188 protein-coding genes and 1 pseudogene are annotated in these 174955 nt (G+C 69.7%); 83 read left to right on the forward strand and 106 right to left on the reverse strand.

The window, feature by feature from the left end; translation table 11 throughout:
- Nucleotides 1–593 precede the first annotated feature (593 nt).
- A complete protein-coding gene (locus MKK67_RS08180) occupies nucleotides 594–1115 on the reverse strand; it encodes a DUF2244 domain-containing protein (protein ID WP_243963339.1) in 522 nt (173 codons plus the stop codon).
- Between the two features lie 20 nt (nucleotides 1116–1135).
- On the opposite strand from MKK67_RS08180, the gene nth reads away from it, so the two are divergent.
- On the forward strand, nucleotides 1136–1918 hold the full coding sequence (nth, locus tag MKK67_RS08185) for an endonuclease III (protein WP_243963340.1): 783 nt from the start codon (nucleotides 1136–1138) through the stop codon (nucleotides 1916–1918).
- Nucleotides 1919–2137: 219 nt separating this feature from the next.
- Nucleotides 2138–2932 (forward strand): phosphoribosylaminoimidazolesuccinocarboxamide synthase, encoded by a 795-nt coding sequence (gene purC / locus MKK67_RS08190; protein ID WP_082643291.1) that lies wholly within the window; start codon nucleotides 2138–2140, stop codon nucleotides 2930–2932.
- A gap of 6 nt (nucleotides 2933–2938) precedes the next feature.
- Here purC and MKK67_RS08195 read toward each other — a convergent pair whose 3' ends face one another.
- The 4 genes from MKK67_RS08195 to MKK67_RS08210 all read right to left on the reverse strand — a co-directional run bounded on the left by MKK67_RS08195 (nucleotide 2939) and on the right by MKK67_RS08210 (nucleotide 7769).
- A complete protein-coding gene (locus MKK67_RS08195; RefSeq protein WP_243963341.1) occupies nucleotides 2939–4558 on the reverse strand; it encodes a glycosyltransferase family 2 protein in 1620 nt (539 codons plus the stop codon).
- A 10-nt stretch (nucleotides 4559–4568) separates the two neighbouring features.
- Complete coding sequence (locus MKK67_RS08200; protein ID WP_279601505.1) at nucleotides 4569–6518, reverse strand: glycosyltransferase; 1950 nt, start codon at nucleotides 6516–6518, stop codon at nucleotides 4569–4571.
- A gap of 88 nt (nucleotides 6519–6606) precedes the next feature.
- Nucleotides 6607–7239, reverse strand: coding sequence for a hypothetical protein (locus MKK67_RS08205; RefSeq protein WP_243963342.1), 633 nt, complete (start codon nucleotides 7237–7239; stop codon nucleotides 6607–6609).
- A 23-nt stretch (nucleotides 7240–7262) separates the two neighbouring features.
- Nucleotides 7263–7769, reverse strand: coding sequence for an invasion associated locus B family protein (locus MKK67_RS08210; RefSeq protein WP_243963343.1), 507 nt, complete (start codon nucleotides 7767–7769; stop codon nucleotides 7263–7265).
- A 224-nt stretch (nucleotides 7770–7993) separates the two neighbouring features.
- Between MKK67_RS08210 and MKK67_RS08215 the strand changes: the two genes are divergently transcribed.
- Nucleotides 7994–8368, forward strand: coding sequence for a hypothetical protein (locus MKK67_RS08215; protein ID WP_243963344.1), 375 nt, complete (start codon nucleotides 7994–7996; stop codon nucleotides 8366–8368).
- A 7-nt stretch (nucleotides 8369–8375) separates the two neighbouring features.
- Here the strand turns inward: MKK67_RS08215 and MKK67_RS08220 are convergent, their stop codons facing one another.
- The 3 genes from MKK67_RS08220 to MKK67_RS08230 form a co-directional block, all read right to left on the reverse strand.
- Nucleotides 8376–9122: a M48 family metallopeptidase gene (locus MKK67_RS08220; RefSeq protein WP_243963345.1), complete on the reverse strand. Its 747-nt coding sequence runs from the start codon at nucleotides 9120–9122 to the stop codon at nucleotides 8376–8378.
- Between the two features lie 95 nt (nucleotides 9123–9217).
- Complete coding sequence (locus tag MKK67_RS08225; protein ID WP_243963346.1) at nucleotides 9218–9760, reverse strand: prepilin peptidase; 543 nt, start codon at nucleotides 9758–9760, stop codon at nucleotides 9218–9220.
- Between the two features lie 147 nt (nucleotides 9761–9907).
- Nucleotides 9908–10072 (reverse strand): Flp family type IVb pilin, encoded by a 165-nt coding sequence (locus MKK67_RS08230; protein WP_058193027.1) that lies wholly within the window; start codon nucleotides 10070–10072, stop codon nucleotides 9908–9910.
- A gap of 300 nt (nucleotides 10073–10372) precedes the next feature.
- Here MKK67_RS08230 and MKK67_RS08235 point away from each other — a divergent pair, with 300 nt between their 5' ends.
- The 3 genes from MKK67_RS08235 to MKK67_RS08245 all read left to right on the forward strand — a co-directional run bounded on the left by MKK67_RS08235 (nucleotide 10373) and on the right by MKK67_RS08245 (nucleotide 12351).
- Entirely contained in the window at nucleotides 10373–10867 is a 495-nt protein-coding gene (locus tag MKK67_RS08235) for a pilus assembly protein N-terminal domain-containing protein (RefSeq protein WP_243963347.1), read from the forward strand.
- Nucleotides 10868–10976: 109 nt separating this feature from the next.
- Complete coding sequence (locus MKK67_RS08240; RefSeq protein ID WP_243963348.1) at nucleotides 10977–11624, forward strand: RraA family protein; 648 nt, start codon at nucleotides 10977–10979, stop codon at nucleotides 11622–11624.
- 52 nt (nucleotides 11625–11676) lie between these two features.
- Nucleotides 11677–12351: a metallophosphoesterase family protein gene (locus MKK67_RS08245; RefSeq protein ID WP_243963349.1), complete on the forward strand. Its 675-nt coding sequence runs from the start codon at nucleotides 11677–11679 to the stop codon at nucleotides 12349–12351.
- A 12-nt stretch (nucleotides 12352–12363) separates the two neighbouring features.
- Here the strand turns inward: MKK67_RS08245 and MKK67_RS08250 are convergent, their stop codons facing one another.
- The 9 genes from MKK67_RS08250 to hemA form a co-directional block, all read right to left on the reverse strand.
- Nucleotides 12364–13452, reverse strand: a complete 1089-nt coding sequence (locus MKK67_RS08250; RefSeq protein WP_243963350.1) for a phytanoyl-CoA dioxygenase family protein — start codon at nucleotides 13450–13452, stop codon at nucleotides 12364–12366.
- Nucleotides 13453–13508: 56 nt separating this feature from the next.
- Nucleotides 13509–13898 (reverse strand): DUF423 domain-containing protein, encoded by a 390-nt coding sequence (locus MKK67_RS08255; protein ID WP_243963351.1) that lies wholly within the window; start codon nucleotides 13896–13898, stop codon nucleotides 13509–13511.
- Complete coding sequence (yihA, locus tag MKK67_RS08260; RefSeq protein ID WP_243963352.1) at nucleotides 13895–14548, reverse strand: ribosome biogenesis GTP-binding protein YihA/YsxC; 654 nt, start codon at nucleotides 14546–14548, stop codon at nucleotides 13895–13897. The genes MKK67_RS08255 and yihA overlap by 4 nt, the downstream gene beginning before the upstream one ends.
- 11 nt (nucleotides 14549–14559) lie before the next feature.
- Nucleotides 14560–16419 carry a membrane protein insertase YidC gene (gene yidC / locus MKK67_RS08265; RefSeq protein ID WP_243963353.1) on the reverse strand — a complete coding sequence of 620 codons (1860 nt, stop codon included), beginning with the start codon at nucleotides 16417–16419 and terminating at the stop codon, nucleotides 14560–14562.
- Nucleotides 16409–17020, reverse strand: coding sequence for a ribonuclease P protein component (gene rnpA / locus MKK67_RS08270; RefSeq protein WP_243963354.1), 612 nt, complete (start codon nucleotides 17018–17020; stop codon nucleotides 16409–16411). Before rnpA ends, yidC begins: the two co-directional genes overlap by 11 nt.
- 138 nt (nucleotides 17021–17158) lie before the next feature.
- On the reverse strand, nucleotides 17159–17293 hold the full coding sequence (gene rpmH / locus MKK67_RS08275) for a 50S ribosomal protein L34 (protein WP_007558110.1): 135 nt from the start codon (nucleotides 17291–17293) through the stop codon (nucleotides 17159–17161).
- A 168-nt stretch (nucleotides 17294–17461) separates the two neighbouring features.
- Nucleotides 17462–18007 (reverse strand): adenine phosphoribosyltransferase, encoded by a 546-nt coding sequence (locus tag MKK67_RS08280; protein WP_243963355.1) that lies wholly within the window; start codon nucleotides 18005–18007, stop codon nucleotides 17462–17464.
- A gap of 82 nt (nucleotides 18008–18089) precedes the next feature.
- Nucleotides 18090–18887: an inositol monophosphatase family protein gene (locus MKK67_RS08285; protein WP_243963356.1), complete on the reverse strand. Its 798-nt coding sequence runs from the start codon at nucleotides 18885–18887 to the stop codon at nucleotides 18090–18092.
- 590 nt (nucleotides 18888–19477) lie between these two features.
- A complete protein-coding gene (gene hemA, locus MKK67_RS08290; RefSeq protein ID WP_243963358.1) occupies nucleotides 19478–20746 on the reverse strand; it encodes a 5-aminolevulinate synthase in 1269 nt (422 codons plus the stop codon).
- Nucleotides 20747–21092: 346 nt separating this feature from the next.
- Here hemA and MKK67_RS08295 point away from each other — a divergent pair, with 346 nt between their 5' ends.
- The 4 genes from MKK67_RS08295 to MKK67_RS08310 all read left to right on the forward strand — a co-directional run bounded on the left by MKK67_RS08295 (nucleotide 21093) and on the right by MKK67_RS08310 (nucleotide 23459).
- A complete protein-coding gene (locus tag MKK67_RS08295) occupies nucleotides 21093–21272 on the forward strand; it encodes a hypothetical protein (RefSeq protein ID WP_243963359.1) in 180 nt (59 codons plus the stop codon).
- Nucleotides 21273–21357: 85 nt separating this feature from the next.
- A complete protein-coding gene (murA, locus tag MKK67_RS08300; RefSeq protein ID WP_243963552.1) occupies nucleotides 21358–22647 on the forward strand; it encodes a UDP-N-acetylglucosamine 1-carboxyvinyltransferase in 1290 nt (429 codons plus the stop codon).
- Between the two features lie 84 nt (nucleotides 22648–22731).
- Entirely contained in the window at nucleotides 22732–23037 is a 306-nt protein-coding gene (locus tag MKK67_RS08305; protein WP_243963553.1) for a type II toxin-antitoxin system HigB family toxin, read from the forward strand.
- The gene (locus MKK67_RS08310; RefSeq protein ID WP_243963360.1) at nucleotides 23034–23459 is read left to right on the forward strand and encodes a type II toxin-antitoxin system HigA family antitoxin; all 426 of its coding nucleotides are present in this window, start codon (nucleotides 23034–23036) and stop codon (nucleotides 23457–23459) included. Before MKK67_RS08305 ends, MKK67_RS08310 begins: the two co-directional genes overlap by 4 nt.
- Nucleotides 23460–23465: 6 nt before the next feature.
- Here the strand turns inward: MKK67_RS08310 and MKK67_RS08315 are convergent, their stop codons facing one another.
- Nucleotides 23466–23900: a hypothetical protein gene (locus MKK67_RS08315; protein ID WP_243963361.1), complete on the reverse strand. Its 435-nt coding sequence runs from the start codon at nucleotides 23898–23900 to the stop codon at nucleotides 23466–23468.
- 205 nt (nucleotides 23901–24105) lie between these two features.
- On the opposite strand from MKK67_RS08315, the gene MKK67_RS08320 reads away from it, so the two are divergent.
- The 4 genes from MKK67_RS08320 to MKK67_RS08335 are packed head-to-tail and all read left to right on the forward strand — an operon-like array spanning nucleotide 24106 to nucleotide 26855.
- Complete coding sequence (locus tag MKK67_RS08320) at nucleotides 24106–24552, forward strand: DUF2948 family protein (protein ID WP_243963362.1); 447 nt, start codon at nucleotides 24106–24108, stop codon at nucleotides 24550–24552.
- Between the two features lie 19 nt (nucleotides 24553–24571).
- Nucleotides 24572–25867 carry a histidinol dehydrogenase gene (gene hisD / locus MKK67_RS08325; RefSeq protein ID WP_243963363.1) on the forward strand — a complete coding sequence of 432 codons (1296 nt, stop codon included), beginning with the start codon at nucleotides 24572–24574 and terminating at the stop codon, nucleotides 25865–25867.
- 10 nt (nucleotides 25868–25877) lie between these two features.
- Nucleotides 25878–26360, forward strand: a complete 483-nt coding sequence (locus MKK67_RS08330) for a UPF0262 family protein (protein ID WP_147854441.1) — start codon at nucleotides 25878–25880, stop codon at nucleotides 26358–26360.
- A gap of 24 nt (nucleotides 26361–26384) precedes the next feature.
- A complete protein-coding gene (locus MKK67_RS08335; RefSeq protein ID WP_243963365.1) occupies nucleotides 26385–26855 on the forward strand; it encodes a low molecular weight phosphatase family protein in 471 nt (156 codons plus the stop codon).
- Here the strand turns inward: MKK67_RS08335 and MKK67_RS08340 are convergent.
- Complete coding sequence (locus MKK67_RS08340) at nucleotides 26833–27333, reverse strand: DUF1203 domain-containing protein (RefSeq protein WP_243963366.1); 501 nt, start codon at nucleotides 27331–27333, stop codon at nucleotides 26833–26835. The genes MKK67_RS08335 and MKK67_RS08340 overlap by 23 nt on opposite strands.
- Nucleotides 27334–27565: 232 nt before the next feature.
- Here MKK67_RS08340 and MKK67_RS08345 point away from each other — a divergent pair, with 232 nt between their 5' ends.
- On the forward strand, nucleotides 27566–28009 hold the full coding sequence (locus MKK67_RS08345; RefSeq protein ID WP_243963367.1) for a hypothetical protein: 444 nt from the start codon (nucleotides 27566–27568) through the stop codon (nucleotides 28007–28009).
- A 41-nt stretch (nucleotides 28010–28050) separates the two neighbouring features.
- Here MKK67_RS08345 and MKK67_RS08350 read toward each other — a convergent pair whose 3' ends face one another.
- Both MKK67_RS08350 and MKK67_RS08355 read right to left on the reverse strand, forming a co-directional pair.
- Nucleotides 28051–28368 carry a hypothetical protein gene (locus tag MKK67_RS08350; RefSeq protein WP_243963368.1) on the reverse strand — a complete coding sequence of 106 codons (318 nt, stop codon included), beginning with the start codon at nucleotides 28366–28368 and terminating at the stop codon, nucleotides 28051–28053.
- Between the two features lie 153 nt (nucleotides 28369–28521).
- Entirely contained in the window at nucleotides 28522–29214 is a 693-nt protein-coding gene (locus MKK67_RS08355) for a transglutaminase-like cysteine peptidase (protein ID WP_243963369.1), read from the reverse strand.
- A gap of 262 nt (nucleotides 29215–29476) precedes the next feature.
- Here MKK67_RS08355 and MKK67_RS08360 point away from each other — a divergent pair, with 262 nt between their 5' ends.
- The 5 genes from MKK67_RS08360 (at nucleotide 29477) to MKK67_RS08380 (ending at nucleotide 35196) form a co-directional block, all read left to right on the forward strand.
- Nucleotides 29477–30052 (forward strand): c-type cytochrome, methanol metabolism-related, encoded by a 576-nt coding sequence (locus MKK67_RS08360; protein WP_409568381.1) that lies wholly within the window; start codon nucleotides 29477–29479, stop codon nucleotides 30050–30052.
- 147 nt (nucleotides 30053–30199) lie between these two features.
- Complete coding sequence (locus tag MKK67_RS08365; protein ID WP_243963370.1) at nucleotides 30200–31417, forward strand: FIST signal transduction protein; 1218 nt, start codon at nucleotides 30200–30202, stop codon at nucleotides 31415–31417.
- A complete protein-coding gene (locus MKK67_RS08370; protein ID WP_243963372.1) occupies nucleotides 31414–32760 on the forward strand; it encodes a hybrid sensor histidine kinase/response regulator in 1347 nt (448 codons plus the stop codon). Before MKK67_RS08365 ends, MKK67_RS08370 begins: the two co-directional genes overlap by 4 nt.
- A gap of 160 nt (nucleotides 32761–32920) precedes the next feature.
- The gene (locus MKK67_RS08375; RefSeq protein WP_243963374.1) at nucleotides 32921–34315 is read left to right on the forward strand and encodes an MFS transporter; all 1395 of its coding nucleotides are present in this window, start codon (nucleotides 32921–32923) and stop codon (nucleotides 34313–34315) included.
- Nucleotides 34316–34398: 83 nt separating this feature from the next.
- A complete protein-coding gene (locus MKK67_RS08380) occupies nucleotides 34399–35196 on the forward strand; it encodes an SDR family NAD(P)-dependent oxidoreductase (protein ID WP_243963376.1) in 798 nt (265 codons plus the stop codon).
- A 98-nt stretch (nucleotides 35197–35294) separates the two neighbouring features.
- Here the strand turns inward: MKK67_RS08380 and MKK67_RS08385 are convergent, their stop codons facing one another.
- On the reverse strand, nucleotides 35295–35666 hold the full coding sequence (locus MKK67_RS08385) for an SWIB/MDM2 domain-containing protein (protein ID WP_243963378.1): 372 nt from the start codon (nucleotides 35664–35666) through the stop codon (nucleotides 35295–35297).
- Between the two features lie 244 nt (nucleotides 35667–35910).
- On the opposite strand from MKK67_RS08385, the gene MKK67_RS32560 reads away from it, so the two are divergent.
- The 3 genes from MKK67_RS32560 to MKK67_RS08395 all read left to right on the forward strand — a co-directional run bounded on the left by MKK67_RS32560 (nucleotide 35911) and on the right by MKK67_RS08395 (nucleotide 37106).
- Nucleotides 35911–36033 carry a hypothetical protein gene (locus MKK67_RS32560; RefSeq protein ID WP_279594894.1) on the forward strand — a complete coding sequence of 41 codons (123 nt, stop codon included), beginning with the start codon at nucleotides 35911–35913 and terminating at the stop codon, nucleotides 36031–36033.
- Between the two features lie 67 nt (nucleotides 36034–36100).
- The gene (locus MKK67_RS08390) at nucleotides 36101–36586 is read left to right on the forward strand and encodes a DUF2721 domain-containing protein (RefSeq protein ID WP_243963380.1); all 486 of its coding nucleotides are present in this window, start codon (nucleotides 36101–36103) and stop codon (nucleotides 36584–36586) included.
- 85 nt (nucleotides 36587–36671) lie between these two features.
- On the forward strand, nucleotides 36672–37106 hold the full coding sequence (locus MKK67_RS08395; protein ID WP_147857557.1) for a PRC-barrel domain-containing protein: 435 nt from the start codon (nucleotides 36672–36674) through the stop codon (nucleotides 37104–37106).
- 251 nt (nucleotides 37107–37357) lie between these two features.
- Here the strand turns inward: MKK67_RS08395 and MKK67_RS08400 are convergent, their stop codons facing one another.
- On the reverse strand, nucleotides 37358–37759 hold the full coding sequence (locus tag MKK67_RS08400; protein ID WP_243963382.1) for a hypothetical protein: 402 nt from the start codon (nucleotides 37757–37759) through the stop codon (nucleotides 37358–37360).
- A 320-nt stretch (nucleotides 37760–38079) separates the two neighbouring features.
- On the opposite strand from MKK67_RS08400, the gene MKK67_RS08405 reads away from it, so the two are divergent.
- The 4 genes from MKK67_RS08405 (at nucleotide 38080) to MKK67_RS08420 (ending at nucleotide 43072) form a co-directional block, all read left to right on the forward strand.
- Nucleotides 38080–38784, forward strand: coding sequence for a PRC-barrel domain-containing protein (locus MKK67_RS08405; protein ID WP_243963555.1), 705 nt, complete (start codon nucleotides 38080–38082; stop codon nucleotides 38782–38784).
- On the forward strand, nucleotides 38781–40154 hold the full coding sequence (locus MKK67_RS08410; RefSeq protein WP_243963384.1) for an MFS transporter: 1374 nt from the start codon (nucleotides 38781–38783) through the stop codon (nucleotides 40152–40154). The genes MKK67_RS08405 and MKK67_RS08410 overlap by 4 nt, the downstream gene beginning before the upstream one ends.
- A 203-nt stretch (nucleotides 40155–40357) precedes the next feature.
- Entirely contained in the window at nucleotides 40358–42127 is a 1770-nt protein-coding gene (locus MKK67_RS08415; protein WP_243963386.1) for an ABC transporter ATP-binding protein, read from the forward strand.
- 15 nt (nucleotides 42128–42142) lie between these two features.
- The gene (locus MKK67_RS08420; protein ID WP_243963387.1) at nucleotides 42143–43072 is read left to right on the forward strand and encodes a glutaminase; all 930 of its coding nucleotides are present in this window, start codon (nucleotides 42143–42145) and stop codon (nucleotides 43070–43072) included.
- 13 nt (nucleotides 43073–43085) lie between these two features.
- Here MKK67_RS08420 and MKK67_RS08425 read toward each other — a convergent pair whose 3' ends face one another.
- On the reverse strand, nucleotides 43086–43403 hold the full coding sequence (locus MKK67_RS08425) for a DNA-binding protein (RefSeq protein WP_243963557.1): 318 nt from the start codon (nucleotides 43401–43403) through the stop codon (nucleotides 43086–43088).
- Nucleotides 43403–43726, reverse strand: coding sequence for a type II toxin-antitoxin system RelE/ParE family toxin (locus MKK67_RS08430; protein ID WP_243963388.1), 324 nt, complete (start codon nucleotides 43724–43726; stop codon nucleotides 43403–43405). The genes MKK67_RS08425 and MKK67_RS08430 overlap by 1 nt, the downstream gene beginning before the upstream one ends.
- Nucleotides 43727–43886: 160 nt before the next feature.
- Here MKK67_RS08430 and MKK67_RS08435 point away from each other — a divergent pair, with 160 nt between their 5' ends.
- From MKK67_RS08435 to MKK67_RS08445, 3 genes are all read left to right on the forward strand, one after another.
- On the forward strand, nucleotides 43887–45296 hold the full coding sequence (locus MKK67_RS08435; RefSeq protein ID WP_243963389.1) for an MFS transporter: 1410 nt from the start codon (nucleotides 43887–43889) through the stop codon (nucleotides 45294–45296).
- A gap of 66 nt (nucleotides 45297–45362) precedes the next feature.
- On the forward strand, nucleotides 45363–45917 hold the full coding sequence (locus tag MKK67_RS08440; RefSeq protein ID WP_243963390.1) for a Uma2 family endonuclease: 555 nt from the start codon (nucleotides 45363–45365) through the stop codon (nucleotides 45915–45917).
- A 52-nt stretch (nucleotides 45918–45969) separates the two neighbouring features.
- Nucleotides 45970–46983, forward strand: a complete 1014-nt coding sequence (locus MKK67_RS08445; RefSeq protein ID WP_243963391.1) for an adenosine kinase — start codon at nucleotides 45970–45972, stop codon at nucleotides 46981–46983.
- Between the two features lie 10 nt (nucleotides 46984–46993).
- Here MKK67_RS08445 and MKK67_RS08450 read toward each other — a convergent pair whose 3' ends face one another.
- From MKK67_RS08450 to MKK67_RS08460, 3 genes are all read right to left on the reverse strand, one after another.
- A complete protein-coding gene (locus MKK67_RS08450; RefSeq protein ID WP_243963392.1) occupies nucleotides 46994–48676 on the reverse strand; it encodes a methyl-accepting chemotaxis protein in 1683 nt (560 codons plus the stop codon).
- A gap of 209 nt (nucleotides 48677–48885) precedes the next feature.
- Nucleotides 48886–49857 (reverse strand): NADPH:quinone oxidoreductase family protein, encoded by a 972-nt coding sequence (locus tag MKK67_RS08455; RefSeq protein ID WP_243963393.1) that lies wholly within the window; start codon nucleotides 49855–49857, stop codon nucleotides 48886–48888.
- Nucleotides 49858–49924: 67 nt separating this feature from the next.
- On the reverse strand, nucleotides 49925–52012 hold the full coding sequence (locus tag MKK67_RS08460) for an ATP-binding protein (RefSeq protein ID WP_243963394.1): 2088 nt from the start codon (nucleotides 52010–52012) through the stop codon (nucleotides 49925–49927).
- A gap of 161 nt (nucleotides 52013–52173) precedes the next feature.
- On the opposite strand from MKK67_RS08460, the gene MKK67_RS08465 reads away from it, so the two are divergent.
- A complete protein-coding gene (locus MKK67_RS08465; protein ID WP_243963395.1) occupies nucleotides 52174–52632 on the forward strand; it encodes a GrpB family protein in 459 nt (152 codons plus the stop codon).
- 28 nt (nucleotides 52633–52660) lie between these two features.
- On the opposite strand, the gene polA is transcribed toward MKK67_RS08465, so the two are convergent.
- From polA to MKK67_RS08500, 7 genes are all read right to left on the reverse strand, one after another.
- Complete coding sequence (polA, locus tag MKK67_RS08470) at nucleotides 52661–55813, reverse strand: DNA polymerase I (RefSeq protein ID WP_243963396.1); 3153 nt, start codon at nucleotides 55811–55813, stop codon at nucleotides 52661–52663.
- Nucleotides 55814–55852: 39 nt separating this feature from the next.
- Entirely contained in the window at nucleotides 55853–56212 is a 360-nt protein-coding gene (locus tag MKK67_RS08475) for a DUF86 domain-containing protein (RefSeq protein WP_243963397.1), read from the reverse strand.
- Nucleotides 56193–56489, reverse strand: a complete 297-nt coding sequence (locus MKK67_RS08480) for a nucleotidyltransferase family protein (protein WP_243963398.1) — start codon at nucleotides 56487–56489, stop codon at nucleotides 56193–56195. Before MKK67_RS08480 ends, MKK67_RS08475 begins: the two co-directional genes overlap by 20 nt.
- A gap of 125 nt (nucleotides 56490–56614) precedes the next feature.
- On the reverse strand, nucleotides 56615–57001 hold the full coding sequence (locus MKK67_RS08485) for a DUF86 domain-containing protein (RefSeq protein WP_243963399.1): 387 nt from the start codon (nucleotides 56999–57001) through the stop codon (nucleotides 56615–56617).
- Nucleotides 56958–57254, reverse strand: a complete 297-nt coding sequence (locus MKK67_RS08490; protein ID WP_243963400.1) for a nucleotidyltransferase family protein — start codon at nucleotides 57252–57254, stop codon at nucleotides 56958–56960. The genes MKK67_RS08485 and MKK67_RS08490 overlap by 44 nt, the downstream gene beginning before the upstream one ends.
- A gap of 86 nt (nucleotides 57255–57340) precedes the next feature.
- Nucleotides 57341–58870: a UdgX family uracil-DNA binding protein gene (locus tag MKK67_RS08495; RefSeq protein ID WP_243963401.1), complete on the reverse strand. Its 1530-nt coding sequence runs from the start codon at nucleotides 58868–58870 to the stop codon at nucleotides 57341–57343.
- A gap of 89 nt (nucleotides 58871–58959) precedes the next feature.
- Nucleotides 58960–60171 (reverse strand): putative DNA modification/repair radical SAM protein, encoded by a 1212-nt coding sequence (locus MKK67_RS08500; RefSeq protein ID WP_243963402.1) that lies wholly within the window; start codon nucleotides 60169–60171, stop codon nucleotides 58960–58962.
- A gap of 116 nt (nucleotides 60172–60287) precedes the next feature.
- Between MKK67_RS08500 and MKK67_RS08505 the strand changes: the two genes are divergently transcribed.
- Complete coding sequence (locus tag MKK67_RS08505; protein ID WP_313899005.1) at nucleotides 60288–60623, forward strand: BrnT family toxin; 336 nt, start codon at nucleotides 60288–60290, stop codon at nucleotides 60621–60623.
- A complete protein-coding gene (locus MKK67_RS08510) occupies nucleotides 60598–61017 on the forward strand; it encodes a BrnA antitoxin family protein (RefSeq protein WP_243963403.1) in 420 nt (139 codons plus the stop codon). The genes MKK67_RS08505 and MKK67_RS08510 overlap by 26 nt, the downstream gene beginning before the upstream one ends.
- A gap of 4 nt (nucleotides 61018–61021) precedes the next feature.
- On the opposite strand, the gene MKK67_RS08515 is transcribed toward MKK67_RS08510, so the two are convergent.
- Nucleotides 61022–61618, reverse strand: a complete 597-nt coding sequence (locus MKK67_RS08515) for a RecX family transcriptional regulator (protein WP_243963404.1) — start codon at nucleotides 61616–61618, stop codon at nucleotides 61022–61024.
- Between the two features lie 155 nt (nucleotides 61619–61773).
- On the opposite strand from MKK67_RS08515, the gene MKK67_RS08520 reads away from it, so the two are divergent.
- The 3 genes from MKK67_RS08520 (at nucleotide 61774) to grpE (ending at nucleotide 66852) form a co-directional block, all read left to right on the forward strand.
- Complete coding sequence (locus MKK67_RS08520) at nucleotides 61774–63201, forward strand: TAXI family TRAP transporter solute-binding subunit (RefSeq protein WP_243963561.1); 1428 nt, start codon at nucleotides 61774–61776, stop codon at nucleotides 63199–63201.
- Between the two features lie 141 nt (nucleotides 63202–63342).
- A complete protein-coding gene (locus tag MKK67_RS08525; RefSeq protein WP_243963406.1) occupies nucleotides 63343–66135 on the forward strand; it encodes a [protein-PII] uridylyltransferase in 2793 nt (930 codons plus the stop codon).
- A 102-nt stretch (nucleotides 66136–66237) separates the two neighbouring features.
- Entirely contained in the window at nucleotides 66238–66852 is a 615-nt protein-coding gene (grpE, locus tag MKK67_RS08530; RefSeq protein WP_243963408.1) for a nucleotide exchange factor GrpE, read from the forward strand.
- A gap of 15 nt (nucleotides 66853–66867) precedes the next feature.
- On the opposite strand, the gene MKK67_RS08535 is transcribed toward grpE, so the two are convergent.
- The 3 genes from MKK67_RS08535 to MKK67_RS08540 form a co-directional block, all read right to left on the reverse strand.
- The gene (locus MKK67_RS08535; protein WP_243963411.1) at nucleotides 66868–67260 is read right to left on the reverse strand and encodes a hypothetical protein; all 393 of its coding nucleotides are present in this window, start codon (nucleotides 67258–67260) and stop codon (nucleotides 66868–66870) included.
- Between the two features lie 302 nt (nucleotides 67261–67562).
- On the reverse strand, nucleotides 67563–67697 hold the full coding sequence (locus MKK67_RS32565) for a hypothetical protein (protein ID WP_279594895.1): 135 nt from the start codon (nucleotides 67695–67697) through the stop codon (nucleotides 67563–67565).
- The gene (locus tag MKK67_RS08540) at nucleotides 67694–68014 is read right to left on the reverse strand and encodes a hypothetical protein (RefSeq protein ID WP_243963413.1); all 321 of its coding nucleotides are present in this window, start codon (nucleotides 68012–68014) and stop codon (nucleotides 67694–67696) included. Before MKK67_RS08540 ends, MKK67_RS32565 begins: the two co-directional genes overlap by 4 nt.
- Before the next feature lie 152 nt (nucleotides 68015–68166).
- On the opposite strand from MKK67_RS08540, the gene MKK67_RS08545 reads away from it, so the two are divergent.
- On the forward strand, nucleotides 68167–69012 hold the full coding sequence (locus MKK67_RS08545) for a DUF6502 family protein (RefSeq protein WP_243963415.1): 846 nt from the start codon (nucleotides 68167–68169) through the stop codon (nucleotides 69010–69012).
- An 11-nt stretch (nucleotides 69013–69023) separates the two neighbouring features.
- On the forward strand, nucleotides 69024–70352 hold the full coding sequence (locus tag MKK67_RS08550; protein WP_243963417.1) for a DUF5666 domain-containing protein: 1329 nt from the start codon (nucleotides 69024–69026) through the stop codon (nucleotides 70350–70352).
- An 8-nt stretch (nucleotides 70353–70360) separates the two neighbouring features.
- On the opposite strand, the gene ada is transcribed toward MKK67_RS08550, so the two are convergent.
- On the reverse strand, nucleotides 70361–71425 hold the full coding sequence (gene ada / locus MKK67_RS08555; RefSeq protein ID WP_243963563.1) for a bifunctional DNA-binding transcriptional regulator/O6-methylguanine-DNA methyltransferase Ada: 1065 nt from the start codon (nucleotides 71423–71425) through the stop codon (nucleotides 70361–70363).
- A gap of 171 nt (nucleotides 71426–71596) precedes the next feature.
- Here ada and MKK67_RS08560 point away from each other — a divergent pair, with 171 nt between their 5' ends.
- Nucleotides 71597–72583 (forward strand): alginate O-acetyltransferase AlgX-related protein, encoded by a 987-nt coding sequence (locus MKK67_RS08560; RefSeq protein WP_243963419.1) that lies wholly within the window; start codon nucleotides 71597–71599, stop codon nucleotides 72581–72583.
- On the opposite strand, the gene MKK67_RS08565 is transcribed toward MKK67_RS08560, so the two are convergent.
- Nucleotides 72580–73326 carry a YebC/PmpR family DNA-binding transcriptional regulator gene (locus tag MKK67_RS08565; RefSeq protein WP_243963420.1) on the reverse strand — a complete coding sequence of 249 codons (747 nt, stop codon included), beginning with the start codon at nucleotides 73324–73326 and terminating at the stop codon, nucleotides 72580–72582. The two genes, MKK67_RS08560 and MKK67_RS08565, sit on opposite strands and share 4 nt — an antisense overlap.
- Before the next feature lie 180 nt (nucleotides 73327–73506).
- Here MKK67_RS08565 and MKK67_RS08570 point away from each other — a divergent pair, with 180 nt between their 5' ends.
- Nucleotides 73507–73665 (forward strand): hypothetical protein, encoded by a 159-nt coding sequence (locus tag MKK67_RS08570; RefSeq protein ID WP_243963422.1) that lies wholly within the window; start codon nucleotides 73507–73509, stop codon nucleotides 73663–73665.
- Between the two features lie 253 nt (nucleotides 73666–73918).
- On the opposite strand, the gene MKK67_RS08575 is transcribed toward MKK67_RS08570, so the two are convergent.
- The 5 genes from MKK67_RS08575 to MKK67_RS08595 all read right to left on the reverse strand — a co-directional run bounded on the left by MKK67_RS08575 (nucleotide 73919) and on the right by MKK67_RS08595 (nucleotide 78162).
- On the reverse strand, nucleotides 73919–74668 hold the full coding sequence (locus tag MKK67_RS08575) for an HAD-IA family hydrolase (protein WP_243963424.1): 750 nt from the start codon (nucleotides 74666–74668) through the stop codon (nucleotides 73919–73921).
- Nucleotides 74662–75348, reverse strand: coding sequence for a ribulose-phosphate 3-epimerase (gene rpe / locus MKK67_RS08580; protein WP_243963426.1), 687 nt, complete (start codon nucleotides 75346–75348; stop codon nucleotides 74662–74664). The genes MKK67_RS08575 and rpe overlap by 7 nt, the downstream gene beginning before the upstream one ends.
- 83 nt (nucleotides 75349–75431) lie before the next feature.
- Nucleotides 75432–75845, reverse strand: a complete 414-nt coding sequence (locus MKK67_RS08585) for an NUDIX domain-containing protein (protein ID WP_243963429.1) — start codon at nucleotides 75843–75845, stop codon at nucleotides 75432–75434.
- 378 nt (nucleotides 75846–76223) lie between these two features.
- Nucleotides 76224–77084, reverse strand: coding sequence for a phosphoribulokinase (locus MKK67_RS08590; protein WP_058192046.1), 861 nt, complete (start codon nucleotides 77082–77084; stop codon nucleotides 76224–76226).
- A gap of 22 nt (nucleotides 77085–77106) precedes the next feature.
- Nucleotides 77107–78162: a class 1 fructose-bisphosphatase gene (locus tag MKK67_RS08595; protein ID WP_243963431.1), complete on the reverse strand. Its 1056-nt coding sequence runs from the start codon at nucleotides 78160–78162 to the stop codon at nucleotides 77107–77109.
- A 182-nt stretch (nucleotides 78163–78344) separates the two neighbouring features.
- Between MKK67_RS08595 and MKK67_RS08600 the strand changes: the two genes are divergently transcribed.
- Both MKK67_RS08600 and MKK67_RS08605 read left to right on the forward strand, forming a co-directional pair.
- Nucleotides 78345–79286 (forward strand): LysR family transcriptional regulator, encoded by a 942-nt coding sequence (locus MKK67_RS08600; protein ID WP_243963433.1) that lies wholly within the window; start codon nucleotides 78345–78347, stop codon nucleotides 79284–79286.
- Nucleotides 79283–80524, forward strand: a complete 1242-nt coding sequence (locus MKK67_RS08605) for an NAD(P)/FAD-dependent oxidoreductase (protein WP_243963435.1) — start codon at nucleotides 79283–79285, stop codon at nucleotides 80522–80524. The genes MKK67_RS08600 and MKK67_RS08605 overlap by 4 nt, the downstream gene beginning before the upstream one ends.
- Nucleotides 80525–80539: 15 nt before the next feature.
- Here MKK67_RS08605 and MKK67_RS08610 read toward each other — a convergent pair whose 3' ends face one another.
- The 3 genes from MKK67_RS08610 to MKK67_RS08620 all read right to left on the reverse strand — a co-directional run bounded on the left by MKK67_RS08610 (nucleotide 80540) and on the right by MKK67_RS08620 (nucleotide 83833).
- Entirely contained in the window at nucleotides 80540–81781 is a 1242-nt protein-coding gene (locus MKK67_RS08610; protein ID WP_243963436.1) for an MFS transporter, read from the reverse strand.
- 78 nt (nucleotides 81782–81859) lie between these two features.
- Nucleotides 81860–82771, reverse strand: a complete 912-nt coding sequence (locus MKK67_RS08615; RefSeq protein ID WP_243963437.1) for an amino acid ABC transporter substrate-binding protein — start codon at nucleotides 82769–82771, stop codon at nucleotides 81860–81862.
- 162 nt (nucleotides 82772–82933) lie between these two features.
- Nucleotides 82934–83833, reverse strand: coding sequence for a LysR substrate-binding domain-containing protein (locus tag MKK67_RS08620; RefSeq protein ID WP_243963438.1), 900 nt, complete (start codon nucleotides 83831–83833; stop codon nucleotides 82934–82936).
- A gap of 98 nt (nucleotides 83834–83931) precedes the next feature.
- On the opposite strand from MKK67_RS08620, the gene MKK67_RS08625 reads away from it, so the two are divergent.
- Complete coding sequence (locus tag MKK67_RS08625) at nucleotides 83932–84558, forward strand: glutathione S-transferase family protein (protein ID WP_243963439.1); 627 nt, start codon at nucleotides 83932–83934, stop codon at nucleotides 84556–84558.
- An 8-nt stretch (nucleotides 84559–84566) separates the two neighbouring features.
- Entirely contained in the window at nucleotides 84567–85484 is a 918-nt protein-coding gene (locus tag MKK67_RS08630) for a pyridoxamine 5'-phosphate oxidase family protein (protein ID WP_243963440.1), read from the forward strand.
- Between the two features lie 6 nt (nucleotides 85485–85490).
- On the opposite strand, the gene MKK67_RS08635 is transcribed toward MKK67_RS08630, so the two are convergent.
- The gene (locus MKK67_RS08635; RefSeq protein ID WP_243963442.1) at nucleotides 85491–86141 is read right to left on the reverse strand and encodes a glutathione S-transferase family protein; all 651 of its coding nucleotides are present in this window, start codon (nucleotides 86139–86141) and stop codon (nucleotides 85491–85493) included.
- A gap of 240 nt (nucleotides 86142–86381) precedes the next feature.
- Here MKK67_RS08635 and MKK67_RS08640 point away from each other — a divergent pair, with 240 nt between their 5' ends.
- From MKK67_RS08640 to MKK67_RS08665, 6 genes are all read left to right on the forward strand, one after another.
- Nucleotides 86382–86762, forward strand: a complete 381-nt coding sequence (locus tag MKK67_RS08640) for a response regulator (RefSeq protein WP_007565721.1) — start codon at nucleotides 86382–86384, stop codon at nucleotides 86760–86762.
- Nucleotides 86763–86848: 86 nt separating this feature from the next.
- Nucleotides 86849–88825, forward strand: a complete 1977-nt coding sequence (locus MKK67_RS08645; protein WP_243963443.1) for an AI-2E family transporter — start codon at nucleotides 86849–86851, stop codon at nucleotides 88823–88825.
- A gap of 143 nt (nucleotides 88826–88968) precedes the next feature.
- Nucleotides 88969–90585 (forward strand): hybrid sensor histidine kinase/response regulator, encoded by a 1617-nt coding sequence (locus tag MKK67_RS08650; protein WP_243963444.1) that lies wholly within the window; start codon nucleotides 88969–88971, stop codon nucleotides 90583–90585.
- Between the two features lie 17 nt (nucleotides 90586–90602).
- Nucleotides 90603–90917, forward strand: a complete 315-nt coding sequence (locus MKK67_RS08655; RefSeq protein WP_243963445.1) for a plasmid stabilization protein — start codon at nucleotides 90603–90605, stop codon at nucleotides 90915–90917.
- Between the two features lie 122 nt (nucleotides 90918–91039).
- Nucleotides 91040–91384 carry a type II toxin-antitoxin system RelE/ParE family toxin gene (locus tag MKK67_RS08660; RefSeq protein WP_243963446.1) on the forward strand — a complete coding sequence of 115 codons (345 nt, stop codon included), beginning with the start codon at nucleotides 91040–91042 and terminating at the stop codon, nucleotides 91382–91384.
- Nucleotides 91385–91386: 2 nt separating this feature from the next.
- Nucleotides 91387–91680, forward strand: a complete 294-nt coding sequence (locus tag MKK67_RS08665) for a helix-turn-helix domain-containing protein (protein WP_243963447.1) — start codon at nucleotides 91387–91389, stop codon at nucleotides 91678–91680.
- Between the two features lie 57 nt (nucleotides 91681–91737).
- Here MKK67_RS08665 and MKK67_RS08670 read toward each other — a convergent pair whose 3' ends face one another.
- Together MKK67_RS08670 and MKK67_RS08675 are read right to left on the reverse strand one after the other, a co-directional pair.
- Nucleotides 91738–92634: a ketopantoate reductase family protein gene (locus tag MKK67_RS08670; RefSeq protein ID WP_243963448.1), complete on the reverse strand. Its 897-nt coding sequence runs from the start codon at nucleotides 92632–92634 to the stop codon at nucleotides 91738–91740.
- On the reverse strand, nucleotides 92631–95717 hold the full coding sequence (locus tag MKK67_RS08675) for an FAD-binding and (Fe-S)-binding domain-containing protein (protein ID WP_243963450.1): 3087 nt from the start codon (nucleotides 95715–95717) through the stop codon (nucleotides 92631–92633). Before MKK67_RS08675 ends, MKK67_RS08670 begins: the two co-directional genes overlap by 4 nt.
- Before the next feature lie 115 nt (nucleotides 95718–95832).
- Here MKK67_RS08675 and MKK67_RS08680 point away from each other — a divergent pair, with 115 nt between their 5' ends.
- The 7 genes from MKK67_RS08680 (at nucleotide 95833) to MKK67_RS32570 (ending at nucleotide 101640) form a co-directional block, all read left to right on the forward strand.
- Nucleotides 95833–96171, forward strand: a complete 339-nt coding sequence (locus MKK67_RS08680; RefSeq protein WP_243963452.1) for a hypothetical protein — start codon at nucleotides 95833–95835, stop codon at nucleotides 96169–96171.
- 138 nt (nucleotides 96172–96309) lie between these two features.
- Nucleotides 96310–98631 carry a ribonuclease R gene (rnr, locus tag MKK67_RS08685; protein WP_243963454.1) on the forward strand — a complete coding sequence of 774 codons (2322 nt, stop codon included), beginning with the start codon at nucleotides 96310–96312 and terminating at the stop codon, nucleotides 98629–98631.
- A 23-nt stretch (nucleotides 98632–98654) separates the two neighbouring features.
- Nucleotides 98655–99125: a DUF983 domain-containing protein gene (locus tag MKK67_RS08690; protein WP_243963455.1), complete on the forward strand. Its 471-nt coding sequence runs from the start codon at nucleotides 98655–98657 to the stop codon at nucleotides 99123–99125.
- A complete protein-coding gene (locus tag MKK67_RS08695; RefSeq protein WP_243963456.1) occupies nucleotides 99076–99825 on the forward strand; it encodes an NUDIX hydrolase in 750 nt (249 codons plus the stop codon). The genes MKK67_RS08690 and MKK67_RS08695 overlap by 50 nt, the downstream gene beginning before the upstream one ends.
- On the forward strand, nucleotides 99822–101012 hold the full coding sequence (locus tag MKK67_RS08700; protein WP_243963457.1) for an MFS transporter: 1191 nt from the start codon (nucleotides 99822–99824) through the stop codon (nucleotides 101010–101012). Before MKK67_RS08695 ends, MKK67_RS08700 begins: the two co-directional genes overlap by 4 nt.
- A 106-nt stretch (nucleotides 101013–101118) precedes the next feature.
- Nucleotides 101119–101286 (forward strand): 50S ribosomal protein L33, encoded by a 168-nt coding sequence (gene rpmG / locus MKK67_RS08705; protein ID WP_007565747.1) that lies wholly within the window; start codon nucleotides 101119–101121, stop codon nucleotides 101284–101286.
- A 225-nt stretch (nucleotides 101287–101511) separates the two neighbouring features.
- Nucleotides 101512–101640, forward strand: a complete 129-nt coding sequence (locus tag MKK67_RS32570) for a hypothetical protein (RefSeq protein ID WP_279594898.1) — start codon at nucleotides 101512–101514, stop codon at nucleotides 101638–101640.
- A gap of 6 nt (nucleotides 101641–101646) precedes the next feature.
- Here the strand turns inward: MKK67_RS32570 and MKK67_RS08710 are convergent, their stop codons facing one another.
- From MKK67_RS08710 to MKK67_RS08810, 21 genes are all read right to left on the reverse strand, one after another.
- Complete coding sequence (locus MKK67_RS08710; protein WP_243963458.1) at nucleotides 101647–102570, reverse strand: LysR family transcriptional regulator; 924 nt, start codon at nucleotides 102568–102570, stop codon at nucleotides 101647–101649.
- Nucleotides 102571–102653: 83 nt separating this feature from the next.
- Nucleotides 102654–104315, reverse strand: coding sequence for an OFA family MFS transporter (locus tag MKK67_RS08715; RefSeq protein WP_243963459.1), 1662 nt, complete (start codon nucleotides 104313–104315; stop codon nucleotides 102654–102656).
- Nucleotides 104316–104450: 135 nt separating this feature from the next.
- Nucleotides 104451–104744: a formate dehydrogenase subunit delta gene (locus tag MKK67_RS08720; protein ID WP_243963460.1), complete on the reverse strand. Its 294-nt coding sequence runs from the start codon at nucleotides 104742–104744 to the stop codon at nucleotides 104451–104453.
- A 4-nt stretch (nucleotides 104745–104748) separates the two neighbouring features.
- Complete coding sequence (fdhF, locus tag MKK67_RS08725) at nucleotides 104749–107610, reverse strand: formate dehydrogenase subunit alpha (protein WP_243963462.1); 2862 nt, start codon at nucleotides 107608–107610, stop codon at nucleotides 104749–104751.
- A gap of 10 nt (nucleotides 107611–107620) precedes the next feature.
- Entirely contained in the window at nucleotides 107621–109180 is a 1560-nt protein-coding gene (locus tag MKK67_RS08730; RefSeq protein ID WP_243963463.1) for a formate dehydrogenase beta subunit, read from the reverse strand.
- On the reverse strand, nucleotides 109177–109662 hold the full coding sequence (locus MKK67_RS08735) for a formate dehydrogenase subunit gamma (protein WP_243963464.1): 486 nt from the start codon (nucleotides 109660–109662) through the stop codon (nucleotides 109177–109179). Before MKK67_RS08735 ends, MKK67_RS08730 begins: the two co-directional genes overlap by 4 nt.
- A gap of 256 nt (nucleotides 109663–109918) precedes the next feature.
- Entirely contained in the window at nucleotides 109919–110575 is a 657-nt protein-coding gene (locus tag MKK67_RS08740) for a glutathione S-transferase family protein (protein WP_243963565.1), read from the reverse strand.
- Between the two features lie 96 nt (nucleotides 110576–110671).
- Nucleotides 110672–111124: a cytochrome c-type biogenesis protein gene (locus MKK67_RS08745; protein ID WP_243963465.1), complete on the reverse strand. Its 453-nt coding sequence runs from the start codon at nucleotides 111122–111124 to the stop codon at nucleotides 110672–110674.
- A 401-nt stretch (nucleotides 111125–111525) separates the two neighbouring features.
- The gene (locus MKK67_RS08750; RefSeq protein WP_243963466.1) at nucleotides 111526–113532 is read right to left on the reverse strand and encodes a heme lyase CcmF/NrfE family subunit; all 2007 of its coding nucleotides are present in this window, start codon (nucleotides 113530–113532) and stop codon (nucleotides 111526–111528) included.
- A 9-nt stretch (nucleotides 113533–113541) separates the two neighbouring features.
- Entirely contained in the window at nucleotides 113542–114051 is a 510-nt protein-coding gene (ccmE, locus tag MKK67_RS08755; RefSeq protein ID WP_243963467.1) for a cytochrome c maturation protein CcmE, read from the reverse strand.
- A gap of 137 nt (nucleotides 114052–114188) precedes the next feature.
- Nucleotides 114189–115676 carry a c-type cytochrome biogenesis protein CcmI gene (gene ccmI, locus MKK67_RS08760; protein ID WP_243963468.1) on the reverse strand — a complete coding sequence of 496 codons (1488 nt, stop codon included), beginning with the start codon at nucleotides 115674–115676 and terminating at the stop codon, nucleotides 114189–114191.
- 190 nt (nucleotides 115677–115866) lie between these two features.
- Complete coding sequence (locus MKK67_RS08765) at nucleotides 115867–116040, reverse strand: hypothetical protein (RefSeq protein WP_243963470.1); 174 nt, start codon at nucleotides 116038–116040, stop codon at nucleotides 115867–115869.
- Nucleotides 116041–116078: 38 nt separating this feature from the next.
- Nucleotides 116079–116597 (reverse strand): hypothetical protein, encoded by a 519-nt coding sequence (locus MKK67_RS08770; RefSeq protein ID WP_243963471.1) that lies wholly within the window; start codon nucleotides 116595–116597, stop codon nucleotides 116079–116081.
- A gap of 105 nt (nucleotides 116598–116702) precedes the next feature.
- A complete protein-coding gene (locus MKK67_RS08775; RefSeq protein WP_243963472.1) occupies nucleotides 116703–118121 on the reverse strand; it encodes a sensor histidine kinase in 1419 nt (472 codons plus the stop codon).
- A 14-nt stretch (nucleotides 118122–118135) separates the two neighbouring features.
- Nucleotides 118136–119257, reverse strand: a complete 1122-nt coding sequence (locus MKK67_RS08780) for a 2-methylaconitate cis-trans isomerase PrpF family protein (protein ID WP_409568382.1) — start codon at nucleotides 119255–119257, stop codon at nucleotides 118136–118138.
- Between the two features lie 38 nt (nucleotides 119258–119295).
- Nucleotides 119296–119973, reverse strand: coding sequence for a response regulator transcription factor (locus MKK67_RS08785; protein WP_243963474.1), 678 nt, complete (start codon nucleotides 119971–119973; stop codon nucleotides 119296–119298).
- A 35-nt stretch (nucleotides 119974–120008) separates the two neighbouring features.
- Complete coding sequence (locus MKK67_RS08790) at nucleotides 120009–120380, reverse strand: PepSY domain-containing protein (protein ID WP_243963475.1); 372 nt, start codon at nucleotides 120378–120380, stop codon at nucleotides 120009–120011.
- A 208-nt stretch (nucleotides 120381–120588) separates the two neighbouring features.
- Nucleotides 120589–120789 carry a hypothetical protein gene (locus MKK67_RS08795; RefSeq protein WP_243963476.1) on the reverse strand — a complete coding sequence of 67 codons (201 nt, stop codon included), beginning with the start codon at nucleotides 120787–120789 and terminating at the stop codon, nucleotides 120589–120591.
- A complete protein-coding gene (locus MKK67_RS08800) occupies nucleotides 120786–121106 on the reverse strand; it encodes a hypothetical protein (protein WP_243963477.1) in 321 nt (106 codons plus the stop codon). Before MKK67_RS08800 ends, MKK67_RS08795 begins: the two co-directional genes overlap by 4 nt.
- A gap of 334 nt (nucleotides 121107–121440) precedes the next feature.
- Nucleotides 121441–121968, reverse strand: coding sequence for a hypothetical protein (locus tag MKK67_RS08805; RefSeq protein ID WP_243963479.1), 528 nt, complete (start codon nucleotides 121966–121968; stop codon nucleotides 121441–121443).
- Nucleotides 121965–122516, reverse strand: coding sequence for a phage tail tip lysozyme (locus MKK67_RS08810; protein ID WP_243963481.1), 552 nt, complete (start codon nucleotides 122514–122516; stop codon nucleotides 121965–121967). Before MKK67_RS08810 ends, MKK67_RS08805 begins: the two co-directional genes overlap by 4 nt.
- 45 nt (nucleotides 122517–122561) lie before the next feature.
- Here MKK67_RS08810 and MKK67_RS08815 point away from each other — a divergent pair, with 45 nt between their 5' ends.
- Nucleotides 122562–123134, forward strand: a complete 573-nt coding sequence (locus MKK67_RS08815) for a GDSL-type esterase/lipase family protein (protein WP_243963483.1) — start codon at nucleotides 122562–122564, stop codon at nucleotides 123132–123134.
- Nucleotides 123135–123418: 284 nt separating this feature from the next.
- Here the strand turns inward: MKK67_RS08815 and MKK67_RS08825 are convergent, their stop codons facing one another.
- Entirely contained in the window at nucleotides 123419–124675 is a 1257-nt protein-coding gene (locus tag MKK67_RS08825) for a DUF2793 domain-containing protein (protein ID WP_243963484.1), read from the reverse strand.
- Between the two features lie 179 nt (nucleotides 124676–124854).
- Complete coding sequence (locus MKK67_RS08830; RefSeq protein ID WP_243963485.1) at nucleotides 124855–128751, reverse strand: glycoside hydrolase/phage tail family protein; 3897 nt, start codon at nucleotides 128749–128751, stop codon at nucleotides 124855–124857.
- Between MKK67_RS08830 and MKK67_RS08835 the strand changes: the two genes are divergently transcribed.
- Together MKK67_RS08835 and MKK67_RS08840 are read left to right on the forward strand one after the other, a co-directional pair.
- On the forward strand, nucleotides 128750–129136 hold the full coding sequence (locus MKK67_RS08835; protein ID WP_279594486.1) for a type II toxin-antitoxin system RelE/ParE family toxin: 387 nt from the start codon (nucleotides 128750–128752) through the stop codon (nucleotides 129134–129136). The genes MKK67_RS08830 and MKK67_RS08835 overlap by 2 nt on opposite strands.
- Nucleotides 129136–129420 carry an addiction module antidote protein gene (locus MKK67_RS08840; protein WP_243963486.1) on the forward strand — a complete coding sequence of 95 codons (285 nt, stop codon included), beginning with the start codon at nucleotides 129136–129138 and terminating at the stop codon, nucleotides 129418–129420. The genes MKK67_RS08835 and MKK67_RS08840 overlap by 1 nt, the downstream gene beginning before the upstream one ends.
- Here MKK67_RS08840 and MKK67_RS08845 read toward each other — a convergent pair.
- The 3 genes from MKK67_RS08845 to MKK67_RS08855 form a co-directional block, all read right to left on the reverse strand.
- Nucleotides 129351–129881 (reverse strand): NlpC/P60 family protein, encoded by a 531-nt coding sequence (locus MKK67_RS08845; RefSeq protein WP_243963487.1) that lies wholly within the window; start codon nucleotides 129879–129881, stop codon nucleotides 129351–129353. The genes MKK67_RS08840 and MKK67_RS08845 overlap by 70 nt on opposite strands.
- Nucleotides 129878–130753 (reverse strand): DUF2163 domain-containing protein, encoded by an 876-nt coding sequence (locus tag MKK67_RS08850; RefSeq protein ID WP_243963488.1) that lies wholly within the window; start codon nucleotides 130751–130753, stop codon nucleotides 129878–129880. The genes MKK67_RS08845 and MKK67_RS08850 overlap by 4 nt, the downstream gene beginning before the upstream one ends.
- 214 nt (nucleotides 130754–130967) lie before the next feature.
- On the reverse strand, nucleotides 130968–131609 hold the full coding sequence (locus MKK67_RS08855; protein ID WP_243963490.1) for a DUF2460 domain-containing protein: 642 nt from the start codon (nucleotides 131607–131609) through the stop codon (nucleotides 130968–130970).
- Between the two features lie 240 nt (nucleotides 131610–131849).
- Between MKK67_RS08855 and MKK67_RS08860 the strand changes: the two genes are divergently transcribed.
- On the forward strand, nucleotides 131850–132758 hold the full coding sequence (locus MKK67_RS08860; protein WP_243963492.1) for a TauD/TfdA dioxygenase family protein: 909 nt from the start codon (nucleotides 131850–131852) through the stop codon (nucleotides 132756–132758).
- Between the two features lie 208 nt (nucleotides 132759–132966).
- Here MKK67_RS08860 and MKK67_RS08865 read toward each other — a convergent pair whose 3' ends face one another.
- Entirely contained in the window at nucleotides 132967–133896 is a 930-nt protein-coding gene (locus MKK67_RS08865; protein ID WP_243963493.1) for a LysR family transcriptional regulator, read from the reverse strand.
- A 110-nt stretch (nucleotides 133897–134006) separates the two neighbouring features.
- On the opposite strand from MKK67_RS08865, the gene MKK67_RS08870 reads away from it, so the two are divergent.
- Complete coding sequence (locus MKK67_RS08870) at nucleotides 134007–134729, forward strand: SDR family oxidoreductase (RefSeq protein ID WP_243963494.1); 723 nt, start codon at nucleotides 134007–134009, stop codon at nucleotides 134727–134729.
- Between the two features lie 12 nt (nucleotides 134730–134741).
- Here MKK67_RS08870 and MKK67_RS08875 read toward each other — a convergent pair whose 3' ends face one another.
- From MKK67_RS08875 to MKK67_RS08905, 7 genes are all read right to left on the reverse strand, one after another.
- Entirely contained in the window at nucleotides 134742–135320 is a 579-nt protein-coding gene (locus MKK67_RS08875; protein WP_243963495.1) for a phage tail tape measure protein, read from the reverse strand.
- Between the two features lie 103 nt (nucleotides 135321–135423).
- Nucleotides 135424–135645 carry a phage tail assembly chaperone gene (locus MKK67_RS08880; protein ID WP_243963496.1) on the reverse strand — a complete coding sequence of 74 codons (222 nt, stop codon included), beginning with the start codon at nucleotides 135643–135645 and terminating at the stop codon, nucleotides 135424–135426.
- A 5-nt stretch (nucleotides 135646–135650) separates the two neighbouring features.
- On the reverse strand, nucleotides 135651–135983 hold the full coding sequence (locus MKK67_RS08885) for a gene transfer agent family protein (protein WP_243963497.1): 333 nt from the start codon (nucleotides 135981–135983) through the stop codon (nucleotides 135651–135653).
- A 3-nt stretch (nucleotides 135984–135986) separates the two neighbouring features.
- Nucleotides 135987–136397, reverse strand: coding sequence for a phage major tail protein, TP901-1 family (locus tag MKK67_RS08890; RefSeq protein ID WP_243963498.1), 411 nt, complete (start codon nucleotides 136395–136397; stop codon nucleotides 135987–135989).
- A 237-nt stretch (nucleotides 136398–136634) separates the two neighbouring features.
- A complete protein-coding gene (locus MKK67_RS08895) occupies nucleotides 136635–137051 on the reverse strand; it encodes a DUF3168 domain-containing protein (protein WP_243963499.1) in 417 nt (138 codons plus the stop codon).
- Nucleotides 137048–137401 carry a head-tail adaptor protein gene (locus tag MKK67_RS08900; protein ID WP_243963500.1) on the reverse strand — a complete coding sequence of 118 codons (354 nt, stop codon included), beginning with the start codon at nucleotides 137399–137401 and terminating at the stop codon, nucleotides 137048–137050. The genes MKK67_RS08895 and MKK67_RS08900 overlap by 4 nt, the downstream gene beginning before the upstream one ends.
- 41 nt (nucleotides 137402–137442) lie before the next feature.
- Nucleotides 137443–138003 carry a hypothetical protein gene (locus MKK67_RS08905; protein ID WP_243963501.1) on the reverse strand — a complete coding sequence of 187 codons (561 nt, stop codon included), beginning with the start codon at nucleotides 138001–138003 and terminating at the stop codon, nucleotides 137443–137445.
- Nucleotides 138004–138031: 28 nt separating this feature from the next.
- Here MKK67_RS08905 and MKK67_RS08910 point away from each other — a divergent pair, with 28 nt between their 5' ends.
- The 6 genes from MKK67_RS08910 to MKK67_RS08935 all read left to right on the forward strand — a co-directional run bounded on the left by MKK67_RS08910 (nucleotide 138032) and on the right by MKK67_RS08935 (nucleotide 146211).
- Nucleotides 138032–138769 carry a trypsin-like serine protease gene (locus MKK67_RS08910; protein WP_243963502.1) on the forward strand — a complete coding sequence of 246 codons (738 nt, stop codon included), beginning with the start codon at nucleotides 138032–138034 and terminating at the stop codon, nucleotides 138767–138769.
- A gap of 333 nt (nucleotides 138770–139102) precedes the next feature.
- Nucleotides 139103–141025, forward strand: coding sequence for an extracellular solute-binding protein (locus MKK67_RS08915; protein WP_243963503.1), 1923 nt, complete (start codon nucleotides 139103–139105; stop codon nucleotides 141023–141025).
- 89 nt (nucleotides 141026–141114) lie between these two features.
- Nucleotides 141115–142977: an extracellular solute-binding protein gene (locus tag MKK67_RS08920; RefSeq protein ID WP_243963567.1), complete on the forward strand. Its 1863-nt coding sequence runs from the start codon at nucleotides 141115–141117 to the stop codon at nucleotides 142975–142977.
- Nucleotides 142978–142984: 7 nt separating this feature from the next.
- A complete protein-coding gene (locus MKK67_RS08925) occupies nucleotides 142985–144088 on the forward strand; it encodes a microcin C ABC transporter permease YejB (RefSeq protein ID WP_243963504.1) in 1104 nt (367 codons plus the stop codon).
- 614 nt (nucleotides 144089–144702) lie between these two features.
- Entirely contained in the window at nucleotides 144703–144966 is a 264-nt protein-coding gene (locus MKK67_RS08930) for a hypothetical protein (protein WP_243963505.1), read from the forward strand.
- A 189-nt stretch (nucleotides 144967–145155) separates the two neighbouring features.
- Nucleotides 145156–146211 (forward strand): helix-turn-helix domain-containing protein, encoded by a 1056-nt coding sequence (locus tag MKK67_RS08935; protein WP_243963507.1) that lies wholly within the window; start codon nucleotides 145156–145158, stop codon nucleotides 146209–146211.
- A 114-nt stretch (nucleotides 146212–146325) separates the two neighbouring features.
- Here the strand turns inward: MKK67_RS08935 and MKK67_RS08940 are convergent, their stop codons facing one another.
- Nucleotides 146326–146589 carry an NIPSNAP family protein gene (locus MKK67_RS08940; protein WP_243963508.1) on the reverse strand — a complete coding sequence of 88 codons (264 nt, stop codon included), beginning with the start codon at nucleotides 146587–146589 and terminating at the stop codon, nucleotides 146326–146328.
- 411 nt (nucleotides 146590–147000) lie between these two features.
- Here MKK67_RS08940 and MKK67_RS08945 point away from each other — a divergent pair, with 411 nt between their 5' ends.
- Nucleotides 147001–147537, forward strand: a complete 537-nt coding sequence (locus MKK67_RS08945; protein ID WP_243963509.1) for a DUF2059 domain-containing protein — start codon at nucleotides 147001–147003, stop codon at nucleotides 147535–147537.
- Nucleotides 147538–147575: 38 nt separating this feature from the next.
- Here the strand turns inward: MKK67_RS08945 and MKK67_RS08950 are convergent, their stop codons facing one another.
- Nucleotides 147576–148376, reverse strand: coding sequence for a helix-turn-helix domain-containing protein (locus MKK67_RS08950; protein ID WP_243963510.1), 801 nt, complete (start codon nucleotides 148374–148376; stop codon nucleotides 147576–147578).
- A 62-nt stretch (nucleotides 148377–148438) separates the two neighbouring features.
- On the opposite strand from MKK67_RS08950, the gene MKK67_RS08955 reads away from it, so the two are divergent.
- Complete coding sequence (locus MKK67_RS08955; protein WP_243963511.1) at nucleotides 148439–149635, forward strand: MFS transporter; 1197 nt, start codon at nucleotides 148439–148441, stop codon at nucleotides 149633–149635.
- A gap of 14 nt (nucleotides 149636–149649) precedes the next feature.
- Here the strand turns inward: MKK67_RS08955 and MKK67_RS08960 are convergent, their stop codons facing one another.
- Nucleotides 149650–150024 (reverse strand): antibiotic biosynthesis monooxygenase family protein, encoded by a 375-nt coding sequence (locus MKK67_RS08960; RefSeq protein ID WP_243963512.1) that lies wholly within the window; start codon nucleotides 150022–150024, stop codon nucleotides 149650–149652.
- Between the two features lies 1 nt (nucleotide 150025).
- Nucleotides 150026–150541 carry a MarR family winged helix-turn-helix transcriptional regulator gene (locus MKK67_RS08965; protein WP_243963513.1) on the reverse strand — a complete coding sequence of 172 codons (516 nt, stop codon included), beginning with the start codon at nucleotides 150539–150541 and terminating at the stop codon, nucleotides 150026–150028.
- 235 nt (nucleotides 150542–150776) lie between these two features.
- Here MKK67_RS08965 and MKK67_RS08970 point away from each other — a divergent pair, with 235 nt between their 5' ends.
- Nucleotides 150777–151280, forward strand: coding sequence for a GNAT family N-acetyltransferase (locus MKK67_RS08970; RefSeq protein ID WP_243963515.1), 504 nt, complete (start codon nucleotides 150777–150779; stop codon nucleotides 151278–151280).
- Between the two features lie 163 nt (nucleotides 151281–151443).
- Here MKK67_RS08970 and MKK67_RS08975 read toward each other — a convergent pair whose 3' ends face one another.
- The 3 genes from MKK67_RS08975 to MKK67_RS08985 all read right to left on the reverse strand — a co-directional run bounded on the left by MKK67_RS08975 (nucleotide 151444) and on the right by MKK67_RS08985 (nucleotide 155221).
- Nucleotides 151444–152172 carry a Crp/Fnr family transcriptional regulator gene (locus MKK67_RS08975; RefSeq protein ID WP_243963517.1) on the reverse strand — a complete coding sequence of 243 codons (729 nt, stop codon included), beginning with the start codon at nucleotides 152170–152172 and terminating at the stop codon, nucleotides 151444–151446.
- An 813-nt stretch (nucleotides 152173–152985) separates the two neighbouring features.
- Nucleotides 152986–154203 (reverse strand): multidrug effflux MFS transporter, encoded by a 1218-nt coding sequence (locus tag MKK67_RS08980; protein ID WP_409568223.1) that lies wholly within the window; start codon nucleotides 154201–154203, stop codon nucleotides 152986–152988.
- A gap of 58 nt (nucleotides 154204–154261) precedes the next feature.
- A complete protein-coding gene (locus tag MKK67_RS08985; protein WP_243963521.1) occupies nucleotides 154262–155221 on the reverse strand; it encodes a c-type cytochrome in 960 nt (319 codons plus the stop codon).
- A 289-nt stretch (nucleotides 155222–155510) separates the two neighbouring features.
- Here MKK67_RS08985 and MKK67_RS08990 point away from each other — a divergent pair, with 289 nt between their 5' ends.
- From MKK67_RS08990 to MKK67_RS09000, 3 genes are all read left to right on the forward strand, one after another.
- Complete coding sequence (locus MKK67_RS08990; RefSeq protein ID WP_243963523.1) at nucleotides 155511–156254, forward strand: 3-deoxy-manno-octulosonate cytidylyltransferase; 744 nt, start codon at nucleotides 155511–155513, stop codon at nucleotides 156252–156254.
- A 12-nt stretch (nucleotides 156255–156266) separates the two neighbouring features.
- Entirely contained in the window at nucleotides 156267–157124 is an 858-nt protein-coding gene (locus MKK67_RS08995) for a prephenate dehydratase (protein WP_243963525.1), read from the forward strand.
- 106 nt (nucleotides 157125–157230) lie between these two features.
- Nucleotides 157231–157461: a BrnA antitoxin family protein gene (locus MKK67_RS09000; RefSeq protein WP_243963526.1), complete on the forward strand. Its 231-nt coding sequence runs from the start codon at nucleotides 157231–157233 to the stop codon at nucleotides 157459–157461.
- Between the two features lie 5 nt (nucleotides 157462–157466).
- On the opposite strand, the gene MKK67_RS09005 is transcribed toward MKK67_RS09000, so the two are convergent.
- The 3 genes from MKK67_RS09005 to MKK67_RS09015 form a co-directional block, all read right to left on the reverse strand.
- Nucleotides 157467–157874, reverse strand: a complete 408-nt coding sequence (locus MKK67_RS09005) for a type II toxin-antitoxin system HicB family antitoxin (RefSeq protein ID WP_243963527.1) — start codon at nucleotides 157872–157874, stop codon at nucleotides 157467–157469.
- Nucleotides 157875–157906: 32 nt separating this feature from the next.
- Nucleotides 157907–158095, reverse strand: a complete 189-nt coding sequence (locus MKK67_RS09010) for a type II toxin-antitoxin system HicA family toxin (protein ID WP_313899006.1) — start codon at nucleotides 158093–158095, stop codon at nucleotides 157907–157909.
- 105 nt (nucleotides 158096–158200) lie between these two features.
- The gene (locus MKK67_RS09015) at nucleotides 158201–158926 is read right to left on the reverse strand and encodes a tyrosine-protein phosphatase (protein WP_243963529.1); all 726 of its coding nucleotides are present in this window, start codon (nucleotides 158924–158926) and stop codon (nucleotides 158201–158203) included.
- A 218-nt stretch (nucleotides 158927–159144) separates the two neighbouring features.
- Between MKK67_RS09015 and MKK67_RS09020 the strand changes: the two genes are divergently transcribed.
- On the forward strand, nucleotides 159145–159651 hold the full coding sequence (locus tag MKK67_RS09020) for a GNAT family N-acetyltransferase (RefSeq protein WP_050734398.1): 507 nt from the start codon (nucleotides 159145–159147) through the stop codon (nucleotides 159649–159651).
- Between the two features lie 111 nt (nucleotides 159652–159762).
- Nucleotides 159763–160299, forward strand: coding sequence for an inorganic diphosphatase (ppa, locus tag MKK67_RS09025; protein WP_243963530.1), 537 nt, complete (start codon nucleotides 159763–159765; stop codon nucleotides 160297–160299).
- A gap of 216 nt (nucleotides 160300–160515) precedes the next feature.
- Here the strand turns inward: ppa and MKK67_RS09030 are convergent, their stop codons facing one another.
- Complete coding sequence (locus MKK67_RS09030) at nucleotides 160516–161049, reverse strand: gamma carbonic anhydrase family protein (RefSeq protein WP_243963531.1); 534 nt, start codon at nucleotides 161047–161049, stop codon at nucleotides 160516–160518.
- 135 nt (nucleotides 161050–161184) lie between these two features.
- Here MKK67_RS09030 and MKK67_RS09035 point away from each other — a divergent pair, with 135 nt between their 5' ends.
- A complete protein-coding gene (locus MKK67_RS09035) occupies nucleotides 161185–161463 on the forward strand; it encodes a hypothetical protein (protein WP_243963532.1) in 279 nt (92 codons plus the stop codon).
- 173 nt (nucleotides 161464–161636) lie between these two features.
- The gene (locus MKK67_RS09040; protein ID WP_243963534.1) at nucleotides 161637–161822 is read left to right on the forward strand and encodes a hypothetical protein; all 186 of its coding nucleotides are present in this window, start codon (nucleotides 161637–161639) and stop codon (nucleotides 161820–161822) included.
- Between the two features lie 39 nt (nucleotides 161823–161861).
- Here MKK67_RS09040 and MKK67_RS09045 read toward each other — a convergent pair whose 3' ends face one another.
- Both MKK67_RS09045 and MKK67_RS09050 read right to left on the reverse strand, forming a co-directional pair.
- Nucleotides 161862–162026, reverse strand: coding sequence for a hypothetical protein (locus tag MKK67_RS09045; protein WP_243963536.1), 165 nt, complete (start codon nucleotides 162024–162026; stop codon nucleotides 161862–161864).
- 311 nt (nucleotides 162027–162337) lie between these two features.
- A complete protein-coding gene (locus MKK67_RS09050) occupies nucleotides 162338–162856 on the reverse strand; it encodes an META domain-containing protein (RefSeq protein WP_243963538.1) in 519 nt (172 codons plus the stop codon).
- A 240-nt stretch (nucleotides 162857–163096) separates the two neighbouring features.
- On the opposite strand from MKK67_RS09050, the gene MKK67_RS09055 reads away from it, so the two are divergent.
- From MKK67_RS09055 to MKK67_RS09075, 5 genes are all read left to right on the forward strand, one after another.
- The gene (locus tag MKK67_RS09055; RefSeq protein WP_243963539.1) at nucleotides 163097–163420 is read left to right on the forward strand and encodes a multiprotein-bridging factor 1 family protein; all 324 of its coding nucleotides are present in this window, start codon (nucleotides 163097–163099) and stop codon (nucleotides 163418–163420) included.
- Nucleotides 163421–163577: 157 nt separating this feature from the next.
- Complete coding sequence (locus tag MKK67_RS09060) at nucleotides 163578–164315, forward strand: PIG-L deacetylase family protein (protein ID WP_243963540.1); 738 nt, start codon at nucleotides 163578–163580, stop codon at nucleotides 164313–164315.
- Entirely contained in the window at nucleotides 164312–164905 is a 594-nt protein-coding gene (locus MKK67_RS09065) for a class I SAM-dependent DNA methyltransferase (RefSeq protein ID WP_243963541.1), read from the forward strand. The genes MKK67_RS09060 and MKK67_RS09065 overlap by 4 nt, the downstream gene beginning before the upstream one ends.
- Complete coding sequence (locus MKK67_RS09070) at nucleotides 164902–165753, forward strand: glycosyltransferase family 2 protein (RefSeq protein WP_243963542.1); 852 nt, start codon at nucleotides 164902–164904, stop codon at nucleotides 165751–165753. Before MKK67_RS09065 ends, MKK67_RS09070 begins: the two co-directional genes overlap by 4 nt.
- Before the next feature lie 96 nt (nucleotides 165754–165849).
- Nucleotides 165850–166425, forward strand: a complete 576-nt coding sequence (locus tag MKK67_RS09075; protein WP_243963543.1) for a uridylate kinase — start codon at nucleotides 165850–165852, stop codon at nucleotides 166423–166425.
- A 206-nt stretch (nucleotides 166426–166631) separates the two neighbouring features.
- Here the strand turns inward: MKK67_RS09075 and MKK67_RS09080 are convergent, their stop codons facing one another.
- From MKK67_RS09080 to MKK67_RS09110, 7 genes and pseudogenes are all read right to left on the reverse strand, one after another.
- Entirely contained in the window at nucleotides 166632–167603 is a 972-nt protein-coding gene (locus tag MKK67_RS09080; RefSeq protein ID WP_243963544.1) for an HpcH/HpaI aldolase/citrate lyase family protein, read from the reverse strand.
- Nucleotides 167604–167710: 107 nt separating this feature from the next.
- Nucleotides 167711–170473, reverse strand: a complete 2763-nt coding sequence (locus MKK67_RS09085; protein WP_243963546.1) for a phosphoenolpyruvate carboxylase — start codon at nucleotides 170471–170473, stop codon at nucleotides 167711–167713.
- Between the two features lie 241 nt (nucleotides 170474–170714).
- Nucleotides 170715–171605: a succinate--CoA ligase subunit alpha gene (gene sucD / locus MKK67_RS09090; protein ID WP_243963547.1), complete on the reverse strand. Its 891-nt coding sequence runs from the start codon at nucleotides 171603–171605 to the stop codon at nucleotides 170715–170717.
- Nucleotides 171606–171619: 14 nt separating this feature from the next.
- On the reverse strand, nucleotides 171620–172798 hold the full coding sequence (locus MKK67_RS09095) for a malate--CoA ligase subunit beta (protein ID WP_243956589.1): 1179 nt from the start codon (nucleotides 172796–172798) through the stop codon (nucleotides 171620–171622).
- Nucleotides 172799–173037: 239 nt separating this feature from the next.
- The gene (fchA, locus tag MKK67_RS09100) at nucleotides 173038–173679 is read right to left on the reverse strand and encodes a methenyltetrahydrofolate cyclohydrolase (protein WP_243963549.1); all 642 of its coding nucleotides are present in this window, start codon (nucleotides 173677–173679) and stop codon (nucleotides 173038–173040) included.
- A 12-nt stretch (nucleotides 173680–173691) separates the two neighbouring features.
- On the reverse strand, nucleotides 173692–174555 hold the full coding sequence (locus MKK67_RS09105; RefSeq protein ID WP_243963550.1) for an NADP-dependent methylenetetrahydromethanopterin/methylenetetrahydrofolate dehydrogenase: 864 nt from the start codon (nucleotides 174553–174555) through the stop codon (nucleotides 173692–173694).
- A gap of 300 nt (nucleotides 174556–174855) precedes the next feature.
- Nucleotides 174856–174955: pseudogene (locus MKK67_RS09110) on the reverse strand (glycerate dehydrogenase); the annotation flags it as partial.

Here is a 174955-nt window from a genome sequence, read left to right on the forward strand (position 1 = left end):
AATCGACCAAGCAGCGCTTCACAGCGCAGCCAGATCGGTGAGCTCAAAAAGAGAGATACGACGATCGGCACTAGTCTCTCACTTGTCGAAGCCAAAGCTCCGACCGCAAGGACAAACGCCGTCCGCGTCTCCCTTCCTCAATTCCAACAATGTCAAAGACCTCGAGCCGACCGGATGACCGGACCGCTCACAGACGAGACGACGATCTGGGCCAGAAACCCCGATCAACCGCTTGTCCGACTGGGAGAACCGTGATACCGGCCAGACCATCCGGTCGGCCGCCTCAGCGGTGGAGGGCGTCTAGAGCCCTCCGATCCCCCTGTCAACCCCGTCGCCGAACCGCCGAAGCGAACCCGACCCCGAAGCCGCATCGGACAAAAACAGACCATCGCCCGGCAAACCCGCCGGCCAATCGCCGATCCTGTCAGAAGATGCGTCAGCGCCCGGGCCACTTCCGCGGCCGGCGCCGATGAACAGGGGTATAAACAGGCCCCACAGAGCCGTCAACCGGGTTTGTGCGCTGCGGTCGTTTTTTCTCGCGCAGCCGCATGACGCGCTTAAGACGGCGCCGCAGCGCGTTCAGTAGCCCTTCTTCAGTATCCCTTCTTCACTTGGGCCAGGGCCTGCCCGAGCCCGTGGGCGATGCGGGCGCGCTCGTCCGGATCGGCATCGCGGGCGACGAGCGCCTGCTGGCGCCGGGAGACCAGGGTGACGCGCTGCAGGCCGTACTCGTCATCCTCGACGGTCACGATCTTGGTCCAGAGGGGATTGAAGCGCCATTCGTGCCGCTCGCCCTTGTGGCTGACCCGGGCGAGCAGGATCTCGAGCTGCGAGATCATGACCTCCTCGAAGGAGCGCCCCCGCTGGAAGCTGACTTTCAGGGCCGCGTAGATCGCCAGCATGTCGAGGCCGAAGAAGCCGGCGACCGGCCAAAAACCCATCCGCCAGGCCCAGACCGAGACGGTGAGCGAGACCAGGCAGCAGCCGGTCATCACGATCCGGAAGCCGAGGCGGCTCAGGGATTGGTGCGGCCGGATCGTGGCGGAAAAGACCGGCCGGTCGATCGTGTCCGGGTCGAGCCCGTACGGGTGAACGGATGGATTGCCGCTAGCCATCCGATCCATATAACGCGCCGATGGCCGCCAGAAAGACTCCGCCTTCGGTAAAGAGCCCGCCTCGACGGCGTGCCGCAGGTGATTCCACGACGGGCGCTGCCTCCGGGCGTCTCGGCGGACGGATCGTCCCGGTCACGACCGCTCATATCGAGACCGCACCGGAGGCAGTCGATTCGGCGACGCTCGCCGAGATCTTCCGGCGCTTCCATGCGGCCGAGCCGGAGCCGAAGGGCGAGCTTCACGCCGTCAACCCGTTCACCCTGCTGGTGGCCGTGGTCCTGTCCGCCCAGGCCACCGATCGCGGCGTCAACCTCGCCACCGGCCCGCTCTTCGCGGTGGCCGACACGCCGGACAAGATGCTGGCGCTCGGCGAGGAGACGGTCCGCAGCTACATCCGCACGATCGGGCTGTTCAACACCAAGGCCAAGAACGTCATCGCGCTCTCGCGCATCCTGGTCGAGCGGCACGGCAGCGAGGTGCCGGCGAGCCTGGAGGCGCTGCAAGTCCTGCCCGGGGTTGGCGCCAAGACGGCGAGCGTCGTGCTGAACATCGCCTTCCAGGTGCCGCGGATCGCGGTCGACACCCATATCTTCCGGGTCTCGAATCGGATCCCGCTGTTCGTCGGCAGCACCACCGACAAGGTCCAGGCCGGGCTGGAGGCGATCGTGCCGGAGCCCTACCGGCTCCACGCCCATCACTGGCTGATCCTGCACGGCCGCTACACCTGCAAGGCGCGCAAGCCCGAATGCCCGCGCTGCCTGATCGCGGATCTGTGCCGATACCCGTCGAAGACCGCAGCCTGACCGGAAATCTCCGGGGCGCGGAGGCGGCCGGGCGCACGTCCGGACCCGCGCCCGCAATCCCGCCCTGCGGGCTAACGCGTTGTGCTGGAAGCCCGGTTCGGCTAGTTTGAACGGCAGTAGCCGGGCCCTCGGGCAGAGGCCGTCCGGCTGCCCGACCTTCGTATCCGGTCGCCGCGCCGCGGATTCCTCCCCATCGTCGCGCATCAGGAGCCTCGGCCCATGGACTTCCTCAAACCACGGTACACGCCTATGAACCGCCGCCGTCGCATCTACGAGGGCAAGGCGAAGGTCCTCTACGAGGGGCCCGAGCCCGGGACGCTCATCCAGCACTTCAAGGATGACGCGACCGCCTTCAACGCGAAGAAGCACGAGATCATCGACGGCAAGGGCGTGCTGAACAACCGAATCTCCGAATTCGTGTTCCAGCACCTCAACGACATCGGCGTGCCGACGCATTTCATCCGCCGGCTGAACATGCGCGAGCAGCTGATCCGGGAGGTCGAGATCATCCCGCTCGAGGTGGTGGTGCGCAACGTCGCGGCCGGCTCGCTGGCGACCCGGCTGGGCCTGGAGGAAGGCACCCAGCTGCCGCGTTCGATCATCGAGTTCTACTACAAGAACGACGCGCTCAACGACCCGATGGTGTCGGAGGAGCACATCACCGCGTTCGGCTGGGCGACGCCCCAGGAGATCGACGACATCATGGCGCTGGCGATCCGCGTCAACGACTTCCTGTCGGGTCTCTTCCTCGGCGTCGGCATCCGGCTCGTGGACTTCAAGATCGAGACCGGCCGCCTCTGGGAAGGCGACATGATGCGCATCGTCGTTGCCGACGAGATCTCCCCGGATTCCTGCCGGCTGTGGGACATCAAGTCGTCGGACAAGCTCGACAAGGACCGGTTCCGCAAGGACCTCGGCGGCCTGATCGAGGCCTATACCGAAGTGGCCAAGCGGCTCGGCATCATGTCGGAGAACGAGAAGGTTCAGACCGGCGGCCCGCGCCTCGTCCAGTAGGCCCGCTCAGGCCGGCGGGCGTCGGACCGGCGCCGGGCCCGCTTCCGGAAAGCCTGCGCGCAGGCGTGCGTGGGTGGAGAGGTCCGGGTCGAAGCCCGGGTGATAATGGGGGTCCTGCGCCAGCAGCGGCCCCCATCGCTTTTTGAGCGCCGCGATCTCGCGTTCGTGGCGGGCGCGGGCCTCCGGCGTCCAGCGGCGGCTCGCCGATTCACGGTGATGCAGCACTGCCCCCGGCACCAGCAGCGTGCGATGGCCGGCCGCGTTCAGGCGTAGGCACAGGTCGACATCGTTGAAGTCGACCGCGAAGACGGCATCGTCGAAGCCGCCGACCGACCGGAATTTCTTGGCCTCGACCATCAGGCAGGCGGCGGTGACCGCCGAGACCGCGTGGGTCGCGCTTAGGCCCGCAAGGTAGCCCGGCGCGTCCCCGGGGAAGTGGCGGTGCGCGTGGGTGACCAAGCCGCCGGTCGCGAGCACGATGCCGCCGTGCTGGATCCGCCCCTCGCCGTCCAAGAGCTTCGCGCCGACCGCGCCGATCTCCGGGCGCAGGGCCTCCCAGGCCATCCGGGCCAGCCAGTCGGGCCGGAACGCCTCCACGTCGTTGTTGACGAAGACCAGCAGCGCGCCGCGGGCGCGGGCGGCGGCGGCGTTGTTCATGGCGGCGAAGTTGAACGGCCCGGGACAGGGCACGACGCCCCCCCTCCCCTCGCGCTCCAAGGCATGGAGGAAGGCCAGCGTCTCCGGCTCGCGGCTGTCGTTATCGCAGACCAGGATCTCGAGATTCGGCCAGTCGGTGCAGGCTGCGAGGCTGTCGAGGCAAGGGCGGAGCAGGTCGAGGCGGTCGCGGGTCGGCACGATCACGCTCACCAGCGGCCGCGGATCGGGCAGCGGGTGCTCGACCTGCAGGAGGCCGCCCGCGCCCGATGCGATGCGGCTTCCGGTGCAACCGGTCCGATCGAGATGGCGGCGCAGGGCGTCGCGATGGCGGTGGCGACCCCCCTCCCCTGCCGGGGAGACGCAGTCCGCCGGGTCGCCGCGCCGGATCGTCAGGATCTCGGACAGGTGGCCGATCGCGGAGGCGCCGTGGCGCTCGGCGATCTGGAACGCGGCGTCGGCGGGGCCGCTCGGCTGGGTCTCCGCAGGCAAGGCTCCCGGCCGGCAGGCCAGCAGGGGCGCGAGGTAGTCGACCGCGGCCAGCAGTTCGGGATCGAAGGCCGGCGGCAGCAGGGGCCGGACCGGACCGCGCGGATCATCCTGGATCAGCGCGTCGCCGTAGACCGCCTGGAGTTCGGGATCGGCCGCGAAGGCAGCGGCGATGCGGGCCGTCGCGCCCGAGACGAGGAGGCCGTCGCCGAACAGCCGGATGCCATCGCCCGGTTGGGCCGGCGCGGGCGGGAAACGGTCGAGGGTTTTTACCGGCAGAGCGAGCCGGTGGTCGATGCCGATCAGGGCCGCCAGCTTCTGGCGGGCGCGCAGGCGTTTGCCCTGGAGCCGCGCGGCCAGGATCTCGCCCGTCGCCCGGGGCCGGCCCAGGAGACTGCGCAGCGCGCCGAGCAGCACACGCCCGGAGCGGCGCGGGATCCCGAGATGCAGCATCTGCGCGAGGCCCGGAACAGGCCCTGTCATCTGCGCCGCGTCATTCGAGATCCTCGCCGAAGGTCGTGAGCGACAGGGCGGGATGGTAGTACGGATCGTGGCGGATCACATCGCGCCAGCGCTCGGAGAACCGGGCGGCCTCCTGCTCGAACCGGGCACGCTTGGCGCCGACCGAGGGTCCCCGGCTCACGGATTCGAGATGGGCCAGGGTGGCGGCCGGGGTCCAGACCGTCTTCCAGCCGGCGGCGCCCAGGCGCAGGCAGAAATCGACATCGTTGAAATCCACCGGGAAGGCTTCGGCGTCGAAGCCGCCGACCGCCCGGTATTTGTCCCGCGCGACGGCGAGGCAGGCGGCGGTCACGGCCGAGACCTCGTGGGCCACGTGCAGGCGGCCCAGATGGCCGGGCGTGTCGCCGGGACGGCGGCGCAGGATGTGGCCCGCCCGTCCGCCGAGGCCGACCACGACCCCGGCATGCTGCAAGGTACCGTCAGCGTAGAGAAGCTTCGCGCCGACCGCCCCGACCTCCGGCCGGCTCGCTTGGCGGACCATCGCGTCGAGCCAGCTGGGCTCCAGCACCGCCACGTCGTTGTTGAGCAGCACCACGACCGCGCCCGTGGCTGCGGCGACACCGGCATTGACCATCGCGGCGAAGTTGAACGGTTGCGGGTCGATCAGGATGCGAACCCGCGGATCCCGGCGCAGGTTTTCGTAGTGCGCCAGCACGGCCGGATCGGTGGAGCCATTGTCGACGATGATCAGCTCGAGATCCGGGTAGGCGGTCTCGTGCAGCACGCCCCGGCAGACCCGCTCGATCAGGTCGAGGCGGTCCCGCGACGGGATCACGATGCTGGCTTTCGGGGCGGGTTGCGGCAGCGGCCAATCGAGGTGGATCACGCCGTTGCGGAGCGATGCGTTGATCGGGGCGCCCAGCATCTTGAGGCGCGTATCCAGCGCCTGCGCCCGGGCTGGCGGGTCGAGACACTCGCTCATGGTGCGGGCGAGGACGCGGGGGACATGGGCGCCGCGCGCACCGGCAACGATGGCAGCGGTCTCGATCGCCAGGATCGCCTCGGCCATCGGTCCGACCGGGGTGGCCGGCAGTCGCGACAGCAGGGTGTGCGAGAACAGCGCGGCGCGGCCGACATAGCCGGTCGCCAGGGCGAGGTCCGGGCTCCAATCCGGCTTGAGCTGCGGCTGGTCGTCGGGGCCGATCGCGTCACCATAGGCGAGATCCGCCTCCGCCAGGGCGGGCGCCAGCAGGGCAAGCGCGTCCGGGGCCGGGATGTCGCCCGGCCGGAGCAGGCACAGGGCGTCGGACTCGGCGATCAGCGCGGCGGGAGTCGCCCGAACATCCCAGCGCCGGTGTTCGGCACGGGGATCCGGCGATACGGGAATCGCATCGTCCCAGGCGACGCCGATGGTCCGGGCTTGGTGGCTCTGCGCATCCAGGGCATCGAGCGTCGCGGCGAGCGCCGCTTCTTCCCCGGACCGGGCCAGGATGAGGCAGCGGACCCGTAGATCGGTCGGGGCGAGCCGGATCGGGCGATTCCGCGACGCCGCCCAGGATCCGTAGTGCCGGAGCGGCGTCACCGCGCAGGCACCGCGCAGGATATCGCGGTAGCGCCGCTCGGACCCGCGAAGGCGTTCGTAGAGCGCCGAGACGAAACGCCAGGGCCGTCGCAGCAGGCACTGGGCCAGCACCGACACCTCGCGCCGCGCCCCGACCCGCTCCAGCACGAAGCCGGCCCCGGCCGACAGGCGGATCTCCCGGGCATCGCTGGAGATCAGGCCGAGCCAATGGGCGGAGCCGTGCGACGCGCCCGGGAGGATGAAGTCCAGTGGGGTACCGTCGGTCCCACGCAGGACCCGCACGATCGGCCGGCGCGGCGCAACGAGGGGATCGCCGGCATAGCTCAGCACGATCCAGCCGACCGGATGGTCGGGGAGGACGAGGCGGCGATCGAAGACGGGATCGTCGGTCGGCTCCAACCGGAACCGCGTCGCGCGGCCGAGCCAGGCTGCGCCGCGTCCGGCCTTTCCCGTCAGTGAGGTCGAATCGACGAAACGCGCCGCGGCATCACTGGGCAGCGTCGCCTCCGCCGGCGGGCTCCGCGGCGACCGCCGGCTTCCTGCGCCGCGGCTTCGCGGCGGCCTTCTCACCGGTGCCCTTGCTGGTGCCGACGCCGACGGTGATGTCGTAATCCTCGGCCGCAGCCGGCGGCACCGTGAGTTCCTCGGCGACGATGGTGGTGAAGCCCTGCGCTTCACCGGGGGCGACCACCACGGTGGACCGCTCGACGCGGCTTGCGATCACCTTGCCCTCGCGGCGGATCTGGATCGTCACCGGCACGTCGAACCGGCCCGGCGCGCCCTTCGGGCCGAGCAGGACATTCGCCTCCACGCCGACCTTGACGGTGACCGAACCGTCCTGGCGCCGGGCGCATTCCCGGGCGAGGCGCCCGACCGAGAACTGCGTCCGCACCTCGCTCCCGGCGAGCATGCGATACGCGGCCCCGTTCTCGGCCACCTCGACGGGCGGGCAATAGGGTGGATCCAGGCTCTGGGGCTGCGACGGCGGAACCGTCGTGCCGCCGAACTTGAACAGGTTGGAGAGGACGTTGCCCTCCTCCGCGTGGGCCGGGCTCGCCGACAGCGACCCGGCGAGGATCAGGCCGCACAGGCCCAGAAACAGGTCACGACCTCCGATCATCGCACGGCTCCCGAGCGGCCTCGTCATTTCAAGCTGTCGAACCCGGCCGCGAAGCCTTTCATCGAGAGCGGAATGCCGACGCCCTCCTCGGGCGTCTGGAACACGATGAAGGTCGCCTGCGTGCCGCCCTTGAACTGGCGGATCAGACCATCATCCATCACCACCTCGGCCACGCAGCCGGTGGTGAGGCAGCGCACGAAACCGGCCCGGCCGACATCGGTCTGGTCGATCTTGAGGCCGAGGCCGGAGGGAAGGAGCACGCCGAGCGGCGCCACCACCCGCAGCAGATAGCCGCGGTTGTCGGCCGTCTTCAGGACGATCACCACCAGGGTGAGGTTCGGGCGATCCTCCGCGGCCAGGTACTGCACCAGGGCGCATTGCTCGGCCTTCGCGCCGGCCGGCGTCTCGCAGCGCAGTTGCCAATCGTCGAAGGTCTTGCGGACCATGCCCTGGGCGGCGGCCGGCCCCGCGGAGGCGAGCCCTGTCGCGGTGAGGGCGAGAGATACCGGCAGCGCGACGCGCCGGACCACGCGCCGAAAACGATCGAGCCTCGCGTGAAGCGGCACCACCGAACCCTTCGGAACGCCATCGCCGAGGACCGGCGAGGCCGTAAAATCGGGGGTGTTCCGACCATGCTCAGCCCCGCGCTGTCAAGCGATGCCGGCTCCGGTGTTGCGCCTGGACGCTACCCGAGAGTTGCAGAACGGCCTAAATGAAGGGAGCTCTTCCTCCAGCGCAGGATCCTGAAGCTGTGATGCGCCTGTCCGCCCTCTCGGCCGCCTGCCTGCTGGCCACCCTCGCGCAGGCCGGGGCGCAATCGCTTCCCGTCGGCGAGACCACCTATATCGAGCACTCCCTCAACCGCTCCGACACGCTGATCGTCGAGCATCCGCCGGTGGCGGTGAACCCCTACGGCGGCCGCAACGGTCAGGCCGCGATCGCCGGCTATTGCCGGGAGGGCGGTCTCGTCCGCCGGCGCGACACCTTCGGCAACCCGGTGATCATCCGCCAGCGCGAGGTCTGCGACAGCGTGGCGCCGCGCACCCTGGAGCCCGGCCAAGTCGATCCGCGGCCGGCCTGGCCCGGCGAGGCCGTGACGCGCCAGAAGGTTTTGCGCGCCAAGGGCTGAGGCCCAGTCAGCCGTAGCGGTGCAGGCTGGTGCCGTTGCGCTTCAGCCACGCTTCGGCCGCGTCGACGTTCGGGCAGAGGCTGTGCAGGAGCGCCCAGTACCGGGCCGAGTGGTTCATCTCGCGCAGATGCGCCATCTCGTGGGCCACGAGGTAATCGAGCACCATCGGAGGCGCCAGGATCAGGCGCCACGAGAAATTCAACTCGCCCCGGGCCGTGCAGGAGCCCCAGCGGCTGCGGGTATCCCGCAACGTGATGCGCACCGGCCGCTGGCCGAGGAGCGGCGCATAGCGCTCCACCGCCTCCGTCAGATCCCGACGCGCCTCGCGCGTGAAAAAATCCCGGACCCGGCGCGGGACATGGGCGGGCTCGCAGGAGACCGAGATCACCGGCCCCCCCTGTCCCTCCCCCTGCCCGCCCTCGACGCGCACTGCCCCGCTGCGTGTGTCGCGCAGATGCACGCGGTGCGGCTCGCCGCGTAGCGGCAGGATCGCGTCGGGTACGAACAGGACCCGCTCGGGCACGCGCGCTAGCCGCGCCGCGATCCAGCCGGCGTGGCTGGTGGCGAAACGCTGGGCGGTGTTCACCGCGGTGCGGCTCGGCAGCGTGATCACGACCTCGCCGGTGGCGGCCGAGACCCGCAGGGTGATCCGACGCGCGGTCGGGCGACGGCGCAGCGCGATCTGGAGGCTGGCTCCCTCGTGCTGGACCTCGAGGTGGTCGGGATCGGGACGACGCAGCAGCGCGAACGACATGGCACCGTTCTAGCCGGCCCGGAACCGACGCTCCAGATCCTGAACGCGGGAATCGCCAAGGTTCCGGCGGGCCGGCCTCGGAACGCGTGGCCGCGTCAGCCGGCGAGCGCCCGGGTCCAGATTTCGGTCTCGGGCATCACCAGCAGGGCGGCGGCGGCCAGCGCGATGCCGTAGGGGATGCCGGTCTTGGCGTCGTGGAGATGCAGCGCGAAGGGCAGGCGCGCGACGCGCTGCGGCAGCGGATAGGCGCGCACGGCCAGGATCGTCAGGGTCAGGGCGCCGCCGAAGATCGAGGCCACAAGGAGGTAATCGCCCAGTCCGTCGAAGCCGAGCCACAGCGCCGTGGCGGCGGCGAGCTTCGCGTCGCCCCCGCCGATCACCCCGAAGGCGAACAGCGTGAAGGTGACGGCCAGGACGACGGCGCCGGCGCCGAGGTGAAGTCCGATCTCGGCCCAGTCCATCGAGCCGGTCAGGGCGAGCAGGACGAAGCCCGCGACGAGGGCCAACGAGATCCGGTTCGGGATCAGCATCGTCAACAGGTCGCTCGCCGCGGCATAGGCCATCAGGAACGGGAACAGCACCAGCAGGCCGAAACCGGCCGTGCCGAGACTCGCGATCGCCGATCCTGCGCCAACCATCTCGGGACCAACCCTATCCGTATGTGACGGGCAAGCGGCTCGGAAGCGAGGCCGCTGCCGAACGGCGGATCCGGCGGGCCGAGACCCCATCGCGGCAGCGATGGAGCCTCGAACCTGCCGCAGATCCTGGCCGCTCCGAAAACCCGATCAGTTCAGGTTGCCGGCGATCGCGCTGAACTTGGCGGTGAGGGAGGTGCCGACGGTCTTCAGCGCGCCGATGATGACGACGGCGATCAGGGCGGCGATCATGCCGTACTCGATCGCGGTGGCGCCGGACTCGTCCGAGGCGAAGCGCGAGAACAGGGTCTTCATGGGGGGCGATCCTTCGAACAAGAACTTGCAGCGTGGACTTTGTGAGATGACCGACGAAGATTTCTACGTCTCGATCGGCGGCAGTTGGAGAGTGTCCGATACGCCTTGAAATTCGGTTAAATCGCGCCTCGATCAAAGTTCGGTCCGGCTCCGCTGCGAGCTTAGTGAAGGATCAGTTTCGCCGCTGCCGAACATTGGTGCGGCTTTCTCATGCTTAGCGGTTCCTTCACTGGTCCCGGGTTAGCGCTACAGCTTCAGGCGTCGCCACGCGCAGGCGCCGACCGCTTCCGAGACCCCCCGATGCGCCGCACCCTGTCGAATGGGGCCCGAGCCGGCCTCGTCCTCCTGCTAACGGGGGCCTCCGTCGCGGCCGCCCAGCCGGAGCCGCTGCCCATCGTCACCGTGCTGGTGGACAACGCCAAGGTGATCCGCCTGCCGGAGAAGACCGCGACGGTGATCGTCGGCAACCCGATCATCGCCGAGGTCACGCCGCAGAAGAACGGCGTGCTCGTGCTGACCGGCAAAAGCTTCGGCTCGACCAACCTGATCGCCCTCGACACGGCCGGCGGGCTGATCGCCGAGACGATGATCCGGGTCGAAGCGTCGCGGGATTCGACCATCACGGTCCAGCGCGGCCTGGATCGGGAATCGCTGTCCTGCACGCCGAACTGCCAGCCGGCGGTCCAGCTCGGCGACTCGGCCAATTACTTCGGGACGACCAGCGGCCAGGCCGATGCCCGCCGCAAGCTCGCCACCGGCGGCGGCGCGGCCGGTCCCCAGGCCGCGGAGCACTGAAGGCGCCGAACGCGACACCACACGGATCCTGAGGCAACATCCGTCCTCGGCGCGACCGTGAGTCGATTCGGTAGTATCCCCGGCGCGCCGTCAGGGAGGTCTCTCGCCGATGCCCGGCATCACGCACACGCCGCCGCCACCCGCCGTTGATCCCGGCGTGCTCGCCGCGTTCCAGGACATCGCGACGGCGACGATCAGCGATTGTCTCGACCGGATGCCGGTGCTGCACGGCCTGCGCGCCTTCCACCGGCGGGGCCGGCTCATCGGCACGGCGTTCACCGTGCGGGTACGGGCCGGCGACAACCTCGCGATCCATCAGGCGCTGGAGCAGGTCCGTCGCGGAGATGTGATCGTGGTGGATGGCGGCGGCGACACCAGCCGGGCGCTGGTGGGCGACATCATGAAGGCGATCGCCGAGAGCCGGGGCGTGGCCGGCTTCGTGATCGACGGAGCCGTGCGCGATACCGACGCCTTCGCCGATTCGGATTTCCCCTGTTACGCCCGCGCCGCGACGCCCCGGGGGCCGTTCAAGACCGGGCCCGGCGCGATCAACGTGCCAGTCAGCATCGGCGGCTGGACGGTGAACCCGGGCGACGTGGTGGTGGGCGACGCGGACGGCGTCGTGACCTTTCCGCCCGCCCTCGCCCCGAGCTTGATCGAGGCCGTGCGTGCACAGGCGGCCCGGGAGGCCGAGGTGCTCGCGCTGATCCGGGCAGGCCGATACGACGGCCGCTATGCCCGGGAGGCCAAGGGCTGAGGTTCCGCCGGCACCGCCTTGCGGAGCGGGCGTATCCCGTGGACGATGGCGTATGGAGTCTCAGACCCTCACCTACGCCATCGGCGACATTCACGGCTGCGCCGACCTGCTCGACACCCTGCTGGAGCGGATCGCCGCCCATGCCGGCGACCGCCCCCACCGGCTGGTCTTCCTGGGCGACTACATCGACCGCGGCCCCGACAGCGCCGCCGTGCTGCGCACCATCAGCCGCCTGAACTGGGCCGAGCCCGAGCGCGTCACCTGCCTGATGGGCAACCACGAGCGCATGCTGCTCGATGCGCTGCTGACGCCGGAAGCCGCGCGGCACTGGCTCCATTACGGCGGCGAGGAGACGCTCGACTCCTTCGGTGCGCGGGATCTCGGCGGCCTGCCGCGCGACACCCTCGACTGGATCGAGGCACTGCCGACCCTGCACGGGGACGCGGCCCGCTGGTACGTCCATGCCGGCTTCCAACCGGGCACGGCGGCAGCGGAGTCGGACGTGCATGACCGCCTGTGGATCCGCGAGCCGTTCCTGGAGGGCGACCACGATTTCGGCCGGCACGTAGTCCACGGCCACACGCCGCAGCGGGACGGCCGCCCGGAGATCCGCCGGTTCCGGACGAATCTCGACACCGGCGCGGTCTATGGCGGCGCGCTCACCGCCGGAATCTTCTCCGATGCCCAGGGGCCGGCGCTGGAATTCCTGTCCGTGCCCGCGGCCTGATCCCGGATCCGGCTACGAAGCGATCTTCTGGCGGACCTTGATGTCGGGGCTCGCCGCGCCGCAGGTCGGCAGGCTCTCGACCGGGCCGTGAACGGCGGACGTGCTCGACGACAGGTCGTGGTAGCAGATGCAGCCTTCGGCGAAGTAATGGTGGACCAGCGCCTTGCGCGAATGGCGCAGGTCGTTGCGGGCCGATCCGCCGTGCAGGAGATTGGCGTGCCAGAACAGCACGTCGCCCTGGCGGGCCAGGAAGTGCTGCGGCGCGGCACCGTGATCGGCGATCTCGCGCTTGATCGCGGGCTCGTAACGCTCGGAATAGGCCGCGTAGCCGCGCTCGCGGAAATCGTCCGTCGAGATGCCGACATCGTGGCTGAATAGGTACGGCAGCCGGTGGGTGCCGGGATAATAGACCAGCGGCCCGCAATCGGCGTGGATGTCCTCCATGGCGACCCAGCATGCGGCGAGGTAGCCAAGCGGGTAGGTGGTCATGTGGATCGAATCCGAGTGCTCGGATTGCTGGCTGCCTTTGTGTGACGCGATGGTCTGGAACGGGATCGCCTGCCGGCCGAGCACAAGGCTGCTGAAATTGACCAGCACCGGATGCTTGAGCAGCTGGTCGAGCTCCTCGACCTTGAGGTGCGGGTTGAGATAGCGGCCCGGATGGGGATCGTCCTCGGCCGCCTTCTCGGGGGCCAGGGTCAGGTCGCCCCGGGCGATGGCGGCCTCGTAGGCGGCCCAGGCCTCGTCGATCGTGTCCGGGTCGATCGCCCCGCGGGCGACGTAGTAGCCGTGCTCGGCCCAGTACCGGCAGATCTCGGCCTGCCTGGCCGTGATCTCGCCCCGGGCGACGCGCCGCTCGATCGTTTCTAGCGCGTCGGGACGGTCGAGCCACGGGCTCGGACCGGGTTCCGGAAAGCTCTCCGCCCGAAAGACCTTGATGCAGCCGATATCGACCGGGATGTCGGCATCGACCGCGTAGGATCGGGCCGGGGGACGCATGGGGGCGACCGGCAGCGCCTCGTCGCGCCCGAGGGTGAGGTTGCGCGCCGCAGTGCCCCAGCTGCGCGCGATCGTCTTCACCCGCGAGAGTCCGTTCGCCACGTGCCGCCCCCTGGCCCCATCCCCTTTGGGACGAAAGGAAAGCGCGGAATGCGGTGTTACTGAGGCGGATTACGGGGCTGGGGAATCAGGGCGCCGATCGCGCCCACGAGCCAGCCGCCCATCAGGGCGAAGCCGCCGATGGGCGCGGCCATCGGGAAGAGCGGCTGCTGCAGCCAGGTCCGCACCGAGAGGTCGCCGCAGAACAGGATCAGGCCGAGGACGAGGAGGCCAGACGCCATCCGCATCAGACCGGGTCGGGCCAGGCCGGCAGCGCCGAACCCTGCAAGGGCCAGGATCGCGGGGGCATGGAACAGCAGGAACTGCGCGGCGGTCTTGAGCGAATCCGCCCCGGGGATATGCGCCGCCGCGGCACTGAGCGCGACGCCGAGCAGCCCGGCGAGGCAGGCGAGCGCCACGAGCGCGCGGTCGAACCCCGAAAGCCTCATGCGCCGCGCTCGACCAGAAGCTTGGCGACGGCCGCGCGTAGCTCGGGGATGCCGAGATCGTCCCGGCTGGAGGTGAGGATCACCTGCGGGAAGGCGGCCGGCCGCTTGGCCAGACCCGCCTGGATGCCGGCGATTCGGCTGGCGACCTCGCCCTTCTTCAGGGAATCGGCCTTGGTGAGCACCACCTGGTAGCTCACCGCGGCCTTGTCGAGGCCGTCGAGCACGTCGGTGTCGATCGACTTGAAGCCGTGGCGGGCGTCGATCAGCATGAACACCCGGGCCAGGTTGGCGCGGCCCTTGAGGTAGGCATGGATCAGCTGGGTCCAGGCCTCGACCTTGGCCTTCTCCACCGCCGCGTAGCCGTAGCCCGGCATGTCGACCAGCGACAGGCGGTCGCCGATCCGGAAGAAGTTGAGCTGCTGGGTCCGCCCCGGCGTGTGCGAGGTGCGCGCCAGGGTGTTGCGGCCGGTCAGCGCGTTGATCAGGCTCGACTTGCCGACATTCGAGCGCCCCGCGAAGGCGATCTCCACGCCCTCCATGGGCGGAATTCGGTCGAGCACCTGGGCGGCCGCGTAGAAATCGGCCGCGCCGGCAAACAGCAGGCGGCCGGCCTCGAGGAGGTCGGCCGCGTCGTCGTTGGTCTCGGTCACGGCTTTCCTTATCAGCCCTTGGTGGTCGCCGCCGCCTTGGTGCCGCCGCGCCGGAACGTGGTCCGCAGGTTGTCCCACAGCTCCACCTTCACGCCGTTGCGACGCATGATGACGTATTGCTGGATCACCGACAGGGTGTTGTTCCAGGCCCAGTAAATCACCAGGCCTGCCGGGAACGAGCCCAGCATGAAGGTGAACACGATCGGCATGAAGGTGAAGATCTGCGCCTGGACCGGGTCCGGCGGCGCGGGGTTCATCTTCATCTGCACGAACATGGTCACGCCCATGATCAGCGGCCAGACGCCGAGATGGACGAAGTCCGGCGCCGGGAAGGGCAGCAGGCCGAACAGGTTGACGATGCTCGTCGGATCCGGCGCGGCGAGATCGTGGATCCAGCCGAAGAACGGCGCGTGCCGCATCTCGATGGTGATGAACAGGACCTTGTAGAGCGCGAAGAAGACCGGGATCTGGATCAGCACCGGCCAGCAGCCGGCGACCGGGTTGATCTTCTCCTTCTTGTACAGCTCCATCGTGGCCTGCTGCTGCTTCATGCGGTCGTCCTTGTACCGCTCCCGGATGGCGGCCATCTCGGGCTGCACGGCCTTCATCTTGGCCATGGACACGTAGGAGCGGTTGGCGATCGGAAGGAACAGCAGCTTCAGGCAGAAGGTCACCACCAGGATCGAGACGCCGAAATTGCCGAACAGGTGGAAGAAGAAGTCCAGCGCCCGGAACATCGGCTTGGTGATGAAGAAGAACCAGCCCCAATCGATCATCAGATCGAAGTGCTTGATGCCGAGGTCCTTCTCGTAGTTGTTGATCAGGTTCACTTCCTTGGCGCCGGCGAACAGGCGCTGGGTCGTGGTGGCGGAGGCCCCGGCGGCCAGGTTCACGGCATCGCCGCGCACGCTCGCCTGGTAGACGTTGGTGGCGCCGTCGGTGCGATCGGTGAAGGCGCCGGTATAGGGCACGTCCTGGTCGCCGGGCATCACGGCCGCCGCCCAGTACTTGTCGGTGATGCCGACGAAGCCGCCGGTCACGCCGGTCCAGGCTTTGCCCTTGGTGTTGGCACCGCCATAGGCGCCTTCCTTGGCGAGCTTGTCGTAGGTGAATTCCTGCAGGCCGTCGTTGCCGAGATAGCCGATCATGCCCTCGTGCAGGACGTAGTAGCCCTGGGTGTGCGGCTTACCCCAGCGCGAGACGAGGCTGTACGGGTAGAGCGTCACTGCGCCGGAGCCCTTGTTCTCGACCTCCTCGCGCACCGTGAACATGTACTTGTCGTCGACCGCGATGATCCGCTTGAAGACGAGGCCGGCGCCGTTGTCCCACGTCAGGGTCACGGGCATGCCGGGGGAGAGGCTCTTGCCGTCGCTGGTCCAGAGGGTCTCGCTGCCCGGCAGCGGCCCGGCATTGGCGCCGACCCAGCCGAACTCGGCGTAGTACGGCGTCTCGCTGCCGGCCGGGGAGAACAGCACGATCTCCGGGCTCTTCGGGTCCACGGTCTCGTGGTAGTTCTTGAGCGACACGTCGTCGACGCGGCCGCCCTTGAGGGCGATCGAGCCGCTAAGCGCGGGAGTCTCGATGCGGATGCGCGGCGAGCGGGTGAGCGCCGCCTCGCGCGAGACCGCCCCCGCCTGCCCGGGGACCGTGCCGGGCACGGGCGCTGCCGGGCCGCCCTCCTTGGGCGAGGGCGACGGCACCCCGTCCGGGGTGACGCCCGGCGGTTGCTGTTGCTGCTGCGCGGCCTTGTTCTGCGCCTCGATCAGGCGCTGCTGCTCCACCCGCGGGCCGGCCACGAAGTACTGCCACCCGAGCAGCACCAGCAGCGACAGGCCGATGGCCACGAACATGTTCGTCTTGTCATTGCCCATCGGGGACACCGCCGCACGCGTTCGGAGTGGCAACAGGAGCGGCACCGGCCCCATCGGGCTGGCGCACTTCCGTGATTCGGGGACCTCTGACAGCGCCCCGCGGCGGATCACGATCCGCCGCGCCGGAAGCTGCAGGCTGCGCGGGATTGTGGCCCGCATCGCGCTGGGGAGGTGTGGATTTGGAGGGCCGGCCGCCAGACTTGCTGCCGGATTTGCCGCCGGGCCGATGACCAGGGGGCCGCGGCGAGGCCGGGCGCGTCACCGTCGGGATGGCGCGACGCAGATCCTCGGCCAGGGCCTCGAAGGGTGCGTTCAGGGCCGGGCGCCGGGCGATCAGCACGATATCGGCGGGCAGCCGGGCCAGTTCGCCCGAGAGATCGGACGCGACCAGGCTCACGGCCGCGCGCAGGCGCCGCCGGATGCGGTTGCGCTCGACCGCATGGCCGACGCGTTTCGTGATGGTGAAACCGAGCCGAAGGCCCTCTGCGGCCTGCGGATCCCGCAGGCGGCCCTGGGCGGTCATGCGCTCGGTATGGAAGCGGCGGCCCTCGGCTGTCGCCAGGAAGTCAGGCCGCCTCTTCAGCCGCTCGATCGTCGCCATCGATGGTTCGATCCCGGCCGATCTCATTGTGTGTGCTGCATGACGCGTTCGGAAAACCGGGTTCCACGTTTCCGCGTCATGCTCACGCCCCGCCGCGCGGCTGCCTGAGCAGTGCCGCGCCGGCGAGGATCCGCCGGATCAGGCCGACAGGCGCTTGCGGCCGTGGGCGCGACGGCGCGCGATCACCTTGCGGCCACCGGCGGTGGCCATGCGCGCACGGAAACCGTGACGACGCTTACGGACGAGCTTGCTCGGCTGGTAGGTTCTCTTCATGGCACAGAGCCTTCAAAGGTCGAGGCGCGCTCGCGGGCGGCTGATGCCGCACCCGACCTTCACGCGTCCTGGTTGTTTGCAAACACGAAGGGCGCCCAGGCGGGGCGCCACGTCGCGAGTGGCGGGCTTATGGCGGATGGGTCCCGCGAAGTCAACGTTTCGCGGAGCTCAATGACCCTCGAACTGCATCAGGGCGCGGACCTCGACGCCCATGTCGCGCAGGCGCTGCGCCCCGCCGATGTCGGGCAGGTCGATGACGAAGCAGGCGGCCACGATCTCGGCGCCGATCTTCTGGAGCAGGTTCACCGCGGCGGTGGCGGTGCCGCCCGTGGCGATCAGATCGTCGACCAGCAGCACCTTGTCGCCGGGCTTCACGGCGTCGACGTGGATCTCGATCTCGTCGGTCCCGTATTCGAGGGCATAGGCCATCGAGACGGTCTTGTGGGGCAGCTTGCCCTTCTTGCGGATCGGCACGAAGCCGCAGGACAGCTGGTGCGCGATCGCCCCGCCCAGGATGAAGCCCCGCGCCTCGATGCCGGCCACCTGATCGATTCGCCCGCCCGCATAGGGATGGACCAGCGCATCTACCGCCCGCCGGAAGGCGCGCGGGTCGCTGAGAAGGGTGGTGATGTCGCGGAAGATGATGCCGGGCTTCGGGTAGTCGGGAATCGAGCGGATCGATTCCTTCAGCGCGACGTGGCGGCGGGCTTCCATGGGTTCGGGCCTTCCGTGGGGGACGGCGCGCTTAAAGCAGATGCCCCGGCCCCTGACCAGTTTTGAGGATCCTCGCAGCGGATCAGGCCGCCTGGACCTTCTTGAGGAGGGCGAGCAGCTCCCGGTGCAGCACCTCGTTGCCGGAGGCCACCGAGCGGGCGGCCAGGGGCTCGGCCGCGCCGTCGGCCGAGGTGACGTAGCCGCCGGCCTCGCGCACCAGGATCACGCCCGCGGCGAAATCGTAGGTCTGGAGATCGCGCTCCCAGTAGCCGTCGAGGCGCCCGCAGGCGACGTAGGCGAGGTCGAGGGCCGCCGAGCCCATCCGCCGGGTGCCGCCGGCCACCGCCATCACGGCGCCGAGTTCGCGCAGCAGGCGCGGATGGCTGCCGCGGCCGAGATAGGGCGTGCCGTAGCCCACCAGCGCGTCGGCCATGTCCTGCCGGCCGGAGACCCGCAGGCGGCGGTTGTTGAGGTAGGCGCCCTTGCCGCGCTCGGCGACGAACAGCTCGTCCTTGATCGGGTCGAAGATGACGCCGGCCACGATCTGGCCCTCGCGCTCCAGCCCGACCGAGATCGCGAAATGCGGCACGCCGTGCAGAAAATTCGAGGTGCCGTCGAGGGGATCGACGTGCCAGGTGTGGCTCTTGTCGGTGCCCTCGATGATGCCGTTCTCTTCCAGAACCAGGCTGTAGCCGGGGCGCGCCTTCATCAGGGCGTCGCGCAGGGTCTCCTCGGCCTTCCGGTCCGCAGCGGAGACGAAATCGCCCGGGCCCTTCCGCGAGACCTGGAGGTTCTCGACCTCGCCGAAATCGCGGCGCAGTCCGCGGGTGGCCTTGCGCACGGCATCGACCATCACGGTCATGAGCGGAGAGGAGATCATTTTTTTCGCGACTTTTCGGGGATGGGTGCTGGCGCCGTGGTTACAGGCCGGCGCCGGAAAAGACGAGCCTGCCGGGGAGTGGGGGATCCGGAAGAGGTTGGTGGCTTGTGGTGCGGAGCGCCCCCTCCCCCGCAGAGCTACGGGCGACACAGGTTTCGATCGTAGCCGCTTTCATGCCGTCGGCGCAGAAGGCGCGGGTCCCCTCTCCCGTGCGGGCTAGCGGATTCACAGATCGAGTTCGGCCCTTTTTGCGCGACGGTCCGTGCTTCGGCTCCAGCATCGGTGCGGGTATCCCCTCGCCCCGCTTGCGGGGAGAGGGCTTCGGCGACCTCGTCGTCGCCGAAGCGAGGCGGCAGCCGAGGGTGAGGGGGCGGTTCCGGACGCGCGCCTCGTCCTGAACCACCCCCTCACCGCCGCTCCGGCTTCGCCTGCGCTTCCCACACGGACGACGAGGTCCGTGCGGGCCTCTCCCCGCAAGCGGGGCGAGGGGACCCGCGCTTCGTCTGCAGATGTGTGAGCGTCGCAGCCCGTGCAGGAGAGGGGGCAGCAGAGAGGCGTGGATCCAGCCGCAGCCTGCGACCGCAAAAACCCTATTCCGCCGCCTCGACGAACACCGTCCCGGCGCGCGGCAGATCCAGGGTCTCCCAGGTCTCAGCCAGCGCCGCGGCGAGGCGGGCGATGTGGGCCGCGTCGTGGAACGGGGAGGGCGTGATCCGCAGGCGCTCGGTGCCGCGCGGCACCGTCGGGTAGTTGATCGGCTGGATGTAGATGGCGTGGCGTTCCAGCAGGTGGTCGGCCGCCGCCTTGCACAGCTCCGCGTCGCCGACCATCACCGGAACGATGTGGGTCTCGGTCTCCAGCACCGGCAGGCCGGCTTCGGTCAGCGCCGCCTTGGTGGCGGCGGCCTGCGCCTGGTGCGCCTCGCGCTCGGCTTGCGAGCGCTTGAGGTAGCGCACCGAGGCCCGGGCGGCCGCGGCCACCGCCGGCGGCAGGGCCGTGGTGAAGATGAAGCCCGGAGCGAAGCTGCGCACCGCGTCGCAGATCGCTGCCGAGGCGGTGATGTAGCCGCCGACGCAGCCGAACCCCTTGGCGAGCGTCCCCTCGATCACGTCGACCCGGTGCATCACGCCGTCGCGCTCAGAGATGCCGCCGCCGCGGGGGCCGTACAGGCCGACCGCGTGGACCTCGTCGAGATAGGTCATCGCCCCGTAGCTATCGGCGAGGTCGCAGATCTTGCCGATCGGCGCGATGTCGCCGTCCATCGAGTAGACCGACTCGAACACGATCAGCTTCGGCCGGTCGCCGGCCGCGCGGAGCAGCTCCTCCAGGTGCTGGAGGTCGTTGTGGCGAAAAATCTTCTTGTCGCAGCCGGAATGGCGGACGCCCTCGATCATCGAGTTGTGGTTGAAGGCGTCGGACAGGATCAGGCAGTTCGGGATCAGCTTGGCGATGGTCGAGATGCCGGCCTGGTTCGAGACGTAGCCCGAGGTGAAGACGAGCCCGGCCTCCTTGCCGTGCAGGTCGGCGAGCTCGCGCTCCAGATCCACCAGCGGCGAGTTGTTGCCGGCGATGTTGCGGGTGCCGCCCGCCCCGACGCCGCAGCGCGCGGCGGTATCGGTCATCGCGGAGACCACCTCCTTGTGCTGGCCCATGCCGAGATAGTCGTTGGAGCACCACACGGTGATCTCGGTGGTCTTGCCGTCGGGCTTACGCCACTTGGCCGTGGGGAAGCGGCCGGAGATGCGCTCGATATCGGCGAAGACGCGGTAGCGCCGCTCGCCGTGGAGCTGGTCCAGGGCGCCCCGGAAGTACCGCTCATAGCCAGAACCGGCGCGCGTCGAACCCGCTTGGGCGGGCATCGTGCTAGGCATCCGGGTGACGGTCATCGAGCGTCCTTCGCGTGTGCGGCCGTGCGGGCGGTGCCATCGCGGCACCCAAGTCCCGCGATCGAGGTCCGGCCTCGGTCCAGTCCTTCGCGTGAAGGGTGGAAGATACGCGCGGATCTGGAACTGGTTCAAGGTAAGGTTCCGACATCGCTGCCCTGCGCCCGTTGAGAGGCGGGGACGAACTCGCTAGCCTCGCGGGCGGCTTCAACCCACCCGAACACGGCGCCAGATCCTTGAGCACCCGCCCGTCTTCATGCCGAATGGCCTGCCCTGGTGCGGGATCGCGTGTCTCAAGCCTGCGGCGACGAAGGGCCGCGCGATGAGCGAGAGCAAGGATGCGCGCGCCGAGCGCCTGAAGGCGGCGCTCCGCGAGAATCTGCGCCGCCGCAAGGCGCAGGGGCGCGGACGCGCCGAGACCGGGTCGTCACCGGACGCCGACAGGTCCGGCCCGGACGAGCGCGATTCCGGCGGTCCAGATTCCGACAAATCCGGTCTATAGGGGACGGCCAAGCCTGGGCGCCGCGGCGTCCACCAGGAGAACGGCCGGCCGCGCGCCAGGGAGGTGCGCCGCCCGAGGACACATGATGGACCGCATTCACATCACCGGCGGCGCGCCCCTCAACGGCGTGATCCCGATCTCGGGCGCAAAGAACGCGGCGCTGCCGCTGATGATCGCGAGCCTGCTCACCGGCGAGACGCTGGAGCTGATCAACGTCCCCCGGCTCGCCGACATCTCCGCCCTGACCCGGATCCTCGGCAATCACGGCGTCGACCACATGGTCGTCGGCAAGCGCCCCGGACAGACCACCGAGACCGGCCAGACCATCCGGCTGACCGCCTCGAACGTCATCGACACCACAGCCCCCTACGACCTGGTCTCGACCATGCGGGCGAGTTTCTGGGTGGTGGCGCCCCTGCTCGCCCGGTTCGGCGAGGCCAAGGTCTCGCTGCCGGGCGGCTGCGCCATCGGGACCCGGCCGGTGGACCTGCTGATCATGGCCCTGGAGCGGCTCGGGGCCGAGATCGAGATCGACGCCGGCTACGTGGTCGCCAAGACCAAGAACGGCCTGCGCGGGGCCGAGATCAATTTCCCCAAGGTCACGGTCGGCGGCACGCATGTGGCCCTGATGGCGGCCTCGCTCGCCTACGGCACCACGGTGATCGAGAACGCCGCCCGCGAGCCCGAGGTGGTCGACCTCGCCGAATGCCTGAACAAGATGGGCGCCAAGATCCGCGGCGCCGGCACGCCCCGGATCGAGATCGAGGGCGTCGCCCGGCTGAACGGCGCCCGCCACGCGGTGCTGCCCGACCGCATCGAGACCGGCACCTACGCCATGGCGGTGGCGATGACCGGCGGCGACGTGATCCTCAAGGATACCCGGGCCGAGCTGCTGCACTCGGCGCTCGACGTGCTGTCGACCACCGGAGCCGAGATCAGCCAGGTCGAGGGCGGGATCCGCGTGCGCCGCAACGGCGCCGGCATCGCGGCCGTCGACGTGACCACCGACCCGTTCCCGGGCTTCCCCACAGACCTGCAGGCGCAGTTCATGGCGCTGATGACCCTGGCCAAGGGCCAGTCGCATATCCGCGAGACGATCTTCGAGAACCGCTTCATGCACGTGCAGGAGCTGGCCCGCCTCGGCGCGAAGATCCGGCTCGAGGGCGACCTCGCCATCGTCGAGGGCGTCGAGCGGCTCAAGGGCGCGCCCGTGATGGCGACCGACCTGCGCGCCTCGGTCTCCCTGGTGATCGCCGGCCTCGCCGCCGAGGGCGAGACCCAGATCAACCGGGTCTATCACCTCGACCGCGGCTTCGAGGCGCTGGAAGCGAAGCTCGGACGCTGCGGCGCGCAGATCGAGCGGGTTCGGGCCTGAAGCCAATCTGATTTCGGTTGAACGGCGTCTCGCCGACCCGAAGGCGCCTTGTTCCCAATCTGGGAACGGACTAATGTCGTGAGCGTGAACGTCGTGGCGCGCTCTGCCCTCGTGGCTTTCTGGACGCGGTATCCTCGGTCGGAGGTGCCGCTGCGGACTTGGTATGGTCAGGTCACGAAAGCCACGTGGGCAGGTCCGGCCGACATCAAGCGCATGTTCGGCAACACGGTAGATTTCATTGGCGATAACCGGGTCATCTTCGATATCGGCGGCAATAAGTATCGATTGATCGCCAGAGTGTCCTACACCTACAAGGCGTGCCAGATAAAATTTGTCGGCACGCATGCCGAATATGATGCCGTTGATCCGCTCACGGTGGAGATCGGATGATGCAGATCGAAACGGACGCTGTTCGACACACAGAAACGGTCAAGGATGTCAGGCCAATTCGCACGGCCGACGATCACCGCTGGGCGCTTGCGGAAGTCGATCGCTACTTCGCGAAGGAGCCTGACGTCGGGACACCCGACGGCGACCGGTTCGAGATTCTCCTTACCCTGATCGCGGCCTACGAAGAGCGGACCTTCCCGATCACGGCGGCCGACCCGGTCGAGATCCTGCACGCCGCCATCACCGATATGGGCCGCTCGCAGGCGGAGCTGGCGCGTCTTCTCGGCTCGCGCGCACGGGCCTCGGAGATCTTGAGCCGGAAACGGCCCCTGAACCTCGCGCAGATCCGCGCCATCAGCGAGGCCTGGCACCTGCCGATCGCGCTGCTGGCGGCGCCGTATCGTCTCGAACACGACGCCTGAGCCGCCTCAGCCCCCGATCTGCCCGCGCTTGTAGCCGAAGCCCGGTATCTCGCAGCCGCAGGGCGCGTTGTACGGGGCGGGCCGCGTCGGGCAATCGCCCCGGGCCGTGACGCAGAGGCTGCCGCTGCGCCAGCGCCGGTCGTAGCGCGGTCGATCATAATCGTCGTCCGGGGGCGGCGGAGGCGGAGGCGGGCGCCGACGCGGGCGGTCGTAATCGTCATAGAGCGGCGGCGGCGGGGGCGGAGGCCGGCGGGGCCAATCGTCCTCCGGTGGCGGCGGGGGCGGGGGGCGACGGCGGCGATCGTACTCGTAGCGGTCCGGCCCGGGGCGGCCGAACACGTAGACATCCGCGTCCGGGCCGACCTGCGCGCGCCCCGGGGCGGCGACCAGCGGCGCCAGGGTCAGGGCGGCCAGGGCCGCGAGCGGGATCCGTTTCACCATCGTCGTCCTGCCTCGAATCGTCGTCTCGGTCGTCCGGCCGGCCTTCCTGACGGCACCCGGCCGGCATAGCGTGAGTCGGATGAACCATCGCTGAGACCGCCGTCCCGGCCCCAGCCGTTGCCCGAGCGGGGTCGGGCCGCTACCTACGGCGTGCCGCGAGGCCGTCGCTGTCCGCCCGCGCCCCGTTATCCCCGAGGATCCTTTCATGGAGCTGCTCAAGCTCGCCGCCCTCGATACCGAGGACCTGACCGTGATCTCCGCGCACCTCCAGGACGCGATCCTGCGGCCGGAGGATCTGACCTACCTGGCGGGTGAGCATCGCTTCCTGATGGTCGTGCGGCGCTTCGACTGGACGCCGGACGTCCCGCCGCGTCGGCGCCTGGCAGGGGTGCACTTTGAGCGCGTCCTGCGCGTGAAGACCCGCGGCCTGGCCCCGGGGGACGCGATGCCGATGAGCCTGCTCGCCCTCACCTTCGAGGCGACCGACCCGCCCTCCGGCCATATCGACATGGTGTTCTCCGGCGGCGCGGCGGTCCGGCTGGAGGTCGAGTGCATCGAAGTTCGGATGAAGGATCTCGGCCCGGTCTGGGAGGCGGTCGCCCGCCCCGGCCACGAACTCGATGGAATGACCGCACCCGGCCCGGCGGCCTGAGACAGACGAAAGACACCCGATGGTCCGGCTCGACAGCCAAGCTCCGAATTTCGCCGCCGATTTCGCGCGGCTGCTCACCGCGAAACGCGAGATCGCCGAGGATGTCGACGAGGCGGTGCGCGGCATCATCAGTGAGGTCGTCGCCCGCGGTGACGCGGCCCTGGTCGAATTCACCCGCCGCTTCGACCGGCTGGGCGCGGACTTTTCCGCCGACGCCCTGCGGATCACCGAGGCCGAGATCGACGCGGCCGTGGCGGCCTGCCCGGCCGAGGCCCTCGACGCCCTGCGCCTCGCGGCGGAGCGGATCGAAGCGTTCCACGCGCAGCAGAAGCCGCACGACCACCGGGCGACCGACGCGCTCGGCGTCACCGCCGGCTGGCGCTGGACGGCGCTGGAATCGGTCGGCCTCTACGTGCCGGGCGGCACGGCGAGCTACCCCTCCTCGGTGCTGATGAACGCGGTGCCGGCCCGGGTGGCGGGGGTGCCGCGGATCGTCATGGTGGTGCCGACGCCGGACAACACCCTCAACCCGCTGGTGCTGGCCGCCGCGCGGCTCTCCGGGGTCCACGAAGTCTACCGGGTCGGCGGCGCCCAGGCGGTGGCGGCGCTGGCCTACGGCACCGCCAGCATCGCGCCGGTCGCCAAGATCGTCGGCCCGGGCAATGCCTGGGTGGCGGCGGCCAAGCGCCGGGTGTTCGGGCAGGTCGGGATCGACATGATCGCCGGCCCCTCCGAGGTGCTGATCCTCGCCGACGGCCACGCCAACCCCGACTGGATCGCCGCCGACCTCCTGGCCCAGGCCGAGCACGACACCGCCGCCCAGGCGGTGCTGATCACCGACAGCGCCGATCTGGCCGAGGCCGCGGAAGCCGCCGTCGAGCGGGCGCTCACCACCCTGCCCCGGGCCGAGATCGCCCGGGCGAGCTGGCGCGATTACGGCGCGATCATCCGGGTGCGGGATTTCGACGAGGCGGTCCCGCTGGTCGACCGGCTCGCCCCCGAGCACCTTGAGATCGAGACCCAGGATGCCGAAGCGCTCTCGGGCAAGATCCGCAATGCCGGCGCGATTTTTTTGGGGTCGCACACGCCGGAGGCGATCGGCGATTACGTCGGCGGCCCGAACCACGTGCTGCCCACCGCCCGCTCGGCGCGGTTCTCCTCCGGCCTCGGCGTCCTCGATTTCATGAAGCGGACGACAATCCTTGCTTGCACCCCGGAGAGCTTGCGGGCGCTCGGCCCGGCAGCGATAACGCTCGGCCGGTCGGAGGGTCTGGAAGGTCACGCCCGCTCCGTCGCGATCCGGTTGAACCTGTGAGGTCTTGGGGATGGCCGAGAAGCAGCGCGGGCCGAACCGCCTCGCCAAGGTAAGCCTGGACGAGGCGTCGATCGCCCGCGGCAACCCGGATCAGGAACACGAGCGGGCGATCGCGCTGTTCGACATCCTGGAGGACAATTCCTTCACGATCCCGGGCCGGGAAGGGCCCTACATGCTGACGCTCGGCCTCGTCGAGAACAAGCTGTCCTTCGCGATCAGCACGGTGGACGGCGAGCCGGTGATGACGCACCTTTTGTCGCTGACGCCGTTCCGACGGGTGATCCGCGACTACGAGATGATCTGCGAGAGCTACTACAACGCGATCCGCACCGCCTCGCCGTCGCAGATCGAGGCGATCGACATGGGCCGGCGCGGCCTGCACAACGAAGCCTCGGACACGCTCAAGCAGCGCCTCGACGGCAAGGTCGATCTCGACCACGACACGGCGCGCCGCCTGTTCACCCTGATCTTCGCCCTGCACTGGAAAGGCTAGGGCGCCTTCCGGCCCCGAGAGGCGATGGCTGAGCCTTTCCCCGAGACCACCCCGAAGAAGCGGCGGGTCCAGTCGGTCCTGTTCATGTGCAACTTCAACGCCGTGCGCTCGGCCGCGGCCGAGGCGATCGCGCGGGCCTATTTCGGCAAGTCGACCTACGTCCAATCGGCCGGCGTGCGCTCGGGCGAGCCGACCGACCCGTTCATGATCGCGGCGCTCGACGAGGTCGGCATCGACGCGACTCGGCACCGCCCCCGCACCATCGAGCAGTTGGAGGATTGGGAGGGGCTGAACTTCGACCTGATCATCACCCTCTCGCCGGAGGCGCACCACCGCGCCCTCGCCCTGACCCACACGCTCGCGGCCGATGTCGAGTACTGGCCGACGCCGGACCCGACCCTGCTGCAGGATGCCTCCCGCGAGCAGCGGCTCGACGCCTACCGGGACGTGCGCGATGGGCTCACCCGGCGGATCAAGGCGCGGTTGAAGACGTAGCCTCGACGCGCTCGACCCGCGACAGCAGGCAGCCCGGCCGCGCGGTGTGGACGTTGACGAAGGCCGTGCGCGGGTCTTCGAGCGCACGCAGCAGTGCCGTATCGACCTCCGCGCCGGGACAGACATGGCCGAGGTCGTACAGGCACAGATCCTCCGCGTCATAGGCCCGGACCGATACGAGGGTGTTGGCGCGGATGATCGGGGCGACGACCTCCACCGCGGTGAAGCCGGTGCAGGATCGCGCGTGCAGAAAAATCGGGCTCGGGGTCCAGTAGATGCCGCGCGGTCGCCCGAGATCGTAGGATCCGAGCAGCATCGGCTCCCCCGGCTCGGCGCAGCACAGGCAGCGCCGGCATGGAAACCCGCTCGCGCTGGTCGCCGTGACCCGCCGCACCGGATTGTCGAAATCGTCGCGACCGCTCCGGCGGAAGCGCTCCGCGACGGCGTCGTCGATCGGAATGCAGCGGTATCGGGTCATGTCGCTCTCCCTGTCCCCGGCACCGTGCCGGTTTCTCGGGGGAAAGCGTCCTATTGCTTGCTGTCGCTTCTCGCCGTGCGCATCGAAGGTCCTGGGATCCACGGCCCCCGATGGTCCCGACACTTCACCATCGAATGTTACCGCGGCGGACACATCGGCTCGACGCAATCTTCCGCGGACCACAGATCTTGCTATAGATTACGTATCAAGAAATTTCTTAGAGGAAAATGCTATGCCGAAGTCGCGATTTATTACAACAATTACCGGCGCGATCGTCTTATATTGCATCCCCGCATACGCGCAATGGAGTCCGATCGGCGGCCTATTGAATGTTCCGGTCACCCGGGATTGCTCGGAGACGGCGGGAAATATTGCGTCCGCCAAGACCGACAGCCTGTTCCTATGCCCAGCTCGAGCAGAGATAGTCGATTCCCAGGTCAATGATGCCAGTCATTTTTATATCGTCCACGAATACGGTCTTCTCGCCATCCGAACGACATCGGATCGACTGGCGGATTGCTGGGCGGCACATCAACTCGCCGGTGCGCCCAATGGACGACATTACGTCAAGCAATGGATTACGCACTGGACCAGTTACGGCGTCACCCGCCCGAATTTTGGAACACCTGCACAGCGGATCGCCAATGTCCGGGCGTGCTGCGCGTGCGGAATATGAACCCTAAAGTCTTTATGGGATTGTGCCTGCGCCTCGGCACCTCACCCCCTGCTGCCGACCAGCCAGGCTCGGATGCGGCCGGCGAGCATCGGGCGGGCGCGGGCGATGTCGTCGTCGTCGAGGAGCGGGGAACGCGCCAGGGCCGCGAGATAGGCGTCCTCGGCGCCGCGGCAGGCTCGGAACGCGGCATCCGCGGCGAGATCGGGATCCGTGAGCGCGGCCTGGATCCGGAAGTTGCGGCTGAGGCAATCGCGCCATCCGCCATGGCGCATCTCGGTTTCGCTGTCAGCGCGAACCGGCCCTGAGACGAGCAGCGTCGCCGCGAGAAGCAGGAGCGATGTGAAAGACGCAGGGGGCATGGATCGGGCACTCGGTCCTGGGACAGGGTGACGCCGACAGGGTTAGCGAAGCGTTAAGGTCCGCTGCGGAACGGACACGGGATTGCCCGGACAGATGACGAGGCCGCGAGCCCCCTGCCCGTTCGACCCGCGAAGCCGGCAGGGCGGGCGCGATCAGCGGTTGGCGGTGGTGACCGGGGAGGTGACGCCGCCGAGCGACACCCAGGCCGTCGCATCCTGGCTCTCGCGCTTGATGAACACGTAGCCGGTCTTGTGCCAGGGCACGATCGCGTTGGTCTTGTTGTCGAGGACCATGTCGCCGCGGTCGGTGATCAGGGTCAGGACCGCGTGGCCCTCGCCTTTCTCGTCGATCACGACGGTCATCCGCATCGCCCGCCGGGGCAGGCCGGCCTCGGCCAGCAGGTGCCGCTTCAGCAGCTGGAAATCCTCGCAATCGCCGATGCCGTCCTCGGCGAGGTCCCAGCGGTCGGCGACGTGGAGGTGCTCCATGTCGGTCTGCGGCTCGACCGACTTGTTCACCCGGCGGTTGACCGAGACGATCGTCGCCCAGGTCGCCGGGGTCAGGCTGATGCGCGCCGGCTCGCTCCGGTCGACGGTGCATTCCGCCGCGTAGGACTGGCAGAACGTCACCCAGGCCGCGATCGGCCGCGCCGCGCCCTGCGGCTCGGCTCCGACCTGCAGGGACGGCAGGCTCGCGAAGGTCTGCGCCTGCACCGCTCCGGTGCCGAGCCCGGCGAAGCACAGAGCCGCCCAGGCCAACCCGGCCAGAACGCGACGGCGGCGGGAAACCCGACGCGGTGCGGCGCCAGCGACCGAACCCTGCACCTTGGAAGCCGCGAACCGCATCGCCGTGACCCAACCGTTAAGCTCTCGTTAACGAAAGCTCTCACGCCGGGGGGCCGGCGGCAATCGGCGGATTAACAAAAGGTTAATGCTGTGCGCAACGCGGATGACGTAGGAATATCCCGGCCTGTGGCGCCGACGCCTCCCAGTAAGCCCGAACCACGCGAAAACGTGAAGATTTCCAACGGTCTTGGGAAACGGTGATCGCCGTTGATCGCCGCCGCCACCGCAAAACCGAAATCCGTGGGCGGCTGGAGGAACGCTCATGCCATGCACAGCAGATGTGCGCGGGGGGTTCGCCCGCGCGGCACTCGGGATCGGACTCCTGACGGCCGGTCCGGCCGCGAACCCGGACCCGTCACCGGCCCCGCAGGTGAGCCCCGGCGATCTTAGGAGCGACGGCCCCACGCAGCCGGCCAAGATGCAGGGCGGTCAATACACCGACGCGAACGGCGATCCGACCTATCACGTCACCGAGGGCGGCAAGAAGGTCGATTGGTACACGATGTCCGGGTACCTTCGGTACAACGCCAACTGCATCGTCTGCCACGGCCCCGACGGCATGGGCTTGACCTACGCGCCCTCTCTGGTCGATGCGCTCAAGGGTATGGGCTACGCCCATTTTTCCGGCGTCGTGAGCGGCGGCAAGAAGGACGTGAATGCGTCCCAGGAGCTGGTCATGCCGGCCTTCGGGGATAACTGGAACGTCATGTGCTACCTGCCGGACATCTACACCTACCTGCGCGCCCGCTCGGACAGGGCGGTCGGCCGGAACCGTCCGGCCGAGCACGAGGCGAAACCCGCCGCCTTCGCCAAGGCGGAAGATGCCTGCATGAAGTGAGGCGCGACGCCGTTCGGCGCTCCCCGGCCCTACGATCCGGCGGCGCGACGCCCCGTTGCGCCGCTCGGTTGCGCACGACATACTCTCGGCAAGACTCTTGAAGAGCGAGCAAAAACCTCGCCGCGGGGGGCGCTGGGGGGGTGAACCGTGGATCGAGGGACGGGAGGCCGCCGCCATCTGTGCGGTATCTGGACGGCCTGGACGGGGGCGGCTTCCGCCTCCGACGCGGTCTCCGACATCGTGCGGGCGATCGGCGCCCCGGCCCTGTCCCAGATCGTCGCGTTCTTCTCCGCCGACTATGATCCCGAGATCCTGGCCGCCGCCATGGACGCCCAATTCCCCGGCGTCCCGGTGGCCGGCTGCTCGATGTCGGGGGGCATCGCCCCGGCCGGCGGGCTCGACCGCGGCCTCGTCGTCATCGCCTTCCCGGCCGAGCGCTTCCGCATCGTCTCGACGGTACTCGACGCCATCGACCATCTCGACGTCGAGCGCACAGCCTCGGCCGTGCGGGCCCTGCGCCGGACCCTCGACCCGGCGGGTCCCTGCCGCGAGGCTGATACGCCTTCCGCCGACCGCCGCTTTGCCCTGTCGCTGATCGACGGCCTCGCCAACGCCGAGGAGACCGTGGTCTCGGCGATCGCCTGGGCCCTCGACGGCATCCCGATCGTCGGCGGCTCGGCGGGCGACGATTTGCGTTTCCGGGACGCGGTGCTGCTGCATGGCGGCCGGATCCACCGCAAGGCGGCGGTGCTGGTCCTGGTCGAGACCGACTTCCCGTTCGAGATCTTCAAGAGCGACAATTTCGAGCCGACGCAAACCAAGTTCGTGGTCACCGCTTCGGACGGTGAGCGCCGCACCGTCCACGAGCTCAACGCCGAGCCGGCGGCGCGGGAATACGCCATGGCGATCGGCCTCGACCCCGAGGGTCTGTCGCCAATGAGCTTCGCCGCCTCCCCGCTCGCCGTGAAGGTCGGCGGCGAGTATTTCTGCCGCTCGATCCGCCGCATGAACGAGGATGGGTCGCTCAGCTTCTTCTGCGCCATCGACGAGGGCGTGGTGCTGACGCTCGCCGAACCGCGCGACATCGTCGCCTCCACCCGGGACGAGCTGGCCCGCCTCGACACGGTGGTGGGCGGCGTCGACCTGATCATCGGCTTCGAATGCGTGCTGCGCCGGCTCGATGCCGAGAGCCGGCAGGTGGGCCACGGCATCGCCGACCTGTACCGCCGCTACAACGTCGTCGGCTTCGAGACCTTCGGCGAGCAGTACCGGGCCATGCACCTGAACCAGACGTTCACCGGCATCGCCATCGGCAAGGGACTTTCCGGGCGTGAAGAGACCGGCGACGCCCCGGTCGCGTCATGACCCTGCACCCGAGCGGTCTCGAGACCGACGAATCCCTGCGCCGGCGGATCGAGAAGCTGGAGCGGATCAACGCCGCGCTGATGTCCCATGTCGAGCGCAGCATGGACCAGCGCGGCAGCGCCTACTCGCTGTTCCAGACCGCGATCATGCTGGAGGGCCGCGTCCGCACCCGCACCGAGGAGCTGACCGGGCTGATGCACCGCCTGGAGCGCTCCAACGAGGCGCTGGCGGCGGCGAAAGAAGAGGCCGAGACCGCCAACCGCTCCAAGACCCGGTTCCTGGCGGCGGCGAGCCACGATCTGCTGCAGCCGGTGAACGCCGCACGCCTGTCGATCTCGGCGCTCGACGACCTCCCCCTGCAGCCCGAGGCGCGTACCATCGCGGGCCAGGTCGAGCGCGGCCTGCAGACGATCGAGGACCTGATCAAGACGCTGCTGGATATCTCCAAGCTCGATGCCGGCATCGTCCGGCCGCAGCTGCAGCCGGTGTTTCTGCCCGACCTGCTGGCGGAGCTGGCGGAGAGCTTCAAGCCGTTCGCCGAGCGGAAGGGCCTGCGGCTGGCGGTGCGCTGCCCGGACCTCACCGTCACCAGCGACGTGATGCTGCTGCAGCGGATCCTTCAGAACCTGGTCTCGAATGCCATTCGCTACACGACGACCGGCGGCATCGTGCTGGCGGCGCGGCGACGGGCCGGCGGGGTCCGGGTCGACGTGACCGATACCGGCTGCGGCATCGCCGCCGAGGAGCGCGACCTCGTGTTCGAAGAATTCTTCCGCGGCGGCGCCCGGACCGGCGGCGCGGAGGAGCCGGGCCTCGGCCTCGGCCTGTCGATCGTCCGCCGCATGGCCCAGGCGCTGGACCACCCCCTGATCCTGGCCTCCCGGCCCAGCCACGGCACCCGGGTGACCCTGGGCCTGCCCCTGAGCGCGGTCCCGGCCGCCACGGCGCCCCCCGCCCCCGTGGCGACCCGGCTCTCGGGCGCCCATGTCCTGGTGGTCGAGAACGATGCCTCGACCGCCGACGCCCTGGCGCGCCTGCTGCAGAACTGGGATGCCCGGGTCTCGACGTTCCGCGATCTCGCCGGCGTGCGCGGGGCGCTGGAGGCCGGGGCCGCGCTGCCCGACATCCTGGTGCTCGACTACCATCTCGACGACGGCGCCTGCGGCCTCGACGTGGCCGCCTATCTCCGCGGACGGTCCGCGCGCCCCCTCCCCGCGATCGTCACCACCGCCGACCATTCCGAGGCGATCGAGGCGCGGGTGGCGGAGGCCGGCGCCGAACTGGTCCACAAGCCGATCAAGCCCGCGCAGCTTCGCTCGCTGCTGACCTACATGCTGGCCTGACGAACAATCCCGTCCGCGCCGTGACATAGAACACGCCGCGGCCCTCGACGCTGTGCCGCGCCTGCGCGAGAGGAAGCCGGCCTCCGCGGCGCGTCCTGCGCCCGGATCGTCCCACGCAATCGACGTCGCCGGTCCTCCGGGACGCCGCAGGAGCGCGCGCATGGCGCAGGTCCCGGCCGGTACAGGCGCCCCCGCCCAGCATGACGGCCTGCCGCCGCGGGAGCGCGTCCTGGCGATGGCGGCGATCGGGCTCGCCATGACCATGGCGGTGCTCGACGGGGCGATCGTCAACGTGGCGCTGCCGGTGATGGCCAAGGATCTGGCGGTGAAGCCGGCCGACGCGATCTTCGTCGTCAACGCCTATCAGGTCGCCGTGACGGCGAGCCTGCTGCCGTTCGCGTCCCTCGGCGACATCTTCGGCTTCCGCCGAGTCTACCTGCCGGGCCTCGCCGTGTTCGTGGCCGCGTCGCTGGCCTGCGCGGTCGCGCCGAGCCTGCCCCTGCTGATCGTCGGGCGCATCGTCCAGGGGCTCGCCGGCGCGGCGATCATGAGCGTCAATATCGGCTTCGTGCGCTTCATCTACCCCCACCGCATGATCGGCCAGGGAGTCGCCAACGTGGCCCTGGTGGTGGCCGTGGCCTCGGCTGCCGGCCCGACCGTGGCGGCCGCGATCCTGTCGGTGGCGACCTGGCCCTGGCTGTTCCTGGTCAACATCCCGGTGGGGCTGCTCGCCCTGGCGGTGGCCTCGCGCACCCTGCCGGCGACACCGGCGAGCGGACGCCGCTTCGACGGGGTGAGCGCCGTGCTCAACGCGCTGACCTTCGGCCTGCTGATCATCGGCATCGACGGGCTGGGCGATCCGGAGGGCCAGGCCATCGCCGCCGCCGAGCTGGTGGCCGCCCTGGTGATCGGCGCGGTGTTCGTGCGCCGCCAGATCCGGCTGCCGGCGCCGCTGCTGCCGGTAGATCTCCTGCGGATCCCCGCCTTCGCCCTGTCGATGGCGACCTCGGTGGCCTCGTTCTCCGCCCAGATGGTGTCCTACGTCGCGCTGCCGTTCTACTTCCAGGACGTGCTGCATCTCTCCGGCACCCAGACCGGCTTCCTGCTCACCCCCTGGCCGATCGCCGTGGCCGCCATGGCCCCGGTCTCGGGGCGGCTCGCTGACCGCTACCCGCCGGGGCTGCTCGGCGGCATCGGGCTGGCGATGCTGGCCGCCGGCCTCGTGGGCGTGACGCTGCTGCCGGAGGCGCCCGCCACCCTCGACATCGTCTGGCGGCTGACCCTGTGCGGGCTCGGCTTCGGGCTGTTCCAGTCGCCCAACAACAAGGTGATCGTCACCTCGGCGCCGCGGGAGCGCGCCGGCGGCGCCAGCGGGATGCAATCGACCGCCCGGCTCACCGGCCAGTCCCTGGGCGCGGCCCTCGTGGCGGTGATCTTCGGGCTGACCCACGGGCTTGGGCCTGAGCGGGCCGTGACCCTGTCGCTCTCCTGCGCGGTGGCGCTCGCCGCGATCGGCGGCTGCGCCAGCGTCCTGCGGCGGGGTAAGGGCGGTTAGGCGGGCCGGGCATGCCACCGACCGGCACGGCACGCGTTGGCGAAGATCCACGCCGTCTCGTCCAAACCCCGGAGCCTGCGCCCATGGACCTCGACCTCACTGGCAAGAAGGCCCTCGTCACCGGCTCGACCGGCGGCATCGGCTACGCCATCGCCAAGGAACTCTGCGATCTCGGCGCAGAGGTCGGCATCAACGGCCGCACTGCGGAGCGGGTCGAGGCGGCGCTGACCAAGCTCCGCGGAGAGGCCAAGGCCGGCCGCGCCTTCGCGGCACCGGGCGACGTCGCCACCGCCGAAGGGGTCGATGCCCTCGTCCGGGCGCTGCCGTCGGTCGACATCCTGGTCAACAACACCGGGATCTTCGAGCCGAAACCGTTCTTCGAGATCCCGGATGCGGACTGGCAGCGCTTCTACGACGTGAACGTCATGAGCGGCGTGCGCCTGTCGCGCGCCTACGCGCCGGCTATGGCCGAGCGCGGCTGGGGCCGGGTCATCTTCATCTCCAGCGAATCCGGCATCAACACGCCGACCGAGATGGTCCATTACGGAATGACCAAGACCGCACAGCTCGCGATCTCCCGCGGCCTCGCCCAGACGGTCGCCGGCACCGGCGTGACGGTCAACAGCGTGCTGCCCGGGCCGACCCTGTCGGAGGGCGTGGCAGAGTTCATGAAGCAGATGGCCGGAGGTGCGGCCGATGCCGACCTCGAGGCGATGGGCCGGGCCTTCGTGGCCGAGCATCGCCCGTCGTCGCTGATCAAGCGTCTCGCGACGGTGGAGGAGGTGGCAAACCTCGTCGCCTATCTCTGCAGCCCAGCAGCGAGCGCCACGACGGGCGCTGCGCTGCGGGTGGATGGCGGTGTCCTGCAGGGTCTCGCGTAGACCACCTCGATTGAAACGGTCCTTGGCACAGGGCCATCGAGCCCCGCTTGATCGAGAGCCACCGGTCCGGCCGAGGGGCCGGACACGGGCTTAGACAATCAAGCCTTCAGGTGCGCCGCGAGATGCTTGTTCATCTCGAACATCGAGCACTTGTCCTTGCCGAAGACCTTCTTGAGCTTGTCGTCGGCGAGGATCTCGCGCTTGTTCTCGGGGTTCTGCAGGTTGTGCTTCTTGATGTATTCCCACACCTTGCTGACCACCTCGCCGCGGGCCAGCGCAGCAGTGCCGACGATCGCGCCGAGCTCGGCAGACGGCTTCAGCGGCTGCTGCAGAGCGTTCGGCTTGGCGCCGGCGGTCTTCGCGGCGGCGGGCTTGGCAGCCTTCGCGGGAGCGGCCTTGGCAGCCTTCGGCTCATCGGCCTTGGTGGTCTTGGCCGCCTTCGGCGCAGCCTTCTCGGTCTTCGTGGCCATAAACTTCCTCCGGTTCTCGGGCCGCAGGCCGGGGCATGAGCGCCCCACGGCCGAGCCAGCATAGCAGCAACTAAGCGGTGCTGCCGCCGTTCCAAGGGGAAATCGCCTTCGGAGGGCCATCATCCACAGGGCAGGCGCGAAAATCCACACCGGAACCGGCCGATTTGCACCGCAGCGAAGATGATTTCGTCAGAATCCGCCGGTCGAAACCTGCTCTTAACGATCCGGCGCCAGCAATACAGTCATGTTTACCCCGGTTCTCACGCTCGCGCTGTTGCTCGCCACCGGGCTCGTGCTCTGTCTTGGTCTGGGTGTCCGGTCCGAACCGGCCGCGCCCGGCCTGGAGCCGGGCCGCCACTTGGTCTGAGCACCGAAGCCGCCATCCGCTCCGGGGGGATTGCCGCACCGCGCCGCCCGGTGCATCTGCCGGCGCCATGATCGATCCCATCACACCCACCACCCTGGAAAGCACCGCCCACGTCGTCCAGGTGGCGCTGAGCCCGGTTTTCCTGCTGTCCGGCCTCGCGACGCTGCTCAACGTGTTCGGCGCCCGGCTCGCCCGGGTCGCCGATCAGGCCGAGCGCGTCTCCACGCGGCTGGCCGGTGCCGGCGAGGCCGAGCGGATCATCCTGGGCCAGCGCCTCGACCGGCTGCACACCCGCTCGCTGGCGCTGGACGCGGCGGTGTTCCTGGCCGCGCTCGGAGGCGTCGCGACCTGCGGCTCGGTGCTGACCCTGTTCGTCGGGGCCCTGCGCGACAGCACGGTGGCCAGCCTGCTGTTCGGCCTGTTCGGCGCCGCGATCCTGTGCACCCTGTGCGCGCTGTGCGCCTTCGGGTTCGAGATGCTGCTGGCCAGCCGGTCGGTCCGGGACCGGATCAACCAGCGCCGGGCCAATGCCGGGATGCTTGCGGATCTGTGATCGACCGGAACCCGCTCCCGCCCTGGCGTTTAGTCAGCAGGGCCGGATCCAAGTCCGGCCCCGTCCGCGTAACCCGGGAGTCATCATGCCGACGGATCTGCCCACCGAGCGTCCCGTGAGAAAGACGGGCTCCCTGGAGCTCGATCCCACCGGCGAGGGCATTGCCATCGACGAGACCGCCCGCCTGATCGCGTCCAACAAGGTCGAGGGCACGGCGGTCTACGACCGTGAGGGGAAGCACCTCGGGGCCGTGTACAACTTCATGGTCGATAAGGTGACCGGACAGGTCGCCTACGCGGTCCTGGCCTTCGGGGGCTTTCTGGGGCTCGGCGAGAACCATCACCCCCTGCCGTGGAAGGCGCTGACCTACAGCACCGAACTCGGCGGCTACGTGGTCGACATCGATCCCGGCAATCTCGCCGGCGCGCCGAGCCACGGCCCGGGCGAGGACGCCTTCGCCGACCCGAACTATCGCGGGAAGATCGAGGATTATTACGGGGTGCGCGCGCCGACGGCGTGAAGTCGTTGGCGGTTGCTAAGCGCGTGCTCCCTCCCCCCCCTGCGGGGGAGGGTGTGCCTCGCATCAGCGAGGGTCGGGAGAGGGGCAGCGCAACGGTGCGGGATGGGGCAATCGTCGTGCCCTTTCCGGAAGCGTCGCTCCCCTCTCCCGACCCGCTTCGCGGGCCACCCTCCCCCGCAAAGGGGGGAGGGAAGGCGCGTCTCATTCCCAGATCGGGCGCCCAGCTCAGCCTTAGGCGATACGGCCGAGTCCTAAAACTTCCCGCCCAGCCCGACGCTGCCGCCGGGCGAGAGCATCGGACCCATCGCGTTGCTGCCGCCGCTGCTCGCGGCGTTGCCGCCCTCGATATCCTCGCGCCGGATCCGACGCTCGCCGGCGCTGGCCGATTGCGTCGCGCCGCCGGCGCTCCGCGGGATCGCGAGCTGCTTGGTCGGTGTGGTCTGGAGCGGCTGCCCCTCGGCATCGACCGCTACGTTCTTGGCCTCGCGGTTGGGCAGGGAGCCGCGCAGCGACGGCGGCAGGCCGACCTCCGTCTCCGGCATCACGCCGCCCCCGCCGCCGAGCGCCTGACAGCCGGCCACCAGGCCGGCCAGGGCGGCGCCGAGCGCGAGGCCGCGCGCTGCGGCGCATCCCGACGAGGTGAGGGTCGACATCGTGTGGTCCTCGCAACAGGCCGCGGTGGTCTCCACGGCTCGCATGGGTTTCTGGCCCGCTGTCTACGCTGGGGTTGCGGCGAAAACCAGACACCCGTGGGGCGGTGCGAACCGGAGGTTGCCACACGACAACGGCGTGGAACTTGCGGACCGGCTGCGACGATCCATAACTTCGCCCAGGTCCTTCGGCAGAGATCTGTCCGCAGGCGGGGTCACGCCGGCGGCGGGCCCGAACCCGGCCGATACGGTCGCGGTCCTGCCGGCGCGCCGGCGGGGCCCGGCCCTTCCTCAGAGGACGCAGCGTGTTCAGAACCAACCGGATGATCGCGGCCGTGACGATCGCCCTGTGGGCGTCGGGAGCCGTGGCGCAAGCCCCGTCCACCGGGGGCGACGGCGCATCCGGCCAGGCTCCGCCCCCGAGCCCGCCCGCCGCCCAACCGGCCCCGGGCGCGACCACGGGAACGGCGCCCGCGGCGCCACCAGCCCCCGCAACGCAGGCGGCCCCGACGAACACCGCGCAACAGCAGCAGCAGGGAACGCCGGCAACGGTGCTGGACACCCAGGATTACGAGAGCCTGCTCGGGCGCAGCGTGCGCAGTGCCGGCGGCGACGAGCTGGGGCGCGTCATCGACATCATCATCGACAAGGACGGGCATCCCCGGGCCGCGATCATCGATTTCGGCGGCTTCCTCGGCGTCGGCACCCGCAAGATCGCCGTGGATTGGCGCGCCCTGCGCTTCACCGCCGACGGCAACAAGGAGCGCAAGCTGTCGGTCGCGCTGAGCCGCAACCAGGTCCGCGTGTCGCCCGAATACAAGGCCGGCGAGCCGATCGTCGTGCTCGGCCCGGCGAGCCCCGCCGCCGCCGCACCCGAGGGCGACCAGGCGACGACCGCGCCGCCGCCTGCCGGCCCCGCCGTGCCGGCGCCCGCCCCAACGGCGCCCGCTGCCGCGACCGCGCCTGCTGCCCCGCCTCCGGCTGCGCCGGTTCCCGTCCCCCCTCCGGAAAAGGCCCCGGATAAGTGACGGTGGCCCGATTGAAGGCAAGACCCGCCGTTTCCCCCCGCGAGCGCGAGGTGTCTCGCCAGGACCCGCGGTCGCGGCCCGTCCGCCTGAAGGATCAGTCGGCCGAGGTCGCGCGCGAGCCGGCGCGGGCCGCCGCGGAGGCCGTGCCGGTGGACCGAACGCTGTCGGCGGTGAGCCGCCATGGCCTCGACGCCTTCGCGTTCTTCGTGGCCAACCTGCAGACCGGGTTCGGGCCGTTCCTGGCCGTCTACTTCTCGCAGGCCAAGTGGACGCAATCCGATATCGGCTTCGCCCTGACGGTCGGGAGCCTCGTCGCCCTGCTCGGGCAGGTGCCGGGGGGTGCCTTCGTCGACGTGGTGCGCTCGAAGCGCTTCGCCGCCGCGGTGGCGGTGATCGGCATCTCGGGCAGCGCCTTCGCCCTGGCGGTCTGGCCGAGCTTCCCGGTGGTTCTGCTGGCGATGGCGGTCCATTCGGGGGCGAGCTGCGTCCTGACCCCGGCGATCGCGGCGATCAGCATCGGGCTGGTCGGGCGGGCGCGGGCGGGCGAGCGCCTCGGCCGCAACGCGAGCTTCGCGGCGCTCGGCAACGCCCTCGGCGCCGCCGGCATGGGCGCCATCGGCTACTACCTCTCGAACGGCGCCGTGTTCTACCTGACCGCGGCCCTGGTGGTGCCGACGATCATCGCGCTCAGCCGCATCCGCGCCCAGGAGATCGACGCCAACGTGTTCAAGGAGCCGGCCGCCCCGGCGCAGACGCCGCCCGCCTCCGGGAAGGACGGGATCCGGGCGCTGCTGACCAACCGCGGGCTCCTGTGCTTCTCGGCCTGCATGGTCCTGTTCTTCCTCGCCAATGCCGCGATGCTGCCGCTGGTGGGCAGCGTCCTGACCCTGCGGGCGAGCGAGACCGCCACCGCCCTGGTCGCCGCCTGCATCATGGTTCCGCAGGCGGTGCTCGCCGTGAGCGCCCCAGCCGTCGGCCGGGCGGCGGAGCGGTTCGGCCGCTACCCGGTGCTGCTCCTCGGCTTCGGTGCCCTGCCGGTGCGCGGCCTGATGCTCGCCTACACGACCAACCCCTACGGCCTGGTCGCCATCCAGGTGCTGGACGGGATCTCCGCCTCGGTGCTCGGCGTCATGGTCCCGCTCGTGGTCTCGGATCTCACCCGGGGGACGGGACGTTTCAACCTGGCGCTCGGCGCGGTCGGCACCGCGATGGGCGTGGGTGCCGCCCTCTCGACCTCGCTCTCCGGGATCATGGCCGACCGCCTGGGGAGCCACAGCGCCTTCCTGGGGCTGGCCTTCATGGGATTTGCCGCCTTCATGCTGGTGGCGTTGATCATGCCCGAGACCCGCCAGCCCCCGGAGGCGGCGTGACCCGCGGCACCGGATTCGCTTGCGTGTATCCACGCCGCTCAAGCGGCGTTCAGGTTTGATCGATAAAAGCGCGCGGGAGGTGCGGGCCGGTGCAACATATGGCAACGCTGTCGCGTTGCCGCTGCGGGTCTGTCTGCGCCCGCGTTGCACTCCGCCTCAGCCCGCACCCGCCAGTGCCGCGTGAATACGGAATGGTCACCGCGATGGAAGAGCTGCACCAATACGCTGAGAGGCCCTTCGCCTTCGTCGGGCGATACCTCCGGCGCCGCTGGGTGCCCCACCTGGTGATCCTGATTTCCGTGCTCGGCGCGGTCGGGTTCTCGGTCTCGACCGACTACGCCCTGAAGGGCGTCGTCGATGCGCTGACCAAGGGGCCGGGACCGGGCAACACCCTGGTCTGGGGGGCGCTCGCCGTCCTGATCGGCTTCATCGCGGCCGACAACATGCTCTGGCGCGTGGCGGCGCTGACCGGGGCCTTCACCTTCGTGGGCGTCACCGGCGACATCCGCCGGGACCTGTTCCGGCACATGACCGGCCATTCCCCGACCTTCTTCTCCGATCGGCAGCCGGGCACCCTGGCGTCGCGCATCACGGCGACCTCGAACGCGATCTTCACGGTCGAGAACATGTTCGTGTTCAACGTGATGCCGCCCACCGTCGCGGCCTTCGGGTCGATCGCCTACATCGCCACGGTCAACACCACCATGGCGGCGATCCTGGCTGGCGTGTTCGCCGCCGTCGTCGTGCTGATGTTCAAGATGGCCGCGGCCGGAAAGCCGCTGCACCACGACTTCGCCGCCAAGGCGGCCTCGGTGGACGGCGAGATGGTCGATCTCGTCGGCAACATGTCGCTGGTGCGCGCCTTCTCGGGCTTCAAGCGCGAGGGCCAGCGCTTCGAGGGCACCATCGCCACCGAGATGCGCGCCCGGCGCTCGTCGCTGCTCTATCTCGAGAAGTTGCGCATCGTGCACGCGGTGCTGACAGTCTTGGCGGTCTTCGGCCTGCTCTACTGGGCGATCCAGATGTGGGAGGCCGGCCAGGCGACCAACGGCCAGGTGGTGCTGGTCTGCACGCTCGGCATCCGCATCCTCGCGGCGACCCGCGACCTCGCGGTGGCCCTGGTCGACGCGACCCAGCACACCGCCCGCCTCGCCGAGGCGTTGCACACCCTGCTCCAGCCCCACGACCTCGTCGACCATCCGGAGGCGAAGCCGCTGACCGGCCAGGGCGCCAAGATCGAGTTCGACCACGTCGCCTTCAATTATCCGGACGGGCGCCCGGTCTTCACCGATTTCGACCTGGCGATCGAGCCGGGCCAGAAGGTCGGCCTCGTCGGCAAGTCCGGCGGCGGCAAGTCGACCCTGTTCTCGCTGCTGCAGCGCTTCTACGACGTGAAGAGCGGCGAGATCCGCATCAACGGCCAGAACATCGAGCGCGTCACCCAGGAATCCCTGCGCGAGGCGATCACGGTCGTCCCGCAGGACGTATCGATGTTCCACCGCTCCTTGCGCGAGAACATCCGCTACGGCCGGCCCGACGCCACCGATGAGGAGGTCTGGCAGGCCGCCGAGGCGGCGCGCTGCACCGAGTTCATCCAGGCCCTGCCGGAGGGATTCGACACCATGGTCGGCGACCGCGGCGTCAAGCTCTCGGGTGGCCAGCGCCAGCGCATCGCCATCGCCCGCGCGATCCTGAAGAATTCGCCGATCCTGCTGCTCGACGAGGCGACCTCGGCGCTCGACGCGGAATCCGAGCAGGCGATCCGTCAGGCGCTCGCCAACCTCATGAAGGGCCGCACCGTCATCGCCATTGCCCACCGCCTCTCGACGCTCCAGGATTTCGACCGGATCGTCGTGCTGGAGGGCGGCCGCATCATCCAGGACGGCTCGCCCGACAACCTGACCCATCTCGACGGCTTCTTCCGCGAGCTGATGAAGAAGGAATCGATGTCGATGTCCCTGGCCGCCGCCTGAGCGGCGAGCCCGGCCGTGCCCGATCTCGACAGCGTCGTCCGGGAGATCTCGGAGGAGATGGCCCAGCGCTCCGACCGGGGCGCGGTGGCCGACTACATCCCCGAGCTGGCCCGGGTCGATCCGAACCAGTTCGGCATCGCGGTCATCGATGCCGACGGTCGGGTCACGGCCGGCGGCGACAGCGAGACGCCGTTCTCGATCCAGAGCGTCTCGAAGGTGTTCACCCTCACCCTGGCGCTCGGCATGGCCGGCGACCGGCTATGGAATCGGGTCGGGCGCGAGCCGTCGGGCAACCCGTTCAACTCGATCGTGCAGCTGGAGCGCGAGCGCGGGGTGCCGCGCAACCCGTTCATCAATGCCGGCGCCATCGCGGTGACCGACCTGATCCTCTCGGGCCACGAGCCCCGGGAGGCGCTGGGCGAGATCCTGCGCTTCATGCAGTTCCTGGCCCAGGACCCGACCATCACCATCGACGAACGGGTGGCGGCCTCGGAAAAGCGCACGGGTTTCCGCAACACCGCGCTCGCCAACTACATGAAGTCCTTCGGCGTCATCGAGAACCCGGTGGACTACACCCTCGGCGTCTACTTCCACCACTGCGCGATCGCGATGAGCTGCCGGCAGCTCGCCACGGCCGGGCGGTTCCTGGCCCATAACGGCCGCAACCCCTCGACCGGCCACAACGTCGTCTCGGCCGAGCGGGCGCGCCGCATCAACGCGATCATGCTGACCTGCGGCCACTACGACGGCTCGGGCGAGTTCGCCTACCGGGTCGGCCTACCGGGCAAGAGCGGCGTCGGCGGCGCCATCCTGGCGGTGGCGCCCGGCAAGGCCTCGATCGCGGTCTGGTCGCCGGGCCTCGACGCCGCGGGCAATTCCCATCTCGGCCGCGTCGCCCTGGAGCGCCTGACCCAGCGGATGGGCTGGTCGGTGTTCGGGGCTTGAGACGCGTTCGGGCTCAGCGTGCCACCGTGACCGCCAGTTCGACACCGACAGCCTTCTGGACGCTGCGCAGGATCGCGAACAGGTTGCTGGCAGTCGGGTTGCCGGAAGGGCCGAGCATGCGCATCAGGCTCTTCGGGGTCGATCCCATCTCCTGCGCCAAGCGCTCGAACCCGACGGTGGCATTAACGCAGTCACGCAGAAGCGCCCTCCCTGTGTCCACCTCCCCCGCCAGGAAGAGTTCGACCGCCTCCGTCAGGAGTGCGGCACGGAAGGCTGGGTCGCGCTCGGCACGGGCTTTCACCGTCTCCTTGAAGCTGCGCGTCAGGGCCATCATCCCTCCTTCTTGCGCCGTTTGTATGCGGCCCAATGTGCACGGGCCTCGCCGATATCCTGATGCTGCCGTTGCTTGCTTCCACCGCAGAGCAGGAGGATCAAGGCGCCCCCGTCCCGTCCGAAATAGAGGCGGTATCCCGGTCCCCAGGCGATCCTGTACTCTTCGACGCCGCCGCCCACTGACTTGGCGTTGGACAGGTTGCCCTGCTCCATCCGTAAGAGCGCAACCGTCACCTTGGCGGCCGCCTGATCGTCCAGGGCATCGAACCATTCGGCAAAAGGACTCCGCCCACGATCATCGATGAACTCCCGGACTCTCATCCAAATAGTACCATATAAGTGACCTTCTGCGCCAGCGAATCCCGATCCGACTCACGCGCGGTCACCACAAAAGTGCACCAACGAACCCTTGCAGGCGTGACAGTTCCAAGGCAGTGGCGAGCGCATAAGCGACAACGCTCGGTATGGGAGGCGCGCCCGGATGGCGACGACACGGATCGCGCAGCCTGACGGACCCGCCCTGGACCCCGGCGCCATCCTGGCCCGCCTCGACCGGCTGCCGCCCACGCGCACGGTCTGGCGCTTCGTGGCTTTGCTCGGCCTCGGCTTTTTCTTCGAGCTCTACGACCTGCTGTTCACCGGCTACGTCGCCCCGGGCCTCGTGAAGGCCGGGATCCTCACGCCGACCACCCCCGGGCTGTTCGGCGCGAGCGGCGTCGCGAGCTTCGTGGCGGCCCTGTTCACCGGGCTGTTCATCGGCACGCTGGTCTGCGGCTGGCTCGCCGACCGGTTCGGCCGCCGAGCGATCTTCACGTGGTCGCTCCTGTCCTACACCGCCGCCAACGTGGTGATGACCTGTCAGACCGAGGCGTTCGGGCTCAATCTCTGGCGGTTGATCGCCGGGATCGGCCTCGGCCTGGAGATGGTGACCATCGGCAGCTACCTCTCGGAGCTGGTGCCGAAGGGGATCCGCGGCCGCGCTTTCGCCCTGTGCCAGGGCATCGGCTTCACCGCCGTGCCGGTGGTGGCGTTCCTGTCCTACCTGCTGATCCCGACGGCGCCGCTGGGGATCGATGGCTGGCGCTGGGTCGTGCTGATCGGCGCCACCGCGGCGATCGGGGTCTGGTGGCTGCGCGCCGGGCTGCCGGAGAGCCCGCGCTGGCTGGTCGAGCGCGGGCGGCTGGCAGAAGCCGACGCGGTCCTGCGGCGCCTCGAGGGCCAAGTCGCCGCCGAGTACGGCCGGCCCCTGCCGGCGCCCGCTGCCCCCGAACCCGTGCAGCGGCGCGATGCCTACGGCGATTTGTGGGTGCCGCCCTATCGGCGCCGGGCGCTGATGATGGCCGGGTTCAACGTCTTCCAGACGGTGGGCTTCTACGGCTTCGCCAACTGGGTGCCGACCCTGCTGGTGGCGCAGGGCATCACCATCACGTCGAGCCTCGCCTACACGGCGCTGATCGCGCTCGCCGCCCCGGTCGGGCCGCTGATCGGGCTCGCCATTGCCGACCGGTTCGAGCGCAAGCACGTCATCGTGGCCGCGGCACTGGTCTACATCGCCTGCGGGCTGGCCTTCGCGCAGACCCGGGACGTGTCGGCGATCGTCGCGCTCGGGATCGGCCTGACGCTCGCCTCCAACGTAATGTCCTACAGCTTCCACGCCTACCAGGCCGAGCTGTTCCCCACCGGCATCCGGGCGCGGGCGGTGGGCTTCGTCTATTCCTGGAGCCGCTTCTCGGCGATTTTTACGGGCTTCGTCATCGCCTTCGTGCTGCGCGAGGCCGGCACCCCGGGCGTGTTTTTGTTCATCTCCGCGGCGATGCTGGCCGCGGGGCTGCTGGTCGGGCTGCTGGGGCCTCGCACCCGCGACGTGGCTTTGGAGAAGATCGCTGGGTGAGGCTCGCCTTCCTGCGAAGGCGAATCGTGCTAGCCTGACGGCATGGTCGCGCAGCCGAAGCCCCGGATGACGGTCGACGAGTTCCTGGTCTGGGCCGAGGACCAGCCGGGACGTTACGAGCTGGTCGAAGGCCAAGTTGTTGCGATGTCGCCGGAGCGGGTTCGGCATGCGGAGGTCAAGGCCTCGGCTTATCTCGCTCTCCGATCCGCTCTGAGCCGGACGCCGCTTCCCTGTCGCGCATTGCCGGACGGGATGAGCGTGCGCATTGACGACACGACGGTCTTCGAGCCCGACGCCCTCGTCTATTGCGGCGCGCGTGCGGACCCGGACGCGATCGAGATCCGCAATCCTATCCTCGTGGTCGAGGTGCTGTCGCCCAGCACGGTCACAGTCGATTCCGGCCGCAAGCTCTCCGGCTATTTCAGCCTCGCCAGCGTCGCGCACTATCTGATGATCGACCCGGTCAAGCGCCTGGTGATCCACCATACGCGCGGCGCCGAAGGGCTGATCGCGACCCGGATCGCCAGCGAGGGCACCCTCGACCTGACCCCGCCCGGTCTGAGCCTGTCCGTCGCCGAGCTGTTCGCCGATCTCCCGCCCCCAGGAGATCCCGCGGCTTGATCCGATCCGAGGCGGATGTCACAGCGGCGCAACAGCGAATCAGGACGCCCGGATGACCACACCCCTCGATCTCCTCGTGCTCGGCAACGCCATCGTCGACGTGATCGCCCGCACGGACGACGCCTTCCTGGTTGCCCAGGGCGTCACCAAGGGCGCGATGCAGCTGATCGACGAGGAGCGCGCGGAGGCTTTGTTCGCCGCGATGGGCCCCGCCACGATCGTCTCGGGGGGCTCGGGGGCCAACACCGCGGTTGGCGCGGCCTTGCTCGGCGCCAAGACCGGCTTCGTCGGCAAGGTCCGCAACGACGAGCTCGGCGGCCTGTTCGGCCACGACCTGAAGGCCACCGGCGTTGGCTTCTCGGTGCCGCCGGCGAGCGAGGGGCCGGCCACGGCCCGCTGCTTCGTGCTGGTGACGCCGGACGGCGAGCGCACCATGAACACCTATCTCGGCGCCTGCCAGGGTCTGAACCCCGAGGACGTGGACCGGGCGCTCGTGGCCTCAGCCCGGGTGGTCTACCTCGAAGGCTATCTGTGGGACCCGCCCGCCGCCAAGGACGCGTTCCGCAAGGCCGTCCAGATCGCCCACCAGGCCGGCAACGCCGTCGCGTTGACCCTGTCGGACGCGTTCTGCGTCGGCCGCTACCGGGACGAGTTCTTAGGGCTCGTGCGCGACGGCAGCGTCGACATCCTGTTCGCCAATATCGGCGAGCTCCAGAGCCTCTACCAGACCGACGATCCCGAGGCCGCCGTGGCCGCGCTCCGCGACGAGCGCAACGCCCGCGGCCGGCACCTGCTCGGCCTGGTCACCCGCTCGTCGGACGGCGCCCTGGTGGTGCAGGGCGGCGAGGTCCGGTCGGTCGAGGCGAGCCCGGTGCGCGAGGTGCTCGACACCACCGGCGCCGGCGACCTGTTCGCCGCCGGGTTCCTGGCCGGCCATGCCCGCGGGCTCGACAACGTCACCAGCGCCCGCCTCGGGACGCTGGCGGCCGCCGAGGTGATCCAGCATATCGGCGCCCGCCCCCAGGCCGACCTCGTCGGTCTGGCCAAGGAGCGCAAGCTGCTCTGAGCGGACCCGTTCAGGCCGCCCGCACCGTCGCGAGGAAGTGGGTCACCTCGGTCCGGAGATGCTCGGACCGGAGCGACAGCTCGGAGGCCGAGGTGAGCACCTGGCTGGCCGCCGCCCCGGTCTCGTTAGCGGCGCCTGCGACCCCGGAGATGCTGCTCGTCACCTCGCCGGCGCTCGAGGCCGCCTCGGTGACGTTGCGGGCGATCTCCTGGGTCGCGGCCCCCTGCTCCTCGACGGCGGCGGCGATCAGGGTCGCCACCGCGCTGATCTCCTGGATCCGCCCGCCGATGCGGCCGATCGCCGTGACCGCGTCGTCGGTGGAGGCCTGGATCCGCCCGATATGGCCGCTGATCTCGTCGGTGGCCTTGGCGGTCTGGCTCGCCAGCTCCTTCACCTCCGCGGCCACCACGGCGAAGCCCCGCCCGGCCTCGCCGGCACGCGCCGCCTCGATGGTGGCGTTCAAGGCCAGCAGGTTGGTCTGTCCGGCGATGGTGGTGATCATCGTCACCACGTCGCCGATCCGGGCCGCCGCGCCGCTCAGCTCCTGCACCAGATGGGCGGTCGAGGCGGCATCCTCGACGGCGGCCTGGGTCAGCGCCGCCGCGTTCGAGACCTGGCGGCCGATCTCCTGGACTGAGCTTTCCAGTTCCTCCGCGGCCGAGGCGGCGGTGTTGACGTTGACGGCGGCCAGTTCGGCCGCGCTCGCCACCCGCAGGGATTGGCTGGCGGCGCCGGAAGCCGTGCTGGTCATGGTGGTGGCCGTGGCCTGCAACGCCGCGGCGGCCCCCGAGACCGTCCCGATGATGCCGCCGACGGCGCCCTCGAAGGCGTCGGCGATCTGGCGCATGCCGGTCTTGCGCTGCTCCTCGGCGACCTGCCGCGCCTGAGCGGTCTCCGCCTCCAGGGCGTGCGCCCGGATCAGGCCGTCCTTGAAGACCTGGACGGAGGCCGCCATGGCACCGATTTCGTCCTGCCGTTCGGCATAGGGAACGGCGACGGACAGGTCCTGCGCGGCCAGCCGGGTCATGATGTCCGTCATGGTGCGGATCGGGCGGGCGACGCCCCGTAGGATCATCCAGAAGGCTCCAGCCGTCGCGGCCAAACCCGCGATCAGCACGGCGACCGTCACCGTCCAGGCGGTGGTGTAGGCGTCCTCGGCGCGCTTCGTCGCGGTCTGCGTGCCCTCGGCATTGACCTTGGCGAGATCCGCCAACGCTCCGAAGGCGCCCACCAGAGGGCCGCGGGCCGGCGCGATGGCGTCGCGGGCTGCGGTGCGGTCACCGCGCTTGAGCGCGGCGACAATGGCCTCCCGGGACGCCAGATAGGCCTGCCACCGCGCCTCGAACGCGTTCCACAGGCCGGTCTCGCGCGGCGATCCGATATGCGACCGATACCGCTGGAATTTCTCCGGGATGGCCGCATCCATCTCGGTGAATTCCGCGTCCAGGTCGCGGTTTTCGGCGCTGTCCTCGGCGATGACCTTGCGGATCGTCGTGGTGTGGTAGCGCAGCGCCAGAAACTGCAGCTCGTCCAGCTCGTGATTCTTCACGTTCCAGACATCCCGCATCTCCCGGGCCGAATCATGCACGTCTTTGATACTTACAATATTGCACAATGAATTTACGACCAGAAGAACAAGACCGATACACGAAACCAGGAACAACCGGACCGTTATGCTGCGACCAAACCGCATCTCACTCTCCACCCCGCGTCACGGCGTAAGATATTACCGCGCCAGCGTGACAAGAGGGATTTAAAGACCGCGCTTTAATTTAAAAAATCGACGATCGTCAGACGGGATGACGAACAAATTCTCGCGCAGGCTCGCTTTATAGCCTGAAACGATTCCCTTGAGCCCAATTGGAAGTAGAGAAACGGCGATCGCCGCGACGGCCTGCCGGATCACGGCCGCAGCAGCACCTTCCCCACCGCCGCCCGGCGGGTCAGCAGGCCGAAGGCCTCCGGGAAATCGGCCAGTTCGTAGGTGCCGTGGACCTGCGCGGTGAGCTTGCCCTCGGCGACCCAGGCGAGCAGCCGGCGCTGGTCGGCCCGGTGCGCCTCCGGCTCGCGGTCGAGGAAGGCGCCCCAGTGGACGCCCTGCACGTCGAGCTCCTTCAGGAGCATCAGGTTGAGCGGCAGGCGCGGGATGCCGCCGGCGGCGAAACCGATGACGAGGTAGCGGCCGCGCCAGGCCAGCGCCCGCAGGGCCGGCTCGGCGTAGTCGCCGCCGACCGCGTCGTAGACCACGTCGACCCCGCCGCCGCTGATCCGGCGCAGTTCGTCCTTCAAGGTGGTGGGATCGTAGACCAGGGTGGCCTCGGCGCCGTGGGCGCGGGCGACCGCGAGTTTTTCCTCCGAGGAGGCGCAGGCGATCACCCGGGCCCCCATCAGGCGGCCGAGCTCCACCGCGGCGAGGCCGACGCCGCCGGAGGCGCCCAGAACCGCGAGCCACTCGCCCGGCTTCACCTGCGCCCGGTTGGCCAGCGCGTGCAGCGAGGTGCCGTAGGTGATGGTGAGCCCCGCGGCCTGCGCGTCCGGCACGGCCTCCGGCACCGGCGTGAGCTTCGCCGCGTCGATGGCGATCAGCTCGGCGCAGCAGCCATGGCCGGCATGGACGATCACCCGCTCGCCCACGGCGACGCCCGAGGCCCCCTCCCCCAGCGCCTCGACCACGCCGACGCCCTCGCCGCCCGGCGAGAACGGCAGCGGCGGCTTCACCTGATAGCGGCCGGCCACGATCAGCGTGTCGAAGAAGTTGAGGGCCGCGAGCCGGATCCGCACCAGGGCCTGCCCGGGACCCGGCACCGGATCGGGACGCTCCACGATCGCCAGATGCTCCGGCCCGTCGAGCTTCGTGCACAGCAGCGCCCGCATCCTGTCCTCCCGGTTGGTGTCTTTGTCTCTGTTCAGACCAACGTTCAGGCTAAGACCGGCCGCGCGGTCAAGCCGTCCCGATCATCTCGCGGATGCGGGCGCCCAGCACCTCGACCACGAACGGTTTTGTGATCACCTGCATGCCGGGGTCGAGCTGGCCGTTGCCGAGCACCGCGTTCTCCGCGTAGCCAGTGATGAACAGCACCCTGAGACCGGGGCGCGTGGCCCGCCCGGCCTCGGCCATCTGCCGGCCGTTCATGCCGCCCGGCAGCCCGACATCGCTCACCAGCAGGTCGATGCGTACGTCGGATTGCAGCACCTTGAGGCCGGCGACGCTGTCGGCCGCCTCGATCGCCGTGTAGCCCAGATCCTCCAGCACTTCGGTGACCAGCATGCGCACGGTCGGCTCGTCGTCGACCACCAGCACGGTCTCCCCCGGCGCCGCCCGGGCCGGCGCCCCCGGGACGGCGTGTGGATCCTCTTCCGCCACGTCGCCGCGGTGGCGGGGCAGGTAGAGGCAGACATGGGTGCCCCGGCCGACTTCCGAGACGATCCGCACCTCGCCACCCGATTGCTGGGCGAAGCCGTAGATCATCGACAGGCCGAGGCCGGTGCCCTGGCCGATCGGCTTCGTGGTGAAGAACGGCTCGAACACCTTCGCGACGATCTCCGGCGGCATGCCGGTGCCGGTATCGATGACGCGCAGCACGAGATACTGCCCCGGCGGCATGTCCAGGCGGCGGGCTTCGCGCGCGTCGAAGGTGGCGTTGACGGTCTCGATCGTGATCCGGCCGCCCTCCGGCATCGCGTCCCGGGCGTTGATGCACAGGTTGATCAGCGCGTTCTCGAGCTGCGGCGGGTCGACCAGGGCCGGCCACAGGCCGGCATCGGCAGCCACCGCGACGGTGACGGCGGGGCCGACCGTGCGCCGGATCAGCTCCTCCAGGCCGGCCACCAGCCGGTTCACGTCGGTGGGTTTCGGGTCGAGGGTCTGCCGGCGGGAGAAGGCGAGCAGGCGGTGTGTGAGGGCGGCGGCGCGCTTCGACGCGCCCTGGGCGGCATTGATGTAGCGATCCACATCCATGACGCGGCCCTGGGCCAGTCGGGTCTGGATCAGCTCCAGCGAGCCCGAGATGCCGGCGAGCAGGTTGTTGAAGTCGTGGGCGATGCCGCCGGTGAGTTGGCCGACCGCCTCCATCTTCTGCGATTGGCGCAGGGCCTCCTCGGCGGCCGCCAGGGCGTCGGCGCGCTCGCGCTCCCCGGTGAAGTCGCGCCCGACCGCGTTGATCACCCCGTCCCCGGGCCGGGCCGCCCAGGTGATCCAGCGGTAGCTGCCGTCCCGGTGGCGGTAGCGGTTGTCGAAGCGCGTGAGGCTCCCGCCCTCGGACAGCTGCCGTGCGCCCTCGCCGGTGCGTTCGAGATCGTCCGGATGGACGAAGTCGATCAGGTTGGTGCCGACGAGCGCGTCGGCGCGCCAGCCCAGCACCTCCGTCCAGGCCGGGTTCACCGCGGTGATCGTCCCGTCGAACAGGCAGCGCAGCATCATGTCGGAGGAGAGGGTCCACAGGGCGTTGCGGTCGGCGGTGCGCTCCTCGACCTGCCGGGCCAGGGAGGCGTTGAGGTCGCGCAGCTCCGCGAGCGCCGTCTCCAGCCGAGCCTGGCTCTCCGCGAGGGCGGCATCGGCCAGGACGCGGCCGGTGGTCTCGTTGGTGAGGATGAACAGCCCGGCGACTTGGCCGTCCGCGTCGAGCACGCGCGAATACGAGAAGGTCCACCACGTGTCCTGCGCGCCCCGGTCGGTGTCGAGCCGCCACGGCAGGTCGATGAACCGCTCGGGCCGGCCATCCATGGCGGCCTCGATGATCGGCTTGGCCTGTGCCCAGCCATCGGCCCAGACCTCATCGAACCGCGCGCCCAGGGCCCAAGGCAGCCGCGGCCCGAGCAGGGGGACGTAGGTGTCGTTGAAGAAGAAATGCAGATCCGGCCCCCAGGCCAGGATCATCGATTCCGGCGAGTTGAGCACCAGCGACAGGGCGGCGCGAAACTCCGCCGGCCAGGCTTTTGGGGGGCCGAGGGGATGGCCGGACCAATCGCGCGCGCGGATCATGCGCGCGGCCTCGCCGCCACCGGAGAGGAAGGCCAGGGGGTCGGTCACGGGGCGATAGTGATCTGCATCATGGCTAATGCCGCGTATGACCGTCTTCGACCGTACTTCCAAGGCCGCGCAGCCTAAATAGAAGATCGCTCGCCATGCCTCATGCTCAGCGCTTCCGCCTGATCGAAGACGATGGCGCGGCCCGCGCAGCCGCGGAACAGTTGTTCGCGGTCGTCCGCCGCACACTCGAGCCGGTCCTGCCGGCCGCGACGGAGATCCTGCACGTCGGCGCCACGGCCATACCGGGCTGCTTGACCAAAGGGGATCTCGATATCGTGGTCCGGGTCGAGGGTCAGGGCTTCGCCGCCGCTGAAAGCTGCCTTGCGGCACGCTTCGCGCGCAACGACGGTTCAGTCCGCACCGATGACTTCGCAGCCTTCGAGGATACCGGCCGGATGCCGCATCTCGGGATCCAGCTCACCGTCAAAGACGGGCCCTTAGATGTCTTCCACCGTTTCGCCGCGGCCCTGCGCGCTGATCCCGAACTGGTGGCCCGCTACAATGCGCTGAAGCGCGCCCACCATGATCACCCGATGACGCTGTACCGCGCCGCAAAGGACGCGTTCATCGCCGACGTCCTGCAATCCTGCCCGTCGCCATCGTCGCGCGACGGCGGTTAGGCCGCCGGGACGGCGCAGGCCTACGACCTCAATGCGCCTCTTGCCAGTTCCCCGCCGCCTTGGCCTCCACCACCAGCGGCACCCGCAGCGTCAGAGCCGGCGCCGGAGCCTCCTCCATCACACTCGCAATAATCGGGATCGCGCGATCGACCTCGTCCTCGGCGGCCTCGAAGACCAGCTCGTCGTGCACCTGCAGCAGCATGCTGACCTTGAGCTTTTGGGCGGTGAGCGCCCCCTCGATCCGGGTCATGGCCCGGCGGATGATGTCGGCGGCCGAACCCTGGATCGGGGCGTTGATCGCCTGGCGCTCGACGCTGGCGCGCTCGGACGGGTTGTTGGAGCGGATCTGCGGATAGTGGCAGACGCGGCCGAACAGCGTCGTGACGTAGCCCTTGTCCCGGCAGATTTTCTTGGTGGTGTCGATGTAGTCGCGGATGCCCGGGAACTGCTCGAAATACTGCTTGATGAACGCCGAGGCCTCCTCCCGGCCGATGCCGAGCCGGTCGGCCAGCCCGAAGGCCGAGATGCCATAGATGATGCCGAAATTGATGGTCTTGGCGCGGCGCCGCAGGTCCGGGGTCATGTCCTTGAGCGACACGCCGAACATCGCCGAGGCGGTCGCCGCATGGATGTCAATGCCGTCCTCGAATGCTTTCCGCAGCTCCGGGATGTCGGCCATGTGGGCGAGGAGCCGCAATTCGATCTGCGAGTAATCCGCCGAGATCAGCCGGTTGCCCGGCGCGGCCACGAAGGCGCGGCGGATGCGGCGGCCCTCCTCGGTGCGGATCGGGATATTCTGGAGGTTCGGCTCGGAGGAGGACAGGCGACCCGTCGTGGTCGCCGCCAGCGAGAACGAGGTGTGGACCCGGGCGGTCTCCCGATCGGCATGGGTCTGGAGCGAATCGGTGTAGGTGGATTTCAGCTTCGAGAGCTGGCGCCACTCCAGGATCTTTTTGGGGAGGGGATGCCCGGCCTGGGCCAGTTCTTCGAGAAGCGTCGCGGGCGTCGCCCATTGCCCGGAGGGCGTCTTCTTCGCTCCCGGCAGGCCCATTTTCCCGAACAGGATGTCGCCGATCTGCTTGGGCGAGCCGACGGAAAATTTCTCGCCGGCATCCTCCTGGATCTCCTCCTCCAGGCGGACCAGGATCTGCGAAAAATCGCCCGAAAGTCGGCTCAGCATCTCGCGGTCGACCCGGATGCCGCGCTGCTCCATCCGGGCGATCACCGGCAGGAGCGGCCGCTCCAGGGTCTCGTAGACGGCCACGCGCCGCTCGGCGACGAGGCGCGGCTTCATCATCCGCCACAGGCGCAAGGTCACGTCCGCGTCCTCGGCCGCGTAGGCCGTGGCCTTGTCGATCGCGACCCGGTCGAAGCTGACCTTGTTGCGGCCCGTACCGGCCACATCGGAAAACGTGATCGGCTGGTGGCCGAGATGGCGGCGGGCCAGCTCGTCCATGCCGTGGCCGCCCTTGCCGGCGTCGAGCACGTAGGAGATCAGCATCGTGTCGTCGAACGGCGCAATCTCGATGCCGTAGCGGGCGAGCACGACCCAATCGTATTTCAGGTTCTGGCCGACCTTCAGCACCCCGGGATTCTCGAGGAGCCGCTTCAGCCGGGCGATGGCCGCGTCGAGCGGGATCTGGCCGGGCACCAGCTCGGCCACGTCGGAGGCCGCCGCGCCCTCGCCGAACAGGTCGGTGGAATCGGCCTGCACCTTCGCGGCCTGGATATGGGCCAGCGGGATGTAGCAGGCCCGGCCGGTGGCGATGGCCAGGGAGACGCCGACCAGCCCGGCCTTGTGCGCGTCCAGCGCGTCGGTCTCGGTATCGACCGCGACCACCCCGGCCTCCTCAGCCTCGGCGATCCAGGCGTCGAGCTGCTCCAGGGACGCGACGGTCTCGTAGGCGGCGGTGTCGAACGGCGCCACCGCCTCGGCAGCGCGGGCGGCGACCACGTTGCCCGGCGTCGCCTCGATCGGCGCCCGGGGCTTGGCCGGTGCGTCCGGCAGGTCGAGATCGGCGAAGGGATCGACCTCGCCGCCCTCGGGCGGGGCGGCACCCGGCGGCCGCTCGGCCCCGGCCGCTTCGGTCTCCGGGTCCGGCGGCACGGAGTCGCCGAAGAACGGCACCGCATCGCTGCCGCCGGCGCCGTTGCTGTAGCCGTGGGGCTTGGCGCCCGGCAGCAGCGCCGGATCCGGCTTCACCGCCTCGGGGTCGACATGCAGCATCTGGGCGATGCGGCGGGTCAGGGTGTTGAACTCCATCGCCTTCAGGAAGCCGACGAGCTTTTGCGGGTCGGGCTCGGGGACGCGCAGGTCGTCCAGGTCGACCGGGACCGGCACGTCCTCCACCAGAGCCACCAGTTTGCGCGACAGCTTGGCCTGATCGACATTGGCCAGCAGAGTCTCGCGGCGCTTGGGCTGCTTGATCTCGCCGGCCCGTTCCAGCAGTGCGTCCAGGCTGCCGAACTCCTTGATCAGGGCCGCGGCGGTCTTCAAACCGATGCCGGGCACGCCGGGGACGTTGTCGGAGGTGTCGCCGATCAGGGCCAGCGCGTCGCCGATCTGGTTGGGCTGCAGCCCCTCCCATTTGGCGATGATCGCCTCGACATCGAGGTTGCGCTCGGGCCGGTAGCCGGCCTTGCCCTTGGCGCCGGATTCGAAATCGTAGAACCGGACCAGCGGCCCGACGAGCTGCATCAGGTCCTTGTCGGACGAGACGATGATGACGCCGGCGCCCCGGGCCTCCGCCTGTCGGGTGTAGGTGGCGATCAGGTCGTCGGCCTCGTAGCGCTCCAGCTCCACCGCGTGCAGGCCGAAGGCCCGCACCGCGTCGCGCATCAGCGGCATCTGCCGCTTGAGGTCGTCGGGTGCGTCGGGGCGGTGGCCCTTGTAGTCCGGGAACATCTCCTTGCGGAACGAGCCTTCGGACTTGTCGAAGACGATGCCGAGATGGGTCGGCATCGTGCCGGCGGCCCCCTCCTGGATGAACTGCGCGATCTTGGTGCAGAACAGCCGCACGGCGCCGGTGGGCAGCCCATCCGAGGGGCGCGAATTGTACTTCTGGTCCTGGTTGATCGACTGGAAATAGGCCCGGAAGATGAACGAGGAGCCGTCGACCAGAATCACCTGATCGCCCGGGCCGACTTTTTTGGGACTTGCGGCGGCAGTCTCGACGGTCATGGGCGCTCGACAGTCATGGGCGAAGGCGTCTCGGGGCGATCAGGGCTCGGGCGCGCGGTCCAGCTCGGCCCGGCAGGCCGCGACGAGAACGGGCAGTTCGTCGTGGACGGTGAGCCAGACGTTGTCCAGCATGACCCGGTGATAGCCGTGACGGTAGACGTTGCTCGCGTCTGCGATGTCGCGCCACGGCACGTTCGGGTGGCGGTCGCGCATCTCATCGGTCAAGCGCCGGCTCGCTTCCGAGATGATCTCCAGACAGCGGACCACGGCATAGTTGGTTCGCAAATCTGCTTCGAACGCCTCGAAGGTCATCCCCGCAACGAAATGCTCGGCGGACCGGGCGTTGACGATGATGTCCTCGCAGGCGTCGAGCGCGCGCTCAGAAGGCTGAAACGGCATCGCGCTCGGCCCTCTTCCGGACGCGCTCCTTGAGGCCCTGGCGGTCCGCCACGTCGACGGGAACCGGGAACAGGTCGTCAATGAACCGGCACAGGCCGACATAAGTGAACAGGTCGCGTACCCGCTCCGGGTCGATCTCGATCATCACGTCGAGGTCGCTGTCGGCCCGGGCCTCGCCGCGGGCGACAGAGCCGAACAGGGCCGCGTGCCGGACGCCGCGGCGGCGCAACTCTGCCTCGTTGGCACGCAGGATGGCGAGGGCGTCGTGGCTGTCCATGGCAGAGGGGCCGGGCGGATGCGATCGGCGCCAGGTTAACAGAAACCAAGCGCCACGGCTCCCGCTTGGTCGCCCGCATCCATGCTGGATTGTCGAGGATCAACAACGATTGCCGCCGGAGACGCTCACGGCTCGTTTTGCGAGGCATCCAGTTCGGCCCGGCACATCGCCACGAGATCGGCCATCCGACCTTGAACCACACGCCAGATCATCAGCGCCGAGACACTCTTGTAGCGATGCCGATAGACATTCCCGGCATCAGCGATCTGACGCCAGGGCAGGTGCGGATGACGGAGCTGCGTTTCGGGATCGACGCGCCGGCTCGCCTCGGAGATGATCTCCAGGCAGCGCGTGACCGCGTAGACGCTGCGTCGGTCCACCGCAAACGTATCGAAACTCATGCCGGAGACGAAGTCCTGCGCCGCCTCTGCATTCTCCAGGATTCCGAGCAGCGCGTCGCGTCCGCGGTCAGAAAGCATGAATCGCGTCGCGCTCGGCATGCGGGCGGACATGGGGCCTCAGCATGTCGCGGCTGGCGACATCGACGGCGATCGGAAACAGGTCGGCGATGAACCCGGTGACACCGACATAGTCGTACACGTCACGGACGACCTCGGTGTCGATATCGATCATCACATCGAGATCGCTTCCCGGATGCCCCTCCCCCCGGGCGATCGAGCCGAACAGGGCAGCATGTCGAACGCCGCGGCTTCGCAACGCGGCCTCGTTGGCGCGCAAGATCGCAATGGCGGCCTGACTGTCCATCCAGCAATGTTAATCCGGAAGGCCCGCGCGCTGAAGGCCCAGCCAGCGCCAAAATGATAGCGGCGCAACTCTCAACAGGATGCCGATCACGCAGCCAATTCGCGCCCGATCTCCTCCACCCGGCGCAGGTCGTCCACAAAGGCCGCGTAGGCCTCGGCCTTGGCCTCGTCGGGCAGGCGCAGCAGGTAGGACGGGTGGACTGTGATGAAGCCCTGGAAGCGGTTGTCGAGCCGCTCGAACCGGAACGGGCCGCGCGCCCGGGTGATCTGGACCGCCTTGCCGGTGAGCGCCAGCACGGCGGTGGCGCCGAGCGCGACCACGAGCTTCGGGGCCACGAAGTCGAGCTCGCGGTCGAGCCACCAGCGGTAGTGGCTGACCTCCCCGGCCGTGGGCTTCTGATGGATGCGGCGCTTGCCGCGCTCCTCGAACTTGAAATGCTTGACCGCGTTCGTGAGGTAGCTCGCCCCCCGGTCGATCCCGGCCTCCGCCATGGCCCGCGAGAGCAATTGTCCTGCCGGCCCCACGAAGGGGCGGCCCTGCCGGTCCTCCTGGTCGCCCGGCTGCTCGCCGACGAAGGCGATGATCGCGCCGACCGGCCCCTCGCCGAGCACCGCCTGCGTCGCGCCCGGGACCAGCGGCTCGGTCCGCTTGATGATCGCGTTCAGTTCGTCGAGGTTTTTTGGATCCTGGTCGGCCATGGCGGCGACGGCGCGGGCGGGTTCGCGGCGTGTGGGCAAGGTCGGTTCCCTCTCGATCATCGCTTCGGTCCGCCCCGCCGCCGCCCGCACGAGGGCGGGGATCGCGGCGGTCTCGGGCATGTTGCGCCAGTATTTTTTGGGCATCTCCGCCCGCATCGCCCGGAGATTGGTGCGGGCCGGGTTGAACGTGCTCTCGTAGTAGGTCTGCCAGCCGGCCTCGAAGCCATCGCCCTCGGGCAGCGCGGAGCGGTCCCCGGGTGGGCCGTAGGTCAGGGTGTCCGTATCCCACTGCGCCGACCCGTCGGGCGTCAGGATCGACCAGCGCATGCCGCGGAAGCGCGCGACGAAGAACGGCGCGGCCGCCTCCAGGATGTGGTGGTCGGGCTCGAACCACGCCACGAAATGCTCGCCGCCCGAATCCTCGGCGCGGCGGAAGCGCAGGAAGGCGTGCATCTTGTGCAGGTCACGCCCGATCGCCTTCGCCATCCGGTGCAGGCGGTGGACCAGGGGATCGCTGCCGACCTCCATCAGGTGCCGCTCGCCCCGGCACACCCGCCAGATCAGGGCGTAGAGCAGGCCGTAGCGCTCCGGATCGCGGTGCGGGATCACCTGGGGGATCAGGCCGGCGACGGCCTTAGGCAGGGCGAGTGGCGCGCTTGCAGCCTGAACCGACTCGGCGCCGAACAGGCCGGGCGAATCCGTCACCGTCCACGCCACCGCCTCGGGGGGGACGCCCTGCGCGACTAGCCGGCGCGCCGCATCGCGGAAACCGGTGAGATCGGCACCCGGACGCAGGAGGATGCTCTGCGGCGCGTGCGCATCCCCTCCCCCCTCTGCGGGGGAGGGTGGCCCCCGGAGGGGGTCGGGAGAGGGGAGCGCCGCTTCCGGAGGAGTCGCGACGACCGCGCCATCCTGCATCGTTGCGCTGCCCCTCTCCCGACCCGGCCTGACGACCGGCCCACCCTCCCCCGCAGAGGGGGGAGGGAAAGTCGCGCTTCCGGCCTTCATCAAAACAGGCTCAGCTGCCGCGCCGGCTCGACCAGGCGTTCGCGCAGGTCGAGCCGGTCGGTGAGCCCGACCGGGCGGTGATCGGCGGCGATCAGGAACGGGCGCGCCCGCTTCAGCCCGGAGGTCAGCCGGGCGACGTCGTCGAGGCGCAGGGTCGCGTGGCGGCGCGCCGTGATGATCTTGTCGACCGCTTTGGCCCCGAGGCCCGGCACCCGCAGCAGCCACTCCCGGTCGGCCTTGTTCACGTCCACGGGAAATTTCTCGCGGTGCTTGAGCGCCCAGGCGAGCTTCGGGTCGATGTCGAGGGCGAGCATGCCGCCCTCGGAGGCGTCGGCGACCTCGTCCGGTGTGAATTCGTAATACCGCAGCAGCCAATCGGCCTGGTACAGCCGGTGCTCGCGCTGAAGGGGCGGCGGCTTCGGCGGCAGGATCGCCGAGCCGTCCGGGATCGGGCTGAACGCCGAGTAATAGACCCGCTTCAGGCCGACGCTGCCGTAGAGATGCGCACTCTTGCGGATCAGGGCCTCGTCGGTGGTGGCGTCGGCGCCGACGATCACCTGGGTCGAGTGCCCGGCCGGGGAGAAGCGCCGCTTCTCGGCTTTGGCCTCGACGATGCGCTCGCCGATCTGCGCCATGGCGCTCTGGATCGCGGCGCCGTCCTTCTCGGGGGCCAGGCGCTCCAGGCTCGCCTCGGTGGGCAATTCGACGTTGATCGAGAGCCGGTCGGCGTAAAGGCCGGCCTCCTCAATCAGCCAAGGGCTCGCCTCGGGGATCGACTTGAGATGGATGTAGCCGGCAAAGCCATGGTCGCGCCGGAGCGATTTCGCCACCCGGGTCAGCAGCTCCATGGTGTGGTCCGGCGACTTGATGATGCCGGACGACAGGAACAGGCCCTCGATGTAATTGCGCCGGTAGAAATTGAGGGTGAGGTTCACGACCTCCTCGACGCTAAACTTCGCCCGCCGCACGTTCGAGGACCGCCGGTTGATGCAATAGGCGCAATCGAACAAACACCAGTTGGTCAGCAGGATCTTCAGCAGCGAGACGCACCGCCCGTCCGGCGTGTAGGCGTGGCAGATGCCGGCCCCGGTGGTGGAGCCGAGCCCATCCTTCCCGGCCGCCCGCTTCGGCGCCGCCGAGGAGGCGCAGGAGGCATCGTACTTGGCGGCATCGGCCAGGATGCGCAGTTTCTTGGCCAGGGTTTCGTCCATCGAACAGACAATGAACGAGAGGCCTCGAGAGGCAAGGCCGACCGGCACCCGGCCCCCGTCCGTGATGCCGCACCCCGGCTCGGGCAGCAGCGTTGCAACAGCCTCGCACAAGACACTTGCCTGAGCGTCTTGCATCCCGCAATATCCGCACCTACGGTAATTCGATGTCGACGACGTGGGACGAGTCGAAGCGTCTGGCAAACTTGGCTAAGCACGGCTTGGACTTCGTTGACTTCGATACCTGCTTCGACGGCGAGACGGCACTCATGCAGCCGACCCGAGCGAGTCGTACCGGCCGGACCCGATATCTGCTGATCGGCGATTGGAATGGTGATCGTGTTGTCGCCGTGGTCGTCTCGCTTCTCGGCACGGAGAGGCTGTCGCTCGTCAGCCTCCGCTTCGCCGACCCCGATGAAAGGGAAGCCTATGCACGACACCGCGCCGAAGCCTGAGCAACCCGGCCCCGGCTACTCGCAGGCCGACTGGGATGAGGTGTCCGACAACCCGAAGCTGACCGCAGAGGAGATAGCCACGCTCCGTCCTGCGCGCGAGGTGCCGGAGGTGTTCAACCTCCTGCCGAAGCGTGGGCGTGGGCGGCCGGCGCAGGCCGACGCGAAGGTAAGCCTCACGCTGCGCATCGACCCGACTTTGCTGAACGCCTATCGGGCGACCGGCGCCGGCTGGCAGGTCCGGATGCAGGAGGTTCTGGCGGACGGGATCACCCGGCACGCCGCGACTCCGCCCGGATCGGATCGCGGCGGTGGGCACGTTCGGAGTCCTGCGGGGCTTGACGGTCAGATACCGAAAAATTCGGAGTCACCGAAGCGGCCGAAGGCTCGGGCCTGATCGATCACTCCACCTCGTCCGGGTCGGCATCGACCACCCGGCGGGCGAGGTCATAGGAAAAGCCGGCCCGGGCCAGGGCGCCGAGGTCACGGTCGCGGTGGAGCGCCCGCGTGTCGGGCCGGCGATGCGTGCCGAGGCGCCGCCGCTTGGCGTAGGCGCGGGCCGCCTGCAACTCGATATCGGCGGCCTCCGCCTCGGGGATCGCCTCGCGCTCGGCCCGCATCGTGGCCTCGACCACGTCGCGGGGCACGCCCTTGGCGGCGAGCTTCGCCGCTGCGCCCCGGCTCGACGTGCCGCGCCGGCGCAGCGTGGCGAGCCGGGTATCGGCGAAGCGGACATCGTCCACCAGGCCGGCCGAGACCGCCCGCGCCACGGTGGCGGCGATCATCTCGGCGAAGGCGGACGGATCCTCGCCGCGCAGACGGGCGCGCTTGTCGACGCGCCGGCTCAGGGTCCGGCGCAGCATCTCGGTCGAGGCGCTGTAGCGCTCCAGGTAGTAGAGCGCGACGCGCTGCAGCCAGGCCGCGCTGACCGGGCCGGGCGGCCGACGCTCCGCATTGCGCGTTCCTGGCCCGGATTCTGCAACGTTTGGTGGTTTCACCGGTTCTTCACGATCTCGACAGGTTTGCGTTCCATGACGTGGGGATGGAACGCGCGCAACGCGACAGGCTCGGCCATGGTCCGGAGCATAGTCCTTCGCCCGATCTCACCCACGGCCCGTGGCGGCGACGCCTGCGCGTCGCGGCGACGATCCTGATGCGCCGCGAGTGGCTCCTCGTTCTGGTCGCCCTCGGGCTGGCCGCGGTCGCGGCCGGCATCGTCTATCTGTCTCGTCCGACCACGCTGACGGTGGCGGTCGGCCCCCAGGACGGGGCCGAGGCCGCGCTGATCGAGGCCTATGCCAACGCCCTCGACAGGAGCCGCGAGGATGTCCGGCTCCGGGTCGTCCGCTTCAGCGACGTGCGCGACAGCGCCCTGGCGCTCCAGCGCAACCGCGCCGACCTCGCGGTGGTGCGGCCCGACGTGTTCCTGCCCGAGAACGGCCTGACCCTGGCGATCCTGCACGACGAGGCCCTGGTGATCGCGGCGCCCGAGGGGGCCGAGATCGAGGACGTTCCGGCGCTCGCGCGCAAGCGCCTCGGCATCGTCGTGCGCCACGGCGCCGACCTGCCGTTCCTGACGAACCTGCTCTCCTTCTACGATCTTTTGCCGGACAGCCCGGCCGAGGATCAGCCGGAGGGAAGCCACGCGGCCGGTGAGACGGAGATCGCGGCCGGTCACGTGCAGGTGGTGCCCCTGAAGATCGGCGACGTCACGGCGGCGCTGGCCGAAAAGCGCGTCGACGCGGTGGCGGTGATCGCGAGCCCCGCCTCGAAGACGGCCGGCGCGGTGGTGCGCGCCATCGAGCTGGGCTCCCCCGACCGCAAGATCGGCTTCGTGTCGATCCCGGACGGGGACGCGATCCTGCAGCGTTTCCCCGAATTGCAGGCGGTGACGATCCCGGCCGGGACCTTCGGCGGGCGCCCGAAGCGCCCGGACGAGGATGTCCGCACCGTCGGGGCGTCGTATCGCCTGATGGCGCGGGGCTCGGTCAGCCGGGTCGCGATCGCCTCGGCCACGCAGCACCTGTTCGAGTGGCGCTCGCGGCTCGCCGCGGCGGCCCCGGCCGCCAAGCTGATGAAGGCGCCGGATTTCGACACCACGGTCGCGGCGACCTCGGCGCGCCTGCCGAACCATCCCGGCGCCGTCGACTATTTCGAGCGCGAGCAGCAGACCTTCCTCGATCGCTACGAGGACTACATCTACCTGCTCGCCTTCTTCGGCGGCACGATCGGCTCCGGCATCGCCTGGATCGGCCAGCGGCTGGCCCGCAAGCGCCGGGAGCGCATCGACATCGTGCTCGACCGCCTGCTCGACATCATGCGCGAGGTGCGGGCCGCCACCAGCACGGCCGAGCTCGACGAAATCGCGATCGAGACCGACGGGCTCGTGGCCGATGTCGTCTGCTATGCCCGGGAGCGCAGCATCGACGCCCGGACGGTGAGCGCCCTGATCCTGGCGGTGGACGGCGTCCACGCCGCCATCGCCGATGCCAGACGGCGGGCCGAGGGTTCTACCCCCGGCGTGACCACCCGATCGCGCACCGGCCGGCTCCTGGCCCTCAACCTGCCGGCCGCGGAGTGATGGCGCCCGTCCGCGCCGAAGCATCGGACCGCGGCCCAGGTGCCCTCCGGGCTACGAGCGGGCATCGGGGCCAGAGGAACCGCTGTGCGCGGCGCATCACCGCACGGCTGGCGGCGTAGGCATATCATGCTAACGGGAGGCATGTTCGATCCCGTCGCCGCCCTCGAAACGGTTCTTGAAAACCTCGACCGCGAAGCCCGCGAGCCGACCAAGCTCCGCGCCGCGCTCGTGCCCGAGCTGCGCCGGGTCATCGAGGAGGGCCACCGCGCCGCGGAGGCGCAACTGCTCGAGGACCGCAATGGCCTCCGTTGCGCACAGGCCCTGTCGGAGCTGACCGACGCCGTGGTGCGGACGATCCACGACGCCGTGGTGCGCCAGCTCTACCCCAACGACAACCCGTCGACCGGCGAGCAGCTCGCCGTGGTCGCCACCGGCGGCTACGGCCGGGGCACGATGGCGCCCGGCTCCGACATCGATCTGCTGTTCCTGCTGCCCTACAAGCAGACCGCGTGGTCGGAGAGCGTCGTCGAGGGGATGCTCTACGTCTTGTGGGACCTGAAGCTGAAGGTCGGCCACGCCACCCGCTCCGTGGAGGAATGCCTCCGCGAGGCCAAGGCCGACATGACGATCCGCACCGCGCTGCTGGAGGCGCGCTACCTGTTCGGCACGCGGATCCTGTTCGAGGAGCTGGTGACGCGCTTCGATGCCGAGCTGGTGGTCGGCTCGGCCGCCGAATTCGTGGACGCCAAGCTGCGCGAGCGCGACGCCCGGGTCTCGAAGGCCGGCTCCTCGCGCTACCTCGTGGAGCCCAACGTCAAGGACGGCAAGGGCGGCCTGCGCGACCTGAACACGCTGTTCTGGATCGCCAAATACACCTACCGGGTGCGCGACCAGATGGAGCTCGTCGGCGCAGGCCTGTTCACGCAGGAGGAATACGCGCTGTTCGAGCGCTGCGACGAGTTCCTGTGGCGGGTCCGCTGCCACATGCACTTCGTCACCAAGCGGTCGGAGGAGCGGCTGTCCTTCGGCCTGCAGCCGCGGATCGCCGAGCGCTTCGGCTACGAGGCGCGCGGCGGCCTGTCCGGGGTCGAGCGCTTCATGAAGGCGTATTTCCGCGTCGCCAAGGATGTCGGCGACCTCACCGCCATCGTCTGCGCCGAGCTGGAGGCGCGCCACGCCAAGCGCACGCCGGTGCTCGACCGCTGGATCGGCCGGTTCCGCGACCGGTTCCGCGCCACCGCCATCGAGGCCGAGGACTTTTGGATCGACCACGGCCGGGTGAACCTGCGCGCCGAGGACGCGTTCGAGCGCGATCCGGTCAACCTGATCCGCCTGTTCTGGCTGGCCGACCGGCACAACCTGGCGATCCACCCGGACGCCAAGCGGCTGGCGAACCGGTCGCGACGCCTGATCACCCCGACCCTGCGGTCGGACACCGAGGCCAACCGGCTGTTCCTCGAGATCCTGACCTCGCGCAACGCCCCCGAGGAGGCCCTGCGCGAGATGAACGAGGCCGGCGTGCTCGGCCGCTTCATCCCGGATTTCGGCCGCATCGTCGCGATGATGCAGTTCAACATGTACCACCATTTCACGGTGGACGAGCACCTGCTGCGCACCGTCGGGGTGCTGGCGGCGATCGAGTCGGGCCGCGTCGACGAGGCCTATCCGCTGGTCTCGCGCCTGATCCACACGGTCCACAACCGCACGGCGCTCTACGTGGCGATCCTGCTGCACGACATCGCCAAGGGCCGGCCCGAGGACCACTCGATCGCCGGGGCTGCGATCGCCGAAAGGCTCTGCCCGCGCTTCGGCCTCACCGAGGCCGAGACCGAGACCGTGACTTGGCTGGTCGAGCATCACCTGCTGATGTCGATGACCGCGCAGAGCCGCGACCTGTCTGACGCCAAGACGATCGAGCGCTTCGCCTCGGTGGTGCAGAGCCTGGAGCGGCTGAAGCTCCTGACCATCCTGACGGTCGCCGACATCACCGCGGTCGGCCCCGGGGTCTGGACCGCCTGGAAGGGCACCCTGGTCCGCACCCTCTACGACGAGACCGAGGTGTTCCTCTCGGGCGGCCATTCGGAGATCGCCCGCACCGACCGGGTACGCCTCGTCCAGATGAGCCTGCGCGAGCAGCTGCCCGGCTGGGGATCGGACGAGTTCGACGCCTACGCGGGGCGCCACGGCCAGGCGTATTGGCTGAAGGTCGACGGCACCCGCCAGCTCAAGAACGCGGTCTTCCTGCGCGACGTGCTCAGCGAGGGCCGCACCAGCGCCACCGACGTGGCCCTCGATCCGGTGCGCGGGGTGACCGAGATCACGATCTACTCGCCCGACCACCCCCGCCTGCTCGCGATCATCACGGGGGCCTGCGCGGCGGCCGGCAGCAACATCGTCGACGCGCAGATCTTCACCACGACCGACGGCTTCGCCCTCGACACGATCTTCATCTCCCGGGCGTTCGAGCGCGACGAGGACGAGTTGCGCCGGAGCAAGCGCATCACCGCCGCGATCGAGCGCTCCCTGAAGGGCGAGATCCGCATCGCCGACCTCGTGGCCGACAAGCACCCGCCGACCAGCGCCCGGGCCAAGACTTTCCTGGTGCCGCCGGATGTCGGGATCGACAACGCCCTGTCCTCCCGCGAGACCGTGGTGGAGGTGACCGGCCTCGACCGGCCGGGCCTGCTCTACGAGCTGACCACGGCGTTCGGCCGGCTGTCGCTCAACATCACCTCGGCGCATGTCGCCACCTTCGGCGAGCGCGCGGTGGACGTCTTCTACGTCACCGACCTCACCGGCACCCGGGTGACGCAGCCCGACCGGCAGGCGGCGATCCGCAAGGCGATGCTGGACGTGTTCGCGGGCGACGTCGCCGCCCTCCGGGCCGAGGGGCTGGAGGCCCTGGTCGCCGCGCCGCCGCCGCGCGAGGCGTGAGCGTACGGGTTGATTTCGGCCGCCCCGGGTCAGATATCAGCGCCGAATCCGATTGCCCCACTTATCCCTACTGACGACTGAAACGCGATGACGAGCAACGACATGTCCCAGGATGACCAGCGCCAGACCACGGTCGAGGCCGGTTCCAGCGCGGCCCAGGAGACCGCGTCCGGCGGCAAGGCCGCCGAGACGCCGTCCGTCGATCCGGTCGCCGAGGCCCTGGCCCTGCTGACCGCCGAGCGCGACGAGCTGAAGGACCGGATGCTGCGCACGCTGGCCGAGATGGAGAACCTGCGCCGCCGGACCGAGCGGGAGATCGCGGATGCCCGCGCCTACGCGGTCACCAACTTCGCCCGCGACGTGCTCAACGTGGCCGACAACATCCACCGCGCCCTCGACAGCGTCCCCGCCGACGCGAAGGCCGCCGCGGACGGCGCCTTCAAGGGGCTGATCGACGGGATCGAGCTGACCGAGCGCGACCTGGCCAAGACCCTTGAGCGCCACGGGGTGAAGCCGGTTGAGCCGCAGGGCCAGAAGTTCGACCCGAACCGGCACCAGGCCATGTTCGAGGTGCCGAACCCCGATGTCCCGGCCGGCACCGTCGTGCAGGTCGTGCAGACCGGCTACGTGATCGGCGAGCGCGTGCTGCGCCCGGCCCTGGTCGGCGTCGCCAAGGGCGGCCCCAAGGCGGCGGCGAGCCCGGCCGACGCAGCCTGAGCCGATCGACGCGGATCAGCGCATCTGCGCGGAGGCTTCCTCGCAGGGCAGCGTCGTGGCGAAGTCGGAGATGAACCGCGCCGTCTGCCGCGTCTCGGCCGGCGCGCGCGGGTCTCGGGCGACCACGCCCGCCTCGACCTGGAGGCGTCGGTTGCAGGCGCAAGCCGGCAGCCGACCCGAGGCGGGATCGGGCCAGCAAGCATCGTGGTGCGCGCAGGCCCGATCCAGGGCGTCGATCGGCGGATAGCCCGGGCCGCGGCTCCCGGGCCCGCAGAAATTGCCGTAGATCAGGAGGGCGCCCTGCCCGGATGGCCCGGGCGGCACGATCTCCTGCGCCGTCGCGGTGGAGACGGCGAGTCCGAGGGCGAGCAGAGCCGCCGCGATGGGGGTGAGCCTGGAAGCGTTCACGGCCGATCCTGCGTCGGGGATCCTCCTGACGCCGCGGCGCTACCGACGCGGCATTCGGCGGCCACATCACCGGCGCGCCGCGGAGATCCCGACCGGCAGACGGATTCGCGAAGCCGAACGCCCTGCATAGCGACCGAACGCGACGATATCGTCAAGATCGGCGGTTACGAATATTGCACAGAGTCGGCACTCTTCACCGATCCGGACCAGCCCAAGCCGCGAATTCTGTTTGCCGGCACGGTAATACGACGGGACGGTGGTTGTCCTCTGCCGCTCCGACCAACCTGCGACCGTGCCGTGGGTCAGAGGGCCAGGAGCAGCAGGCCGACGACCGTCACGGACAGGATCAGGCAGAGCGCGAGATCGAGGATCGGCGCGCCGCCGCAGGTGGGTGTCTGCCGGGTATCATCACCCACCGCCGGGACCATCGCGCTCACGACCGCGCCTCCGCTGCGATCAGAGTCAGCGCGGCGGTCCTGTCCGCGCGTGCGAGTGTGACGGGACCGGAGGCTGCCGCCGCCCCGTCTGAGGGGACGGCCGGGGCGGCGGCCTGCGACGCCTTCGTTTCACCGGCACGGTGGACCGTGTCCGCGACGGTGATGCCGAGGGCGGGCAGTGCGAGGGCGGCGAGCACGCACAGGATGCGCGTCAGCCGCGGCATGGGGTTGGTCTGCCAGGACCGGCAGGGCGCAGTTGTGGGGAGCGTGAGGGGCGGCAGGGCTTCGACCACCAGTCTGCGCATGTCGGCTCGCATCGTCCCGGGCTCCGTCATCAGTGTGGGAAATTTGACCACGCATCCGAGTTACGTGTGCAAAATTCCCACGTCAATCGGAAATCGCTGCTCCGGCGTGTGCATGCGCACGCCGTGGGATTGTCTCCCACGACACATTCGCTAACGATGCCACCATGTCCGAGAGCACCGACACCAAACCGGAGGGCGCAGGCCTGCACGCGCCGCTCGCGCGGCTGCTGCGGCCGTTGGTCCGCCTGCTCGTGGCCCGCGGCATCACCTTTCCGGCGCTCACCGACCTGCTGCGCGAGCTCTACGTGAACGTGGCCGAGTACGACTTCGCCCTGCCCGGGAAGGAGCAGACCGACAGCCGCGTCTCCCTGCTCACGGGCATCCACCGCAAGGAGGTCCGCCGCCTGCGCGGGGCCGGGGCGCCGGTGAGCGTCGTGCCGGCTGTGGTCTCGCGCACGAGCCGGATCATCGCCCGCTGGATCGCCGACCCGGCCTTCACGGATCCGCAGGGCCAGCCGCTGCCGCTGCCGCGCACGGCCGATGCGGGCGCGCCGTCCTTCGAGGCCCTGGTCTCCGGGGTGACCCGCGACCTGCGCCCCCGGGCGGTACTCGACGAGTGGCTCGACCGCGGGCTCGCCTTCCTGGACGCGCAGGATCGGATCGTGCTGGCGGAAGCCGCCTACGTGCCGCGCGGGGACGGTTCAGCCGAGCCGCAGCTCTACTATTTCGGGCGCAACCTCCACGACCATATCGCGGCGAGCGTGGCCAACATCGTCGGCGACACGCCGCGCTTCCTGGAGCGGGCCGTGCATTACGACGGGCTGTCCAAGGAACTCGCGGTCAAGCTGGAAGCGCGGGCGCGCGAGATCGCCATGGAGGCCCTGCATCAGGCCAACCGGGAGGCCCATGCCGCCTGCCAGACCGATCCCGGCGGCGAATACCGCTGGAATTTCGGCCTCTACGTCTACGCCGAGGCCGCACCGCCGGCCCGGCCCGCGGACGGGCGTTGAGAGGCCGGCCGGTGCGAGCCTCTCCGAACCGCCGGTTCGTCCTGCGCCTGCTCGCAGGCGCCGCCACCCTGCTGCCGAGCATTGCCCGGCCCCAGGAGAGTCCCCCCGATCAGGGCATCGGCGGCACCGGCATGAAGATGATCGAGGAGCCGAAGGACGGCCCCCTCGGTGAGGGCGACCGCGGAATCGGCGGCACCGGGGTGATCGGCACGATCCGCCGGTTCGGCTCGATTTTCGTCAACGACCTGCGCATCGCCTATCCGCCGGAGGTCGCGGTGCAGATCGACGGGGAACCCGCCAAGGCGGCGGACCTGAAGATCGGGCAGGTCGTGCACGTGGTCGCCCGTCCGGAACGGGGCGGCCTCGGCACACGCCGCATCGACGTGACCAGCGAAGTGGTCGGGAAGATCGAATCCACCGCCCCGGGGCGGATGATCGTGCTCGGCCAGCGGGTCGATACCGCGAGCCTCCCGGGTGACTGGCAGGCGGGCAGCCGGGTGGCGGTGAGCGGCCTGCGCCGCCCCGACGGCGTGATCGTGGCGAGCCTGATCGAGCCGCGGGCCTCCGGGCCCGACCGCGTCGCCGGGCCGGTGCGCCGCGACGCGGGCGGCGGCCTCGCCATCGGCGGCCTGCGCCTGAAGGGCGCCGACGCCCTGCCCCCGGGCCAGCGCGCCCTGGTGACCGGCGTGACCGAGCTCGGAATCCTCAGCGTGACCAACGCCGCACAGGTCGGGCTGCCGTTCCCGCCGGGCCTCAAGCGGGTGTCGATCGAGGCCTATATCGGTCGTGCCGGCACCGGCCTCGATCTCGGCTCGGGGCTTGCCGTGTCGGGCTATGCGGGGCTGCGTGTGCCGCGCCAGGGCAGCGTGCGTGGCGTGCTCACCGCCGACATCGCGCCTAACGGCGTGCTCACCCTGGAGCGGCTCCGGGTCGAGGACCGGATCGCCCCGGAGCCGCCCCGGCCAGACGCGCCCCGGTTCGAGCGGGAGCGTGATCGCCTCGACCTGCAGAAGCTGCCCGACCTGCCGGACATGCCCGGCCGCCTCGGCGCCGACCCCGGCAACCGCCAGAGCCCGTTCGGCGGCCTCGGCGGCCCCCACGGCCCGACGATTGACACCCGCCCCGGCGCGGGCGGCATCCCGGGCGCGGACGGTCACGGCGGGTTCGGGGCGCCGCGCGGCGGTCCCTTCGGAGGCGCACCGGGCGGCCCCGGCACGTTCCCGGGAGCACCGGCGGGCGGTCCCGGGGGCCTGGGTGGGCCGGGAGGCTTCGGTGGGCCTGGCGGCGGCCCCGGAGGCCCAGGCGGTTTCGGGGGGCCACCCAGCGGCGGTCGGCGCTAGGAGGGCGATCAGCCCTCCGCCTCCCGCGCGAGCAGATCCCGCTTGCGGGCGACGCCCCAGCGGTAGCCCGACAGGGAACCGTCCGAGCGGACCACCCGGTGGCACGGGATCGCCACCGCCAAGTGGTTGGCCCCGCAGGCCTGTGCGACCGCCCGCATGGCAGTGGGCGCCCCGATGGCGCGGGCGATATCGGCGTAGGTGGCGGTCGAGCCCACCGGGATCGCCCGTAAGGCCGCCCAGACGCGCTGCTGGAACGCGGTGCCGCGGATGTCGAGGGGCAGGTCGAGGCCGGTGCCCGGCGCCTCGACGAGGCCGATGACCCGCGCCATCCAGGCCTCGAAATCCGGATCGCCGCCCTCGATCTCCGCCCCCGGGAACCGGTCCTGCAGGTCGCGGACCAGGGGCTCGGGCTCGTCGCCGAGCAGGATCGCGCAGAGACCCGCCTCGGTGGCGGCCACCAGGATCGCGCCGAGCGTGCAGGCGCCGACGCCGAACCTCATGCGGATGCCGGTGCCGCCCTTGCGGTAGGCGGCCGGCGCCATGCCGAGGCGCCCGGTGGCCTCGGCGTAGAATTGGCTCGCGGTGGAGTAGCCGGCGTCATAGAGCGCCTCGGTCACGGTGGCCGCCTTGGCCAGACCGGCGGCGACGGCCTCGGCCCGGCGGGCGGCGGCGTAGGCCTTCGGGGTGACACCGGTGGCGGCCTTGAACACCCGGTGGAAGTGGTAGGCGCTGAGGCCCGCGGCCCGGGCGAGGTCCGCGAGCGGCGGCATCGTCTCGGCGGACTCGATCAGCCGGCAGGCCCGGGCGACCGCCTCGGCCCGGCGCTCGGCCAAACCGGGCTCGTTCGGCCGGCAGCGCCGGCACGGCCGGAAGCCCGCCTCCTCGGCCTCCGCGCAGGTCGCGTGGAAGGTGACGTTCTCGGGTCGGGCCGCCCGGGAGGGGCAGCTCGGGCGGCAATACACGCCGGTGGTGCGGACCGCGTAGACGAAGCGGCCATCCGCCCGCGCGTCGCGGGCGGCGAGCGCCGCCCAGCGCTCGGTGTTTTCAGACTCTGCGGTCGAGACGGCGATCATGGCCGCACCACTATGCGGCGCGGCGGGCGCATTGGGGAGGGGCTTGGCGGAGGCGGACATGACGGGACCTGCCGGGTGCGTATATCGAATGCCCGTCACCCTGCCGTCCGGCGGCCGAGGCTGCATCCCGCGCCTTGCTGCCGAATTCCCGATCCCTCCCCTGAGTGCGCCATGGCGTCGAGCAACACCGATCACATCCACGTCGGGCGGGACGGCTGGCTGTTCCTGAAGACCGGGACCAACGACATCCTGGGGCAATTCGAGCGCCCTGAGGAGACCACCGACCTGATCTGGACTTGGCGCAGCCTCGTGGCGACCCGGGAGCGGCGGCTACGCGCCATGGGCATCCGCTACCGCCACGTGGTCGCGCCGGACAAGCTGCTGATCTACGACAACCACCTCGACGGCATCGCCATCGCGCCGACCGCCTCCCCGGCCTACCGGCTGCTCCACGCCGAACCGCCGCTCGGCAGCCGGTGGCGGCGGGGCCTCACCGGCCTCTACGCCGATTGGCGGCGGCGCAAGCGCTGGCGGGAGACCTGCATCGACTTGGTCACGCCGATGCGCGCCGCCCGCGATGCGACCGACCTCTATTGCCGGACCGACACTCATTGGAGCTTCGACGGCTGCTACCTGGCCTATGCCGAGATCTGCCGGGCCTTCGGGGCGGAGCCGCGGGCGGATCTCCGCGACCGGCCCTTCACGGAAGTCGACCATGACGGCGACCTCGGCAGCGCCTTCGACCCGCCTCGCCGGGCGCAGTCACGGGCTTATCGGATCCAGCAGGATGCGGTGCGGACCTATGCCAGCCCGATCGTCGAAGCGCGGGAGAAGGCCGGCCTGCTGCACACGCTCCATGTCGGCGCCAACGTCGTCTACGGCAACGCCAGGGCGACCGACCCGCGCCGGCTGGCTTTGTTCGGCGATTCCTTCTCGCACGTCATGCCGTACATGCTGACGATCCTGCTCGCGGAGACGTTTCGCGAGGTGCACTTCGTCTGGAACACGTCGCTCGACTGGTCCTACATCGCCCGGGCGAAGCCGGACCTGGTCCTGACCGAGGTGGCCGAGCGCTTCATGGCCCAGCTGCCGGATGACGATTTCTCGCTCGACGCCTACGTGCAGGAGCGGTTCGGCGCCGAGCTGGCAGGCACCTAGCCTTCAAGCTTCGCCATCAGCGCGTCGGACAGGGCGAAGTTGACATAGACGTGCTGCACGTCGTCCTGGTCCTCAATCACTTCGACCAGGCGGATCAGCTTCTCGCCGGTCTCGTCGTCGACATCGATCGTGTTCTGCGCCTTCCAGACCAGGCCGGTGCGGGTCGGCTCGCCGAAGCGCGCCTCCAGGGCCTTGGCGACCTCACCGTAGGAATCCTGCGCGCAGATGACCTCGTGGCCGTCCTCGCTGGAGCTGACATCGTCGGCCCCGGCCTCGATCGCCGCCTCCAGCATCGTGTCGGCATCGGCCACATTGGCCGGGAAGCCGATCACGCCGACCCGGTCGAACATGAACGCCACGGCGCCGGTCTCGGCGAGGCTGCCGCCGGACTTGGTGAAGGCCGAGCGCACGTCGGAGGCGGTGCGGTTGCGGTTGTCGGTCTGCGCCTCGACGATCAGCGCGGCGCCGCCGGGGCCGTAGCCCTCGTAGCGGATGTCCTCGTAGTTCTCGCCATCCGCCCCGGCCGCCTTCTTGATGGCGCGCTCGATATTGTCCTTCGGCATGTTCTCGGCGCGGGCCGCGATGATCGCCGCGCGCAGGCGCGGGTTCATGGCCGGATCCGGCGTGCCGAGCTTGGCCGCCACGGTGATCTCGCGGGCGAGCTTGCCGAACACCTTCGAGCGGACCGCATCCACCCGGCCCTTCCGGTGCATGATGTTCTTGAACTGCGAATGGCCTGCCATGGCGTGTGAGACTTTGTTCGTTGGCGAGGGCGGAGATCCGGGACCCCGCCGTCGCGGCTGTGAGGTCGCCGCGTTATAGGCCGCCGGCTTCCGACGAAGCAACGCGGCCGAGGATCGTCACGACCGGGGAAAGATCGCCGCCCCGGGGTGTTAACGAGAGACATGTCCTTTGGAAACCCGATGCCGAGCCGAACCGAACACGACACGCGCGTGACGACGGCCCCGGCCGCCGATCGGCGCTGGCTCAAGCTCGGGATCGCCACGCTCCTCGGCGCGGTGGCCGGCTCGATGCTGTTCGCCACCGAGGCGCAGGGCCGGCCGGAGGCGCGGCGGCGCTAGCCTTTTGATGTGCATCGTCTTTTTCTGAAAGCCGGCGGCCACCTTTCGGGACGATGCTCCAGGCGGCTTTACCCATCCGCCCGCATGATCCTCTGGTACTGGAGCCGTTCCCGATCGCGTTGCGACAACAACGGGGGCTGCCTCAGTCTCGATCGGCACCCGTCCCCCCATCCTGAGGGGGTTGGGGTGGAGGAGCGCCGATCAGGATCGGATCGACGCTTGTATCCGCTCAACGGGCCGCCTCTCCAAGGCGTCAGCGCACGCCCGCGTGCCAATCCCGCAGCGCGGCCAGCGTCACCACGTGGCTCGGCCATTCCAGGCCGGCGAGGTGCCGGTGGGGGCGATCCGGCTCGCCGAGATCCGAGACCGCCGAGAAGGCGCCATCGAGCCGGTGGCTGTCGGTGTAGCGGCTTCGTGTCGCCAGGACCGGCAGCCCGGCGGCACGGGCCGAGGCGATGCCGGCCGCGGAATCCTCGAAGGCCACCGCCTCCGAGGCCGGCACCCCGAGCCGGTCCAAGGCCAGCAGGAACACGTCGGGGGCGGGCTTCTTGCGGTCCGCCTCGTCGCCGGCCGCGATCACCGCGAAGGGCGCGTCCGAGGCCGGAAAGTTGGCCGCCAGCAACCGATCGACATTCGGCCGGCTGGTGGTGGTGGCGATGGCGAGCCGGAGCCCGGCAGCCCGGGCCTCGGCGATGAGCCGGGCGATCCCCGGGCGCAGGGGCAGGCCGATCTCGGCCATGAGGTCGCCATACGCGATCGTCTTGCGGGCGTGGATCTCGGGGGCCTGCGCGTGGAAGGATGCGGCCTCGCCCGGGTGGCGCGTGTCGATGTAGTGGGTGAGCCGCTCCTTGCCGCCCATCACGGTCAGCAGGTCGGCGTAGAGCGCCGGGTCCCAGTGCCAGGGCAGGTCCAGTTCCGCGAAGGCGCGGTTGAACGCCTGCCGATGCAGGTCCTCGGTCTCGGCGAGCGTGCCGTCGACGTCGAAGATCAGCGCCCTCAGCACGAGAGGTCGCGGCCGGAGGCGCCCTCCGCGCCCGCCCGGATCGCTGCGATGCGCTCCGCATAGGCGTCGGGACCGCCGCTGAAGACCGCGTTGCCGGCCACGAACGTGTCGGCGCCGGCGCGGCTCGCCGCCTTCACGGTCTCGGCATCGATGCCGCCATCGACCTGGATGCGGATGTCGCGGCCCGCCACCATGGCCCGCACCCGCGCCACCGTTTCCATGCTGCTCTTCAAGAACTTCTGGCCGCCGAAGCCGGGATTGACGGTCATCACCAGCACCAGATCCACGATGTCGAGCACCGGCTCGACCATCGCAGCGGGGGTACCGGGATTGATCGCCACGCCGGCGCGCTTGCCGAGGTCGCGGATGGTCTGGAGCGAGCGGTGGATATGCGGCCCGGCCTCGGCATGAACCGTGATCCCATCGGCCCCGGCCTCTGCGAAGGCCGCGAGATACGGGTCGGCCGGCGCGATCATCAGGTGCACGTCGAAGAACTTTTGCGTGTACGGGCGCAGCGCCTTCACCACCGGGGGGCCGAAGGTGATGTTGGGCACGAAATGCCCATCCATCACATCGAGATGGATCCAGTCGGCGCCGGCCTCGGCGACCGCGCGGGTCTCCTCCGCGAGGCGCGCGAAATCGGCCGAGAGGATCGACGGGGCGATGACGGGAGGCAGCATGCGATATCCGGGATCGGGCGGGCCGGGGCGAGCGCTCAAGGCCGATGAGGTGCGATCCATTTACGTCGCCTCGCCGGCTCTTCCTACCCCTGCATGTCGGCCTGTCGGATGAGCGCGATGGCGGTCCTTGCGGCGAGCGTCAGGGGCTGCGGCGGCGCCTCCAGGTCGAACCAGTCCAGGCCGTCGTGCTTGTCGGGCTCGACCAGCCGCGGCGCCCCGGAATAGGCATCCACCCGGTAGACCGGCGCGACCCAGTGGATGCCCGCATCGGCATCGATGTGATCCACGACGCAGAGCAGCGTGACCGGCTCGATCCCGATACCGAGTTCCTCGGCGACCTCGCGCTTCACCGCGTCGGCCACGGGCTCGAACAGGTCGACCTTGCCGCCCGCCAGCCCCCAATGCCCGGCCTCCGGCTCGGTCCTCCGGCGCAACAGCAGGATCCGCCCGTCGATGACGATGGCGGCCCCGCACCCGACCCGTGGCTCCACCTGCACGATCCGACATCCCGTTGGTTTGGGATTTTGCTGGTGCCACGGTGAGGGCCGAGTCGCCAGTGCCGGCAGCCCGGATCGTCATTGCGAGCGCAGCGAAGCAACCCAGGGCAGCGCGCGCTCCAAAAGCGTGGTGAAGCGCGGCAGGCACGATGATGGCGGCAGTTTGAACCATTCGGTCATTCCGGGGCCGCGAAGCGGAGCCCGGAATCCAGAAACACCGTCCGTTCAAAACCTTGCGCTGTCGGCGGCTCTGGATTCCGGGTTCGCCTACGGCGCCCCGGAATGACGGGGGTGGATCCAGAAACGTCCGTCCCCCTCAGATCCTTCGCGATTGCCCGCTCCGGTTCTTGCGATCAGGACAGCCCGAAACCCAAAAAATCACGCCAACCGGCGGCGGCGTTCCACGAGCTGCATGATCATCGGCGTCAGGATCAGCTGCATGGCGAGATCGAGCTTGCCGCCCGGGATCACGATGGAATTGGCCCGGCTCATGAAGCTGTCGTGGATCATCGACACGAGATAGGAGAAATCGATCCCCTTCGGGTCCTTGAACCGGATCACCACCAGCGACTCGTCGGCGGTGGGGATCCAGCGGGCGATGAACGGGTTCGAGGTGTCGACGGTCGGCACCCGCTGGAAGTTGATGTCCGTGAACGAGAATTGCGGGCAGATCGTCTGCACGTAGTCGGGCATCCGGCGCAGGATCACATCGGTGACGGCATCCGTGGAATAGCCGCGGAACGAGCGGTCCCGGTGCAGCTTCTGGATCCATTCGAGGTTGATCACCGGCACGACGCCGATCTTCAGGTCGGCATAGCGGGCGATGTCGACATCCGGGTCGGCCACGCAGCCGTGCAGGCCCTCGTAGAACAGCAGGTCGGAATCCGGCGGGAACGCCTCCCACTCGGAGAAGCTGCCCTCCGGGATGCCGTAGGCCCGGGCGTCGTGCTGGTCGTGGGCGTAGTGGCGGGTCCGGCCGGTGCCGTTCTCGGCGTAGCTGCGGAACACCGCCTCCAATTCCGGCAGCAGGTTCGCCCGGGGCGCGAAATGCGACAGGGTCGGCTCGCGCGCCATCATGGCCCGCATCGTGTCCCGGTCGAAGGCGTGGAAGCCGTCGCCCTCGATGAACACCGCGCGCACGTCCTCCCGGCGAAAGATCTGCTCGAAGGTGTTGCGCACCGAGGTTGTGCCGGCCCCGGAGGAGCCGGTCACCGAGATGATGGGGTGCCGCGCCGACATTTTTTTCTTCTTGGCGTCCTGCCTATGAGCGCATCAGGCCGCGCTGGCCGAACAGCGGCGAGCGGCCGGCATCGGGCTTACCGCCGGCATAATAGGCGGCCACGCAATCGACTTCTTCGGTGGAGCCGCAGACCAGCGGGGCGCGCTCGTGGATCCCGGTGGCCACCAGGTCGAGGATACGGGTCTGGCCGTCGGTCGCGGCGCCGCCGGCCTGCTCGATCAGCATCGCCACCGGGGCGACTTCGTAGAGCAGCCGCAGGCGGCCGCGGGCGTAGTTCTTGCGGGCATCGCCCGGATACAGGAACACGCCGCCGCGGGTCAGCACGCGCTGGATGTCGGCCACCAGGGAGGCGAGCCAGCGCATGTTGTAATCCTTGTCGCGCGGCCCCTCGGTGCCGCGCTGGCAATCCTCGATATAGGCCTTCACCGGGGCGTCCCAGTGCCGGGCGTTGGAGGCGTTGATCGCGAATTCCTTGGCCGAGGCCGGGACCGACATGCCTAAGCTGGTCAGGCGGAACACGCCGTCGGCGCGGTCGAGCACGTAGGATTGGGTGCCGTCCCCCAGGGTCAGGATCAGCGCGGTGGCCGGGCCGTAGGTCACGAAGCCGGCGGCGATCTGGGCGGTGCCGGGGGTCGTGAACGAGGCCAGCGGGTTGGCCGGATCCTTGATCGACGGGCGGATGCCGAAGATCATCCCCACCGCCATGTTGACGCCGATGTTGGACGAGCCGTCGAGCGGGTCGATGGCGACCGCAAGCGGCGCGTCCGGGTTCAGCCGCATCACCGCCTCGGCCTCCTCGGAGGCGACCTCGGCCACCGGAGCGCCCTGCAGGGCGGCGGTGACGCTTTCGTGCGCGATCACGTCGAGCGCCTTCTGCACGTCGCCGTCGCTATTGTTCTCGCCCGCCGCCGCGAGGTCGCCGCCGAGCGCGCCGCGCCCGATCAGGGCGCTGATCTCCACCGCCGAGCCCGCGATCGCACGGATCACCGCGGCGGCATCCTTCAAGGCCGGGTTGGCCTCGACCGCCTGCGCCAGGCAGGTCTCGAGAGGCGTCCCGATCGCTGCTGAAATTGCCATCGGCCTATCTCTCCTGCTGGAATCCCGCCTGCCGGGATCGCGCGTTCCGCGTCGGGTCTGTAGCGACCCCTCTATCACCATGATAGCGGGCGGCGCCCCCCGATCGACAACAACCGCAGACGCCACGCTCAAGATTTCTGGGGGATCTTGTGTCATAGGACAAAAAAAACGAGACCTCCGCCATGCGCAACCTCTCCCTCAAGCAGCTCCAGGCGGTGGCGGCGGTGGCCCGCCTGGGTACCATGACCCGGGCGGCCCAGGAGCTGAACGTCACCTCGGCTGCGCTCTACGCGCGCATCCGCCAGCTGGAGGAGGAGGCCGGCCTGCTGCTGTTCGACCGGACGCCGGGCGGCCTCAAGCCCACCGATGCCGGCCGCGAGATGCTCTGGGCGATCGACAGCATCAACACCGTCCTCGAGACCTGCACCGACCGCCTGCGGACCCTGCGCGGCGCCGAGGGCGGGCGCGTCGCGCTGGGCATCGTCTCGACGGCCAAGTATTTCGCCCCCCAGGTGATCGCCGGCTTCATCAAGAAGCATCCCGGCGTCGAGATCAGCCTCTCGGTGCGCAACCGCGGCCAGACCGTCGAGGCCCTGCGCGGCTACGAGATCGACTTCGCCGTGATGGGCCGCCCGCCCCGGGATTTCCCGATTGAGGCCGCAACCTTCGGTCCGCACCCGCTGGTGCTGATCGCGCCCCCGAGCCACCCGCTCGCCGGCCGGACCGGGCTCCTGCGCGAAGACCTGGCCGACCAGCCGTTCTTCTTCCGCGAGGAGGGCTCCGGCACGCGCACGGTCTTCGAGGAGTTCATGAGCGGCATCCTGGTCAAGCGGGCGCTGCTCGACATCGACACCGGCTCCAACGAGACCATCAAGCAGGCGGTGATGGCCGGGCTCGGCATCGCCCTGCTGTCGGTCCATTCCGTCGCGGCCGAGGTCGAGAGCGGCCGCCTTGCCCTCCTCGACGTCAAGGGCCTGCCGATCCGGCGCGACTGGTACGCGGTGCGCCGGGCCGACAAGGTTCTGGGGCCGGCCGCCTCCGCGGTCTGGTCCTACCTGATGAGCGACGGCGCCCGCATGCTGCCCGGCGTCACGCTGCCCGAGGTCGTTGGGGCCAAGGCGTGAGCGCGGCCGGCATCGTCATCGCCGGCGCCGGCCAGGCGGGCTTCCAGCTGGCCGCCTCCCTGCGCGAGGGCGGCTTCCGGGACCCGATCACCCTGGTGGGCGATGAGACCGCTCTGCCCTATCAGCGGCCGCCCCTGTCGAAAGCCTATCTCGCCGGCAAGACCGATGCCGAGGGGCTGTACCTGCGCCAGCCGGGCTTCTTCGCCGAGCACGCCATCGCCCACCGGCCGGGAATCCGCGCCGTCGCGATCGACCGGGCCGGGCAGCGCCTTCAGCTCTCGGACGGCCAAAGCCTCGCCTACGACCACCTCGTGCTGGCCACCGGCGCGCGCAACCGGCCGCTGCCGGTGCCGGGGGCGGATTTCCCGAACGTGCAGCAGTTGCGGGGCCTCGCCGATGCCGACGCGCTCCGGGTGGCGCTCGGCGAGGCCAAGGCGATCGTCGTGGTCGGCGCCGGCTTCATCGGCCTGGAATTCGCCGCCGTGGCCGCGGCCCGGGGCCTGTCGGTGACCGTGGTGGAAGCGGCCGATCGGCCGATGGCCCGGGCGGTCTCGCCGGAGATCGGGCAGTTCTTCCGCGACGCCCACGAGGCGATGGGCGTACGCTTCGCCTTCGGGGCCGGCGTGACCGCGATCGCCGGCCGGGAGGGCCGCGCCACCGGCATCGTCCTGTCCGACGGGCGGGAGCTGCCCGCCGACTTCATCCTGATCGGCATCGGCGTGCTGCCGAACCGGGAGCTCGCCGTGGAGGCCGGTCTCCCGGCCGAGGACGGGGTGCGGGTCGACGCCTTCCTGGCGACGCCCGATCCCGCGATTTCGGCGATCGGCGATTGCGTCCGCTTCCCGAGCCCGTTCGCCCACGGGCTCACCCCGGACGGCACCGTGCGGATCGAGTCGGTGCAGAACGCCATCGACCAGGGCCGCTGCCTCGCCGCGCGCCTCAACGGCAAACCCGCCGCCTACACTGCGCTGCCGTGGTTCTGGAGCGACCAGGGTCCCCACAAGCTGCAGATCGCCGGCCTGTCCGGCCCCGGCGATGCCAGCGTGGTCCGGGGCTCCGGCGCGGCGTTCTCGGTGTTCCGCTTCCGGGACGGTGCCTTGAGGGCCGTGGAGTCGGTCGACCGGGCGGGCGACCACATGATCGCCCGGCGCCTGCTGGCGGCGGGCACGCCGCTCACCCCGGAGCAGGCGGCCGATCCGGGCTTCGACCTCAAGGCGCTGGCGATGCAGCGGCCCTGACCGGCGCAGCGCAGATCAGTTCGAGAAGGTGATCTTCGGCCCCGGCCGCTGGAGAGCCACGGCCGTGGCGATCCCAAGGCCCAAGATCGTGACCGCGCAGGCCGCCAGCGCCCCGAACTGCCCGAGCTGCTGCAGGGCTTGCCCCAGCACCGCGACCCCGAGCGCTTGGCCGCAGAAGAACGAGAAGGCGTGCAGCGCCACCGCGGAGGCGCGGGCCGTCGGGGCGACCTCCGTCACCTGCGTCTGGAAGGTGTTGTGCAGCATGTAGAAGCCGAGCCCCATGGCGGTGAGCGCCGCGCAATCGACCTGCCAGCTTCCGGCCAACCCGACCACGGTGAGCGAGGCGCCGCAGATCAGGCCGCCGCCGATCAGCATCCGGGGCATGCCGAGGAAACGGACCAGCAGCCCGACCAGGGCCGAGTAGAGCAGGCCGCCGATGGCGAAGCCGGCGAGCACCAGGCCGGCCTCGCGCGGGCCGCCCTCGCCGCGGGCCTCGATCAGCGGGGCGAGATGCGGGAACACGCCGAAGATCGCGATCGCCTCGACGAATACCGCGGAGAACAGGATCCGGGCGCGCGGATTGGCGAGGATCGTCCGGTAGCGCCCCACGGCCTGCCCGAAGGCCGGCCGCCGGGCCGGAAGGCGACCGGTGCGGTCGAAGCCGAAAACCGTTGCGGCGCAGGCGATGGCAGCGACGAGCGCCGTGATCGCGAACACCCCGCGCCAGCCGATCGCGGACTCGATCAGACCCGCGAAGGTCGAGCCGGTGAGCTGCCCGAGGATCACCGCCACGAGGAAGCGCCCGATCGCCACCTGCCGCCGGTCCATCGGCACCCGGTCGCCGAGCAGCGCGAGCGACAGGGGGATGCAGCCGCCCGCCGCCGCCCCGGCCAGCATCCGCAGGCCGAACAGGCTGCCGATATCCGGGGCGAAGCTGCACAGGACCAGGGCGCCCGCGAGCACCGCCAGGCAGACGCTCATCACCCGCTCCTTGCCCAGCGCATCGCCCACAGGGCCGAGCACCGGCTGGATGAACGCGTAGGGCAGTGCGAAGGCGGTGGAAAGCAGCGCCACCGTGTGGGCGTCGCTGCCGAGGTCCCGGGCGAGCACGCCGACCAGGGGCTCGACCGAGCGCAGGGCGAAGGTGCTGCCGAACCCCGCGCAGGCCAGGACCACGATCAGGCGCGGGATCGAGGCGGCCGGCGCCTGTGCGAGGGGCGCGGGCGGCGTGAGCGCCGGCTCTTGTCTGTCGAGCATGGAGGGGATTCGCGCGGCGGGCGGGACTTAAGGCCCCGCGGCATCGCATCTCCGCGGCCGGAGCGAAACCCACTCGGATCAGTGCGCGTAGAAAGCCGGATCCGAATTGTCGCTCGGATGCTCGAACGCCCAGCGGAGCGCGGAGGAGAGCGGGATGTTGTAGGTCAGCCCGCGCGGCGGCACCGGCTTGAGGAACCAGGTCTCGTAGATCTTCATGATCTCGGGGCTGTGGTAGAGATCCGCGGTGGCCCGATCGACCACCGCCTTGAAGGCCGGGTCCTCCCGGCGCAGCATGATCCCGTAGGGTTCCGGGTTGGACAGGGTTTCCGCGCTGATCACGTAGGCGGAGGGATCCTTCGACTGGGCGGCCACGACGCTGAGCTGCACGTCATCCATGACGAAGGCCGCCGCCCGGCCGGTCTCGACCAGCAGAAAGCCCTCCGGCACGTCCTTGGCGGCGATCACGTTGATGCCGAGCTTGCGCTCGTTGTTGGCCTTGATCAGCATCAGGATGTTGGTCGAGCCGGCCACCGACGAGACCGACTTGCCGCGCAGGTCATCCAGTTTGCCGATCGTCTGGTCCTTCCGCGAGATGAACCGGGTCGCGGTGAGGAAGTGGGTGTTGGCGAAATCGACCTGCTTCTTGCGCTCCGTATTGTTGGTGGTGGTGCCGCATTCGAGATCGGTGGTGCCGTTGGTCATCAGCGGGATGCGGGACGAGGAATTCACGAACTCCATCGCGACCTCGAGCCCCGGCATCTTCAGCTCGCGCTTCACGGCGTCGGCGATCTTCAGGCAGATATCGACCGCGAAGCCGACCACCTTCTGGTTCTGGTCGAGGTAGCTGAACGGCGGCGCGGTATCGCGCACCCCGAGCACGATCCGGTTGTTGTCCTTGATCTTCTTGAGGGTGCCGGTGAGGGCATCGGCCTGGGCCGCCGGGGGAAGCACCGCGAGCAAGACGGCGAGGATCGGGGTGAGCAGGCGCATGGGCTGGCGGGCTCCGGGGTCGTGCATCGAGGCGCCGACCGAGGGGGGCGGCGGGGAGCCGGATCGGGCTTCCGCCCACCACTCAGCAAGAGTCCGGCCGCGATGATGCCGGATGGCGGGACCAAGACCGGTTCCCGACCGAACGGAACGCCGGGATAGTGATCATCCCTCCGATTGCGCGGCGTGCAGGACCGGCAAGGCGCGCAACGCATCGGTCGCATAGTCGAGGAAGGCGTTGACCCGGGCGGGCCGGAGCCCCTGGCTCGGGGTGACGAGCTGCACCGGCACCGGCGGCGGCTCGTACGACGCCAGCAGGCGCACGAGGCGGCCCGCCGCGATGTCCTCGGCGGTCTGGTAGGACAGCACCCGGGCGATGCCGCGCCCGGCCCGGGCCGCGATCAGCGCCGCCTCGACCTCATTGACGATCAGGCGCGGTGCGAGGCGCACGCGATGGGTGCCGAAGCGCCATTCGCGGACATTCGAGCGGACCATGCCCAGGATGGTGTCGTGGTCGGCCAACTCGGCGGGCATCCGGGGCGTGCCCCGCGCCGCGAGGTAGCCCGGGCTCGCCACGACCACTTGGCGCACCTCCCCGACCCGGCGCGCGACCAAGCGGGATTCCGCGAGCTGCCCGATCCGCAGGGCGACATCGATGCCCTCCTCCACGAGGTCGAGGTTGCGGTCGGCGAGCACCAGCTCGACCTGCACCTCCGCGTAGGCATCGAGGAAGCCGGACACGACCGGCGCGACGTGCTTGCGCCCGAACAGGACCGGGGCCGTCACCCGCACGAGGCCGCGCACCGCATCGCCCGCCGCGCCGGAGACGGCGGCCTCGTAGCCCGCGAGCAGTTCGCGCGCCCGCTCGGCCAGTTCGAGCCCCGCCGGGGTCGGCGCGAGGCGCCGGGTGGTGCGCTCCACCAGGCGGGTGCCGGCCCGCGCTTCCAGGCTCGCCAGCGCCCGGGTGGCGGCGGCGGCCGAGCGGCGCGACCGGCGCGCGGCCCCGGCGAGGCTGCCGGCGTCGATGATCGCGACGTAGAGGGCGAGTTCGTCCAGCCGGTCCATGGATCATTTCAGCAACTGAAATTCTGAGTGTCACAGCGTCCGGATTTTCGCCGTCCCTTGCAAGAGCCATAGTCAGGGCGTCGCTGGAGACCCCGATCATGTCTGAACCCGCCCTGACCCTGTACGGCTTGCGCCTCTCGGGCCATTCGCACCGCGCGGAACTGTTCCTGTCGCTGCTGGGGCTGCCCTATCGCTTCGTCGAGGTGGGTAGCGCGGAGCGGCGGGCCGCCGCCGATTTCCGGCGTCTCAATCCGCTCGGCCAGATTCCGGTCCTGACCGACGGCACGGTGGCGATCCCGGACAGCAACGCGATCCTGGTCTACCTGGCGGCCCGCTACGCGCCGGAGAGCGGCTGGATGCCGGCCGATCCGCTGGCCGCCGCGGCGGTCCAGCGCTGGCTGTCGATCGCCGCCGGGGAGGTGCGCACCGGACCGGCGCTCGCCCGGCTGATGGTGGTGTTCGGCGCGACCGCCGACCGGGCGACGGTGCACGCCACCGCGGCGCGGATCCTGACATTCATGGACGGGCATCTGGCCGATCGCCCGTATCTCGCGGCCGAGCGGGCGACGCTCGCCGACATCGCCTGCTATTCCTACGTCGCCCACGCCCCAGAGGGCGGCGTCTCGCTCGCCCCCTACCCGGCCGTGCGGGCCTGGATCGCCCGGGTGGAGGCCCTGCCGGGCTTCATCCCGATGCCGGCCTCCCCCATCCCCGAACAGGCGTGAGGTGCGCCATGTCCGACTTCCACGCAGACGAACTGATCGCGCAGGCCCATGCCGGCCACGTCCTCGGCGAGACCCCGGCGATCCGGACCTTCATGCCCGACCAGCACCGCCTCTTCTTCGCGGGCCTGCCCTATCTCCTGATCGGGACCGCGGACTCGGCCGGCGCGCCGGTCGCGACCCTGCTGACCGGCGCGCCCGGCTTCGTGCACAGCCCGGACGCGACGCATCTCGCCATCGCCGCGGCGCTCGATCCCGCCGACCCGGCGGCCAAGTTCCTCGTGCCAGGTGCCGAGGCCGGGATCCTCGGCATCGATCTGGCGACGCGGCGGCGCAACCGCGCCAACGGCCGGATCGTGCATCGCGACCGGGACGGCCTGACCGTGGCGGTCGATCAGAGCTTCGGCAATTGCCCGCAATACATCCAGCGGCGCGACGTCGAGCCGGTTCCGCGCCAGCCGGGCCCGACCGAGATCCTGTCATCCCTGGACGCGGAGGCCGGCGCGCTGATCGATGCCGCCGACACGCTGTTCGTGGCGACCCGGTCGCGGGACGACCTCCGGGAGGGCGGCGCCGACATCTCGCACCGGGGCGGGCGGCCGGGCTTCGTCCGGCGCCGGGGCGACGTGCTGACGGTGCCGGATTTTTCCGGCAACCGCTACTTCAATACCCTGGGCAACCTGATCGGCGAGCCGCGGGCGGCCTTGCTGTTCCTCGACTTTGCGTCCGGTGACCTGCTGGTCCTGCAGGGCCGCACCGAGATCGACTGGACCGGCGCCCCGGGTCTTCTCGGCGCGCAGCGGTCGTGGTCCTTCCCGGTGACCGACGGCTGGCGCCGCCGGGGGGCTGTGCCCCTGCGCTGGAGCGAGCCCGAGCCGGCGCCGCAACTCGCGCGCACCGGCATCTGGGCCGAGGCGGACGGGGTCTGATCCTGATCAGGCCGCGCCCACCGCGGCGGCCTCGTGCTCCTGGGCAAGCTGCGCATCGGCGGCGGCGACCTTTTGGAAGGCCGGACGGCCGCGGACGCGCTCGACATAGGCCGACAGCACCGGATCGGGCGCCACCAGGCCGAAGCCCATCGTCCAGCCGAGCGCGCTGCCCCACAGGATGTCCGCGGCGCTGAAGCGGTCGCCGAGCAGGTACGGGCCCGGATCCAGCGCCTCATTGATGCGCGCGATCACGCTGTCGTAATCGGCATAGGCCGACATGGCCCGCGGCCCCGCCTCGCGCTTGAGATGGCGGTCGATCACCGCGGGCTCGAAGCAGGAGCCGTAGAACACCATCCAGCGCAGATACGTCCCCCGGGCGGGATCGGTGATCGCAGGGGCGAGGCCGGCCTCCGGGAACAGGTCGGCGAGATACAAGTAGACCGCCGCCTGCTCGGTGACGAGCGTCTCGCCATGGCGGATCGCCGGCACCTTCGCCATCGGGTTGATCGCGCGATAGGCCTCTCCGAGATGCTCGCCGGCCCGCATGTTGAGCCCATGCAGGCGATGCGGGGCGCCGAGTTCCTCCAGAAGCACGCGTACGCCCGACGAGCGGGTATTCGGCGCATGGTAGAACGCGATCTCCGGCGTATTCGTCATGCCGCACCCTTCCAGATGATGTGATTTGCGCGGCGGTACGCTTCGTCCCGCCGACGAGCCGGGTCAATCGTGCAGTGCACCGAGCCGGTCTGGCGGAACATCCCGATCCCACCGAGGCCGTTCTGTACGGGGCGCTCTCTTCCACAGGGACCGGAATCGCGGCAGGGACGTTGGGCGTTTGTGCGTTGCCGCGCGTTGGGGTGCCAGCCGGCGCGACGCGACCCGGGGATTCGAGTACTGATGGCGAAGATACTGCTGGTCGAGGACCATGAAGAGATCTGGGACTTCCTGTCCCGACGCCTCAAGCGCCGCGGCTACGAGGTGATCCTGGCCCATGACGGCGAGGCCGGCGTCCAGCAGGCCCGGTCGGGCCAACCCGACGTGATCCTGCTCGACATGAACCTGCCGATCCTCGATGGCTGGTCGGCGGCGCGGGCGCTGAAATCCGGATCGGACACGCGGGCGATCCCGATCATCGCGCTCACCGCTCACGCCATGTCCGGCGACCGGGACAAGGCGATCCAGGCGGGCTGCGACGACTACCATCCCAAGCCGGTCGATTTCTCCAAGCTGCTCAGCCAGATCAGCGCCGCCCTGGGCGAGACCGCGCAGGCTGGCTGACGCCACCCGGCCCCTTAGGCTCCGAACCGCTCCGCCGTCGCGGTCCGGCAGCGTCCCCGAGTTCGACACGTCAGTGGAGCGTATCCGTGAGCGAGGATCCCGTCACCGCCCAGCGCCTCAAGCAGGGCCTGCCGGTCATCGTCGCCCTGGCCTCGACCCTCTTGGTCGTGTCGATCATGGCGGCCCTGTATCTCGGGCGCGAGATCCTGGTGCCGGTGACGCTGGCGATCCTCCTGAGCTTCGTCCTGGTGCCGGCGGTCCGGATCCTCCGGCGGATCCGCGTGCCTCGGGCGGCGGCGGTCCTCCTGGTGGTGGTGATCGTGTTCGGCGGCCTGTTCGGGATCGGCAGCCTGATCGCCAGCGAGGCGTCGCAGCTCGCCACCGACCTGCCGCGCTACACCCAGGTGATGCGCACCAAGATCAAGGACCTGCGCGGCGCCACCGCCGGGACCGGGACCCTGTCCCGGATGGTCGACATGGTCCAGGATCTCAGCGCCACGCTGCAGCCGCCCGCCGCGATCGAGGTCAAGGGCGAGCCGGGAACCCGCACCCACCCGCTCACCGTGGAGATCAGCCCAGCGCGGGCGAGCGTGGTCGAGACGTTCCAGACCTTCGCGGGGCCGATCCTGCACCCGCTGGCCACCACCGGCCTGATCCTGATCTTCACGATCTTCATCCTGCTCCAGCGCGAGGACCTGCGGAATCGGGCGATCCGGCTGGCGGGCGGCTCCGGGGATTTGCGCCGGGTCACGGCGGCGATCGATGACGCGACCAGCCGGCTCAGCCGGTTCTTCCTGGCCCAGCTCGCCCTCAACATCGCCTTCGGGGTGGTGATCGGGGTCGGCTTGTGGCTGATCGGCGTGCCGAGCCCAACGCTGTTCGGCGTGCTCGCGGCGATCCTGCGCTTCGTGCCGTATATCGGCGCCGCGATCAGCGCCCTGCTGCCGCTGATTCTCGCCGCCGCGGTCGATCCCGGCTGGACCATGGTCATCGCCACCGCGGCCCTGTTCCTGGTGGTGGAGCCGATCTGCGGCCACGTGATCGAGCCGCTGCTCTACGGACACTCCACCGGCCTGTCGCCGATCGCGGTGATCCTGGCCGCCACGATCTGGACCTTCCTGTGGGGGCCGATCGGCCTCGTTCTGGCCACCCCGCTCACCGTCTGCCTGGTCGTGCTCGGCCGGCACGTGGAGCGGCTCTGGTATCTCGACGTGCTGCTCGGCGACCGGCCCGCCCTGGCACCGCCGGAGATCTTCTACCAGCGCATGCTGGCGGGCGACCCGGCCGAGGCGATCGACCAGGGCTGGCAGTTCCTCAAGGAGCGGGCACTCGTCACTTATTACGACGAGGTCGCTCTGGCGGGGCTGCTGCTCGCCCAGGAGGACCTCTCGCGTGGCACCCTGGACCGCGCCCGCCAGGACGAGGTCGGCGCGGCGATCCGCACCGTGGTGGCGCGGCTCGGGACCGCGCCGGTGGCGCGGCGGACGTGGCGGGGATCGACGCGCTCCTCGCCCGATACCGAGACCGCGGCGGCGCTGGCGGCCGTCGGGCCGGACCGGCAGGTCGCCGGCATCGTGCTGGCCCGCGAGGAGCTCGCCCCGGCCTGGCGCAGCGAGACGCCGGTCCTGTGCGTATCGAGCCGCGGCCCGTTCGACGAGGCGGCGACCCTGATGCTGAGCCAGATCCTGGCCCGGCACGGGCTAGCCTCGCAGACCCTGTCGATGGCCGCGATCCGGGCCGGCGAGCGGCCCGAGAACCCGGAGGGCCTGGCGCTGATCTGCTTCTCCTACCTGGAGCCGGTCAGCCTGTCGCAGATCCGCTTCACCGTGCGGCAGGCCCGCGCGGCGGTGCCGGGCGTGCGCATCCTGGTGGGCTTCTGGCGCGAGCGCGACCCGGCCACCCTGGACCGCCTGCGCCGGGCGACCTCGGCGGATTTTCTGGTGACGTCGCTGAACGAGGCGCTCTCGGCGGTCCTGACCACCTGCCGGGACCCGGCGCCTCCGCGGATCGCTACCGCGCCTGCCAAGGCCCTGCCCAGTGCGGCCCGAGCGGCGGCGGCGTAGCCGGCACACGTCCCCACGGTGCGCGCCAAGCGCGACATTGGTGCCATCGACAACCTCGATCGCCCCCCTAAAGTCGCAACGGGATATCGGTCTCGGGCCGGTCTCCGCTCCCTTCACGTCCGAAAGAATCAAGACCGCGCGGCATGTCCGACTCTCCCGAAAAACCTCCCATCGGACCGGCCGCCGTGGTCAGAGACGGTGCGGCCAGTGATGTCGCCGACCGCACGAGCGATATCTTCTTCGCCGCGGTGGAAACCACCCGGATGCCGATGATCGTTACCGATCCGCGCCAGCCGGATAACCCGATCATCTTCGCCAACCGCGCCTTCCTGGCGATGACCGGCTACACGCCGGAGGAGCTCGTCGGGCGCAATTGCCGGTTCCTGCAGGGCCCGGACACCGACCGCGAGACCGTCGATCAGGTCCGCGCGGCGATCGCGGAGAGGCGCGAATTCGCCACCGAGATCCTGAACTACCGCAAGAACGGCTCGACCTTCTGGAACGCCCTGTTCGTCTCGCCGGTGTACAATGCGGCGGGCGAACTGGTGTACTTTTTCGGCTCGCAGCTCGACGTCTCACGCCGCCGCGACGTCGAGGAAGCCCTGGGCCAAGCGCAGAAGATGGAGGCGCTCGGCCAGCTCACCGGGGGCATCGCGCACGATTTCAACAACCTGCTGCAAGTGATCGTCGGCTACGTCGACATCCTGGCCTCCGGGCTGGAGAAGCCGGATGCCGACCGCGCCCGGCTCGGACGCGCCACCGACAACATCCGCCAGGCGGCCGACCGCGCCACGACGCTGACGCAGCAGCTCCTGGCCTTCGCCCGCAAGCAGCGGCTGGACGGGCGCGCGGTCAACCTCAACACGCTGGTCGAGGGGATGCGCGAGATGGTCGCCCGCTCGGTCGGCGAGGTGGTGACGATCGAGCTGGATCTCGCTCCTGACCTCTGGAACTGCCGGGTCGATCCGACCCAGGCCGAAGTCGCGATCCTCAACGTGCTGATCAACGCCCGCGACGCGATGCCGGAGGGCGGCAGCGTGCGGATCACCACCGCGAACACCGAGATCGTGGCGGGCGGCGAGATCGGGCCGCTGCGCCCCGGCCGCTACGTCAGCATCGCCATCCGGGATACCGGCACCGGCATCCCGCCTGCGGTGCTCGCCCGGGTGATGGACCCGTTCTTCACCACCAAGGAGGAGGGCAAGGGCACCGGGCTCGGCCTGTCGATGGTCTATGGCTTCGCCAAGCAATCGGGCGGCGCCGCCCAGATCGAGTCGACGGTCGGCGCGGGCACGACGGTGCGCCTGTCCTTCCCGGCCACCGACGGCGACGCGCACGCCCCGTCCAAGGTCTCGCACCGGACCGTGGACCGGCAGGGCACCGAGACGATCCTGATCGTCGACGACCGCGAGGACGTGGCCGAGCTCGCCCGCACCATCCTACGGGATTTCGGCTACACGACGCTGATGGCCGGCAATGCCCGCGAGGCCCTGGAGATCCTCGACTCCAGCGAGCGCATCGACCTGCTGTTCACCGACCTGATCATGCCGGGCGGTATGAACGGCGTGCTGCTCGCCCGGGAGGCGCGCCGCCGCCAGCCCAAGCTCAAGGTCCTGCTCGCCACGGGCTACGCGGAGGCGAGCCTGGAGCGAACCGATATCGGCGGTTCGGAGTTTGACCTGCTCAACAAGCCTTACCGGCGCACGGAACTGGTCCGCCGCGTGCGGGCGATCCTCGACGGTCCGACCGGCGTAGGCTGAGCGTGAGGAGAGGCGCCATGGCGCAGGGCGACAAGGCGAAATACACCGACAAGCAGAAGCGCAAGGCCGAGCACATCGCGGACTCCTACGAGGCGCGCGGCGTGCCGGAGCCGGAAGCCGAGGCGCGGGCCTGGGCCACCGTCAACAAGGACGACGGCGGCGGCAAGAAGCCGGGCGGCTCCGGCCGCGGCAAGGCCACCGGCCATCCGGCGGCCCACAAGGGCGGCGCCACAGGCGGCAAGGCTTCTGCGAGCCGGACGCCGGAACAGCGCTCGGCCTCTGCGAAGAAGGCTGCGGCGACGCGGAAGGCGAATGCTGCTGCGAGCGCGTGATGGGTCGAAGCGCGCCGGAGGTGGTCCGCACATTCCCAAGGTCTGGAACCGGCCAAACCAAGCACGAATTTGCTTGACGGATTTGTACCGTACACGGTACATAGTGCCGTGTACGGTCCGGCATGTCAGCGACGCAGAAAAAAGTTCCTGCTTCCTTCTATAAAACGACCACCGGCACCGAACCGGTGCGGGACTGGATCCTTGGCCTGTCGGCTGATGACCGGAAGATTGTCGGTACTGACATCGCCATCGTCGAGTTCGGCTGGCCTGTCGGGATGCCGACCTGCAAATCACTCGGCAACGGGCTTTGGGAAGTTCGCAGCGATCTGACCGGCGGGAAGATCGGGCGGGTCATCTTCGTCATGCATCAGGGTCAGATGGTCCTACTGCATGCGTTCGTGAAGAAGACGCAGAAGACCCCTTTGTCCGACATCCGTATCGCCACCAAGCGCCAGAAGGAGCTTTAGCAATGAGCGAACGAATCGGATCTTCCTTTGAAAGCTTCCTCAACGAAACGGGAAGCAGGGAAGACATCTACGCGGAAGCAACCAAGCGCGTGCTGGCATGGCAGATCGAACAGGCTATGGAAGCTCAGAACATTTCCAAAACGCAGATGGCGAGGAAGATGAAAACCAGCCGCAGCCAGCTCGACCGGCTGCTCGATCCAACGAATATGGCGGTTCAGATCGATACCATCCAAAAAGCGGCAGAGGCTGTTGGACGAAAGCTGGTGATCGAGCTGCGCGAACCAGAGTCGGCATAGATCCTTCTGCAATCGGCCGAAGATAGACGGCACCATCCGCGAAATCTTACCCGCACCTCACGCCCGATCCCGCCCCTCGACCAGCTTGACCAACGTGTGCAGCATCCGGTTCGCTGGCGTCGGGATGCCCAGCGCCGCGCCTGTCCGCATCACGTATCCGTTGAGGTGGTCGATCTCGCTGGGCCGGCCCCGGGCGAGGTCCTGGGCCGTGGAGGAACGCTGGTCGGCCATGCTGGTGCTGAGGGCGAGCACCGTGTCGAGGATGTCGTCAGGCACCGACACGCCCACGGCGCGGGCCACCGCGACGCATTCCTCCACCACGTCGGTCATTGCTGCGATCACGCCCTCGCCCTGGACCAGGCGGCCGTAGGGCAGCTGGGTCAGGGCCGAGAGAGCGTTGTAGGCGCAGTTGAGGATCAGCTTGCCCCAGAGGGCGTCCAGGGCGCGCTCCGAGACGGTGGTCGGGATCTCGGCGGCCATGAGCGCGGCGGCGATCGTCGGGCTCGCGTCCGAGGCGCCGAGCACCAGGTCGCCCCGGCCGTTGTGGCGGACGTGGGCCGGCCCGACCATCTCGGTGGCGACGTAGACCGCCACCGGCACCACCGGCCGTCCCAGCACGGCGGCGAGGCGCTCGGCATTGTCGACGCCGTTCTGGAGGCTGAGGATCGTGGCCGAAGGGTTGAGATGCGCGGCGATCGTCGCCCCGGCCGCTTCCGTGTCGCCCGACTTGACGCAGACCAGCACCAGATCGGCCCCGGCGACGCCCTCGCCGGACGCGGTCGCCTGGACGGCGACGTTCTCGCGCCCGGCCGCACTCTCCAGCACCAGGCCGTCGGACCGGACCGCCTCGACCAGGGCCGGTCGGCCGATCAGCGTCACCGCGTGACCGGCCCGCGCCAGCAGGAACCCGTAATAGCAGCCGACCGCCCCGGCCCCGAGGATGGCGACCTTCATCGCGCCGAAGCCGCGGCGCGCGCGGGATGGAACGGGGCGGCGCCGAGTGCGCTGGTCCGGACATGGTCGAGCAGGGCCTGGACCGGGTGGCGCAGCCGGACGCCGTCGACCAGCTTCGCCTGGGACCGGCAGGAATAGCCGTCCGCCAGCAGGGTGCCGCCGGGAGCGTCGGCCACGTGGTGCGCCCAGCTCAAGCCGTAGATCGCCTCGGAGGTGGCGCGATTGCGCGTCTCGTGGCCGTAGGTCCCGGCCATGCCGCAGCAGCCCGCGGCCGGCACGTCGAGCCGCAGCCCGAGATGGGTGAACACGGCCTGCCAGTCGCGCACCGCGCCGGGGGCGTTGGTGCGCTCGGTGCAATGGGGCAGCAGCCGCAGGGTTGCGTTGCCCTGCCGGGGCGCGATCCGGTCGAGTTGGGTGGCGAGCCATTCCTGCAGGATCTGGACCTGGGGCAGGTCGTCGGCGCCCAGCGCCTGGGCATATTCGGACCGGTAGGTCAGCGTCATCGAGGGGTCGAGGCCGACCAGCGGCACGCCCGAGTGGGCGAGCGTCCGCAGCATCGCGGCGTTGGACCGTGCCACCACGGCGAACCGGGCCAGGAAGCCGTGGACGTGCAGCGGCTTGCCGTTCGGCCGGTAGGGCACGAGCCAGGGCTGGAAGCCGAGGGCGATGAGGAGCGCGCAGGCATCCACCACCAGGGCCGCCTCGAAATGGCTGGTGAAGGCGTCCTGCACCAGCAGCACCGTGCGCTCCCGCTCCGCCGGGGCGAGCCGGGCCAGCACCTCCGGGGTCGCAGTGGCGACCCCGAGACCGGCGAGCCGCGTTTTCAGGTCCACGGGCGACAGGGCCGGGATCCCGACCAGGCCGGCTTTGGCCAGCAGCATCCGGGCGAGCGGATTGGCCAGAACCGCGTTGCTCAGGCGCGGCATCCGGGCCGCCAGAGGCAACAGCGGCTCCAGAGCCGCCACCAGATGGTCCTTCAGGGGCCGGGCGTAGCGGGCGTGGTAGAGCGCCAGGAACTTGGCCCGGAAGGTCGGGACGTCGACCTTGATCGGGCAGGAGCCCGTGCAGGACTTGCAGGCGAGGCAGCCGTCCATCGCCTTCTTGACGGCGTGCGAGAAATCATCCGCCTCGGAGCCGCGTCGGAAACCGCTCCGCAAAGTCGCGAAAAGATCGGGCAGCCAGCCGGCGCGCTGGCGCTTGAGCTCCGCGGCCGGGTCGATCCCCGCCTGCGCGGCCAGCCGCAGCCACTCGCGCATCAGCGAGGCGCGGCCCTTGGGCGAGTGCCGGCGCTCCCGGGTCGCCTTCCAGGACGGGCACATCGCGTCGTCCGGATCGTAATTGAAGCAGGCGCCGTTGCCGTTGCAGTGCAGGGCCTCGTCGAAATCCTGCCGGACCGGCGGCGGGATCGTGCGGTCCTGCTCGCCCCGGCGGGGCACGCCGTCGATCCGGGTGAGCGCGCCGCCGCGGGCCGAGGCGATCTTGCCCGGGTTCATCCGGTCGCCCGGGTCGAAGGCGCGCTTGACCGCCTCCAGCGCCGGCATCAGCGGCCCGAAGGTCGCGGGCACGAACTCGGAGCGGAAGCCCTTGCCGTGCTCGCCCCAGAGCAGCCCGCCATATTTGGCGGTGAGCGCGACCACGCCCTCGGTGACCTCGCGGATCAGGGCGTTCTGGTTCGGGTCTTTCAGGTCGATGGCCGGGCGGACATGCAGCACGCCGGCATCGACATGGCCGAACATGCCGTAGCGCAGCCCCTTGGCGTCGAGCAGCGCCCGGAACTCGGCGATGTAGTCGGCGAGCCGCTCCGGCGGCACCGCGGTATCCTCGACGAACGGGATCGGGCGCGCATCGCCCTTGGCGGCGCCGAGCAGGCCCACCGCCTTCTTGCGCATGGTCCAGAGTTTTTCGATCGCCGCGCCGCGGGCGATGGTGAAGCCCAACCGCTTGGTATCGGTGCCGCGCTCGGCCTCGAGCATCGTGGTGAGCCGCGCCAGGGCGGCGTCCACGGCCTGCGCGTCGTCGCCGACGAATTCCACGAGGTTGATGCCGTGGACCGGGCGGCCGCCGGGATCGTCGGGGAAGAAGGCCTGCACCTCGGCCCAGATCGGGTCCTGGCGGGCGAGCCCCAACACGGTGGAATCGATGGTCTCCACGGAGGCCGCGCCGAACGGCAGCAGGGCCTGAGCGTCACGCAAGGCCGCGTCGAAATCCACGTAAGAGAGCGCCACCAGCACCGAGGCCTTCGGGATCGGCAGCACGTTGAGCCGCGCCTCGGCGATCAGCGCCAGGGTGCCCTCGGACCCGCAGATCAGGCTCTTGAGGTCGAAGCGCCCTGACGCGTCGCGCAGATGGGCGAGGTCGTAGCCGGTGAGGCAGCGGTTGAGCTTGGGGAAGCGCTCGGCGATCAGCGCGGCGTTCTCAGTGACGACCGTGTCGACGGTGCGGTGGATCGCGCCGACGCGATCGTTGCGCGCCTTGGCGGCGCCGAGGCCGGCCTCGTCCAGCGGCTCGGCTTCCCAGACCGTGCCGTCGGTGAGCACGCAGGTCAGCGCCAGGACGTGATCGCGGGTCTTGCCGTACAGGCAGGAGCCCTGCCCGCAGGCGTCCGTGGAGATCATGCCGCCGATGGTCGCGCGGTTCGAGGTCGAAAGTTCGGGGGCGAAGAACAGGCCGTGCTCGGCCAGCGCCCGGTTGAGCTGGTCCTTCACCACCCCGGGCTCGACCCGGACGGTGCGGCGGGCGACGTCGATCTCCAGGATGCGGTTCATGTGCCGCGAGGTGTCGACCACGAGGCCGTGGCCGAGCGACTGGCCGTTGGTGCCGGTGGCACCGCCGCGCGGGCGGATCACGATCTCGGTGAAGCGCGGATCGTCCAGCAGCTTGGCGATCCGCACGAGGTCGTCGCGCGAGCGCGGGAAGGCCACCGCCCCCGGCTCGACTTGGTAGATCGAGTTGTCGGTGGAAAAGACCGTGCGGTCGGCGGCCGACACGGTGAGGTCGCCCTCGAAGCCGCGCAGGCGCAGCTCGGCGACAGCCGCCTCATAGAGCGGCACGGCCTCGGTGTGGCGGGTCAGGACCGGGATCATGCAGGCGTTCTACACCCGGCGGATCGCGAGGGAAGATCGGCGCTTATGTCACGCTGGGCCGAAACAGGCTGGCACTCGGTTTGCCACGACGCATGCAGTTGCGGAGCAGATACCCATGAACGCGAGCGTCGAACGGGTCCGGGATGCCCTGGCCGAACTGATCAAGGCGGCCCTCATCTCCGACGACGGCAAGAGCCTCGCCTGCCGCGAGGCCGGGCGGGACAAACTCGCCGGGCTGGCGGCCGACCCGCCGGAGGCCGAGAGCCTGCGCATGGACGGCGCCTGGATGCTGGCGATCCAGCAGGCGGAGACGCCAGAGCTGGCGGCCGAGGAGGGCCAGGTGAACCTGACCTTGCCGCGCGCCTGCCCGTTCAGCCTCGACGAGATCCTCGCCCCCGGTTTCGATGTGGATCACGGGGTCGAGCGCATCCGCAAGTCCGCCTCCACGGGCTGAACGCGCCTGTTGAGGACGCGCCGGCCGCCGTTGCCGCGGACCTGCCGGAACCCCATCTTGCGCTGACGAGACCGAATCAGCGGTCCGGCGTCCCAGCGCGGGCGCACATCTTTTTCGAGAACCGTCCGGCACCACCTTTTGGCACCACGCATCAGCGCAGAGGCGGCCGAACCCGCCGCTCCCCCGCCCTTCCCCACCCGCGAGCAGATCCTCGCCTTCGTGGCCGAGGCGACGGAACCCGTCGGCAAGCGGGAGATCGCCAAGGCGTTCGGCATCAAGGGTGCGGCCAAGATCGACCTGAAGCGCATCCTTAAGGAGATCGAGGAGGACGGTGCCGTCGATCGCGGGCGCGGCGGCCTCGCGACTGCGGGTCGCCTGCCGCCGGTGGTGCTGACCGATATCCGCTCGCGCGACCGGCACGGCGACTTCCTGGCGGTTCCGGTGGAATGGACCGGCACCGGCAAGCCGCCAGCAATCGTGCTCGTCCAGCCGCGCGGGCCGCGCAAGGGCAACCGGCCGGCGGCCGGGATCGGCGACCGGGCCCTGGTCCGGGTCGAGCGCGACGCCGAGGGCGGCTATACCGGCCGGGTCATCAAGGTCATCGGCAAGAACAAGGCCGAGATCATCGGCGTCTACCGGGCCGGCGCGCAGGGCGGCCGGATCGTGCCGGTGGAGAAGCGCTCGCAGGGCCGCGAGATCCTGATCCCGCCGGGTGAAGAGGGCCAGGCCCGGGACGGCGACCTCGTCAGCGTGTCGCTGGAGCGCGAGACGCGCTTCGGCCTGCCGCGGGGGCGCGTCCGGGAGCGGCTCGGCTCGCTCGGTTCCGAGAAGGCCGTGAGCCTGATCGCGCTCCACCTGCACAACATCCCGCACGTTTTTTCAGACCCGACCCTGGCGGAGGCCGACGCCGCCGCACCCGCCTCGCTCAAAGGCCGCGAGGATTGGCGCGACCGCCCGCTGCTGACCATCGACCCGCCCGACGCCAAGGACCACGACGACGCCGTGATGGCCGAGGCCGATCCCGACCCGGCCAATCCGGGCGGCTTCATCGTCACCGTCGCCATCGCGGATGTCGCGGCTTACGTCCGCCCCGGTTCGAGCCTCGACCGCGAGGCGCTGGAGCGGGGCAACTCGGTCTACTTCCCCGATCGCGTCGTGCCGATGCTGCCGGAGCGGATCTCGAACGATCTCTGCTCCCTGCGCGAGGGCGAGGACCGCCCGGCCATCGCGGTCCGGATGGTGATCGCCGCCGACGGCGTGAAGCGGCGCCACACGTTCCACCGGGTGATGATGCGCTCGCGCGCCAAGCTCGCCTACGCGCAGGCGCAAGCCGCCATCGACGGCCAGCCGGACGCCACCACCGGGCCGCTGCTGGAGACGGTCCTGAATCCGCTCTGGACGGCCTACGCCGCCCTGCGCGAGGCGCGCGACCGCCGCGGCCCGTTGGCCCTCGACCTGCCTGAGCGCAAGGTGCTGCTGTCGCCCGAGGGCGCGGTCGACCGGGTGATCGTGCCGGAGCGCCTCGACGCGCACCGGCTGATCGAGGAGTTCATGATCCAGGCCAACGTCGCCGCGGCCGAGACCCTGGAGGCGGCCAAGCAGGTGCTGATCTACCGGGTCCACGACGAGCCGGCGCAGGAGAAGATGCAGGCGCTCGGCGAGGTTCTGGCCTCGGTCGGGATCAAGCTGCCCAAGGAAGGCGCGCTGCGCCCCGCCCTGTTCAACCGCATCCTCGGATCGGTGGCGGGCAGCGAGCACGCGACCTTCATCAACGAGGTGGTGCTGCGCTCCCAGGCGCAGGCCGTCTACGCCGCCGAGAATCTCGGCCATTTCGGCTTGAACCTGCGCCGCTACGCGCATTTCACCTCGCCGATCCGGCGCTACGCCGACCTGATCGTGCACCGGGCGCTGATCACCGCCTGCCGCCTCGGCTCCGACGGCCTGCCGCCGGAGGTGTCCCTGGGCGAACTCGCGCAGGTCGGCGAACAGATCTCGGCGGCCGAACGCCGCGCCATGGCAGCCGAGCGCGAGACCATCGACCGGCTGATCGCCCACCATCTGGTCGACCGGATCGGCGCAACCTTCGCGGGGCAGATCGCGGGCGTCACCCGGTCGGGCCTGTTCATCAAGCTCGACGAGACCGGGGCGGACGGGTTCGTGCCGATCTCGCAGCTCGGCGCCGACTATTTCCGCCACGAGGAGGCCCGCCACGCCCTGGTGGGCGAGCGCAGCGGCGAGACCTTCCGGCTCGGCGACCGGGTCGAGGTCCGCCTGGTGGAGGCCGCGCCCGTGGCCGGCGCGCTCCGCTTCGAGCTGCTCAGCGAGGGCAAGACCCGCGCCGGGTCTGGCAAGGATGGCGGCGGCCGGAAGCCCGGCGGCCGCCCGTTCAAGGCGGCGGCGTCGGGGCGTCCGCCTGGCATCCGCAACGCCGGTACGCGCCATCGCGGCTCGCGCCGGTGACCCGGCCGGTGTAGACCCTGGACATGGCCACCGACGCGATTCCCGTGCGCACCCGCCTGATCCCCGCGATGGCGCGCGGCTTCATCGGTCGCTGTCCGCATTGCGGCCAGGGCCGGATCTTCGGGCGCTTCCTCAAGGTGCGGCCGGAATGCGATGCCTGCGGCCTCGAACTGCACCACCACCGGGCCGACGACCTGCCGCCCTACGCGGTGATCTTCATCGTCGGCCACATCGTCGGCTACCTGATCCTAGAGACCGAGACCAATTACGACGTCCCGCTCTGGGTCGAGATGGGCATCTGGCCGGTCTTTACGCTGCTCTTCGCCCTCGCGCTGCTCCAGCCGGTCAAGGGCGCGGTCGTCGGGTTGCAATATGCCCTTGGCATGCAAGGCTTCGCCACGTTACCGCGGGGCCGCCCCGTCTCGGGGTTGAAGGAGACGCGCCTTGCCGCAGCCGGAGCCGCAGCAGGAATCCGAGATCCCGACCAGCCCTGAGCCGAAGCCGTCCCCGGCGCGCCTGCGCCCGCGGGACGCCGCGACCCTAATCGTGCTCGACCGGCGCGGCAAAGGCGGCCCGAAGGTCCTGATGGGCCGGCGGAACCCGAAACTCGCGTTCATGCCGGGGCAGTTCGTGTTCCCGGGCGGCCGGATCGAGCTCGGCGACCGCCACATGCCGGTGGCCGGCGCCCTGCCCGATTATGCCGAGGCCGCGCTCACCCGGCAGGTCTCCCGGCCGCCGCACCATCTCGGCCGGGCGCTGGCGCTCGCCGCCATCCGGGAAACCTATGAGGAGACCGGCCTGTTGCTGGGTACGACCGAGCACGGCGCCCCCGAGACCGCGCCGGAGGGCTGGGAGGTTTTTGCCCGGCACGGAATCCTGCCGGACCTGGAGGCGCTGCATCTGGTCGCCCGGGCGATCACGCCGCCCAAGCGCGTGCGCCGGTTCGACACGCGCTTCTTCGCCATCGACCGCCGGATGGTCGCGGCCGAGGAGCCGGGCCGGGTGAGCCCGGATTCCGAATTCACCGAGCTTGCCTGGGTCCGCCTCGACGCGGCGCGCAAGCTCGACCTGCCGTTCATCACCCGGGCCGTCCTCGACGATCTCGAGGCGCAGATCGCCGTCGATTTCGCGCCGTACCGGATGATCCCCTTCCATTACGAGCGCTACGGCCGCCGCGAACGGGTCGCCTTGTGAATGTGTCCGAGAGGCCGGACCGGATCGTCGCGCCAAGCGGGATCGGGCCGGACACCGTGGCGGCGATCACCGCCGCCATCGCTTGCGTCACCGTCGTCGGGATCGGGCTGAGCCTGTCCATCCCGCTCCTGTCGATCGAGATGGAGCGGCGCGGCGCGTCGAGCACCGTGATTGGGCTCAACACCGCGATCGCGGGTGTCGCCAGCATCTGCACGGTGCCGTTCGTGCCGCGGCTGGCGTCGCGGATCGGCGTCGCACGGCTCCTGTGCCTGGCGCTGATCGTGGGGGCAGTGAGCCTCGCGGCCTTCCCGATGGTTCCGGGCATCGCCCTGTGGTTCCCCCTGCGCTTCGTGTTCTCGATGACGCTGGGCGCGCTGTTCGTGCTCTCCGAGTACTGGATCAACGCGGCAGCCCCGCCGGAGCGGCGCGGCCTGGTGATGGGCATCTACGCGACCGTGCTGGCCGCCGGCTTCGCGGTGGGCCCGGCCCTGCTGGCGCTGGTCGGAACCGAGGGCTTGGCGCCCTACCTGACCGGCGCAGCCCTGATGCTGGCCGGCGGCCTGCCGATCGTCCTCGCCCGAGGGCTGTCGCCGACCATCGAGCACGGCTCCGGCCGCAGCATCCTGGCCTATCTGCGCCTCGCCCCCGGGGCGCTGCTCGCCGCCCTCGCCTACGGGGCGGTGGAGACCGGGATCTTCGCGATCCTGCCGCTCTACGGGCTGCGCCTCGGCTACGACGCGCAGGGCGCGGCCGGCCTCGTCAGCCTGATCGCGCTCGGCAACGTGCTGTTCCAGATCCCGTTCGGCTGGCTCGCCGACCGCTTCGACCGGCGCGCGGTGCTCCTCGGCGCGGGCCTCGGCGGCGCCGCGGGCTCGGCCCTGATCCCGCTGGCCTCCGGTTCGCCGGTGGCCCTCGGCCTCGTCCTGTTCCTGTGGGGCGGCATCGCCGGCACGCTCTACACGGTCGGCCTGACCACCTTGGGCGACCGGGTTCCGGCCACCGATCTCGCGGGCGCCAACGCGGCCTTCGTGGTGCTGTACAATGTCGGCCTGATGCTGGGACCGCCCCTGATCGGCGGCGGCCTCGACCTCGTGCCGCCGCACGGCTTCGCCTGGGCGCTGCTCACCCTGTTCATGGCCTTCTCGTTGAGCCTCGCCACGATGGAGCGATCCTCCCCCCGGTCTTGACCTGACCGACCCGATCGGGCATTGACCCGCCCGTATTCGGCCGGGCTTTCCCGGCCATTTGCGTTTCGCTCACGCGGAATGCCGCACCCTGCAGGAGCGCCGCGCCATGGCCAAGGCCGTCACCGTCAAGATCAAGCTCATCTCCACCGCCGACACCGGCTATTTCTACGTCACCAAGAAGAACTCCCGCACGCAGACCGAGAAGCTGACGATGCGCAAGTACGATCCGGTGGCGCGCAAGCACGTCGAGTTCAAGGAAACCAAGATCAAGTAAGGCAAGATCGAGAAGGTTTGAGGCCGCCCTCAGGCCTCAGCCGATCCGATGAGCCGCTCCGGGGACGGGGCGGCTTTTTCTATGCGCGCACCGATCCGTCCTCCGGTGGTCGGCCCCAGCCCAGTGCCACGCCGTAGTGTCGCCGCGATTCGGGCGCTGCCTGACGCCGCGCCGGGATCCGCATCCCCCCGCATTGGCCGGACCGGTCATTGGAGCGCGCACACGATGTCGAAAATGCTGCTGACGATGGTGATCGTCCTGGCGGTTCTCGCGGCCCGCATCGTCCTCAAGCTGCCGCTGCTGCCCTATCGGGCGGTTCGCGGCCTCTGGCGGAGCCTGTCGGCCCCGGCCTGACACGGCTCACGCGCCCGGCACCACCGCCCCGGACAGTTCGGGATCGAGCGTCCGCGCCAGGGTCCGGGCGATGGCGACGAGGGCGGTCACCATCGGGGTCGAGGGTTCGCGCCGCGGGGCGACGAGGCCGATCGTGTGCTCCAGGTCCGGCGCGGTGATCGGGATCGCCCGCACCCCCGCCATCGGCCCGAGGGCGTCCACCAGGATCTCCGGCATGATCGAGGCCCAGCGCAGGCTGCGCACATGGGTCATCAGCACGATCATCGAGTTCGATTCGAGCGTCGCGACCGGCTCAGCGCCCGATTCGCGGATCTGCTGGTCGATGATCCGCCGGTTCTGCATGTTCGGGGTCAGAAGGCAGAGCGGCAAGCGGCCGGTTTCGGCCCAGGTGACGCTGCTGCGGCCGTCGAACGGGCCGCCATCGGCCGTCACCAAGCGATAACGCTCCCGGTAGAGCGGCACCGAGACGACCCGGCCCAGGGGCTCGTTGTCGAGGTAGGTCAGGCCGGCATCGGCCTCCAGGTTCTCGATCAGCGAGAAGATGTCGGCCGAGGCCGCGGATTCGACCGTCAGCCGCACGTCCGGGTGGCGCTCGCCATACGGGGTGGTCAGGCTCACGATCATCGGCAGGGCCGTGGGGATCGCGGCGATGCGCAGGTGCCCGGTCAGACCCCGGCGCAGGCCGGTGACCTCCTCGTGCATCGCCCGCGCGTCGGCCACGATGCGGCGCGCCCATTCGAGAACCCGCTCACCCTCCGGGGTGAAGCCCTGGAAGCGCGAGCCGCGCAACACGAGCTGCACGCCGAAGCGATTCTCCAGCTGCTTCACGCCGGCCGAGAGGGTCTGCTGCGTCACCCCGCAGGTCTCGGCGGCGTGGCCGAAATGCTGCTCGCGGGCGAGCGCGAGCAGGAAATCCAGCTTGTCGATCACGGGGGCATTCCGAACGACTCATGCCGGCACGCAGTGGCATGCCAGAACGTAATCACCCGCCCGTCCGGCCACAACAGGCCAGCTCAGCGGAACAGGATGAACGCCTTCGACAGGGTGATGCCGATCCCCCAGAGGATCGGGATGCCGACCACCGCCCAGGCCAGCGCGGCCCCGGCGCTGAACCCGCCCCGGCCGATGCCGAACGAGCCCGAGGCACGCACGGAGGCGGCTCCGGCCCGGGCGTCGAGGGCGGCGCGCTCGGACTCGGACATGAACCAGCGGCCGGCCAGCGGCCGAATCAGCAGGTTGCAGACGAACCCGGCGGCCAGGAACGCCGCCAGCACGTACATCGTCCGCCCGTAGAGATCCGCACCCTGCACCCCGGCGGCGGCCTGGGCCTCGCGGATCTTGGTGACCACGAACGGCCCGACGATGCCGGCGGTGGACCACGCGGTGAGCAGGCGGCCGTGGATCGCGCCCACGAACTGCGTCCCGAACACGTCGGCGAGGTAGGCGGGGATCGTCGCGAAGCCGCCGCCATACATCGACAGGATCACGCAGAAGAACGCGACGAACAGTGCCTGCGAGCCGATCCCGGCGGCCCAGGGCGCGGCGGCGTAGAGCACGCCGCCCAGCGCGAAGAAGATCGCGTAGGTGAGCTTGCGGCCGATCCGGTCCGACATTGAGGCCCAGAAGAATCGGCCCAGGATGTTGAACAGCGACAGCAAGCCGACGAAGCCGGCCGCGATCGCGGCGATCTGGGCCTTCTGGCCGGCATCGAGGGCGGAGAAGCCGGTGCCGGGCAGCCCGATCAAGGCGCCGCCGAAAATCTCCTGAAGCATCGGCGAGGCCAGCGCCAGCACGCCGATCCCGGCCGAGACGTTGAGGCAGAGCACCAGCCAGATCATCCAGAACTGGAAGGTCTTGTGCGCGTCCCGCAGGTGGACGTGGCCCGAGGCGATCATGGCGTTCTTGGCCGCCGGTTGGGTCCAACCGTCCGGCTTCCAGCCCGCCGGCGGGACCCGGTAGCCGAAGGCGCCGCCCAACATGAACACGATGTAGCCGAGCCCCATCACGGCCAGCGTCTGCCAGACGCCGACGGACTCGGCGCTGCGGAAGGTCTTGATCAGGCCGTCGGCCAAGGGCGAGCCGATCATCGCGCCGCCGCCAAAACCCATGATCGCCATGCCGGTAGCCATGCCGCGCCGGTCGGGGAACCATTTGATGAGCGTCGAGACCGGGGAGATGTAGCCGAGCCCCAGCCCGATGCCGCCGATTAGGCCCATGCCGAGCCAGACCAACCAGAGCTGGTGGAGATAGACGCCCAGCGCGCCGATCAGGAAGCCGCCGCCCCAGCACAGGGCCGCGGCGATGCCAGCCTTGCGCGGCCCGGCCCGCTCCAGCCAGCCGCCGAACACGGCGGCCGAGAGGCCGAGCATGACGATCCCGATCGAGAAGACGATGACGAGGTCGCTGACCCGCCAGTCGCAGGTGGTGGTGAACAGGGCCGTGATCACGCCCATGTCGGGGCAGGCGGCGGGTGCGGGCTGGCCGACGGAGAGTGCCCGGCTCAGCGGCAACCAGAATACCGACAGCCCATAGGACATGCCGATGCAGAGATGGATCGCCAGGGCCGCGGGTGGGACCAGCCAGCGATTGAAGCCCGGTTTGGCGACGATGCGTTCACGGGACAACCAGCCGTGAGCGCTCCCGGACGCGACCGCGCCCGCTAGTTCTGAATGCATCGCGACTCCTCCGGGCCGACTCTCTTGAGCGAGTCTTGCCGCGGCGCAGTCTTAACCGTTCCGGCTGCCGGGTGCCAGCACGCGGAAACATCTGGCGCGCAATCCAGATCTTGGTTCGACTGCGGGGCGCCCGGATCAGCCGGCGTCGCTGGCGCCCTCGCCGAGCTTCTGCGGATCGCGGGTCGCCGGGCGCACCGGGCTCTCGGCCAGGGGCTCGGCGCCGCGCAGGGCCCGCTGCACCAGGCTGTCGGCCCGGTCGCCCATCGCCGGCAGGGCGGCCTCGAGCTTCGAGACCATCTTGGGCGTCCAGAAGGCCGTGATGTGCTTGTGCACCCCGGCCACCGCCTCGTCCTCCGGGTAGGACCGGAAGAACGTGGCGATCTGGTTCGCCATCCGGAGGAGCTTGTCCTCCTGGGTCTGCGCGCTCATCGGCTCACTCCGCCGCGTCGAGGCGCTGGGCGATGCGCGTCAACGAGAAATCCTCCTCGTAGAACTTCGCCTGCCAGTCGGACGGCCGGTTGGTCCGCCGGACCTGCACCGCCGTCACCTTGTATTCCGGGCAGTTGGTCGCCCAGTCCGAGTAGTCGGTGGTGATGACGTTGGCGCCGGTCTTGGCGTGGTGGAACGTGGTGTAGACCACGCCGGGCTGCATCCGCTCCGAGACCTTGGCCTTCAGGGCGATGTCGCCGGACCGACTCTCCAGCGAGACCAGATCACCGTCGACCACACCGCGCAGCTCCGCGTCGAACGGGTGGATCTCCAGCACGTCCTCCTCGTGCCAGCGCGAGTTCTCGGTGCGCCGGGTCTGCGCGCCGACATTGTACTGGGACAGGATCCGGCCCGTGGTCAGGATCAGCGGGAACTTCGCCCCCGTCCGCTCCTCGGTGGCCACGAACTCGGTGATCATGAACCGGCCCTTGCCGCGGACGAAGCGGTCCACGTGCATCATCGGGGTACCGAGCGGCGCCTTCTCGTTGCAGGGCCACTGCACCGAGCCCAGCTCGTCGAGCTTGGCGTAGGACACGCCGGTGAAGCTCGGGGTCAGGCCCGCGATCTCGTCCATGATCTCGGACGGGTGGCTGTATTCCATCTTGTAGCCCAGCGCGTTCGAGAGCAGCACCGTGCCCTCCCAGTCGCCGTAGCCGCCCATCGGGGGCATCACCTTGCGCACGCGGGAGATGCGGCGCTCGGCGTTGGTGAAGGTGCCGTCCTTCTCCAGGAACGAAGCGCCCGGCAGGAAGACGTGGGCGTATTTGGCGGTCTCGTTCAGGAACAGGTCCTGGATGACGATGCATTCCATCGCCTTGAGGCCGGAGGTGACGTGGTGCGTGTCGGGATCCGACTGCGCGATGTCCTCGCCCTGGATGTACAGGCCCTTGAACGCGCCATCGACGGCCTCGTCCAGCATGTTGGTGATGCGCAGGCCCGGCGCGCCGTCGAGCTTGGCGCCCCAGAGGGCCTCGAAGCTCTCACGGGTGGCATCGTCCGAGACGTGGCGGTAGCCGGTGAACTCGTGCGGGAACGAGCCCATGTCGCAGGAGCCCTGGACGTTGTTCTGGCCGCGCAGCGGGTTCACGCCGGCGCCGAGCTTGCCGATGTTGCCGGTGGCCATGGCGATGTTGGCCATGCCCATCACCATGGTCGAGCCCTGGCTGTGCTCGGTGACGCCGAGGCCGTAATAGATGCCGGCCGCGCCGCCCGTGGCGTAGAGCCGGGCCGCCGCGCGGACTTCGGCCGGGTCGAGGCCGGTGAAGGTCTGCTGCGACTCGGGGGAGTGGCGCTCCTCGGCGATGAACCGGGCCCAGGTCTCGAACTCGGCGAGATCGCAGCGCTCGCGGACATAGGCTTCGTCGATCAGCCCCTCGGTTACGATGACGTGCGCCAGCGAGTTGATGAAGGCGACGTTGGAGCCGGGCTTCAGCGGCAGATGGTAATCGGCCTTGATGTGGGGCGACTTCACCAAGTCGATCTTGCGGGGATCCGCAACGATCAGCTTCGCCCCTTGCCGGAGGCGCTTCTTCATCCGCGAGCCGAACACCGGATGGCCGTCGGTCGGGTTGGCGCCGATCACCAGGATCACGTCGGACTGCTCGACCGACTTGAAGTCCTGGGTGCCGGCCGAGGTGCCGAGCGTCGACATCAGGCCGTAGCCGGTGGGCGAGTGGCAGACGCGGGCGCAGGTATCGACGTTGTTGTTGCCGAAGGCGGCGCGCACGAGCTTCTGGACGAGGTAGGCCTCCTCGTTGGTGCAGCGCGACGAGGTGATGCCGCCGACCGAATCCTTGCCGTAGGTGGCCTGGATCCGCTTGAACTCGGAGGCCGCGTGGCTGATCGCCTCCTCCCAAGAAACCTCGCGCCACGGATCCGTGATCTTGGCCCGGATCATCGGCTTGGTGATGCGGTCCTTGTGGGTGGCGTAGCCGTAGGCGAAGCGGCCCTTGACGCAGCTATGGCCCTCGTTGGCCTTGCCGCCCTTGAACGGCACCATACGGACGACGCGGGTGCCCTGCATCTCGGCCTTGAACGAGCAGCCGACGCCGCAATAGGCGCAGGTCGTCACCTCGGCGTGCTCGGGCTGGCCGAATTCGTGGATCGACTTTTCCTGCAACGTGGCCGTCGGACAGGCCTGCACGCAGGCGCCGCAGGAGACGCACTCCGATTCCATGAAGTTCGTCGGGCCCGCCGCCACGCGGCTGTCGAAGCCGCGGCCCGCGATGGTCAGCGCGAAGGTGCCCTGCACCTCCTCGCAGGCGCGGACGCAGCGGTTGCAGACGATGCACTTCGACGGATCGTACGTGAAGTACGGGTTCGACTCGTCCTTGGGCAGATACTTTTCCGCCGTCGGCACGACGTGGTTGTCGCCCTCGTAGCCGTAGCGGACGTCGCGCAGGCCGACGACGCCGGCCATGTCCTGCAATTCGCAGTCGCCGTTGGCAGCGCAGGTCAGGCAGGTCAGCGGGTGATCGGAGATGTAGAGCTCCATCACGCCCTTGCGGAGCTTGGCGAGCTTGTCGGTCTGCGTGCGCACGACCATGCCGTTCTCGGCCGGGGTGGTGCAGGAGGCCGGCGTGCCGCGCCGCCCCTCGATCTCCACGAGACAGAGGCGGCAGGAGCCGAACGGCTCCAGGCTGTCGGTGGCGCACAGCTTCGGGATCTGCGTGCCGGCATGCATCGCCGCCGCCATCACGGAGGTGCCGGCCGGAACCGTCACGTCCATGCCGTCGATCGTCAGGGTGACGGTCTGCTCCGCGACGCGGATCGGCGTGCCGTAGTCGATCTCTTTGATGAGGGCCATGGAAGCCTCTTCACTCCGCCGCGGCAGGCAGCGAGCCCGCGCGGACAAAATCCTCGGGGAAATGGGTGATCGCGCTCATCACGGGCATCGGCGTCAGCCCGCCCATGGCGCAGAGCGACCCATCGGTCATGACCTCGCAGAGGTCTTCGATCAGCTTGAGGTTCGTCTCCGGCCGGATGCCGGCGATGACCTTGTCCATGGTCTCGACGCCACGGGTCGCGCCGATGCGGCAGGGGGTGCACTTGCCGCAGGATTCGGTGGCGCAGAACTCGAAGGCGAAGCGGGCTTGGCTCGCCATGTCGACGGTGTCGTCGAACACCACGATGCCGCCATGGCCGACGAGGCCCTTCTTGGCCGCCATCGCCTCGTAATCGAGGGGCGTGTCGAGCAGGTGGTCGGGGAAGTAAGCCCCAAGCGGCCCGCCGACCTGTACGGCCCGCACCGGCCTCCCTGAGCGGGTGCCGCCGCCGTAATCCTCGATCACCTCGCGCAGGGTCACCCCGAAGGCGAGTTCGATCAGGCCGCCATGCTTGATGTTGCCGGCGAGCTGGATCGGCAAGGTACCGAGCGAGCGGCCCATGCCGTAATCGGCGTAGGCCCCGGCGCCGTTCTCGAGGATCCACGGCACGGCCGTGAAGGTCATGACGTTGTTGACCAGCGTCGGCTTGCCCAAAAAGCCCTTCAGCGCCGGGATCGGGGGTTTCGCCCGCACGATGCCGCGCTTGCCCTCCAGGCTCTCCAGCAGCGAGGTCTCCTCGCCGCAGATATAGGCGCCCGCCCCGAGCCGGACCTCCAGATGGAAGGTCTTGCCGGATCCCAGGATATCGTCGCCGAGGACGCCGGCCTCGATGCCGTTGGCGATCGCTTCCTTCAAGGTCGCGAAGGCCTGCGGGTATTCGGAGCGCAGGTAGATGTAGCCCCGGGTCGCGCCGGTGGCGACGGCCGCGATGGTCATGCCCTCGATGAGGTTGAAGGGGTCGCCCTCCATCATCATCCGGTCGGCGAAGGTGCCGGAATCGCCCTCGTCGGCATTGCAGACGACGTATTTCTGATCCGCGGCGGCGAGCATCACCGTGTTCCACTTGATGCCGGCCGGGAAGCCTGCGCCGCCGCGGCCACGCAGGCCGGAATCGCGCACCGCCGCGACGATGCCCTCGGCGTCGAGCTTCAGCGCCGCCTCGAGCCCGCGATAGCCGCCATGGGCGCGGTAATCGGCAACCGAGACCGGATCGATCACGCCGCAGCGATGGAAGGTGAGGCGCTGCTGCCGGGCGAGGAACGGGATTTTTTGGGGGTCGCCAAGGCGCAGGGGGTGATCGCCTCCGGTGGCGAGGCCGGCATCGAGCAGGGCGTCGACATCCGCGACCTTGACCGGCCCGTAGGCGATCCGGCCCTCGGGCGTGGCGACCTCCACCATCGGCTCGAGCCAGAACAGGCCGCGCGAGCCGGTGCGCACGATGGTCACGTCGAGGCCGCGGCGCTCGGCGCCCGCGAACAGGGCCCGGGCGACCTTGTTGGCGCCGAGGCCGAGGGCTACGGCGTCCCGGGGGACGTAAAGGGTGACGCTCACTGGCGGGTCTCCCGCTTGGTTTGGGCCAGCGCCTCGTCGAGGGCGTCGGCGGTCAGGTGGGCCACCGGCTCGCCGTCGATGAGGGCTGCGGGGCCGTTGGCGCAGAGGCCGAGGCAGTAGACCGGCTCCACCGTGGCACTGCCGTCGGCGGTGGTCTCGTGCCAGCCGCAGCCCAGGCGGCCCAAAATCTCGCGGTGGAGCTTGTCCGAGCCCATGGCCTGACAGGCCTCGGCCCGGCACAGCTTCACCTCGTGACGGCCGGCCGGATGGGCGCGGAAGTCATGGTAGAAGGTGATGCAGCCATGCACCTCCGCGCGCGACAGGTTCAGCGCATCGGCGATGAGCGGCACGGCGCCCCCATCGACGTACCCGAAGGTCGCCTGCAGCGCGTGCAGGATCGGCAGCGTCGCGCCTTCGAGATGGGTGTGCTCAGCAATGATCCCGGTCGCGCGTTCCGCACTCCAGGGCTCGTGACCCGCCATGGTTTCCAGCCCAGTCTGTTCTTCTTCTAATGCGAAGTGGAACAGAAATGCCGAACCCCATCAATGGCGCAGTCCGGTCGGCCGACAAAGGATCTCTGTTGACCTGTCACCCGTGCGATGGTCGCGGTCGGACGACGCGATAAGTCTTTCTTAAATCGCTGGTTTCTGCTGCTCGCAAGCTGCCGAAAATTCTTGCGTGCGCCGCAACATCGATTTGTGCCATGCAAGAAACTGCAGCCGGCTAGGAAACGGCGTCTCAGAATTCCATGTCCAGCTCTTCGATCTCGTCCGGCTCGTCGGCGGCGGCCTCGGCCCATTCGATCATCAGCGGCCAATGCAGGATCGTGTCCCGGTAGGCCGCCGCCCAGGGCGGGAGCGCCACGTCGTAGGTGCGAAAGCGCGTGCAGACCGGGGCGTAGAGGGCATCGGCGAGGCCGGGGCGGTCGCCGAACAGGAACGGTCCGTCATAGCGGTCCAGGCAATCGTCGAAGATCGTGACGATGCGCTCGATATCGGCCTTGGCGCCGTTGAACACCCGGAAGCCCGGATGGAAGGCGCGCAGGTTCATCGGCAGGGCCGAGCGCAAATTGACGAAGCCGGAATGCATCTCGCCCGCGATGGAGCGGCAATGGGCGCGCTCAGCGACATCGCGGGGCAGGAAGCCCGCATCCGGAAAGGTCTCGCCGAGATATTCGGCAATCGCGAGGGTGTCCCAGACCACCACGTCGCCGTGGCGCAGGCGCGGCACCAGGAAGGACGGGGACAGGTGCAGCAGCTCGGCGCGGCTCGTGGCGTCCGTGCCCGACAGCACCTCGGTGTCGAAGTCGAGCCCCGCCATCCGGCAGATCAGCCAGCCTCGCAGGGACCAGGACGAGTAGTTGCGGCTGGAGATGGTGAGCGTGGCGGCGGTCATCGTCTCTACCCCGGGCGCGTCGCCGATCATGCGATCGGTTCTGCCGGATCCAAGACTCATGCCGAATCGGACAGGCGAATCGCGATGGGCCCGATCCTACTCCCGTCGCAGCAGCGCGGCGACCTCCGCCTCCTCGGCCGGCGTCAGGGTCCGGACCGGTGCGGCCGGCCGGCGGCGCGCGAGACGCCAGATCCCGAAGCCGCCGAGCAGCACCGCCAGGATCGGTGTCAGCCACAGCAGCAGCGTGTGCAGGGCGAAGACCGGCCGCAGCAGCACGAACTCGCCGTAGCGGTCGACGACATAGCGCAGCACCGCCGGATCGGTGTCGCCCTTCTGCAGGCGCTCGCGCACGATCACGCGCAGGTCCTTGGCCAGCGGCGCGTCGGAATCGTCGATCGACTGGTTCTGGCAGACGAGGCAGCGCAATTCCGAGGAAATCTCTCGGGCGCGGTGCTCCAGCACTGGATCCTTCAGCACCTCGTCGGGCTGGACGGCGTGGGCCGGAGCGGCGAACGCAAGGGCGGCGAAGAGCGCGAAGGCGAGGCGCATCCGTGCCCTCCCTCTCGCCTCTTTGGGAGAAAATGGGGGCTCCTGCGTTAGCAGGGGCCAGGAGAGGGTTGTGACGGCACCGGACGGGCCGCGACGGGCGCAAAACTTTGGAGCGTCGCGCTGCCCCGCTCCTCCTTCGATGAGCAGGTTTCTCACCAAAGCAGAGCCTTGGATGTTCACACAACGCATTGCGTAGGCCGCGACGCCCCCCCTCTCCCGTGCGGGAGAGGGTTGGGGTGAGGGACCAGGTTTTTCCGGAGAAGTCGCATCCCTCACCCTGTCCCTCTCCCGCACGGGAGAGGGGACCCGCGTCTCGACCGGAGACGCGAGAAGCCCGTTGCCCACAGAAGAGGGAGGGAGAGCTTCGACGGCGTCCACGCCTGTTGCGAGACTCCAGGCCATCACTCGGCCGGCACCACAGCCGCGTTCGGCATCGCCCGAGCCCGCGCCTTGGCCGGGACGCCGACGCGCATCCGGCGGTCGGTGAGCGACAGGCCGCCGCCCAGCGCCATGACCACGGCGCCGAGCCAGATCATCAGCACCAGCGGCTTGTAATAGAGGCGCACGCCGACACCGCCGTCCTGGCCGATCTCGCCGAGACTGGCATAGACCTGGCTCGCCCCGATGGTCAGCAGGCCCGACTCGGTCACCGACATCTTGCGGCTCGGGTAGAAGCGCTTGCCGGTCTCGACATGGCCGACCTCGTCGCCGGAGCGCGTACGGATCGTCAGGAAGGCGGCGGCCTCCTCGTAGTTCGGGCCGGCGCGGGGCGCGACCCGGTCGAGGGTCGCCGTGTAGGGGCCGGACGTGAGGGTCTGGCCGGGCTTGAGCGTCGCCAGCCCCTCGGTGGCCCAGCCCTGCGCGGCGATGCCGATCACCACGACGCCGACGCCGGCATGGGCGAGCGCGGTGCCCCAGGCCGAGCGCGGCAGGCCGATGGCCCGGCGGCCGATCTGGCCGAGATCGCGGGTCCGGCTGGAGCCGAAGCCCCGGGCCCGGGAGACGATCTCCAGGACCGAGCCGATCAGCAGGTAGGCGCCGAGCCCGATCCCGACGGGCGCCATCACGGGGCCGCCCCAGGTCAGGGCCAGGACCGCGAAGCCAACCACCAGGGCGACAGCGAGCGCCGCGAACAGGCGCTGCGAGGCGGCGAGCACGTCTCCGCGCTTCCAGGCGAGTGCCTGGCCGAACGGGACGATCAGCAGGAGCGGGATCGCCAGGGGGATGAAGGTCGCGTTGAAGAAGGGCGGCCCGACCGTGATCTTTTCCCCGGTCAGCATCTCCAAGAGGAGCGGGTAGAGCGTCCCCACCAGCACCGTGGCGCAGGCGGCCACGAGGAACAGGTTGTTGAGGACGAGAGCGCCCTCACGGGAGATCGGGGCGAACAGGCCGCCCTGGCGCAGCAGCGGCGCCCGCCAGGCGAACAGCGTCAGCGAGCCGCCGATGAACAGGATCAGGATCGCCAGGATGAAGACGCCGCGGGTCGGGTCGGTGGCGAACGAATGCACCGAGGTGATCACCCCGGAGCGGACCAGGAAGGTGCCGATCAGCGACAGCGAGAAGGTCAGGATGGCGAGCAGCACCGTCCAGACCTTGAGGGCGTCGCGCTTCTCCATCACCACGGTGGAGTGCAGCAGCGCCGTGCCGGCGATCCAGGGCATCAGGGAGGCGTTCTCGACCGGATCCCAGAACCACCAGCCGCCCCAGCCGAGCTCGTAATAGGCCCAGTACGAGCCCATCGCGATGCCCAGCGTCAGGAACGACCAGGCGGCCAGCGTCCAGGGCCGCACGGCCCGCGCCCAGACCGCGTCGATCCGCCCATCGATCAGGGCGGCCACCGCGAAGGCGAAGCTGATCGAGAAGCCGACATAGCCGATGTAGAGGAGCGGCGGGTGGATCGCGAGGCCGACATCCTGCAGCAGCGGGTTGAGGTCGTTGCCCTCCAGCGGGGCTGGGACCACGCGGCTGAACGGGTTCGAGGTCGTGATGATGAACAGCACGAACACGAAGGTGATCAGGCCCTGCACGCCCAGCGTGTTGGCGCGCAGCCGCGGCGGCACGGAATTCTTGGCCGCCGCCACGCAGGCGCCGAACAGGGTCAGGATCAGGACCCAGAGGAGCATCGAGCCCTCGTGGTTCCCCCAGACGCCGGAGAACTTGTAGATCAGCGGCTTCTGGGTGTGCGAGTTCTCGACCACGTTCTGGACCGAGAAGTCCGAGGTGACGTGCGCCCAGGTCAGCGCCGCGAAAGCGAACAGCACGCACGCGAAGGCACCGAGCGCCGCCTGCGAGGCGACCTGGCGCAGGGCCGGGTCGCCCGAGCGCGCCGCCCAGACCGGCATCACCATCTGGACGAGGGAGATCGCCAGCGCAAGCGCGAGCGCGAAATGGCCGGTCTCGACGATCATCCGGTTTCCTTACCGCTCGCTGCGGGGGCCGAGGGTGCCGCCGTTGGAGGCGGTCGCGGGCTGCTGCGGCCCGCCACCCTTGCTGCCGCCCTCCTGCCAGCGCCCCTGCGCCTTCAGGGCGTCGGCGACCTCGCGGGGCATGTACGATTCGTCGTGCTTGGCGAGCACGGTGTCGGCGCGGAACCGCCCGCCCGGCTCAAGCATGCCCTCGGCCACGACGCCCTGGCCCTCGCGGAACAGGTCGGGCAGCAGGCCCTTGTACTGGACCTCGACGGTGGCGTTGGTGTCGGTGACGGTGAAATCCACCGTCTGGTCGGGCCCGCGCCGGAGCGAGCCGTCCTTGACCAGGCCGCCGAGGCGCAGGCGGGTGCCGGGGGCGATGCCCTGCTGGGCGATGTCGGTGGGCGAGCGGAAGAACACGATCGAGCCGCTCATCGCGAACAGGATCAGCCCCACGGCGAGCGCCAGGACGCTGCCGCAGGCGGCGATCAGGATCAGGCGGCGGCTCTTGCGCGTCACGTCTCTTCCACCCCGGGTCCGTCGGGCTTGTGCCCGTTCAGACCTAAACCGTTCTCATTCTAGCCTTGCAGGGTGTCGGCCCGGCGCGCGCGCTGGTCAAGGGCGTGAAGCAGGACCGATTGTCGTACGAACGGTTCTCAGGGATTGGATTTGGGGGCCAGATCGAGTTCCCGGGCGAGTCCGTCGAGGCGGCTCACCGCCTCGGAATTGGCGGCGAGCGCCATCCGGGCGCGGTCGAGGGCCTTGATCGCCTGATCGCGCTCGCCGAGGGCGCTGTAGGAGCGCACGAGCCGCAGCCACTCGTCCGGCGTACCGCCCCGGGCCGTGAGACGCCGGTCGAGGCCGTCGACCATGCCGCGAATCGCCACGTCGCGCTCGGCCGGCGACATCGCCTGCATGGCCGCGGCGGCCGATTCGGTGTCGGAGCGGGGCGCGGGCCCCGCCATGGGACCAGGTGCCGCCGGTGGGGCCTGGCTGCCGGGATCGAGGCCGAGGATGCGGGCGCCCGCCTCGACCTGGGCGAGCCCCTGCGGGTCGCCGGCCAGCGCCACCCGGGCCCGGGCCAGGGCGGCGACCGCCTGATCGGGCTCGCCGAGCACCGCGCGGGACCGGGTCAGCCGCAGCCACTCGTCGGGGGTGCCGCCGCCGGCCTTGAGCCGGGCATCGAGCCCATCGACCATGCCACGGATCGCAGCCTGCTGCTCGGCCGGAATTTTCTGGGCTGTCGGAGGAGCGCTGGGGGGCGCCGGCTCGCCCTTGAGCCGAGCGAGGTTCTGCCGGACCAGTCCGAGCCAGGGCGCGTCGGCCGGGCTCGCGGCCTCCAGGGCGCTGAGCTGGCGGATCGCCTCGCCGGTATCGCCGGCCTGCTCGGCCGCGCGCGAGAGATAGAAGCGCGGCTTGGCGGCGCTCGCATCCTTGGCCTGCGCCTTTTCGAACAGGGCCTTGGCTTCGGGCGAGACGGTGCCTTCGCCCGAAGCCGTCAGGGCCTCGCCCCAATCGGCCAGGGTGTCGGCGGTCTCGCCCTTCAGCCGGGCGATGTTGGCTAAGGCGCGGGCCGCGTCGTCGAACCGGCCGGTGCGCATGTAGACGGGGGCGAGCACGGCCCAGCCGCGGGCGTCGTTCGGATCGCGGGCAAGGCGCGCCTCGATCTGGCCGACCGCCTTCATCAGGTCCTCGGTGCCGCCGCGGGCGGCCTGCCGGTCGGCATCGGTCTGCGCCGGCAGTTCCGGCGAGCCGTAGAGCCCGTAGGCGATCAGCGCGACCAGCGGGATCGTGGACAGCGCGAAGGCGGAGGCCGCCCGGCGCCGGCGCAGCCGCGGCTCGGCCGGGCGCGCGGCCTCGTCCGCGACGGCATCCGACGCGTCGTGCCTTGCCTCGCGGCTCGCCCGCAGCAGCCGGCGGCCCGCCTCGGCGCGGGCGGTCTCGGCCTCGTCCGGGGCGATCAGGCCGCGCTCCTGGTCGCGGGCGATCTCGGCGACCTGGTCCTCGTAGAACGCGGTCTCGGTATCGATGCCGGAGCCGCCCGCCTCGCCGGCCGGAACGGCCGTGCGCCGCGACATCGGCCAGAGCAGGCCGAGCACGCAAGCCGCGGTCATGCCCGCCAGGATGAACCAGATCGCCGTCATCGAAACTCGGAAACTCTGCCGTGGCCCAGTCCGGGAAGGCCTAACACGATAGGCCGCAGGAAGGATTGATCGCTTCGCCGCTCATCCCGGTCGGCGCGAGACTTCGCTTGGGGGCCCGGTCCCGCAAAAGCAATAAAAAACCCCGCTCGGGCGGGGTCTTCGAACGTCGCAGCTTCAGACATCGCCGCGATCAGGCACGCTTGCCGCCATCCGCCCGGCGCCCCGCGCGAAGACGGTCCAGTTGCTTCACGGCCCGCTCGCGATCCCGAACCGACGTGTCGGCATCGCGTGTCCGGACACCATCGAAGACGCGGTCGCTGACGTAATGATCGTCGCTGCGCGGATGCCGCAGGGTGGTGGTCATGGCATCCTCCTGAACGACCGATATCCTCCACACGGATCTCAGACTGTCAACGCGCGCCTCAGGACCCAAAACCTTCGGCCCCACAGATCCGTTCCGGTCTCCATGACCGCATAGCCTTCATCCTCCAGCGTTCGTGTCAGCAAGACATCTTTCTGCAGCGCCTTCTCGGGCGGACTGCGAGACTTCGTGACGCGGTAGATCACCGTCGGCCGTACATGAGCGACGAGCGCTCTTAGACAAGCCGAGACGATCGGCATGATCAGGGGCCGACACGCATCGGGCAGGTAGGGCCGTGCGTAGGTCCGATCTTGCGTTTCATAGGTCGGCGTATCGTCCGACAGACTGACAACCAGGATCGTGAAGGAGAATTCGTGGAATGAGGCGATGTTCAGGCGCGGCAAGGTTGCCTGCGTGTATGTCAGCCTCGATTCGACCTGAACCAGCCTGTCGCTGACATCGCAATAAGCGACCGGCACGAGAACCACGTGCGCCGTGTCGCCGTCGGCTTCGATGCTGAATGAGGCCGGTATCCCCGAGATGAGGGAGACGAACGCCAAGATCTGATTCCACTGCACAGCCTACGCGGCAAGCTTTGCGGCACTGTCAGACCTGAAGATTGCCGGCGTCAACACGGCCGCCTTTGCCGCCCGACCTGAATTCCATCAATGGCTGGCCGCCCCGACGGGCGCATCACCCGGCACCTCCAGAACAGCCCGCAGGCCGCCGAGACTCGCCTGCTCCAGGGTGAAGCGCCCCCGGTACAGGGTGGCGAGATCCGCCACGATGGAGAGGCCGAGCCCGGAGCCCGGCTTCGATTCGTCCAGGCGCCGGCCGCGGCCGAGCACCGCCTGACGCGCCTCCGGAGGCAGGCCCGGGCCGTCATCCTCGATGGCGACCACGAGGTGGGGATAATCGTGCTTGGCCACCGCCTCGGCCCGGATCGCCACCCGGCCGTGGGCCCATTTTGAGGCGTTGTCGACGAGGTTGCCGACCATCTCCTCGAAATCCTGGCGCTCGCCCCGGAAGCGCAGGCCCGGGGGAACATGGACGTCGTAGGCGATGTCCTTGTCCCGGTAGATTTTTCCGAACGTGCGCACGAGGCCGGCCAGGGCCGGCTCGACCTCCGTCGAGGTGCCGAGGGTTCCCGCCAGGGCAGCGGCGCGGGCGCGGTCGAGGTGGTAGTTCACTTGGTCGCGCATCACCGCGGCCTGCTCGCGAATTTTTTGGGACAGCTCCTCGGGGGCGTCCGAGGCGCCGACCTCGTTGACGATGATCGAGAGCGGCGTTTTGAGCGCGTGGGCGAGGTTGCCGACCTGGGTGCGGGCGCGCTCCAGGATCTCCCGGTTGGTCTCGATCAGAAGGTTCACCTCGCCGGTGAGCGGGGCGATGTCGCGCGGATAGGTGCCGGTGATGCGGTCGGCCTCGCCGCGGCGCACGGCGCCGAGCGCGGCGCGCATCTTCTTCAGGGGCGCGAGACCGAACCGGATCTGCAAGAGCGTGGTGATCGCCAGCGACAGGCCGAGCAGCCCGAACGTGATGGTCAGCGAGTTCCGGAACCGGTCGACATCGTTGACGATCTCGTCGGCGGGTCCGGCGACCCGCACGGTGTAGCGGCCCTCCTCGCCGAGATCGACGTCGCGCTCCATGATGCGCAGCAGCCGCCCGTCCTGGGCCTTGCCGTAGCCCTGGCGGATCTGCCCGACCCCGACCTTGCCGTCGGAATCGGTGGCCGGCCCCAACGGCACGCCGACCAGCGAGCGGGAGGTGCGCAGGTCCCGGGGCTTCGCATCGGGCTTGCCGACCTGCCAGTACCAGCCGGACAGGGGCAGGTCGAAGCGCGGATCGCCGAGCGAGAAGGTCCGGCTCTCGGGGTCGTTGGGCGAGACCAGGTCGGTGGCGAGATTGTTGGTGAAGACCAGGAGCCGACTGTCGAAGGCGCGCTCGGTGTTCTCCCGGTAGAGGGTCGTGAGGATCCAGGCGGCGATCAGCAGGATCGCCGAGCTCGACAGGAACGCCGACACGGCCAGCCGCACCGCGATCGAGCGGCGGCGCAGGGAGAAGAGACCGATCAGGGTTTTCATCGGTGCAACCGCACTCACCCGGGCGTCACCGCATCATAGAACACCTCACCCCGCATCAGCGGCCGCGCGGTGCGGAAGAACGAGCCGCGCTCCGCCCGCCATCCGGCGCCGTCCCGCGTCACGGCTGCGTCGGCGGTGAGGATGCCCGACGGCATGCCGACCCGCAGGGCCGCATCGCCGGTGGCGCGGGCGGCCTCGTGGACCAGGCTGCCCTCGATCCGGGCGGCCACCGCGAGACACAGGGTGGCGGTGAGCGGCAGGGCCTGATGCGGCACGCCGTTCGAGATCACCCGGGCGGTCAGGTCGACGTCCGCGGCGCGGATCGCCGTACCGGACAGGCTGGAGGAATCCTGCGGCGGCGCGACCAGGCCCACGAAGGGCACGTGGACGATCCGCGCGGCGGCCTCGATGTCGGGAGCGATGCCCATCGCCACGGAGGCGGCCAGGCGGATCCGCGCCAGCCGGTCGAGGAGGCCGGGCACCGCCTCCAGGGCGGCGGGCAATTCGGTGCCGGTGAGGCCGAGATCGGCGGCGCGGACGAACACGCAGGCATTGGCCGCGTCCACCAGCGAGGCCTCGACCGGGCCGAGGCCCGGCACGTCGAGGGTCTGCCGGACGGCGCCGGTGGGCAGCAGCCGTCCGGTGGTGGCGCCGCCCGGATCGACGAAGTCGAGGCGGATCGGCGCGCCGGTGCCGGTGACGCCGGGGATCGCCAGGTCGCCGCGATAGACGGCACGGCCGCCCCGGACCTCGAAGGCGGCCTCGATGCGCTTGCGCGTATTGGTGTTGAAGATCCGCAGTCGCACCGGGCCGTCGGCGGCCTCCACCAGGCCCTCGTCCACGGCGAAGGGGCCCACCGCCGAAAGCATGTTGCCGCAATTGCCGGACAGGTCGATCCGCCCCTCGCGGACCACCACCTGCACGAAGGTGTAGTCGATATCGGCATCCGGCCGCATCGAGGGCTCGACGATGCAGATCTTCGAGACCGAGGAGACGCCCCCGCCCATGCCGTTGAGCTGGCGCCCGAACGGGTCGGGGCTGTCCATGGCGGAGAGGAAGGCGGGCTCCCAGGCGGCGATGTCCCCGGGCACGTCCTGCCGGCGCAGCATCAGCGCCTTGCTCGTGCCGCCGCGCATGAACACGGCCCGCAGCGTGCCGGGGCTGGGCAAACCCGTCACACCCGGGCCGGCGGCTGGGTCGGATCCACCAGGTAGCCGAGGCCGCGCACGGTCTGGATCAGGTCCACCGCGAGCTTCTTGCGCAGGCGGCCGACGAACACCTCGATGGTGTTCGAATCCCGGTCGAAATCCTGGTCGTAGAGGTGCTCGGTCAGCTCGGCCCGGGAGACCACCCGGCCGGTATGGTGCATCAGGTAGGAGAGCAGCCGGTATTCGTGGCTGGTGAGCTTCACCTGGGCGCCGTCGACGAAGACCTTGCCGGAGCGGGTGTCGAGGGTGACGGGACCGCAGGCGATCTGGCTGGAGGCGTGGCCCGCCGCCCGGCGCAGGAGCGCCCGGACCCGGGCCATCAGCTCCTCCATGTGGAACGGCTTGGTCACGTAATCGTCGGCGCCGGCATCGAAGCCGTCGACCTTGTCCGACCAGCGGTCCCGAGCCGTGAGGATGATCACCGGCGTCTTCACCCCGGCCCGGCGCCATTTCTGCAGGACCGAGACACCGTCGGCCTTGGGCAGGCCCATGTCGAGGATGATCGCGTCGTAGGGCTCGCTCTCCCCGAGATAGCCGCCCTCCTCGCCGTCATAGGCCTTGTCGGCGACGTAGCCGGCCTCCTCCAGCGCCGCGACCACCTGCCGGTTGATGTCCCGGTCATCCTCCACGACGAGCAGTCGCACGGCTCACTCCATTCCGCTGCGGGTGTGAAGCCCGGTCAATATTGGCCCGCGACCTTGCCGGTACGGGCGTCGACGATCACGTGCACGAAATGCCCGTCCCGGCGCAAGGCGGTGAGCATGTATACGAGGCCGTCCTCGTGGCGACAGAGGCTCGCGCGCTGAATCTCGGCCCGGGGGATCACCGTGCGGGCCGCCCGGATCGCCGCCACCGGGGCGATCACCCGGCGCTCGCCGACCTCCTCGCGCATGTCGGCCGGCGACAGGCAGGACTCGATCCGCAAGGGCGTCGGATCCGCCGCCTGAGCCGTCTGCGGGGCCGGGCCGTCATCGGCCATGGAGCCGAGGCCGCTGGCGGCGAGCGCCGCGGCGGTCAGGCTGATGGCGACGAGGGCGATGGCGTAGCGCATTGCCAGACACGTAGCGCCGAGGGCACTGAATGCGCCCTGAATACGGAGCTGCAGGTCCGACGACGCGCGATCGGCGGGCTGTCGGCAACGGGGAAGCGTGAAGGATCTGATCGCGGGCGGCATCGTCCGGCACTACGGCCGACGGGCTTTTCGGGTTCCACCCCGCGCGACGCGCCACACAGGCGATTGCGGGGCCCGGCCGGCGGCTCTAGCGGTCGTCCCGGCAACCGGCCGGCGGGGACGGCCGGAACAGGCTCGCCGGCGCGGCCGCGTGGGCGGCCAGGACGGCGTCGATCGACCAGGGCCGCGCGCCGATCTGCGCGCCGAGCTGAAGCATGATCGCGATCGCGGCCGCCCCGGACAGGGCGAGCCAGATCCGGTCGAGGATCCGGTTCCAGTGTCGGCTCATCGCGGGCCTCCCATGATCAGCGTCCAGAACGCCCGCAGGGCGGGCATGCGCTCGACGAGCCACGCGATCTGGTCCGAGAACCAGTGCGCGGCGGCCGCCGCGGTGACGAAGGCGAACAGGGTCGCGTGCTTGAGGCGCCGGAGATAACGGCGCAGCACCCGCCGCTCGAGATGGGCGTCCACGAGCGCGTCGAGGACGGCCAGGCGCGGCTCGGTCTGGCGCGCGACATAGGCGTGCCAGAACGGAGGGAACCGGATGGTGCGCGCCCGGCCGTCGGGGTTCGGCGGATGGCGCGGGGGGTGATGGGCGGCGTTCATGATTTCCTGCCCCTCAGAGCCTTGCCGGACTTGCACAGGGTCGTGCGCAGGCCGCGTTGCGCCCTTTCCGTGCGGGCTCGGGAGGACTCACGCATCGTCGACCGTAGGAGGCGCGGGTCCCCTCTCCCGTGCGGGAGAGGGACAGGGTGAGGGATAAGACCTCTCCGGAAAGACCTGGTCCCTCACCCCAACCCTCTCCCGCACGGGAGAGGGAGCGCGTGGTGGCCTGCACCAGCCGATGTGTGACCATCGCACCCACCAGGGAAAGGGAACTTCAGCCTCGTCAGAAGACGTGTGAAATCAACGACTTACGGGCGAATAGCGCCGGACGCCGTCAGGCCCGATGGGCCGCATCTCCCTCGCGCAGCTTCGCCAGCGCCGGGGTCAGGACGTTGCCGACGCTGGCCTGCGGGTCGAGGGGCAGGGACCGGAAGATCCGGGCGGCCACGCCCTCGGCGCCGCCGGCCTGCCGGACGACATGGGCCGGGGCATGCGCCAGGACGTGCCGGGCACCGGCCGCCACCACGGCGGAGCCGAGATCGACGCTCACGGTCCGGCCCCGGGCGGCGCCGGCGACGGCGTTCTGGCCGTACTCGGCCCCGGCCCGGATCGCCGCCTCGACCCGCTCCCGGGTCAGCAGCGAGGCCGCCCAGGGCGCGACCCGGGCGATCCCGGCGGTGACCGCCGCGGCGGCGACCGGCACCAGTACCGCCGAGACCGGCTGCAGCAGGCCGACCAGCCAGTCGCCCCAGGGGATCGCCACGCCGCCCGCCGGCGCACCGGCCAGCGCCGGGGATACGAGGGCGACGAACGGGATCGCGGCACCCGCGAGGGCGAGCCCGGCACGGAAGAGCTGCGTCATGATCGATCTCCGGTGTTGCGCGCACGGCGGACCCGGCCGGCTCGGGATTCGGGAAGGGGCGGCGCGGACGTGCCCTCACGCAGCGCGGCGAGCGCCCGGCAGGCCCAGGCGATCCGGCTCGCCAGGGCGATCACCCCCGGCCGCTCGAAGAGCCGGCACACGCTCTCGGTGGCGGCCTCCAGGGTCGGGGCCTGCCGCAGGGCGGTGAGCGCCGTAGCTTCGGTGGTGCGCAGCTCGACGCAGAGGTAGCGGTACTGCGCGTCCAGGGATGCCGGATCGAGCGCCTGCGCCCGGCACCACGCCTCCATGGCGACGCGCCGGGGGCCGGTCCATTGCGCCAGGCCCCAGCCGCCCCGGGACCCGGCCACCGAAGGGGCGACCTCCTGAAGCTGGCGGAAGCCGCCGCTCTCGTGGCCGAGATTGCCCAGGAGCCCCGCGGCCTGGAGATCGGTGAGCCCGAGATCGCGCATCAGGCGCGGCCCGAGGCTCCGGCATCCGGCCGCGAAGGCGTCGCCCGGCCCCCGGGCCGGACCGGTGGTTGCGGGCATGGGGGTTCTCCGGGCATGGGTCCGCGCGGCGCGGACGGGGGACACGTGGGACACGGACAGGACCGGCCGCTGGTGTTCATCGGCGATTCGATCACCGCCGGCTGGGGCGTCGCCCGGGCCGAGACGTTTGCGCGGCACGGGTTCACCGCCCGGGGCGTGCCGGGCCAGACGAGCGGCCAGATCCGCGCCCGGTTCCTGCGGGACGCGGCCGGCGCCCTGGGCGTCCACCTGCTGTGCGGGATCAACGACATCGCCGAGATCGGCGGCCCGGTCTCGGACGGGGCGATCCGGGACAACATCGCCGCCATGGCCCGGCAGGCCTTCGAGGCCGGGCTGCCGCTCTGGATCGGCACCGTGATGCCGAGCGACTTCTGGGGGTGGCGCCCGGAGCTGCGGCCGGTGGCACGCATCCACGCCTTGAACCGCTGGATCCGCGCCCATTGCGCCGCCAGCGCCGCGGCGCTGATCGACTATCACGCGCCCCTCGCCACCCCGTCCGGCGCGCTCCGGCCGGAATTTACAGAGGACGGCATCCACCTCAACGGAGCCGGCTACGCGGCGATCGAGCCGACGATGCTGGCGGCTTTGGCGCCGGAGGATGATCGGCCCTTGAGCTAGTGAGGCGGGGCTGCCGGCTTCAACGGCCTATCGCGACGGCAACGTTGGCGCCCCCTCGCCCCGCTTGCGGGGAGAGGCCCGCACGGACCTCGTCGTCCGTGCGGGAAGCGCAGGCGAAGCCGGAGCGGCGGTGAGGGGGCTTGAACGGATGAGACTCATTCGGAGCCACCCCCTCACCCTCGGCTGCCGCCTCGCTTCGGCGACGACGAGGTCGCCGAAGCCCTCTCCCCGCAAGCGGGGCGAGGGGAACGTGCCCGCACGGTACGCTTCAGAATCAAGCCCCCTCAAGACCCCAGGGCCAACCAGTAAGTCGACACGGTCCCGCCCCCCGTCACCGTGCCGCCGGTCGTGCGGCGGTTGCGGAGGGTGAAGCCGGTGGCGGTCACGTCGCTGACCTGGCTGGCGTAGAGCGTCCCGGCATCCCGGGCGACCGGCTGCGCCCAAACGCCCAGGCAGGCGCTAGAAAACGCCGGGGCGAACGACACGGAGACATCGGCGTCCGCGCTCGTGGCGAGCCCCCATTGCAGGATCAGGCCGTTGGCGAGCCGGGCGTAGCCGTTCGGGGCCAGCGCCTGCGTGCCGAGCACCAGCGGCGTGCCGTCGGCGCGCTGGTAGTGGCGCACGCGCCAGCGGCCGGCGCCGTCCGAGGTGGCGAGGCAGGTGTCGTCGGCGGCCGTGACGATGTCGGCCCGGGTTGGCAGCGCCAGCTGCTCGGAATCGTGGACCAGGGTGGCGGCGCCGGCGAAACGTACAAGCCGTTCCCGGTCGGCGCCGGTGCCGAAGCGGGTGATCCGGGCCGTGCCCGTAAACAGCACACGCCGCGTGCCGGCGGCACCGAGATCCGTGGTCGCCGCGGAGGCCAGCACGGTCTCCGTGGAGGCGAAATCGATCCCGCCCTTCGCCGCGGAGGCGGTGAGTGCCGTACTGAAGGCGGACCCGTCCGGCGACACCTTCAGGGAGAAGTCGTCACTGCCGAGGAGGCCCAGCAGGGCGCGGGCGGAGTAGCCGGTCTGGAGGATCAGGGCGGCGTCCCGGGACGGGGCCTGCTTGTTGACCGCGATCCGCATGTCGCCCGAGCCCGGCGTGGCGTCGTCCCAGGTGAGCAGGGCCGCGTCCGACTTGACCGCGAGGCGGTTGGTGGCATCCGCCCCGGTGTTGATGCCGAGCCGGCTGACGCTCTGGATCGCCGTCAGGGTCCGGCGGAAGCTGCCCCAAGAGGAGCCGTCGAACACGTAGAGATCGGCCTCGTCGATCAGGTAGGCGAACCAGCCGGCCCGGGGCACGGCGCCGATCCAGACGCCGTCGGCGTAGCGCACCACCTGGCCGGCGAGCCCGGCCCAGGCGCCCCCCGGGTTCGATGCGACCACGAGGTAGCGGTCGCCCTCTGCGGGGTTCTGCGGCGGCGCGGTGAGGTCCTTGTCCAGGCAAGCGAGCTGGACCAGGGCGTCGAGGAGGTTGAGCGCCTCGTTGTGGGTAACGTGCTTCTGGGCCTGGCTCGCCGCGATCAGCGGCAGGCCGAGGCGGAGCGTGGCGTCGGTCATGGGGGGGCTCCGGAAGACGTGCGGTGTCCGGCGGGATTGCCCGGCCGGCTGTGTGCAGTGCCGTCATCGCGCGCGCAGCGAAGCGACCCAGGGACGCGCCTCGGTTCGGGGATCGCGCGCTGCCCTGGGTTGCTTCGCTGCGCTCGCAATGACGGTGAGGGCTTCGTTCGGAAGCCGGATCAGGCGGCTCGGATCGGGATGCGGGCGCGGCTGGCCGGGCCGGGGCCCGCTACCGCGCCGATCTGGGCCACGGCCACGTCGAGGCTGGTCTGCTTGCCGCCGAAATCGGCCGCCTCGTCGGCGTAGAGGCAGTTCTGCGCCTCGGCTCGGATCCGGCGCAGGGGCGTGCCGGCGCCGGAATAGACCGTGACCGCGTAGGCCTCCGGCTCGTCGAGGGGGATCTCGGCGGGCTCCCAGGCGTCGCCGTCCCGGCGCGCCCGGCGGATCCAGGAGAGGCGCACCCCCGAGGCTTCCCGGCGCGCCCGCAGGTGGACCGGCCGCAGAGGACGCAAAGCCGCGAGCCCGGCCGTGGCGGCAAATTCCAAAAAAGCCGGATCGCCCGGGTCCCGGGCGGCCGGTCCGACCCGGTAGCGGAAACCGCGGCCGACCTCGTCCAGGCGCTCGACCAGGGGCACCACGGCGCCGTCGTCGAGCCGCACGATCAGGCTGCCCCCCGGGGTCGCACGGCCGGCCGACGCCTCGCTGCCGGCGAGCCCTCGCAAAAACCCCGAGAGCCGGTAGGTATCGGAGCCGATCAGCAGGGCATTAGCGGCGGAGAGCAGTTCCACGGCGCCGTCCGGCCCGATCAGCGCGAACAGGTTGCCGCCCGCGAGCATCGCGGCCTCGCCGATCGATCCGAGCGCCCCGCCCCGGCGCAGGGTGACGTCGAGGGAAACACCCCGCTGCAGCCGCCAGAGCGGTCCGGCCGGCAGGGCCGTGAGGGTCCGGCCGAGGCAGGCCGGGTAATCGACGAGGCCGTGCAAGCTGAGCGGCCCCGATCCTTCCGCCCGCCAAACGGCCGCCTCCCCGGGCCAGGGCTCCGCCGCGACCGCGAGGTATTGCAGCACCGTCGGGCTGCCGCGATCCACCGGCAGGTCGAGCGCGAGCGCGAAGGGCGGCCCCGGGAAGGCCGGCGTCGCACCGGCCGGCAGGGCTTGGCTGCGGGGCAGGCCGCGCGCGGGCCCGCCCCGGGGCGGGACGCCGCTGGCCTCGATCCGCCGTCCGGTGGGCGCGTCGTCGATCCGGTCGATCTTGCGCAGAACCGTCCCGCCCGGCACGTCGGCCGGCACCGCCAGGAGGTCGCCGGGCTCCAGCTCCAGCCGGCGCGGGCTCAGGGTGAAGACCGCGCTGTCGCGGGCGGCGATGACCCGGTCGAGCATCGCCTCGGCGAGGTCGTCGCCGGTCTCCCGGCGGGTGACGATGGCCGCCTCGATCCGGGTCTCGCGCCGCCGCTCGCCCACCGGGCGGATCGCGGCGGCCGCGGCGCGGCGGTAATCCGGGCTCTCGGATTCGGTCAGACCGAGCTCGACCGAGCGTGGCAGCCCGCTCTCCTCGGCCCGGACCTGGCGCAGGACCGGTTTTTCCTCCGACAGCCGGATCAGATCGGCTTCGGCCAGCACCACCGGCCTGTCGCGGCGGGGCCCGCGCAGGTGCAGGGTACCGGCCACCGCCGAGACGTCGAGGCCGTAGACCTGCGCCAGGGTCTCCAGGGCGGCGCGCGCCGAGAGAGGCCGGTCGATGACGTAGCCGTCGAGGAAGGCGGCGGCCTCCACGGCGACCGGCGCGTCGAAGCCGAAATCGGCCAGGATTTTTAGGACCAGCAGGTCGAGGTCGCAGCCCTCGATCCGTCCGGTGATCCAGTGCCCGACCCGCCAGTTGGCGGTGTCGGCCCAGACGGCCTGCACGGCTGGGAAGGCCGGGTAGGGCCGCGCGTCCCAGGACCAGACGAAGATCGATCCCGGATCGACCATTCGGCCGCCATAGACCGGCGAGACCGGGTTGTCGGCCTCCGCGAAGCCTGCGGCGGCCGGGTCGAACCGGGCGATCACCGCCTCGACGCCCCGCAGCTGGATCAGCTCGTCGCGCAGAGCCCGGGATTGCGGCGGGTAGGCGCCCTCGGCGGATTTCGGATCGGGGAAGACGTTGGGGCCGTTCGTGCCCTTGTCCACCGCCGGCACCCCGACCTCGGTGAGCCAGATCGGCTTGCCCTTGGGTACCCAGGCGGTGGCGCGGGTCTCGACGCCGCCATCGCGCTCGACATGCGGGTTCGACCACCAGCCGATGAGGTCCTTGGGCCGGAAGACCCACGGCTTGCCGGCGGCGCCGTCCTGGATCGGCAGGCGCGCCTGCGCCGCCCGCCCGGCCGCGTCGGCATAGTACCAATCGAACGCCTCGCCGGCGGCGCCCCGGGCCTTCAGGTAGGTGCGGTCGGCGATGTCGCCCGAGACCGCGAGGTCGGCATGGTCCGGCGTGTCGCGCCAGTCGGAGATCGGCGGATACCAGTCGATCCCGACCGCGCCGATGTTGGCATCGGCGAACAGATCGTCGAGGGGGAACCGGATCGTGGCGCCGCCGTCGCGGACATGGGCGCCGTACTCGGTCCAGTCCGCCCCGTAGACGAGCGTGACGCCGACGCCGAGGCGGGACCGCAGCTCCGCGGCGAGGTTTTTGAACGCCTGCACGGCCGGATAGCCGGCGGCGCCGCGCACCCGGGTGAGGCCGACGAACTCGCTGCCGATCACGAAGCCGGCGATCCGCACGCCCCGCGCCGCCCATTGCGCCGCGAGACCGGCATAATGCAGCACCTCCGCGCGGTAGCCGTTGGCGAAGAAGTCTTGGATCTGCGCCTCCGCGGCGGCGGTGCCGTCCGGGCTGCCGGAGACGCCCGGGGCCGGATCGCAGGTGATGCGCCCGCGCCAGGGATAGGGTGGCTGGGTCGCCCCGGGCACGCGCGGATCGGGCAGGCCGTTGCCTGCGGCCACGTCCATCATCACGAACGGGTAGAGCAGCACCTCAAGGCCGCGGGCCACGAGATCGGCCACCAGCCGGGTCAGCCCGGCATCCGACGGCGTACCGCCATAGGCGGGGGTGCCGTCCGGCAGGGTCGAGACCACCTCGGCCTTCTCGCGCGTGATCCCGGCGACGCTCCAGGCTTCGGGCTTGGTCTGCTTGCCCGCGGTCTCGACCTTCGGCACCACCCGGCAGGAGCCGGCGCGCAGGTCGGTTCCGAACCACGTCGCCACCACGGCGACCCGGCGCAGGTTCGGGCACAGGGCCTGGAGGGCGTCCAGCGACGCCGTGACGTCGGTGGCGCGCTGGAGCTGGTGCCGGTTGGCCGCCTGCGTCCGGCCGAGGCCGAGATCGACGGTGACCAGATTCGGATCGAGGGCGAACTCGCCCGCCCCCGGGATCAGGTCGACGGCGCGGATCCGGTGGAACAAGCCGTTGACCGGGCGTACCACCTCGAAGGCGAATTGCGGGACGCGGTTGCCGAAATCGGCGAGCGGCAGGTTCTCGAACACCACGTAGGCGAGGCCGCGATAGGCCGGGGCGTTCTCCGCGCCCTCCTTGGCGACGATCAGCGGGTCCGGCGCCTGATCGGGGCCGCCGGTATGGACCCGCAGGGTGATCCCGACCTGGTCGATCTCCTTGCCGTCCGCCCAGATCCGGCGGACCATCGCGATCTCGCCCTCGCACAGGCCGACCGCCAGGTTGGCGTAGTAGGCGTAGCGGGTGCGCACGGTCTTCTGCCCGCCCGCGCCCTTGGAGGCGGAGGCGGCGCGCTCCACCGTGGTGTTGGCGACCTCCCGGGCGCGGGTCGCCCAGATCAGGCTGCCGCCGATCTTCGCCCGCCCGTAGACCCGGGGGATGGGATCGCCCTCCGTGGAGGACAGCCCGGCGACGTCGGCGAGCCGCGGCCCCTCGACGAAGCGCGTGTGCCGCCCGGAGCCCGACAGCATCCCGTCGAGCCCCGCCCCCGCGGCCGCCCCGAGCACGCGGCCCACCACGGCCCCGATCGGCCCGCCCAGAGCGGTCCCCACCGCCGCGCCCGCCGTCGACAGGATCAAGGTGGCCATGGCGGGCTCCGGGCGTCCGAGGGTCGATCGGACACGAGGTTCGCGGATTGCCGCGCCGTATCCGATCGAATACGTTGTCGCCGTGGCGACGATTCTGCTGTCCGATAGCTTCCGTCGGTGGCTTGCCGACCTGCGGGATCACCGCGCGAAGGCGCGTATCGCCGCCCGGATCCGCGCCGCAGGCCTCGGCAATTTTGGCGACGTCAAACCGGTCGGCGATGGCGTGTTCGAGATGCGGATCGCGTACGGTCCGGGGTATCGCCTCTATTATGTTCGGCGGGGTGAGGTGACCTATCTGCTCCTGAACGGCGGCGAGAAATCCAGTCAGGATCGAGATATTCAGAAAGCCAAGGTCCTGGCCAAACATCTCGACGGTATCGCCTGATGTCCTTCACACCCTTCGATGCCTCGGAATTCCTCGACAGCGAGGAGGCGATCGCCGAATATCTCGCGGCTGCGCTCGAGGATCCCGATCCCGAGCTGTTCGTGGCGGCGCTCGGCGATGTCGCCAAGGCCCGCGGCATGAGCCAGATCGCCCGGGAGGCCGGCCTCGGGCGGGAGAGTCTGTACAAGGCGCTCACCCCGGGCTCGAAGCTGCGCTACGAGACCGTCCGCAAGGTCATGGACGCGTTGGGCGTCAAGCTCACCGTGGCGACAGGCTCCTCGTAAGGATCCTCCGGGAACCGGAACAGTCCCGTCAGGTGCCGGCGCCACCAGGCGGTGAGGGCCACCTCGGCCACGGCGGCGTGGTCGTGGGCGTGGATCATGGCGCCGTCGCCGGTGGCGATGGCGCAGTGGCGGGCCGGGAGGTGGCACCGGAAGGCGAAGAGCAGCACGTCGCCCGGCCCCGGCGTCGCGCCGGCCACCGGCACGAGGTGGCGTGCCGCCGCCGCGGTGAGCGGGTCGGTGCCCGGGGCGGCGGATTCCGCCCAGGTGGCGGCATAGGGCGGCACCGGTTCCGGCTCGGCCCCGTAGAGACCGCGCCAGACCCCGCGCAGCAGCCCGAGGCAGTCGCAGCCGACGCCGCGCAGGGACGCCTGGTGCCGGTAAGGCGTGCCGAGCCACAGCCGCGCCTCGCCGAGGGCCGCCAGGCCGATGTCCGGGCCGATATCCCTTGGCATCGCGCTCATCGGAACAGGCTCCCACCGTCGAGGACGGGCTCCGAGCCCGGCACCGCGCGCATCACCGCGTCGTTGCCCGGCATGTGCGGGAAGCCCTGGAAGTTGACCGCGTTGGCGAACCGGTCCCGGCAGGTGGCGAGCCGCTTGTCGCAGCCGGCGGTGAGGCTGAACGCATCCCCCGCCGCCACCGGCCGGGGCGGCGCTGTCCACAATTCGAGGAGCGCGTCGAGCTGGAGCCGCACGTCGGCCTTGAGGCCGGCATTGGCGCCGGCCGTCCAGGTGAGCGTTCCGCCGGTGAAGAGCCCGTCCGCGAAGCCGCCGGCCAGGGCCACCGCCAGGGTCGCGGGTTCGGGCAGGCCGGTGACCCGGCCGGTGGTGCGCCAGGCCGCGAGGTCGACCCGGCAGCGGCCATCGCCGAGATCGGCGCCGCAGGTCGCCCGGAAGGTCCGGCCGCGCTCGGCCCCGAGCCGGTGGGCGAGGCCGCGCAGCTCCGCCACGAAGGCGTTGCCCTCCCGGCGCACCTCGCCGATCGTGCCGACATCGAGCAGCAGGCGCGTCTCCGGGCTGGTCCAGTCGACCAGCCAGGTCTCCACGGTGGCGCCATCGTAGAGGCCGCCGGCGATGTCGGCCTCGGTCAGCCCGAGGGAACTCAGCGCCCCGGCCACGTCGCCCCCGGAGACCGCGAAGCCGGATTCGGCGCTGGCCTCGGCGGCCTCCAGCCCGGTGCGGGCGGCATGGACCAGGCCCGCGACAGTCAGGTCGCGGTCATGGTCGGTGAAGCCCATCGCGACGCCGTCCCGCCGGCGCAGGGACCAGCAGCGGCACAGGGTGGTGACGCCGCCCGCGAGATGGGCCGCAAAGGCACTTGGGATATCGCGCATCTTTTTCCCCTCAAGGCACCTACGGGCGACACAGGTTTGAGGCGCGACAGCTTTTGCAGAGCTCGACGCGCGCCCTCTCCCGTGCGGGAGAGGGCTGGGGTGAGGGACCAGGTTTTTCCGGAGAAGTCGCATCCCTCACCCTGTCCCTCTCCCGCACGGGAGAGGGGACCCGCGCCTTTTCGCGGCCTATCGGACGATCCGAAATCTGCGTCGCTCACGGCACGATCTCGACGAGCGGCACCTTCGGGATCTCGCCGGCCGTGAAGGCCGCGAGGTCGATGGTGAGGTCGTCGGTGTCGAAGCGGACCGGCACGTCGAAGGCGAAGCCCGCGGTGACGGCCGCGCCCTTGGCCGGGACATGGCCGGCCGCGAAGGTGACGAGCCCGGTGGTCGGGTCGCACGCGAAGGCGTCGGCGCCGACCTCCCGGCCGGCCACGGCCACCCGGACGCTTCCGGAAACCGGTTTGGCGATGCGCCGGCGATAGGGCGCGAAGCCGGACCCATAGGTCTTGGTCAGCGCGAACGACGCCGTGGCGCCGTCGCCGGTGCCGAGCGTTTGATCGAGGGGGCCGATCGCCCGGCCGGGCGGGCCGGAGCGGAAATCGACCCGGTCGCGATAGCGGAAGCCGTAGAGCCGGCCGCGCCGCTCCTCGAAGAAGGCCAGCACGGCGTGGAGGGAATCGAGCCCGCGCACCCCGAACCCGGCATCGTAGCGGCGGCGGGAATCGGCCCAGCGGCCGTTGCGGTGCTCCCGCCCCGAGGCCAGCGTGACGATCTCGGTGACCCGCTGCGGCCCGCCGCTGCCGCGCAGCGACACGTCGAGGGGAAACAGCACCTCGTGGAAGGCGTCGGCCATGGCGCGATGATCCCGGAGATGGGGCCGGAGAAGGCACGTCCTCCCGGCCGCGGATGACCGGGAAGAGTCTTTTGGAAACGGGCGAAACTTCAGAAACGCCGTTCATCGACAACGGGCCGAGACCGGTCAAAGATCACCGAAGACGACAGACGCTTCGTCGAAGATTTCCATCTCCGTCAGATCTCGAAAGATCTTGGCCGGGAGGCGTGCGTCGTCGCCGATCCACCGAGGAGCCTTCCGATGAGCGCCGTCCCGCAGCCGCTGCACCCCACTCTCGACATCCGCCGGGTCGCCGGCCGCATCGGCGCGGAGATCCGCGGCGTGGCGCTTTCGGGCGATCTCGACGCCGCGACGGTGGCGGCGATCCGCCAAGCGCTCGTCACCCACAAGGTGGTGTTCTTCCGCGACCAGGATCTCGACGAGGCGGGGCAGGAGGCGTTCGGCCGGCGGCTCGGCGATCTCGTCCCCCACCCGACCGTGCCGTCGCTGGCCGGGACCACGGGCGTCCTCGACCTCGACGGCAGTCGGGGCGAACGGGCGAGCTCCTGGCACACCGACGTGACCTTCGTGCCGGCCTATCCGGCGATCTCGATCCTGCGCGCCGTGACCCTGCCGGCCTATGGCGGCGACACCCTCTGGGCCAACACGGCGGCGGCCTACGCGGAGCTGCCCGAGCCCCTGCGCGACCTCGCCGACCGGCTCTGGGCGCTGCATTCCAACGTCTACGATTACGTCGGGGGGCGCGTGAACGCCCCGGAGGCCGGCCGCCAGCGCTACAACGAGGTGTTCACCAAGACCGTCTACGAGACCGAGCACCCGCTGGTGCATGTGCATCCGGAGACGGGCGAGCGCTCGCTGATCGTCGGGCACTTCATCCAGCGCATCCTCGGGCTCACGACCTCGGATTCGCAGCATCTGCTCGCGATCTTCACCGACCACGCGACCCGGCCGGAGAACACGGTGCGCTGGTCCTGGCGGCTGGGCGACGTGGCGATCTGGGACAACCGGGCGACGGTGCACCGGGCGGTGGACGATTACGGCGACCAGCCCCGGGTGGTGCGCCGCGTGACCATCGAAGGCGTCCCCCCGGTCAGCGTCGACGGACGCCGCAGCCGGGCGCGCGAGGCGGCAGCCAGCAAGGCGGCGTGAGGGGACCCCTGAAGGACCTTCCGGCACCGCAAGATGGGTCAGCGTGATCAGCTGCGCGCCAGCACGCTATGAGTGCTGGCGACGACTGTCTTCCGAAGTTGTTCGCCAGGCCTCACTCATCTTCACCTGACGCTGAAGGTCCCCGCGCAAGTGGACCTCGAAGGAGGCCTCCGGGGATCCGTGCAGCTGGCTTGTCCGCTGCCTCCGGTCACTGCGGCTGAGGCTCGCGGTCCCCTGCGCTTATCGTGGCGACGACGAAATCCATGAACGCTCGGACGATTAGAGGGCAGAGGTGCCGCGACGGGTGGTAGATATGCAGCGGGAAGCGCTCGTCGGCCCAATCGGGAAACAGGTCCACCAAGCGGCCGTCACGCAGCATCGCGTCGATGCCGAGGGCCATCGGCTGGGCGATGCCGAGGCCGGCAAGGCAGGCCGATAGACTGGTCGCGACATCGTTCAGAAGAAGGCGGCCGCTGACCTTCACGCCGAAGACCTCGCCGCCGCGGTGGAATTCCCAGGGAAAGGGCCGGCTGGTAACGGGGTCGCGGAACAGCAGGCACTCATGCCCGGAGGCCAGATCGCGCGGGTGGCCGGGAGCCCCGCGCCGGGCGAGATAGCTCGGCGCGGCACAGGTGACGATGCGCGTGTCCAAGAGTTTTCGCGTCACCAGCCCGGATGGTTCCGGCTCGCCGAACCGGATGGCGACGTCGAACCCGTCCGACACGAGGTCGCCCAGCCTGTCGCAGACCACGAGGTCGAGGGTGAGATCGGGATAGGCGTCGAGGAAAGTCTGCAGGCGCGGTGCCAGCATCAGGCTGGCGAACCACGCATCGCAGTTCACCCGAAGCCGCCCGCGCACGAACACCGCATCGCCTGCAGCATGGCTTGCCGCCTCCGAGATGCCGACGAGCAGCGGTGAAACCTCGGCGAAGAACCTGTGCCCTGCCTCCGTCAGCGTGTTCGACCGGCTGTTGCGCTCGAACAGGCGGACACCCAGCCGCGCCTCCAGACGGGCGATCGAACGGCTGACGCCCGAGGGCGTGAGGTGGAGCACCTCGGCCGCCCGCGCGAAGCTTCCGGCCTCCGCCACCGCGATCAGGGTGCCGATCCCACCCAACAGCCTTGGATCGACGTTCATCGGTGATCCCAAGTCACGATAAGCGTGAGGATAATGCGCTTCTGTCACGCCTCGTCCAGCGCCTAGCCTGATCCCGGAGCGGAAATCCGCACCGGATCGGGAGCGCGACGATGACAATGGATGGACAGCGTGTGGTGGTGCTCGGGGGAACCTCCGGCATCGGTCTGGCCGTGGCGAAGGCCGTGGCGCGTGAGGGCGGATCGCCGATCGTCGTCTCCAGGACGCCGGAACGGGTCGGCGCCGCCCTGGCCGACTTGCCGGCGAACGCCGAGGGGATCGTTCTCGATCTCCGCGACGAAGCGGCGATGCGGGAGGCCTTCCTGCGAATCGGCGCCTTCGATCATCTGGTGTTCACCGCCGGGGAAAGCCTCAAGATCGGCCCGATCACCGACCTGCCTCTCGAAGACGCGAGGCAGTTCTTCGATGTCCGCTTCTGGGGCGCCTTCGCGGCGGCCAAGCACGGCGTGCCGCGCATCCGGCCGGGCGGCTCCGTCGTCTTCACGTCGGGCATCGCGGGGGCGCGGCCGCCTCAGGGCGGCTGGGCGCTCGGCGCCAGCGTCTGCGCGGCGATGGAGGGGCTGACGCGGGCCCTGGCGCTGGAGCTGAAACCGATCCGGGTCAACATCGTCTCGCCGGGCTTCGTGCGCACGCCGCTCTGGAGCGATATTCCCGAGGCCGATCGCGAAGCGATGTATGCGGCAGCGGGCGAGCGGTTGCCGGTCGGCCGCGTCGGCTCCGCCGAGGACTTGGCCGAGGCCTATCTGTTCCTGATGCGCCAGAGCTTCGCCACGGGGCAGACCCTGGTCGTCGATGGCGGCGGGCTGATTTCCTGACTCGCCAAAAACTTACGTCGCCCGCTGCCCTCGGGCCACGGCGCGGGCGAGGCTGGCGGTGACCTGCGCCTCCGAGCGGCGGAAGGCGCCGGGGTCGGGGGTGGCGATGTTGACCGTCACCGAGACCGGGCGGGCCGCAGCGGCGCCCGCGGCGACGCCGAGGCGGCCGTCCGGGCCGCGGTTGAGCGGCAGGATCGCCTCGGGGCCGGCCTCGCCCATCAGGCCGGTGCCGCCGGCCATCGGGAAATAGGTCGGCGCGGCCACCACGCCGCCGGCCGCGAAGGGCTGGACCCGGCCGCCCCGGAACACGCCGCCCCGGGCGAAGCCGGTCTCGCTGCCGGCGCCGGCCCCGAGCAGGGCGTTGACCAGGCCGGTGATGCCGGAGCGGATCGGGCCCGAGGCCGCCCGGGCCGCCGCACCAGCGAGCCTGCTGCCGATCGTGCCGAGGACGCCGTCGAGGCTGCGGCCGGAGGCGGCGCCCCGGGTGAGCGCCGAATCCAGGCTGCGGCCGAAATTCTTGGCGAGCTGGTCCAGGGTTTCCAGCTGCTTGATCCGGGCGGCATCCTGCGGATCGGGCTCGGCGTCGATCATCGGGCGGGCCTCTTTTGCGGTCGAGATCGGCACGGTCCCAAAACCCGGGATCCCAAAGGGCTCGGCCCTTTGGCGGGGTGCCGGGGCGGAGCCCCGGTTCCGTTCAGCGGCCCGGATCCGGATAAGCGGCGAGCAGGCGCTCGAACGCGTCGCGGCTCAGAGGCTCCGGGCCGCGGCGACGGCCGAGGGCGGCGGCGAACTCTTTGGGCGTCGCCGTCCAGAAGGCGGCCGGGCTCCAGCCGAGCGCGCCGAGGCCGAGCGCCAGGGCGTCGTCCCAGGGGAAGGCCGAGGTTCGAGCCGGCGCCGACGCAAAACCGTCGGGCACCGGCTCTACCGAGGGTTTGCGGGGCCCGGCGCCTCCCCGAAGGCGGCGGCGAGGACCTCGCCCAGGGCGGTGGAGACCGCCTCCAGGCCGCCGGCCAGGGGCAGCTTGCCGACGGCATCATCGTCAAGGGCGTGGCCGCCGCCGCGCAGGGCCGCGCCCAGCAGGGTGATCAGGTCTCGGGCGGAGACCCGGCCGCCGTCGAAGCGCTCGGCCAGGCCGACGAGGTCGCCGGCCTTGAGCGCTCCCTCCAGCTCGGCGAGGGCGCCGAGCGTCAGGCACAGGGTGTAGCGCTGGCCGGCGAGCTGAAGCGGCACCTCGCCGCGAATCCGGTTGGCCATGGCTCAGGCCGCCGTGAAGGCGAGCACGCCCGCCGAGTCGAGGCTGATGTCGAAGGTGACCTCGCCGGCATGGTCGCCCCGGTATTCGAGGCTGGCGATCTGGAACGGGCCCTCCAGGGTCCCGAAGGCCGGCACGACCACCTGGAAGGTCTCGATCGCGCCCTCGAAGAAGATCAGCCGCAACCGAATGTCCGAGGCCTGATCGCGGAACACGCCGGATCCGGAGATCGCGGCCCGACGCACGCCCGCGCCGGCCAGCAGCTCCCGCCAGCGGCCGGTGGAATCCGCGTTGGTGACGTCCACGGTCTCGGCATTGAGGGTGATCTGCCGGGTGCGCAGGCCCGCCACCGCCACGAAGCCGCCCGCGCCGTCGCCGGCCCGGAGCAGCAGGTCCTTGCCCTTCTGTGCGCCCATCGGCTCCCTCCTGGCTCGCATGAATCGAACGTCGCCGGTTTCGCACCGCCCTTTCCCGGGCGCATGGAGCGCGAGCGGAATGCGACCCGGGATCCAGCACAAGACGACGCGAAGCGTCTGTGTTGCTTCTCGATGATGCCGCGACGCGGCGCTTTCTCTGCTGGGTCCCGGATCGCCTTCCACGGACGTTCCAGGCGTCCGGGAAAGGGGGCGTGCGTGTCAGGCACCGCGCCCACCTCAAAGAATTTCGGTGACGGCCTCGAGCGTCAGGGTGGCCCGCGCCTCGCCGGTGCGGGCGTCGCGGGTCGCCTTGATCGCCCGCACCCGCAGGGTGACGAGACGGCAGCCCTGGAGCGGCAGGGCGGCGTCGGCCAGCAGCGCGGCCATGCGCTCGGCGGCGTCCAGCGCGGTACGGACCGAGCCGGGCTTGGCGATCACCGCGATGGCGTGGCTGTGGCGATGGCGCTCGGCGCCGTCGACGGAATCGTCCACGATCTCGGCCTCGCCGAACAGGGCGTAGACCGGCACCGAACCCCGGGGCGGCTCGTCGTGGAGCCGGACTTTTCCGCCGAGCAGGGCCGCGAGGGCGGCATCGCCGGAAAAGCGGGCGATCAGGCCGGCCCGCAGGGCCAGGAGCGGGCTCGGGTCGCTCACGACGCGCTCTCCCGGGCCAGCTCCTCGACATGGCAAATCAGGTCGCGGCCCTTCGCGTCGGGCTCGCTGACCGCGCGGATCGCGAAGCGGCGGGGGCCGGCGGCGAGCCGCATGGTCGGGTCGAGGGCGACCCGGGCGCGCAGGGTGACCCGGTAGGCGGGCAGCGTGTCGGTCCGGCCTCCCTCCGGGCGGTCGGCGAGGCCCGCCGGGGCGATCGCGCCCCACAGGACCGGGCCGGCCACGTAGCGGCGCAGCACGCCGCCGAAGCCGTCGGGCTGCTCCAGGGGCCGTTCGAGCACGAAGCGGCGGCGCCGGGCGCCGAGCGGCGGATGATGCGGATTGGTCGCCATCGAGGCTGCTCCGGTCGGTCGCAATCGGACGGGAAGCCAGCTCACAGGCGCATCCGGCGGAAGGGCGCGGCGAGGTCGGCAGCGTCGGTGCGGGCGGCATCCGGCTCGTCGCCGCGATGCTCGTAGCGGGCGGCGGCGAGCCGCAGGATCGCGAGCCGCAGGGGCGCCGGGAGCGGCGGCCCGTCGCCCCCGAACCCGGCCGCGACCTCGATCAGGATCGTGCGGCCGGCCGGGTCCGGCACGCCCAAGTCGATCAGCAGGCCCGGCGCCTCGATCGGGTCGGGCCCGAGGCGGACCAGGCCGGCGGCGAGTTCGGTGACGCCCTTGGCATCGGAGAAGCCGACGCGGACCAAAGCCGCGAGCGGGCTCAGCGGCAGGGCCAGCCGGCCGTTCGCGGGCCAGGCATCGAGGGCGATCCGGTAGCGGCCCGGCACCAGGATCCGGCGCGCCTCGATCTCCAGGCTGGCCCGGGCGGCGGTGATCAGGGCCTGGAGCAGCCCGTCCTCGGTGCCGCCATCGTCGGAATCGAGGCGCAGGTAGGCCCGCAGCTCGGCGACGCTCACCGGCTCGACCACGGCCCCGTCGGCGCGTATCGGGATCATCGCGTTGCCCCCTCGCTGGAAGTTTCGAATGCCGGTCTCGAAGCGCCGCCAGGCGGCCCTCACCGTCCTGGCCGCTGTCCTGTCGCTCGCGGGCCATCCGGCCGGCGCGATCGTCGGCGGCGCGGAGGCGCCGGCCGGCGGGGCCGTGATGGTCCTGTCCTCGAAGGGCGGCGTCTGCACCGGGCTGGTGCTCGCCCCCGATACGGTGCTGACCGCCGCCCATTGCGCCGCCGCCGGGCGGGAACACCGGGTCCATTTTCGCGACGCGGCGGGCGCGCCGGTCCTGGTCGAGGTCTCAGCGCGGGCGGTGCATCCGGGCTACGATGCCGGCGCCGCATCGGGGCGGCGGCGCTCCATCGACCTGGCGCTGATCCGGACCACGACGCCCCTGCCGCCGCTCTTCGCCCCGGTCACCTTGAGCGCGGCGCTGCCGCGGGCCGGCGAGTCCCTGACCCTGTCGGGCTACGGCGCGGCCCGGCCCGGCGACCCGCGCTCCACCGGCACCTATCGCAGCGTCGCCTTGCCGGTGATCGAGCCCCACGGGCCGAGCCGCATCCTGGTCTGGCTCAAGGGCGACGCGGGCGGCGGCTGCCAGGGCGATTCCGGCGGCCCGATCGCCGGGCCGGACGGCGCCGTGCTGGCGCTCGCCGCCTGGATCGGCGGCCCGTGCGGCGGCCTCACCCAGGGTATCCTGGTCGGGCCGCAGCGCGGCTGGATCGACCGGGTGCTGGCGGGGTGGGGCCGGACTGCGCGGTGGGGCCGTTAGGTTGGCATGCTTGACTGACACGCGCCTTCCCTCCCCCCTTTGCGGGGGAGGGTGGCCCCTGCGTCAGCAGGGGTCGGGAGGGGGGAGCGCGGTTTCCGATAAAGGGGCTTTGATCGCAGCTGCTACATCCTGCAACGTCGCGCTGCCCCTCTCCCGACCCGCTTCGCGGGCCTCCCTCCCCCGCAGAGGGGGGAGGGAGACACGCGCGGATCCGGCCCCCCGTCGAAAAAGCCCCGTGTGGCGCGTCAGGACACGCTCGCGCACCGACCGACAAACATGCAACCTCGACGCCCGGCCCGTACCCGGCCTAAGACCGAGCTTGGTCGATCCCGAATGCCCCCGCACCGCCTGGTGCGCCGACATGGAGACAGCCTGCCCGTGACTGGACGCCTCCTCGCCGCGACGCTCGTCGTCGCCTGCCTCCAGTTCGCCCCGGCCCGGGCGCAGGAACCGGCCGCGATGCCGGCCGCCACCGGCCAGTGGACCCACGCGATCACGTTGATGGGCGAGCCCAAATACGGCTCCGACTTCAAGCATTTCGACTATGCCGACCCCAATGCACCGAAGGGCGGCCTCGTGCGGATGGGCGCGCAAGGTGGCTTCGACAACTTCAACATCGTGGTCGCCGGCCTGAAGGGCGATCTCGAGAACGGGGTTCAGCAGATCTACGATACGCTGATGACCGAATCCTCGGACGAGCCGTTCACCTCCTATGGCCTTCTGGCCGAGGCGGTGCGGATCGCTCCCGATCTCGGCTCGGTCTCGTATCGCCTGCGCGAGAACGCGCGCTGGCATGACGGGAAGCCGATCACCCCCGAGGACGTGGTCTGGTCCTACGGCGTGCTGAAGGCCAACTCCCCGTTCTACGCCGCCTACTACCAGACGGTCGCCAAGGCCGAGGCGACCGGCCCGCACGAGGTGACCTTCACGTTCACCGAGAAGGGCAACCGCGAGCTGCCGCAGGTGATCGGCCAGCTGCGCGTCCTGCCCAAGCATTGGTGGGAGGCTAAGGACGCCAACGGCAAGCCGCGCAGCCCCACCGAGACCACCCTGGAGCCGCCGCTCGGCTCCGGCCCCTACCGGCTCGCCAAGTTCGAGCCCGGCCGCAGCGTCACCTACACCCGCGTGCCGGACTATTGGGGCAAGGACCTGCCGGTGAATGCCGGGCGCTACAACTTCGACACCGAGCGCTTCGAGTACTTTCGCGATGGCACCGTGCTGGTCGAGGCCCTGAAGGGCGACCTCTACGACTTCCGGGCCGAGAACATCGCCCGCAACTGGGCCACCGCCTACGACGACTTCCCGGCCGTGAGGGAGGGGCGCCTGATCAAGGAGGCGTTCCCGGAGCGCGGTACGGGCATCATGCAGGCCTTCGCGTTCAACACCCGCAGGGACAAGTTCAAGGATCCGCGGGTCCGCCGGGCGTTCAACCTGGCCCTGAACTTCGAGGAAATGAACAAGGCCCTGTTCTACGGTCTATACAAGCGGATCAACTCCTACTTCTTCGGCTCGGAGCTCGCCTCCGCGGGCCTGCCGGAGGGCGAGGAGAAGGCGATCCTGGAGAGCGTCAAGGACAAGATCCCGGCTTCGGTCTTCACCACGCCCTATGCCAACCCAGTGAACGAGACCCAGGACGCCGTGCGGAAAAACCTGCGCGAGGCCGTCGGGCTGCTGCGCGAGGCCGGCTACGAGCTGCGCGGCGGCAAGATGGTCAACAAGGCCACCGGTGAACCGCTGACGGTCGAGTTCCTCGAGTTCCAGAACGCCTTCGAGCGGGTGATCCTGCCCTTCTCGGCGCAGCTCAAGCTGATCGGCATCGACGCCACCCTGCGGGTGATCGATGCGGCCCAATACCAGAACCGGATCCGCGATTTCGATTTCGATATCGTCGGCAACGTGTGGGGCGAGTCGCTCTCGCCGGGCAATGAGCAGCGCGAGTTCTGGGGCTCGGCGGCGGCCGACAAGCCGGGCTCGCGCAACCTGATCGGGATCAAGGATCCCGGCATCGACGCGCTGATCGAGAAGGTGATCTACGCGCCCGACCGGGCCGGCCTGGTCGCCGCCACCCGGGCGCTGGACCGGGTGCTGCTCGCCCACGATTACGTCGTGCCGCAATGGTCGGCCAGCGAGCAGCGCACCCTGCGCTGGAACCGGTTCGGCCATCCGGCAATCCTGCCGCGCTACGCCGGCTCCGGATTCCCGACGACGTGGTGGTACGACGAAAAACTGGCCGCCAAGACCGGAGCCCCGCGTTGACGAAAGCGCTCACCGCCGAAGTGGATACCGGTTCGGCGCAAGTGCGTGCGTCAGACCAAGGATCGAGAGCCGCTCTCGATTGCAACGCGATCGAGAGCGGCTCTCGCCGCCCCTGGCGGCCGAGCCGGCGCGGCCTCGTCCTCGGTGCCGGCGCCCTCGCGGCGATCCGTCCCGCCTGGGCAGCCGGCGAGGAGCGCCACGGCCTGTCGAGCTTCGGCGAGCTGAAATACGCCCCCGGCTTCGCGCATTTCGACTACGTGAACCCGATCGCCCCGAAAGGCGGCCGGTTCTCGACGCAGCTCCCCGGGACGATCGGCAACCAGTCGCTCAACACCTTCAACACGCTCAACATCTACGTGCTGCGCGGCGACGGTGCGGCCGGGCTGGACCGAACCTTCGACAGCCTGATGGTCCGCGCGCTCGACGAGCCGGATGCGGTCTACGGGCTGGTGGCGCGGGCCGTCACGGTGAGCCCCGACGGCCTGACCTACACCTTCGCGCTGCGCCCCCAGGCCCATTTCCACGACGGCTCGCGGCTCACCGCCCGGGACGCCGCCTTCAGCCTCAAGCTCCTGCGCGACAAGGGCCATCCGTCGATCGCCGAGGTGATCCGGCCGATGACCGACGCCCGGGCCGAGGGCGACGACACCCTCGTCGTCACCTTCGCGGAGGGCCGCGCCCGGGACCTGCCGCTGTTCGTGGCCCAGCTGCCGATCTTTTCCGCTGCCTATTACGGTGCCCGCGACTTCGAGGCGTCGAGCCTCGAGGCGCCGCTCGGCTCCGGCCCCTATCGGGTCGGCGCGGTCGATCCCGGCCGCTCCATCGGTCTGGACCGGGTCCCGGATTACTGGGCGGCGGACCTCGCCGTGACGGCCGGGCAGAACAATTTCGACGCGATCCGCTACGAGTATTTCCGCGATCGCACCGTGGCCTTCGAGGCGTTCAAGAGCGGCGCCTTCACGTTTCGCGAGGAGTTCACCGCCCGGGTTTGGGCCACCGGCTACGACTTTCCCGCCGCCACCGAGGGCCGCGTGATCCGCCAGACCGTGCCGGATGCGCGGCCCAGCGGCACGCAGGGCTGGTGGATCAACACCCGCCGCGCGCCGTTCCGCGATCCGCGCATCCGCGAGGCGATCGGCTTGTGCTTCGACTTCGAATGGTCGAACCGCAACCTGATGTACGGCGCCTACACGCGCACCGCTTCGTTCTTCGAGAATTCCGACCTCAAGGCCACCGGCAAGCCCTCGGCCGAGGAGCTCGCCCTGCTGGAGCCGTTCAAGGATCTCCCCCCGGAGGTGTTCGCCGAAGCGTGGACGCCGCCCGTCTCGGACGGGTCCGGCCAGGACCGGGCGCTGCTCAAGCGCGCCGACGCGCTGCTGCGCGAGGCCGGCTGCACCCGCCAAGGCGGCGGCCTCCTGCTGCCGGGCGGCCAACCCCTGTCCATCGAGTTCCTGGACGACGATCCCGTCTTCCAGGCGGTGACCCAGCCGTTCATCCGCAATCTCGGGCTGCTCGGGATCAAGGCGACCCACCGCACCGTCGACCCGTCGCAGTACCAGGCCCGGGTCAACGACTTCGACTTCGACGTCACGTCCCGCCGCTTCGCCGGCGGCGTCACTCCAGGCTCGGAGCTGCGCGAACTCTACGGCTCCCGGGCGGCCGCCACCCCGGGCTCCAACAACCTCTCGGGCGTGGCCGACCCGGCCATCGACGCCCTGCTCACGGCCATCGCGGATGCTAAGTCCCGCGCCGCGCTGACGACCGCATGTCAAGCGCTCGACCGGGTGCTGCGGGCCCGGCGCCTGTGGGTGCCGATGTGGTATTCCGGCGCGCATCGCCTGGCCCTGTGGGACCTCTACGGCCGCACCGCGAACCCGCCCAAATACGACCTCGGCGCCCCCGGCACCTGGTGGTACGAGGCCGACAAGGCCAAGCGGATCGGGCGGGACTAGAACCAGTATGCTCGGCTACATCCTGCGCCGCATCGGCCTGATGATCCCGACCCTGTTCGGGATCATGCTGATCACCTTCACCATCGTGCAATTCGCCCCCGGCGGTCCGGTGGAACGGGTGCTGTCGCAGATGAAGGGCCAGGGCGACGGCGCCCTATCGCGGGTCACCGGCGGGGCCGGCGATCTCGGCGGCGGCGGCCGGTCCGCAGGGGGCGGAGACGGCAATTCCCGCTATCGTGGCGCGCAGGGCCTGAGCCCGGACTTCATCGCCAAGCTGGAGAAGCAGTTCGGCTTCGACAAGCCAGCCCCGGAGCGCTTCGCCAAGATGCTCTGGGACTACGCAAGGTTCGATTTCGGCCGCAGCTATTTTCGCGACGTCACCGTCATCCAGCTGATCAAGGAGCGCCTGCCGGTCTCGATCTCCCTCGGCCTGTGGATGACGCTGCTGTCCTACGCGATCTCGATCCCGCTGGGCATCCGCAAGGCCGTCAAGGATGGCGAGCGGTTCGACCGCTGGACCTCCTTCGTGGTGATCATCGGCTACGCGATCCCGGGCTTCATGTTCGGGCTGATGCTGATCATCCTGTTCGCGGGCGGCTCATTCTACCAGTGGTTCCCGCTGCGCGGCCTGACCAGCGAGGGCTGGGAGAGTTTTTCCACCTGGCACAAGCTCACCGACTATGCCTGGCACATGGTGCTGCCGCTCACCGCCCTGGTGATCGGCGCCTTCGCCACTTCGACGCTGCTCACCAAGAATTCCTTTCTCGACGAGATCCGCAAGCAATACGTCCTGACCGCCCGGATGAAGGGCCTGTCCGAGCGCCGCGTGCTCTACGGCCACGTCTTCCGCAACGCCATGCTGATCGTGATCGCCGGCTTCCCGGGCGCGTTCATCTCGGCCTTCTTCACCGGCTCACTGCTGATCGAGACGATCTTCTCCCTCGACGGCCTCGGCGAATTGTCGTTCCGGTCGATCGTGGGGCGCGACTATCCGGTGGTGTTCGCGACCCTCTACATCTTCTCCCTGCTCGGGCTGGCGGTGAACCTGCTCTCGGACCTGATCTACGTCTGGATCGACCCGCGGATCGACTTTTCCGCCCGGGCGACGTGAAGGGCTGAACGGGCGATATCGGGTCTGGGTGCGGGCTGGTTTCGACCCAACGTGGCCAATCGCATCGCCGTCGGCGCTTCCCGAGAACGGCCCTTCGTCAGCCGTCCACCGACTTCGGCTAGGGGTAGCAACTGGACCTTGGTTTTTCGTTTCAAAGTAGACGTTTCGCCTCCCACCAAACCTAAATTGCAATCAATTAACTTCGTTCTTCGCCGAAGAAGTATTATTTTCGAGCGCGTGGGAATTATCGAATCATTACCTGCGGTAAACATATTATATATGTCTTATTCATCACCATATATTAGGTAAAATCTACGGCAATCGATCTCAATGCATGTGCTGAGTAAAAGCATTTCGATCAACGCATCAATAAACGGCCCGTCATACACATTGATTGCAGCATTGGCAGACATGAACACACTCGATGCGGCATCTATGTGGTAATGATATTTATATATTCTGCATCTGGCGGAAGATGTAGATAATACGCAACGTTACTACGTATCCTGACTTGCTTCTTATTTTTGTAATTTTCTTACATTTCCGCAATCGGAAATGCAATGCTAGGATGTATTGCAATAACAGGCAACCAGCATCCCATTTTGAGGATCTCCATGGACATGCCGACGCCCAAGGGCCTCGACACGGAACCGGATACCAACAACGACGCGACGCTCGCCCGGTTAGCGCGAACGCTCGGCTGCAAGCCGGACCGCTTCTTCGACGTAGCTCGCACGGGCAAGGAGAAGGACACCTCGGAACTGATTCACGTATGGCTCGCGATCAGAAGTCCCGAGGGTCGAGATGCGGTGTTCGCTTTCGCGCGCGAGGTTTTGCATTCAGAGACGAAGGCAGCGCACCGCAATTTCCGCAAATAACTGACAAGGGTCAAGTCAATTATAATCACATCGCGGATTCGATTTAATAAATATAATTGCCTGCTATTCTTCATTGTGCCTAAATCAGATCGTTTTCGATCTTCTAACCGTGGATTAATTCAATAAGTACTATAACTATTGATTTACATCAATATAAAATCCAGATTTACTGAGATGGAGTGCGCGAAAATGCGTGATTTATTCCTCACAAAGGCCGCAAAACCACAAGATCGATATAAAGATTGGCGAGAATTCTCTGATGAGCGTTTCATGCCGATGGTTCACACCCGAACCAATGACGATGTTTTCGACGCCTCCGCCAAAGGAACGGCCTTAAGTTTTTTAGATATCACTCGGGTTTCATTAAGCGCAGTAACACTGGATGCCACAGCTCAAACCGTCCGGCACCATCTCAATAAACCTGACGTGCTCGGTTTTAGTATAAAGATAGATGGAGGGTGCGCAGTAACCCAATATGATCGCACATTTATTCAGAAGCGCGGCGATATATCGATCGTTGATGCAAACGCGCCCTTCAGATTTACGCATTTTGAAAAATCTGAACACCTAATTGTTCAAATACCTCGAAATAAAATCGAGTATCAATTAGGATCTGCTCGTAATTTTGTGGCACTCAGCATGAAAGATGCGCCTACGTCTACCCTTGTTGCATCATTTTTTCGGAATTTGCTTCAGATCAATCATGAACTGACGACCGATGCGGCTAGCCGATTGGCATCGATCGGCTCCGATCTCATTGTGGCCAGTGTAGCGGAACGCATGGCCATGGAAACGCCCAAATCTCTGCGGGGCACAGTTGCTGTGCAAAATGCCAAAGCATACATTGAAAGCAATATATCCGATCAAAGTCTTGCCCCATCACAAGTAGCTGCCGCCGTAGGTGTTTCCTTACGTCAATTACAAAGCTTGTTTAGCGATCGTGGCCAGCAATTGTCGGCGTGGATATTGCGTAGAAGGCTTGAAATCGCAGCAGAACGGCTGACCGATCTTAGTATCGCACACCTGTCTATTGGAGATATTTCCTATTCTTGCGGATTCTCAAATCAATCACATTTCTCTCATCGTTTTAAAGAACGGTATGATATCAGCCCACTTGAATTTCGACATCTCAAGTCGTCAGCCGGCACGATGGCGACGTCTGCTTCAACGCTCACCCATCAGAGGCAGGTGATAGCAAAACCTCTGTGGACCCCCCCTCGGGTGGAAGCGATTTCCAGCGGATAGCACAGTGTCGGATGCTGCCATCTGCCCAGCCTCTCGATACGGCTGTTGGCTGCAGCCCGGATGGGCGTTCACGGATCGAAACCAAGTCACTCAAAGCTTCCGGCTGGCGAAGGCTCAGATGTGCGTGATCCGCGGGGCGCCGTCGAGGGCGTACAGGTTGGTCACGAGATGCGCGGTGTAGGCCCGGGCCGGCGCGATCGCCGCCTCCCAGGCTGCCAGCGTCGGCGCGAGGCCGCCGGGCCTGAGCCGATAGGTGCGGATCTCGTACACGCCGTGGTGCGAGCCGATCCGCACTGGCGACAGGAACGGGAACGGTGCGTCGCTGTCCATGGTCAGGGCCATGATGTGATCGCCCGCGTGGAACCGCGGGGCGCTCATCAGGGCGCTCCGCCGTCATCGCCTCGGGGCCTCGAAGCCGAGCAGCGTCCCGGCCTCCGCCTCGGCGGCCCAGGCCCGCGCCCGCTCGGAGACCTGGCCGACCGCAAGCAAGGGGCACGATAGCCTCGCGCGCTCACAGAGCAGGCTTGGAGGCTCGTCGATGCCAGCCGCGCCTCCCGCCCCAACCGACATGGCTTCGAGCCCGGGACGCCGGTGAAGTGGCCCGCCCAATGCTCCGGCGACGCTCGACCTCCGCGCCACCAAAACGCGAAGCGCCGGGGCCATGCGCGCCCGTTTCAAGGCAGCCTGTCACGATCAAAGCTTCAGCCTCATTGATCCCGACTACGATTGCGGTAGCACTGCACGGGCCGTGCAACGCAGGATCGTACGGCGATCGTGATCGGAGCACCCATGCGCCTCTCGACCCTTCTCGTCGGCCTTTGTCTCGGAACCGCGCTGCCCGGCGCGGTGCTGGCGCAGCCGGCCCCGAAACCCGCGCCGGCGGCGGCTCCGGATCCGGCGCTGCTGAAGGTCGCCCGGGAGACGGTGGCACAGATGCAGGGGGATCGCGCCGCCACGCTCGGCTCGATGGCGGCCCCGATGGTCGGCATGATGCAGCAGATCGGCATCAAGGAGCCCGACAAGGCGCAGGTGCTGGTCCAAGAGGTCGTGATGCCGACCCTGTCCGCGCATTACGACGAACTCCTCGACATCCAGGCCCGGGGCTTTGCGACGATCCTGAGCAAGGACGACCTGCAGGCGATCGCGGCGTTCTACGCCACGCCCACCGGCAAGCGCCTCGCGGCCGCCCAGCCGCAACTCGCCCAGATCCAGCTGGCGGGCATGCAGCAATGGATGCAGGCGGTGGCGCCCGAGATGCAGGGCAAGATCGTCAAGGCGGTCCAGGCCCATGGTTGGGGGCCGGGCGGCCAAGCGAAGCCGAAGTGACCGACTGATCCGGTTCGGGCGAAGGCCGCGCGGGTGGTCTACGGCGTTCCTCCACCGCCCAGCACCCGTGCCACGGTGCTCCGCAGAGCCTGCGCGCTGCGATAGCCGACGGCCGCCGCGACCATCCCCGGCGGGCGGCCCTCGGCAGTCAGCGCAAGCGCCCGGATCACCCGGGCCCGCGCCCGCCAGTCACCAAAGCTGAGCCCGGTCTCGGTGCGGAACCGCCGGGTCAGGGTGCGTCGGCTCGCTCCGGCGCGGTCGGCCCAGGCGTCGAGGTCCTCCGCGGCCGCGGGATCCTCGATCAGGCCGAGGCAGACCCGGCGCAAGCGGGCATCCCGCGGCAGCGGCAGGGTGAGCGGCGTCTCGGGGGCGCGGCCGATCTCGTCGAGCACCAGGGCGGCGAGGTGGCCGCCGCGGCCGGCCTCATCGTACAGAACCAGCTCCGCCCCCAGCGCCGCGAGCGCCGCGGCGAGCAGGGGCGAGACCAGGATCACCCGGCAGCGATCCGGGAAGGCCGACACCGCGGCCGGGTCGAGATAGGCCGAGCACATCGCCACCGCGCCGTGGGTCGCCACGGCGTGCGGCAGGCGCGGCGGGATCCAGAGCGCGTGCCCCTCCGGCACCACCCAGGTGCCGTCCTCGGCCGAGGCCGTCATCAGGCCCTCCGTGGCGTAGAGGAGTTGCGCGCGCGGGTGGAAATGCCGGTCCAGCCGCATCCCGGCTGGGTAGGTCTTGGGCATCACCGCGACGGTGCGGGGCACGTCCTGATAGTCGGCGGCATCCGTCGAGCGTCCGAAACGCGGCTGCCCGCTCGAAAAAAGTGGCCCGTTCGCATTCATATCCGGCCCGACACCTCCATCGGGCCAGGGTATCAGGGGACGATCCCGGAGGATACGCCGTGATGGATTCGGAAACCCTGTCCCGCCGCACGCTGCGCTTCGTCAACGTCGCGCATGCCCTCGACCACTTCGTGCTGCTGATCTACCCGACCGCGGTCATCGCCATCGCGGCCCAGACCGGGCTCGGCTACGGCGAGCTGATCGGGCTCGCCACCGGTGCCTTCGTCGCCTTCGGCCTGTGTTCGCTGCCGATGGGCTGGCTGGCGGACCGGTTCGGCCGGCGCACCATGCTGGCGGTGTTCTTCTTCGGCTACGGCCTGTCCTGCCTGGGGGTGGCGAGTGCCACGACGCCCCTGAGCTTCGCGCTCTGGCTGTGCGTGCTCGGCCTTGCCTCGGCGATCTACCACCCGGTCGGCTCGACCATGCTGGTGACCCATGCGCGCCGGCTCGGGCGCGACCTCGGCGTCAACGGCGTCTGGGGCAATCTCGGCGCCGCTTCGGCCTCGGGGGTGACCGCGCTGCTCGCCACCACCGCCGGCTGGCGGGCGGCCTTCGTGGTGCCGGGCCTCGTCTGCCTCGCCTGCGGCGCCGCCTTCCTGGCGCTAGTCCCGGGCGACGGCGAGGCCGGCGGCAAGAAGGCCGGGGGCGCGGCCGCGATCGCGGTGAGCCGGCCCTTCGCGCTGATGGCCCTGTACGCCCTGGCGATCTTTGCCGGCGGCGTCACCTTCAACCTGACGACGATCAGCCTGCCCAAGGTGATCGACGAGGGCGTCGGCCACGCCCTGCCGCTGGCGCTGATCGGCTCGCTCGCCACCGTGGTCTTCCTGTTCGGCGCGCTGATGCAGCTCGCCATGGGCCGGCTGATCGACCGGTTCAGCCTCCCGTCCCTGTTCGTGACCCTCTCGGTGCTGCAGCCCCTGGGCCTCGGGATCGCGGCCCTCTCCACCGGCCTGCCGCTGCTCGCCGGGCTGATGCTCGCCATGACGGCGATCTACGGGCAGGTGGTGATCAACGACGCGATGATCGCCCGCTACGTGCCGCCGGCCTACCGGGCCCGGGCCTACAGCGTGCGCTACTTCGTCGGCTTCACCGCCAGCGGCTTCGTGGTCCCGGCGATCGCGGTCCTGCACGACCGCGGCGGCTTCGCGCTGGTGCTCGGCATCGCAGCCGCCTGCGGCGCGGTGATCTGGCTCTCGGCGATCGGCTTTTTGCGGGTGACGCAGGGCGGACCGCGCACCAGGCTGGCGGCGGCGGAATAGGCCGCCAGCCGGATTTACGCGACGCAGATGCCCGGGACGGCGACCGGCCTGAACAGATGCGGACTGGCGGTCGCGCTCTCCGGGTAATCGGCGAGGCGCGCCTGGAATTCCGGGTTGGCGAACGCCGCCCGGAATTGCGCGACCGACTCCCAGACGGCGTAGTTCAGGAACGCACCGCTGCCGGCGATGCCGCGATGCAGTTGGGTCGAGATGAAGCCCGGTTGCCGCTTCATGATCGCGGCGTCGGCGCTCCAGGCGGCCAGCAGGCCCTCGGCATCCGCGGGCGGCACGACGAACGTGTTGACGAGGACCACCGGCCCACCGGCATCCGCATCCTTGAGCTGCTCGGCCAGCGTGACGGTGCGGTCCATCTCGATAAGGTTCGGCATCTCAACAAGTCTCCTTCAATCTCTGCGCGGTGGGGGTTGAGGCGGGGGGATTGTCGAGGCGACGCTGCAACAGGCGCAGCAGATCACGGGCGGCCTCGATGCGCTCGGGCGGAAGGTCGGCGGCCAGGGCCTCGGCCCAGGATTCCTGGCGCCGGCTCGCGGCTTGATAGGCGGCCTCGCCCTGCTCGGTCATGCTGACCAGCATGGCGCGCCGATGGTGCGGGTTCGGATCCAGGCGGACGAGACCGTCCGCGCGCATGTCGTCGACGGAGCGCTGAACCGCCTGGCGGGTCAGGCCCATGTTGCGGGCGATGTGCGCCACCGGGAGCGGGACCGACGCGAACGCGATGGCGCCCAGCACCTGCCAGCGGGCACTGGTCAATCCAAGATCCGCAACCAAAGCGTCGCCGGAGGCGAGCAGGGCGCCGTTGAGCCGGAACACGTCGATGACGAGGTCCGTCAGCGCATCTCGGCGCCGGACAGCCGGCTTGGCTGACGAGGGATCCGCTTGCGTCATGCTCGTGATCATAGGTGGTCGCAACGAGCTGTCAAATTGACAACTCGTTGTCAATTTTTCGGAGACGGACTGCCTTTCGGACCATCGGGAAGCCACGCTCCATCGGCTGCCCACATCGCATTTCGGCCCGTCTTGGATCGAGGGGATCCCGCACCATCGTCGCCCCCCGCGGCGCGGTTTGCCGCCCCGGGCCGGCGCTGCTACGCGGCGATGGTTCCGAGCCGCGAGCCCGCCCTTGACCACACTCTCCCTCGTGATCCGGCCCGAGCGGCCGGAGGACGCCCCCGCGATCGAGCGGCTCCAGGCCCGGGCCTTCGGTCCCGGACGGTTCGCGCGCACCGCCTACCGGTTGCGCGAAGGTGCGGCCGAGCGGATCGATCTCGGCGTCACCGCCTCGGTCGGCAGTTTTCTGGTGGGCTCGGTGCGGATGGGGCCGGTGCGGACCGGGCCTACACCCTTCGTCATGCTCGGCCCCCTGGCCGTGGATCCGAGCTTCGCAGGTCGTGGCATCGGCGGCACCCTGACCCGCACGGGCGTCGAGGCCGCCCGGCAGGCGGGCGACGGTTTGGTAATCCTGGTGGGGGATGCGCCCTATTACAGCCGCTTCGGCTTCACCCCGGTCCCGCCGGGCCGCCTGACCCTGCCGGGACCGGTGGACCCGACCCGGCTCCTATGGCTGGAACTGACGAACGGCTTCTGCGCGGGCGTGTCCGGCTTGGTCGAGGCGGTGCGAACCTGAACTCGCGCGCGACGCGCGCCTCACAGGACGTCATGGTTTCAAAAGGGCGGGCCCTTTTGCGGGTCCAGGGCGGAGCCCTGGTGTCGTGAAGGTTTCTCGGGGGCTCCGCCCCAAACCCCGCCAAAGGGCTGAGCCCTTTGGAATCCCGGGCTTTGTCCCCGTTCTAGACCTGAGGCTCGACGCGTCCCTCGATCAGGCGCGCGTACTCGGTTTCCGCCGTGCCGTAGCCGTCCCCGGCGCAGTCGAGCAGCCCATCGCGATCGGTGACTTCGACGCTGCCGCGGCGCTTCCGCACGAAACCGTCCTTCTCCAGCGTCCGCAGGGCCGCCGTCACGCCCGGGCGCTCGACGCCCAGCATGAACGACATGAAATCCTGCGTGACCGTGATCTGGTCGCCGTCGACCCGGTCGTGGCACATCAGCAACCACCGGGCGAGGCGGGTCGCCGTGTTGCCGCGCGCGTTAGCGAAGGCTGTCTGGGCCGTCTGGACGAACTGCGCTTGGATGAAGCGATGCAGCAGCCGGCGCAGGGCCGGGCGCAGGGCCACCTCGGTCCGCAGCACCGCCACGTCGAGGCTCAGCATGTGCCCGGCCATCTGCACGAAGTGGGTATGCGGGCTGCGGTCGTCGTCGAGCAGGATCGGGGCGGCGCCGACCAGACCCTCCCGGCCGATCAGACCGATCTCGACCCGGCCGCTGGGCTCGTCGTTGGTGATCGAGACGAAGCCCACCTCCGGGAAGTGGACCGCCTCAATCGTCGTATGAGAGGAGATCAGCACGTGGCGCAGACGCATCTCCTCGAGATGCAGCGCCGGCTGCAGCGCCGCGAAATCCTCCGGGAGAAGCACCCGGAGGAGGCGGTTGCGCACGTCCGATTGGTGAGGGGAAGCCATATTGCTCGCCTGCTACGGGCAAGAGCACACAGCGTCCCTCAATCACCAGCGCCCGAATCATGGCCGGCGATCGTCTCGATATGGTTTTTTCCCTCGTTACCGCAAGTGTTGCTGAAATGGCGTGTGAGTTTTACAGGACCCATCCGAGAATATTTCCCACATTCGAGCCGATCGATAACGCGCGTCGGATATTTTTTATCTATTTTCGGCCGAAATTGTCGGATTGTGCCTTCAGAATTTCTTGGACACACGCGAAGACAGCCCGTCGATCCTCGGGGGCTCGGATCGCGAGCCACATCTGCAGAAGCTGAGCCGTGTGGCCGACCGAAGGGCCATCGGGTGCCTCAAAGAACAGATCCGTCGAACAGCCTAGCACCGCCGCCAGATCATCGAGCCTCCCCGACGTCCGAGCGGGGGCCAGCGCATTCAAGGCGTTCGGGGTTTTCATATCCATTTCGGGATCTCGATCGATAAATCACGTCGCAATGGCGACGAAAGCGTCTTATCACTGTAAATCGAGTTGCAAAACGGTAATTAAAATACAATACTTCAGAATGCGGAGATCTGAATGTAAAATTCTTACATTTCGAAAGCCAAATTCGAGCATCGTACAAATTGGATATGCAATGAAGCGGGCCTCTGACCTTGATGCCATAGCAGATGCGTGTATCGCCGCCCATGGCGTCATCACGGAACACGGCACGCCTCAGATGAAGATGCTGAGCCGGGTTCTGCTGCACATTGTCGGCAAGGAGATCGCACGGAACCTGTCATCCTCAGAGCATGAGGACGATCAGGCGCGGCATGGGGAGATCACGCGCGTCGCAGCGCCAGGGCCGCGACCAGGCCGGCCGTAAGCAGCGCCAGGGCCACGGGGGTCGCCGACGTCGCGGGCCAAGCCGAGGCCGCGGCCGTGAACAGAGCCCCGAAGGTCATCTGCGTGAAGCCATAGAGACTGGAGGCGGAGCCCGCCGCATGCGGATCGACGTTCATCAGGCCGGCCACCGCGTTGGGGCTGAGCAGGCCGACCCCGACCGCGTAAGCAAACAGCGGCACGATCAGGCTGACGACGCCGAGCATTCCCGTCCGGTCGACCAGCAGCAGCGCCAGGGCTGACGCGATGCACAGGAGGTTGCCGCTGCGCGCCGCCTTGCGGATCGGCACCCGGGTCGCGAGCCGGCTCGCCATTACGGCGCCCCCGACCATGCCGAACACCACGATCAGGCAATCAAACCCCACCTCCTGCGATGAGCGCCCGAGCCGGTCGACGAGCAGGAACGGCGCCACCGCCAGGAAGGCGTAGAGGCTGGTTCCGCCGCAGGCACCCGCCACCAGGTAGGCGCGGAACACCGGGATCTTCACGAGCCGCAGATAGCCCGCCAGGACCGCCACGAAACCGGGCAGTGCCACCTTGTGCCGGTTGGTCTCCGGCAGGGTGAACACCACCAGGGCGCCGAGCAGAGCCACGATCCCGGCCAGCACAACGAACACGGCGCGCCAGCCGAACGCCTCGTTCACCACCCCGCCGATCGCCGGGGCCAGGGCCGGCGTGAGGGTCATGGCGGTGGTCAGGATCGCGAGCTTTTTGGCCGCGTCCTCGCGGGTCGAGACGTCCCGCACCATCGCCCGGCCGATCACCAGGGAGCCGCAGGCCCCGAGCGATTGCAGTACCCGCGCCACCAGCAGAGTGCCGATGTTCTGGGCCGGGATCGCGAGCAGCAATCCGGCCAGGTAGAGGCCCAGCCCGCCGATCAGGATCGGCCGACGGCCGTACCGGTCGGAGAGCGGACCGTACAGGAGTTGGCCGCCCGCGAGCCCGATCAGGTAGACCGTGATGGTGAGCTGCGCGGCGGCCGTGGTGGTGCCGAGGTCGGCGGCGGCGGTGGCGAGCGCGGGCACGAAGATGTGCAGCGCCACCGTGCCGGTCATGGTCACGGCGACCAGCAACGGCAGGGGCGCCCGGCGCCCCGCCGGATCGGCGCTTCGATCGGGCAAGAGGATTCCTTCGCGGTGTCTGACCCGGACTGACATCGGGTCGCGGCCGCCTCAAGGCAAAGGCCGGGCCTGAGCCCGACCGGCTCCCTCGTCCCTACTCCTTCGGCGTCGGCAGCGGCGCGTTGAGGTCCTTGGTCGGGCCGTCGACCTCGAGGTTCTTGGCCCGGTCCACCGCTTCGGGATTGGCCTGGGCCGGGGGCTCCTTGGCGGCCGGGGCGGATGGCGCGGTCGGCTCGGCGGGGATCAGGCTCGACGGCGTGCCCTGCTGGTCGCCGTCATGGGCGCCGGCCGGCGGAGCCGGGGCGTTGCGGTCGCTCGATTCGCTTGGCGCGCGCGGGCTGCCCGCGGATTTCTCCTCGACCGGCTTGGCCGTGCTGGTATCGGCGGGCTTGGCCGGGCTGTCCTTGCCCTCGGAGGCCTTGCCGGCGGCCGGCTTGTCGGCAGACGGCTTTTCAGGCGCGGGCTTGTCCTCGGACTTGGCGGCGGCGGGTGCTGCCTCCGGCTTGGCGTCGCTCTTCTCGACAGCCGGCAACGGCTTGGGGCTGTCGGCGTTGGCGCGCAGGTAGGCGATGACGTTGGCGCGCTCCTGCGGCGAGGCGATGCCGGCGAAGGCCATCTTGGTGCCCGGCGCGTAGCCCTTCGGGCTGGTCAGGAAGGCGTCCAGGTCGTCGTAGGTCCAGGCCCCGCCCTTGCCCTTCAGGGCCGCCGAGTATTCGAAGCCGGCATGGCCGCCCTTCGGCCGCTCGACCACCTCGTACAGGTCCGGGCCGACCTTGTTCGGGCCGCCCTTCTCGAAATTGTGGCAGGCCCGGCAGGCCTTGGTGCCGGCCTCGCCCTTCTCGGCATTGGCGCTGGCGAGCCGCACCGCGATCGGCTCGACCTTGGCCTCCGGGGCCGCGGCGGCGGCCTGTGGCTCCGGCTCGGGCAAGTCGTAACCGGCTTTTCCGGCAGGTCTCGGATGGTAGATCAGCTCGGCGACGAACCCCGATCCGGCCGCGAACAACAGGGCGCCGAGCACGGCACCGAGCACTTTGTTCACCTCGAATGAGTTCATGCTCTTCTCTCGATCTGCCCATGCCGTCACAGGCAGGCACGCCGGGACACAGGACCTTGGAAGATTTCAAGGGTGCTTAGCCGTTCCGGCACGATCTTGACAATGGTGGTCGAGGGATCCGTGCCGTCGCGGGCCAAAACCCCCGTGCCAAATCGCCGAGCTTGTCACCCGGCGGCATCATTTTGCCGGATCGCGAGAGGGAGACCCACGTCGGCGCGAGGGACGACAACCGGGAACAGGCCTGTTAAGCAGCCGCGCTCCGCTGCGAGCCCCTGATCCCCGATCTTTCATGTCCGATCCCCTCGTCCTGATTCCGGCCCGCCTCGCCGCGACGCGCCTGCCGAACAAGCCGCTGGCCGAGATCGCCGGCGAGGCGATGATCGTCCATGTCTGGCGCCGGGCCATGGAGGCCGGGATCGGCCCCGTGGTGGTGGCCACCGACACCGCGGAGATCGTCCGCGTCGTCGAGGCGGCCGGCGGCATCGCCGTGATGACCCGGGCCGACCACCCGTCCGGCTCGGACCGCCTCGCCGAGGCGCTGGAGAGCGTCGACCCGGAGGGGCGCCACGACGTGGTGGTCAACGTCCAGGGCGACCTGCCGACCATCGATCCCGCGATCATCGGCGCCTCGATCGGCCCACTCTCGGACCGGACGGTGGACATCGTCACGCTCTGCGCGCCGATCACCGACGCACACGAGGCCGACAACCCCAACGTCGTCAAGCTGGTCGGCCATCAGGTCGGCCCGGGCCGGCTGCGGGCGCTCTACTTCACCCGCGCCCGCGCCCCCTGGGGCGAGGGTCCGCTCTGGCACCATATCGGCCTCTACGCCTATCGCCGCACCGCGCTGACCCGCTTCGTCGCCCTGCCCCCCGGGGAGCTGGAGACCCGGGAGAAGCTGGAGCAGCTGCGCGCGCTGGAGGCCGGCATGCGCATCGATGCCGTCATCGTCGACGACCTGCCTCTGGGCGTCGACACCCCCGCCGACCTGGAGCGCGCCCGCGCCCTGCTCCAGGCCCGCCGCCTGAACTGAACCGCATTCCCGATGACCGACCGCACCATCGCCTACCAGGGTGAGCCCGGGGCCAACTCGCACATCATCTGCGCCGAGGCGTTCCCGGACTGGGTTCCGCTGCCCTGCGCCACCTTCGAGGACGCCTTCGCGGCGGTCACGGAGGGCCGGGCGCAGCGGGCGATGATCCCGATCGAGAACTCGATCGCCGGCCGGGTGGCGGACATCCACCACCTGATCCCGACCTCGCCGCTGCACATCGTGGCCGAGCATTTTTTGCCGATCCATTTTCAGCTGATGGTCCTGCCGGGCACGAAGTTGGAGACGGTGCGGACCGTGCACAGCCACGTCCACGCGCTCGGCCAGTGCCGGCGGATCGTCCGTCGGCTGGGCCTGAAGGCCGTGGTCGCCGGCGATACCGCCGGCGCCGCCCGCGAGGTCGCGGAGATCGGCGACCCGAGCCGGGCGGCCCTGGCGCCGGCGCTGGCCGCCGAGGTCTACGGCCTCGACATCCTGGAGCGCGACGTCGAGGACGAGGCGCACAACACCACCCGGTTCGTGGTGTTCTCCCCCGATCCCGAACCGGTGGCGGCCGGGACCGGCCCGTGCGTGACCAGCTTCGTGTTCCGCGTGCGCAACATCCCGGCCGCGCTCTACAAGGCGCTCGGCGGCTTCGCGACCAACGGCGTCAACATGTCGAAGCTCGAGAGCTACATGATGGACGGCGAGTTCACCGCCACGCAGTTCTACGCCGAGGTGGACGGCCATCCCGACGACCCGGGCCTCGCCCGGGCGCTCGACGAGCTCGGCTATTTTTCGCGCGAGTTCAGGGTGGTCGGCACCTACCCGGCGCACCCGTTCCGCGAGGCGGCAAGGCCGGCGGCGGAGTAATTCCGCCATAAGCGGCAAGTTCACCGCAGAGCAGGCGCCAACTATCCGGTATGAAGGCTTTGCCGACATGCCTGAGGCGGAACCTCTCAGCCCGGCGTTCAAGGCCTTGGACGACGCAGAGATCGAGCGACGCGCCGACGCCGATCCCGATGCCGGCCTGATCCCGCCGGGCTTCTGGGACCCGGCGTCGCCCGCGTCCGTCGAGACCAAGGAGCAGATCACGCTGCGCCTCGACGTAGACGGGCTGCGGCATTTCCAGAGCGCTGGAAAAGGTTATCAGTCGCGGATCAACGTGGTGCTCAAGAGTTACGTGAGAGCGCAGGAGAAGCGACGCTAAAACCGCTAACTCTCGGCCGCGCTGACCAGGGCCGCCTCAATAAAGGCCGAACGGCTGAGGCCCTTCGCTTCGGCCGCCTCATCGGTCAGACGCAGAAGTCCCTTGTCGATCATGATGTTGACGCGCACCCGCTCGCCCGGGACACGCCGGGGCGCGACCAGCTGCACCATCGCGCCATCGAGATCTTCCGCGACGGTGGGATCGGCACGAAGCTCCGCCAGTGTCCGCGCAGATGGCGGTGGCAAGCCCTCCGAGGCCAGCATGGTGAGATGCCCGGACAGCGCTTCCCGAGCTGAATCGACCGCGGCTTCGAAACTCGGCCCCGCGGAGACACAGCCCGGAACGTCCGGGAATGTGACGCCCCACTCGGAAGCGCCGATCGGCGGATGGATCAGGCCGATATAGGGGGTCATGTCCTTCAATCCTCGCCAAGCGGAGCGTCTGATCACAGGCCGGCAGCCCGGAGGATGGATTTCACCGTCTTGGGATGCATGTCCTTCTTCGGGTGAGGGATCGTGATCTTGCCAGGTTTCAGCGGGTGCTTGAAATGCCGATGGCTGCCGGTGGTCGAATGCCAGATCCAGCCATCCGCCTCGAGCATGCGGATAAGGTCCCGCGAATCCACGCGTAGCACCCCGATGGGAACCCGGATCGCGCGCAGGCAAGCCGTGTCGCGACAGCAATGTGGAACGCGTGTGTAGTTTTAGCAAGGCTGGCAGATCAGGGCGACCCTGCCCGATCACTCCCGCCGAAGCACCTTGTCGGCGGCAAGATCCGACCAGAACCCCGGCCGGAAATCCCGCTTGAGCGCCTCCGGGTCGTAGATGGTCTCGACCCAGGTCAGGAAATCGATCCCCTTGGCCTCGCCCTCCACGCGGTAGCGCGCGAAGAACGCGTCGAGGATGCCGGTCTTGGCGAAGCGGAGATGGCCGTAGCGGGCCGAGAGCTGCCGGGCGGCCTCGGCCACCGGGCGGTTCTCGTGCAGGATCAGGTAGAGGGCCGAGGCGAGCCCGGCCCGGTCGGCGCCCGACTTGCAGTGCATCACCGCCGGGTACTGGATGCCGGCGAAGAAATCCTTCGCGGCGAGCAGGGTGGCGCGGTCGGGGGCCTCGCGGGAACGCAGGACGAACTCGACCAGGGTGAGCCCGTGGCGTTCGCACGCCTCCCGCTGCAGCGGCCAGGAGCCGTGCTCGCGCCCGCCGCGCAGGGAGATGATCGTGCGCACGCCCTCGGCGCGGAAGCGCGCGAGCTGGTGCGGCCCGGGCTGGGCCGAGCGCCAAAGCCGGCCGGTACCGACCCGGTGCCGGTTGAGATAGGCCAACCGGAACACGCCGTGATCGATCAGCAGCATGTTCGCCCAGGCCTTCAGCCGATCGCCGGGCCCGGCGATCGGCCGCTCGAAGCGGGCGATCCGGGCCATGCGGCGCGCGTAGCGCGTCTCGGGCTTGAGGAAGCGATTGAACACGATGGAGGCTGCCGCGGAATCGGGAGCCGGCTCTAACAGCCCCCCGGAAGCCCGGCAATTCGCCTGTCGGACCGACCGGTCACGCCCTTTTCCCACGGACCACGAAAACGTTCCAAAAAAACCGGCGCCGATCTTGCCTTCACTCTGCCTGGATCGGGATCGAACCTGGGCGGGCCGCGCGGGTTATCCGACGGTCGACGGGGGAAGGCCGGAAACCCATGAGCACGCGCACCACGAGCATCCGCCGGGCTCGCGAGGCCGATCTCGGCAGCCTGTCGACGGTGTTCGATGCCTCGTGGCGCGAGGCCTATCGCGGCATCATCCCCGGGGTCGCCTTGGAGCGGCTGATCGCCGGACGCGACCGCGCCTGGTGGCGCAGCGCCCTGCGCCGGGGCCGCCCGATCGCCCTGGTCGAGACCGGCGAGCGGGTGGTCGGCTACGCCGCCTACGGGCGCACCCGCAGCCGGGCGCTCGGCACCGAGGCGGAGATCGACGAGCTCTACCTGCTGCCGGAATACCAGGGCGTCGGCCTCGGACGCCGCCTGTTCAAGGCGGTCCGCAACGATCTCGCCGATCACGGCCTCACCCAGCTCGGCGTCTGGAGCCTGGAGGACAACGCCCGGGCCGGCGCGTTCTACGAGGGGCTGGGCGGCCAGGCCGGGCCGCGGGTGCTGGACCGGGTCGCGGGGGTCGCGCTGCCCAAGGTCGGTTACCTGTTCAGCTAACGTTTCTTGGGAGTCGTTGCCGGCCTCGCGCCGATACTGATTTGCATCGTGGAGCCAGGCATCTAAGAGGTCGGGGAAGCGGTGCAAGCCGCATCCCGGAAGCGATACGCCATGAACATCGACGCCATCCCGCTCGGCAAGAAGCCCCCGCACGACGTCAACGTCATCATCGAGGTGCCGCTCGGTGGCGAACCGATCAAGTACGAGATGGACAAGGAATCCGGCGCGCTGGTCGTCGACCGGTTCCTCTATACCCCGATGTTCTACCCCGGGAATTACGGCTTCATCCCGCACACCCTGTCGGGCGACGGCGATCCCTGCGACGTGCTGGTGGCCAACACCCGCGCGGTGCTGCCCGGCGCGATCATCAGCGCGCGCCCCGTTGGCGTGATGGTGATGCAGGACGAGGGCGGCGAGGACGAGAAGGTCATCGCGGTGCCCTCCCGCCACCTGACCAAGCGCTATGACCGGGTCGAGAACTACACCGACCTGCCCGACATCACGATCCAGCAGATCCAGCACTTCTTCGAGCACTACAAGGATCTGGAGCCCGGCAAGTGGGTCAAGTTCGTCCGCTGGGGCGACAAAGAAGAGGCCCACCGCCTGATCGAGGAAGCGATCGAGCGGGCCAAGAACAAGAAAGCCTGAGACTACAAGGATCCAGATCTCCCCCCTCATCCTGAAGTGCCGGGCGATCGCAGATCGTTCGGCCTCGAAGGAGGCCTCCAGTCATCTCAGCGATCCCTGGAGGCCTCCTTCGAGGCCCGCTGACGCGGGCACCTCACGATGAGGTCGAGGGTGAGATCACCCGAAGTCCTATAGAGCCCCTCCCCTTGATGGGACGCGCGCGCTGATCTTTCTTATTCACCCGTCGATGCGGCGCAGGCCGGCCTTGTAGCGCCGGGCGTTCTCGACGTAGCGCTGGGCTGCCTGGCGCAGGCCCTCCACCGCGTCGGCGTCGAGGGTGCGCACGGCCTTGGCCGGGGCGCCGACGATCAGGCTGTTGTCCGGAAACTCCTTGCCCTCGGTCACCAGCGCGTTGGCTCCGATCAGGCAGCCCCGGCCGATCCTGGCGCCGTTCAGCACCGTCGCGCCCATGCCGACGAGGCTGCCGTCGCCGATCGTGCAGCCGTGGACGATGGCGCCGTGGCCCACCGTGACATCCGTACCGATCACCAGCGGAAAGCCGGGATCGACATGCATGATCACGCCCTCCTGCACGTTGGTCCGGTCGCCGATGCGGATCGGCTCGTTGTCGCCGCGCAAGGCCGCGCCGAACCAGATGCCGACATCGAGGCCGAGATGGACGCGGCCGACCACCTGGGCGTCCGGGGCGATCCAGACCCGGTCGGGATCGGCAAGCTGCGGCACGTGATCGTCGAGGGCGTAGAGCGGCATGGCTGGCTTCCGTCCCGGGGGGCTCATCGGTCGGCGTCGAGGCCGACGATGGGCATCGCCTGTCGCCGGAATGGCACAGGTCCGGCCTCGCTGCCAATGCTAGGCTGAACGCTCAACCGGACGCGAGGCGCAGGCGTGAAACGGATCGTGGCATCGATCGGCCTCGCGGGCCTGCTGCTGGCGCAGGCCGCTGCGGCGGCGGATTGGCATGACGGCGCACGGGTCGGCGGCTTTCGGGCGACCTGCGAGGATCTCGCGACCTTCTGCTTCGCGGATGCCTGCGGAGGCAATCAGATCGAAGCGGCCGAGACCTGCCGGGCGCGCTGCCCGAGCGCCGTGATCCTCGACGTGCTTCCAGCCGCCTGCCGCATCCCGAATGCCCTGCCTGGGCCCGTCCTCCGGCGACGCGGTTGAGACCACTGCATGATCCGGTCAGGCCCCCAGGGCGGCCGGATCAATCGATGTGAGAAAAAATCCTCGGTCCTGCGGCAACAAAACGCGGGGCGCAGCATTGAACCTGCTCCAACGGCTCAACAGCAAGCACGTCAGCACGGACCGTTGCTCGCACAGGCGCGAGACCGGAAGCCATGATTATGATCAATGACGATCTGAACCCGCCCCGTGTGGGCTTGAACGCGCATCCTATTCTTTACGGAGTCGCCGCTGGTCTGGCGGCGTTGTTTCCTCCGGTGATGTCCCATGCCCAGGCCGGGACCGACCAGGATTCGGCGCCTGACGGGGATGAGGAGCAGGACGCGCGCGACGGCGAGTGATCCGGCCCGCGTCTCGCGGTGTTGTCCGTCCCCCGAGCGTCAGGCGGCGAGCCGTGCAATCAGCAGCAACGTTGCCACGGCCGGCACGGCGGCGGCGAGCCAGAGCGCGGGCGCGTGAAACGCGGGCGGCGCGGTGAAGCGCACGGGCCGCGCTACGCCGGGGCGCAGAATCTCCTCGCGTCCGAAACCGATCCCGATGGCCATGCGCGCCTCCTCGATGTCCGAGGAGAAAAGGCCGGCGGCCCTCAAGAGCGTCTGAATCGGGGGCCGGGTTCGCGCGGCGTGGTGAACCCGGCCTTAAAGCGGCAGCCGCCTGCCCCCCCATCCCACCCGCGACCTCATCCTGACGAGCGTCCGCACAGCAGAAGCCTCGAAAGAGCCCTCCGGGCGTCTTGGCGAGCCCTGAAGTCCTCCTTCAGGGCTGCTGCGCGGCCTCTCAAGATGAGCGGAGAGATGGGGAGGCTTGTGGCGCCCCTAGCCGTCCCGCAACCGAGATCATGCTGTCAAACGAGCGCTCAAAGCGCCCGGTCGAACTTCAACTCGCCGTTCGGGCTCTTCAGCACCAGCTGGGAGCCGACCAGATCCCACACCGCCGCCGTGCGGAGGGCGACGAAGAACGCCTGCTCGGAGGCTGCGAGGCCCTTGTCGCAGCTCTTCTTGGTGAGCGCGAGCGGGCCGACCGCGAGGTGCTGGTCCTTCAGCGGGAAGGCGGTGGCCGCGAAGGTGTTGCAGCCGCCGTAGCCACGCGCACGGTACTGCTTGTCGATGATGAAGCTCGGCCGGTCGCCGCCGGTGAACGGCTTGCCGTTGAGGCTCACCGCCGTCCAGGTCGAGTCGAGCGGGAAGATCTTCTCGCTCGCCTTGGTGCCGGGCACGTATTGCGGCTTCTTCTCCTCCTCGCCGCCGGGGCGACGGTTGCCGCGGCCGAAGCCCGTGGGCGCACCACCGCCCATCTGGGCCTGGGCCTGGGTCGCTGCGGTCAGGTCCACGGCCATCACGGCACAGGCCAAGGTGGCGATCAGCACCGCTCTCATCGTTCTGCCCCTCAAACGCGCGCACACGGCGCTCAACTCATCGTCCATCCGGGGGCGCCGCGCCAACGGCGCATGCCGGCCCGACGCCCGTGATTCGCGCGTCGAGGCCGCCCCGAACCCATACGCCCCCGCGGATGCGACGGAATTTCAGCACAATTATGGTCGCGGCGCATCGCGCGGCGCCCGGAAACGATCCGCGGCGGATATCGTTGTTGGTCACAGCACGGGATGGAGGACGACGTGGCAGGATCTGACGAGGGCGGGCAGGCCGGGGCGAGCGCGCCCGCGATGAGCCCGGCACAGTCGCGCGCGGCACGGGGGCTGCTCGGATGGTCCGAGGCGGAGCTGGCCGCCAAGGTCGGCCTCGACGAGCGGTTCGTGCGCGACTTCGAGAGCGGCTACGGCGACCCGCCGAGCGGGCAGATCGAGGCCCTGCGCAGCGCCCTGTGCGCGGCGGGCGCGGTGTTCGACGATGCGCCGAATCCCGGCGTCCACCTCGCCGCCCAGGCCACGGCCGACGAGGGCGTCCGGCTCGGCGCGCTCACCACCGAGAACGATCGCTAGGGGAGGTCCGGGCGGCCGCTCATGACGCGTTCAGCCGCAGGGGCCGAAAGCTGAGCGCCTCGATCCGCCCGCCGTCCCAGGAGCGATCCGTGACCGTTCACGCCAGCCCCACGATCCGCAACGGCGCGCCTGCCGCATTCGCGACGGGACCACGTTGATGCGGGCCGAAGCCTTCCTGGCGGCTGCCGACGCGCTTCCGGTGGCGGACCTTGGCGCCCTGGTGGAGCGGGGCGGCCTCGTGGTGGTCGCGCCCCATCCCGATGACGAAAGTTTGGGCTGTGGCGGCCTGATCGCGGCGGCGTGCGCCGCCGGGCGGGACGTGCGCCTCGTAGTAGTCAGCGACGGCTGCGGCTCGCACACCCATTCCGAGTTGTACCCACCGGACAAGCTGCGGACCTTACGCGAGGCGGAGACGCTCCGGGCGGTGGCGATCCTCGGCTTGGCCGCGGAGGCCGTCACCTTCCTGCGCCTGCCCGACGCCCACGTGCCGAGCACCGGCCCCGAAGCCGAGGCGGCCGCCCATGCCGTCGCGCAGGCCGCCACCGCCTGCGAGGCCGGCGCCGTGTTCGTGACCTGGCGGCACGATCCCCATTGCGACCACAAGGCGTCGGCCGCCATCGTCGGGCTGGCCCGGCCGCTGATGCCGGGTGTGGCGATCTACGAATACCCGGTCTGGGGCTGGACCTTGCCGCCCGAGACCGAGGTCGGGCCGGCACCGCAGGGCTTGCGCCTGGATGTCTCGGCCTATCGGACGACCAAGGCCCGAGCGGTGGCAGCGCATGAATCGCAGACCACCGACCTGATCTCAGACGATCCCACGGGTTTTCGCCTGGAGCCTGCGATGATCGACCGGCTCTGCGGGCCCTACGAACGCTTCGTCAGGATCCCCGCATGAGCCGCGCGACCGAGACTTTGCCGGTGGATTACTTCGCCGGCATCTACGCCAGCGATCCGGATCCCTGGCAGTTCACGAGTTCGGCCTACGAGCGCGACAAGTACGCGGCGACGCTGGCCTGCCTGCCGCGGCCGCGCTACCGTGCCGCCTTCGAGCCGGCCTGCGCGATCGGGGTATTTACCCGCGCCCTGTCCGAGCGCTGCGACCGCCTCCTGGCCAGCGACCTGATCCCGGCCGCCGTGGAGGCCGCCCGGGCCCGCTGCGCCGACCGGCCCACCGTCGAGATCCGCCAGGGCGCCGTGCCGGCGGATTGGCCGGAGGGACGGTTCGACCTGATCGTACTGTCCGAGTTCCTGTATTTCCTCGCCCCGCCCGATCTCGCCGAGCTGGTCCGCCGCGTCGGCGATGCCATCGAGCCCGGCGGCGACCTGGTGCTGGTCCACTGGATCGGCGAGACCGACTACCCGCAATCGGGCGACGAGGCCGCCGAGAGCTTCATCGCGCAGGCCGCCCCGTTCGCGCGCCTGCTGCACCAGGACCGGACGGACAAATATCGCCTAGACGTGCTGCGCGCCGGAGCCCCCTTGTGAGCACCACGGTCATCACCCTCAACAAGGGCCGGGGCGCGCATCTCGCGCGGCTGCTCGAGGGCCTGGCACGGGGCACGCCGCCCGAGGCCTGCATCATCGTCGAGATCGGCGGTGACGATGCCCCCCTACCGGACCTGCCGTTCCCGGTCGAACGCGTTCCGTTTCCACGGGACGGCCTGCCGCTCGCCGCCGCGCGCAATGCCGGGCGCCGGGCGGCCCGGACCGACACGCTGGTCTTCCTCGACGTCGATTGCATCCCGTCCCGTGGCCTGGTCGCCGGCCTGTCCCGGGCGGTGGCCGAGCGGGATGGCCTGATCTGCTGCGAGATCGGGTATCTGCCGGCCGGCGCCGTACAGGACGGCTGGCAGGAGGCCGAACTCGACCGGCTCGGCCATCCGCACCCGGCGCGCGCCTTCCCGCCCCCCGGCCTCGTGGCGCCGGCGCCGCAGCCGGGCCTGTTCTGGTCGCTGGCCTTCGCGGTGCGGGCCGCGACCTACGACCGGATCGGCGGCTTCGATGAGTCCTTCTCCGGCTACGGCGCGGAAGATACCGACCTGGCGTTCCGGGCGGACAAGGCCGGCGTGCCGATCCTGTTCCTCGGCGGACCGCGGGCCTACCACCAGCACCATGGAAGCTACGACCCGCCGCTCCAGCATTTTCGCGACATCGTCGCCAACGCTGCCCGCTTCCAGGCCCGCCACGGCTTCTGGCCGATGGACGGCTGGCTCGACGGGTTCGCGCGGCTCGACCTGATCGCAGCCGACCGGTCCAACGGGATCGAGGTTTACCGCGACCCGACGCCGGTCGAGATGGCGGCGGCGCGGCTGCCGGATGCGCGGCCGTTCTGACACAAACAGCGCCTACGATAGAGACCAGCCCGGTGGGACTGCAGAGTCCAATTTGTCGATCGGGCGCCGGCAGTGAGCCGAAACAACGAGGTCTGGATGCGCAGCCAAGCCATCGATGCGATCGTCCACGTCATCCTAGATCTCCGGCCGAGTCATCCGCTGCGCATTGCGATTGACGGCAGAACGTCCTCCGGCAAGACGACCTTGGCCGACGAGATCGCGACCGAGACACGGGACCATGGCCGCAGTGTCATTCGAACCAGCATCGACGGCTTTCATCGGCCGAAGGCCGAACGCTATGCGCGCGGCCGCAGGTCAGCCGAAGGATACTATTACGATGCGCGGGACCTGACTGCGATCAAGGACTTGCTACTACGCCCTCTCGGCCCGCAAGGTGACCTGCTCTATAGAACGGCGAGCTTCGATCTCGAATTAGATCGTCCCATCGATGCGCCACTGCATAAGGCCGAAGCCGATGATATCCTGATCGTGGACGGCACGTTCCTGCAGCACCCGGAATTGCGCGCCGAATGGGATCTGATCATCTTCGTCGACGTGCCCGAAGAATTGGCACGTGCCCGCGGCACCGATCGGGATGCCGAGCGCCTCGGCGGTCCCGCCGAGTCTCAAGCAATCTATCGCGAGCGCTATCTACCGGCTTTCGCAATCTAAGAAACTCATTGCGACCCGAAAACGGACGCGCACATCGTCTTTGAGAACGCCAATTTCGAAAGCGCAAAAGCACATATGCAACGCCTACCCGAACTGAGCTGATACCAGCTCAACGAGCGCGGCGACTCCCGACCGCCCACATCTTCGACGGCGGTGAAAAGTGGGTCCTGGGAAAACCCCAGGACCCATTGCAGACCTGCCGAAACTCACCCCTTCATCGCATCCGCCTTCTCGATCAGCGCCTCGGCCATGCGGATCGACGCGATGTCGATCAGGCGGCCATCGAGGGAGACGGCGCCGCGGCCGGCCTTGGCGGCCTCCCGCATGGCCTCCAGGATGCGGCGAGCCTTGGTGACTTCGGCCTCGGACGGCGTGAACACCTCGTTGGCGAGGTCGATCTGGGACGGGTGGATCGCCCATTTGCCCTCGAAGCCCAGCGCCGCGCAGCGCTTGGCCGCCGAGCGGTAGCCGTCCGGATCCGAGAAGTCGCCGAACGGGCCGTCGATCGGGCGCAGGCCGTAGGCGCGGCAGGCGACCAGCATGCGGTTCTGGGCGAACAGCCACGGATCCTGCCAGTGAGTCTGACGGTTGCCGGCCTCGTCCTTGTCGGTGAGCACCGAGAAGTCCGGGTTCACGCCGCCGATCACCGTGGAGCGGGCGCGGGTCGAGGCAGCGTAGTCGGCCACACCGAAGGACATCGCCTCCAGGCGCTTCGACGACTGGGCGATCGCCTCGACGTTGGCCATGCCAAGGGCGGTCTCGATCAGCACCTCGAAGCCGATCTGCTTGTCGCGCTTCTTGGCCTGCTCGATCTGGGTGACCAGCACGTCGATGGCGTAGACGTCGGCCGGCACGCCGACCTTGGGGATCAGCACCATGTCGAGCCGCGGACAGGCTTCGACGATGTCGACCACGTCCCGGTACATGTAGTGGGTGTCGAGACCGTTGATGCGGATCATCATGGTCTTGTTGCCCCAATCCAGGTCGTTGAGCGCCTGGATGATGTTGGTGCGGGCCTTCTCCTTGTCGTCGGGGGCGACCGCGTCCTCGAGATCGAGGAAGATCACGTCGGCGGCCGAAGACGCCGACTTCTCCATGAAGGTCGGGTTGGAGCCCGGGACGGCGAGTTCGGAGCGATGCAGGCGCGGCTTGGCCTGCTGGATCAGGGTGAAGCTCATGGGTGTTTCTCTCTCCTGGTAACGGTTCTGATGCCGCCGGGGTGCGTGGGGATCGCCCTCCGGGAACAAGATGGGTCAGGTGTGGGGCACCGACAGGGCGCCTCGCCTCACCCCGTCGAGCCGAAGCCGACCGCGATGCAGTTGATCGACAGCAACAGGGCGGATTTCACCGCCTCGCGCCGGTCCTCGTCGGTCTCGGAGCGGTAGCGGGCCAGCAGCTCGACCTGCTCGCGCCCGACCTGGTTGATGGTCGGTAGCCGGCCCTTCAGCCGGTCGCGGAACAGCGGGAAGCGCTCGGCCAGCTCGGTTCCGCCGCTCACCCGCAGCACCATCTCGCGGGTCAGCGCGTACTCGGCCTCGATCATCGAGAAGATGCGATCCCGGATGCCCGCGTCGGGGACGAGGCCGGCATAGGCGCGGGCGATGTCGAGATCGACCATCATCAGGGTCTTCTCGACCTCGTCGAGGACCAGTCGGAACACCCGGGATTCCTGGAACAGGCGCTTCAGGGTCGCTTCGCCGTCCCGGCCGCGCACGTCGAGGAAGCTCGCGAGCCCGGAGCCGACCCCGTACCAGCCGGTGACCACATGCCGGTTCTGAGACCAGGCGAACACCCATGGGATCGCCCGGAGATCCGAGAGCGAGCGGGCGCCGAACCGGCGGGCCGGCCGCGAGCCGATGTTCAGGAGCGCGATTTCGTCCAGCGGGCTCGCCGACTGAAAGTAGTCGACCAGCCCGTCGGTCTGGAGCAGCCGGACGTAGGCGGCCCGCGATGCGCCGGCCAACGCCTCCAGGGCGTCGTCGTGGCCGACACTCGCCCGCTCGCCGTCCCCCGCCAGGGCATGCTCGAACACCGAGGCGGCGAGCAACTCCATCTGGTAGGCGGCGGTGCCGCGGTTGGCGTATTTGAACGAGACGACCTCGCCCTGCTCGGTGGTGCGGAACCGCCCGCGGATCGAGCCCGGCGGCTGGGCCATGATGCCCCGATGGGTCGGCACGCCGCCGCGGCTGACCGAGCCGCCGCGCCCGTGGAAGAACGCGATGCCGACGCCGAGGTCCTGGCCGAGGCGGGTCAGCTTGCTCTGCGCCTTGTACAGCTCCCAGTTGGCGGCGACGAAGCCGCCATCCTTGTTGGAGTCGGAATAGCCGATCATCACCTCCTGCACCCCGCCCTGCCAGCGGGTCGAGCGGCGCACCACCGGCACGGTGAGGAGCTCGCGCATGATCGCCGGGGCGGCACGCAGGTCGTCGATGGTCTCGAACAGGGGCACAATCGCGAGCGGGCAGATCTCCGGGCGGATGTCCGGGCCGGCGGCGTCGAGGAACACACCGGCCTCCTTGGCCAGCAGGTAGGCGCCCAGCACATCCTCCACCGAGCGGGTCATCGACAGGATGAAGGCGCCGAACGCCTCCCGGTCGAGGCTCTCGCGCATCTCGGCCACCAGCGCGAAGGTCGCCAGGGTCTCGCGGGCGGCGTCGGGCAGGTTCTCGAAGGAGCGCTCCGGGTCGCGGGGCCGGACCAGTTCCGCGTCGAGCCATTGCCGCCACGCCGCCGAGCCGAGCGCCGGGGGCTCGCCCTCGCCGTTGCGCTGGCGCCAGAGCGCCTGGAGCGTCTCGGTGGTCCGGGTGGTGTTCTCGCGCAGGTCCAGCCGGACCGTGGAGAACCGGAAGATCTCGACCATGCGGCGGACCGGCCGCACCAGGTCGCGGCCGAGCGCGCCGCATTTGGCATCGTCCAGCCCGCGCTCGAGCACGCGCAGGTCCTCGATCAGGCCGTCGGCGCTGGCATAATCCGGGCCGGACGGGTGCTCGCCCTCGTTGCGGGCGATGGTCGCGTCGAGCTTGCGCAGGACGCAGGTGAGATACTGGCGATACGGCTCGCCGGGATTGCGCCGGGCGATGGCCCGGGCCTGTCCGCTCTCGGCGAGCTGCCGGTCGAGTTCCTGGCGGAACGTCTCCGGCAGCGGCAGCGCGCGCTCGGTGAGCGAGAGCGTCCGACCGAGCTCGCGCACACCATCCCGGTAGCGGTTGAGCGAGGCCAGCGCGTTGCGGTGCAGGGCCTGCCGGGTGACGGCGGCGGTGACGTAGGGATTGCCGTCCCGGTCGCCGCCGATCCACGAGCCGAACTGGAAGAACGGCGGCACCTTGAAAGTGGTCCCGGGATAGGCCTCGGCCAGGGACTCCTCCAGGGTGTCCATGGTCTCGGGCAGCATCTCGAACAGGGTCTCGTCGAAGAAGTGCAGACCCCAGGCGACTTCCCGCTCGACGGTGGCCTTCTCCAGGTGCAATTCGCCGGTCATCCAGACCAGCTCGATCTGGTCGCGCAGCTCGTTCATGAGCCCGTTGCGCTCGCGGTCGGTCCAGCGCGGCATCTCCAGCTCGCGCAGCACCAGGTAGATCCGCCGGAACTTTTCCAGAACCGTAACCCGCTTGCCCTCGGTCGGGTGCGCGGTCAGCGTCGGGCGGATGCGCAGGTCGGAGAGCAGCGCCTGGATCTTTTCCGGCGGGATGCCCTGAACGCGCGCGTCAGCAAACACCTTCGCAAACGAACCGCTCAAGGCCGCCCGTCCCTCCGTGCGCTCGACATGCCGGCGCCGCCGCATCGCAGCGTTCTGCTCGGCGATCGAGATCAGGTGGAACCAGATGCCCTGCACCTGGAGCGCGCGGGCCAGCATCTCCGGCGAGAAGCGCGAGATGTCGGCGGTGCCGTGCAGCACAGCTTCGAGATCGGGGTCGTGCCGGCGGGCGACGTCGAGCAGGGCCTGGAACAGGATGTCGAGGGCCTGCTCGGCCGAGGTGCCGGTGATCACCGGCGGCGCGAAGGCGCTGGCTTCCGCGAGGGCGGGCGATGCGTGGAGGGTACGGGTCATGGAGCCACCTCGTGGCGCACAGTTTTTCAAAGGTTGGCTCGATGCGCTCCCTCCCCCCTCTGCGGGGGAGGGTGGCCCGCGAAGCGGGTCGGGAGAGGGGAGCGACGCTTCCGAAAAGCGCGTGACAAGCGTGAAATCCGCTACCGTCGCGCTGCCCCTCTCCCGACCCGGCCTGACGGCCGGCCCACCCTCTCCCGCAGAGGGGAGAGGGAGGACGTCGCGATTTGCATCAGGCGTCGCGTCACGCCGCCCGGGCGAGCACGTCGGCCACGGTCTGGCCGAAGGAGCCGGGATCGGGCGCCACGGTGAGGCCGTAGGAGCGCATGATCTCGGCCTTCTCGGCAGCGCTGTCGCCGGCCGCCGAGATGATCGCCCCGGCATGGCCCATCCGGCGCCCCTTGGGGGCGGTGAGCCCGGCCACGAACCCGATCACCGGCTTCGACATGTTGTCCCGGATCCAGGCCGAGGCCTCGGCCTCCTGCGGGCCACCGATCTCGCCGATCATCAGCACCGCATCGGTATCCGGGTCGGTCTCGAACAGGGCGAGGTGGTCGAGGAACGACGAGCCGTTGATCGGGTCGCCGCCGATGCCCACCGAGGTCGAGATCCCGAGGCCGAGTTCCTTGAGCTGCGAGGCGGCCTCGTAGCCGAGGGTGCCCGAGCGCGAGATCACCCCGACATTGCCCTGGAGGTAGATGTGGCCGGGCATGATGCCGAGCATCGCCTTGCCGGGCGAGATGATGCCGGCGCAGTTCGGGCCGACCACCATGGTGCGGCGATCCCGCGGGTAGCGCATCAGGTAGCGCTTCACCCGCATCATGTCCTGGGCCGGGATGCCGTCGGTGATCGAGCAGACCAGCCGCAGCCCGGCATCGGCCGCCTCCATGATGGCGTCGGCGGCAAACGGCGGCGCCACGAAGGTGATCGACGTGGTGGCGCCGGTGGCGGCCACCGCCTCCTTGACGGTGTTGAACACCGGCAGGCCGAGATGGGTGCGGCCGCCCTTGCCGGGGGTGACGCCGCCCACGACGTTGGTGCCGTATTCCAGCATCTCCTTGGCGTGGAAGGTGCCCTTGTCGCCCGTGATGCCCTGGACGATGATCGGGGTGGTCTCGTCGATGAGGATGCTCATGGCGTGGTCTCCCCTCAGCGGTTCTTCTTGGCGGCGTCGCAGGCTTCGACCGCCTTGCGCGCCGCGTCCGACAGGGTGTCGGCGGTGATCAGGTCGAGGCCGCTCTCGGCCAGGATTTTTTGGCCGGCCTCGACGTTCGTGCCGGCGAGCCGCACCACCAGGGGCACGTCGATCTTCACCTCCCGGGCGGCCTGGATCACGCCCTCGGCGACCCAGTCGCAGCGGTTGATGCCGGCGAAGATGTTGACCAGGATCGCCTTGACGTTGCGGTCCGAGAGCACGAGCCGGAACGCCGTCGCGACCCGCTCGGGGGACGCCCCGCCGCCGACATCCAGAAAGTTCGCCGGCTCACCGCCCGCGTGCTTGATCATGTCCATGGTCGCCATGGCGAGCCCGGCGCCGTTGACGATGCAACCGATCTCGCCCTCGAGCCCGATGTAGCTGAGGTTGTGCTCGGCGGCCTGGGCCTCGCGGGGATCACCCTGCGACGGGTCGTGCATGTCGGCGATGCCCGGCCGGCGGAACATCGCGTTGTCGTCGAAGCTCATCTTGGCATCGAGGGCCAGCACCCGGTCGTCCTTGGTGACGACCAGCGGGTTGATCTCCAGCATCGTGCCGTCGCAGTCGCGGAACGCCCGGTAGGCATTCATGATGGTCTTCACCGCGGCCGAGACCTGCTTGATGTTCAAGCCGAGCTGGAAGGCGATCTCCCGGGCCTGGAACTGCTGCAGGCCCACCGCCGGCTCGACCACCACCTGGATCAGCGCCTCCGGCTCGTTGGCGGCGATCTCCTCGATATCCATGCCGCCGCGCTGGCTGGCGATGACGCGCACGCGCTCGGCCTTCCGATCGAGGACGTAGCCGAGATAGAGCTCGCGCTCGAACGGGTCGGCGGTCTCGACATAGACCCGCTGGACCGGCTTGCCCTCGGGCCCGGTCTGCAGGGTGACGAGGCGCTTGCCCAGCAGCTCCTTGGCGGCGTCGCGGACCTCGTTGTAGGTCCGGCACAGCTTGATCCCGCCGGCCTTGCCGCGGGCGCCGGCATGGATCTGCGCTTTCACGGCCCAGAACGAGCCGCCGAGTTCGGTGGCGGCGTAGACCGCCTGGTCCGGGCTGAACGCGATGGCGCCCTTCGGGACCGCCACACCGAAGCTCGCGAGCAGCTCCTTGGCTTGGTACTCGTGGACGTCCATTCGGCGCCTCCTCCGCGGTCGTTGCCGCCGTTCGACGCTGTCTACTTTAGTTGAATGGGAAGATTACGCCCGTCAAATTTTTTGATCTGTCGGTTTAGGTGACCTTTTTCGCGGCCGCAAAACAAATCGTATCCACTATTGCACCGCAGCATTCCGGCAAAAAGATAAGGCCGGGCGCATGATGCACCCGGCCTTCATTGACGATCCATTTGCGGCACCCGTGGCGGGTTCAGCCAGGTTCAGTTCACCTTGGCCTTGACCACCCCGTAGACCTTCTCGGTGAGCGCACCGGCCTCGGCGAGCAGGCCTTCGAGCTCCTGGAGCCGCTCGTCGGCGAACTCCCGGTCCTCGATCCCCTTGGCGTTGACGTAGACGTTGAGCGCCGCGCTGCGCAGGCCGGCATAGGCCGAGAGCACCGCCACGCCGGCATCGGAGACGACGTTGAGATTGCCCTTCTCGGCGGTGATCGCCGCGAGGTCGATCACCGTGCGGCAGGCCCGGCAGCAGGAGAGCGGCACGTCGGTGGCGGTCCGGAGCGCGGCCTGGATCGCCGCGGCCCGGGCCGCCTTCTCGTCATCGGTGGCCTTGGGCAGGCCGTAGGCGCCCATCACGGCGTCGAAGGCCTGGACGTCCTCGCCGATCATGCCGGTGAGCACGACCCGCAGGCCCTCGGACCGGGCGAGCACATCCTTCAGCTCGGCCTCGACCTCCACGTACTTTTTCTTGCCGATGGTCAGGTTGCAGACCATCGACACCAGGGCCGCGCCCATGGCGCCGGAGATCGCCGCCGCGCCGCCGCCGCCGGGGGTCGGGGCGGCGCTCGCCAGCGCCGTCAGGAACGTTTCGATGCTGTCGCTCTCGGGGGGACGTGTCTCGGTCACCGGCGCCTCCCCTCAGGCCATGGACTTGGCGAGCGCGTAGATATCCTCGGCATCGAGCACCTGCTCGGTGCTCTCGAAGAGCTGGCCGACGCAGGCCCGGTGCAGCTTGAGCTTCAGCCCGCCGATGCCCAGCGCGCCGAACGCTTTCTTGCCGTTGCGGTCCTTGCCCTTGTCCATCACCTCAATGCCGCCGATCCCGGTCGGGGGCTGGGCGTTGTAGTCGGCGACGATCTCGACGGCCGGATCCTGGGCCCAGGCGGCCTCCGGCAGCAGCTCGACGCCGATGGCGCCGGCCGTGAAGATGAGGTTCTTGCCCTTCACCAGGGCGATGCGCGAGGCCTCGTCCGGCGTCGCGGCGGCCTTCACGCTGACCTTGAAGCGCGCGTTGATCGCGTCGGCGGCGGCCTGGGTCTTGTCCAGCGCGCGGCCCGCGATGGTCACATCGGCGCCCTCGCCGGCGAGCAGCGCCGCCGAGCGCATGCCGACCGGGCCGGTGCCCGCGAGCACGACGGCGGTCTTGCCCTGGAGCGAACCAGCGGCCTTGGCCACCAGGGCGACGCCGGCGGCGGCCGTGGTGTTGGAGCCGTTGGAATCGAGCATGCACGAGACCCGGAACGGGCCAAAGAACCGCTTCTTGACCGCGGCGAACAGCTCCTCGCCCGCCGCCATGCTGCCGCCGCCGACGAAGATCGCCGTCGACTTCTTCTCGGAGCCGCCGCGGGTGTAGATCGTGCCGTCGACCAGGGCGCCGACGTTGTCCGGATTCACGCCGCCGTAGCCGGTGATGTGGTCGGCGCCGCCGTCGTAGCCGACCACCGTGTCGAACACGTTCGGCATCGCATCGGTGTCGAACAGGAACAGCAGCTTTTTTGTCATGCTTTTTGGACCTTATCCGTCGCGCCTGTGCGGCGCCGTCGTGATGTCTTCTCGATCCGTTCCCAATCTTGAGGGGAGCGGACGACTTAAATGTAAGAAACCGGATCCGCGCGTCTCCCTCCCCCCTCTGCGGGGGAGGGTGGCCCCTGCGTCAGCAGGGGTCGGGAGAGGGGAACCCGGCGTCCGGATGTGGTGCGACCTGCATTAGGGGCGCAGCCCACTTCTGCACTGTCGCTCCCCTCTCCCGACCCCCTCCGGGGGCCACCCTCCCCCGCAGAGGGGGGAGGGAGAGCCCGAGCCCTACTCGACCACGTTCTGCGGCTTGCCGGCGACGAACGCCTCGACGTTGTCGACGAGCTGGTCGGCCAGGATCTGCATCGCTTCCTTGCTGGCCCAGGCG

It is taken from the genome of Methylobacterium sp. J-072 (assembly GCF_022829425.1).
In the GTDB taxonomy this organism is placed as follows: Bacteria; Pseudomonadota; Alphaproteobacteria; order Rhizobiales; family Beijerinckiaceae; genus Methylobacterium.

Bases quoted from the DNA above. Each gene is read 5' to 3' on its own strand.
- MKK67_RS08180 (WP_243963339.1), bottom strand. From the start codon at position 1,115: ATGGCTAGCGGCAATCCATCCGTTCACCCGTACGGGCTCGACCCGGAC.
- nth (WP_243963340.1), top strand. From the start codon at position 1,136: ATGGCCGCCAGAAAGACTCCGCCTTCGGTAAAGAGCCCGCCTCGACGG.
- purC (WP_082643291.1), top strand. From the start codon at position 2,138: ATGGACTTCCTCAAACCACGGTACACGCCTATGAACCGCCGCCGTCGC.
- MKK67_RS08195 (WP_243963341.1), bottom strand. From the start codon at position 4,558: ATGACAGGGCCTGTTCCGGGCCTCGCGCAGATGCTGCATCTCGGGATC.
- MKK67_RS08205 (WP_243963342.1), bottom strand. From the start codon at position 7,239: ATGATCGGAGGTCGTGACCTGTTTCTGGGCCTGTGCGGCCTGATCCTC.
- MKK67_RS08215 (WP_243963344.1), top strand. From the start codon at position 7,994: ATGCGCCTGTCCGCCCTCTCGGCCGCCTGCCTGCTGGCCACCCTCGCG.
- MKK67_RS08220 (WP_243963345.1), bottom strand. From the start codon at position 9,122: ATGTCGTTCGCGCTGCTGCGTCGTCCCGATCCCGACCACCTCGAGGTC.
- MKK67_RS08225 (WP_243963346.1), bottom strand. From the start codon at position 9,760: ATGGTTGGCGCAGGATCGGCGATCGCGAGTCTCGGCACGGCCGGTTTC.
- MKK67_RS08230 (WP_058193027.1), bottom strand. From the start codon at position 10,072: ATGAAGACCCTGTTCTCGCGCTTCGCCTCGGACGAGTCCGGCGCCACC.
- MKK67_RS08235 (WP_243963347.1), top strand. From the start codon at position 10,373: ATGCGCCGCACCCTGTCGAATGGGGCCCGAGCCGGCCTCGTCCTCCTG.
- MKK67_RS08240 (WP_243963348.1), top strand. From the start codon at position 10,977: ATGCCCGGCATCACGCACACGCCGCCGCCACCCGCCGTTGATCCCGGC.
- MKK67_RS08245 (WP_243963349.1), top strand. From the start codon at position 11,677: ATGGAGTCTCAGACCCTCACCTACGCCATCGGCGACATTCACGGCTGC.
- MKK67_RS08255 (WP_243963351.1), bottom strand. From the start codon at position 13,898: ATGAGGCTTTCGGGGTTCGACCGCGCGCTCGTGGCGCTCGCCTGCCTC.
- yidC (WP_243963353.1), bottom strand. From the start codon at position 16,419: ATGGGCAATGACAAGACGAACATGTTCGTGGCCATCGGCCTGTCGCTG.
- rnpA (WP_243963354.1), bottom strand. From the start codon at position 17,020: ATGGCGACGATCGAGCGGCTGAAGAGGCGGCCTGACTTCCTGGCGACA.
- rpmH (WP_007558110.1), bottom strand. From the start codon at position 17,293: ATGAAGAGAACCTACCAGCCGAGCAAGCTCGTCCGTAAGCGTCGTCAC.
- MKK67_RS08280 (WP_243963355.1), bottom strand. From the start codon at position 18,007: ATGGAAGCCCGCCGCCACGTCGCGCTGAAGGAATCGATCCGCTCGATT.
- MKK67_RS08285 (WP_243963356.1), bottom strand. From the start codon at position 18,887: ATGATCTCCTCTCCGCTCATGACCGTGATGGTCGATGCCGTGCGCAAG.
- hemA (WP_243963358.1), bottom strand. From the start codon at position 20,746: ATGCCCGCCCAAGCGGGTTCGACGCGCGCCGGTTCTGGCTATGAGCGG.
- MKK67_RS08295 (WP_243963359.1), top strand. From the start codon at position 21,093: ATGAGCGAGAGCAAGGATGCGCGCGCCGAGCGCCTGAAGGCGGCGCTC.
- murA (WP_243963552.1), top strand. From the start codon at position 21,358: ATGGACCGCATTCACATCACCGGCGGCGCGCCCCTCAACGGCGTGATC.
- MKK67_RS08310 (WP_243963360.1), top strand. From the start codon at position 23,034: ATGATGCAGATCGAAACGGACGCTGTTCGACACACAGAAACGGTCAAG.
- MKK67_RS08315 (WP_243963361.1), bottom strand. From the start codon at position 23,900: ATGGTGAAACGGATCCCGCTCGCGGCCCTGGCCGCCCTGACCCTGGCG.
- MKK67_RS08320 (WP_243963362.1), top strand. From the start codon at position 24,106: ATGGAGCTGCTCAAGCTCGCCGCCCTCGATACCGAGGACCTGACCGTG.
- hisD (WP_243963363.1), top strand. From the start codon at position 24,572: ATGGTCCGGCTCGACAGCCAAGCTCCGAATTTCGCCGCCGATTTCGCG.
- MKK67_RS08330 (WP_147854441.1), top strand. From the start codon at position 25,878: ATGGCCGAGAAGCAGCGCGGGCCGAACCGCCTCGCCAAGGTAAGCCTG.
- MKK67_RS08335 (WP_243963365.1), top strand. From the start codon at position 26,385: ATGGCTGAGCCTTTCCCCGAGACCACCCCGAAGAAGCGGCGGGTCCAG.
- MKK67_RS08340 (WP_243963366.1), bottom strand. From the start codon at position 27,333: ATGACCCGATACCGCTGCATTCCGATCGACGACGCCGTCGCGGAGCGC.
- MKK67_RS08345 (WP_243963367.1), top strand. From the start codon at position 27,566: ATGCCGAAGTCGCGATTTATTACAACAATTACCGGCGCGATCGTCTTA.
- MKK67_RS08350 (WP_243963368.1), bottom strand. From the start codon at position 28,368: ATGCCCCCTGCGTCTTTCACATCGCTCCTGCTTCTCGCGGCGACGCTG.
- MKK67_RS08355 (WP_243963369.1), bottom strand. From the start codon at position 29,214: ATGCGGTTCGCGGCTTCCAAGGTGCAGGGTTCGGTCGCTGGCGCCGCA.
- MKK67_RS08360 (WP_409568381.1), top strand. From the start codon at position 29,477: ATGCCATGCACAGCAGATGTGCGCGGGGGGTTCGCCCGCGCGGCACTC.
- MKK67_RS08370 (WP_243963372.1), top strand. From the start codon at position 31,414: ATGACCCTGCACCCGAGCGGTCTCGAGACCGACGAATCCCTGCGCCGG.
- MKK67_RS08375 (WP_243963374.1), top strand. From the start codon at position 32,921: ATGGCGCAGGTCCCGGCCGGTACAGGCGCCCCCGCCCAGCATGACGGC.
- MKK67_RS08380 (WP_243963376.1), top strand. From the start codon at position 34,399: ATGGACCTCGACCTCACTGGCAAGAAGGCCCTCGTCACCGGCTCGACC.
- MKK67_RS08385 (WP_243963378.1), bottom strand. From the start codon at position 35,666: ATGGCCACGAAGACCGAGAAGGCTGCGCCGAAGGCGGCCAAGACCACC.
- MKK67_RS32560 (WP_279594894.1), top strand. From the start codon at position 35,911: ATGTTTACCCCGGTTCTCACGCTCGCGCTGTTGCTCGCCACCGGGCTC.
- MKK67_RS08390 (WP_243963380.1), top strand. From the start codon at position 36,101: ATGATCGATCCCATCACACCCACCACCCTGGAAAGCACCGCCCACGTC.
- MKK67_RS08395 (WP_147857557.1), top strand. From the start codon at position 36,672: ATGCCGACGGATCTGCCCACCGAGCGTCCCGTGAGAAAGACGGGCTCC.
- MKK67_RS08400 (WP_243963382.1), bottom strand. From the start codon at position 37,759: ATGTCGACCCTCACCTCGTCGGGATGCGCCGCAGCGCGCGGCCTCGCG.
- MKK67_RS08405 (WP_243963555.1), top strand. From the start codon at position 38,080: ATGATCGCGGCCGTGACGATCGCCCTGTGGGCGTCGGGAGCCGTGGCG.
- MKK67_RS08415 (WP_243963386.1), top strand. From the start codon at position 40,358: ATGGAAGAGCTGCACCAATACGCTGAGAGGCCCTTCGCCTTCGTCGGG.
- MKK67_RS08425 (WP_243963557.1), bottom strand. From the start codon at position 43,403: ATGGCCCTGACGCGCAGCTTCAAGGAGACGGTGAAAGCCCGTGCCGAG.
- MKK67_RS08430 (WP_243963388.1), bottom strand. From the start codon at position 43,726: ATGAGAGTCCGGGAGTTCATCGATGATCGTGGGCGGAGTCCTTTTGCC.
- MKK67_RS08435 (WP_243963389.1), top strand. From the start codon at position 43,887: ATGGCGACGACACGGATCGCGCAGCCTGACGGACCCGCCCTGGACCCC.
- MKK67_RS08440 (WP_243963390.1), top strand. From the start codon at position 45,363: ATGACGGTCGACGAGTTCCTGGTCTGGGCCGAGGACCAGCCGGGACGT.
- MKK67_RS08445 (WP_243963391.1), top strand. From the start codon at position 45,970: ATGACCACACCCCTCGATCTCCTCGTGCTCGGCAACGCCATCGTCGAC.
- MKK67_RS08450 (WP_243963392.1), bottom strand. From the start codon at position 48,676: ATGCGGTTTGGTCGCAGCATAACGGTCCGGTTGTTCCTGGTTTCGTGT.
- MKK67_RS08455 (WP_243963393.1), bottom strand. From the start codon at position 49,857: ATGCGGGCGCTGCTGTGCACGAAGCTCGACGGGCCGGAGCATCTGGCG.
- polA (WP_243963396.1), bottom strand. From the start codon at position 55,813: ATGACCGTCGAGACTGCCGCCGCAAGTCCCAAAAAAGTCGGCCCGGGC.
- MKK67_RS08475 (WP_243963397.1), bottom strand. From the start codon at position 56,212: ATGCCGTTTCAGCCTTCTGAGCGCGCGCTCGACGCCTGCGAGGACATC.
- MKK67_RS08480 (WP_243963398.1), bottom strand. From the start codon at position 56,489: ATGGACAGCCACGACGCCCTCGCCATCCTGCGTGCCAACGAGGCAGAG.
- MKK67_RS08485 (WP_243963399.1), bottom strand. From the start codon at position 57,001: ATGTCCGCCCGCATGCCGAGCGCGACGCGATTCATGCTTTCTGACCGC.
- MKK67_RS08490 (WP_243963400.1), bottom strand. From the start codon at position 57,254: ATGGACAGTCAGGCCGCCATTGCGATCTTGCGCGCCAACGAGGCCGCG.
- MKK67_RS08495 (WP_243963401.1), bottom strand. From the start codon at position 58,870: ATGCAGGATGGCGCGGTCGTCGCGACTCCTCCGGAAGCGGCGCTCCCC.
- MKK67_RS08500 (WP_243963402.1), bottom strand. From the start codon at position 60,171: ATGGACGAAACCCTGGCCAAGAAACTGCGCATCCTGGCCGATGCCGCC.
- MKK67_RS08510 (WP_243963403.1), top strand. From the start codon at position 60,598: ATGCACGACACCGCGCCGAAGCCTGAGCAACCCGGCCCCGGCTACTCG.
- MKK67_RS08520 (WP_243963561.1), top strand. From the start codon at position 61,774: ATGCGCCGCGAGTGGCTCCTCGTTCTGGTCGCCCTCGGGCTGGCCGCG.
- MKK67_RS08525 (WP_243963406.1), top strand. From the start codon at position 63,343: ATGTTCGATCCCGTCGCCGCCCTCGAAACGGTTCTTGAAAACCTCGAC.
- grpE (WP_243963408.1), top strand. From the start codon at position 66,238: ATGTCCCAGGATGACCAGCGCCAGACCACGGTCGAGGCCGGTTCCAGC.
- MKK67_RS08540 (WP_243963413.1), bottom strand. From the start codon at position 68,014: ATGCGAGCCGACATGCGCAGACTGGTGGTCGAAGCCCTGCCGCCCCTC.
- MKK67_RS08545 (WP_243963415.1), top strand. From the start codon at position 68,167: ATGTCCGAGAGCACCGACACCAAACCGGAGGGCGCAGGCCTGCACGCG.
- ada (WP_243963563.1), bottom strand. From the start codon at position 71,425: ATGATCGCCGTCTCGACCGCAGAGTCTGAAAACACCGAGCGCTGGGCG.
- MKK67_RS08560 (WP_243963419.1), top strand. From the start codon at position 71,597: ATGGCGTCGAGCAACACCGATCACATCCACGTCGGGCGGGACGGCTGG.
- MKK67_RS08565 (WP_243963420.1), bottom strand. From the start codon at position 73,326: ATGGCAGGCCATTCGCAGTTCAAGAACATCATGCACCGGAAGGGCCGG.
- MKK67_RS08570 (WP_243963422.1), top strand. From the start codon at position 73,507: ATGCCGAGCCGAACCGAACACGACACGCGCGTGACGACGGCCCCGGCC.
- rpe (WP_243963426.1), bottom strand. From the start codon at position 75,348: ATGCTGCCTCCCGTCATCGCCCCGTCGATCCTCTCGGCCGATTTCGCG.
- MKK67_RS08590 (WP_058192046.1), bottom strand. From the start codon at position 77,084: ATGTCGGCGCGGCACCCCATCATCTCGGTGACCGGCTCCTCCGGGGCC.
- MKK67_RS08595 (WP_243963431.1), bottom strand. From the start codon at position 78,162: ATGGCAATTTCAGCAGCGATCGGGACGCCTCTCGAGACCTGCCTGGCG.
- MKK67_RS08600 (WP_243963433.1), top strand. From the start codon at position 78,345: ATGCGCAACCTCTCCCTCAAGCAGCTCCAGGCGGTGGCGGCGGTGGCC.
- MKK67_RS08610 (WP_243963436.1), bottom strand. From the start codon at position 81,781: ATGCTCGACAGACAAGAGCCGGCGCTCACGCCGCCCGCGCCCCTCGCA.
- MKK67_RS08615 (WP_243963437.1), bottom strand. From the start codon at position 82,771: ATGCGCCTGCTCACCCCGATCCTCGCCGTCTTGCTCGCGGTGCTTCCC.
- MKK67_RS08620 (WP_243963438.1), bottom strand. From the start codon at position 83,833: ATGGACCGGCTGGACGAACTCGCCCTCTACGTCGCGATCATCGACGCC.
- MKK67_RS08625 (WP_243963439.1), top strand. From the start codon at position 83,932: ATGTCTGAACCCGCCCTGACCCTGTACGGCTTGCGCCTCTCGGGCCAT.
- MKK67_RS08630 (WP_243963440.1), top strand. From the start codon at position 84,567: ATGTCCGACTTCCACGCAGACGAACTGATCGCGCAGGCCCATGCCGGC.
- MKK67_RS08635 (WP_243963442.1), bottom strand. From the start codon at position 86,141: ATGACGAATACGCCGGAGATCGCGTTCTACCATGCGCCGAATACCCGC.
- MKK67_RS08640 (WP_007565721.1), top strand. From the start codon at position 86,382: ATGGCGAAGATACTGCTGGTCGAGGACCATGAAGAGATCTGGGACTTC.
- MKK67_RS08650 (WP_243963444.1), top strand. From the start codon at position 88,969: ATGTCCGACTCTCCCGAAAAACCTCCCATCGGACCGGCCGCCGTGGTC.
- MKK67_RS08655 (WP_243963445.1), top strand. From the start codon at position 90,603: ATGGCGCAGGGCGACAAGGCGAAATACACCGACAAGCAGAAGCGCAAG.
- MKK67_RS08660 (WP_243963446.1), top strand. From the start codon at position 91,040: ATGTCAGCGACGCAGAAAAAAGTTCCTGCTTCCTTCTATAAAACGACC.
- MKK67_RS08665 (WP_243963447.1), top strand. From the start codon at position 91,387: ATGAGCGAACGAATCGGATCTTCCTTTGAAAGCTTCCTCAACGAAACG.
- MKK67_RS08670 (WP_243963448.1), bottom strand. From the start codon at position 92,634: ATGAAGGTCGCCATCCTCGGGGCCGGGGCGGTCGGCTGCTATTACGGG.
- MKK67_RS08675 (WP_243963450.1), bottom strand. From the start codon at position 95,717: ATGATCCCGGTCCTGACCCGCCACACCGAGGCCGTGCCGCTCTATGAG.
- MKK67_RS08680 (WP_243963452.1), top strand. From the start codon at position 95,833: ATGAACGCGAGCGTCGAACGGGTCCGGGATGCCCTGGCCGAACTGATC.
- MKK67_RS08690 (WP_243963455.1), top strand. From the start codon at position 98,655: ATGGCCACCGACGCGATTCCCGTGCGCACCCGCCTGATCCCCGCGATG.
- rpmG (WP_007565747.1), top strand. From the start codon at position 101,119: ATGGCCAAGGCCGTCACCGTCAAGATCAAGCTCATCTCCACCGCCGAC.
- MKK67_RS32570 (WP_279594898.1), top strand. From the start codon at position 101,512: ATGTCGAAAATGCTGCTGACGATGGTGATCGTCCTGGCGGTTCTCGCG.
- MKK67_RS08715 (WP_243963459.1), bottom strand. From the start codon at position 104,315: ATGCATTCAGAACTAGCGGGCGCGGTCGCGTCCGGGAGCGCTCACGGC.
- MKK67_RS08720 (WP_243963460.1), bottom strand. From the start codon at position 104,744: ATGAGCGCGCAGACCCAGGAGGACAAGCTCCTCCGGATGGCGAACCAG.
- fdhF (WP_243963462.1), bottom strand. From the start codon at position 107,610: ATGGCCCTCATCAAAGAGATCGACTACGGCACGCCGATCCGCGTCGCG.
- MKK67_RS08735 (WP_243963464.1), bottom strand. From the start codon at position 109,662: ATGGCGGGTCACGAGCCCTGGAGTGCGGAACGCGCGACCGGGATCATT.
- MKK67_RS08740 (WP_243963565.1), bottom strand. From the start codon at position 110,575: ATGACCGCCGCCACGCTCACCATCTCCAGCCGCAACTACTCGTCCTGG.
- MKK67_RS08745 (WP_243963465.1), bottom strand. From the start codon at position 111,124: ATGCGCCTCGCCTTCGCGCTCTTCGCCGCCCTTGCGTTCGCCGCTCCG.
- MKK67_RS08750 (WP_243963466.1), bottom strand. From the start codon at position 113,532: ATGATCGTCGAGACCGGCCATTTCGCGCTCGCGCTTGCGCTGGCGATC.
- ccmI (WP_243963468.1), bottom strand. From the start codon at position 115,676: ATGACGGCGATCTGGTTCATCCTGGCGGGCATGACCGCGGCTTGCGTG.
- MKK67_RS08765 (WP_243963470.1), bottom strand. From the start codon at position 116,040: ATGACCACCACCCTGCGGCATCCGCGCAGCGACGATCATTACGTCAGC.
- MKK67_RS08775 (WP_243963472.1), bottom strand. From the start codon at position 118,121: ATGAAAACCCTGATCGGTCTCTTCTCCCTGCGCCGCCGCTCGATCGCG.
- MKK67_RS08780 (WP_409568382.1), bottom strand. From the start codon at position 119,257: ATGCGCGGCGGCACGAGCAAGGCGCTGATGCTGCGCCGGCAGGACGTG.
- MKK67_RS08790 (WP_243963475.1), bottom strand. From the start codon at position 120,380: ATGCGCTACGCCATCGCCCTCGTCGCCATCAGCCTGACCGCCGCGGCG.
- MKK67_RS08795 (WP_243963476.1), bottom strand. From the start codon at position 120,789: ATGAGCCGACACTGGAACCGGATCCTCGACCGGATCTGGCTCGCCCTG.
- MKK67_RS08800 (WP_243963477.1), bottom strand. From the start codon at position 121,106: ATGAACGCCGCCCATCACCCCCCGCGCCATCCGCCGAACCCCGACGGC.
- MKK67_RS08805 (WP_243963479.1), bottom strand. From the start codon at position 121,968: ATGACGCAGCTCTTCCGTGCCGGGCTCGCCCTCGCGGGTGCCGCGATC.
- MKK67_RS08810 (WP_243963481.1), bottom strand. From the start codon at position 122,516: ATGCCCGCAACCACCGGTCCGGCCCGGGGGCCGGGCGACGCCTTCGCG.
- MKK67_RS08825 (WP_243963484.1), bottom strand. From the start codon at position 124,675: ATGACCGACGCCACGCTCCGCCTCGGCCTGCCGCTGATCGCGGCGAGC.
- MKK67_RS08835 (WP_279594486.1), top strand. From the start codon at position 128,750: ATGGCGGGCTCCGGGCGTCCGAGGGTCGATCGGACACGAGGTTCGCGG.
- MKK67_RS08830 (WP_243963485.1), bottom strand. From the start codon at position 128,751: ATGGCCACCTTGATCCTGTCGACGGCGGGCGCGGCGGTGGGGACCGCT.
- MKK67_RS08840 (WP_243963486.1), top strand. From the start codon at position 129,136: ATGTCCTTCACACCCTTCGATGCCTCGGAATTCCTCGACAGCGAGGAG.
- MKK67_RS08845 (WP_243963487.1), bottom strand. From the start codon at position 129,881: ATGAGCGCGATGCCAAGGGATATCGGCCCGGACATCGGCCTGGCGGCC.
- MKK67_RS08850 (WP_243963488.1), bottom strand. From the start codon at position 130,753: ATGCGCGATATCCCAAGTGCCTTTGCGGCCCATCTCGCGGGCGGCGTC.
- MKK67_RS08855 (WP_243963490.1), bottom strand. From the start codon at position 131,609: ATGGCCGACGCCTTCCACGAGGTGCTGTTTCCCCTCGACGTGTCGCTG.
- MKK67_RS08860 (WP_243963492.1), top strand. From the start codon at position 131,850: ATGAGCGCCGTCCCGCAGCCGCTGCACCCCACTCTCGACATCCGCCGG.
- MKK67_RS08865 (WP_243963493.1), bottom strand. From the start codon at position 133,896: ATGAACGTCGATCCAAGGCTGTTGGGTGGGATCGGCACCCTGATCGCG.
- MKK67_RS08870 (WP_243963494.1), top strand. From the start codon at position 134,007: ATGACAATGGATGGACAGCGTGTGGTGGTGCTCGGGGGAACCTCCGGC.
- MKK67_RS08875 (WP_243963495.1), bottom strand. From the start codon at position 135,320: ATGATCGACGCCGAGCCCGATCCGCAGGATGCCGCCCGGATCAAGCAG.
- MKK67_RS08885 (WP_243963497.1), bottom strand. From the start codon at position 135,983: ATGGCCAACCGGATTCGCGGCGAGGTGCCGCTTCAGCTCGCCGGCCAG.
- MKK67_RS08890 (WP_243963498.1), bottom strand. From the start codon at position 136,397: ATGGGCGCACAGAAGGGCAAGGACCTGCTGCTCCGGGCCGGCGACGGC.
- MKK67_RS08900 (WP_243963500.1), bottom strand. From the start codon at position 137,401: ATGGCGACCAATCCGCATCATCCGCCGCTCGGCGCCCGGCGCCGCCGC.
- MKK67_RS08905 (WP_243963501.1), bottom strand. From the start codon at position 138,003: ATGATCCCGATACGCGCCGACGGGGCCGTGGTCGAGCCGGTGAGCGTC.
- MKK67_RS08910 (WP_243963502.1), top strand. From the start codon at position 138,032: ATGCCGGTCTCGAAGCGCCGCCAGGCGGCCCTCACCGTCCTGGCCGCT.
- MKK67_RS08915 (WP_243963503.1), top strand. From the start codon at position 139,103: ATGCCCCCGCACCGCCTGGTGCGCCGACATGGAGACAGCCTGCCCGTG.
- MKK67_RS08925 (WP_243963504.1), top strand. From the start codon at position 142,985: ATGCTCGGCTACATCCTGCGCCGCATCGGCCTGATGATCCCGACCCTG.
- MKK67_RS08930 (WP_243963505.1), top strand. From the start codon at position 144,703: ATGGACATGCCGACGCCCAAGGGCCTCGACACGGAACCGGATACCAAC.
- MKK67_RS08935 (WP_243963507.1), top strand. From the start codon at position 145,156: ATGCGTGATTTATTCCTCACAAAGGCCGCAAAACCACAAGATCGATAT.
- MKK67_RS08940 (WP_243963508.1), bottom strand. From the start codon at position 146,589: ATGAGCGCCCCGCGGTTCCACGCGGGCGATCACATCATGGCCCTGACC.
- MKK67_RS08945 (WP_243963509.1), top strand. From the start codon at position 147,001: ATGCGCCTCTCGACCCTTCTCGTCGGCCTTTGTCTCGGAACCGCGCTG.
- MKK67_RS08950 (WP_243963510.1), bottom strand. From the start codon at position 148,376: ATGAATGCGAACGGGCCACTTTTTTCGAGCGGGCAGCCGCGTTTCGGA.
- MKK67_RS08955 (WP_243963511.1), top strand. From the start codon at position 148,439: ATGGATTCGGAAACCCTGTCCCGCCGCACGCTGCGCTTCGTCAACGTC.
- MKK67_RS08960 (WP_243963512.1), bottom strand. From the start codon at position 150,024: ATGCCGAACCTTATCGAGATGGACCGCACCGTCACGCTGGCCGAGCAG.
- MKK67_RS08965 (WP_243963513.1), bottom strand. From the start codon at position 150,541: ATGACGCAAGCGGATCCCTCGTCAGCCAAGCCGGCTGTCCGGCGCCGA.
- MKK67_RS08975 (WP_243963517.1), bottom strand. From the start codon at position 152,172: ATGGCTTCCCCTCACCAATCGGACGTGCGCAACCGCCTCCTCCGGGTG.
- MKK67_RS08980 (WP_409568223.1), bottom strand. From the start codon at position 154,203: ATGTCAGTCCGGGTCAGACACCGCGAAGGAATCCTCTTGCCCGATCGA.
- MKK67_RS08985 (WP_243963521.1), bottom strand. From the start codon at position 155,221: ATGAACTCATTCGAGGTGAACAAAGTGCTCGGTGCCGTGCTCGGCGCC.
- MKK67_RS08990 (WP_243963523.1), top strand. From the start codon at position 155,511: ATGTCCGATCCCCTCGTCCTGATTCCGGCCCGCCTCGCCGCGACGCGC.
- MKK67_RS08995 (WP_243963525.1), top strand. From the start codon at position 156,267: ATGACCGACCGCACCATCGCCTACCAGGGTGAGCCCGGGGCCAACTCG.
- MKK67_RS09005 (WP_243963527.1), bottom strand. From the start codon at position 157,874: ATGACCCCCTATATCGGCCTGATCCATCCGCCGATCGGCGCTTCCGAG.
- MKK67_RS09020 (WP_050734398.1), top strand. From the start codon at position 159,145: ATGAGCACGCGCACCACGAGCATCCGCCGGGCTCGCGAGGCCGATCTC.
- ppa (WP_243963530.1), top strand. From the start codon at position 159,763: ATGAACATCGACGCCATCCCGCTCGGCAAGAAGCCCCCGCACGACGTC.
- MKK67_RS09030 (WP_243963531.1), bottom strand. From the start codon at position 161,049: ATGCCGCTCTACGCCCTCGACGATCACGTGCCGCAGCTTGCCGATCCC.
- MKK67_RS09040 (WP_243963534.1), top strand. From the start codon at position 161,637: ATGATTATGATCAATGACGATCTGAACCCGCCCCGTGTGGGCTTGAAC.
- MKK67_RS09045 (WP_243963536.1), bottom strand. From the start codon at position 162,026: ATGGCCATCGGGATCGGTTTCGGACGCGAGGAGATTCTGCGCCCCGGC.
- MKK67_RS09050 (WP_243963538.1), bottom strand. From the start codon at position 162,856: ATGAGAGCGGTGCTGATCGCCACCTTGGCCTGTGCCGTGATGGCCGTG.
- MKK67_RS09060 (WP_243963540.1), top strand. From the start codon at position 163,578: ATGCGGGCCGAAGCCTTCCTGGCGGCTGCCGACGCGCTTCCGGTGGCG.
- MKK67_RS09065 (WP_243963541.1), top strand. From the start codon at position 164,312: ATGAGCCGCGCGACCGAGACTTTGCCGGTGGATTACTTCGCCGGCATC.
- MKK67_RS09075 (WP_243963543.1), top strand. From the start codon at position 165,850: ATGCGCAGCCAAGCCATCGATGCGATCGTCCACGTCATCCTAGATCTC.
- MKK67_RS09080 (WP_243963544.1), bottom strand. From the start codon at position 167,603: ATGAGCTTCACCCTGATCCAGCAGGCCAAGCCGCGCCTGCATCGCTCC.
- MKK67_RS09085 (WP_243963546.1), bottom strand. From the start codon at position 170,473: ATGACCCGTACCCTCCACGCATCGCCCGCCCTCGCGGAAGCCAGCGCC.
- sucD (WP_243963547.1), bottom strand. From the start codon at position 171,605: ATGAGCATCCTCATCGACGAGACCACCCCGATCATCGTCCAGGGCATC.
- MKK67_RS09095 (WP_243956589.1), bottom strand. From the start codon at position 172,798: ATGGACGTCCACGAGTACCAAGCCAAGGAGCTGCTCGCGAGCTTCGGT.
- MKK67_RS09105 (WP_243963550.1), bottom strand. From the start codon at position 174,555: ATGACAAAAAAGCTGCTGTTCCTGTTCGACACCGATGCGATGCCGAAC.